Below are 226,100 nucleotides of genomic sequence, written 5' to 3'. Positions count from 1 at the left end.
GCGAAAGCTTCGGCGACAACGCGCCTTCCGGCAACCGATCCTCGACCATCATCAGTCTCTTTACTGGCTGCCGCCGAGGGTCTTGATGGCGTCGGTGAGCGTGCCTTCACTGCTGCTGGTGAGCGTGCTGATATTGTCGAAGGCGCGGCTGACCTCGATCAGATTGGTCATTTCCCGCATGCCGTTGACGTTGGAGTTTTCAAGATAGCCCTGAGCGATGCCGATATTCGAACGGTCGATCACCGCCTGCGGCGTATCGGTCGGCAGGATGCCGCTGTTCTCATAGCGCAGGAAGCCCTTGCTGACATCGGCGCTATAGAGGCCGATCTGACCCATGCTCCGACCATTCTGCGTGATCGTGCCGTTCGACGCGACGCTCGGCGGACCGCCGGCGGGGTCGAGCTGGATCGGCGCACCGCCAGGATCGAGGACCGGGAAGCCGCGCGTGGAAACCAGCGCGCCGCTTTCGGTCATGGTGAAGCGGCCATCGCGGCTCAGCACCAGGCCTGCCGGCGTGTTCATGCCGAAATAGGCGTCACCCTTGACGGCGAAATCGAAGAGATTGCCGGTATTCTGAAGTTCGCCATTGTCGGTGGAGAGGTAGTCGTTGCCCTGCGAGACGAAGGCAACCTTGGCGTTGAGCTTGTTTTGGGTATTGCTGAGGACCTGATCGAACTTGACCTCAGTGCCGCGGAAACCCGTCGTGTTCACGTTGGCCAAGTTATCGGCGATCGTCGTCAGGCGCCGCTCGAGCGCCATCTGGGAGGATAGCGACACATAAATACCAGACTGCATTTTCAACGCCCTCCGGACATTGGAGAATAACGGGAAAGGAAACGCCGTCGGCGCTCCTACATTTCGTTAGCGGGGCATGGATGCCCTTACCCGCCATCCTGCAGGGCTTGGCTTGTGCGAAGCTGACAAGGCAAAAAGGAGGTTCAGAGGCCCATCGAACAGCCTCACGCAAGGCAGGTCCCCTAGTTCATCGTATGAAGCAACGTTCAGGTGTGGACCGACGATGAATATTATTATCGGATTTGTAGTGACCTGCGGCTGCATCATAGGCAGCTTCATGGCTATGGGCGGAGACGTAGGCGCGCTGTTCCAGCCTTTCGAATTTGTCATTATCGCAGGCGCCGGTCTCGGTGGCTTCATCATGGCCAATCCGATGAAGGTGGTGAAGGATTCGGGCAAGGCGCTCGGAGAGGCTTTCCGCCATGCGGTTCCCAAGGAGCGCGACTATCTCGACACGCTCGGCGTGCTCTATGCCCTGATGCGCGATCTGCGCACCAAGTCGCGCAACGAAATCGAAGCCCATATCGACAATCCCGACGAATCGACGATCTTCAAGGCCGCACCGACGGTGCTGAAGAACAAGGATCTGACGGCCTTCATCTGCGACTATGTCCGCCTCATCATCATCGGCAATGCCCGCTCGCACGAGATCGAGGCGCTGATGGACGAAGAACTCGACACGATGCAGCACGACAAGATGAAGCCCTATCATTCGATCACGATCATGGGCGATTCCTTCCCCGCGATCGGTATCGTGGCCGCCGTTCTCGGCGTCATCAAAGCGATGAGCCACATCAACGAATCACCCGAGGTGCTCGGCCATCTCATCGGTTCGGCGCTGGTCGGCACCTTCCTCGGCATCATTCTGTCCTATTCGGTCTGCGCGCCGCTGGTCTCCCAGATCAAGGTCGTGCGCAACAAACAGCACCGCCTCTACGTCATCGTGAAGCAGACGCTGCTTGCCTACATGAACGGATCGGTGCCGCAGGTCGCGCTCGAATACGGCCGCAAGACCATCTCTTCCTACGAGCGTCCCTCGATCGATGCGGTCGAGCAGGAAATGATGAACCCCGGCGGTGAAAGCAAGGCAGCCTGACGATCATGAGCCAGCAATCCGCGCACAGGGCACAGACGATGGACCGCACCCTTTTTGCCAAGCTTACAGGCAATCTCGGCGATCAGGCGACGCTTGCGAAACTCGGCACCGCCTTCGCCCAGGTCTATGCCGAATTCCTGCCCGACATCATCAAGAGCGAAACGGGCCTGGACTTGAATGTCGCCTATGCCGGCTGCCGGTCCGGCTCGATGAACGAGCTGATTGCCGGGCTTGGCGGCAGCCATGCCCTGGTCAATGGTTCGCTGCGCAACTGGGCACCGAATTTCATCCTCGGCTGCGGTGCCGGCTTCATCATGACGCTGATGGAGCATATGCTGGGTGCACGCGCAGAAGACATAGAAGCAGCCGTCGCGCGGCCGCTTTCGGTGATCGAGCTCGATCTGTCGGTCATGGTATTCGAAAAGATCGCCAAGGTGCTTCGCTCGGCGGTCAATGCGTCCGGCGGCTTCGAACCCTATCTCGACCCGCCCTACAATATCGAGGACCGACCAGCGGCCATCGGCGATGGAGGCAATGACTTTGCTGCCGCGATCACCATGACGATCTCGCTCGGCAAATCGCTTTCCCAGATCGTCATCATCGTGCCGCAGCGCGACCTGCTGCGCACTGTCGTCAGTGCCCCGCGCGCCAAGAATCCGACCGCCGCCTCCCAGGCATGGTCGGATCAGCTCAGCGAGCAGGTCCGCCGCTCGCAGGTGACGCTTGAGGCGCGCATCCGGCTCGAATCACTGACGCTCGACACCATTTCCAAGCTCGCTGTCGGCGATGTCATTCCCTTCATGGATAATACCGGCGACGTTCGGGTCGAGGTCAGCGCGAACAGCAAAGACCTTTACATCTGCGAATTCGGCCGCTCTGGCGAAAATTATACGGTGCGCGTCAAGGACAACGTCAATTCCGACGATGAGCTTCTCAGACACTTGATGAATTGATCGGCTGGCGCGTGATCCCGCACACGGCAGCTTGAGGCAAGTTTCAACTGGAATAGTGATTTCATGGCTACGAAGACGACACAGCAAAGCAGCGAGGAATCGCTGGACGTTTCAAACAGCGACGCCGCCTTGGACGAGGCCATCGATGGTCTGCGCGGCGTCCTGAAGAAAGACAACGAAGGCACCCTGCCTGACTTCGACGCCGATGCATTCGGCGCGCAAGCAGGCACGGATCTTTCCACCTTCGGCGATTTCGGCGACGACAATTCCGCTCCAGCCTTCGATGACGGCGAGTTCGGCGGCGCTTCCGCGGCCCCGGCCGCTCCCGGCAGCGCGCTGACCGCCAACATGGACCTGATCATGGACATCCCGATCGACGTCCAGATCGTGCTCGGCAGTAGCCGCATGCAGGTCTCCGGCCTGATGAACCTGACAGAGGGCGCAATCATCGCGCTCGACAAGAAGATCGGCGAACCGGTCGAAATTACCGTGAACGGCCGCAAGATCGGCCGGGGCGAGATTACCGTTCTGGAACATGACGACACCAGATTCGGCATCAAGCTCACTGAAATCTACAACACGAAGAAAAGCTGAACCCGGCTCAGGATGAGCCCACGCCCCTTGCGGGACGGAGACGAAGACCATGATGGACTTTGACGATTTCAGCGGCGCGATTGCCGAGAAACCGTTATCTCAGACTGAAAAAGCAGCCGCCGTCCTCCTTGCCATGGGAAAACAAGTGGCGGGACGGCTGCTGAAATACTTCACGCAGAACGAGCTGCAGATGATCATTGCCTCGGCGCAATCGCTGCGGCTCATTCCGCCAGACGAGCTGGCGCAGCTCGTGGCGGAATTCGAAGACCTCTTCACCGAGGGCGCCGGCCTCATGGACAACGCCAAGGCCATCGAGAGCATTCTCGAAGAGGGCCTGACGCCCGACGAGGTCGACAGCCTGCTTGGCCGCCGTACCGCCTTCCAGGCCTACGAGACGTCCATCTGGGATCGCCTGGGCGAAGCCGATCCGGTCTTCGTCGCCAAGTTCTTCCTGCGCGAGCATCCGCAGACGATCGCCTATGTCCTGTCCATGATGCCTTCGGCCTTTGGTGCGAAGATCCTGCTGCAGCTTCCCGAAGCCCAGCGCGCCGACATCATGAACCGCACGGTCAACATCAAGGATGTCAGCCCGAAAGCGGCCCAGATCATCGAGAACCGCGTGCTCGGGCTGATGGCCGAGATTGATGCCGAACGCAACGCCTCCGGTTCCACGAAGGTCGCCGACCTGATGAACGAACTCGACAAGCCGGTGGTCGATACGCTGCTCAGCTCGCTCGAGACGATCAACAAGGAATCGGTCGAGAAGGTTCGACCGAAGATCTTCCTTTTCGACGATCTCACCCGTATGCCGCAGCCGAGCCGCGTCCTGCTGCTCAACGACATCGCCGCGGACATCCTGACGATGGCACTGCGGGGATCCGGCAACGAGATTCGCGAGATCGTGCTGTCCTCGATCAGCCCGCGTCAGCGCCGCATGATCGAATCCGACCTGCAGATGGGCAATACCGGCATCAATCCGCGCGAAATCGCGATTGCCCGGCGCGCCATCGCCCAGGAAGCCATTCGTCTGGCCAACTCCGGCCAGATCGAACTCAAGGCCAAGGAAAATACGCCTGTGGACGAAGCCGCATAAGCGCGGCGCGACTCAGCTAAAACGTCTTAGACTGACAAGCTCTACGGCGCCGCGCGTCACACGTGACGCGCAAGGGTCGCCGTAGCACTTTAAGTCTGCTGCATAATTCCTCAAATCGATTCCGATTTGAGGAATTATGCCGCGGGCCGCGCATGATGCCCGGCCTCTTTCCGTTTCGCAAAGGGCGGCTGCTTTGGCTGACGAAGACAAGGACAGTAAAACAGAAAAACCGACGGAGAAAAAACTCCGCGATACGATCGAGAAGGGCAATGTCCCTCACTCCAGGGAAGCGACGCTCTTTGCTTCCATGCTCGCGACTGTCATCTACGTCACCTTCTTCCTGCCCGAGCGCATGGGCCGCATGGGTGAGGTTCTGCGCGACCTCTTCGAAAAACCGGATCAATGGCAGCTGGAGACAGGCCCCGACGCGATCTCGCTGTTTACGCGCATAGGCTGGGAAGTCGGCAACATGGTGCTGCCGGCCATCGTGCTCTTCTTCACCTTCGGCATTGGCGCCTCGATGTTCCAGAACCTGCCGACCCCCGTTTTGGAACGTATCCGGCCGCAATTTTCCCGCATATCGCCCATGTCGGGCTTCAAACGCATCTTCAGCGCAACCGGCATGGTGGAGTTCGGCAAATCCCTCGCAAAAATCGTGCTTGTCGGCATCGTCATGTTTTTCGTGCTGCGCAGCCAGTACTTCCACGCGATGGATTCGCTGGTATCCGACCCTCAGACGATCTTCGTGCGGCTGTCGACAATCGTTCAGCGTATCCTGGTCATCGTGCTGCTGGCGACCGTCGTCGTCGGCGTTGCCGACCTGTTGTGGAGCCGGCACCACTGGTTCGACCAATTGAAGATGACGAAGCAAGAGATCAAGGACGAGCACAAGCAGTCGCAGGGTGACCCGATCGTCAAATCTCGCCAGCGCTCGATCGCGCGCGACCGTGCCCGTCGCCGCATGATGAAGCAGGTGCCGCGCGCCACCCTCGTCATCGCCAATCCGACTCACTTCGCCGTCGCGCTGCGCTATGTGCGCGAGGAAAACGACGCCCCTGTCGTCGTCGCCAAAGGCCAGGATCTGATTGCTCTGAAAATCAGGGAGATAGCCGAGGCCAACAATATTCCCGTTTTCGAAGATCCGCCGCTCGCGCGCTCCATGTTTGCGCAAGTCTCGGTTGATAGCGTCATACCGTCAGTATTTTACAAGGCTGTCGCAGAACTCATCCATCGGATCTATGCCGCGCAGTCGAATAGAAAACGGGTACGATAAACCAAATGAAAAAATGCCCCTACTCTGCCCAACGTGAACAAATACTAGCCGAAGCCATCAGCCCGGTCGCAAGCGAACTGCGTCTCCTCGATGCCGCCGACCTGATTTCGCTGCTGCGCTTCGAACGATACGGCAATCTTGCCGATCTCGTCGCCTCGGCGGCAGAGCTCTATTTTCTTCCCGGCGTGGTCAATTTCGGGCTTGGCGGCGACTATAAGCTCGATTGGGGCGGACCGGCAGAGGTCACGCTCGATCTGGAGATCAAGCCGCGGGGCGTCGCCATCTATGCCAAGCTCTCGCTGGCGGAGCATCATGCGGGCATCGAGATCAACCACATTGCCTTCGACAGAGCTTCCGTCGATCCCGACGAGAACACGGCCTTGCTCGCCCGCAGCCTGAGGGATGCGCGTTACGTCGTCCGCGGCGAAGCAGCGCACGCATTCTGACGAAGTCCTCTTTCAAAAAATCGGTAAAGTGATTCGCGAGAACGGCGTGCATCCGGCAGAATCCGGACCGCCGCTCTATTCATTCTGCGGCAGTGCCCCAAGGCGCTGCTATCTCAGCTTATGTAGCCGAAGCGGATCGCCTTCGCGATGGCCTGGATGCGGTTGACGCTGTCGAGCTTGATCGTCGCCGATCCGAGATAGGCGTTGACGGTATGCACCGACAATCCGAGCTTCTCGGCAATCTCCTCGCTGATGCGCCCGTCGCCGGCAAGCTGCAGGCAGGCGATTTCGCGCTCACTCAGCGCTTCGGCGGCCTGTGAACGGCGCTCGTCCAGTGACAGGAGCTCCATCATGATCTGGCAACTACGGCCGTGCAGCTCGACGATCATATCGCTCGAGAGATCCATGAACTTGGCCGTGAAGACGGTATAACCGTTGCCGACAGCGCCCAGCCGCACGGGAAAGGCGGCGCCGGCAAAAGGCAGGAGATGCGGCTTCAGGCGCTGCGTGAAGACGGCAAAATCCGGCGTCTCGGCCGTGCTGTCACTATCGCGCCCGTTCCACATCAGCGGCAGCAGCGATTTATCGATATGCTCGATCAGCGCTTCGCCATAGGCCTCAACAAAGGATTTGCCGACGACGGAGTTCGCCGAACCCCAATTATCCAGTTCGCACACCAGGCGCTGCTTATGCGGCAATCCCGAGCCGTGCAGGCGGTAAACGGCGAAATGCTGGGCATCGATCAGCTTTTGCATCGACACCAGCTTCGGGAACAGATCCGAACGGCCGGAGATCCGCCCGGAACGGGTAAGCCGTGATTCGCCCGGCATATCCGTTGTCCTGTCTGGCTGATAGCGCATCCGGTCAGCCCTTAAACGAGATTATTGCGCACTGCGAAGGCGATGGCCTCCGAGCGGGTCTTGGTGGCGGTCTTGCGCATGACGCTGGTGATATAGTTGTTGATGGTGTTGCGCGAGATTCCTAGAATCATCGCAATCTCATCACTCGTCTTGCCTTCGGCAATCCAGAACAGGCATTCCAGCTCGCGCTCGGTCAGATCGAAATCACGCTCCAGCTTGCCCTCGAAGCAACGCGTGGAACTGGCTAGATAGCCGGCCAGGAGACCGACATCCCTCAACCGCTCGGGTAGAAGCACCGCCGCTTCACTCGCCAGCAACAGCAGGGAGAAGCGGGGGCGACCGACGTTGAACGTCAAGGCATGATATTGCCGGCCCACACCGTCAGGCAGGGAAACTTCATCAGGAAGCAGCGCCAGGCTCGGCTGAAATAGCGCCATGCACTTTTCCAGCTCGCCGATGCGACCGTAACCAGCTGCCAGCTCCGTCGCCAGACGCCGGACGAGATCGAAGGGCCAATCGGAGGAAATCACGAAGTCGAGGCCGCTTTCCTGGACAAGATCGGACCTGACAAGAAGATAATAGGTCGCGCCGGCATAGCTCGTGAGAGCATGAAGGCCGGCTTGGAGATAGGCAGGGCCTGAAACGGCATTCAGCTGCAGAATGAGCTGCTCGCGCGACATGGCTCCGGCGGACACGATCGATCGCGCATCCCTATCGCCTTTGCTCATCTGCGATATTTGCATGTCCATACTTGCATTTCCTGCCGCTGTTGGACGATCGGTCGTCAACGAGAGCATTGTTCCGTCAGAACCCAATCCCTTCACCTCAGAGAACCGAAAACGAATCTCGACGAGGCATCGAAGCCGGATCTTTCTCTACCGCGACACAAACATATCCTGGCGGATTCGAGTGGATGGTCACATATCTCATCCCTGAATTCGACATCCGCAATCGCACCGGCATGCATTGCCGCAAGCACGATCTACGAACCATGAGCTAATTTTCCCGCTCCGGAATCTACAGACTTAAAACATGCGAAACGCGGAAAACGATGACCGATTCGCTCGGAATACACGGTTATTACGCAATAGATATAGTATTTGTAAGTCGATTCTTTATACCCAGCAACCGTATATCCATCGAAATTCCATCTTACGAACACGTCAATTCGTTTAGCCGCGACTAATTGATCACAGGTGGCATCGACAATGACGCAAGCTCAAATCCGACCCACTGGATAAAAAAAGGACCGGGAAATTTCCCGGTCCTTTTTGTCAGGCGGCCTGATCGACGGCCCATTTCCTGAGGATCTTTGCAGCGCGTTCTTCGCTGATTTCCACCATACGGGACAGGCGGCGCTCCGGCCCTTCCTTGACGCGGCGGTTGAAGGTGCCGCCATCGTCGCCCATCGTCAGCAGATCGTCGGTGCTGTCGAAGCCGAAGTCCGAGCCGAAGCCGTCCATCAGTGCAGCGCCGGGGCCGCCGACGGCCGGCGCAAAATCCGGCAGTTCCAGGCCTGCCGCTTCCGGAAGCGCCGCGCCGTTGGACGAACCACCGAGCGAGCGGATCAGCGGACGGAAGCCCATCCAGACGATCAGGAAGGCGACTGCGACGAACGCCAGCGAGTTGATGATGCCGGCCATGTTACGGCTTAGCATATCGGTAATGCTGAAGCTGGAGGATGTGTCCTCAAGCAGCTGGTTGTCGAGGAAGTCCATGGCATTGACGGTGACGATATCGCCGCGGCCCTGATCGACGCCTGCTGCCGTTGCGACGATCTTCTGCATCTCTGCAACATAGGCGTCGATCTTGGCCTGATCGGCGCCTTGGCCAACCATTTGCGCGATACGGCCCTTGTTGACCACCACAGCGACGGACAGCTTTTCGATCTTGTAGCTGTTGCGGGTCGTGGCCGTCGTCTTGCTGTTGATTTCGTAGTTGGTCTGCTCCTCGCGCTTGTCGGACTGATCGTTCGACGTCGGCGTATTGCCGCCGGACTGCGGGGCTGCCTGCGGAATGTTCTGCTCCACGGTCGCGGCACTGTCGGGCTGGCTCTGCTGCGACTTCTGCGCTTCCTTCACGGTGCGGACGGACCGTTCGACCTTCGAGTCCGGATCGTATGTGGTTTCCTGCACCTGCTGGCTGTCGGTATTCAGCTGGGCCGTCACGCTGGAGCGGAAATTATCCATGCCGAGGAAGGGCGCCAAGGCCTTGTCGATGTTGGATTCGACTTCACTCTGCACATTCTGCACGATGCCGAGATTGCGGCTGAGAGCGCCGTTGCCGGGATCATCGCCCGATGCGAGCAACTGGCCTGTGGAGTCGAGGATCGTAACGTCATCGACCTCCAGGCCGGGAACTGCGGAGGCGACGAGGTGGCGGATGGCCGAAGCCGATTTGCGGGCAGCTTCCGCACTCGCACGGATCATAACGGATGCAGTCGGCTTCTGATCCGCCTTCCGGAAGTTGCCGACATCCTGCATGACGATGTGGACGCGCGCGGCACTGATGCCCGCGATCGAAGTAATGGTGCGGCTGATTTCGCCCTCGAGGGCGCGGACGCGGGTGACTTCCTGCATGAAGGAGGTCAGGCCGAGCGAACCGACATTGTCGAAGAGCTCATAACCGGCCTTGCCGCTGGTGGGCAGGCCGCGCTCGGCGAGAAGCGCGCGGGCCTTGCCGGTCATCCCCGCCGGAACAGTCAGGCTGGTGCCATCGGTGCCGACCTGGAAATTGATCTTGGCTTCTGCGAGCGCGATGCTGATCTGGTTTAGATCGGTCGCATCCAGGCCGACATACAGCGTCTCCTGTGCGGGCTTATTGACATAAAGGGCTGCAAAAAGGATCAGCAGCATGGACACAGCGCCCACGCCCCCCAGGATCATCAGCCGCGTTCTCCCGAGATTCTGAAGATTCCGAAGCAGGGGAACTAATTGATTTAACAGATTCATTCTGTTCTCGCACGATTCGTCAAAGACCTGATGGCTTTGTGCTATACGGCGAAAATAGAAATCGAAACTTGTGCGAACGTTTCGTCCGGCCAGAAGAGCCCAGGAAAAAGCCAGGAAGAAACAGAGAAGATTATATAAGAAAAACAGTATCTATTGCTGATAGCACAGTCAGAAGAAATCAAAGTCGCCGGCAGCCTTCGCCATGGGTTGGGCCATGGGCTGCGAATGCGTGTGAAAACCGCCACCGCCGAGCGCCTTTTGCATCTCCGTCAGCTTGACCAGGCTCAGCGCAGTCGCGAGATCCACCGTCCAGCCCTCGGGCATGGTGCCGGCGATGGTATCGATGAACTCGGCGATGCCGCGCGTCTTCTGCACGGCAAGATCGATGCCCTGAACTACTTTCATGGCCTCCGGCGAGGCCAGTATGTTGGCGTCGCTGATGTCAAGCAGCTGCGGTTCGATACGCTCGATCAGATAGGCGACATCATGCAATTCGGAAACGATGCGCAAAAGGATAGCCGGAAGCGTCTCCTCGATGGCGGCCGTCTCAACGCGCTGGAAGGGGGTCATGCGCTTGCCTCGTTGATCAGAAAAATTCGATCGTGTTGTCGACCGGCTTGGGGGCAATGACCGGACGCTGCTCCAGCGCCACGGTCTTCTGCGTCTCAGCGCCGGTCAGCGGGTATTGCCTGGCCCTTCCGGAGATCGGCCAATATTCGATCTTGCGTCCGTGTTCGCCGCCCGTGCTGGAGCTGACAACCGGGATGCCTTCGTCTTTCAGAAATTGCATGGCGAAGATCGCATTCTGCTCGCCGACATTGGAGAAGGTTGCAATCGTCTTGGCGCCGCCGAAGACTTTCGCTTCCAGCCGGTCGCGCCTTGCGCCCTTCTTCAGGAGGCCGTTGATCAGAAGTTCCATCAGGTGCACGCCGTAACGCGTCGCATCACCGCCACTCATCGGCGAGTTCGCCATCCCCGGGAGGAGGAAATGGTTCATCCCGCCAACGCCGGCGATGGGATCGCGCAGGCAAGCCGCCACGCAAGAGCCGAGAATGGTCGCTAGCACCACGTCGGGATCGCTGATGACCTTGTACTCGCCCTGAATAATATGCACGCGACGGGCAGCACCCTCGACGATCATTTTAGAGCTCCGAAGACGGCCTCGATGGCAGCTTTCATCTTTTCGATGGTGAAGGGCTTGGCGAGCACGTTATTGGCTCCGAGCTGCGCCGCCTTCTGGACCAGCGCGCGGTCACCCTGTGCCGTCAGGATGATGAAGGCCGCTTTCTTCGTCGTCGGGTTGGTGCGAACGGCCTGGAGCAGACCAAGCCCGTCCATCTTCGGCATGTTGAAATCGGAGATGACGAGATGATGGGGCTGCTGCTCCATGATCTTCATCCCCTGCTCACCGTCGCCGGCAGCCGTGATCTGCTTGAAGCCGAGCTGCGTCAGAGCATCGCTCAGCAACAGGCGGCTGGTGACCTGATCGTCGACGATCAGAACTTTGATTTTCTCCGCTAGAGACATTATTCGCTCCCTTCCTTTCGGGCGGCTGTTATCTTCAAAATTTCCTCGCCAATGGCGTTCAGCGGAAACTGCTGTTCGACGGCGCCAAGCTCGTGAGCGACCCTCGGCATCCCGTAGACCACGCAGGTCTTCTCGTTCTGGCCGATGGTACGCGCGCCGGCGTGGCGCATCTTGAGGAGACCGGCGGCGCCGTCGCGCCCCATACCGGTCAGGATCACGCCGACGGCATTGCGGCCAGCCAGTTCGGCAACCGAATCAAAGAGCACGTCGACGGAAGGGCGATGGCCGTTCACAGGCCCGCCGTCGACCAGACGGCAATGGGGCGCGGAGGCATTGGCGACCCTGAGGTGCCTTTCGCCGCCCGGCGCCAGATAGATCTTGCCGATTTCCAGCCGCGCGCCGTCGGTCGCCTCCTGGACGACCGGCGCGCAGAGGCGGTTCAGCCGCTCGGCGAAGCTGCGCGTAAAGGTCGGCGGCATATGCTGCGTGATGACGGTCGGCGGGCAATTGGCCGGAAACTTCTGCAGCACGTTGATAAGCGCCTCGACACCGCCGGTGGATGAACCGATGGCGACGATCTTGCGACCAACGCGAAAGTCAGCGACAGCCGGCGGTGGCACGCGCTGGGCGGCGGGCTTTACATATTGCCGCTGCGAGCGCGCTGCGGCCTTCACCTTATCCGCGAGGTCGCCGAAGGGATGTGGCTCGCCTGGCGACGGCTTTCCGACGCAGTCGAACGCGCCGATCTCGAGAGCGGCAAGCGTCGCGTCGGCACCGCGATGCGTCATCGTGGAGACCATGATGACGGGCATCGGCCTGAGCGTCATGATCTTTTCCAGAAACTCGAGGCCGTTCATGTTCGGCATCTCGATATCGAGCGTGACGACGTCCGGATTGAGCGCCTTGATCGCGGCGCGCGCTTCCATCGCATCTCCGGCCTGACCGATGACATCGACCTCCGGATCGGCACGCAAGACGGCGGTGATCAGGCCGCGCATGGTCGGAGAGTCGTCGACAACGAGAACACGGGCAGCGGTACTCATGGTTTCCTCCCCCCGTTCTTGCCGAGATAGCGATAGGTAGTGATGCCGATATTATCGAAGACGTGTTTCGCATCGCCAGCGACCCGCTCGGAGTGACCGATGTAGAGGTGGCCTTGGTCGTGCAGCTGGCCGGCGAAGCGCGTCCAGATCTTCGTCTGCGTCGGCTCGTCGAAATAGATGACGACGTTGCGGCAGAAGATGACGTCAAACAGGCCCTTGAAGGGCCATTGCCCGAGCAGATTCAGCTCGTTGAAAGTGATGAGCCGCTTGACGCGATCGTCGATCTGGAATTTGCGGCGGCCCTGGACGCTGACTTCCTGGAACCACTGCTTGCGCATGGCGGGCGAAATCGTTTCAAGCGAGTTCTCGTCGTAGGCGCCGGCGCGGGCAAGCCCCAGGATCTTGGGATCGATGTCCGTCGCCAGGATTTTGAAGTCGAAATCGGCGACATTCGGCATCAAGGACAGCACCGTCAGCGCGATCGAATAGGGCTCCTGCCCGTCGGAACAGGCGGCCGACCAGATGCGCACCCGGCCGCCGGCCTTGGCGCGCGCCAGAAGGCCCGGCAGGACTTCGTCGCGCAGGTGATCAAAATGATGGTTTTCGCGGAAGAAGCGGGTGAAATTGGTCGTCAGATGCGACAGCATCTCACGGCGCGCCGCACTTCCCGCCGGCGAGGAAACCAGCTGACAGTAGTCGCGGAAGCCGGACAGGCCGAGCGCACGGATATGCTTCGACAGTCTGGAATAGACGAGCGACGCCTTGCTCTCGTTCAGCGAAATGCCCGCATCCGCATAAATCATGGCGGCGATTTCCGAGAGGTCGCGCCGCGTCAGCGGATATTCGCCGCTCGCCAGCACCTCATCGGGAGACGCCTTGAAATCCATTGCTCCCATCACGCTCATGCAGCCTCGCTTTCGCTTTCAGGGAACAGAGCTTCCAGCTCGATCAGACAGATCATGCGGCGGTCGATCGCCACGATGCCGCGAGCAAACTGCCGCTCGTGATCGGAGGAAACCTCCGGCGTCGGCTGGATGCTGTCGTCGGTGATGGTCAGAATGTCCGAAACCGCATCGACCAGGAGGCCGACCACCTTGCGCTTGACCTGCGCCACGATGATCACATGCCGCGCCGTCGGCTCCGCCCGCTTCATGCCGAGCCGGGCGGAGAGATCGATGATCGGCAGCACGGCGCCGCGCAGATTGATAACGCCGAGCATATAGCCAGGCGCATGCGGCATGGCCGTTGCCGGGGTCCAGCCGCGGATTTCCCGAACCGACATGATGTCGACGCAGAATTCCTGATCACCGATGCGAAAGGCGATCAGCTCGCGATTGCCCTGGCTCAGGTTCTTGACGGCATAAGACATCAACTCACCCCACCGCCGCGTAAGACATTTCGGGTTTCAGCGACTGGCCGCGGGAAGCGCCGACCACCGCATCGACGTCGAGGATCAGCGCCACGCGGCCATCGCCGAGGATGGTTGCAGCGGCAATGCCCGGGACATGCGTGTAGTTGGCCTCGAGGCTCTTGATGACGACCTGGCGCTGGCCCTGAATGGCATCGACCATGAGGGCGCGCTGACCGCCGCCTTCCGATTCCACCAGCAGCGCGACGCCTTCGACCGGATTGGCCTGCGTGGCACGGAAGTTCAGGATGCGGCCGACATCGACCAGCGGGCAGAAACTGTTGCGGATCGAGATCAGGCGATGGTTGGCGCCGAAGGAGTGGATGGCGGCAGCTTCGGGCTGCAGCGTTTCGACGATCGCCGTCAGCGGCACGACCAGGGTCTGGCCCGCGACCGTAACCACCATGCCGTCGAGGACGGCGAGCGTCAGCGGCAGGCTCATGGTGAAGACGGAGCCCTGCCCCGGCCTGGAGCTGATATTGATGCGGCCACCAAGCGCCTGGATCGAGCGCTTGACCACGTCCATGCCGACGCCGCGGCCGGAAATGTCGGAGATCTTGTCGGCGGTCGAGAAGCCCGGCAGGAAGATCAGGTTATCGACTTCCTCATCCGACAGATTGGCGTCAGCCGGGATCAGGTCGTTGTCGATGGCCTTCTGGCGCACCTTCTCGCGGTTGATGCCGGCGCCGTCGTCAGCAAGCTCGATCAGGATGCGGCCGGAGCGATGTTTTGCCGTCAGGCGGACCGTGCCTTCGGGGTTCTTGCCCAGCGTCGCACGCTTTTCCGGGGTTTCGATGCCGTGGTCGACGGCATTGCGGATCATGTGCGTCAGCGGCTCGGCAAGCTTGTCGATGACAGTCTTGTCGACTTCGGTATTTTCACCTTCGGTAATCAGTCGGATCGACTTGCCAGTCATATCGGCGATTTCGCGAACGATACGCGACATGCGCTGGAAGACCGGCTTCACCGGCTGGGCGCGGATCGCCATGACGCTGTCCTGGATCTCGCGGGTGAGCTGCTGCAGCTCTTCGAGACCCATGTTGATGGAGGACGCGCCGTTATTGTCGTTCTCGATGACGCTCTGCGAGAGCATCGCCTGGTTGATGACGAGCTCGCCGACGAGGTTGATCAGGCGATCGACGCGGTCGAGGTCAACGCGGATGGTTTGTCCGGCGGCGGCAGCGGCGCTGTTCTGCGCGGCCGCGGCATTGGCGGCGGCAGCCGAGGCAAGGGCAGCCTCCTTCTTCTCGACGCGTGCGGCAGCCGAGGCCAGCTGCGTGACATTGCTTGCGGTTTCGGCAGCGGCCACGGCGGCAGCGACATCACTTCTTGGGGCTGGCACCTCCCCGACGGGTTCGGCGGCCGGCGCGGCGCTGTCGTCGTCAAGGATCGAAAGATCGAACGGTACAGGCACCATCGGCAATTCTTCGCCACTTGAAGGCCTGCCGCTTCCAGCCGGCTGGACATCAAGATCGCAATCCCATTCGGCGAATTCGAAAACGGTGCGAATGGCGTCTTCGCCCTTGTCCGTCTTGATCGAGATTGCCCATTTGAAATAAGCGCCTTCGGGATCGATGTCGGGAAGGCCCGGCAATGCGTCCATGTCGCAGAAGATGTTCATCTCGCCCAGCCGCGAGAGGTCGCGCAGCAGCAGCGTCGCATCGTTGCCCTTGGCGTAGAGATCGGAGCGCGGCTTGAAGCTGACTTCATATTCCGGCGCGCCGCCGCCGGCCGGCTCATCGCTGCCGAAATCATCGTCGAAGCTGAAGGGGATCGGCTGGAAACCGCTTTCATCCGTTGGCGCAGGCGCAGCCGCGACGGGCTTGGGAGCAGCCTCGGCAACCAGCGCGACGGATGGTGCCGGCACATCGCCATTTGCCAATGCTTCCAGTTCCTTGACCAGGCCGCGGCTGCGGGCCTGATCGACACTGCCGCCATCGCGGGCGGCATTAGTGAGATCGGCCAGGACATCGGCGGCCTTGAGCATGACCTTCAGGACATCCTGGGTCGGCTCCAGCTTGTTGGATCGAACGCAATCAAGCGTAGTCTCGAAGACGTGGGCGAATGCGACCAGGTCGTCCAGACCGAAGGCACCTGCCCCACCCTTGATGGAATGAACGGCGCGGAATACGGCATTGACGGTTTCCGGGTCACGGTCGCCGTCATTCATTTTCAGGAGACCGGATTCCAGTTCGGCGAGCTGCTCTTCGCACTCCTGGAAGAAAATCTCTTTGATTTCGTTCATATCCATGAGGGGTGGATCCTGTTTAGGCGGTTACGCGCTCGATGGCATCGATCAGCTTGGCGGGATCGAACGGCTTGACGATCCAGCCGGTCGCACCGGCCTGGCGGGCACGGTTCTTCTTTTCCGCATCGCTTTCGGTCGTCAGAACGAGGATCGGCACGGCGCGGTATCGGTCATTGCGGCGAACGCCCTCGATGAAGCCAAAGCCGTCAAGACGCGGCATGTTGATATCGGTGACGATGACGTCGGGATTGGCTTCTTCCAGGATCTCCAAGCCCTCGACACCGTCTTCAGCCTGAATGGTCTCGAAACCCGCATTGTTGAGGGTGACGAGAAGCATGTTTCGAATGGTCCGTGAATCATCCACGGTCAGCACTTTTTTCTTCATTGCCGGATCTCCTTGGCAAGCAGATGGGAGATATCCACCCCGATCATCTGCATTGTTTTTTGAAATGCATCCGACACCTTGGAGAAGGTGAAGGAGAGCTTGTCCTCATCCCATGTCTTGGCGGCGGCCATGATGACCTGAACGCACAAGGTCCCGATCCTTTCGACGCCGGACGCATCGATTGCGACATTGCTGCCGCGCAATCCCATCAACGTGCCGCGGAGGGCCGAAGCCTCGTTGAGGTCCAGCACCGTGGCCAGACTGACTGTCTTTTCGCCTTTCCTGCTCCGCATCGCTTCATTCCTTGTTGTCTGAAATCGGACCGGCCGGCCCGCATGTGCATGAAACTGAAAGATCAATAGGCATTGCGTTCGCCTCCCGATGCGGTCCTGCGAAGCGGGAATCCGAAATCGGCCATGTCTTCTTCATCCCGTGCGAGGTTGAATTCATCATGAGTTGAAAGCTGTCGTTGCGGCGCAGCCTTGACAGAGGCTGCGTGACGCCGCTCGCGCTCGATGCGAAACTCGCGGATGGTTCGGCCAAGTTCGACGACGACGGTGTGAAGGTGATCGGCGCCCTCCTGCGAGCGGCTTGCCTCGCTCCCGGCAGCGGCGGCACGCTCGCTGTAGTCGCCAATATCTGATGTCAGTGCCTTGAGGCCGGCGAGCTGTTCATCGCTCGCCGCTGCAATTCCGGAAATGGCGTCGTTGATATCCGTCACCTGGCGCACGATGCTGCCGATCGCATCCTGGGTGCGGCCGACCATCTGGACGCCGGCGTCGACCTGCGCCTTGGTGCCCGTGACCAGCACCTTGATCTCGCGTGCCGCATCGGCGGACCGCTGGGCAAGCGCGCGAACCTCCTGCGCGACGACGGCAAAGCCGCGGCCGCTATCGCCGGCGCGGGCAGCTTCAATGCCGGCATTCAAGGCGAGAAGATTGGTCTGGAAGGCGATCTCATCGATGACACCTATGATCTGGCCGATCTTTTCGGCTGATGTTTCAATATCGGCCATGGCCGAGATCGCCTGGCCGACGATCCTGCCGCTGTCTTCTGCCGCCACGCGGGTCGATGCCGTCACGCGCTCGGCCGAGCGGGTATTGGCCGCATTGCCGCGCACCTGTTCGGCAAGCTCGGCTAGCTGCTTTGCGGAGGCCGCAAGCCCTCGCGACTGTTCGGACGAGTTTTCCGCCAGGGATTTCGAGGCGCGAGCGATGGCATCGGCCGTCGACTCAGCCGCCAGCACGCCGCCGGACAGAGCTGAAAATTGCTGCTGGATATCGGCAAGTGCCGCGTTCAAGGCTTCGGCGACCTCGACGTAAGCCTCGGGACAATCGGTCGTCATCCGGGTCGTCAGATCGCGATCGGCAAGACCATTGGCGAGATCGGCGATGAAGGCGGCCGCCTCGGCGCGATCGGCAACCCGCTGTTCGGTGAGCGCCCGCTGATGGCCGACCCGCAATTCGTTGAAGCGCAGCGACACGGCAATCTCGACGTCGACCATGACGAGGCGCACGACCGCGGTCACAAGCTCGCTGAGTTCGCGGGCGCGACGCTTGGCTCCCGGCAGAATGGCGCGGCCTCCCATCTCGTCGAGGAGGCCGGACAAAAGATGCTCCAGCATGACGCCATGGCCCGCGACATGCCAGCGTGGATCGAGGCCCATCTTGCTTTCGCTATCGGACAGAACCTTGACGCGCTCGGCATAAAGGCTGTCGAAGCGCGCATCCGTCAGCACATCCCAGTGCGAGGACTGCAGATCCTGGAGCCGTTCGAGCTGGCTTTCGCTGGTGAAATTGCGGGAAGCGTCAGGGAAGGTCTGGAGGCGATGGAAAAGATCGCGAAGGCCGGCTTTCAGATGCACCGCGAGCATCGGCCGGTTGCGGCGCAAGGTTTCGCATTGCCCGGCGTCGAGACCAGCAAAACGCAAGCGGTCGCGAAGGCTGCCAGCCTGCGCCCTGCCTGCCTGATCTGACGGCGTATCCTGCGCCAAAGTCGCCCCTGCCGAACTGCCGGGCATCCAAGCGCCGGCGAAACCGCTGATGATCCGCGCCAAGCGCAATGAGGAGGCGAGAAAAGGCAGCCGTCGCCGTCGATCAGCTGATCGAGGCACCGAAGCTCGCTCGTTCATCAAAGTCTGTAGCGGACCTGTTTGATGAAATGGATACCGGATCGGACCCGGTACGACGGGGCGGCTTCATGCCTGGTGAGAACGAGTCACAATTTTCCCATTCCGACGTTCAGGCTCAATATTTATGGTTAATTCCTTGCCCGAAGGTTAATGACGGAAGAAGGCGCCCATCCTACTGATCTATACTAAATTAGCTATTACTTGCGGATATAGTTTATCTGCCCGTCAAGAATACGGATCGCAAGTCACGAGCAAGCTTCATGCCTTACTGCCCAGGGGATAGACAGTTTCGATGTCGCTACGGAGAGAGCAATGATTGTTCTTGGTTTGACCGCCTCGCTGATGGCCAGCCTGACGCTTGTGGCCTTCATGCTTCTGTCCCGCATCGAAGAGGCGCGCGGCAAAGCTACGCCTCGCATCCTCTAGGCAAAGCTGTAACGGACGTCTCAGATCCAAAATCGGACTTGTGGCACTTCGTGGCCACGACGGCGGCGCCGCTGTTCTTACGGATGGCAAGGAGCTAGCTTTGGCCTCAATAGTTCCGTATTAAGCCTCACGATCAGGCACCGAGACCCATCCTTTAATGCTCGACACGACCCATTCCCGAACAGACGCCCAGAAACTTTCGCTGGGCATCGCCCTTGCGATCATCTTCGGAGTAACGCTGTGGCGCGTGCTCATGTTGCTTCTCAACAGGACGGATCTCTTCGTTGACGAGGCGCAATACTGGTTCTGGGGTCAGAATCTCGATTTCGGCTATTATTCCAAGCCGCCGATGATCGCCTGGGTCATCCGCTTCTTCAATGCGATCTCGGGGTCGGATTCGACCTTCTGGATCCGCATATCGGCGCCGCTCTTCCATCTCGCCACCGCCCTGATGCTGATGTGCACGACGCGGCGGCTGATCGACGACGAGACCGGACGAGAGATCGCACCGTGGGTCGGCGTCATCTTCATCACCTTGCCGGCTGCCTCGCTTTCGGCCGTGCTGGTATCGACCGATACGATTCAGATCCTGTTCGTGACGATCGCCATCTGGGCCTTTATAGGCCTGACCAAGCGGTCTTCGGCGCTCGACGCTTTCATCCTCGGAGCCAGCCTCGGCATCGCCTTCCTGACGAAATATTCGGTGCTCTTCCTTCTGCCCGGCGTCGGCATTGCCATGCTGACGATGCGTTCGGCACGTATCGCCTGGCGGGATGTGGCCATTGCCGCCATCGTCGGCGCCATCGTCGTCTCCCCCAATCTCTGGTGGAACCTCACCCATGATGCAACGACCATAAAGCACACCGAAAACATCGCCCAATGGAGCAAGAGCGGCGGCGGCAACGGTCTCTTGAAGCACATACTCAACGGTCTCAGCTTCTTCGGCGCGCAGTTCGGCGTGGTCGGTCCGGTGGTCTTCTACGCGCTTTTGTGGGCGACATGGCGGCTGGTCCGTGGGCAGAGCGACGACCGGGAAAAGCTGCTGTTCTGGCTGTCGGTGCCTGTCGTGGCGCTGATCACGCTGCAAGCCCTCCTCGCCAAGGCCTATGCCAACTGGGCCGTCTCGGCCTATGCCGCCGGCACCATTCTCGCCGTTTGGCTGCTCTATCGCCTGACGAAAAAAGGGCTGAGCACCTCGCTGATCATAGGCGCCGTCGTCGCCGTCGTGATCCCGGTACTGACGGTCTTTGCCTATGACATCAAGCTGCCGAACGGCGATCTCGTCATGAAGCGCTATGTCGGCCGCAGTGTCATCAGCGAGGAAATCGCCAATATCGCCACCGAGGCGAAAATGACTGAAATCGTCGCCCAGGACCGCGATATTCTCGCCGATCTCTATTACACATTGAAGGGCAAGCCGTTCCACATCTATGCCCGCCATTTCGCAGGATTTCCCGCGAACTATTACGAGCAGGATTTCTCGCTGCCGGCCAGTGTGACCGGCCCGGTCCTGTTCGTCGACAACGATCCGATCGAGTGCCCGGAAGGCCAGGCTGAGCTCATCAAGAGCTGGTCGCCGCCCTATGGTGAGATGAAAGGCAAGACACTTTATGCCTATCGCGTTCCGGCATCCTGCCTGGCGCCCAAGCCGTCAGCCGCCGGAACGGGAGCTACCGAAAATTAAGAAATCAAGCCGGGACTGTTGACCGGCTCGTGCAACTGCATCATGACAGGCCGCACTACAGCGCCGCGCGTAACATGTGACGCGCAAAGGTCACTGTAGCACTTTAAAGCTGCTGCATAATTCCTTAGGTCGATCCCGATTTAAGGAATTATGCAGTGGGAAGACGCGAGGCGTCCTGATATCATGACCGAACCGTCGGCGTTCGCGCCGGCAGAGGAATAAAGGCATTTTCGACCGTTGAACCCGCTCGAATTCGGCGCCGCCGACAGCGAAGATAGAGACTACAGGACGCACCGCGCCGGAGCGCGGGTGATCGCGTCGTTGTTCGTCGCGTTCTTCGCCTATATCGGACTGGCGCTGGGCGGCGGCATCAACGTTGCCACGCGCGCCGATGCGGACGCGCTCGCCTCAGGCAAGGACAACCAGCCGCTCTATCTTTCCCTGCGCGATCCGGTGCGCGGCATTGTCGTCGCCGATCGGCTGGCGCCACCCAAGGCCACATGGCACGACATAGGGCCAGCAACGCTTGCCGCCCTTCCCTCTCTCGGATATCCGGCAACCTCCTGGCAGCCGAGCCATCCAAGCAATGCTGCTCGGCTCGAATCCCTGGCTTTCCGCGCCTATCTCGCACGCGCACCTCCAGGCGCGCTCGCCTAAGCGGTTGGCGCAGACGCGCTGCATTTCCGACAAGACCTCAAGTCCGCCTGCGGCCAGGCCGTCGGCATAAGCCTACTTTCAAGGAAAATACCCATGCGTACCTCACCATGGCTCGTGGCGCTCTATACAGTGATCATCGTCATTGGCTTTCTGATCGCACTGCCAAACGTGCTGCCGCAGTCAGCTCTCAGCAAGATCCCGTCCTGGCTGCCGCATAGCCAGGTTTCTCTTGGCCTCGACCTTCGCGGCGGCTCCTATCTCGTTCTCGAAGTCGACGAAAAGGACCTGACGAACGGCCGGCTGCAATCGCTGCAGCAGGACGCACGTCGCGTGCTGCGCGACAAGAACATTCAGACCCGCTCGGTCGTCCGCAACGGCGACCAGATCGTCGTAACGCTCAACGATCCCACGCAGAGCGGTGATGCGGTGACGCAGTTGCAGACGCTGGCCAATACGATCACGTCCGGCCTCTCGGCCGGCCAGTCGGATCTCAGCATCAAGCCGAATGGCGCGACCATCGCGATGTCCTTCTCGCAGGCAGGCATTTCGGCCAATGTCGATTCCGCCGTCCAACAGAGCCTTGAAGTCATCCGCAAGCGCGTCGACCAGGTGGGTGTCGCCGAGCCGACCATCCAGCGCGTCGGCCCGAACCGCGTTCTCGTCCAGCTTCCGGGTGCACAGGACCCGTCGCACCTGCGCGAACTTCTCGGCTCGACCGCGAAGATGTCCTTCCACCTGCTTGCCGATAACGTCGATCCGAACAATCCCGGCCCCGGCGTCACCATCATGAAGGACGAGCAGGGCAACAGCTATCCGGTTCTCGACCGCATCGAACTGTCCGGCGACCGCCTGACGGACGCCCGCGTCAGCTTCGACCCTAATACGCATGAGCCGCTCGTCACCTTCCGCTTCGACAGCGCCGGCGCCAACCGCTTTGCGGAAATCACCCGCGAAAATGTCGGCAAGCCCTTTGCTATCGTTCTCGACAACAAGGTTCTGAGCGCGCCGAACATCCGTGAGCCGATCACGGGCGGTTCGGGCCAGATCTCCGGCAACTTCACCGCAGACAGTGCCACCACGCTTGCAGCCCTGCTGCGTGCCGGCGCTTTGCCGGCGAAGCTCACCGTCATCGAAGAGCGCACCGTCGGCGCCGACCTCGGCAGCGATGCGATCCAAAAAGGCATCTATAGCGGCCTGATCGGCTTCGTTCTGGTTGCCGCCTTCATCTTCGTGCTCTACGGCGCCTGGGGCATTCTCGCCAATGTCGCGCTGCTCATCCACACGGTCCTGACCTTCTCGGCCCTGACGCTGGTCGGCGCCACGCTGACGCTGCCCGGCATCGCCGGCGTCGTCCTTGGTATCGGCCTTGCGGTTGACGCCAACGTTCTCATCAACGAGCGTATCCGCGAAGAAACCCGCAAGGGCCGCGGCGCCTTCGCCGCCATCGATAACGGCTTCAAGAAGGCTTATTCGACGATTATCGACGGCAACATGACGGCGCTGATCGCCGCCGCCATCCTGTTCTACTTCGGCTCCGGCCCGGTTCGCGGCTTTGCCGTGACCATGGGTCTCGGCCTCATTATCTCGATGTTCACCTCCGTCGCCTTCGTGCGCGTCGTGATGATCGCCATTACCCGCCGCCGCAAGATGAAGGTGGTCAACATCAGGCCGCTGATCCCCTTCAGCCCCTATGACAAGCACATCCAGTTCATGAAGGCCCGCTTCTTCGGCGTCACCGTTTCGGCGATCCTGTCGATCGCCTCGGTGGTCCTCTTCATCCATCCGGGCCTCAACTACGGCGTCGATTTCCGCGGCGGCATCCAGATGTCGGTCAAGACCAAGGATGCGGCCGATCTGGCGACATTCCGCGAGGGCCTGAACACGCTCGGCCTCGGCGAAATCGCACTGCAGTCCTTCGGCGACAACAACAGCCTCCTAGTCCGCGCCCAGCGCCAGGACGGCGGCGAAGAGGCGCAGACGGCCGCGGTGACGAAGCTCAAGGCGGAAATCGTCAAGATCGACCCAAGCGCGACCATCGAAGGCACCGATGTCATCGGTCCGAAGGTCTCGGGTGAGCTTGCCTGGGCCGGCATCCTGTCGGTCGTGATCGCCAGCCTGGCGATGCTCGTCTACATCTGGGTGCGGTTCGAATGGCCGTTCGCGGTCGGCGCCATCGTCACTCTGGTACTCGACGTCACCAAGGCGATCGGCTTCTTCGCGATCACCGGCCTCGATTTCAACCTGACGGCCATCGCCGCGATCCTGACGCTTGTGGGATATTCGGTGAACGACAAGGTCGTGGTCTATGACCGCATGCGTGAAAACATGCGGCTCTACAAGTCGATGCCGCTTCGCGACATCATCGACAAGTCGATCAACGAGACCCTGGCGCGAAGCCTCTATACCAACGCCACCGCCTTCCTGGCGCTGGTGCCGATGGCGATATGGGGCGGCAGCGCCGTCTCCAGCTTCGCGATCCCGATGGTGTTCGGCATCCTCGTCGCAGGCGCCTCGTCGGTCTTCATCGCCGCGCCGATCCTGCTGTTCCTCGGCGACTGGCGTCGCCGCCATGCCAAGCCGGTCGCCAACGATACAAAGTCGGCGGACGACAAGTCCAGCAAGGACAGCAAGCAGATCCCAGCTGCGGAATAAGCGGCCAATATATGAGAACAGGACATGCCCGGCCTCCGGGCATGTCCATCAGCCGGGCAAAGCACATAGCGGTTTTGCGAGATAAAGCGCTGAGAAGCGGATCCGAAGAGTCGCGAAGCGACCTAGGATATGGTCGGCATATGCAACGGCAGGCCTGGACGCGGCGCCGTTATCTTTTCCACAACACCCTTTTCCTGCTCGGTAACGAGCAAGTGCTTGCCATCGGCGGTAAAGGCAATGTTTCCTGGCCGTGCGCCATCGGTGCGGATGTGACCGGCCATCTTGCCCTCGGTGTCGATCAGACAGACTTCGCCGAGACCGTACATGGCGCAATAGAGCATGCCGCTGCGATCAAAGGCCAGGCCGGATGGTCCGCGCAGCGCGTTTATGGCTGGCGAGGTCATCGATCGCGCAAACATTTCCTGCCGTCCGCCAACGATCTGCCGATAGATTTTTCCAGTCAGCGTCTCACTGTAATAAAGCAACCCATCGGCATCGAAAGCGATGCCGCCGGCAAGGAGCAGCCCGGCAGCCAGAACACGAATGACCCGGCCCTCTGCGGGATCAATCTGATAGACGCAGCCGTTATAGGCAGCCTTGAAGAAATCGGGATGGATATCGCCGCCTTCCAGCAAATCCGCCAGCCGGAAGCCGGAATCGGTCATATAGAGCAGGCCATCGGGCCCGAAGGCGAGAGCGCTCGGATGGAGAAACGGACCGTCCGCACTGCCCTCTATTACTTGCAAGACCCGCCCCTGCGGCGAAAGCCTCACCAGAGAGTCTTCCGGTCCACCGGCTATCCAGAAACACCCGTCACCGTCGACAGCAATTCCGCTCGGAGTGCCGCCAAGCCGGCAAATCTCCCGGGATGCGCCGCCTGCATCATAGAGCTTCAGATAACGGCGACTGGCATCCATTTCGACAAGCGCGAGGCGCCCATCCGGCAGAGCCACCAGTCCGCTGGGCAGACGCAGGCCAGTGGCAATCGTTTCGTTCATGTTCTGAAACCTTCACTCTACGCACTGCGAAACCGCAAAAACTCAAATTGCCGCGCCAAAAAGATACATAAGCACGAAGAAAGTCCTTTTCGAGCCGCATCCAACCAAATCCGAATAAGATTCTTGCGTGGAGGGTCACATCTGCGTGCGGATCGCGCCAATCTTGACAGGCTTTGCTGATTCGGAACATCCATAGAACGCCCATGTGGTTTCGCGTCTGCGATTCGCCGCGCGTTGCGCAGCTGCGTCCCCTGCCCGAAGCATCCAGGAGAGTTGATGACCGCCGCCTATCTGGAAAAATTAAACCCGGAGCAGCGGCTGGCGGTGGAGCATGGCACGAGCGATGACGGCCATATCGCCGGGCCGCTGCTCGTCATCGCCGGGGCGGGCTCCGGCAAGACGAATACGCTCGCCCATCGCGTCGTGCATCTGATCGTCAAAGGCGCAGACTCCCGCCGTATCCTGCTGATGACCTTCTCGCGTCGCGCCGCCGCCGAAATGGGCCGTCGCGTCGAGCGGATCTGCCGTGAGGTGCTGGGGGTAAATGCCGGCATCACCGCCGATGCGCTTGCGTGGACCGGCACGTTCCACGGCATCGGCGCGCGCCTGCTCAGGGACTATGCCGAGCAGATCGGCATCGATCCGGCCTTCACGATTCACGATCGGGAAGACAGCGCCGATCTGATGAATCTTGCGCGCCACGACCTCGGCTTTTCCAAGACCGAGAGCCGCTTTCCGACCAAGGCGACGTGCCTTTCCATCTATTCACGATCGGTCAATGCGGAAGCGCCGCTCGATGGCGTGCTGCGCGACTTCTTCCCCTGGTGCGCCATGTGGGAACAGCAGCTGCGCGAACTCTTCGCCTGTTATGTCGAGGCGAAGCAGGTGCAGAACGTGCTCGATTACGACGATTTGCTGCTCTACTGGGCGCATATGCTGCAGGAGCCGCTGATTGCCGAGGATATCGGCAGCCGCTTCGATCATGTGCTTGTCGACGAATATCAGGACACGAACCGGCTGCAGTCCTCCATTCTGCTCGCCCTGAAGCCCGATGGTCGCGGACTGACCGTCGTCGGCGACGATGCGCAGTCGATCTATTCCTTTCGCGCCGCGACCGTGCGCAACATTCTCGATTTCCCCAAGGCCTTCACGCCATCCGCCGATATCGTCACGCTCGACCGCAATTATCGCTCGACGCAGCCGATCCTTGCCGCCGCCAACGCCGTGATCGATCTCGCCTCCGAGCGCTTCACCAAGAACTTGCGCACCGAGCGGCAAAGCACGGAACGCCCGCGGCTGGTGACGGTGCGCGACGAGGCTGATCAGGCACGCTACATCGCCGATCAGGTGCTCGAAAATCGCGAGGGCGGTGCACGGCTGAAGCAGCAGGCCGTTCTCTTCCGCACCTCGAGCCATAGCGGCCCGCTGGAGGTGGAGCTCACCCGGCGCAACATCCCCTTCGTCAAGTTCGGCGGGCTGAAGTTCCTCGACAGCGCCCATGTCAAGGACATGCTGGCGGCACTGCGTTTCGCCCAGAACCCGCGCGACCGCGTGGCCGGCTTCCGCCTGATGCAGCTTCTGCCCGGCGTCGGCCCCTCGACAGCCCAGCGCGTGCTCGACCAGATCGGCGAAGAAGCAAGCCCGATCACGGCACTCACCGAGCTGCCGCCGCCGCCCCGCACAGGAGACGATTGGACTGCCTTTGTCGAGACGATGCGGGAGGTCAAAAGCGGCAAGGCCGGCTGGCCGGCGGAAATCGGCCTGGTTCGCCAATGGTACGAGCCGCATCTGGAGCGCACGCATGAGGATGCCGCGACCCGTCAGGCGGACCTCATTCAGCTCGAACAGATCGCGGCTGGCTATGGCTCGCGCGAGCGCTTCCTTACCGAGCTGACGCTCGATCCGCCGGACGCCACCAGCGATCAGGCCGGCGTGCCGCTGCTCGACGAGGACTATCTGATCCTCTCGACCATCCATTCCGCCAAGGGCCAGGAATGGACAAAGGTCTTCATCCTCAACGCCGTCGACGGCTGCATCCCCGCCGATCTCGCCGTCGGATCATCAGCTGAAATCGAAGAGGAGCGGCGGCTGCTCTATGTCGCGATGACGAGGGCGAAGGACAATCTCGATCTCGTCACTCCGCAGCGCTTCTTCGTGCATGGTCAGCATGCACAGGGCGACAAGCATGTCTTTGCCTCGCGAACCCGCTTCATTCCTGCGACGCTGCTGCAGTTCTTCGAGGTTTGCGGCTGGCCACAGGCGCGGGCCGAAAGTGCAGCCGCCATTCGAGCGCGAGAAGTGCGAGTCGATGTCGGGGCGCGCATGCGCGGCATGTGGCGCTGAGCTGAGGTTATTAAGGCCAGAAGGGCGAGGCTGCGCCCGTGGGTCTTCTCGTAGGCGTCCGCGCCCATTGCTTGGAGACTGGGTGACGCTCTCGCTCTTACAACCTCTCCGCCGGATTCGCCCGCGCTCATTACGCAAGCCCGGGTCCGGCGCAAGCCGCGCCGGCGGAATTCAGCCGGCGAAGCCCTCCAGAACGAGGGGCTCACCCGCCGTCAGCGGCTGCGTTTGCTGACCCGAATTGTCCCACCAGGTGACGTCGACCGAGCCCTCATAACCCGAGCCGGTGATCGTCGGAATCGTGACAGGAGCTACTCCAACGCTGATCGCCGCGCTGAAGCCTGAACCCATCTGCGCCACGATCGCTATCCCGTCCGGATACACATTGATCCCTAGAATGCCGTTCGGGAGCGGATCGAAACCCGCACCGGCGAAGGTGAAGTTCGCGCTCTCCGACATCACGAAATTCGCTGCCTTGACGTTGATCCACAATTGGTTCTCGGTGATGGTGGCATTGTTGAAGTTGATATTGATGATCGAGCTCATGGCGCTCCCTCTTATTCGCGCTACGTCGCCAATCTCGCCCGGCCCCGCATCCTATGCAAGTTCCATTGCAACAGCTCCGAACCGCCCCCCAGCCCTCTTCCCGCTAGCGGGGAGAGGGCTGGGGATGAGGGGCAATCCGAGCTTTCAACTCACTCGATTGTCGCGAGCCATACTTACTTCACCTCGCGAAACATCTCGATGATTGCCGAAAAATCGCGCCCGCCATTGCCGAGCTTTTCGAAGAGCGCATAGAGCTGCGCCGCCTCTGCCCCCAAAGGCGTCGACGCGCCGCTGGAAAGTGCCGCTTCCTGGGACAGGCGCAGGTCCTTGAGCATCAAGGCGGCCGCAAAGCCGGGCTTGTAGTCGTTGTTGGCCGGAGACGTCGGCACAGGGCCGGGCACGGGGCAATAGGTATTGATCGACCAGCATTGGCCGGACGAAGTCGAGGCGACGTCGAATAGGGCCTGATGCGAGAGGCCGAGCTTCTCGCCGAGCACGAAGGCTTCGCAGACGCCGATCATGGAGATGCCGAGGATCATGTTGTTGCAGATCTTGGCGGCCTGGCCAGCGCCAGCATCGCCGCAATGGACGATCTTCTTGCCCATCACGTCGAGCAGCGGCCTGGCGGCCGCAAAACTCTCGGTGGAGCCGCCAGCCATGAAGGTCAGCGTGCCGGCTGCGGCGCCACCCGTGCCGCCGGACACCGGCGCATCGAGCGAAAGGCAACCGGCATCGCCTGCCATGGCGTGCGCCTTGCGGGCGCTGTCGACGTCGATGGTGGAGCTGTCGATGAGCAGGGTTCCCTTCGGCACGGAGCGCAGCACATCGGTCCAGACGGTGAGGACATGCTGGCCCTTCGGCAGCATGGTCACGACCACTTCCGCATCGGCCAGGGCCTCGGTGAGTACGCTCGCAGGCTTTACCCCCGACGCTTCGGCTGATTTCAGCACATCATGCGAGAGGTCGAATCCGGTGACGGCATGGCCCGCCTTGACGAGATTGGTCGCCATCGGACCTCCCATGTTGCCGAGGCCGATGAATGCGATCCGTGTCATGACGTTTTCCTCCCATGATCGGTTGAAGCAACTCCGGAAAAGATGCAGATCGGCTTTCCGTTCTGGAATTGCTTGAAGTGGTGAGATAGAGCGGTTCAGAAGTCCCGAGATGCGCTGAACCAATCTAGCTCGCAAAAAGCGGCGGCTGCGCCGGCACGAAGAAGCGGTCGATATCGGCAACACTCACCTCCGCAAGGCTCGCCGGAGACCATTTCGGATTGCGATCCTTGTCGATGACAGCGGCGCGCACACCTTCGTAGAAATCGTGATTATACAATATGCCCCTGCAGGCGCCGAGTTCACGATTGAGGCATTCGGTAAGATCGGCGCTTGTTCGCCCTGCCCTGAGCAGCCGCAACGTCAGCTTCAGGCTGGTCGGCGAGCGGCTGGCGATCACGCCGGCGGCTTCAGCGGCAAACTCTCCCGGCTCACCAGCCAATGCCACCAGTATTCCTTCTACCGTGTCTGCCGAAAACGCCCGGTTGATCACCTCGCGGTTTGCCACAAGCCGGCTTTCGCCAGCATCTGCCGCCATCGTCCGGATCAGGGCATGGACGTCTGCGGCAGAGGCAGTCGCGGGGAGCGCAGAGATCGCATCTATAAGAGCCGGCAGTGCGGAGGACCCAACACAATGATCGGCAAATCCGGCATGGATGACGTCGGCAGCCTCGACGGTCAGGCCGGTCAGGCCCATCCAGGTGCCTGCCTCGCCCGGCGCACGCGGCAGCAACCAGGTGGCGCCGACATCCGGGAAGTAGCCGATACCGGTTTCGGGCATGGCAAGGCGCGTGCGCTCGGTGACGACGCGATGGCTGCCATGGGCCGAGAGGCCGACGCCGCCGCCCATGGTGATGCCGTCCATCAGCACGACATAGGGTTTTGAGTAAAGCGAGATGGCATGGTTGAGCAGGAACTCTTCGCGCCAGAAGGTTTCCGCTTCATCGGTGCCTTCCTTGCCGCTCCGGTGCAGCAGGCGGATGTCGCCACCGGCGCAGAAGCCGCGCTCGCCCTCGCCCATGACGATGACGCTTGCGATCGCCGGATCGGCGGCGAAATCCTCCAGGGCCGGAGCGATGACCCGCACCATCGGCAATGTCAGGCTGTTCAGCGCCTTCGGGCGATTGAGCCTGATGACGCCGGCCGATCCGCGCCGCTCGATGATGACTTCGTCCGTGCTATCCATGCAAATCTCCTGTCCTTGCTGCCACCAATCCTCAGAGATTCATCTGTTGTCGGCAAGGATCATCTCAGCTGCCTTTTCCGCGATCATGATGGTTGGCGAATTGGTATTGCCCGATGTGATCGACGGCATGACGGAGGCGTCGGCGATGCGCAACCGTGCCAATGCCCGCAGCCGCAGCCGGGGATCGACGACGCTTTGCGCGTCGCCGCCCATGCGGCATGTGCCGACCGGATGAAAAATCGTCGTGCCGATATCGCCGGCGGCGCGCTCCAGATCAGCATCCGTCTCATAGGCCGGTCCCGGCTTGAACTCCTCCGGCCTGAAGCGTGCGAAGGAAGGCTGCGCCACGATACGCCGGGTCAGGCGAATGGAGCGCACGGCGATTTCCCGATCTCGCGCGGCGGAGAGATAATTCGGGCTGATGGCCGGCTGCAGGGCGAAATCGGGGCTGCGCACATGCACCGAGCCGCGGCTTTCAGGCCGCAGGTTACAGACGCTGGCGGTGATGGCCGGAAAGGGATGAACGGGATCGCCGAACTTGTCGAGCGAGACCGGCTGCACATGATACTGCAGATCAGGCGTTTCCTTATCGGGGCCGGAGCGGGTGAAGATGCCGAGCTGGCTCGGCGCCATCGCCATCGGGCCTGAGCGGCGAACGAGATATTCAAGACCGATCGCCGCCTTGCCGATGAGGCTCGTCGCCTTCTCGTTCAGCGTGGAAACACCGGTTACCCTGTAAGCCATGCGAAGCTGCAGGTGATCCTGCAGATTTTCGCCGACGGACCGGACCTCGCGCACCACCTCGATGCCGGCCTTGCCGAGCACATCGCCATGGCCGATGCCTGACAGTTCGAGAATATGCGGCGAGCCGATGGAGCCGGCCGACAGCACCGTCTCCTTGCTCGCGTAGGCGCGCTTCGCCACGCCATCGTGCTGGAATTCAACGCCGGTGACGGCATCATCTTCAACGATCAGGCGGCGGACCTGCGCTTTCGTGTAGACAGTGAGATTGCCGCGCTGCATGGCCGGGCGCAGGAAGGCTTTCGTGGTGTTCCAGCGGATGCCGGAGCGCTGGTTGACGTCGAAATAGCCGGAGCCTTCATTGTTGCCGCGATTGAAGTCCGCCGTCTCCGGGATGCCGGCCTCCTTGGCCGCGGCCTGGAAGGCATCGAGCACGGCCCAGCGCACGCGCGCCTTTTCTACCCGCCACTCGCCGCCGGCACCGTGCATCTCATCCTTGCCGCGATAGTGATCCTCGGACTTGACGAAATAGGGCAGCACATCGTCCCAGCCCCAGCCGGCGCAGCCGAGCTGACGCCAGAGATCATAGTCGCGCGCCTGGCCGCGCATGTAGATCATGCCGTTGATGGAAGAGCAGCCGCCGAGCACCTTGCCGCGCGGATAGTTGAGCGACCTGCCATTCAGGCCCGCTTCCGGCGATGTGGTAAAACACCAGTCCGTGCGAGGGTTGTTGATGCAATAGAGATAGCCGACCGGGATATGAATCCAGTGGTAATTATCGTTGCCGCCGGCTTCCAGCAGCAGCACCCTATTGTTGTGGTCGGCCGAAAGCCTGTTGGCCAGCACGCAGCCGGCACTGCCGGCACCGATGATGATGTAGTCGAAGCGATCCATTCAAGAGACTCTGTCGTCCCCTCGCCCCGTCTGCGGGGAGAGGGTTAGGGTGAGGGGCAGGAAGGCCCGGCAAATTCAGCATTCGCTGGAAGTCCGTAAAAGCCCCTCATCCGCCCTTCGGGCACCTTCTCCCCGCTTACGGGGAGAAGGAAAATCAAATCGCTAGCGCCGATATTCGAAACCCAGTCTCCGTCCCAGCCGCGAGGCATAGAATTCGCCGACAATGCCGCGGCGGAAGAGCAGGACGCAAACCATGAAGACGATGCCGGTGATGATGGTGACGGGAAATTCCGAGGTCGCCAGATAATTCTCCAGCGTCGCCACCAACCCTGCCCCGAAAATCGGACCGATCAGCGTGCCGATGCCGCCGAGCAGGGTCATGAGGATGACTTCGCCGGACATCTGCCAGGCGACATCGGTGAGCGTCGCGAACTGGAAGACCAGTGCCTTGACCGCGCCCGCAAGCCCCGCCAACGCCGCCGACATGACGAAGGCACCGAGCTTATAGCGCGCGACGGAATAGCCAAGCGAGATCGCCCGCTGCTCGTTCTCGCGGATCGATTTCAGGATCATGCCGAAGGGCGAATTGATGAAGCGCCAGATGATCAGCACACCGATCAGGAAAACGGCGAGGACGAAATAATACATATTGAAGGAGTTGTTGAGATCGAGGACGCCGAAGAGGTAGCCGCGCGGCACCGACTGGATGCCGTCCTCACCTTGAGTGAACTTCGCCTGCAGGCAGAAGAAATAAAACATGTAAGAGAGCGCCAGCGTGATCATGGCGAAATAGATGCCCTGCCTGCGGATGGCGACGAAGCCCATGACGAGGCCGAGCAGCGATGCGCCGGCAACCCCGATCAGGATGCCGAGCTCTGGCGGAAGCCCCCATTCCTTCACCGCATAAGCCGTGAAATAAGCAGCACCGCCAAAGAAAGTCGCGTGACCGAAGGACAAGAGGCCGGCATAGCCGAGCAACAGATTGAAGGCGCAGGCGAAGAGCGCGAAGCAAAGCACCTTCATGACGAAGATCGGATAGATGAAGAACGGCGCCCAGATCAGGCCGACGAGGCCAACCACCAGCAACAGCTTCTGCACGGAAAGCTTTGGACGCTCTTTAGAACTCAAGCTGATTAATCCAGCCATGTCACGCCTCCCGACCGAAGAGGCCCGCAGGCCTCAAAAGCAGTACGATCGCCATGATGACGAAGATGACGATGTTGGAGGCTTCGGGATAGAAGACCTTGGTCAGGCCTTCGGCAATCCCGAGCATGTAGCCCGTCACGATCGCTCCCATGATCGAGCCCATGCCGCCGACGACAACAACGGCGAAGACGATGATGATCATGTTCGATCCCATCAGCGGCGAGACCTGGTAGATCGGCGCGGCGAGAACGCCGGCAAAGGCGGCAAGCGCCACGCCGAAGCCGTAGGTCAGCGTCAACAGCACCGGCACGTTGACGCCGAAGACCTGCACGAGCACGGAATTCTCGGTGGCGGCGCGCAGATAGGCGCCGAGTTTCGTCTTCTCGATCAGAAGCCAGGTGCCGATGCAGACGATCAGCGAGGCGATGACCACCCAGCCGCGATAGACGGGCAGGAACATGAAGCCGATATTTTTCGCGCCCGCCAATTCCGTCGGAACGGCATAGGGCTGGCCGGAGGAGCCATAAAGATAGCGGAAGGTTCCCTCGATGGTCAGCGCCATGCCGAAGGTGAAGAGCAATCCGTAGAGCGGATCGATCTTGTAGAGCTGGCGCAGGCAGAGCCGCTCGACCAATGCTCCGAACAGGCCGACGATGAGCGGCGCCAGAACGAGGGCAGGCCAATAGCCGATGCCGGCATAGGCGAGCAGCAGATAGGCGGTGAAGGCGCCGAGCATATAGAGCGCGCCATGGGCGAAATTGATGACCCTGAGCATGCCGAAGATGATCGCGAGGCCGAGGCTCAGTAGCGCATAGAAGGAGCCGTTGATGAGGCCGATCAGCAATTGACCGAGAAGCGCCTGGGTGGGGATGCCGAATATCGTCGTCATGGCTCAGACCCCCAGAACCTTGTGCAGCATATCCATGCGCTCGGAGAGTTCGCCGACCGGGAATTCCGAGACCATCTGGCCGTGATCCATCAGATAGAAACGATCGGCGATGCGGCTGGCGAAACGGAAATTCTGCTCGACGAGCAAGATGGTCATGCCGCGCCCTTTCAGCTTCTGCAGGACTTCGCCGATGCGCTGGACGATGACGGGCGCCAGGCCCTCGGTGGGCTCGTCGAGCAGCAGCATGCGGACGCCGGTGCGCAGGATGCGGGCCATGGCGAGCATCTGCTGTTCGCCACCCGAGAGCCTGGTGCCGACGCTATTGCGCCGCTCATGCAGATTGGGAAACAGCTCGAAGATCTCATCGAGCGTCATGCCGCCCGGTGCGACGACCGGCGGCAGCATCAGGTTTTCATAGACGCTGAGGGTCGAGAAGATCCCGCGCTCTTCCGGCACGAAACCGATGCCCTGATGCGCCGTCTTGTGCAGCGGCACCTGCATCATATCCCTGCCGGCGAAGGTGATCCTGCCCTTGCGGGCACGGACGATGCCGACGATCGTACGCAACGTCGTCGTCTTGCCGACGCCGTTGCGGCCGAGGATGGTGATGGTCTCCCCCTCGCCCACGCGCATATCGACGCCGTGCAGGATGTGGCTTTCGCCATACCAGGCATTGAGGCCCTGAACTTCCAGAAGCGGCGCCATCGTCAAGCCTCCTCCGTGCCCATATAGGCTTCGCGGACGCGCGGATCGCGGCTGACCGTCGCATAGTCGCCCTGGGCGAGGATCTCGCCGCGCTGCAGCACTGTGACATGGTGGCAGATATCGGCAACGACCGAGAGATTGTGCTCCACCATGAGCACAGCCCTGTCGCGGGCGACATCGCGGATAATGGCGGAGACGGTGTTTACGTCTTCCAGCCCCATGCCGGCCATCGGTTCGTCGAGCAACAGCACCTTCGGATCGAGCGCAAGCGTCGTTGCGATCTCCAGCACCCGCTTGCGGCCGTAGGAAAGATCGGCGGCGATGGCATTCCGCTCCTTCGAGAGGCCGACGGAGGCAATGAGCTGTTCGGCACGCGCGTTGAGACTGTCGAGGGCCGAAAGCGGCCGCCAGAACTGGTGGGCGAGATTGTTTGGCCGCTGCAGCGCGACGCGGACATTGTCCAGCACCGTCAGATGCGGAAAGACAGCGGAAATCTGGAAGGAGCGCACGAGCCCCATGCGCGCGACCTTGTCGGGTCTTGTCTTGGTAATATCGGTGCCGAGCAGCATGATCGTGCCGTGCGTCGGCTGCAGGAACTTGGTGAGCAGGTTGAACACCGTCGTCTTGCCGGCGCCGTTCGGGCCGATCAGCGCGTGGACCTGTGCGTGGTGGACGTCGAGATCGACATTCTTGACGGCGGTGAAGCCGCCGAAATCGCGGCGCAGTCCCCGGGCGGACAAAACCACCCGGGGCTCTTCATGCAGATGTGTCGCTGACATCGCCATGGGCTGGTCCGAGCCCTATTGCTTGACGAGGTCGCAGCCGCTCTTGGCTGGGTCGATATAGGCTTCCTTGCCCGGGATCGTCGCCAGCACGTTGAAGTAATCCCACGGCTCCTTGCTCTCCTCAGGCTTCTTGACCTGAAGCAGATACATGTCGTGGATCATGCGGCCGTTGGCGCCGACCGTGCCGCCGCGACCGAAGAAATCGTCGACGGGCATTTCGTGCAGTTCCTTGGCGACGGCCTCGGTATCATCAGTGCCGGCCTTCTGCACCGCCTTCAGATACTGCATCACGGCAGAATAGGTGCCGGCATGGATCATGTTCGGCATCTTGCCGGTGCGGGCAAAGAAGCGCTTGCCGAATTCGCGGCTCTTGTCGTCGAGGTTCCAGTAATAGCCTTCCGTCAGCGTCAGGCCTTGCGCCGCCTGCAGGCCGAGGCCGTGCACTTCGGCCAGCGTGAAGAGCAGTGCCGCCAGATGCTGGCCGCCCTGGGTAATGCCGAATTCGGAGGCCTGCTTGATGGCGTTTGAGGTGTCGAGGCCGGCATTGGCGAGGCCGATGACCTTCGCGCCCGACGACTGCGCCTGCAGCAGGAAGGACGAGAAATCATTCGTCGACAGCGGGTGACGGACGGAACCAAGGACCTTGCCGCCGCTTGCCTTGACGAAATCGCTCGTCTGCTGCTCCAGCGAATAGCCGAAAGCGTAGTCGGCGGTCAGGAAGAACCAGGTGTCGCCACCCTGTTTGACCAGCGCGCCGCCTGTGCCGACGGCGAGAGCATGGGTGTCATAGGCCCAATGGAAGCCGTAGGGCGAGCATTGCTTGCCGGTGAGATCGGTCGTTGCGGCACCCGTGACGATATCGATCTTCTTCTTTTCCTTGGCGACCGCCTGCACGGCCAGCGCGACGGAAGAGGTCGTCAGCTCCATGATGGCGTCGACATGATCCTGGTCATACCATTGGCGGGCGATGTTGGAGGCGATATCGGGCTTGTTCTGGTGATCGGCATCGATGATCTCGATCGGCACGCCAAGAACCTTGCCGCCAAAGTCCTCGGCAGCCATCTTGGCAGCCTCGACCGACGACTTGCCGCCGAAGTCCGCATAGACGCCGGACTGGTCGTTGAGGATGCCGATCTTGACGACACCATCGGATGCACCGGCGGCGAAAGCCGCGGTGCTGGCTGCAAGCAGAAATGCAAGGGATGCAATAAGACTCTTTCGCATGTCCTCTCCTCCCAGAGATTTGGCAAAAACGAATCTGTTCAAAATTGGCCAGCCGCTTTCCTCAAAACGACTTTTCCCGAGAGGCAAGATCACGGAATTCGCGCGTTGACGCAAGTCGCGATTGCAACTAATTCCAAACAAGGTCTGTTCATTTTTGAACAGAGGAGAGAGGCATGAAGCGCACGCCGCATTTTACCTGGGACGATCTGCAGTTCTTCCTCGCCGTCGCCAGAACGGGGCAACTTTCGACCGCCGCACGCCAATTGCGCAGCAGCCATGCCACGGTCTCGCGCCGTATCGACCGGCTGGAATTCGCCTTGAAAGTCAAGCTCTTCGAGCGCAATCCACGCGGCTATATGCTGACCAGCATGGGACAACGCTTCGTCGATACCGCTGAGCACATGGAGCAGGAAACGGAACGTCTTCGCGCCGATCTTTCTGCAGGATCGGCGGCACAACGGGGTGTTGTGCGCATCAGCGCGCCGGAGGGTTTTTCAAACTTCTTCTTCACCGGCGTCCTGCCCGAATTCACCGCCAGGCATCCGAACATTTCCCTCGAACTGATCACCATCCAGCAGATCATGTCGCTCTCGCGCAAGGAGGCCGATATCGTCGTGGTGCTCGACCCGCCGAAGGCCGGACCCTATTTCACCGAAAAGCTCACCGACTATCATCTGCAGGTTTATGGATCGCGCGATTACCTCGCCCGTCATCCGACGATCGAAAGCCGTGACGATCTGCCTGACTTCGCCTTCATCGGCTATATCGAGGATATGATCTTTGCGCCGGGCCTGGACTATCTCGACGACGTCCATCCCCGCATCAGGCCGCAATTCCAAAGCTCGAGCATCTTTGCACAGCTGACGGCGACGAAGAATGGCCAAGGGCTCTGCGTACTGCCGTTCTTCATCGCCGGCAAGCATCCGGATCTGCAGGTCGTCCTGCCGCATGAGGTGGATCTCAGGCGCCACTACTGGATCACCTGCCACCGCGATCTGCGCCAATCGCCGCGCGTGCGCACCGTCATCGATTTTCTGGCAGAGGCCGTGCACAAGAACGCTCCGGCCTTTCTGGGGCCTTGGAGACGTACCGAGAGCTGAAGCCGCTCCGGCTACCGCATACTTGGAGCGGCATAGACCTTGCTGAGCCCGGCGGCATCGAAGCTTGCCCGCTCTGCGAGGCGAAGCTCCCAATCCAGCGAGGAGCGCACGATCGCTTCCAGACTGTCGTATTTCGGCGCCCAGCCCAATTCGCGATGGGCCAGTGTCGCGTCTGCGACGATGCTCGCCATATCGCCGGGCCGGCGCGGGGCGATATGGATGCGGAAGGCGCGGCCATGGATGCGCATGACCATGTTGAGCACGTCGAGCACGGAATAACCGTGGCCATAGCCGCAATTGGCGACCAGTGACCGGCCGCCATCGCGCAGATGCCGCAAGGCCATGAGATGCGCGTCAACGAGATCGCTGACGTGGATGTAGTCGCGGACCCCGGTGCCGTCATGCGTCGGATAGTCCGTGCCGTAGATATCCACCTGACGGCGGCGGCCAAGGGCTGCCTCGCAGGCGACCTTGATGAGATGGGTGGCCCCGTCAGTCGACTGACCGGCGCGTCCCTCGGGATCGGCGCCGGCGACATTGAAATAACGCAGCGCCACATAGCGGAAATCATAGGCCGCGGCAGCATCGCGCAGCATCAGTTCCGACATCAGCTTGGATTGGCCATAGGGGGATTCGGGCCGCAGCGGCGCATTTTCGATGACCGGCCGATCAGCGGGCTGCTGACCATAGACGGCAGCCGTGGACGAAAAGACGAAATGGCGAATGCCGGCCCTAACGGCGGCGCTCATCAGGATACGGGTCTTGCCGGTATTGTTCTCATAATAGGCGAGAGGATCCTCGATCGACATCGGCACGACCGCCGAGCCGGCAAAATGGATGATGGCCTCTATGTCGTTCTCGGCGAAAATCTGACACAGCAGCGCTTCGTCGGCGACATCGCCGAGATAGAAGCGGGCAGCCGGCGGGACCGCCCAGCGAAAGCCCGTGGAAAGGCAATCGAGAACGACAACGTCCTCGCCCGCATCAAGCAATCTCCAGACCATGTGGCTGCCGATATATCCGGCTCCGCCCGTCACCAACACCGTCATTCTTCGCGTCCCCGCCAAGTCTTGTCGGCGATATATGAGGCCGCTTCTCCTGCGAAATTGATTAAAAGCGGGAGGTGGGGCGGGAAAGATTGCGGGAATGGTTAGGGTGGTCTTTCGCGGATCGATTGCATTTTATGGATTGGGTGCGCGATCGCTATTGTGATGCACCTGGAGAGTGTTCACCCCCCTCTGTCACTTCGTGACATCTTCCCCACAAGGGGAGGTTGGTCGCCTGTAGCACCGACCTACCTCAAACCAATATTGTATCCGCAGAAGCTGAAGCGCGTCCTATTGTTAAGGACAGCTACAAACTCCCAACGATCTCCCCCCTCGTGGGGGAGATGTCGCGACAGCGACAGAGGGGGTACAGAGGTGCGGCAATCTCGAAGATGCCTTTCCGCCGTAGCGCCGCGCGAACCAAAGCCCCCGCATCACAAACTTAGAATATACCGGCTCAACCTTTCCGCGGCATCGGCCACCTGCACGGGATCGCGCAGGAAGCAGGCGCGCATGAACAGCTCGCCACCCTTTCCAAAGGCCGTTCCGGGCGCCAGGCCGACGCCGGTCTTGTCGACGATGTCGATGGCGGCCCTGCGGCTGTCGGTGACGCCGTCGATCCTGAGGAAGGAATAGAGCGCGCCATCCGGCTTCAAGGTCTGCACGCGGTTGGTGGCGATCAGCGCGTCGCAGAGGATATCGCGCGAGCGGGTCGCCTTGGCGATGTTGGAGCGGACGAAATCGTCGCCCTCGTTCAGTGCGGCAACGGCACCCTTCTGCATGAATTGCGCGACACCCGAGGTCGAATATTGCACGAGGTTCTCGATCACCTGTCCGAGCTCGGCCGGCGCGACGATCCAGCCGACGCGCCAACCGGTCATCGACCAGTTCTTCGAGAAGGAGTTGACGAAGAGGATCTTATCATCGGCTTCCTTCACATCCAGGAAGCTCGGCGCGCGGCCGCCGGCATAATAATACAGCGCATAGATCTCGTCGGCCATGATCCAGAGATCGTGCTTGCGCGCCAAGGCGAGGATATCGCGGAGATCCTGATGGGTCGCCGTCCAGCCCGTGGGGTTGGACGGGGTATTGATGAAGAGGCCCTTGGTCTTCGGCGTGATCGCCGCTTCCAGCCGGCCCAAATCAAGCGACCATTTGCCGTGCTCGAACTGCAAGGGCACGGCAACGGAGCGGGCACCCGCGATCTCGAGCGCGGCGGCAATGTTCGGCCAGGCCGGGGAGAGATAGACCATCTCGTCGCCGGGAGAGGTGATCGCCTGCACGGACAGCTGGATCGCCTGCATGCCGGAGCCGACGACATAGAAATTGTCCATCGGCAGCGACGTGCCGAAATGCCGGCCATAGTAGTCGGCGAGTGCCTGGCGCAGCTCCGGAATGCCGCGCTGCCAGGTGTAGAAGGTCTCACCGGCATTGAGCGACGCCATGGCGGCACGGTTGATGAAATCCGGCGTCGGCAGATCGCCCTCGCCGACCCAAAGCGGCAACAGGCCATCGCGACCGCGGGCATAATTGACCACTTCGACGATCCCGCTTTCGGGTGCTGCGAGTGCGCGCGGGCTGAGGCTGTTCAGTATCGACATGCAAAGTCTCCGGTTTCTGCCTTCATAAAGCAGAGCGGCGGACAAATCCCATGACTTTGCCTTAGCGACTGATCGATTTTGGTGATGAATAAAGCCCCGGCCCTTGTGGAGACCGAGGCTTTGAAAGAGGTTGAACTGTACCTATCAGCGCTTCGCGAGAAGATCGCGGATTTCCGTCAGCAGCTGGACGTCGGCCGGCGGCGGCGCTGCCTCGGCAACCTTTTCTTCCTTGCGCGCGACCTGGGCCTGCAACGCATTCACGCCCTTGACCATGAGGAAGATGATCCAGGCGAGGATCAGGAAGTTGATAAGGACGGTGATGAAGCTACCGTAGGCGAGAACCGCGCCCTGGGCGCGGGCCGCAGCAAGCGTCGGTGCGTTGACCCCCGAGGCAAGGCCGACGAAGTAGTTCGAGAAATCGAAGCCACCGAAAATCGCGCCGACGATCGGCATGATGATATCGTCAACCAGCGATTTAACGATGCCGCCGAAAGCGCCGCCAATGATCACGCCGACTGCGAGATCCATGACATTGCCACGGGCGATAAATGCCTTGAATTCATTAAGCATTGAGCAGTCCCCTTCGCGTTGCCGTTGAATTCACTGATGATAATTAGCACCATCTTTTTCCTTATTTTTCAACAGCAAATTGACCGCGAGCCTCGCTCAAGCATGCATATCCCATGATAATTTCGCAGCTTTGGCAATTTTAACGTGCATATGCTTGGCTACTTGTTCGTCAGTTGCGAGCAACCAAGCCGAAGCCACTGAATGTGCTTGGGGGAGTTCGAGTGAGTCGCTCGCCATTGCTGGTCGCGCATCAAGTCCTGGCTGCACTCTCCGGCATTACCTTCGCGACGAGCTTGCGGACGTAGTCGGAGTCGGGCGCCTGGTTGAAGAGGATGCGATAGATAATCGGCGAGATGACGTGATCCATCAGTTCTACCAGGGTCGGAAAGGGCTCGCCGCACTCCTCGGCCCGGGCGATGAAGACGCTCAGCTGGTAGCGCGTATAGGTGCCGCATTTCTCCGCATTAGCACTGTCGGCTGCAGCAAGAATATCGCGCAGCATTTGCCGGCCGACGCCGGAAGCCATCTCATCGGCATATTGCTCGACCCAGGCTTCCAGATCCTCGCGGGCGCTGCCGATCCTGGCGGGCTCGCCTTCGGGCCGCAGGCGTGCGGCGGCAACGTCGGCCAGAAGCTCTTGCAGATCGCCCCAACGGCGGTAGATCGTCGACGGCGTGACATTGGCGCGCTGCGCGATCAGGGGGATCGTCACATCGGCGCGATCCATGGTTGCCAGCATGTCGCGAACGGATTGATGCACGGCGGCCTGCACTCTGGCACTGCGCCCGCCGGGGCGGGGATTTTCTCTGTAGCCCATAGGCCTTTGCCAATCTTTCCCTTTTGCTGATCGTGAATGACCATGGGTTATTCACTAACGCAAATTATTTGCTTTTATGCATCAGGCGACCTATATCCGTCTAACGCAATCTTTTAGCTTTAGGCAGGATATAGTCGATGACCTCGCTCGATTCCACCGCCAGCACGCCGATTTCAGCAGCCAGACGCCTGGCGCCGTCCTATTATGCCGCGACCAGTGCCCTGTTTTTGGCCGCCTCATCCGCACCGACGCCTCTCTACCGCCTTTATCAGCAGGCCTTCGCCTTCTCGCCGGTGCTGCTCACGGTAATCTTCGCCGTCTATGCCTTCTCCCTTCTCGCCGCGCTGCTCATCGTCGGCTCGATTTCCGACCATCTCGGCCGTCGCCCGGTGATCTTCGCTTCGATCCTGCTCAATATGGTGGCGATAGCGCTGTTTTTAATGGCCAAGGGTCCGGATTGGCTGATTGCCGCCCGCATCGTGCAGGGCTTTGCGACAGGCGCAGCCGTCAGCTCCATCGGTGCCGCCCTTGTCGATCTCGACCCGATCAGGGGATCGATCACCAACAGCCTTGCCCCGCTTGCCGGCATGGCGATCGGCGCGCTCGGCACGAGCCTGCTGATCCAGTTTGCGCCGGCTCCGACCATACTCGTCTATATCGTCACGCTCGCTCTCCTGGCGCTGCAGGCAGTGCTGCTATGGCTGGTGCCGGAGACAACGAACCGACGGGCCGGCGCACTCGCATCGCTGAAGCCGGAAGTCGCTGTTCCCCAGCAGGCGCGCCGGACGCTGCTGGCGCTGACACCGATCAATGTTGCCGTCTGGGCGCTCGCCGGCTTCTATCTGTCGCTGGTGCCTTCGCTTGTAACCGCAACGACCGGCAGCACGATGCCGCTGGTCGGCGGCTCGGTGGTCGCGGCATTGACGATCAGCGGTGCAGCCGCCGTCTTCCTGCTGCGCAGGAGATCCGCCGCCACGATCATGAAGTTCGGAATACCGAGCATGACGCTCGGCATACTGACCATCATCGCCGGCATGCATGCGGCTGAGGTGTCGATCCTCGCCTCGGGGACTCTGATTGCGGGCTCGGGCTTCGGGGCGGCTTTCCTCGGCACGGTCAGAAGCATCATGCCGCTGGCAAAGCCGGACGAGCGCGCGGGGCTGCTCTCGGCCTTCTACATCCAGAGCTACCTCGCCTTCAGCGTGCCCGCCATCCTGGCAGGCTTCCTATCGAAAGCACTCGGCTTTGCCGAGGCCGCCGATATCTATGCGGCGGCAATCCTTCTGCTCATCGGCTGGGGCGTTGTTGCCTTGCGATCCAGTCGGGAAAAGCCCTTGAGTGTTGTGTAAGTAAAATCTTACGGTTTGAGCCTAAGCTCGGCAAGACCACTGCCATCCATGGCAAACGGCACCGATGTATGTTCGTGGACGATCTTCCAGATGCCAGCCTCTTTTCTGAGGCCGAGCGTCTGGCGAAACCAGAGATCGACTTCGACACCATCCGTCTTCTTGCCGGTCATCTGCACGAGGCCCGTCCAGAAGGCGACATCTTCACCAACCGTCAATCTGACCTCGATGGCATCGCCGCCGATCGGCCCTTCCCAGGTCGAAAACCAAGCCTCCAATCCCTTTTCACCCTTACCTTTGTGCACCAATGGTGCCGCCAGGGTGAAGCCGATGACATCGTCGCTTAAATGCCGGACCACGCCCGCCGCATCCTTGTTGCCAAGAGCTGAGGACCAGCCCGCAAGCATTGCGTTGATGGCTTCCGCCTCATCGCGATTGCCGATGATCTCGATCATGTCATTCTCCTCGGTTCGATGAACTCAAGCAGAGGACGAACGAAAAAGGCCGCTCCCGACAGGAGCGGCCCATTATTTGTCGTCAGCAACGATTTGTTGGCTCAAGCCGCCTTCGCGACGCGGTAGGGATCGAAGCGCCCATAGAAGGTTTCGCCCTTTGCGGCCATGTCCTTCAACAGCGCCGTCGGCTGGAAATGCGGGCCATAGGCGGCGGCCAGTTTTTCGCAGAGCTCTACAAAAACCTTTACGCCCATGCCGTCGATGTAGGACAGCGCCCCGCCGGTATAGGGGGCAAAGCCGAAGCCGAGGATGGAGCCGACATCGGCCTCGCGCGGATCGGTGACGATGCCCTCTTCGATGGTACGGGCGGCCTCGAGCGCGATGGTGGCGAGGAAGCGCTGCTTCAGCACATTGACATCGACCTCATCGGCCTTCTTCTGTGGATAGAGATCCTTGAGGCCCGGCCAGAGCGACTTCTTGGCCGGCTTCGGCGGATAGTCGTAAAAGCCCTTGGAATTCTTTCGGCCCAGGCGGCCCTCACCTTCCACAAGCCCGGTGACGAGCTGCATGTGACGCGGATCGACCGCCTTCTCGCCGAGATCGGCGACCGTCGCCTTCAGGATCTTGTAGGAGAGATCGATGGCGACTTCATCGTTGAGCGCCAGCGGCCCGACCGGCATGCCGGCCATCTTGGCGGCATTCTCGATCATGGCAGCGGGCACGCCTTCGATCAGCATGTCATAGGCTTCGTGGATGTAGCGGAAGACGCAGCGATTGATGAAGAAGCCGCGCGTGTCGTTGACCACGATCGGCGTCTTCTTGATCGCAGCGACGTAATCGAGCGCCACCGCGAGCGCATGATCGCCGGTTTCCTTGCCGAGGATGACTTCGGTCAGCATCATCTTCTCAACCGGCGAGAAGAAGTGGACGCCAATGAAATCGACCGGGCGCTTGGAATTCTTCGCAAGACCGGTGATCGGTAACGTCGAGGTGTTGGAGGCGAAGACGGCGCCGGCGGGCAGCACGGCTTCGACGGCCTCGATGACCGCCTTCTTGACTTCGCGATCCTCAAACACCGCCTCGATGACGAGATCGGCGTCCTTCACATCGGCATAGTCGGCCGACGGCGTGATGCGCGAGAGCAGCGCTGCACCCTCGTCCTGCGTCAGTCTTCCCTTACCGATCGAATCCTTGACCAAGCCTTCTCCAACGCCCTTGCCCTTGGTCGCGGCCTCGATGTCGCGGTCGATCAGCGTGACCGGAATGCCGGCGGCGGCGGTGACATAGGCGATCGATGCGCCCATGAAACCGGCGCCGACGACGCCGACTTTCTTCAATTCGGTCTTCGGCTGGCCTGCCGGGCGGCGGGCGCCCTTGCCGAGTTCCTGCATGGAGATGAACAGCGAGCGGATCATCGAATAGGCTTCGGTGGTCTGCAGCACATGGGTGAAATAGCGCTGCTCGATCTTCAGGCCGGTATCGAAGGGAACCTGCAAGCCTTCATAGACGCATTTGAGGATGGCGAGTGCTGCCGGGTAATTGCCCGATGTCTCGCGGCGCAGGATGGCGGGCGCTGCCGGCCAGAGCTGGGCCGCTGCAGGCGTCCAGATGCCGCCGCCTGGTGCCTTGAAGCCCTTTTCGTCCCAGGGAGCGACGGGCTTCAGGCCGTCCTTGATCATCTGCTTGGCGGCGGGGATCAGCTGATCCGGCTCGACCACCTGATGCACGAGGTTCATCGCCTTGGCGCGCGCCGCCGTCAGCGACTGGCCCGTCGTCATCATCTGCAGGGCGGATTGCGCATCCGTCAGGCGCGCAATGCGCTGTGTGCCGCCGGCGCCGGGGAAGATGCCGACCTTGACCTCGGGCAGCGCGATCTTGACGCTCTTGGCGCTGGAAGCGACGCGGCCGTGGCAGGCCAGCGACAGTTCGAAAGCGCCGCCCATGCAGGTGCCGTTGATGGCCGAAACCCAAGGCTTGCCGCAGGTTTCGAGCTTGCGGAAGAGGCCGGTCATGCGCCCGACAAGATCGAAGAGCTTCTTCGCAGCTGCAGCCGGGTCTTTCGCCTTTTCCTCCTGATAGAAGGAGAACATCGACTTGATCATCGAGAGATCGGCGCCGCCGGAGAAGGAGGACTTGCCAGACGTGAAGACCACGCCCTTGACGGCGGCGTCGGCGACGGTCGCGTCAATGATGGCATTCAGTTCTTCGAGGATTTCGGCAGTGAAGACGTTCATGGACTTGCCGGGCATGTCCCAGGTGACAAGCGCAATGCCGTCAGCATCCGTTTCGGCGGTGAAATTCGTGTAGGCCATTTGGTTTCCTCCCCCTCAGACGCGTTCGACGATCGTGGCGGTGCCCATGCCGGCACCGATGCAGAGCGTGACCAGCGCGGTGTTGAGATCGCGTCGTTCCAGTTCGTCCAGCACGGTGCCGAGGATCATCGCGCCGGTGGCACCCAGCGGATGGCCCATTGCAATTGCGCCGCCATTGACGTTGATCTTGTCATGCTCGATATCGAAAGCCTGCATGTAGCGCAGCACCACGGCGGCGAAGGCTTCGTTAAGCTCGAAAAGATCGATGTCAGCAAGCGTCATGCCCGAGCGCTTCAACAGCTTTTCGGTAACGTCGACCGGGCCTGTCAGCATCAGCGCCGGGTCGGAGCCGATATTGGCGAAGGCCTTGATGCGGCCGCGCGGCTTCAAGCCCATGCTCTCACCGCCCGCCTTGGAGCCGAGCAGCACGGCGGCGGCGCCATCGACGATGCCCGAGGAATTGCCGGCGTGATGGACGTAGTTGATGCGTTCCACTTCCGGGTGCGCCTGAATGCCGACAGCTTCGAAGCCACCCATCTCGCCCGGCAGCTGGAACGACGGGTTGAGCGAGGCCAGCGCCTGCATGTCGGTGCCTGGACGCATATGCTCGTCGCGGTCGAGAATGGTCAGGCCGTTAATATCCTTCACCGGCACGACGGAATTCTTGAAGTAGCCCTTTTCCCAGGCATTGGCGGCGCGCTTCTGGCTCTCGACGGCATAGGCGTCGACGTCATCGCGCGAGAAGCCGTATTTGGTGGCGATGAGATCGGCCGATACGCCCTGCGGCATGAAATAGGCCGGGAAGTTGACCGAGGGGTCCATGAACCATGCACCGCCGGACATGCCCAAGCCGACGCGCGACATGCTTTCGACACCGCCGGCGATGACGATATCGTCGGCCCCTTGAGCGATCTTGGCGGCACCGAAATTCACGGCATCGAGGCCGGAGGCGCAGAAACGGGAAATCTGCATGCCGGGCGCCTTGGTGGAATAGCCGGCTTCGAAGGCGGCACCCCTCGGGATGACGGCGCCGGCTTCCATGACCGGATCGACGCAGCCCATGATGATGTCGTCAACCGTTTCGGTGTCGAGGCCGTTGCGGTCGCGGATCGCCTCCAGCGTCTTGGCGGCAAGGCGAACGGAGGGCACTTCGTGCAGCGATCCATCCTTCTTGCCCCGCCCGCGCGGCGTGCGCACGTGGTCGTAAATGAAAACCTCGGTCATGTCTCATCTCCTCAATGCGACGTTAAAGCCGCAGGTCCGCACCAAGCGGGTTATTTTAGGGTCCACTTTCCACGACGGTCATCACTTGCCGCAACTAATAGACCCTTCTTTCGCAGTTCAGTGGCGGCCCAACGCATGTCGTATTGCCACGAATAAAATAGCGGACTGCCGTCTAGATCCTTCTCGTGATTCTCCCAGATGTGTTGGGCAACGTAGAGAATTGACGCAGATCCTTTATTTGAACGGAGAGCGTCGACCACCCAATCCTGTAAATCACCCTTTGATGCCATTTTGCCCCCAGGAAATTATCATCTCATTCCGTCAAAAGGCTTCCGCCGCCAGTTCCATCATCGTATCGGCACCGGTTTCGATGCGGGTCTTGCGCAATGCCGTTTCCGGCATGATGCGCTCCATGTAGAACCGCGCCGTGACAAGCTTGTTCTTCAGATAATCCTCGCGCGCGCTGTCGCCGCTTGCAAGGCCATCCTGCGCCGCCTTCGCCATCTTGGCCCACATGTAGCCGAGGACGACGAGGCCGAAGAGGTGCATGTAATCGGTCGAGCCGGCACCGGCATTGTCGGGCTTGGCCATGGCATTCTGCATGAACCACATGGTCGCGGCCTGCACGTCGTTCAAGCCCTTCTTCAGATGCTTGGTATAGAAAGCCATCTGCTCGTCGTTGCGGTTCTCCTCGCAGAAATCGCCGATTTCCTTGAAGAGAGCCATGACGGCACGGCCGCCGTTCAGCGCCAGCTTGCGGCCGACGAGATCGAGCGCCTGGATGCCGTTGGCGCCTTCGTAGATCATCGCGATACGGGCATCGCGGACATACTGGCTCATGCCGTGTTCTTCGATGTAGCCGTGGCCGCCGAAGACCTGCTGCGCCATGACGGCATGTTCGAAGCCCTTGTCCGTCATGACGCCCTTGAGGATCGGCGTCGCCAGACCAAGGATATCGTCGGCAGACTGACGGTCCTTTTCGTCCGGGGAACGATGGGCGATATCGGATTTCAGCGCCGTCCATAGCAGGAAGGCGCGGCCGGCTTCATTGAAGGCGCGGATCGTCATCAGCGAGCGGCGGATATCGGGGTGGACGATGATCGGATCGGCCTTTTTATCCGGTGCCTTCGGGCCGGAGAGCGAGCGGCCCTGGATGCGCTCGCGGGCATAGTTGGCGGCATTCTGATAAGCGATTTCGGCGATGGAGAGACCCTGCAGGCCAACGCCGAGGCGCGCCTCGTTCATCATGACGAACATGGCGTTGAGGCCCTTGTTCTCGGCACCGATCAGGAAACCCGTCGCCTCGTCGTAGTTCATGACGCAGGTGGCGTTGCCGTGGATACCCATCTTGTGCTCGATCGCACCGCAGGAGACCGGGTTGCGCGCGCCGAGCGAGCCATCTTCCTTGACCAGGAACTTCGGCACGATGAACAGCGAAATGCCCTTGGTGCCCTCAGGCGCACCTTCGATACGGGCAAGGACGAGATGGATGATATTGTCCGTCATGTCGTGCTCGCCGGCGGAGATGAAAATCTTCTGGCCCGAAATCTTGTAGCTGCCATCGGCCTGCGGCACTGCCTTGGTGCGCAAGAGGCCGAGATCGGTGCCGCAATGCGGCTCGGTGAGGTTCATGGTGCCCGACCAGATGCCCTCAACCATCTTCGGCAGATAGGTCTGCTTCTGCGCGTCGGAGCCGTGCACGAGGATCGCGGCGATCGCGCCCTGCGTCAGGCCGGGATACATCATCAGCGACATGTTGGCAGCGGAGGTATATTCGCCGACGGCGCAGTGCAGCACATAGGGGAGCCCCTGGCCGCCGAACTCTTCCGGCACGGCAAGGCCCAGCCAGCCGCCTTCGCGATAGGCTCGATAGGCTTCCTTGAAGCCCTTCGGCGTCGAGACGGTGCCGTCGTCATGGCGCACGCAGCCTTCCTGATCGCCGGAATAGTTGAGCGGGAAGAGCACCTCTTCCGAAATCTTGGCCGCTTCGCCGACGATCGCCTCGATCATATCAGGCGTGGCATCGGCGTAACCCGGGAGATTGTTGTAGCGCTCAAGCCCAAGCACATCGTTCAGGACGAAGAGCGTGTCGTTCACCGGGGCCTTGTAGACTGGCATCTTTCGAATTCCTCCAATTCGCCGCCGGATCTCAGAGTCCAGCCACTATGCTACTCTTACAAAATATTGACGTTTGCGTAAACGTCAAATTTGTGAGGCGCGCTGAAATTTTAGTGAGGGCGATCCGGAAATTACGCTCAATGCGAGTGATATCTCCTCCCCCAACGCGCGGCCTGCGCTGACCCGCCGACAAGAATATCGGCTCGCGGGACAGCAGAACCGAAATAAAAGGTTAAGAATTCCGCCAAACTTAACGAGTTGTTTACCACGTTTCGTAAATTGTAAGAGTTGAGCAGCAGTGCTTCGCGTTTCTTCAACTTATGCTTTGGTCGCGCGCTGTCTTTGCTGCTCGGTTTGAGGAAAGCCAATACATTTATCCCTTTCCGAACGACGGAATGCAGACAGTGCGACGATGCAGCAACGTCTTCTTCCGTCAGCATGACGGCCCGGGGTGGTCCATAGTTCGAGGCGAGCAAAAGATATGAGCGGATCGCGATCAAATCCTACCGGTACGGGCGACTGGACGTCGCTGGATGCTCTGAGCCGCACGATCGAGGGGCTGGAGGCACGCATCGAGGGTCTGATGGGGACTGCCGCCGCACGCGATACGCGCCAGCGCGTCGGCGCCGGCTATGCGCCTGCCCCCGAGCGAGCCGCACCGGAGCGGATGCCGCCCCGCCCCGAACGCGAGCAGCATGCCAGCCGTCCCTATGAGCGCCCGCTGCGCAACGAACGTCATGAAAGCGATCTTCGCTCCGATCCGCTTGCCGAAATCCGCCAGCGCCAGCGCACGCTGGAAGCAAACCGCGAGCGGCTGCAGCCGCGGCGCGAGGACATCGCGCATGCGGAACCGCAGCCGGCCCGGCGTCCGATCGAAAGCTATCCCCAACGCCAGCCGATGCGGGCGGCTGCCGCCGACGCGCCGGTCGATATCGCCCAGGCGCTCGTCAATCTTCGACAGGATCTCAAGCGCGACATCGCCGAAAGCGTGACCCGTGAAGTCACCGCTCTGCGCGCCGAAATCCGCGATATCCGCGAAAACACCGAGGACAAGCATTTTGTCGCCGATGTCCGCCAGGATATGGCTCGGCTTGCCGACAGCATCAACCAGCTCGCCGGCCAGCCGGAAACCATCGGCCTGAAAGCCGAATTCGACGAGCTGCGCTCGCTGATGGACGGGCTTGCCCGCGAAGAGTCGCTCCACCATGTCGAGCGCCAGGTGAAGGCCATCGACACGTCGGGCCTGCAGGACGAGCTCGTCTCGCTTGCCTATCGCCTCGATGACATCAAGCAGCATCTCGGCGGTATGAACGACAGCCCGGCCGTGCATGCGCTGGAAACCAAGCTGCTGACGATCGCAACCGCGATGGAGAGCCTTGGCTCGATGATGCAGCCGCAGGATCAGGCGATGCAGCGGCTGGAAGGACGCCTCAGCGGCCTTGCCGACCAGATCGACCTGATGAGCCGCGATGCGGGCCGCCGCCAGCCCGCCGACGATCTTTCCGGCCGTCTCGAAGCGCTCGCCATGCGCATCGACGAACTCGGCAGCGCCAAGGCCGTCGCCCGCCTCGAAGAGCGCCTCGACCAGCTCTCGCATCTGATGGAGCGTTCGCAGAAGGCAGCCCCGCAGCCGGAGCTCGTTACCTATCTCGCCGATATCTCCCACAAGATCGATGCGCTGGAACACGGCTCGGTCGGCAACGCGATGGCGGACCGGCTGGATTATCTCGCCCGCCGCATCGACGAGATCGATTTTCATCCGCCGGCTACGGCCGCAAGCCTGGACGACGGCATGGCGCGCCGGCTGGAAGGCCGCCTCTCCGACATCGCGGCCCGGCTCGAAGCCAGCACGGCTGCACCGGCCACGGATACGCAGGCACTGCGCAATCTCGAAGAGCAGATCGCCCATCTTTCGACACTGCTGACCGCCGAGCCGCGAGCCGCCGCCGATCATCTGCCTCCGGATTTCGACCGCCGGATGAGCGCGATCGAAGACTATATGGCGACCAACGACGAATACATCATCGAAGCGGCCCGCCACGCGGCGGAAACCGTCGTCGAGGCCTATTCGCGAGAAGGCGGGATGGGTCATGGCGCGCAGGCGGCCGACATGGCAGCGCTGACGGCGCTTGCCGAAGACCTTCGCCATCTGGAAGACATCAGCCGCGCCAGCGACGAGCGCACGCACCGCACCTTCGAAGCGCTGCACGACACGCTGCTGCAGATTGCCGATCGGCTCGACCATATGGAACAGCGCCGGCCGGCACCTGCCATGCCTGTAGCTGCCTTCGAAAGCGACGTCTTCGCCGAAGAGGATGCTCCGGCTTTGAAGCCGCCGATGGCCGCACAGCAGAAGGCCGGTCCGATCATCCGCACGGTTGCGCCCACCGAAGCCTCGATTTCCGCCGAAGTCGCCGTCGCACAGGCGATCGACGCCAATACGAAGGCTGAAATCAAGGCGGCGGTCAAGAAAAGTGGCAAGACCAGCCTGTTTGCGAGCCTCGGCAAGCGCTTCTTCACGCCGGAAAAGGCCGAGCCGATCTTTCCGCCGGACCGTCCGGTCATCGAGCAGGCGCCGTCGATCGATCCCGCCGACGTAATGCCCGGCGAAGAGGCCAACGAACTGCTGGAGCCGGGTTCCGGCGCGCCTGACATCAAGAAGATCCTCGAGCGCGTGCGCGCCAGCCAGACCACATCGCGCAGCGGCAACGCACGTCAACCGACCGAAAACGAGCGGGCCGATTACATCGCGGCCGCCCGTCGTGCCGCACAGGCCGCTGCCATGGAAGTCGACCAGACGCAGCGCTCTGCTCCTGCTTCCAAGAAAGACGCCAAGAAGGGCGGCGCATTCTCGCGCTTCCGCCGACCGATCCTGCTTGCATTGGGCGCCGTCATGCTCGCCATCATGGCCTACCCGCTGGCAAATACGCTGACGCGCGGTCAGAAGGCACCACACCCCGCCCAGGTGTCGACGATGGTCGCGCCTGCGGACAGCGCCGCCACCAATACCGTCGTCGCCAATGCGAACCCCATCGCCAGCAATCAGCAACCGGCTGCCAATCAGGCCGCCGCACCCTCGGTTTCCACGACGGAGACGGCGGAAGCCCAGCCCGCGCCCACAGCCATCGATCCCACCGCCGCTCCAGCAAATGATCGCCTGACGGCAGCAACCCCGCTCGACGGCAATCAAACGGCAAGCGAAGCCCTGGCCCCTGCCGGCAGCGCGCCCGCACAGCAGGCCGCCGCCTTCGTCCAGACGGACAATACGGCAGCCGCAGCTCCCGCCGCCACGCCGGCGGCACCGGAGATTGCGGTGCCCGACGGCATCCAGCCGCCATCGCTCGTCGCTGCCGCAAAATCGGCCGATCCGGTCGCGCTTTTCGAAATCGGCGCCCGCTATACCGATGGTCGCGGCGTTGCGGCCGACATGAAGCAGGCAGCGACCTGGTATCAGCTTTCGGCCGATAAGGGCTATGCACCGGCCCAGTATCGCCTCGCCAGCATGTATGAGAAGGGTAACGGCGTCGATCGCGACCTCGTCAAGGCCAAGCAATATTACGAGCAGGCTGCCAACCAAGGCAATGCCAGCGCCATGCACAATCTCGCAGTTCTCTACGCCTCGGGCACGGCAGGGCCGCAGGATTACGATAGCGCGGCAAACTGGTTCATCCGCGCCGCCGATCTCGGCGTCTCCGACAGCCAGTTCAACCTCGCGATCCTCTATGCACGCGGCAACGGCGTGAAACAGGACCTGCAGGAATCCTATAAGTGGTTCGCCATCGCCGCAAAGAGCGGCGACAAGGACGCCGCCCAGAAGCGTGACGAAGTCGCTAACGCCATGAAGCCGGCCGATCTCGAAAGCGCCCGCGCCAGGGTCGACCTGTGGAAGGTGCAATCGGTCGATCCCAAGGCCAACGGCACCGACATTCCCGACGAATGGACCACCGGCAAGGGTGTGAACACGGCCTCCATCGACATGAAGAAGGCGATCCGCAACATTCAGGCCATCCTCAACAAGAATGGCTTCGACGCCGGCGCGCCCGACGGCGCCATGGGCGACAAGACGGTCACCGCCCTGAAGAGCTTCCAGAAATCCGTCGGTCTGCCGGCGGATGGACGGGTGACCGATCAGGTGGTCAAGGAGCTGCTTGCCCGCAACAAGTAGGGCCAGGATTTCGCACGAAAGCGACCAACCGACATGCCGGCGTGAGGACGCCGGCATTTTGTTTGGGAAGCTCAAAGCTACCGCATCCTCGGCCGTTGCCGGCCACTCCGCCATGCAGCGTCACAGAAAAGCGGAAAAAAACGGATTAGAGTGAAACCGGCAATTCGAAAACTGTGACAGCGCTGCCTTTCCTAAGGCTCTGGCAATGATTTCAGATTAGAATCCGCCGTTTAAGGGGAAATGGGCTTCGGTCACCGCGCCGAAAAGCCTGCAAATGGGAACAACGCGTGACGATCTATCTGCCGATCGCAGAATTGTCGGTGAATATCCTCATTATTCTCGGCATGGGGGCAGCCGTAGGGTTTCTCTCCGGCATGTTCGGCGTCGGCGGCGGCTTTCTCATCACGCCTCTTCTGATTTTCTACAATATCCCGCCGGTCGTTGCCGTCGCCACCGGCTCCAATCAGGTCGTCGCCTCCTCGGTTTCCGGCGCACTCAGCCATTTCCGTCGCGGCTCGCTCGACCTGAAACTGGGTGCAATCCTGCTCGCCGGCGGCCTGGCGGGGGCGACGTTCGGCCTCTGGCTATTCGTGCTTTTGCGAAGGCTCGGCCAGATCGACCTGATCATTTCCCTGATCTACGTGCTCCTGCTCGGCACGGTAGGCTCGCTGATGCTGTGGGAAAGCGTCAGGGCCATGCGCCGCGCGGCCGGCAAACTGCCGCCGGCAACCGGCAAACCACGCCATCACAACTGGGTGCAGCGGCTGCCGTTAAAACTGCGGTTCAAGAAATCCAAGCTCTATCTCAGCGCCATTCCGGTGATCGGCCTCGGCTTCTTCGTCGGCATGCTGACGCCAATGGGTATCGGCGGCGGCTTCATCCTCGTGCCTGCCATGATCTACCTGCTGCGCGTTCCGACCAATGTGGTCGTCGGCACCTCGCTGTTCCAGGTCATTTTCGTGACGGCCTTCACGACGATCGTCCAGGCCGCCACCAACTATTCCGTCGATATCATCCTCGCCTTCCTGCTGATGGTGGCAGGCGTCATCGGCGCACAATACGGGGTTCGCGTCGGCCAGAAGCTGCGCGGCGAGCAATTGCGTGCGCTCCTCGGCCTTCTTGTCCTCGCTGTCGGTCTTCGTCTCGTCATTACTCTCGTGGTCACCCCCGCCGACATCTACTCGGTCATCATGGAAGGGGTGAGCCGATGAGAGTGTCCGGACTGCTTCTCGCTGCCGCATTGCTGTTCGCTCCGTTCACCGCGCAGGCGCAGGTGCTGCTCGATCAGCCGACGACGTCGACCACGGCGCGCGAGACGATGGAGATCGGCACCTCGACGAGCGAGATCGCCATCACCTCGGACTTCACCGGCGCAGATCTTACGATTTTCGGCGCACTCTCCAACACCGACCAGCTGCTTCTCGCAATCGGCCAATACGATATCGTCGTCGTGCTGGAAGGCCCGCGCGAGAATGCGACGGTGCGCAGGAAGGAGCGCGTGTTCGGCATATGGGTCAATACCCGCTCGATGACGTTCGAGCATGTGCCGGAAGCCTATTCGCTATCGAGCACGCGCGCCGTCGACAACATCACCACGCCGCTCGAGCTCAGCGATCGCGGCATCGGCGTCGATCATATTCCGCTGGCGCCCGTCGGCTTCGTCGGCAATGTCGGCGATGTGCCGGAATTCCGCAACGCCTTCCGGCGGCTGCAAAAGGCAGGCGGGCTCTATGAGAGCGATCCCGCCGGCGTGCGCTTCGTCAGTTCCTCGCTCTTCAAGGCGACGCTCCGCGTTCCCGCCGACGTGCCGAACGGGGTGCATACGGTGCGCGCCTATCTCTTCAAGAGCGGCAAGTTCCTGAGCGAGAAATCGCTGCCGCTGCGCGTCATCAAGACCGGGATCGAGCAGATGATCACCGATGCGGCGCATCAGCGGCCGATTAGCTATGGTATCTTCTCCGTGCTGCTGGCCCTCGTCACCGGCTGGGGTGCAAGCTTCATCTTCCGGAAGAACTGATCGGCCGCCTTTGCGGCGACTGACGACCTCGAGATAGGCTTCGGTCAACCGTGGCGCGGTGGTCCTGCGATAGGAGCGGGTGAAAGCCGCCTGAAAATGATCGCGCAACGGCAGACGAAAAGCCGCTGCACACCTCTGCACGACATGTTTTAGGCCGACAGATTGCCGAACCGCACGGAATAGATGCGGTCGCGCCCGAGCAGGTGTGCGATCAGGCTTTCCCGCTCGAAGAGGCCTGCCATGGCCTTATGGCGAAGATCGAGGCCGCCGGTCATCACGCCGAAGGCCGGCATGAGCAGACGGGTGCCATCCGTTGCAAAACACGGGCGGCGTACCGATTTTTCCCGACGCCGGACGGTGGCGGACGGATGCAAATGACCCGCGATTTCGCCAGCCTGCAGCCCTGCCTTCGGTTCATGGCGGAAGGTCAAGCCGCCGTAATGCATCTCGTCGACCGAATGACCGGGAAGATCGACTGTACCATCCGGGTCGTGATTGCCGTTGATCCAGATCCATTCGCGGCCCCGGGCCATGCTGACGATCAGGCTGCGAAACTCTTCCGGCAGATGCTGCGAACCGACGCGATCATGGAAATTGTCGCCGAGCGAAACGACGAGCTTCGGATCATAGCGGGAGATGACGGCGGAAAGAACGGTCAGCGTCGCCAGCGTATCGTAGGGCGGCAGCATCATGCCGCGACGGGCGAAGGCGGCACCTTTTTCCAGATGCAGGTCGGAGACGACGAGAATACCGGCCTCGGGCAGATAGAGCGCACCCAGCGGATCGCAGATGGCAGCGGTGCCATGCACAACGGTCTCGACGCCCGAAGCCGGCGCAGCTTCGCCGCTGTCTTGACAGTTCAAGCTCCGTGCCAGCGCCAGCCGGTTGATCACCTCAGTCCATCCTTGTTCGTTCAGCCCATCGCCTCGCGGATCAGATCGCCGGCCGCCTCCGCAAGCAGGGAATCGTGCGCCTCTCCCGGCACCGGCACCTTGCCGATTTCCAGCATCACCGGTACGGCGAGCGGGGAAATATGGTCCAGCGCGCGATGGGTGATATGGCCCTTGATTCGCTTCAGCATATCCGCAAGTCGGCCAATATCCAAAAGCCCGGTCGCCGCATCCTGCCTCGTTGCCTGCAGCAGGATATGGTCGGGCTCGTGGCTGCGCAGCACGTCATAGATCAGATCGGCTGAAACCGTCACCTGCCGGCCGGTCTTTTCCTTACCCGGATGCCGACGCTCGATCAAACCGGCAATCACGGCGCAATTGCGGAAAGTGCGCTTCAACAGGAAGGACTCATCGAGCCAAGCCTCGAGATCGTCGCCGAGCATATCCTCGTCGAAGAGGTCGGCAAGGCTGAGATGGCCGTTGGCGATCATCAGCCCCATATCCTCCAGTCCCCAGATGCCGAGGGAATAATCGGTCGCGACGAAGCCCATGGGCTTAGCGCCGGCGCGCTCGAGCCTTCGGGTCAGGAGCATGCCGAGCGTCTGGTGCGCCAACCTCCCCTCGAAAGGATAGGCGACAAGATAGTCGCGGCTGCCGCGCGGAAAGGTCTCGATCAGGAATTCGTCGCGCTTCGGCAGCAGCGACTTCTCTTTTTGAATTTCCAGCCAATCACGCACCTGATCCGGCAGGCGATGCCGCCGGTCGGGATCGGCAATCATCGCCCGCACCTGATCGGCGAGATAGGTGGAGAGCGGGAACTTGCCGCCGGCATAGGAGGGAATTTTCGGGTCCAGCGAGAAGGCCTGCGACGCCAAACACTCGCTCTCGCGGATGCCCTCGAAGCGCAGCACCTTGCCGGAAAAGAGGAAGGTGTCGCCGGGTGCCAGCTGCTCGACGAAATATTCCTCGACCTTGCCGAGCGGCGCCCCGCCTCGTCCGAGCGAGCCGAGCGCGTTGCGCTTCACCAGCCGGATGTTCAGCATCGCCTCTTCAACGATCGTGCCGAGGTTCAGGCGATATTGCTGCGCGACCTGCGGATTGGAGACGCGCCAGCGCCCCTCCGCCGTCTTGCGAATACGGGCATAGCGCTCATAGGTTCGGAGCGCATAGCCGCCGGTGGCGACGAAATCGACGATGCGCTCGAAGGTCTCCCAGGAAAGCTCGGCATAGGGGGCCGCACTCTGCACCTCATCATAAAGCTCGAGTATGTCGAAGGGTTCGGCGCAGGCCATGCCAAGCACATGCTGGGCAAGCACATCGAGCGCGCCGGCGCCGATCGGCGGGGTATCCTGCGCGCCGATATAGTTGGCATCCAGCGCCGCTTGGCATTCCATGACTTCAAAGCGATTGGCCGGCACCAGGATCGCCTTCGACGGCTCGTCCATTCGGTGATTAGCGCGGCCGATGCGCTGGGCAAGGCGGCTGGCACCCTTGGGCGCACCGACATGGATGACGAGATCGACATCGCCCCAGTCTATGCCGAGATCGAGCGTCGAGGTGGCGACGACGGCGCGCAGCCGGTTTTCCGCCATGGCCGCCTCGACCTTGCGGCGCTGGCCGACATCGAGCGAGCCGTGATGCAGGGCGATCGGCAAGTTATCGTCATTGGCCGACCACAGCTCCTGAAACAGCATTTCGGCCTGGGAGCGCGTGTTGACGAAAAGGAGCGTCGTGCGATGCGCCTTCAGCTCGCGATAGATATCAGGGATCGCATATTTGGCGGAATGGCCGGACCAGGGGATACGCTCTTCCGTCGACAGGATGGAGATATCAGGCTTGGCGCCGCCCTCGACAATGACGAGGCCCGCATGGCGCTGTTGCCCTGGCTCTTGTGCCACCAGCCATTTCTGCAGGTCCATGGGATCGGCAACGGTCGCCGAAAGACCGATGGTCTGCACATGCGGCGCCAGCTTGCGGATGCGGGCAAGGCCAAGCGACAGCATATGACCGCGTTTTGATGTGACGAGTGAATGCAGCTCGTCGAAGACGATGTATTTCAGGTCCTTGAAGAAGCGCTCGGCCTCGCGATTGGCAAGCAGCAGCGCCACCTGCTCCGGCGTCGTCAGCAGGATATCGGGTGGATTGAGCTTCTGCCGCTGGCGCTTGCCGCTCGGCGTATCACCGGTGCGGTTCTCGACTGATACGGGGAGGCCCATCTCCGAGACGGGCTTCATCAGGTTGCGCTCGATATCGACCGCGAGCGCCTTCAGCGGCGAGATATAAAGCGTATGGATGCCGGTGAAGGCCGAACCCGGCGGGATCTTGCCGCGCCGGGTGAGATCCGTCAGCGACGGCAGGAAGCCGGCGAGCGTCTTGCCGGCGCCGGTCGGCGCAATCAGCAGCGTGCTTTCGCCGGCCTCAGTGCGGGCCAGCAGCTCCAGCTGATGCGCACGCGGCTGCCAGCCCTTTTCCGCAAACCAGCGGGTGAAGGGGGCGGGCAAGGCAAGGAGGCGGTCTGCATCGATCTGGTCCACGGGGGGTAAATGTAATGGATATACGGCGGATGAGAAGCGGGGGCGTATCGTGTCCATTGGCTTTGGTGTTCTGCGAGCCTCTGACACCCGTCGTTTCAAAAATGAATTGACTCTCGTCATAATCATAGATAAAAAATATCCACGATTAGAGAGGCACCAAGATGAAGCTCGGAGACGGCGTCGAACAATCCATTCATTGCGTTGGCATGCTGGCGGGCCTGTCCGATGGTGGCGTACTTTCGGCAGCAGCACTCGCCGAATTTCATGGCGTTTCGGTCAGTTATCTTCTGAAGCACCTGCAGGCGCTCTCTGGCGCCGGCATTCTCGACACGGTTCCGGGGCCAAAGGGCGGCTATCGGCTGGCGCGCAAGCCGGAGGCGATCAGCCTGCTTGATATCGTACTTGCGGCGGAAGGCCCCGCCCCCGCCTTCCGTTGCAGCGAAATTCGCCAGCGCGGGCCGAACCCCTTGGAAGGGCGCTACTTTGCCAAGCCCTGCGGCATCAATGCCGCCATGCTGGCAGCCGAACGCGTCTACCGGGCTGAACTGGCCAAAACAAGCATCGCCGACGTGCTGACCGATCTCAGGCAGACGGACACCGACGGTGGCATAGCCGCGAGAGGCTGCGCCTTTCTCGAGCTGCATGAACGCAAGACCAAAAACTGAACCCCAAGATTTAAACCCAAGGAGAAGACCCATGCATCCGCGTTTCAACTTCGCCAAAGCCTCCCCGGACTCCTACAAGGCTCTCGTCGCGCTGGAGAACTTCGTTCAGAGCAGCGGCCTCGAGCGCCGCTTCATTCACCTGATCAAGCTCCGCGCCTCGCAGATCAACGGCTGCGCCTACTGCGTCGACATGCATGTGAAGGAAGCCCGCCATGATGGCTTAAGCGAGCAGTGGATCAACCTGATGTGCGTCTGGTGGGAATCGCCCGTTTATGACGACCGCGAGCGCGCCCTGCTCCGCTGGGTCGATTCGGTGACTAAGATCGCCCAGACAGGCATTCCGGATTCCGACTTCGAGCCGCTGAAGCAGCATTTCAGCGAAGAGGAAATCGTCAAGATCACCGTGGCGATCGGCGCGATCAACATCTGGAACCGCCTCGCCGTCGGCTTCCGCTCGCAGCATCCGGTGGATGCGGCAAGCAAGGCTGCTTGAACCTGCTTTCTCTGAGCATGCTGTAGCCAGAGCCCTCCCTTGAACACCGTCATCCTCGGGCTCGACCCGAGGATCCAGGCACAGGGAGGTCAGCGCAGCAAAAAACGCCGCCAACGAGTACCGGCGAGAGTGCATCCCTTGATGCGAGGCATACCAATATAGTCGGCAGCTTGGGCGTGGATCCTCGGGTCGAGCCCGAGGATGACGGAGTATCGGGTTGGCAGCGCGGGGACCTAAGAGAGTCTGGCCGATGACTGCCATTTGATAACCTCAGAACGAAAAACGCGGAGCCAAAGCCCCGCGTCATTCTTTGGTTTTCCTCTGCTTGGCAAGCCAAGCCGGAAACGATCAAGCAGCAACCGAGCCGAAGCCAGCGGTCGGGACTTCCGAGATGGTCTTCAGGACCTGGGAAGCGATCTGGTAGGGGCAACCCTGAGAGTTCGGACGACGATCTTCGAGGTAGCCCTTGTAATCGTTCTTGATGAACGAGTGCGGGACGCGGATCGAAGCGCCGCGGTCGGCAACGCCGTAGCTGAACTTGTTCCACGGAGCCGTTTCATGCTTGCCGGTCAGGCGCATGTGGTTGTCCGGGCCGTAGACAGCAATGTGGTCGTGCAGGTTCTTGTCGAACTGAGCCATGAGCGCTTCGAAATAGGCCTTGCCGCCGACTTCGCGCATGAACTTGGTCGAGAAGTTGCAGTGCATGCCCGAGCCGTTCCAGTCGGTGTCGCCGAGCGGCTTGCAATGGAACTCGATGTCGATGCCGTACTTTTCGCACAGACGCAGCAGCAGGTAGCGAGCCATCCAGATCTGGTCGGCGGCGCGCTTGGAGCCCTTGCCGAAAATCTGGAATTCCCACTGGCCCTTGGCCACTTCGGCGTTGATGCCTTCGTGATTGATGCCTGCTTCGAGGCAAAGGTCGAGGTGCTCTTCAACGATTTCGCGAGCGACATCGCCGACGTTCTTGTAGCCGACGCCGGTGTAGTACGGGCCCTGCGGAGCCGGGTAGCCGGATTCCGGGAAGCCGAGCGGACGACCGTCCTTGTAGAAGAAGTATTCCTGCTCGAAACCGAACCATGCGTCTTCATCGTCGAGGATGGTCGCGCGGCTGTTGGATTCATGCGGGGTGACGCCATCCGGCATCATGACTTCGCACATGACGAGAGCGCCGTTGGTACGGGCCGGGTCCGGATAGATGGCAACAGGCTTCAGCACGCAATCGGAGCTGCGGCCTTCGGCCTGCATCGTCGACGAACCATCGAAGCCCCAAAGCGGAAGCTGCTCGAGCGTCGGAAATGCGTCGAATTCCTTGATCTGCGTTTTACCGCGCAGGTTCGGTACTGGGGTATATCCGTCGAGCCAGATGTACTCGAGCTTAAACTTCGTCATTACGCACCTCATAACAGTTAATCAGGCGAAGTAGGAAAACTTGGCCGGCGCGCCCGCCGGAAAATTCCTCACTACGAACCGCTGTCAAGAGAGATGCATTTGCCGTGCCAGATCGCATCGACACCTGGCTGGCCAAGTGAAATTTTTATGATTCAGCCGTATTCGGGCAGGATTTCCGGGCGCCAATCATTAGATTCTTTTTCAAATCGTCGGTGTCATTTCAGCCGAACTGCCAAAATGTCGCAGGTGCGCTGGCCTTGGAATGGATCGAAAAACCGGCAGATCAAAGAAACGGCATCGACCGCGCCACTAACGGATTGCCTATAATTTCATCATTTAGCATTTTTTTTAAGCGGAATGGTGATATTCGCCTTCGACTTTGCTATATATGAGCTGTCTCTTGAAGCGCGCCCGCTTGAACACCAAAAGGGAGAGACAACGAATGGCAATCGGTACTCGGCACGAAACCGCAAAGATCTATCAGTTTCCCGTCACGGCCCGCTCGACGGCGGTGAGCCAGCGTCCGAAGGTGAACCTCACCCCGGATATCGGCCCGACCATTGCAACGGCCGCATTCGACAGCTGGTATCATGAAGCCGCGATCGTCGAATCCGACGAGACCCGCAAGCAATAGGCTTCAATTTTACAGCGCTATATAGCGATCCGAGCGATGATTGATCGCCACGAAGAGGTTGAGCGCGATTGCGCCGATCACGGAGCAGATGACCACCGGAGGCGTGGTCACCGCAAAAGCAACAGCAAGCACGCATAGATCGATTGCCAGCTGCACCAGCCCTGCCCTGACACCAAAACGCTCCTGCAGATAAATGCCCAGAATGCCGACGCCGCCGAGACTTGCCCGATGACGATAGAGCGCGAGCAGCCCGAAGCCGAGAAGGATGCCGCCGAGGAGCGCCGACCACAGCGCGTTGATATGCGCGACATCGAAGAGCAGCGGCTGCAGGTTGGTGAGCAGCGAGGTCAGCGTGATGGCGATGAAGGTCTTGATGGTGAAGACCGGGCCGAGCTGCTTCAGCGACAGATAGAAGAATGGCAGATTGACCACGAAGAAGGCCAGGCCGAAGTTCACGCCGATTGCGTAGTGCAAGAGAAAGGCGATGCCGGCAGTACTGCCAGTCAGAAGGCCCGCACTGGAAAGGCAGAACAGCCCGAGCGACGAAATCAGGCTGCCGGTCAGGATACCTTGAACATCCTCAATCCACGAATGCCGGGTCGCGGAAGTATTCCAGACGCCAAATGCGCTCTTTGCGTTCGCCATGTGCTTTCCCCTGGGTTTCCAGGCTTTTTGCTGAAAGCATCGGTGACAATCAAGCGAAAATACGTAAGCAATGCTGACCTATTTGAAATTCGCAAGATTCGAAATCGTCAGGCCGATTTGCTCGCAATGAACAGAATGCCGTGGATAGGTTTTCCGCCATCCATGCGAATGACGCTGCGAGTGAGATCAAGCACCGTAAAGCCGTGGGCGGCCAAAATCTTTCTGACATAGGCCTCGGAATGAGCAAACCGCAGGGAATCGCACAGCACATAACCGTCCGGCTGCTGCGCATCCTCGACGGAAAAGGCGAAGATTGCGCCAGCGGCCGAGAGCTTCGCCACGATCGCCATCACGCCTTGCAGATTGCCGAGATACATCAGCACGTCGGCGGCGGTGACCAGATCCGCCCGGCCGGCGGCAAGCCCCGCCTCAAACACGCCTGACAGATCCGGCTCCAGCGACAGATCGGCCTGACCGAGATAGTCGTAGACATTCTTCTCGGCCGCCTTGGCAAGCATGCCTTTCGACAGGTCGTAACCTTCCAGCCGATCGACACGCGCGCGGATTTCCGGCCCGAGCAGGCCCGTGCCGCAGCCGAGATCGACGGCGAGGCGGAAATGCTTCGGGATATCGGCGGTTTCGGCAATCAGCACCGCAAGCTTGCCAGGCACGCTGTAGCCAAGCTTCTCGACAAGCGAGGTTTCGAAGCGGTCGGCATAGTCGTCGAACAATCGCTCGACATAGAGGCTTGGCGGCCGGTCGGGCACTTCCGTGCCGCCGAGAACCGCAAGCTTCAGGCGGGCGCCGAAGACATCGCCCTCATCGAGCGCCAGCACCTCGGTCAGCGCTGCAATCGCGCCCGGCGCATCGCCGGCCTTCTCGCGATAGGTCGCGAGCGTGAACCAGCCCGCCGCCCAGCGCGGCACCAGTTCCAGCGCCTGCTCCATCAGCTCGGCAGCGCTCGCGGGTTCTCCGCTTTCGGCAAGCATCTTCGCATAATCGGCGCGGCGGTCGGCGATGACATCGCCGGAGGAAAGCTGGCTCGGCAGCATCGGTTTCATCCTGTTTGACGCCCGCCTTTGAACGCGGCCACAAAAAAACTCAAGTCCTATTTCAGGCAGGGGCTAGTTTAGAGTGTAAGCCAGGCAAAAGTGCTTGCGAGTCGTGGGTCCCGGCCCTATCTCAACACCGGCCGACCGCCATTATGGAGACGTCAGAATGTCCGATCAGGTGAACAGATTCCTTGGCGACTCGCCAGGCCGAACGCTGGTGAAGCTCGTCATCGTGTCGCTCGTCGTCGGCTTCGTGATGAAGTTCTTCGGCTGGCGTCCGCTCGATTTCCTCTACGGCGTCCGCCGCTTCCTGCTCGATCTCTGGCACAGCGGCTTCGCCGCGCTCGGCGAATTCGGCGATTACGTGCTCGTCGGCGCATCCATCGTCATTCCGATCTTCATCTTACTTCGTTTGTTCAATTACCGCAGCTGACATGACCTCCCAGACATTGCCCTTAACGCGCCGCGATACGCTGCGCCTAGCCGCCCTTGCGCTCACCGCATCAGTCGCAAGCTGTGCGACGCCGCCAGCCCATGTTTCCAATATACCTGCCAGCGACCAGACCGCCTCCGCCCTGCCGCTCGTCAATGCGCTGCGCGCCAAGAATGGCCTGCCGCCGCTGAAGATCGATACGGCGGCCAGTGCCGCCGCCATCTATCAGGCGCGGCGCATGGCCGACGCCGGCAAGATGGAACACCTGATCGGCCTCGGCGACGATTTCGGCAAGCGCGTCAAGGCAAGCGGCGTCAAGTTGCCTGCAGCCGAGAACATCGCCGAGGGACAACACGACGTGAATGCCGCGGTGACGGCCTGGATCAATTCGCCGAAGCATTTGCACAACATGCTCGGCAAATATGACGGCCTGGGTGTCGCTCTTGCCTCTACCCCCTCTTCCGGCGACAGGCCTTATTGGTCCATGGTGCTGTCCTCGGATTGAGGAGGCGTAGGGTCAAATGGATGTCCAGCAAGGGAGCGGAAGGGTTTTGCCCTTCGACGTGACGCATCGGCTCGTGCTGTCGATCGCGCTTCCGATGACGCTTGGCTTCATGACGACGCCGCTGCTCGGTCTCGTCGATACAGCCGTCGTCGGCCACATGGGCCAGCCGGATGCGCTGGCCGGCCTTGCCATCGGCGCCGTGCTTTTCGACCTTCTCTTTGCCAGCTTCAACTTCCTGCGCGCCTCGACGACGGGACTGACCGCACAGGCCTATGGCCGCCATGATCGGCACGAGCAACAGGCAGTCTTCTGGCGCGCCATCATCTCGGCGCTCGGCTGCGGCATCGTGATCGTGCTCATGTCGCCGCTGCTGCTCTGGATCGGCATCAAGCTGATGGGGCCGGAAGGCGGCATTGCCGATGCGACCCGCACCTATTTCTCCATCCGCATGCTCTCCGGCCCGGCAGCACTTGCCAATTACGCGCTGCTCGGCTTCGTGCTCGGCCGCGGCCAGGGCCGCATCGGGCTCTTGCTGCAGACCGTCATCAATGGCGTCAACATCGTGCTCGCCATCCTGCTCGGGCTCTGGCTTGGCTGGGGCGTCGCCGGCGTTGCCTGGGGCACGCTGATCGGCGAGGCGAGCGGCATGCTGCTCGGGCTTTTCATCGTGCTGCGCAGCTTTGCTGGCGAGGAAAGGCCGGCGCGCGCGGAATTGCTCTCACGCGCCAAGCTCACGCAGCTTTTCGCGCTCAACCGCGATATCCTCATTCGTACTTTCGTGCTGATCGCTGCCTTCACGCTGATGACGCGCATCGGCAACAGCTTTGGTGCGGTCATGCTCGCCGCCAACGCCGTGCTGATGAACTTCTTTTTATTATCCGGCTATTATCTTGATGGGCTGGCAAATGCGGCTGAGCAGATCACCGGCCGCTCGATCGGCGCCAACTATCGGCCGGCCTTCGAGCGCGGCTTGAAGCTGACTGCGCTCTGGTCCTTCGGGTTGGCGCTTGCCGCCGCCATCTTCTTCTTCACGGTCGGACCGGCTTTGATCCGCCTGCTGACAACCTCTGAAGAGGTGCGGACCGCGGCCGGAACCTATCTGCCCTGGGCTGCGATCACGGGTCTGACCGGCGCGCTTGCCTTTTTGATGGACGGCGTCTTCATCGGCGCCACATGGTCACGTGAGATGCGCAACAAGATGCTGCTTTCCTTCGGCGGCTATCTCATAGCGCTGGCCATCTTCGTGCCGACGCTCGGCAATCATGGCCTGTGGATGGCCATGAACGCCTTCCTGCTGTTTCGCGGCATCTTCCTGGCCATGGGCCTGAAGAAGCGAGCCGATCAGACGTTCCGGTTCGCCCAGTAATCCAGCTTGGCATCACGCAGATCGCGGATCGAGCCGGCGCGATCGCGATCGAGCAGCTTCGACAGGCCAGAGACGACCTGTCCCGGCAGACCAGGCCCCTCATAGACCATGCAGGAATAAAGCTGCACGAGATCGGCGCCGGCCGTGATCTTTTCCAGCGCCGTTTCGGCTGACGATACACCGCCGACGCCGATGATCGGCAATGCGGCACCCACACGGCGGCGCATCTTGGCGAGTACCGCGGTTGATTTCTCAAAGACCGGCTTGCCGGAAAGGCCGCCTGCCTCCCTGGCCTGCCGCTGATCCTTCAAACCGTCGCGTGACAACGTGGTGTTGGAAACGATCAGACCGTCGAGCGCATGCGACAGCGCTTCGGCGGCAATGTCGTCCATGCCCTCTTCGGTGAGATCCGGAGCGATCTTGAGAAAGACCGGAATGTGCTTGCCGGCCTTTACCGCTTCCTCGTCGCGGGCGGCAAGCACGGCCGACAGCAGCGCGGACAGGCTTTCACGCGCCTGCAGATCGCGCAGGCCGGGCGTGTTCGGCGAAGAAATATTGGCGGTGAAATAACGTGCCACGGAATAGAAGCGGCGGATGCCGATGACATAGTCGGCAATGCGATCGGCGCTATCCTTGTTGGCGCCGATGTTGACGCCGATGATGCCGTTGCTCCGGATCGACTTGAGCCGCTGGAGCGCCGCCTCATGGCCCTCATTGTTGAAGCCGAGGCGGTTGATGACACCTTCGTCCTCGACCAGGCGGAAGATGCGCGGGCGCGGGTTGCCGGGCTGCGCCTTCGGCGTGATGGTGCCGATCTCGGTAAAGCCGAAGCCGAGTTTCAGCAACGCTTCCGGCACTTCGGCATTCTTGTCATAGCCGGCGGCCATGCCGATCGGGTTGGCAAAATCGAGCCCAGCCACGGTCTGGCGCAGGCGGGGATCGGCACTGATGCGGCAGGCCGGAACCAGCCCCGATTTCAGCGCCGCTATCGACATGCCATGGGCGGTTTCCGGATCGAACAGGAACAGGCCGCGCCGGCCGAGATCGCGAAAGGCGCCGATCATTTCGCCATCTCCGGAAAGACGTGAGCGCCATCGTCGCCAATCGGCAGCGGCTTTTCCCAGATTACTGCGGAAAGCGGCAGCGGCGCATAGAGATGCGGGAAGAGATCGCCGCCGCGCGAGGGTTCAAAGACCAGCTTGTCGCCGAGGACGTCGCCGTCGACCGCCACCAGCAGCAGCCCGATCTGCCCCGCGAAATAGAGCTCGGCGGTTTTCCGCGCCTGCTTGGCGGTGGAGAGATGAATGTAGCCGTCGGTCAGATCGATCGCCGCGCCATGAAAAACGCCGGTTTGTCTGGCTTGCTGCCAGAGCGTGTCCGGCACGATCTTGTAAACCACTGGCATGGCGGTCATCATCCCTCTGTAAAGCTGTCCTGATAGGGCTTTGCACGAAAACATCAGCCGATGTCCACGGTTTCCGTGATGGATTTGGGGTTTAACGCAGAAAATCCGGAGGATGACATGACGAAGGAACTGAAAATCGGCCTTGTGGCCATGCTTCTGCCTACCGCCTTTCTTCTCGCCACGCCGGCTCTATCGGCCGAACCGGATGCAGAACGCTTTCAGCTTGAGCGCAGCGGCGATCACTTCATCCGCCTCGACAAGCAGACGGGCGCCATGTCCATCTGCCAGGATCAGAACGGCAATCTCGTCTGCCGCATGGCTGCCGATGAACGCACCGCCTATGACGACGAGCTGGATCGCTTGGCCGACCGCGTGACGAAACTGGAAAAAACGGTCGCCTCGAACAAGGGGGCAAGCCTGCCCGACGATGCCGAGATCGACCGCACGCTCGGCATCATGCAGAAATTCATGCGCGGCTTCATGGGCATGGCGAAAGAATTCCAGAACGAGCAACCGGACGTCAAGCCGCAACCGCAGAAGACCTGAGGCCGGCAAAAGGCCACACGACGAAAGCACGGGGATAAAGGACCGTATTCCTATGCCGGTCTTTACTCGCCAAAATGCCTCGGTTAACGTTTTCTAAAGAGCAGAGCGCCGGGCGAGCCGGCGCGGATACCGAGCGGCGATGCTGTCACACGAGCAGATATGGGGTGCGATCGACCGGCTTGCCGAGCGGCATGCCCTGACCCCCTCTGGTCTCGCCCGCCGCGCCGGCCTTGATGCCACCTCCTTTAACAAATCCAAGCGGTTGAGCCAGGACGGCCGCCTGCGCTGGCCCTCGACGGAATCGATCGCCAAGATCCTCGATGCAACGGGTGCCAGCCTGGAGCAGTTCCTGAGCTTCATCCGGCCGAGCGAACCACCGGGCGCTGCGCTCGTGAATGGGACCCTGTCGGCCGGCCACTCGATCCCCCTGATCGGCTTCGCCCAGGCGGGCGCAGGTGGCTTCTTCGACGATGGCGGATTTCCGGCCGGTCAGGGCTGGGACATGGTGGAGTTTCCCGTTGCAGCCGGGCAAAGGACTGGCGCCTATGCGCTCGAGGTGCAGGGCGAAAGCATGTTGCCGCTCTACCGGGATGGCGATATTCTGATTGTCGAGCCAGGTGCTCAGATCAGGAAAAACGACCGTGTCGTCGTGAAGACCCGCGAGGGCGAAGTCATGGCCAAGGTCCTGCTGCGGCAGAGCGCCAAGTCGATAGAACTTTTGTCGCTCAACCCCGAACACCCCAATCGCAGCTTTGAGCTTGCGGATGTGGAATGGATTGCCCGGATCATTTGGGCCAGCCAATAGGAAAGTTTTCTCGTTATGCGTCGTGATATTTGGCTTGCCGGTGTGGCAGGCGCCATTGTCGGTTCTTGGTTGACCCTCGTCGCGATTCAGGTCAGTGAGCGTGGTTTCAGCCTGCCCCACCGGGGCAACAGCACCACGACGGCAGAAAACAAGCCGGCTGCGACTACCCCGAGCGAGACCGCCAAGGCCGGCACCATGCCGCCGAAGGCTATCGAGGCACCCAAGCCCGCAGAAACCACGAAGCAGAGCGACGCGAATTCGGGCCAGCCGCTAGCGCAGGCCGACGGCTCGGCCACGCAAGCAACGAAGGATAAGGCAACGATCCTAGCCACAGCGTCCCCTTCGACAAGTAGCTCCGACGGCGGTCCCGAGCTGTCCGCCACCGCCATGGCGGCGGCGGCGGCGGCGAGTGACGACGACGAGGCCAAGGTCGAGGGAAACAAGACGGCGGCAGCAGAGCCGGTGACGCAAGAGGACAACGAGGTTCCGACAGACGCGGCGAAGGACAAGGGCGCTGCCCAGTCCCAGGCTCCACAGCCAAGCGAAAGCGCGCCGGACAAGGCGGCTGCCGCTTCCTCGGAGACAGCGTCTTCCGATGAGGTCAAGACGGATCCCGTCCCGGACAACCGGATACCGGCCGACCAGATCGACAGGGAAACGGCGGCCGCCGAACATCGAACCCTGCCGCCAGAGTCACCACAGCAGCAGCCTCAGCCGGAGCCTCAGTCCGAACAGACAGCGCTTGATCCCGCATCCAAGCCGCAGGAGCAGACGACAACGATCGAACTCGTCCGCCCCTTCTCGGATCAGGCTGGCATATTGACCATATCAGGCAGGAGCGTGCAGCTCAGCGGGATCGTTCCGACCGATGTCGACCGGATGTGCACCGGCCCGAGCGGGAAGGACTGGCCCTGCGGCCAGGCCGCACGCACGGCCTTCCGCATGTATCTGCGTGGCCGCTCGATCGATTGCGATGTGCCCGATGCCAACTGGAAAGGCACTGTCAAGGGCGCCTGCCGCTATGTCCGCGTCGATCTCAGCGCCTGGCTGGTGCGCTTCGGCTGGGCCGATCCGGAACCAGGTTCGCCGCTTGCATCGCTCGTCGATGAAGCCAAGCAGAAGAAGCGCGGCATGTATGGGGATGATCCACGCAAGAATGGAAAATCGACGCTCGGACCGGCCTTGCCCAAGGAAGACCCGCTCAATCCGATCTGACGCCCTGCTTCCGCCGTTACAGCGCCGCGCGTCATATGTGACCCGCAAAGGTCGCTGTAGCACTTTAAACCCGCTGCATAATTCCTTAAATCGATACCGATTTAAGGAATTATGCAGTAACTTTTGCGATGAGATGCGCGACTTTTCAGCCTGCCAAATTCAAAGGACTTCGCCTGTCATGAACAAGCCGCTTTCTGCTCACGAGGCCCTGATCTATGTCATGGTACTGGCCTCGGCCGTTGATCGCACGATGAACGATCGGGAACTCAGCCGCATCGGTGAGCTCATCCACGCCCTGCCGGTCTTCAAGGGGTTCGACGACGAGAAGCTGATCTCCGTCTCCCGCGATTGCGCCAAGCTCCTGGCCAGCAATGAAGGGCTCGACATCGTGCTCGAAACCGTACGCGATACGCTGCCGGCGCGGCTCTACGATACAGCCTACGCCCTTGCCGTCGAAGTCGCTTCGGCCGACCTGTCGGTCAAGGCCGAGGAACTGCGCCTGCTCAGCCTGCTTCGCGACCGTCTTGGCCTCGACAAGCTGACCTGCGCGGCCATCGAGCGCAGCGCGATTGCCCGCTACCGCAAGGCCTGACCAGAGCAATTCCGGGAAAAGTGCGCAGCGGTTTTCTGTCCGCAATTGCGAGAAAACACAGAGTTAGAGCGCTTCAGAGAAGCCGTGAAAAGCTGAACCGCTCTAGTACAGCCCATAAGGGAAATAGCGCAGATAGATTTCCTGCAGCCTGCCGTCGCGTGACAGTGTGGCAAGCGCATGATTTATCGCGGCCGTCAGATCGGCATCCTGCTGACGCAGCATGATGGTCAAGCCCTCGCCGAGAAACTGCTGCGACAGGTAGGGACCATCAAACAGAGCGCAGCATTTTTCCGCCGCCGGCGACGAGACCCAAAAGGAAAGCTGCAGGCCATCAGCGAAGGCGGCATCGACCTTGCCGTCCTTGACGGCGGCCAGCAGCGCATCCTTGTCGTCGAACGGCACTGGCTTGATCGCCGGGAAGAAGGCCGTCAGCATTGCCTCGTGCACCGTGCCCTTGACGACACCGACCGGATGTCCCGAGAGCGAGGCGGCCGTGCTGCCGCTGATCGATGCCTTGAGATTGCGCGCGAAACGGGCCGGCAACGTCAGGAAAGGCCGCGAAAAGGCAAAAGTCTTGCGCAGTTCAGGCGTGACCGCGACGCCGGCAATGACGGCATCGCCCTGGGAGGCCGCGAGTGCGCCCTGCAATTCGCCGAAGGGCAAGGCCTGGATCTGGCATTTGTCGGATATTGCGAGCTCATCGCAGATCTTGCGCGCCAGCTCGACATGGAAGCCCGTGAGCTTGCCGTTCTGATCGAGGAAATTGAAGGGCGGAAAATCGATCGATGTCAGGAAGCGCAGCCTGACCAGGGAGGACAGGTCCGGCTTCGGCAGGCGCTCGCGCGCATCGAACAGGATCGGCAGGTTCTGCGGCTTCGTCTCCTCGGCAGCAACCGGCCAGGCGCAGGAGATGGCGACCAATGCCGCACACGCGAGGAGCCGGGCGACGAAGATCGTCGACGAAAGGCAAACAGGCATGGTCTTGATCCAGCCTCCGGTCGTGGATGCACATTTCTGATTCACGAATCCGATTTAGCAGAGTCACGCCGCAGGGGGAATATCGCGCCATGCAATGTCGGCGGCCGCGTCTGCTGGATGAACGGCGGAGATCATGCGCACCGCCCGGTTGCGAAGTTTTGCACATGCACAAAATTAATGAGGGAATCCGGCTCTGCCGCCGCCACTGTTAGCGGTCGATTAAGCTCTGTTGATTGTACTCAGCGCCATCGACGACATCGGCCCCAACGCCGATCGCATGATGCAGGTCGTCTGGACCTTCTCGGCAAGGTATCACGCAAATTCGGCTTCACCCGTGCACTTCAGGCAGCGCTCCCCTCACGACCCGAGACGGGCGAGCGGGTTCTTGGTCTCACTCTGAATAAGGCACGGCATTCGCAGGCGGACCGCCATGTTCAGGAACCTGAAAATCAAAACCAAGATGCTCGCCGTGATCCTGTTTCTCGGCGTCATTTCCTTCGTCGGCCTGCTTTTGATCGCCAGCGAATTCCACAAGGCGGATCGGGCCTATAGCGCCTTCCTCGACAATGAAGCCGTCGCGGCGCGCGAGGCCGCGCGTGCGAGCGCTGCCTCTCTCGCTTCCGTGCTGCAAGCAAGCCTGATGCTGAATTTCGATCCCGGCAGTGACGCCTTCAAGGCGATTGCTGCGGGCAGCAGCTATTTCGGCGAAGCCAAGCAAAGACTGACCCATGCGGAAAATCTCATTCCCTCGGCAAAGCAATCGATCGATGAGATCCTTGCCCGTCTCGATGAGGTGCAAAGCCTCACCGAAAAGACCATCGATCAGCGCAAGAACGGCGACCTCAAGGGCGCCGAAGCGACTCTGATACTGGTCAACCAAAAGCTACCCAAGCTCATTGCCAGCATCCAGGCCAACGACGATGCGCTGACAAACCGGATGAACCAGGGCGCCGATGCCTTGTCGGTCCATCTCAACAGCTCCGTCAACTACATGCTCATGGCTCTCGCCGGGTTGATCATGCTGGCCATCCTCCTCGGCATGTATGCCGCGCAGAAGGGCATCGCCGCGCCGCTGATGCGGCTGCATCAGCGCATGACGACACTTGCGCATGGCGACACGGCAAGCGAGATCGAGGGCCAGGAGCGCCGCGACGAGATCGGGCAGATGGCCTCAGCCGTCGCCATATTCCGTGACAACGCCGTCGAGCGGTCCCGCCTTGAAGCGCAGGCCGAGGCGGATCGCATCCTCAGCGACAGCGAGCGTAGCCAGCGCGAGACAAGGCAGGCTGCCGAAGCGGCACAGCTTCAACAGGCCGTTCAGGCTGTCGGCGACGGCCTAAGGCGTCTTGCGGAAGGCGATCTCGTCACGCAGATCGATACCCAGTTCGTTGCGCATCTCGATCAGTTGCGGCAGGACTTCAACAGCTCGCTCGACAAGCTCAACGCAACGATACAAGCCGTCGGCTCCAACGCCCGCGCCATCAGTGCCGGTGCCGACGAAATCCGTGGCGCAGCCGACGAGCTTTCCAAGCGTACCGAACAGCAGGCCGCTTCCGTCGAGGAAACCGCTGCCGCCCTGGAGCAAATCACCACCACCGTCAAGGACGCCGCCAAGCGCACGCAGGAGGCCAGCCAGCTCGCCGCCCATACCCGCGGCGACGCGGAACACTCCGGCGAGATCGTCCGCAATGCAATCGAAGCCATGCAGCAGATCGAAAAGTCCTCGGGCGAGATCGGCAACATCATCAGCGTCATCGACGATATTGCCTTCCAGACCAATCTTCTGGCGCTGAATGCCGGCGTCGAGGCCGCCCGTGCGGGGGATGCCGGCAAGGGCTTTGCCGTCGTCGCCCAGGAAGTGCGCGAGCTTGCTCAGCGCTCCGCCAATGCTGCCAAGGAAATCAAGGGTCTCATCGCTACTTCCGAAACGCATGTACGTACGGGCGTCGGACTGGTCAGCGAAACCGGCAAGGCACTCGATGCCATCGTCTCGGGCGTGCAGGAAATCAACCGGCATGTGCAGGCGATCGCCGAAGCCTCCCGCGAACAGTCGGCTGGCCTGCAGGAGATCAATACGGCCGTCAACAGCATGGATCGCGGCACGCAGCAAAATGCCGCCATGGTCGAGGAGAGCACGGCTGCAAGCCACAGCCTGGCGACGGAGGCTGCCTCGCTGTCCAACCTGCTTGCTCAGTTTCGCACGGATGGCGGCGATGCCATGCGCGTCTCTGCGAAACCTGTCGTCAGCCCAGCGCCGAGGCCGGCACCTCGACCGGCGGCCCCGCCGGTTGCAACTCCGCGTATCCGGGCCGTCGACAATGCCAAGGTGCGGCCGGCCGCTTCTCCCGCGCGTGCGCTCGGTCAGAAGCTGCTGAGCGCCTTCGGTGCGACGCCGGCGGCGACAACGAGCAAGGAATCGGATTGGACTGAGTTCTGAAACCGGCAACGTCGGCATCGACAGCCACTCGTGGTGCATTCAATGTAAAGCGTCCAGCCCGACGAGATTACCCGGTCGAACTGCTTACTTTTTCGCGCGGGCGAATTGTTCGACCCTTGCAGATCCGCGGTCGCCGGTTTCTCCGCGCCGCTTCAGTAGCCTTGCGGGAGCTCCGACATAGATGCCATAGGGCTCGGTCTTTCCTTTGACAACGGCATTGGCGCCGATGACGCATCCCTTGGCGACGTGGGCGCCGCCGAGGATCTTGGCGCCTGCGCCGATCCAGACATCATCTTCAATGACGATCGGCTTCTTCGTGACACCCTGAAGGCGGATCGGGCGGGAAACATCATCGAAATTGTGATCGAAGGAGACGATCATCGCATGAGCGGCGATGCGTACGTCGTTGCCGATGGAGATGCCGCCACGGCCCAGCAGGATGCTATAATCGTTAAAGGAAACGTGGTTGCCGACCTCGATACTGCCTTCTTGCGCATCGATGACCACTCCCTTACGGAAATGCACTCTCTCTCCGATGCGAACATCGCCGCGCCTCCAGATGATCCTGGTGCCGAGAGGGACTTTGGTGCTGCGGGCAATTCTCAGCACACCGCTCCTGAAAACGGCTCTCAGCCTGTAAAGCCATGCAATTCCACGCATTCCGACACTCCTGACAAGGGGCGTCTGTTTTTACATGTTTGTCTGGCGCCCACCTGAAAGCGCTACAGATGGCGATGCGGCCGTGCGATCACAAGTGCTGCCCGTCTCCTGGCATCGTTCAGGTGCGTGCGGCAAGGCCCGTGATCAATGCAATCACGCCAAAGCCCGCGGCCCCTGCACAGACAGCAACCCAGCCGCCGAAATCCCATGCCGTGCCGGCAAGCGCCGATCCGAGAGCTCCGCCGAGAAAGAAGATGCCGACGAAGAGACCATTGATGCGTCCGCGAGCCTCCGGCTTCAGGAGATTGACAGCACGACGGCCCAAGGTCTGGTCTCCGGTGACGCCGACATCGAGCAGGACGGCGCTGGCACCCAGGAGGATCAGCAGGGCCATAGAGTCGCCCGACCGTATTGCGCCTACCCATGCGGCGACCGCCATGGCGGCAAGGACGATCAGATGCGAAGCCAATGTCGCCGTCCGTGTCCAGCCCCTGTCACCCATGCGGCCGAAGACAGAGGTCGCAGCAGCGCCGCCGGCGCCCACGAGGGCAAACAGTGCGATGCCGGATTGGCCAAGCGAGAATGGTGGTTGTGCCAGACGCAGGGCGACGGAAGTCCAGAACAGGCTGAAGCTTGCCATCATCAACGCGGCGGTGAAGGCGCGCAGCCTCAACACCGGCTCCTCCCGCAAGAGATCGAAGAGCGAGCCGATCAAGGCCCCGTAGCTTGCGCTGACCAACGGGCGCCGCTCCGGCAGGCGCAGGGCGAGAACGGCCGCCAAGAGCGCGAGCGTCACCGCACTCATGGCATAGAAACTTCTCCAGCCCCAGAAATCGGCGATCAGGCTCGCTAGCGGGCGCGAGACAAGAATGCCGACCATGACACCGCTCATGACATTGCCGATTACCCGGCCGCGATGTTCAGGCGGTGCCATGGCGGCTGCGATCGGCACGAGGATCTGGATCGCCGAACAGGCCGCCCCCAGCAGGAAGAGGAAGATCAGCAGGCTCCAGCCCGTCGGCGCGAAGGCGGCGGCAATAGCCATGACCAGAGCCGAGACAAGCATGCGCAGCACCAGCCGCCGATTTTCCATGAGATCCGCCAGCGGCACTAGAAAAAACAGGCCAGCGGCATAACCGAGCAGCGAGGCCATGGCTACCAGGCCCGCGCCGCTCTCGGAAAAGCCGAGCGAGGGGCCGATGATGCCAACCAGCGTCTGGGGTGCGAAGAGATTGATGATGATGACGCCGGTGGCGATGGCGAACAACAAGGTCGAAGGAGCGGCCGCTGCCGTGTAAACATCTTCCTCCGGCTCGCTCGTCATGCATTCGGGAACTTGCGACATGAGCTCTCCAATAATTTCTGATAATAAAGATAGCCATGTTTATCGCCTTGTTGCATAATGCGGCAATTGAAATGAACTAATAATGATTATGCGAGTTCAGCATGAACATTCATGATCTGGAAGCTTTCGTCGCTGTGGTGGAAACGGGCTCGATTGTCGCGGCCTCTGCACGCATCAATCTGACCCAGCCGGGCATCACCCGGCGCATACAGAACCTGGAAGACAGTCTCGGCATCGCCCTCCTCGACCGGCAATCGAAGCCCCTGAGGCCGACGGCGGCGGGACGCGAGGCCTATGAGCATGGGCGCCGGGTGTTGCGCTCGCTCGATGATCTCAAGGCCGGCGTTTCGCCCGGCGGCACGATCGGCGGTGAATTTCGCCTCGGGATCATGCCCTATCTCTCCGAAGCGGCCTTATCCGCTCCGCTTGATGAATTGCGCAGCCAGTTTCCGCAATTGACGCTACGGATCGTCACCGGCTGGTCGCCACAGCTGATCGAGCAGGTCGCGCACAGTCAGCTCGATGCGGCGACGGTCTGCCTGGCGGAGGGGCTGCAGCCGCCCGACAATGTGGTCGGCGAGATGCTCGGAGTCCATGCCGTCATTCTGGTCGCAGCGCCCTCGCTCGGCGTTCCCAAGGAACCAAGACTTGAAGATCTCTCCCGCTTTCCCTGGATCATGAACCAGAGCGGCTGCGGCTTCCGTGCCTTCATTCAGCATCGCTTCGAAGCCGAGCGCCTGCCCTTCGATGTCGGGGTCGAGGCCATGAGCGCCGATCTGCGCATGTCGCTGGTTGCGCGCGGTCTCGGCATCGGTGTCCTGACGCCGGCCGCACTGGCGGACAGCCGCTGGCGCAATGCTATCGAGATTATCGAGGCCCCGGATTTCACCCCCAAAGTGGTCAATTGGCTGGTGCACCGCCCGCCGGCTGGGCGTCTTGCCCGCCCAATCGCGACCTTCGGTGAAACACTGGCGGAAGCGCTGAAAGCGAAGAGGCCCTTCTTGACCTGAACCCGGCAATCAGACGCCGGGTCTGTTGACCATCGCCTCGATATTATAGCCATCGGGATCGAGGACGAAGCAGGCATAGTAATCCGCGGTGTATTCCGGACGCGGGCCGGGAGCACCATTCTCCTTAGCGCCGGCTTCGAGCGCGGCGCGATGGAAGGCATCGACTTGCGCCCTATTCTCAACCCGGAAGGCGACGTGCAGGTGCGTCAAAGGTTGTTTGCTACCGGTGTGCTGGATCTCGAACAGGCTGCCATCACCGACGTCGAACGCCCAGAACACGCCTTCCTTTCCGAAGGACAGGCCGTACCCCAAGGGCACGAAAGCCCGCTCATAGAAAGCCTTGCTCCTATCGAGATCGCTGACTTCGATGGTTATGTGGTCGATCAAGGCTAGTTCTTCCCCCCAATGATACAGAGAACAAGCGAGTCAAACTGGGGGTTGGAGCGGGTGAAGGGAATCGAACCCTCGTATTCAGCTTGGGAAGCTGCTGCTCTACCATTGAGCTACACCCGCCTGCATCTTTGAGATGTCCAACAGTTGGCGGCCTCTGTCAAGGCCGGTCGGTGGACGTCTAGAGCCGGAAGTGCTTCGAGAGCTTCAGGCCCTGTGCCTGGTAGTTGGAGCCAAGGCCGGAGCCGTAGAGGCTGCTCGGCTGTTCCAGCATGTGTTCGTAGATCAGGCGGCCGACGATCTGGCCGTCCTCGAGGATGAAGGGCACCTCATGGCTGCGCACTTCGAGCACCGCGCGGCTGCCGCGGCCGCCGGCCGGCGCATGGCCGAAGCCCGGATCGAAGAAGCCGGCATAATGGACGCGGAATTCGCCGACCAGCGGATCGAACGGCGTCATTTCGGCGGCAAAGTGCGGGGGAACGTGCACCGCTTCGCGCGAAACGAGGATATAGAACTCGTCCGGGTCGAGGATCAGCTCGGTACGGCCACGGCTATAGAGCGGCTCCCAGAAATCGAAAATATCGTGCTGCGCCTTCTTGTCGACATCGACGACCGCCGTGTGGTGCTTGCCGCGATAGCCGATCAGCCCTTCCTTGTCGCCGGCGAGGTCGATCGACAATGCAATGCCGCCGCCGGTGATATTCGGCTTCTTGCTGGCAACCAGCGTTTCCGTCTCGTGCAGCGCCAGAAGTTCCGGCTCGGTGAGCAGGGCCTGGCCGACGCGGAAGCGGATTTGCGACAGGCGCGAACCACGACGCACGACAATCGGGAAGGTGCGCGGGCTGATTTCGAGATAGAGCGGGCCGGAATAGCCGGCCGGGATCTTGTCGAACTCCTGCGCCCGGTCAGTGATGACGCGGGTAAAGATGTCGAGACGGCCGGTGGAGCTCTTCGGATTGGCCGAAGCCGACATGTCTTCGGGCAGGTCGAGGCGCTCCATCAGCGGCACGATGTAAACGCAGCCGGTCTCGAGCACTGCGCCTTCAGAGAGATCAACGACGTGGAGCTTCAGCCGGTCGAGCTTGTCGGCGACCAGATGCGACGGGCCTGGCATGAAGCTGGCGCGGACGCGAAAAGCATGCGAGCTGAGCCGCAGATCAAGGCTTGCCGGCTGGATCTGATCGACATCCAGTTCTCTCTCGCTCGTCAGCCGCCCCGTTTCGAAGAGCGCTGCAATGGCGCGGTCGGCCAGAATTCCAGTATTGCGAGCCATCATGCTTCTCTCATAATTTGCCGCAGACAAAACCAAACTCGGGGAATTGACGCAAGCCGTCAACGGCAGTATTGCAACTTATCCCGTGGTGATTTGGCCGGTCGGCTTGCAGCCACGTTAAACAAATGGCTAAAAAGACCGGGGTTGAACCGGTCTGCTTTCGCGACCGGTTTTTTTGTTTTGAAAGTGGTGATGGCATGAGCAAGACTTGGCGCCCCGCAACCCAGCTCGTACACAACGGAACGCTTCGTTCGCAGTTCGGCGAGACCTCCGAAGCAATCTACCTGACCCAGGGCTTCGTCTATGACACCTCGGAAGCGGCGGAAGCTCGCTTCAAGGGCGAGACGGACGGTTTCATCTACGCCCGCTACGGCAGCCCGACCAACGACATGTTCGAAAAGCGCATGTGCGCGCTGGAAGGCGCTGAAGATGCTCGCGCCACGGCTTCGGGCATGGCCGCCGTTTCCGCCGCCATCCTCTGCCAGCTGAAGGCAGGCGATCATATCGTCGCTGCCCGCGCCCTTTTCGGCTCCTGCCGCTGGGTGGTCGAGACGCTCGCGCCGAAATACGGCATCGAATGCACGCTGGTCGACGGCCGCTTCACCGAGAACTGGGAAAAGGCCATCCGCCCGAATACCAAGGTCTTCTTCCTCGAAAGCCCGACCAACCCGACGCTGGAAGTGGTCGATATCTCAGCCGTCGCCAAGCTCGCCAACCAGATCGGCGCCAAGGTCGTGGTCGACAACGTCTTTGCGACGCCGCTCTTCCAGAAGCCGCTGGAACTCGGCGCCCATATCGTCGTCTATTCCGCCACCAAGCATATCGACGGCCAGGGCCGTTCGCTGGGCGGCGTCATCCTCTCCGACAAGCAGTGGATCGACGAGAACCTGCAGGACTATTTCCGCCACACCGGCCCGGCCATGTCGCCGTTTACGGCCTGGACGCTGCTGAAGGGCATCGAAACGCTGCCGCTGCGCGTTGCGCAGCAGACGGCGAACGCCTCCAAGGTAGCCGATTTCCTCGCCGAGCAGGGAAACAAGGTCGCTCGCGTGATCTATCCGGGCCGCAAGGACCATCCGCAGGCCGATATCATCGCCAAGCAGATGAGCGGCGGCTCGACCCTCGTCGCCTTTGAGCTCAAGGGCGGCAAGGAAGCGGCCTTCAAGCTGCAGAACGCACTGGAGATCGTGAAGATTTCCAACAATCTCGGCGACTCGAAGAGCCTGATCACCCATCCGGCCACCACGACGCACAAGAACCTCACCGACGAGGCCCGCGCCGAGCTCGGCATTTCGCCGGGCACCGTGCGCTTCTCCGCCGGCATCGAAGACAGCGCCGATCTGGTCGAGGATTTCGCCCGCGCGCTCGAGCAGGTTTCCGCCTGATATCAATCGAGCCGCCCGGATTTTCTCCGGGCGGCTCGACCTGCCTTCATCTCATCGGGCGATGGCAGGAACGGCAGCCGTCAGCTGGCGGCCTTGAACTGAACCCGACCGTTGTTCAGGAAGACCATCTTGTCGAACAGCCCGAGATCCAGCGGATTCGGTAGGCGAACATCCGCAAGATCGGGCACGGGTTTCAGCGCCGGATCGTAAGACCGGTCGATCTGCGAGATGAAGACGACGATCACACCTCCCGCACGCGCAAACGCCTTCAACGTCTGAACCTGGATCATCAGTTCCGGCTTCTCACGCTTCTGATCCAGCAGCTGCAGAAAATCGATCACCGCCAGCGTGCCGCGCGACGCCTGGGCCAGCCTCTCGACGATATAGTCGCCACTGATGGCGTCGGAATTGTCGAACTCGAACAGATCGGCAAATTCCGCGTGATCGGCACCGATGACCGGGAAACGGTCCAGAACGACCTTTTCCGTGTCCTCCAGCGTGAAGAAGACGCTGCGATTGCCGGCCTTCATGGCTTCGACGGCGAGCCTCAAGCTCATCAAGGTCTTGCCATGGCCGGGCCGCGCGCCGACTAACACCAGATCGCCCGGGCTCAGACGCGAATACAACTCGCCGATTGGCACGGCTGAGCTGGTTTTACTTGCAAGCAAGCTCCAGCCTTCAAAACCTTCACCAGCCGCGACGCGATCCAGCGCGGCGTGCAAGGGGATATTCTGCTGGCGAGACAGGAGCTTCGCCTTACGCTTCAAATGATAAACAGGGGCAGAAAGCCTCATCTAAACCTCCTATTGCGAGCAATGACCGCAACCCCTCCTTATGCCAGGTGCTCAAACAGTCGGTTTGGATATCGACGGCCCCGCATGAAATATACTTTCCCGAGTGGAGGGGGGAGGCACGGGCCATGCCAGAATCAGATCATAGCCGAAATCCTCCTGGCAGGGAATCCGGGCAAGTTCCCTCCAAGGAACATAAAGAAAGAACAGGGGTTATATGGCCGGGAGATTTTAACAGCCGGTGATCAGATGTGACGACCGATCATTGAAGTGCACCAGCAATTGCGGCAAGCGTATCTGCCCGCCGCATGCTCCGTCAGCGGGCATTATGGTAGACGAGATTAAATGACGAGCGAAACAAGATACTTTGAGAAGAAAGGACTAACCTTTTTCATCGGCCGTAATAGCTGAATTTCAGAACGGTCCGGCACCATGAGCCAGATTTCATCACGCCGTTCCTTGACGGAATGGATTGGTTATAGGATACCGCTAAATATCCCGCGCTTTGCGGGAGCGGTGGAAAGCGGATAATATGCCGCAGACTTGAAAATGCTGAAACGACAATGAGGGCTTCATGGAGCGCTCAACGTTTCAGAGCAGTGGCAAGGTATCAGGCATGTATCGCGCCCTAACACGCGACATCGAAGTGGTTGTAGAGCCGTTTTATCTGGAGGAGCAATCCGATCCGGACGATGATCGTTATGTCTGGGGATACCGCATCGTCATTTCCAACCACTCGGAGCAGGCCGTGAAACTGGTGACGCGCTACTGGCACATCACCGACATGAACGGCATGGTGGATGAAGTGACGGGGCCAGGCGTCGTCGGCGAGCAGCCGCATCTGAAACCCGGTGATACCTATGAATATTCTTCCGGCTGCCCGTTGGACACCCCGTCAGGCATGATGTTTGGCCACTACCAGATGGAAACGGACGACGGGGAACTCTTCCATGTCAAGATCCCCGCCTTTTCGCTGGATACGCCGAACCTGTTGCGCACGCTGAACTGAGCCGCCGCAACCGGGCAGCGTCAAGCCGCTTCTATTTCAGCCACTTCGAAGCGATAGGTCGTCGAGCAGAACTCGCAGGTCACGGCGATTTCGCCATTCTCCTGGCTGGCCTCGATTTCCTCGGCCGTAAAACCCTTCAAGACGCCCTTCAGCTTGTCACGCGAGCACGAACAGCGATCGTAGACGGCCTTCGGTTCATAGACGCGTACGCCGCGCTCGTGGAAGAGACGGTAGAGAAGCCGCTCGGTGCCCACCTGCGGGTCCGTCAACTCGTCGGCATCGATGGTTTCCACCAGGCTGCGCGCTTCCGCCCAGGCGTCGTCCTCGACATGATCGCGCAGACCCTCGTCGCCGTCGCCGCCGTGAAGATCAGGCTGGCGCATGCGCTCTGGAGCTTCCGGCAGGAACTGGGCAATCAGGCCGCCCGCGCGCCAGCGGTGACGCGGCTTGCCATTCTCGTCGCGATCGAAGAGTTCTGCAGCGCCGAGGCGCACGCGCGTCGGTATCTGTTCCGACTGGCGAAAATAAGTACCGGCGATCTCCTCGAGCGAGGCACCATCGAGCGCGACGATACCCTGATAGGGCTGGCTGAAACGCCCCTGATCGATGGTGAAGGCGAGCACGCCCTTGCCGAGCAGCTGCTCGGGCTCTGTCCGGCCTTCGGCGACAGCCTTTGCCAAAGCCTCTTCGTCGAAGCGGGCATAGGCGCGAACATTTTCCGGCGTCGTGAAATCGGCGACCAGAAGGTCGACGGGACCATCGCCCTTGGTCTGCACGGTGAACTTGCCTTCAAACTTCAGCGATGTGCCGAGCAGGACGGTAAGGACGATCGCCTCGGCCAGAAGGCGCGCAACCGGCGTCGGATAGTCGTGCCGGGCGAGGATCGCGTCCAGCAGCGGACCAAGCTGCACGGCACGGCCGCGCACATCCAACCCTTCCACCTGGAAGGGAACGACATGATCGTCACCGGCAAAATCGAACTGACCCAGCGTTGCGGCATTTTCGGCCATTGCTTTACTCCTACTGCGCCCGCGCCCTTGAGACGCGGTTTGATATCTTCAGATCGCGCCCAGGCACCAAGCAAGAATCGACTTTTGCGCATGAAGGCGGTTTTCCGCCTCATCGAAGACAACGGATTGCGGACCGTCGATCACCTCGTCCGTCACCTCCTCCCCGCGATGGGCGGGCAGGCAGTGCATGAACAACGCGTCTTTGCCGGCCTGTGCCATCAAAGCCTTGTTGACCTGATAGGGCTGGAAGACGTTGTGACCGCGAGCCCGGTGTTCCTGATTCATGGAAACCCAGGTATCGGTTACCACGCAATCGACGCCGGCGACCGCACGGTCTGCATCATGCGAGAGCATGATTTCGGCGCCCTCGTTGCGGGCCCAGTTCAGATAGTGATCCTTGGGCTCGGAACCAAGGGGTACCGCCATATTCATGCGATAGCCGAAACGAGCCGCCCCTTCGATCAGCGAATGCAGTACATTGTTGCCGTCGCCCGTCCAGGCGACCGTCTTGCCCTTGATCGGGCCGCGATGCTCTTCGAAGGTCATGATATCGGCCATGATCTGGCAGGGATGCGTGTCGTCGGTCAGCGCATTGATGACCGGGACGGTCGCGTGCTCCGCCAGCTCCAGCAGGCGGGAGTGGTCGGTCGTGCGGATCATGATCGCGTCGACATAGCGCGACAGCACCTTGGCCGTGTCGCCGATCGTCTCGGCGCGGCCGAGCTGCATTTCGGTGCCGGAGAGGAACAGCGTCTCGCCGCCCAACTGGCGCATGCCGACATCGAAGGAGACGCGGGTTCGGGTGGACGGCTTCTCGAAGATCATCGCCAGCATCTTGCCGGCGAGCGGCTTGTCGGCCGTGCCGGCCTTCTGCGCGCTCTTTCGGACGATCGCATCGTCGATGATATTGCGCAGATCGGCAGCCGGAACGGCAGAGAGGTCGAGAAAGTGTTTCGGAGAAGCCATGTCCTTACCTGTACTCCAGAAAAAACAATAACGCCCGCGTGGGGCACGAACGCCCCATTTGCGGGCGGTAAACTCAAGCCGATTTTTTGGTGCGGGCAGCGCGTGCGCGTTCGGCAGCGCGCTCGAGACGGGCAAGACCTTCGCGCGCCTCTTCGGCCGTGACGACCAGCGGCGGCAGAAGACGGATGACATTGTCGCCGGCCGGCACGCCAAGCAGATGCTCGGCGCGGACTGCCTGCAGCAGATCCGCCTGCGGAATGGCCGCCTTGACGCCGAGCATCAGGCCTTCGCCGCGAACATCCTCGATGATATCCGGGAAGCGATCCTTGAGCGACGCGAGCCCCTGGCGGAACACCAGCGCGACATCGCGCACATGCTGCAGAAAGCCTTCGGCGAGTACGATGTCGAGAACCGCATTACCGACCGCCATGGCGAGCGGATTGCCGCCATAGGTCGAGCCGTGAGTGCCCGCCTTCATGCCGGAAGCAGCTTCCGCCGTCGCAAGGCACGCACCGAGCGGGAAACCACCGCCGATACCCTTGGCGACCGCCATGATGTCAGGCTTGATACCGGCCCATTCATGGGCAAAGAGCTTGCCCGTGCGGCCGACGCCGCACTGTACTTCGTCGAGGATCAACAGCAGGCCGTGCTCGTCGCAGATCTGGCGCAGCCCGCGCAGGAATTCGTTGGTGGCCGGGCGGATGCCGCCTTCGCCCTGCACCGGCTCGATCAGGATCGCGGCTGTCGCATCCGTGACGGCGGCACGCACGGCATCGAGATCGCCGAACTGCACCTGGTCGAAGCCCGGAGCCTTCGGGCCGAAGCCTTCGATATACTTCTCCTGACCGCCCGCGGCGATCGTCGCGATGGTGCGACCGTGGAAGGCGCCCTCGAAGGTGATGATGTGGAACTTTTCAGGATGCCCCTTGGCGAATTGATAGCGCCGCGCCGTCTTGATGGCGCATTCCAGCGCCTCGGCGCCCGAATTGGTGAAAAACACCTTGTCGGCAAAGGTCGCTTCCGTCAGCCGCTTCGACAGCTTTTCCTGACCGGGCACCTCATAGAGGTTGGACAGGTGCCAGACCTTGTCGGCCTGTGCCTTCAATTCGGCGACGAGATGAGGATGGGCGTGACCGAGCGAGTTGACCGCGACGCCGGCTGCGAAATCGAGGTAGCGTTCGCCATTTTCGGTGACCAGCCAGACGCCCTCGCCTCGCTCGAACCGTAGCGGAGCGCGCATATAGGTGTCATAAAGCGGCGTGGTCTCGGCCATGGCCATTTCTCCTCGATCACAACTTTAAGGACCGATCGCTTCCGTTTGATGAAACGGGTCCGAAAAAATCAAAAATGCCGCCTTGCGGCGGCCTGGGCACTATTGATGTTTTGCACCGCGATGTCAACAAAACTGGCGTTTTAGCAGGTGCGAGATAGCGCTTGCGGGCAAAAGAGCTGGGTTCGGCGGCGCCTATTGCAGAAATGCCACGCCTGGACAGCAAGTTGGGGAAAACCTCGAAATCGATTCCTCAAGATTCCCGCGACTCTTGTCACGGAGTCAGCCTCACACTAGGTTAAAAACCAATTGCTAGACTGCATGCGGCGGAACTAGTCACCACAATTTTAGAGCGTTTCGCGCCTTGTTACCATGCGAGGCAATGGTGAGGGATTCTGCCATCGGAAACGCGACAGCGGAGACAGGGCATGAATTGGACAGACGAACGCGTCGAGAAGCTGAAAAAGCTATGGTCCGAAGGGTTGAGCGCCAGCCAGATCGCTGCGCAGCTCGGTGGCGTGAGCCGTAATGCCGTCATCGGCAAGGTGCACCGCCTGAACCTTCCCGGCCGAGCGAAGGCTGGCGGCACGGCAACCGCAGCGCGCACGCCGAAGCGTAGCGCCGCAGCGCCTCGCGCCGCGACCTACGGATCGCGCGTTGCAACCCGCGCGGTGGTCACCCGCCAGCAGGGCGCAACCATGCTGAAGGAAGAGATCGAGGTCGATTCCGTCAACGAAATCCAATATCGCCCGGCATCGAACGTCGTCGTTCCGATCTCCCGCCGCCTCGGCCTGACGGAGCTGACGGAACGCACCTGCAAGTGGCCGGTCGGCGACCCGCTGAAGGATGATTTTCACTTTTGCGGCAATGACAGCCCGGATTCGTCGCCCTACTGCACCTATCATCAGCGCATGGCCTACCAGCCCGTGCATGATCGCCGGCGCAACAACGGCTGAAAGCCATAAGCAAAACCAAAGAGAAACGGGCCCCTCGAGGCCCGTTTTTCTATTTCCGCCGCGACTGCATAATTTAAGAGGTTACAGCGACCTTAACGCGTCTTGAAAGACGCGTGACGCAGTAATGTTGATGCCTGAGCGGCTTGCGCTCAGGCTTCCATGGAATAGCCCGCGCCGCGAACGGTGCGGATGACATCCTGCATATTGGAGAAATTAAGCGCCTTGCGCAGGCGGCCGACATGGACATCGACGGTGCGTTCGTCGACGTAGATATCGTGACCCCATACGCCGTCGAGCAGCTGCGACCGCGAAAAGACGCGGCCCGGCGAGGACATCAGGAATTCCAGCAGGCGGAATTCCGTCGGCCCCAACCGCACTTCGCGGCTCTTGCGGTGGACGCGATGGGTTTCGCGGTCCAGCTCGATATCGCCGCAGCGCAGCACCGTGGAGAGAACCTCCGGGCGGGCACGCCGCAACATCGCCTTGACGCGGGCCATCAGCTCCGGCGTCGAGAACGGCTTGACGACATAATCATCCGCGCCGGTCGAAAGCCCGCGCACGCGCTCGCTTTCCTCGCCGCGGGCCGTCAGCATGATGATTGGCAGGCGCTCCGTCTCCGGCCGCATACGCAGCCGGCGGCAGAGCTCAATACCGGACACGCCGGGGAGCATCCAGTCGAGGATCAGGAGATCGGGGATGCGCTCCTGGAGACGCAGCTCGGCCTCATCGCCTCTGAGGATCGTGTCGACCTCGAAGCCTTCGGCCTCAAGATTATAGCGCAGCAGAACGCTGAGCGCTTCCTCGTCTTCTACAACAGCAACTCTCGGAACCATGCGCCTTTGGTCTCCTTTTTCGCTTCCAGATTATTCCGTCACCGCGCCGACGGTATTGGCGGTATCGTCCTTCGGGCGCTCGCCTTCGGGCTGGGCGCCGGTCGCCATGTAATAGATCGTCTCGGCGATATTGGTGGCATGGTCGCCGATGCGCTCGATGTTCTTGGCGCAGAAGAGAAGATGCGTGCAGGTGGTGATGTTGCGCGGATCTTCCATCATGTAGGTCAGCATCTCGCGGAAGAGCGAGGTGTACATGGCGTCGATTTCCTCGTCGCGTTCGCGGATCGACACGGCCTTGTCGGGCGACCGGGTCGCGTAGACGTCCAGAACTTCCTTGAGCTGGCTCAGCGCCAGTTCGGAGAGATGCTCGATGCCGCGGGCGAGACGGCGGGGGACACCGGTGCCCTGAACGGCGATGACGCGCTTGGCGGTGTTCTTGCCGAGATCGCCGACACGCTCCAGATCGGAGGCGATGCGGATCGAACCCATGATTTCGCGCAGGTCGGCTGCCATCGGCTGACGGCGAGCGATCGTGACGATCGCCTTGTCGCCGACTTCGCGCTCGGCATGGTCGAGAACGACGTCGTCGGAAATAACCTTCTGTGCGAGGCCGGCATCGCTGTTGACCAACGCACGTACGCTGTCGCTAACCATCTGCTCGGCCAGGCCGCCCATTTCCGCAATGCGGCGCGTCAGGAACTTCAGGTCTTCGTCGTAAGCAGAGAGAATGTGAGTGGAGACCATTTTTCTATCCTCAAGGTGAACTGTGTGAAATGAGCCGCGCGCCTGACATCATCAACCAAAACGGCCCATGATGTAATCCTGCGTGCGGAAATCGTCGGGATTGGTGAACATCTTATCGGTGTCGTTCTCCTCGACCAGATGGCCGAGGTGGAACATTGCGGTGCGCTGCGAGACGCGGGCTGCCTGCTGCATGGAATGCGTCACGATGACGATGGTGAAATTTTCCCGCAGCTCGTGGATAAGGTCTTCGACCTTGGCTGTTGCAATCGGATCGAGCGCCGAGCACGGCTCGTCCATCAGGATAACTTCCGGGCTAACCGCGACAGCGCGCGCGATGCAGAGGCGCTGCTGCTGACCGCCCGAAAGGCTGGTGCCGGCGTCGTGAAGCCGATCCTTCACTTCGCCCCAGAGACCGGCCTTCTGCAGGCTGGTTTCGACGATATGCTCCAGATCGGCTTTCGAGCGATGCAGGCCGTGAATACGCGGGCCATAGGCAACGTTTTCGTAGATCGACTTCGGGAACGGGTTCGGCTTCTGAAAAACCATACCGACGCGCGCGCGCAATTCCACGACATCGATGCTGTTGTCATAGACATCCTGATCGTCGAGCGTGATCTTGCCGGTGACGCGGCAGGTCTCGATCGTATCGTTCATGCGGTTGAGGCAGCGCAGGAAGGTGGACTTGCCGCAGCCGGAAGGGCCGATCAGAGCCGTGACCGTATTTGCACGGATCTTCAGATTGACGTCAAAGAGCGCGCGCTTATCGCCATAGAAGACCGAAACGTCCTGGCCGATCATCTTGTAGGGGATCGTCATCATCCTCTTGGTCAATGCTTTTTCGCTTGCGGCTTCCGTCATCATGTTCATCCCACGGCCCTCCCTTACCAGCGCCGCTCGAAGCGGCGGCGCAGCAGGATCGCGCCGATGTTCATTGCGACGAGGAAGAAGAGCAGGACGATGATGGCCCCGGACGTTCTTTCGACGAAGGCACGCTCGGCTTCGCTCGCCCACATGTAGATCTGCACCGGCAACGCCGTCGAAGGATCGAGAGGCGATGCCGGATAGTTGGCGACAAAGGCGACCATGCCGATCAAAAGCAGCGGCGCCGTTTCACCGAGCGCATGGGCAAGCCCGAGGATCGTGCCCGTCAGGATGCCCGGCATGGCGAGCGGCAGGACGTGATGGAAGACCATCTGCATGCGTGACGCACCCAGCCCGAGTGCCGCGCTGCGGATCGATGGCGGCACAGCACGCAATGCCGAGCGCGTGGCGATGATAATCATCGGCAGCGTCATCAGGCTCAGCACGAGCCCGCCGACCAGCGAGGCCGAACGCGGCAGACCCATCATGTTGATGAAGACCGAGAGGCCCAACAGGCCGTAGACGATCGAGGGCACGGCCGCGAGATTGTTGATGTTGACCTCGATCAGATCCGTCAGCCGGTTCTTCGGCGCAAACTCCTCCAGATAGATCGACGCCGCAACGCCGACCGGCAAGGCGAGCACGAGAACGGTCAGCATCAGATAGAGCGAGCCGATCAACGCCACACCGAGACCGGCGGCCTCCGGCCGGCTCGAATTGCCCGATACGAAGAGTCCGCTGTTGAAAGTCTTGTACAGTGCGCCGCTATCGCTGAGCTGTTTCATCCAGGCGACCTGCCGATCGGATACCTTGCGATCCTTCTCGTCGACCGTAAGATCGATCTGGCCCTTGTTGGCGGAATCGATGTTGGCGCTGGCAAGGAAAGTGGCGCTCTGGGTCGTCCCGATGATCGAAGGATTGGCAACGACCCGGTCACGCAATGCGACCCTCGCGCCATCCGACACCATCGCCATCGCTTCACGAACGAGCACACGATTGGCCGGATCGATGCCAAGCGCCTTCACCAGGGCGTCGCGCACCAGCACCGGATAGTTGGCAGCGATCAGTACCTTCGGATCGCTGGTGCGTTTGGCAGTCGGGTCGATCACCTTCTCGGTGAATTCGATCGGCAGGGTGATCGAGGTCTGAACGAAGGCGGTATAGCCCGTGCGGACCACGGTCGAGACCAGGATGATGAGGAAGATAAGGCCAAAGATGACGGCCGTTATCCCATAGGCGCGAAAGCGGCGTTCGGCAGCATAGCGCCTGGCGATGCCGATATCGCGGCGCACAGACGTACCCGGCGTCAGTCCGCGCGGCATGTTGAGCTGAGAGGAGGATACGATGTCGCTCATTCGTATTGCTCCCTGTATCGACGGACGATGTAGAGCGCATAGACGTTGAGGCACAGCGTCAGGCAGAACAGCGTGATGCCGAGCGCGAAGGCAACGAGCGTCTGCGGCGAAGTGAACTCCAGATCTCCGGTCAGCTGATTGACGATCTTCACCGTGACCGTCGTCATCGGCTCGAAGGGATCGAGCTGCATGCGCGCGGCCACGCCGGCTGCCAGCACCACGATCATGGTTTCGCCGATCGCCCGCGACGCTGTCATGAGCAATGCGCCGACGATGCCGGGAAGAGCTGCAGGCAGCAGAACGCGCTTGACCGTTTCCGAACGCGTGGCGCCAAGGCCAAGCGAGCCGTCGCGAAGCGAGCGCGGCACGGCCATGATGATATCGTCCGACAGCGACGAGACGTAAGGGATGAGCATCACGCCCATGACGAAGCCGGCTGTCAAAACGCTCTGCGCCTCGATGAAGCTTTTGTAGCTCCCGGTCATCAAGCCATCGATCTCGGCGGAAATATCGCGCAGGAAGGGTCCGACAGTGATGAGCGCGAAGAAGCCGTAGACGATGGTCGGAATGCCGGCCAGAACCTCCAGCATCGGCTTGGCGATGGAGCGCACGCGCGCCGAGGCATATTCGGCCATGTAGATCGCTGCAAAAAGGCCGATGGGCACGGCAAACAGCATGGCGACGAAGCCGATATAGATCGTGCCGGCCAGCAACGGGATCAGGCCGAAGGTGCCCGAGGTCTGCGAACCGGCGCCGGTGAAGCGCGGATCCCAGACAGTGCCGAAGAAGAATTCGTTGGCCGGCACCATGCTGAAGAAGCGCGCCGCTTCCGAAAGCATGGAAACGGCGATGCCGACCGTCGTCAGCACCGCGATGGAGGAGGCGACGATCAGGGCGCCGAGAATGACCTGTTCCACACGATTGCGGGCGCGAAAACGCGGCGCGATGGCGCACAAGCCATAGGCTGCGCACAGCAGCGACAGGATGATCGCCGCCGCCGACATCACCATCCGGCTCACTTCGCGCATATAGTTATACTTGCTGGCGGCATCGATCATGTAGCCGGTGGGGCGAACGGCGAGGGGGACGCCCTTCTGCGCCAACAGCAACTGAAGATCGGCCTTGCCGTTATCGACATCGGCAAGCTCCTGGCTATCGAGCATGCGCATGCCGTGGGCGATGCTGCGCACCATGCCATAGCTGAGATTGAGTTCGGCCGGCGGCAGAGACTGAACTTCCTCCGGAAAAGATTTGGTCACCAGGCGATCGATGACGATGGGACTGACGATCAGCCAGACACAGACGAGCGCCAGAGCCGGAAGCACCGCCCAGATGGCAGCATAGGCTCCGTGGTAGCCAAGCCGGGAATGCATGGACGAAGACCTGCCGCCCGACAGCGCAGCCGCCCTCACCCGCCCCAGCACGAAAGCGGAGGCGCCGAAGACCGACAAGCAGAGCAGCAGCAGCGATACACTCATTCCCATTCCCCGGCGAACCCCGGCGCAGCAACAAGCCGCGCCGGTGCTCGATCCTTACGCACTCACATGATCTTCCCGCCCGAGAAATCCTTGCGGATCTGGTCGCGTTCTGCATCCGGCGCCGGCACGAGGCCATATTCCGCCAGCGGGCTGTCCGGTCCGATCATCTGATCGCTCGTGAAGAAATCGACATATTCCTTGAGCCCAGGGATGACACCCAGATGGGCCTTCTTGACGTAGAAGAACAACGGCCGCGACACTGGATAGGTGCCATCGGCGATCGTCTGGCCCGAAGGCACGATGCCGCTGACAGTGGCGACCTTCAGCTTGTCGGCGTTGTTCTGGAAGAAATACAGGCCGAAAACACCGATGCCATGCTTGTTGGCATTGATGCGGGCCAGCGTTTCGGGATAGTCGCCGTCGATATCGACCGCGACACCATCCTTACGCACGGCTATGCATTTCTTGGCCTGCTGGCCAGCATCGGAAACCGCGGCCTTGATGACATCAGCGGCGCCGGAAGCCTTGCAGCCGGCGGCGAGCACCTTCTCTTCGAAGACTTCGCGCGTGCCGTGCTTCTCGCCCGGAATATAGGCGGCGATTTCAAAATCCGGCAGCAACGGATTGATCTCGGACCACTTCTTGTAAGGATTGGCAATCAGCTTGCCATCGACGACCACTTCGGCGGCAAGCGCCTTGTAGAGATCGACCGGCTCGAACTTGATGTCGGGATTACTCTTGTCGAAGGCAAAGACGATGCCGTCATAGCCGATCTTGACCTGCTGGATGTCAGCAACGCCGGCGGCCTTGCAGGCTTCGACTTCACTGTCCTTGATCGGGCGCGACGAATTGGCGATATCGATGGAATCCGTTCCGACGCCCTTGCAGAATTCCTTCAGGCCGGCTCCGGAGCCGCCGGACTCGACCACAGGGGTCTTGAAGTTGGTGAAGGTCTCGCCGAAAGTTTCGGCAACGATCTTGGCATATGGAAATACGGTCGATGAGCCGGCAATCTGAATTTGATCGCGGGCGGCTGCAGTTCCCGCAAGGGCAGCCGATGCAACCAGCGCAAGAATGGATATTTTCAAAGCATTCATAACGAATCCCCCTAATGAGCTTTGAAGAGCGCTGAGGTGGACGCCACATCCACTTTTTCAGCAGTCCATTCTTACTGGCGAAAACACCGCCCTTTTATGTCAGGCGAGTGAAACAATTATGACAGACCATCTATCTGATATTATTTGGATAAATCAGTGGTCAAAAGAGCGTTTCACGGAGCTTCTCAGAAGCGGACCGTAAAGTCGGTTCCCTTTCCAACTTCCGACTTGACGATCAGTCTGGCGCGGTGTCGGGTCAGGATATGCTTGACGATGGCAAGCCCGAGGCCGGTTCCCTTCTTGGACCGGCTGTCCTCAACGTTAACGCGATAGAAGCGCTCGGTCAGGCGCGGCACATGTTCTGCGGGTATCCCCGGCCCCTTGTCCGAGATGACGACCTCGACGGCCTGGCCGGCACCACTCAGCAGCGAAACCTCGACTGACTTCCCTTCCTGGCCGTATTTGCAGGCATTCTCGATCAGGTTCTCGAAGACCTGCACCAGTTCGTCGCGATCGCCCAATACTTCTACCTTGCCCGCAGGCAAATGCAGATTGATGGTCACATCGAGATCACCGGCAAGCGGCAGCAGGGAATCGCGCACATGGCCAAGCAGGGGGACAAGATCCACCTTCTGATCCGGTGCGATGTGCGACTTCAATTCCAGGCGCGACAGCGACAGGAGGTCGTCGACCAGCCTGCTCATGCGGGTTGTCTGATCGAGCATGATACCGAGGAAACGCTGCTGCGCCTTGGCATCGGATTTGGCCGGCCCCTGAATCGTCTCGATGAAGCCGCGCAGCGATGCCAAGGGCGTGCGCAGCTCATGGCTGGCATTGGCGACGAAATCGGAGCGCATGCGGTCGATGTGGCGCAGCTCGGATATATCGCGGAAGGAGAGCAGAAAGAGGGCATCCTCCTCCTTGTCGATCTCAGGCAGATGGATCGGCGCGATGCGCACGACATAGACCCGCTCCGAGGGCAGACGCTCGGAATGCTCGATCTGGTTCGGCGTATTGGTGGTGATGGTCTCGCGCACCATGTCGAGCAGGCCGGGCGAGCGTAGCTTGGAGGAAATATGTGCTCCGATCGGAAAGGCGCCGAAGGCTTTTTCGACGGCCATGTTCTGCACCAGCACCGACGCTTCACGATCGATGATCAGCACCGGCATGTCGAGTGCCGCCAACCCGGCAAAGGCGGTGTGTAGCACAGCCTGCGGATCAACAGGAGCCGGCTCGTCCTGCGGCGGTACCACCACCCTCTCGACCAGCGGCGGGCGAAGCAGCGTGACGATCATGACGATCGCCCAGATCCAGAATACGGCGCCGGTGTTGATGCCTTCAACGAGGGCGAGCGCAGCGATCAGCGTCGCCAGAACCAGGATGGCGCTCTCCTGCCGCAACCGCACTGCCAACTTCCTGACAAATGACCATTCGTCTTCCAACTGCGCCCGTCCCTTCGCCTACCATCATGGAATGCTGGATTCCGCGTCTTATCTGCGATTCATGACAGAAGTATTCGGCTCTATCCACAGAAGCCCGCAACTGACAAGAATAAATGTAGCCGGCAAAACAGGGCGACGGCAAAGGGCTTGAAACTATTGGATAAAAGCTCCAGTTTCCTCGCGGAGCTTTTTTGCCGCAGCCAAGCGGCAGGGTTAACGCAGCGTAAACAGCCGAGGAGCCGACATATGGGAGACAAACCAGAAAGCCGCGCGGTGGAACTGGATATTCGTGGCGTCAAGCGCATATTCGATGTCGATGATCCCATCCTGCCGAGCTGGATCGATGACGAGGCGCTGACCTCGGGCGGCTATCCCTACAACAAGAAGCTCAAGGAAGACGAATATCTCGATGAGCTGAAAGCGCTGCAGATCGAGCTCATCAAGGTACAGTTCTGGCTGCAGGCGACCGGCAAACGGGTGATGGCGCTATTCGAAGGGCGCGACGCCGCCGGCAAGGGCGGCTCGATTGCCGCGACCTCTGCTCATATGAACCCTCGCCTGGCGCGCGTCGTGGCACTGACCAAGCCAACGGATCGCGAAGCCGGGCAATGGTATTTCCAGCGTTACGTCGCGCAATTTCCGACGGCGGGCGAATTCGTGCTCTTTGATCGCTCCTGGTACAACCGCGCCGGCGTCGAGCCGGTCATGGGCTTCTGCACGCCGAAGCAATACGAGCAGTTTTTGAAGCAGGCGCCGCAGATGGAAAAACTCATCGTTCAGGACGGCATCTACTTCTTCAAATTCTATCTCGATATCGGCCGGGAGATGCAGCTGAAGCGCTTCCACGACCGGCGCCACGATCCGCGGGCCGTCTGGAAGCTTTCCTCGATGGATATCGCCGCCCTGCCGAAATGGAAGGATTACAGCGAAAAGCGCGATCGCATGCTGAAGGACACGCATACCGATCACGCGCCCTGGACCGTCATCCGCGCCAACGACAAGCGGCGCGCGCGCCTGAACCTTGTCCGTCACATTCTGCTGACGCTCGACTATGACGGCAAGGACAAGAAGGCCATCGGCAAGATCGACGAGAAGATCCTTGGCATGGGCTCGGACATTCTCAGTTAAAGCCTTTTGCTTTTACGCAATTCCGGACGGAAAACCGCTGCGCACTTTTCCTGGAATTGCTCTAACGGCCAAGGGCACGCGGCCCGGGCTTATTGCCCGGGCAATACGCGGATGGCGTAGATGTTGACGCCGCGGGCCTTGCCATCGACATCGCTGTTGATGATCAGACGGCCCGAGCTGGTCGGCGCCATCGAACGATCGAACTGGACCTGGAACAGCGCATCCGTCTTCTGCCGGCTGACCGTGAAGCGGTGACGCCCGCAGCGCCCGAGCGAGCCAAAATCGCACTCCACCGTGATCTGCGTCGGCGCATCCGATGTGGATTGCAAGGTCAGCGCCACTGTCGAGGCCTTGCCCGCCATCTGCTGCAGCACATTGACCGGCACTTCGATCGAACCGCTGCCGTCCGAACCGCTGCTGAGCGAGGTCAGCCGCACGGCGGCTCCCTCGTTCTCCGACACGTTTTCAGCCTTCGACTGCGGGCCGGTCGTCACCTTCGGCGCATCGGTGGGCTTCAATATCTCGAGCCATTCCGCCGAGAAGCTGTTCTGTGGATCGATGGTCGCCAGGCCCGGATTGACCGGACCACTGTTGTCGTCCTGATCCGAGGTATCGTCGTCGTTGCTGTTGCCGCTGAAATCCTGCGAATCGACATGTGCCGGCGGGTTGGGCACGCTTGTATCCCTCTGGGAGGCAGACATGAGCAGGCCCGAGGTCTTGATCCACCAGGCGCCGACACCAAGGAAGGCAAGCAGGATGCAGAAGACGAGCAGGCGTGAGAAGAACTTGCGGGGTTTGCGGCGCACGGCCGCGCGCTCCGGCTTGAAATTCATCGTCCGCGCCGGCGGCGCATCGGCCGTCGGACGCACATCACTGTCCGCACCGAGATGATCGGCTGGGCCGGCGCGCATATCGCCGAAATCACCTTCACGTCCCGCCAGCTCGGCCGACGTCGGTTCCGCCGGAACGGCGGGGCCTGCCGACATTGGCGGATCGCGTGTTTCTCCGCGCACGCTCATGACAGGCTCCTGCGGCCGTGCTGCGGCCTGCGTTGCATCGGGCCTGGGTGCAGAAGGAGAAACATGTGGAGCTTCCAGCTCCGGCGAAACCGGCATCGCCTGCACGGGGCGGGCACGCTCTTCGGCCTCGATCTCGCGGATCGTCGCCTCCAGACGCTGGCGCTGGGCGGCGATCACGTTGACATCGGTAATGTCCTGCTTGCGAAGGCCCGCTTCCAGCGCCTGTCGTGCCGACTGATAGATGCGAGCCCGAATTTCCGGATTGGCGCGATCGGACCGCTCCAAGGCGCTTCTGATAGCCGTTTCTAATCCGCTCACATCAGATCCTTTATTCTCACTCGCAACATACGCGCATACTCTACCGATAAGGCAGCCATATTTTCATCATCCGTTAACCGGATTCGGTAACGCCCAGTTTTGCAATACGCAAGCCTCCGGCATGGGTTAAGGGCACTCGGGCGGGGATAAACGGCAAAGACGACGCAAATGGGGTGGCGGTAGGTGATAGGCGAAGGCATCGGGCCGAGACCATCAAGCACTATTGCCTATTGCCGGTTGCTTGCGTCTTCCGCCATCTTCCCCTCTCGACGGACATCTGCTATCCCTTTTGACGTTTTCGTAAACGTCAAAAGGGATGATGTTCATGGCCCTCCCCTCCATATTGACCGAGCGCCTGCGCCTGCCGGTCGTGGCTTCGCCTCTCTTCATCATCTCTCATCCCGCGTTGACGCTGGCACAGTGCAAGGCCGGCGTCGTCGGCTCGTTTCCGGCGCTGAACGCACGCCCGGAAAGCCAGCTCGACGAATGGCTTGCCATGATCACCGAGGATCTTGCCGCGCACAATGCCGCAAATCCGGAGCGTCTGGCAGCTCCATTTGCGGTCAATCAGATCGTCCATACGTCAAACAAGCGTCTGGAACACGACCTGATGCTTTGCGTGAAATACAAGGTGCCGATCGTCATTTCCTCGCTCGGCGCGGTGCCGGAAGTAAATGCCGCCGTGCATTCCTATGGCGGCATCGTGCTGCATGACATCATCAACAACCGCCATGCCAATTCGGCGATCCGCAAGGGAGCTGACGGGCTGATTGCCGTGGCGGCCGGCGCCGGCGGCCATGCCGGCCAGCTGTCGCCCTTTGCGCTGGTGCAGGAAATCCGCGAATGGTTCGACGGGCCGCTGCTGCTCGCCGGCGCCATCGCCACCGGCGGCGCCGTCCTGGCCGCCCAGGCGGCCGGCGCTGATCTTGCCTATATCGGCTCGCCCTTCATCGCGACCGAAGAAGCGCGCGCGGCCGACGCCTACAAGCAGGCGATCGTCGAGGGAACCGCCGCCGATATCGTCTATTCCAACTATTTCACCGGCGTCCTTGGGAATTACCTGAAGCCCTCGATCCGCGCCGCCGGCCTCGACCCGGACAACTTGCCCGAGGCCGATCCCTCGAAGATGGATTTCGAGGCCGCTACGACCGGCGTAAAGGCCTGGAAGGATATCTGGGGCTCCGGCCAGGGCATCGGCGCCATCAAATCCATCCAGCCCGTTGCCGCCCTCGTCGACCGTCTGGAAGCCGAATATAGGCATGCACGCGCCCGGCTGGCGCTTTGACCGACGCTGAAAGGCGGCTCTTTTTTCACAAGCATCCCGCTTTTTTGCCAATTGGCGATTTGAGCGCTTGAAATCTGATAACATAGACTGTATCAGCGCCATGCAAATCGCGGGGCCGAACCGAATGCTCCGCGAGAGGCCGCTTTAGCTCAGTCGGTAGAGCACATCATTCGTAATGATGGGGTCACGTGTTCGAGTCACGTAAGCGGCACCACTTCCCTTTGCTATTCCCTGTGCATATTCAATTAGATATCGAACACTAACCCGCGCTCGACAAGCTCGCTGGCTCTACCAACTGAGCTAAAGCGGCATAAATCTAATGACGTTGGCATGAGCGGGCACGATTAGAAGAATCTCTGAGCTAGACCGGCATGAACGACGGCCCGCGTGCTCGATGGGTATTCGCTTTCGCTCACATTGATACAGAGAATATCCTCACCCTGTCGAAAAGCCCTTCAGGGGGGTAGCAGGGGGTTCGGTCCCCAAGGGTGTATAGTGTATGGCACCCTGAAATTTTCTCAGAGAAATTCCGTCGTTTGGACGATACCCAATATTCACGGGAGAAGCCCTCGACTCTTAAAGTTGAATATGCATGTGTTTCGCCACAACCCAATGGGCGGAAATCATGAAACGAATCGGACCGAAGAACGTCAGAGGCTTTCAACCAATCTTCCTCTGTATCCTGTTTTGTTTGATGGCAGGACAAGTCACATTCGCGGAGGAACAAGCCCTAAATGGCATAGCGAAATTGCAGGCCCAAAAGGAATTCGCAACAGCGTTATCCAAACAGACTAATGAAGAGGCCTCACAGGAAGGATGGCTGTCTTGGAGCGTTGGTTTGCTCAAGGAAGCCGTACCGGGTGCCACATGGGTTCGCGGCAATACTGTTGTCAACGGCGCGTATGGTGGTTCGATTTTGCCCGGTAAACAACTTTTGCTTCAGGTCATTTATTTAGGCTCCCTCCCGACGCCTCAGTTTGAAGAAGAGCTGACGAGGGCTGTCGTTGATCTGAGGGGCGGTCCACTTGGCACATATCGTCAAGCGCAAAGATTGCTTCGTGCTGTGGTAGCTGATGGTGCGTCTTATAACGATATGCTGATAAATAACATTTTCGAGATCGGCAAGAATGTTATTGTTATTCTGCTGCTGGTTAAAATTGGAAGTAAGCTCATCGGTCAGCGAATGACGGGATTTTTCTCAGAAAACGGGAACAAACTCTCTTGGGGCAGCAAGATTATGCAATTCGATAGGGTCTATATAATTAGAATTACTGCCTCGACTGTTGCAGGCGCATTGATTGCGGTCATAGCTGCTTACCTAAGCGAACCCAAAAAGTGGCTTCTAGGAAGCTTCAGCGGGTGGCTATGGAACGAGGTGACAACAGATATCTACTTACCAGTGCTCGGCGCGATTACCGGCGCTGCCCTATTCATCGTCTTTGGATATCGAAGGACGTCAGGCGGGGCTTAAGGTTCACTCCGTTCACCGGTACGAGGGGAAGAAGAAGGGCTGTCTCAAGCTCTCGAAACGGAAACCCTTATAGTATCCCCGGCCTCCATCCCCATGATATCCCCGGTGCGTAGCGTTATCAAAACCTTATATAGATATACCCTTATAAGCGAATGATAACACAAGCAGGCAAAAGGGGGTCAAACCCTTATATAGACCCTCTTATAAGCAAATGACCCCATTTCTTTTCCTCGAACTAGAAGCTTAAAGCCCCGCACCCTCTTGCGTTCCGGTCTCCCACGGCAAGGATTTAGCTGAGACTTTGCGGAAGTACGACCCAGTCCTACCACTCCCCGCTACAAGCTCAATGCCTTCGGCTTGGAGTGAGGTTTTCATATCCTCTCCGTTGATCAGCCTTGAAAAGTTGGGCTTCTGCATCTCCACCCAATCCCTGACATCCGATACCTTCAGTTCGGCATTCGGGTTGCCAGCAAATACGCCCTGTACATGCTCAAGTACCTCTTTAGCTTTCCCGGTAAGCTGCTTTCCGAACGGCTCCCAATTGACGATTTCAGCCCGAGGGAAGACCCTCGCTAGATGGTTCTGAGAGAAGCCTTTCTTTCTGTCGTTCGGGAAGATGATCCAAAGGTGGCACCCTTCTGGACAATCACCATTCTCCGCCTTCCTAACCTGACCACGGCAAGCGGCCTGAAAGATATTATGGGCGATCTCTCCGACACGAACACTTTGCAGGTCATTGTCTGAAAATTCATCGTCCGTTTGGATTTTCTTCGCACCTCGTCCATACGCCTCGTACTGAGCCTCATTGTATTGGAGGATACCAGCAAGGACGACGTGTTTGACGTGAGCGAATTCGTTTGTCGCCGTATGGTTCCCATAAGTAAGGAAACGGACCTTAGCATTGGGGTTCAAACCGTTATCCGGCTTGACCAAATTTTCCATATCCGGTCCTGCCCTACCTTTGACCTTCTTCGGCTTGTGATGGATGACAAGGACCTCTTCGCCTACCGGAACGCAGGTATTGATTGCTGTGATGACACCTGCCGCAATCTCCGGTGCTTTCTTCCAATCGTTGCTCGCAGCCTTACCAGCCCCTTTGTTCCAATGATGGATCGTCAGTCCATGATATGTTTTCGGGGGCGAACGCAGGAATTTTAGCGAGCCGCCCAAGTCCTTCCGGTACTTCTCCCAGAAGGCGTATGTCTTCCGAAGCTCCCCGCTTGCATCAAGGATTAGCATCGGGGTCAGGTCCTTAGGGAGATTATCCTCGTAGTCGAGCGTAATCACTCCGTTCGCCTCTTTCGGGAGGTTTTCCGTTCGGACTCGTGCCTGATGTCCAGACAATCTCCAGAGTGCTTCTGCAATGTCTCTGTCGTCGTCACCGAACATGTCTCGGAAGTTCTGAAGGTCCGTAACAACACTGTTGACGTCGGGGACTTCAACTTTATCGCCGGTCTTCTTTCCCTTGATGCTGAGAGCCCATTCCTCCAACTCATCGGCTAGCGAACCGAAGCCATTAGAAGCTAAAGCGTCCAGCAGTCGTCCTACCTTACGCCTCTCCAAAGTGAGCGCCATGCTCGGGGTGATCGTCTCATCCCAGATACGAACCGTGCGAGGATGACCCCGGTAAAAGAGCTTGTCGATTTCTTCGAACTGTTGTCCCCCTTCAAGCCGCCTCTTCAGTTGCTCGTGTGTCGTAAAGAGGATTCTGGCTTTCGTCGGCTCGGGGTTGCCGTGGTTTTTGACGTCGCCCTGTCGGCCTTCCGAGACCAGAACCGCGAAGTCATTTTTCGATAGTCCCATACGCTCGACAAGAGTGTTGATTTCCACAATCCTCGACAGAAAATAAATGACGCCAGCGTTCTTATACGTCGGCCAATCCAAAAGCTGTTTGGTACATTCGGTTACGACCGTCGTCTTTCCCATCCCGCAAGGCAGTGCGCTTAGGAAAAAATTGGGCGCGAGAGCCCCGCCAGCCATCCTGTGGAACGTCTTGGCAATATCCTCCAATCCGCCATAGTGCGCCTCAGAAGGCTTATGGCCGAACCCGTCAAATGTCTTTCGTACCTCGTTTATGACGGCTTTCGGAAACTCGTCATCATCAAGCTTTGCGGTCGAGAAATCGATGTAATCGTACTCGGGTTGCTGCTCCTCATGGGGGAGTAGAAAGACATTATCCGGGTTAGCACCTGCTTCGATGGCATCCCGGAAAATCGTCCCGAGACCAGTTTTGTTGGAGGCATTCCCTCGCTTTGGAAATTCCTTGTTCCAATATTCAACCTGGGTAGCCGGATCATATTTCTCGGAAGTTCGGGACCAATCATCCCAAATCCGAAATCCTTCGATGGCACCACCACAGGCGTCATGTATCGCCCCGCCATAGGCAAACCATTTATCCCGACTATCGGAAGACAAGGACTTTAGGGCCTTTGCTATCCGCTCGCGGTCCTGCTCCCAATCGACAGGAATCGGCGCTGCTCGAACACCATCAACCTCATCTAGACCGTAATCCGCCATCGTCCCGAAGGCTTCCAGCAGTTCAGATACAGAATACAGATTTTCAGTCCCGCCAACGATCTCGACACGATGACGTTCGCCCTTCTGATGATAGGACCCGGGCAACCGGAGAGCTTGGCAAGGGTGTCCCTTGTCGGAACCATGCACACAGGCCATGACTCCCATAATGCCCGTCCATTCGTCTGTCGTCATCTCGCCCTTGCTTCGGTCGATAAACCAATAACGATGGAATCGATTAGGACTGGTCTCGATAACAAGAGTTGGTTCCGGTAGGTCGTCTCCATTGAAGCCCTTGCCGTCATCGTCATGCCAGACAGCACGGTAATACAGGACGTTTTCATTTACCCGATTGTTGCCCGTAACGAAATTGACAGTGACACCAATTGCATAACCGTCTTCTTGAGCCTTTTCGAAATCTTTGAGGGACGACGCCAATCGTCCTAGCTGTGCCTTCCTTGGGACCAATCCATCTCGCCCCTTCTCAGGGTATAGCTGAAACAAATGGTCTTGGTCCGAAACATATTTATCGTGTATATTTTTATGCGTCAGGTATTTCAGAAATCTAGTTGCTTCGTTCGTATCCATATCTCCTGTATACATCCTCTATACTATGAATTACTGCCCTCATTGACTCACAGAAGCCCGTACAGAGTCGTTCATCCATTTCAGCTACATCGACAGCCAAAATATACGGAACGCTCTCCATGAGCCTCTACGAGTCAAATAGAAGGTACTTCCAAGCTACGCTTGTCGTAGCTGTTCGAGCGAAGCTCTCAGAGGAACTTCGCCTCAGGCCGCTGTCAGTTGCTCAAGGTTATTCACGACAGAAAAGCCACCTTCCCGTACCGAGAGATTATCTCGTCGGAGGTTCAGCGGATTGCCATCTTTGTATTGCATTCTCTGCCCTGCCTTGGCATCCATCAGGATACGTCCGACAAGCATGTTACCCTTAGGTGTCCTTGCCGATACTGACCGGCCAGTCTGTTGCCAATTCGGAGAAACCCCGAGCGAAATGAGGGTTTGATAATCCTCGAAATCAATCGTTGCTTCGGCCTCTCCGTTTCGAGCAAGAGGAACACGGACACTTCCATCAGGGCCAATCGTAATGGGCCTAGCTTTCATGGCGTCTTCTCAGTCCCCGAAGATGTTCTTCGACGGCAAACCAATACCGTACATGCTATTCAAAAAATCTTCGATTTCCCTTTTCGAATCCGCGCCGAGGCGGTCTTCCTTTTCGAGAATATCTCGGACATCAGCCGGTAGCTTCCGTCGATAGTCGTCAGGATGGGCATTCGCCTGTGTTGGGGCCGAACCCCGAACCTTCAAACGACTAATCAATATCTGCATAGCATCGTCAGACAGTTTGCTGTCATTGATCTGCTGAGCAAGATTATCTATCTCGAATTTTACGTAGTTTTTCTCTTCTTCCTTTGATTCCGCGAAGGGTTTCTGCATTGAAGGGTCTATGTTAGTCCAATTTACTTTTGCCATTATGAAAGTCCTTTAATTAATTAGTGTATTATGTATATTATAATTGTATTTGTCTTCTGCGCTGCCAAAGCACGTCATCACTAACGCGTCCACTTGCGATACTTCCGCTCATTATCGACGTATTCGACACCAGATACGGGGTTATCTACCCAGAACCTGAGTGCTTGCTGGGCATCTTGGAAGCTTGTAAATTTCCCGGAGCATTGTTCAGGTGTATCGAACTTGCCTATTGGCCCACGCGCACCCTCAGGTCGAGACTTTGAAAAGCCAATCAGGAAGAACTTTGTCCCGCTGTTGTTTTCCGGCTTGAAGATGATGCAGTCGATTAGGTCACCAGACTTCTTTTCTTTGACGATGACCTTTAACCAATCTGCGATTTCACGGATGTTATTCTTATCTTCCTCTTTTTCAGGGAAATAATCCGTCAGCCCCCCTGCGTTGGGAAATGAGCCGTCAATGGTTATTAGTTCTTTGCTAGGAGGATTTGGCGTCCCCCCATAAACGACGTAACTGGTTCTCGTTTTCATGTTTGTATGTGTGTTCCTTTCAAATGGAAAATTGCCCTCGGTTTGGGCGAAGCCTTCAAGGGGACTCCGTTCCGCTTCCAAAGGGACAGCATCAATATCAGTGTAGTTGGAGGAATGGACCGTGGGCTTCTAGGGGCCTGTGTCCTCTGGCGTAATCGGTTCGAAGAACCTTAGAGGAGCTTCGCTCCGTCCAGCCAGCAGTCGAATTAGACCAACGAAGACGTTAGCCAATTTAAGGACGAGCAAAAATCGCTCTATCCTTACAGTTAAACATCCAATAATTTTCTTGATTTGTCAAGATATAAAATTGAAATTCGAGCGTATTGTTTAAATAAATCCTGCAAATCACTCAATCCTACACTTATACATTCATTATTTTTTCGAAAAAGTCAAGCAAAAAATTAAATTTAAACAAATTATTTCGAATTATATTTATATATGATAGGTCATCCGCTCAAATTGAGCCTGATATTCTAGAGTTTACTTCCACTTCATTGCATATCTAAGCACATAACTCCCTTTGCCACACAGAAGGCCACAGAGAGCGTTCCTCTTCTTGCGGGTAGAATGTAGCGTGAGACAACCTAAGCTCGCCAGCAAGCCTCCATGAGTCAAGGAAAGCATGTCCCCTTGAGGGCAAACTTAACACGTCAAAAAAGAAGGGAGATTCAGTAGTCCCGTAAACTGAATAAGGGTCGCTTAAAGCAAGACACCCTCTCCGGGACAGTAGCCACATCAATAGGTCTCTTCTGGGCGATTGCCCTAGGCACCTATCTCGTAGCAGCTTGCCTTATCCGCTTCACTTAGCCTTTCGATCCGCACTTATGCGCTCACGCGGGGGCAACAATCTGCTACTTGCCAAAGTAGTACAATGACGGCCGTTTCTCTGAGAGCAGCCTCATAGGCACGATTGAGCATCATATTCAGGCAGAAATCAAGAGGCTTGCGCGACTGCTTTCATCTTCGCCCCGACCAACTCAGCGACACATCCTCCCCAAGCCTCAAGCGCCTCTTTCCGTTCCTTCATGTATTCATATCGCTGGTAGACCGCTTTCAATCCACCCGCCGCACCCGACGTATGGTTTAGTATCCGTTCGATCACTTCGGGAAGGACACCCATTTCAGCCAGTCCAGATGCCGCAGTCCTTCGAAGATCATGAACACGCCACGGTTTGAATTCGTGCCCGTCTTTGGCAAGCTCTGCCTTCATGTATCCGTCTAACTTGGACTTCATTTTCGAATACCCAGAGATATGAGCCTCTGTCTTTTCGCCCCTTAATCTGACCTTGGAAGCAGGGAATATATACCCTTGAGCTTGAGCCAGCTCAGCCGACACCATTGATGATAGGTGAACTATATGGGCTTTGCCGTTCTTTGTTCGCTCCTTCGGGATTGTCCACTCTACCTTATCGAAATCAATCTCAGACGAGTGCATCCCGGACACCTCTTCACGACGCTGTACGGTCAAAAGGAGAAGCCGATAGAATGAACCCCAACGATCAGGCATACGATAAGAAGCCGACCATAGGGCTTTGATTTCTGGTTTCGTAAGGACTCGCTCACGAGATGCTACAGGCGGAACAGCCGATATCGAGGCCAAAGGATTTGTTTCGATCAGATCGTTTTCGAGGCACCATGACAGGAATGGCGACAGAGCGGCATACAAAGCTTGTCTGGTACTCTGAGTTTCCTTCTTATCGAGCGCCACCCTGATATTAGCCTTTTGAATTCCAGACAGGGGAACCGACAAATGTTCAGCCAGCCCTACCGATAATCTCCGCTGTCGCTCTAACAGGTATGTTTCCGTCCTGCCTGAATTCCATGGGGCAGAAAGATCAGAGAATTTTTCGATAGCCTCAGAGACGATAATCGTAGCTTGCTGAACCTTGGGCTTACGAGCTTCACGCTTCCTCTCTATGACATCAATCCCGCTGTCGATATCCAAGAGGACACGCCTCGCAATCTTACGGGCTTCTTGTAGATCAATCAGATCACCCTTACCGATGACCTGCCGAGTAGCCTTGCCGCTCTCCCTGCCACCTGTCCATCGTTGAACAAGCCAACTAATCTTGCCTTTCGGGGAGATATAGCAGCCGAAGCCGGACAGTTCCGTGTCCCAAATATGTAATGATCTTTGATCAGCGATAGCGACTTTGACGGGTTGGATAAGCGACTTAGAAGTGAGGCGAAGTGTAGCCATGGAATACCCCAATGAATAGCCTGAGCGGCATCCACCTACAGGACTCCAAGTGGACTCTCTTTGGTAGCATATTTGGGGATAGAAGTGAATCCTCATCATGGGATTTGTTATATGAAATCAATAATTTAAGCAGAAATTGAGGAAAGAAAACTGGGAATTTGGAGAGTTCATGGTGCATGGCGCTATATGTGAACCATATCGGAGGAAGTTTCCGAAGCCGCCATTAGCTAACAGATTGATTTCTGTCTATTTTCATAGTCTCAAGGGCATGAACCATAGGCCCAAGCCGCCATTTATTGCCTGATGATAGGTCTGAGCCAGCGAAATGAAAAACAGACGCTATTGAAGGCCCAAATAGGGCATGATCAGACGCATGATGAGGGGACACGGAATCAAGCGTGCTCAACTCAGAGTCTAGGATTCGTAATGATGGGGTCACGTGTTCGAGTCACGTAAGCGGCACCATTTTTCCTGTACACTCCCTGAATATCCTTCATTTGCGCTCGGAGCGGGTAAAATCGCCAGTGCTGTCGAGCAGGCTCGCGGCACGGAACATTGATCTTGGCATGATCGATTAGGCCCGGCGCTCAGGTGCGATTGCGTGGGTATTTCACGCTTGCGGGCGAAGATCGATCGCATATGCCCGAAAGCATGCCGCCGGGTTAAGAAAGTTAAATGCGCCCTCCATGGCAAAAGGCCCAGAATGACCTATGCTTTGGCGGAGTCTTCGACCATGAACACCATGCCGCGCTTCTCTCCAATTCACATCGTTCGCAGCCATTCCGGTGAAACGAAATCCGTAGGTACGGCCGATGAAGTCTGGAAGACGCTCCTCGATGACTGGCCGTCGGAGGAAGGCGATTGCTTTTTGTCGGCATTGCTCATCTGCATCGACGTCCAACGCGGCGAGCGGGCGCCCGAGGAGGCCCGCGTCGCCTTCATTGCCGCGGCGGTCGAAGCGGGCGTTCCCTTGCTGTCGTGACAAGACGGATGCGGCCGGCTTGCCTCCCCGCAGAGGTGCGAAGTAGAGGTTTCAGCGCACGCGCAGCTACCGACCGTAAGCCGTAGTGCTCAGAGCCGCTTCAGCGAGAACGAAAAATGCCCATGGGATTCCAGGGTCATGTATTCGAACTGCCAATGGAAATCCTTGCAGAACTTGGTGCAGGCTTCGACCACGCCGTATGGAATGGCATCGACGACATTGCCGGTGCAGAAGTCGTGGCCGGCGATGCGGCCGTCCTGCTTGACCTTGAAGTGACTGATCTGCAGCTCCTCCAGGGTCGTCTCGTAGCTGTGATTGGTGTCGACATAGACCCAATCGAAAAAGCTGTTGGGAAACTCCGAAAGCCGGACAGTGGAGTAACCCTGGACGATGCGCAGACGGCCTTGATCCAGAGCGCCCCGGAATTTTGACCTGATCTGCTCCAGGCCCTCCTGATAGCGGGGCGTGTCCCATGCGTCGATCAGGTAAAGTTCTCGCGGCGCATTCTTTTCAAAGATCTCGGCGGTGAAATCGCCGAAAGCCGCACCGATCTCGGCACAGACGCCGCCATGCGGCAGGCGGTGCAGAAGCTCGCCGCGATCGGGCAGCAGCCGCGCATTTTCCATGTGATGCAGGCCGAGCTGCGTATGCGGCATGCCGCTCTTGTACTGAAATCTCGAGTCGCGCGTTTGCATTTGGCAGCGGATACCTTCGATATTGGCTGAAGGGCAGATCGCCTAGGCGACCCGTTTCTGAACCGTGGATGCTGCAAGTCTTGGCATTTATGGCTTGCGTCAGGCATTCGAGGCGGTCGCGACTATCGGCTGGGTTCGACAATCGCCCTCCGCCCGAAACGCTCTCTTGATGGGCAGAAGCAGGCCGGTCGCCGCCGGCGAAACACCTTTGCGCGCGATCCGTTGAATGCGCGCGATTTGCACAACCAAAGATTCAGCTTTTGATGGTTTCGTGCGCCTCGAGATACCATTCTGGGGGGTGCATCATGAAAATTGCCGTTGGTGTGGCGACATGCGGTCGCAAGGCAATTCTTGCCGCGATGATCGACAGGCTTGCCGGACAGGCACGCAAGCCGGATCATCTCTTCCTGTGCCCGGCCAAAGGCGACGACATCGATATGGAAGGCTTACGCTCCGCGCCTTTTCCGGTGACGATCGTCTCTTCACCGCAGGGAAGCTGCCCGCAGCGCAATGCCATCATCGATGCAGCCGTCGGCATAGATGTGGTCGTCTTCTTCGATGACGATTTCTTCCCGGCAACGAACTATCTCGCCGAAGCGGAAGCCCTGTTCGAGGCGGATGAAGAGATCGTCGTGGCGACCGGCGAAGTCGTCCGTGACGGTATCCTCGGGCCAGGCATGACGGCGGACGAAGCGGATGCGGCGCTCGCAGCCGATGCCACGCCCTTTCCGGCGCCAACGATCGAGGACACGCATAACGCCTATGGCTGCAACATGATCTTCCGGCGGAGGCCGATGCTCGCAAATGGCATCTACTTCGATGAAGACCTGCCGCTCTACGCCTGGCAGGAGGATGTGGATCTGTGCCGGCGGCTACGCCCTTTCGGCAAGATCGTCAAATTCAATCGCCTGCGTGGCGTCCATCTCGGCGTCAAGGCCGGCCGCACATCGGGCCTGCGCCTTGGGTACTCCCAGGTCGCCAATCCACTCTATCTCGTCAAGAAGCGCTCGGTATCGCTGAAATGGGCGCTGAAGCTGATGGGTGGCAATATCGCCTCGAATGTCGTCGGCTCCGTCAACCCACCGCCCTACATCGACCGGCGCGGCCGCCTTCAGGGCAATCTCCTCGCGGTCGGCCATCTGCTGAGCGGATCGCTCGATCCGAAATACATCAACCGGATGTGAACGGTCTGCCGAAAGGGCACGACGGTTGGATAGCAGAGCTGTTGCAATAAAATTCAAAGTGCGCGTTCGGGCGGCCGCGTTCCGTGATAGTGATTGAAATCGGCCGCGCCGCCTGCGGCATCCAGCGTTCTCAATCCCTATAGTCGTATCAAGGACATCCCAATGATCCACGTACTCGCCATTCTCACCGCCCAGCCCGGCAAGCGCGCCGAGGTGCTCGAAGCCTTTCAGGCGAATGTTCCGGCCGTTCATGCCGAAGACGGCTGCATCGAATATACCGCTGTCGTCGATGTCGAAGGGGCCGATCCGGCCTTCGGGCCTGACACCTTCGTCGTGGTTGAGAAGTGGGAAAGCCTGGCGGTGCTGAAGGCGCATGCCGCTTCAGCGCATATGGCCGCCTACGGCGAGAAGGTGAAGCATCTGATGGCTGATCGCGCCGTTCACGTGCTGAACCCGGCGTGAACTTATCGCTGCCGGGCAGCTTGTAGTTTCTTCACGAAACGGCGCCCCAGGGCGCCGTTTTCCATCCGGCGAACGCGTCAGTTGTGCGAGAAGTGCGGCCGGCTGTAATAGCGCCAGTGGCCGCCACCGCCATGCCAGCCATGATATCCACCGCGATAGTATCCGCGCCCGCCGTACCAGCCGTGGTGGTAATGGCGATAGCCGCCATAGCCGCCGAAAACGCCAAATACGCCCAGGGGATAGTAGGGCTGATAATAGCTGTAATAGGGTTGGTCATAGCCATAGTAGGGCGCGTAATAGCCGTAATATGGGCGATAGTAGTGATGCCGGTAGTAGTAGTGGTGATGATAATGCCGATGGACGATCACCCGGTGGTGGTGTCCATGGTGATGCGGACGCGCCTCGGCATAAGTTGCCGGCAACACGATCATACCTAGCGCAACCAGCGCTGTTGCCAGAATTTTCATTTCCAGCCTCCTTGAATGCCGGACGTAAACGCTACTCGGATTACTTGCGTCCTCCGGACGAATAATAAACGCAATAGCGCCTTCGAAAGTTCCGCTATCCCTTGAACAGCAGGCGTTTTCGCCGCATCGGCAAAGGCCCGCCCGATCACGATTGCGTGCCCATCGGCCGGTGGACTTCAATCGATATCGCCAAGATGGAAGAAGGAGGAGGCAGCTGATCGGCAGCTCGAAAAAACGGCGCCTCGCGGCGCCGTTTTCATGCCTGTCCGCAGCCGTCAGGCATGCGAGAAATGTGGCTTGCTGTGCCAACGATGATGGCCGTGCCCATGTCGCCATCCTTCATGGCGATGCCAGCCATGATGATGCGGGCGATACTCACGATGATGGTGGTGTTGCCAGCGGTGATGGTGATGATCACGCGCCTCAGCATAAGTAGCAGGTAGAACAATAATGCCTAATGCGACGAGCGCCGTTGCAAGAATTTTCATGTATGGTCTCTCCTTGGGTACCGAACGAGCCCCCCGGCTGCGTACGCCCGGACTAACCTAACCCACCTAAACGCGAATAAGGCGCGTTTGTTCCGCTACCCTCTGGACGTCAGGCGTTTTCGCGTCGTCCCCATTTCTCCAACCAGTTCGCGAACCGCCTGCTGGATCAGCCGGCTGGCTTCGACAGAAGCTTTGCGGCCATTATGGGCGAGATGATAGGACAGAGGCAAAATCTCATCGGGATCGACGATGCGGACCTTGTCGGCAATCGGCAAGGCGCTCACCCGGCCGAGAAACGATACATAGCCATGGTTGGCGACAAGATCGACAATCACAGGCAGGGAATCAGCCGAGGTGATATCGCGGCCGCGAAACCGGCGGCGATCGCGGCTGTCATAGCCGAAGGCCGTTGCCGCATTGCCGATGCCGGTGCGCGGGCTTGGCACGCAAAGCGGATGGTTTTCCACGAGCGCGGCGAAGGTCTGCTCGGTACTATCGGGCGGCGCGATCGCCACCATGTCCGTGGCAACCAGCTCCACATGTTCGAACGCGTCGAGGCCGAAGACGGAATCGACGATGGCGACGTCGATGCGACCGGATCGGAGCGCCTCGCGCAGATCGTCGGCCGTCATCAGCAGCAGTGACAGCATGTTGCGGTTGCCGCCGATGTTCCAGCGCGACACGAGGCTCGCAAGCGAGCGAGCCACCCAGCTTTCCGAGCCCGTCGGGATGATCGAGCCGATGCGGACCGCGCGCGCGGTTCGCTGAAAGCGCTCATCCGCCGCCGCCTTCATCTCATCCCAGGCCTGCGCAATGGCTGACAGGATGGAATGAACCTCCTGGCCGGCCTCGGTCAGCACCGAACCCTGCGCCTGCCGGGCGAACAGGCGGCAGCCGAACAATTCCTCCAGATTGGCGATCTGCAAGGAGAGCTGCGGTTGACCCAGACGCAGGCGTCGGGCAGCGCGATTGATGCTGCCCTGGTCGGCGACCTCGAGGAAGCGTTCGATGGTGGCGATCTTCAGAGGCAGGCGCGCGGCCCATTGTTCGTAGACATCGGGTGCGGGCGGCTCCTTCATCAGGGCCGAAAGCTGGCGCATGCCGGCGAGAATAGGCTGTAGCCCCTTTTGAACCTTCGAGCTCGCCAGAAGGGTCGCAAGCTCGCCCGAGGCACGCTCGACGAGCTTCATGGCCAGCTCGGTTTCCAGCCGGCGCAATGCGCTGGAGACGGTCGAGGCCGAAAAGGACAGCCTTCGCGCACTCTCCCTCACCGAGCCGATGGAGAACACCATATCGGCTATGAACAATGCGCCGAGATACAAATCCGATCCCCCTCAGCTGCGGCGCACATCCTGGCTCAACCGCAACAATATCAACGATATCCCGACGATATGATGTGTTCTCGAAAAAAGATATCCCTAAGCCGAAAAGTGACGGCTATCGTCATTTTGTCGCCTCACTGATCCAACCGCAAAATGAGATCGGAACAGCGTCAAACGGGTAAGGGGAACAAAAACAAACGCACTTGCCCCCGAAAAAAGAAATCCAATTTCGCGCGAATGTCGAGTACGCTCGTCATAATCGCGCGACTGCAACGGGAATCCGAAGCGCATCGACTTTTCCACGATGAGCGCTACGTGCCCGAAGCAGCCACGAATTCGCCTGTGGGCCGCCGGCCCGCTCGAAACCTGCATGTCCGAACTGCAGCCTAGTGAGGCGGCACGGACAGGCGGAACAAAGGTTTAACGGGGTACAAAGGGAAACATCATGCTCAAGAAGCTTGCACTTGCCGCCACGCTGACGGCTCTCCTTGCCAGTGGCGCCAACGCCGCCGACGTCGTCGTCTCCTCGAAGATCGACACCGAGGGCACGCTGCTCGGCAACATCATCCTCGCCGCGCTCAATGCCAACGGCATCAAGGCGCAGGATCGCATCGCACTCGGCACGACGCCGGTCGTGCGCAAGGCGATCACCGCGGGCGAAATCGACATCTATGCCGAATATACCGGCAATGCCGGCTTCTTCTTCAACAAGGCCGACGATGCCGCCTGGAAGAACCTGCAGCAGGGCTACGATCTGGCCAAGAAGCTGGATTACGACGCCAACAAGATCGTCTGGCTGACGCCCTCACCCGCCAACAACACCTGGGCGATCGCCGTGCGCAGCGACGTCGCAGGCCCGGCCAAGCTGAAGACCATGTCCGATTTCGGCAAGTGGGTTGCCGGCGGCGGTGCCGTCAAGATCGCGGCTTCTTCCGAATTCGTCAACTCTCCGGCAGCCCTGCCAGCCTTCGAGACCACCTATAGCTTCAAGCTGAAGCCGGATCAGGAAGTCGTGCTTTCGGGCGGCGATACGGCAGCGACGATCAAGGCTGCGGCCGACCAGACCAACGGTGTCAACACCGCAATGGTCTATGGCACCGATGGCGCCATCGAAGCGGCCGAACTGACCGTTCTCGAAGACGACAAGAGCGTGCAGCCGGTCTATGCGCCGACACCGATCATCCGCGAGGCCGTGCTGAAGGCCAATCCGAAGATTGAAGAGGTTCTGGCTCCGATCTTCAAGGGCCTGACCGCCGACGTGCTGCGCAAGCTGAACGGCCGCATTCAGGTCGATGGTGAGCCGGCTAAGGCTGTCGCCGAATCCTACCTCAAGGACAATGGTTTCCTGAAGTGAGGCTTTGACGCTGCTCTTGCGGCTCCATTTTGATAGAGTGGGGCCGCGGGGAGCTTCTTATGGGCATGATCTTGTCCGAACCCGCCCTGAATCTTGGGCTCATGCGCTGACGGAGCTTGCCTGATGGAAGATGCGCTAGCGGTCCGCAGAGTGGACCGCCTCGGAGTGGTGTTGGTAGCGGGTGGCGCACTGGCAATAGCCTGGATGCCGTTCATCATCGTCAAGGCAAACCGCATTGCCGCCGGCAAACCGCAACTGCTGATCCAGCTTCTTGCCCAGCCGTCCGCGCTGTGCCTGCTCGTCCTCCTGGCTGCAGCCGCACTTGCCGCACTTCTTTTGCAAAATCAGGTCATCCGCCTCGGCATCGCGACACTTGCGATCGCCATGCTCATCGTTACGCTCGGGCTCGTCTCGACCGCCGCGACGCCGGCGGGCAGCACCGTGGCGCGCATTACGCCCGGCGGCTGTTTCTGGGTGCTGCTGGCCGTTGTCGGCCTGATGATTTCGGACGCACTGGTCAAGCTGCGGCTGACGCCATGGCTCAGGGTCGCGGCGCTGGCGATCTATGCCGCCCTGCTGGCCGTCGTCCTGCGTTCCGGCCTGCTCGACAACCTGTCCATCATGAAGGAATACGCCAACAATGCCGACAAGTTCTGGCATGAGGCGCTCAACCACGTGTTCCTCTCCCTCGGCTCCGTCGCCATCGCCGTCGTGCTGGCACTGCCGCTCGGCATCTTCTGCTACTGGCAGCCGCGCCTCCGCGCCGTGGTGCTTCGGGCACTGAGCCTGGTGCAGACCATTCCGAGCCTGGCGCTGTTCGGCATCCTCATGCTGCCGCTTGGCTATATCGCCGCCAACGTGCCGTTTGCCGCTGCAATCGGCATCAAGGGCATCGGCGTGGCGCCGGCGCTGGTGGCGCTGGTCATCTATTCGCTGCTGCCAATCGTCGCCAATACCGTCGTCGGCCTTGCCGGCGTCGATCCCTCCGTGCGCGATTCTGCTGCCGGCATGGGGCTGACGCGCCGGCAGATCCTGACCGGCATCGACCTGCCGCTCGCCTTTCCAGTCATCCTCACCGGCATCCGCATCGTGCTGGTGCAGGCGATCGGCCTCGTCACCGTGGCGGCGCTGATCGGCGGCGGCGGCTTCGGCCTCTTCATCTTCCAGGGCATCGGCCAGACGGCCAATGACCTCGTGCTGCTCGGCGCCGTGCCGACGGTCCTTCTCGCCTTCTCATCGGCCGTCATCCTCGATGCGGTCATCGATAGCATCCGGGGACAACGCGCATGACCAACATGATCGAGCTCAAGGGCGTCACCAAGCGCTATGGCAGCGCAACCGTCGTCGACGATGTCAGCATGAGCATGGAGAAGGGTACGATCACCGTCATCGTCGGCACCTCCGGCTCCGGCAAGTCGACGCTGATGCGCATGATCAACCGGCTGGTGCCGATCACCGAAGGGCATATCTCGGTCGGGGGCGAGGATGTCATGAACGTGCCGGCAACAGAGCTTCGCCGCCGCATCGGCTATGCCATCCAGGGGCACGGGCTGTTTCCGCATCGCACCGTCGCGCAGAATATCGCCACCGTGCCCGAGCTGCTCGGCTGGGAGAAGGCGCGCATCGACGGCCGCGTCGAAGAACTGCTCAATCTCTTCCATCTCGACCCCGGCACCTTTGCCGGCAAATATCCGAGCCAGCTTTCCGGCGGCCAGCAGCAGCGCGTCGGCGTGGCGCGCGCCCTTGCTGCAGAACCTGAAGTGCTTTTGATGGACGAGCCCTTCGGCGCGCTCGATCCGGTCATCCGCGGCAAGGCGCAGGACGATCTGCTCGCCATCCAGAAGCAGTTCGGCACGACCGTGATCCTCGTCACCCACGATATGGATGAGGCTTTCCATCTCGGCGACAAGATCGCCGTGATGAGCGAAGGCAAACTTCTGCAATGTTCCGAGCCCGAGAAGATCCTGACGGAGCCGGCCGATCCCTTCGTCCAGCAGCTGACCGGTACGTCCGATCGCGCCTTGAAGCTGATGTCGCTGCTGCCGCTAAAGGAAAGCATGCAGCCGCCGCGGCCCGGTCTCGGCTATCGCTTGCCACAGACCCTCAATCTGCGCGATGCCTTGGCCGAACTGATCTGGCAGGGCGCGGACGAGGCAACGGTCGAAGACGAGCGCAAGATGCCCGTCGGTTCGATCTCAATCCAGCACCTGATCGAGCTGGGCCGCAAAGCATGAGATTTCTCGCCGCCAATCTCTTTCGCCTTCTGGCGCTGGCGCTGCTGCTTGTCATGCTGTTTCGCCCGGAATGGCTGACGCCTGTTCTGGCGCCACTGACCAAATTCGGGGCGTCGCCGATCTATACGCAGAATAGCCTGCCGAGCCTGGCGCTCAGCCATCTCGAGCTGATCGCCATCTCGATCGCGGCCAGCGGCATCCTCGCTGTTCTCGGCGGCATCTTCGTCACGCGGCCGATCGGCGCCGATTTCCTGCCGCTGTCTCGCGCCATCGCCAATGCCGGCCAGACCTTCCCGCCGGTTGCCGTGCTGGCGCTTGCCATCTCGACCACCGGCTTTGGCGCCGTCCCGACATTCATCGCGCTTTTCCTTTATGCGCTGCTGCCGATCTTCGAGAACACGGTCGCCGGCCTGCAGCAGGTGCCTGCCTCCGTGCTTGATGCCGCCGACGGCATGGGCATGAACGGCTGGCAGCGCCTCTTCCGCGTCGAGCTGCCGCTCGCCCTGCCGCTCATCATCGAGGGGCTGAAGATCGCAACCGTCATCAACATCGGCACGGCGACGATCGGCTCCACCGTTGCCGCCAAGGGGCTTGGCGAAGTCATCATCGCCGGTCTCATTAACGACAACACCGCCTTCATTCTGCAGGGCGGGCTCATCGTCGGCCTGATGGCGGTGCTGATCTATGACGGCATGGAGATGATCGAGCATGCAGTAACCCGTCAGATCGGCCTGCAATCCCATTGAGATTGGGGACGATCACAGCCTCTCGTCAGCTGCCTTCGCCTGACGGCAGGGATGCGCCGGACACGTAAAGCGAGATCGGCCTGATCTCGTAGACGGCCGTCGGATTGGCGCGGCGCAATTCGCGCGCGGCCTCGACCGCTCCCTCGATCGTCGGAAAATCGACGACGTAGAAGCCGAGCAATTGTTCCTTGGTTTCGGCGAACGGGCCGTCGATGACCATACTCGCCCCCTTCCCCCGCAATGTGACGGCGTTTTGGGTCGATCCGAGGCGCGCAGCCGGCCCCAGCGACTTTTGCGCGACCATGCGGTCATTGATCTCCAAAAGCTCCGTCATGAGCGCGGCATCCTCCTCCTTGCTCCAGGATTCGACGATGTCTTCCTCATGATAGGCCAGAATGGCGTAGTACATGGCTTCCCCCCTTGAGACATATGCCTGAGCGCCGGGAGTTAAGCAGACCGATCGCAATCCGGAAACCCCGGATCTGCGCTCGACCGGAGATGTGGCAAGTTTCCGCATGCTTGCCTTCACCGGTTGCCGGTGGCATTGGCTGCAATGACATGTCCAGACAATCAATGGAGACGCCGATGGCCAAGATGATTCACTCGATGATCCGCGTGCTCGACGAGGCGCGCTCGATCGACTTCTACGACAAGGCTTTCGGCCTGAAGATTGCCGACCGTATTGCCTTCGAGACCTTCACCCTGATCTATCTCAGCAATGCCGAGACCGGGTTCGAACTGGAATTGACCATCAATCAGGGCCGCATCGAGCCCTATGCGCAGGGGGATGCCTATGGTCACCTCGCGGTCGCCGTTACGGAACTGAGGGACGAGCATACGCGCATGACCGACCTGGGGCTCAACCCCGGCAAGATCATCGAACTCAATCGTGATGGGAAGCTCTTTGCGTTGCTCTTCTTCGTCACCGACCCGGATGGTTACAAGATCGAGGTCGTGCAAAGACATGGGCGGTTTCAATAGGGCCAAACAAGGCACAGCCCCGCTCTGGCGGGGCTTACCGTGGCGGCTCCGTCAGCTCGCTCACATCCAGTAGGGAGGCACGCCAAAATAATCATGGCTCCTATGGCCATGGTCCTTGTGGTCGTGATCGTCCTTGCTGGCGAAGCGACGCGCTTTTTCGATGTCGTTCTTGGTCATGCTGACGCGATAGCCGGCGATACGGGCATCGTAACGCAGCTTTTCCCACGGCAGCCGGTAATGATCCTGACCGATGCCGAAAAAGCCGCCGAAGCTCAGAATGACAAAAGCGATGCGTCCATCACTTTTTTCAAGCATCAGCCGCTCGATATGACCAATCTGCTTGCCGTCCGAACCGAATACCCTGGACCCTTCGACGCGGTCGCAGGCGACCAGCATCGACATGTCCTTGACATAAAGGTCACGACCCGAAAAATCGGCACTCTCTTTATGCATATGCGCACCTCCTTTTGGATACGCGTCACATAAACTATGGAGCGTCCGACCTGCTCTTTGAGGCAGCACGATGCTCCGATGGGTTTAGGCCCATGGAGCTATTAACGCTCCGTTGTCATAAAAGTTCCAGTACTTTTTTCAAAACTGTAAAAAAACGTGAGCGCACGGCGAATATTGACGTTTACGTCAAGGTTATTGTAGCTTCGGTTGCGCTCGATGATTTAGTTGAGAGCAAAGATCGTGGCGATGTGAAAAGCGGGAGACTTTTTGATCGCGCAATGACACTCTACATGGCCGCCGCTCAAGACGGCGGGGCGTGGTGATGGTGCGTAAAGGAGGAAGTGCGCATGAATTCAGTCTCCGCTCCTTCGGATAGACCGCAGGTCAAGAAAATATGGCTCGCTTCCTATCCGGATATCGTACCGGCGGAGCTGCCGACGCTGGAGCATGCCTCGCTCGCCGAACTGCTGGAGGAGAGCTGCGCGCGCTATGCCGACAGACCCGCCTTCACCAGCATGGGCAAATCCATCACCTATCGCGACCTCGACATGCAGACGCGCAAGATCGCTGCCTGGCTGCAGAGCCTCGGCCTCCAGAAGGGCGATCGCGTCGCCGTCATGATGCCGAACGTGCTGCAGAACCCGATCGCGGCCTACGGCATCCTTCGCGCCGGTCTCGTCGTCGTCAACGTCAACCCGCTCTATACGCCGCGCGAGCTTGAGCACCAGCTGCGCGATTGCGGCGCGAAGGCGATCTTCGTCCTGGAAAACTTCGCCCATACGGTGGAGCAGGTTCTGGCGCATACGGATGTGCGCCATGTCGTCGTCACCGCGCTTGGCGACATGCTCGGCCTCAAGGGTCACATCGTCAATTTGATCGTCCGCAAGGTGAAGAAGCTCGTACCGGCCTGGTCCATTCCGGGCCATCGCAGCTTCAAGGGCGTGATTGCCGAAGGCTCGCGCCTGCCATTGAAGCTATCGGAGCTTACAGGCAGCGACATCGCCTTCCTGCAATATACCGGCGGCACGACCGGCGTTGCCAAGGGCGCGATTCTCACCCACGCCAACCTGCTCGCAAACCAGCTGCAATTGCTGCTCTGGCTGCAATCCGCCTATATCAACAAGCCGCGCCCCGAGCAGCTGACCTTCGTCTGCGCGCTGCCGCTCTATCACATCTTCGCGCTGACGGTGAATTCGCTGATGGGCATGTCGCTCGGCGGCCATAATGTGCTGATCGCCAATCCGCGCGATATACCGGCCTTCATCAAGGAACTCGGCAAATACAAGTTCGACATGTTCCCCGGCTTGAACACGCTGTTCAATGCACTGATGAACAATCCCGAATTCACCAAGCTCGACCTTTCCAACACGGCGACGCTTGCCGGCGGCATGGCTGTGCAGCGGCCGGTTGCGGAACGCTGGCAGAAGATGACTGGCGCGTGGATCACCGAAGGCTATGGCCTTTCCGAGACTTCGCCGGTCGCGAGCGCCAACCGCTTCGACAGTTCGGAATTCTCAGGCACGATCGGCCTGCCGATCACGGGCACCGACTTCGATATTCGCGACGAGAACGGCAATTCCCTGCCGCTCGGCGAAGTCGGCGAAATCTGCATTCGCGGACCGCAGGTGATGGCGGGCTACTGGAAGCAGCCGGCAGAAACCGCACGCGTGATGACAGCGGACGGCTTCTTCCGCAGCGGCGACATGGGTTTCATGGACGAGCGCGGCTATACCAAGATCGTCGACCGCAAGAAGGACATGATCCTGGTCTCGGGCTTCAACGTCTATCCGAACGAGATCGAGGAAGTCGCCGTCATGCATCCGGGCGTGCTGGAGGCGGCGGCGATCGGCGTTCCCGATCCGCATTCCGGCGAGGCGGTAAAGCTCTTCATCGTCAAGAAGGACCCGGCTTTGACCGAGGCCGACGTCAAGGCGCATTGCGCAGCCAACCTGACCAATTACAAGCGCCCGCGCTTCATCGAATTCCGTACCGAACTGCCGAAATCGAATGTCGGCAAGATCCTGCGCAAGGAGTTGCGCGGCTGACATAATTCCATGTCATTCAGGAGGCCGCTCGTGCTTTTTCGCGAGCGGCTTTTTTCGTTTTGGACGATACGTGAACTTGATTTACGCCCTACATAGGGAATAGTTTCCGCGACCAACTCAGAGTGCCCTGCCGTCTCCGGACGGCAAGCGGCGCGAACCGCAAGGAGTCCTCCATGAACGCCCTCGTCGATCAACTGAAGAGCACTGCATCTGCAACAAAGGCCACCGATATTCGTGCGGCCTTTGCCGCTGATCCCAAACGCTTTTCCCGCTTCAGCGCCTCTTTCGACGACCTGCTGATGGATTATTCCAAGACGGCTGTCAACGACGACATTCTCGCCCTCCTCGAGAAGCTCGCTGCCGAGGACGGCGTTGCGGCCAAGCGCGAGGAAATGTTCTCGGGCGTCGCGATCAACTTCACCGAAAACCGCGCCGTGCTGCACACAGCGCTGCGCAACCGCTCGAACAAGCCGGTGCTGGTCGATGGCAAGGACGTCATGCCTGACGTCAATGCGGTTCTCGCCGCAATGGGCAAGTTTGCCGACGGCATCCGTTCGGGCGCGCTGAAGGGCTCCACGGGCAACGCAATCACCGACGTCATCAACATCGGCATCGGCGGCTCGGATCTTGGCCCGGTCATGGCAACGCTGGCGCTGGCGCCCTTCCATGATGGCCCGCGCTCGCACTTCATCTCCAACATCGACGGCGCCCATATCGCCGATATCCTGAAGCTCGTGAAGCCGGAAACGACACTCTTCATCGTCGCTTCCAAGACCTTCACGACCATCGAAACGATGACCAACGCCCAGACGGCGCGCAAGTTCATCGCCGATGCGCTTGGCGAAGCTGCCGTGCAGCATCACTTCGCCGCCGTTTCGACGGCGCTCGACAAGGTTGCCGCCTTCGGCATCGACAGCCAGCGCGTCTTCGGCTTCTGGGATTGGGTCGGCGGCCGCTACTCGATCTGGTCGGCGATCGGCCTGCCGCTGATGATCGCTATCGGCCCGGAAAACTTCGGCAAGTTCCTCGATGGCGCGCATGCGATGGACAACCATTTCCGCCAGGCGCCCTTCAAGGAAAACCTGCCGATGCTGCTCGGCCTCATCGGCTTCTATCACCGCAACGTACTCGGCTATCCGACGCGCGCGATCCTGCCCTATGACCAGCGCCTGTCGCGCTTCCCCGCCTACCTGCAGCAGCTCGACATGGAATCGAACGGCAAGGGCGTCACCATCGACGGCACCCCGGTCGAAGGCAATTCCGGCCCGGTCGTATGGGGCGAGCCCGGCACCAACGGCCAGCACGCCTTCTACCAGCTCATTCACCAGGGCACGAGCATCATCCCGGCCGAATTCATGATCGCCGCCAACGGCTTCGAACCGAACCTGCGTCATCAGCACGACCTGCTGATGGCCAATTGCCTGGCGCAGTCGGAAGCGCTGATGAAGGGCCGCACCTTCGAAGAGGCCAAGGCTCAGCTCACCTCCAAGGGCATGGACGACAAAAAGGCCGATTTCATCGCGCCGCACCGCGTCTTCACCGGCAACCGTCCGTCGATCACCTTCGTCTACGACAAGCTGACGCCGTTCGCACTCGGCCGCCTGATCGCGCTCTATGAACACCGCGTCTTCGTCGAAGGCGTGCTCTTCCGCATCAACTCCTTCGACCAGTGGGGCGTCGAGCTCGGCAAGGAACTGGCAACGGGTCTGCTTCCGGTTATCGAAGGCAAGGAAAGCGCTGCCGGCCACGATTCCTCGACGCAGGGGCTGGTAGCTGCGCTGGCAAGCCGGGCCGAATAAGGTGCTCGCTTTACCTCCCCCTTGAAGGGGGAGGTCGCCGCAAAGCGGCGGGTGGGGGTGACTGGACCACCCTCTGTCAGCTTCGCTGACATCTCCCCCACATGGGGGGAGATCACTGGGAGTTTGCCGCTCGTCCCTCGTAAAACAATAAACGGCAATTTCAGCGGATTCGATGCTTCCTTGAGGTAAAGCGTGCCCGCGCGCGACCAATCTCCCCCCATGTGGGGGAGATGTCACGACAGTGACAGAGGGGGGTGCAGCCCTCCCAGGTCCTCAAGATCAATGAAAGACTAAAGCCCGATCTCATGCGCCCAGGGCGGATTTGCCCCAGCGCGCGAGACGGTGACGGCCGCAGCCTTCGCGCCCAGCGCCAGCGCATCCTGCAGTGCCTTTTCGCTCAGCGAAGCCACCTGCGCCTTGGTCAAAAGGTTGTTCATTTTCAACGACGCCAGAATGCCGGCATCGAAGGTATCGCCGGCGCCGACCGTATCGACGACCGTAACACGCTCGCTCGGAACCGAGACCTTCAATGACTTGGTATAGCCGGTTGCGCCTTCCGCACCCTTGGTGACGACGACGAGCTTTGCGCCCTGGTTCAGCCAATGCGCGGCCAGTTCATCGTGATTGCCAGAGATGCCGAACCATTCCAGATCCTCGTCGGAGAATTTGAGAATGTCGGACATAGCTGCCATCCGGCTGATGCGGCCCATATGGGCGGCCTTGTCCTTGATGAAGCCCGGGCGGATGTTCGGGTCGAGCGAGATGACGCGGCTCTGATGCTCGCGCTTCATCAGCGCCTCGTAGGTCGCGCCGCACGGATCGGGGATCAGGCTGATCGCGCCGAAATGCAGCGCCTCGCAATCGTCGCCGAGGGTCGGCAGATCGGCCTCGGTGATCATGCGGCCAGCCGTGCCTTCGTCGTAGAAGGCATAGGTCGCCTGGCCGTTGACGAGCTTGACGAAAGCAATCGTGCTCGGACGCGGCGTGATGGCGCAGTAGCTGAAATCGACCTTGGAGGCCGACAGCGTCTCGCGCAGGATTTCGCCCATCATGTCGTCGGCAATGCCGGTGAAGAAGCCTGTGGGAATGCCGAGGCGCCCGAGCGCTATCGCGGTGTTGAAGATCGCGCCACCGGCGTAGGGCGCAAAGCCCTTTTCACCCAGCGTCGTATCCCGCGGCAGCATGTCGATCAAAGCTTCGCCACAGCACAATATCATTCCGGCCTCCCAAAGAGCGCGTCTGTCGTGTCCAGTCTTATAAATCGATTAGATAGATTCAGTGCAAAAGCAAAGCGTCAGTTTGTGGGCAGCTCCGAAATACCGCCGTTCCAGCCGGACCAGGCAAGCGGCGCGTTGAGAAAAGCCTCAACTTCCTCGAGCGTTTTGTCATCGAACAGTTTCTGTTCCTTGGCGACGGCAAGCACCTCGCGCCAGGTCGTGATGTGATGCAGATTGACCTTCCGATTGGCGAAGCGTTCGACCGCTTCGGGGAAGATGCCGTAGTAGAACAGCGCCATGCCATGATCGACGATGCCACCGGCTGCACGGATCGCGTCGATGAAGGTGAACATGCTGCCGCCGGCTGTCGTCAGATCCTCGATGACGAGCACGCGGGCGCCGTCCTTCATATCGCCTTCGATCTGGGCGTTGCGACCATGGCCCTTCGGCTGCTTGCGGACGTAGATCATCGGCAGGTTCAGGCGCTCGGCCAGGAAGGCGGCGAAGGGGATGCCGGCCGTCTCGCCGCCGGCAACGCAATCGAACTGCTCGAAGCCGACATTGCGGACGATGATGCTGGCAGCGAAATCCATGACCGTCGAGCGGATGCGCGGATAGGAAATCAGCTTGCGGCAATCGATATAGACCGGGCTCGCCATGCCGGACGCGAACTTGTAGGGCTTGTCGGCGTTGAAGTGGACCGCTTTGATCTCCCAAAGCATCCTGGCCATCAGCTCGGCCATGACAGTGCGATCGGTGAATATCATCTGGGTCATGCGGGGCCTCCTTCGCAGCGCTAATGTTCCAGCGGCAATAGCAGCAAGCGGCCCGAGTTTCCAGACGTATGAAAGGTTTTGCAGGTATCGCCGCAGCTGCCGCGAACAAAGGCGGCTTCGAACGATCTAGCGGGCAAGCCCGAGGTCGGCAGGCAGCATGGTCTTGAACAGCGCGATCACCTTGTCGCCCTCCTCGCGTTCGATCGAAATCGCGTAGCGGACGGCAGCGGCAACCAGCTGCATGGTCAATCGCGCTGTTCTTGCGAGCTCGGAATGGTCGCGCTCCGGCCACAGGCGTTCGAGAACGGTGAGAAAAGCCCGCGAGTGCCACTCCATGTCCTCGGCATCGACCTGCTGCAGCAGCTTGTCGGCATGGGTGGCGTGCCAGATGTCGCGCATGACGGGCTCGTCGAGAAACATGGCGTAGTAGCCGTCGACGATACGGCCGAGCGCCGACTGGAGCTGATTGCGGCTTTTGATCGCCGCCAGCTCGTCTTCAACACATTGCCGGCCCTGCTCGTTGAAGCGCTCGGCCAGCACGCGGATGATCGCGGTCTTGTCGGGGAAATATTGATAGAGCGAGCCGAAGGACACGCCCGCCTTTTCGACGATCTCGCCCATGCGCAGCGCATCGCTGCCGTTCCTGGCAATCAGCTCTGATGCCACCGAGAGGATCAGGTCGACGCGCTCACGGCCACGCTGCTGGCTCGGTATGCGGCGCGGCGTACCCGCCTCGTCCCTGCTGCGCCTGCGTCTCGCGATCGGTTCCTGCGTCATGTCATTCCCTGCCTGCGACTGTTGACAAGCAATATAAGAGAGTTTATCACATTTTGCAAATGAGAGAGTTTATCACATTTTGCGCTGGAGGAGCTTGAAATGCAGATCTCGACAATTGCCATCATCGGTGGATTGGGAAAAACCGGCGGCCGGGTCGCCGAGCGGCTGAAGGAGCGTGGCATCACCGTTCGCGCCGCCTCGCGCTCGACGACACCCCGCTTCGACTGGCAGGACCGCAGCACCTGGCATCCGGCGCTGGAAGGTGCTTCCGCTGCCTATGTCACCTTCCAGCCGGACCTTTCGGTCGAATGGGCGGCGGAGGCCATCGGCGTGCTTGCCAAGACAGCCGCTGACGCTGGTGTGAAACATATCGTCCTGCTCTCCGGGCGCGGCGAAGACGGAGCGGTCAGCAGCGAGGAAGGGCTCAAGGCTGTCGGCATCGATTACACCGTGCTGCGCGCCAGCTGGTTCAACCAGAATTTCAGTGAAGGCGCTTTCCTGGATGGCCTTCTCCAGGGCAAGCTTGCGCTGCCGGCCGGCGATATTCCGGAGCCCTTCGTCGATGCCGAAGACATTGCCGACGCGGCCGTCGAATGCCTTATCGATCCGCGTCACCGCAACCGGACCTACGAACTGACGGGGCCGCGCGCGCTAACGTTTCGCCAGGCGGTTTCCGAAATCGCGGCGGCTACCGGCAGGACCATCGAATACGAAACGGTTCCGGTCGATGCGTTCATCGCCGAGATGACCGCCTACGGCCTGCCGCAAGAGACGACCGATCTCCTGCATGAGCTCTTCACGCAGGTTCTCGACGGCCGCAACTCGCCTGTCATGGATGGCGTCCGCCAGATCCTCGGCAGACGCGCCAAAGACTTTTCCGACTATGCCCGTGAAACCGCCGCAACCGGCATCTGGAGTGTCCAGCCATGACCTTTCCGATCACGACTATCGCCCTCATCGTCGCCGCGATCAGCAGCGGCCTTCTCGCCGGCGTCTATTTCGCCTTCTCGACCTTCATCATGCAGGCCTTTGCCCGCCTTCCCGTCGATCAGGGCATTGCCGCCATGCAATCGATCAACACGACGATCGTGCGTTCACCCTTCATCGTGCTGTTCCTGCTGACGGCAACGCTCTCGATCTTCATCGCCGTGATGGCCATTCTTTACTGGCGGGGCGGCACCAGCGTGATGATGCTGACGGGTGCGGCGCTGTACATTGTCGCCAGCCTGCTTTCGACCATCGTCTTCAATGTGCCGCTGAACGATGCGCTCGACAAGGTCGACGGCCATTCCGCAGAAGCGGCACAGTTTTGGTCGAGCTATCTCGGCGACTGGATGCGGTGGAACCATGTGCGCACCGTTGCTTCGCTGCTCGCCGCCTGCGCTTTCGTGAAAGCCCTGTTCTGAAAGCCTGGAATGATAGGGGCAGCTAGCCGAAGATGACCGGCTAGACCGCCCGCAGATAGGCCGCGACCTCGACACGGTTGCGGCCGTTTCGCTTCGCCTCGTAGAGCGCCTTGTCGGCGGCGCGAAGCACGTCATCGAAACCGAGCCCCTTGGCGGTGCCGGTCGCGACACCCGCGCTGACGGTGCAGGAAAGAGACTTGTCTTCGATGTTGACCACTCGCGCCGCAAAGGCATCGCGCACTCTCTCGGCCACCTGCTCGGCCCGACCCGGTAGGGCATTGTCGAGAACGAGTGCGAACTCCTCACCGCCAAGGCGGGCCACAGTGTCGGACGTGCGCAGGCCGAAGGAGAGCTCCTCACCGAACAGCTTCAGCACGAGATCGCCGGCGGCATGGCCATGCTGATCGTTGATCGTCTTGAAACGATCGATGTCGAAGATGATGACGGCCATCGACGGGCCGAAGGAGCGATGACCATAGAGATCGAACAGCGCGCGGCGATTGAGCAGCCCGGTCAGGGAGTCGGTGATCGCCTCCTGACGGTGAAACGCGGCCTGGCGCCACTGATGCAGGGCAAGCGACAGCGCTCCGATCCCGGTCATTCCGGCAATGCAGATCGCAAGGCTCAAGTCCTCCGCCCAATTGTTGGGCGCGTGACCGAGCACCAGCTTGCCATCGGCGATCAATACGGCCGCGCAGAGCGCGAAAGAAACGGCCGTCAGCGTGTAAAGCACGGTGATGCCGTAAAGCGGCGTCGGCGCCTCACGCCGGCTCAGCCAATATTCGCGCGCGGTCAGAAGCAGAAGAACGCAGATGACGAGGTTATCCCCGATAAAAGCCAACCCGTCATAACCGGCCAGCATCGGCCCGACCGATGCTGCTATGCCCACCAGGCAGCCAAGTGCGAAGCGGATTTTGGAAAAGCGACGCGTGCGGAACTGGTAGCCGGCCACCCAGATGGCCGCGAAGCCGATAAAGAACAGCACGAAGGTCAGAATCGCAAAAATCGGGCGCGGCGTGTCGACATAGGAGCCGTAGATGAAGATGCCGCCGACAAGGGGCACAAGACCGGCCGAGCAGGTCAGGAGAAAGGTATCGGGCCGACGCGAAAACCAGCTTCCGACCAAGGTGACCGCAAGGCATGACGCGGAAACGCCGAGGGCCAGAAGAAGCGAGTTGTAATCGACCAGCATCATGCTCTTTCAACGGTTTGATTTCTACCGCAGGGGATTGCCGGCACGCTAGGCCGCTAGGGGTATCAAATTAGTTACGGCAAATAATAAAGAAAATGTATTTCAACAAAATATACGTTCCAAATTGCGGCATACACCAATGAAGTGTCAAAAATAGCCTTGTTTATATTTATTTTTACTTATATAGATTTGACTGAAATTAAATCTCGACATCCCAGTGCAAGGGGAACATCGGGTCGAAAACGGTGACCGGACCGGCACCGGTTTCGACCTTTGCCGGGAAGGTCACAGCCTCGGCCCGGCGCACCAAAGTGATGCTATCCTCGTTGACCGGCAGGCCATACCAGGCCGGGCCGTTCAGGGATGCAAAAGCCTCAAGCTTGTCCAATGTACCTTCCTGCTCGAAGACATGTGCAAGGCAGCTCATCGTGTTGATCGACGTGTAAATGCCGGCACAGCCGCAGGCGCATTCCTTCAGTGGATCGACATGCGGCGCGGAATCCGTGCCGAGGAAGAACCTGGCGTCGCCGCTCGTTACTGCCGCACGCAGCGCCAGGCGATGGCTTTCGCGCTTTGCGACCGGAAGGCAGTAATAATGCGGGCGAATGCCGCCGACGAGAATGGCATTGCGATTGATGATAAGGTGATGCGTCGTGATGGAGCCGGCAAGATTGGCCTTTGCCGATTTGATGTAATTGACGCCATCGGACGTGGTCACATGCTCCATCGTGACCTTCAGTTCCGGCAGGCGCTGGCGCAGCGGATCGAGCACGGTCTCGATGAACACGGCTTCGCGATCGAAAATATCCACCTCCGGCGTCGTCACCTCGCCATGAACGCAGAGCGGCAGGCCGATCTTCGCCATGCGCTCCAGCACCGGCATTGCCTTGTTGAGATCCCGCACGCCGCCGTGGGAATTGGTCGTCGCACCGGCCGGATAAAGCTTGAGGGCGGTGACCAGGCCGCTCTTCTTGCCCTCCTCGACATCGTCGGGATTGGTATGCTCGGTGAGATAGAGCGTCATCAGCGGCTGGAAGCGATCACCCGCCGGCAATGCCTTCAGGATGCGCTCGCGATAGGCGATCGCATCCGCCGTGGTTACGACCGGCGGCACAAGATTGGGCATGATGATGGCGCGGGCGAAGTGTCTGGCGCTATCGCCGATCACGCCTTCGAGCATGGCACCATCCCGCAAGTGCAGATGCCAGTCGTCGGGACGGCGGATGGTGAGCTTTTGCATGGGCGCGACCTCTGGAAATGTGAGCGCGGTCCTACCCGAAAGCTGCATCAGCCTTTCAGGGATCGTGCTCTTTGATATCGCGCTTCGATAGCACCATACGCCCCCGCAAAACAATCCGCGACGGCGGTTAAATGATAGGCAAGGTCAATCCTGCACGATGTCGATGGTGACATCTGCGCGGCGGCGGTTCTCCAGGATAAGCCGGCCATTCGGCAAATCGTTGCCATAAACCTTGGCTCCGGCCGCCTCTTCGTCGAGATCGTAACCTCTCCAGCGCGCCCAGAGCCGCTCTTCCAGCACTTCCATGGGCGGAGCAAGCATGATCGAATAGTCGAACATGCCTTCCAGCTCAGCCCACTTCCCCTGGCTGAAGAGCAGATAATTGCCCTCGATGACGATGAAGCGATGATCGGCCGAGACGATGCGGGCAGAGGCGATCGCGATCTCTCGCGAACGGTCGAAGACCGGAACCAGCACCTCCTGATCGGCGGCGCGCACGGCCTTGACGATATCGAGGAAGGCGCGCACGTCGAAACTCTCCGGCACGCCCTTCCGCTTCAGAAGTCCCTTCTCGATCAGGACGGCATTATCCATGTGGAAGCCGTCCATCGGCAGGACTTCGGCGCTCTCGCCCCTCGCCTTTAATGCCTTGGCGACATTGTCGGCCAGTGTCGACTTGCCGGCACCGGGAGGGCCGGCAATCGCAACCAGGAAGCGTTTCGCATTGCCGGCGCGCGCGATGATCTCGCCGGCGACATCGTCAAGAGAGACGCTCATGCAGCAACATTCTCAACCGGCGGAGCCTTGGCGCCGGTCATGAAGGCAACAGCATCGGACATGGAATAATCCTTGGGATTGATGACGGTCAGGCGTCGTCCAAGGCGGTGGATATGGATACGGTCCGCAACCTCGAAGACGTGCGGCATATTGTGCGAGATCAGGACGATCGGCAAGCCGCGAGCACGCACATCGAGGATGAGTTCAAGGACCTTGCGGCTTTCCTTGACGCCAAGGGCTGCCGTCGGTTCGTCCATGATGACGACCTTGGAGCCGAAGGCGGCAGCACGGGCGACGGCAACACCCTGACGCTGGCCGCCGGAGAGCGTTTCCACCGCCTGATTGATGTTCTGGATCGTCATCAGGCCGAGCTCGGTCAGCTTGTCGCGGGCGCGCTTTTCCATGGCCGGCCGGTCGAGCATGCGGAAGACCGAGCCGAGAATGCCGGGCCTGCGCACTTCGCGGCCGAGGAACATGTTGTCGGCAATCGAGAGCGCCGGCGACAGGGCCAGATTCTGGTAGACCGTTTCGATGCCGGCTTCGCGCGCCTCCATGGGCGAGCGGAAGTGAACGGGCTTGCCTTCCAGCTTGATCTCGCCCTCATCCGGGGTGACTGCGCCGGAGATCGCCTTGATCAGCGAGGACTTGCCGGCGCCGTTGTCGCCGATCACGGCGAGGATCTCGCCGGGATAGAGGTCGAAATCGGCATTGTCGAGTGCGGTCACGCGGCCATAACGCTTGACGAGACCGCGGGCGGTGAGAAGGGGTTCGCCGGTCGTGGTCATGCCGATACCTTTCTGATCCATTGATCGATCGCGACGGCGCCGATGATGAGAACGCCGGTCAGAAGCACCTTCCACTGCGGGTCAGCGCCGAGCATGTTGAGGCCCATGGAGACGACGCCGACGATCATGGCACCGAACAAGGTTCCGAGGATCGAGCCGCGCCCACCGAAGAGCGAGATGCCGCCGATGACAGTTGCGGTGATCGCCTGAAGATTGAAATCGGTCACTGCAGACGACGGCGAGACCGAGCCGTTGCGGCCGATGGAGACCCAGGCGGCAAGTGCTGCGATCAGTCCCGACACGCCGTAAACCGCGAGAAGAACCTTCTTGGTCTGGATACCGGCAAGTTTCGCGGCCTCCGGATCGTCGCCAACGGCATAGACATGCCTGCCCCAGGCTGTGTGATTGAGAACATACCAAAGGCCGATGACGAGGAGCACCATGGCAATGACGCCGAGGGTGAGCACCGCACCGCCGACACGGAAGCTCGCGGCGAACAGATGCAGAAGCGGCGCCTTTTCGTCGACATCGGTGTCGCGGATGGTTTCATTGGCCGAATAGATGAAGTTCGTCGCCATGACGATATTCCACGTGCCGAGCGTCACGATGAACGGCGGCAGCTTCATATTGGCAACGAGGAAGCCGTTGAGCAGTCCACAGAGGCCACCCACGATCATGCCGGCGGCGACCGCAATCGGCGTCGGCAGGCCATATGTCACAGCGACATTGCCCATGACGACCGAAGAGATGACCATGATGACGCCGATCGACAGATCGATACCGGCGGTCAGGATGACCAGCGTCTGGGCCGCGCCGAGAATGCCGACGATGGCGATCTGCTGCAGGATGAGCGTCAGCGTATAGGCGGAAAAGAACTTTCCGCCTATGGTGATGCCGAAGATCATGATCGCCAGCACCAGAACGATCAGCGGCACCGCCGCCGGCGTCGAATGCAGGAAATGCTGCACCCGCTTCAAAAGAGAGACATCGTTGCGCTCGAACGAAGCGACGTTCTTGTCGCTGCCGTCGAGAACACGTTCGAATTCCTGTGCTCCGGACATAATTATTCCTCCGCCACCGCGCACATGCGCGGAAACCGCCGGCTGTTGGGGCCAGCCAGGATCTGAACCCGACCGACGTGACTGTTGCGATTGTCTGCTCCCTGTAAAAGAGCCGCGCCAGCAGGCGCATGACGCGGCTCTCGAAGGGACTATATCACATTCGTGAGGGACTTAGCCCCAGCACTTGTTGAGGCCTTCCTTGGTGTCGATGGACTTCAGGCCGGAAACCGGCTTGTCCGTCACCAGGGAAACGCCGGTGTCGAAGAAGGTCTTGCCTTCGGTCGGCTTCGGCTTCTCGCCGCTATCGGCGAACTTCTTGATCGCCTCGACGCCGAGGGCCGCCATCATCAGCGGATACTGCTGGGCAGTTGCGCCGATGGTGCCATCCTTGACCGACTTGACACCGGGGCAACCGCCGTCGATGGAAACGATCAGCACCTGCTTTTCGAGACCGACGGCCTTCAGAGCCTGATAGGCGCCGGTTGCAGCCGGCTCGTTGATCGTGTGGATGACGTTGATGCCGGAATCCTTCTGCAGAAGATTTTCCATGGCCTTGCGGCCGCCCTCTTCGTTACCGTTGGTGACGTCGTGGCCGACGATGCGCGGATCGGTTTCGTCACCGATCTTGTTCGGATCCTTCGGGTCGATGCCGAAGCCGATCATGAAGCCCTGGTCGCGCAGAACGTCGACCGAAGGCTGCGACGGCGTCAGATCGAGGAAGCCGATCTTGGCATCCTTGGCCTTGTCGCCCAGCGTTTCCTTAGCCCACTGCCCTACGAGCTTGCCGGCGAGCAGATTGTCCGTCGCGAAGGTGGCGTCAGCGGAATCAGCCGGCTCAAGCGGCGTGTCCAGCGCAATCACCAGCAGGCCGGCATCGCGTGCCTTCTTGACCGAGGGAACGATGCCCTTGGTGTCGGATGCGGTGATCAGGATACCCTTCGCGCCATCGGCGATGCAGCTCTCGATCGCAGCAACCTGGCTTTCACTGTCGCCATCGATCTTGCCGGCATAGGACTTCAGCGTCACGCCGAGTTCCTTGGCCTTGGCGGTCGCGCCTTCTTTCATCTTGACGAAGAAGGGGTTGGTATCGGTCTTGGTGATGAGGCAGGCGGATACGCCGGCGGCCTTGGCAGGTGCTGCAAATGCAACGCCGATCGCCAGAGCGGCGACCGCTGCGGAAATAACAGATTTCTTCATTCAATCCTCCCGATGTTTGAAAAGCCGGACCTTCCGGCAGCCCCGGGCCTGAACCCGGCTGAAGATGCGCCATGCCTGTCGGATTATTTCCAGCGGACCTCCTCCACGGCCATATCCGCATCTCCTACCACCATATCTGAGCCTAAAGATTTCCAGCTGTCAATAAATAAATCGGATTGAATTATTAATTCGATGTGGCATTCTGGAGGAAAATAAGGCATGGCCATGATGGAAGGAGCAGGCCCATGTCTCTCGTGCACGACCCTGAGGACACACCCACAACACCCGCGATTCTCGACCCCACCGGGGGTGCGAACCAGCTCGGCGTACGCGCCCATAACGAACGGCTTGTGCTTTCGCTCGTTCGCCGTCATGGCGCGCTCTCGAAAGCCGATATCGCGCGGCGGAGCGGCCTTTCGGCGCAGACCGTGTCCGTCATCATGCGGGAGCTGGAAAAGGACGGGCTGCTGTCGCGCAACGCGCCGGTGCGCGGCCGTGTCGGCCAGCCGTCCATCCCCATGCGGCTCAACCCGGACGCGGTGCTCTCCTTCGGCGTCAAGATCGGCCGACGCAGCGCCGACCTCGTGCTGATGGATTTTGTCGGCGGCATCAGGATGCAGCTCCATCAGACCTACCCCTACCCGCTGCCGCAGGACATCATCGCCTTCGTCACGGCCGGCATCAAGGAACTGGAGGGACGTCTCAATGATGACCAGCGCCGCAAGATTGCCGGAATGGGCGTTGCTGCACCCTTCGAGCTCTGGAACTGGGCCGAGCAGGTAGGCGCTCCGGCCGGAGCGATGGATGTCTGGCGCGGCTTCGACCTAAGAACCGAGATCGCCTCGCGCGTTACTTATCCCGTCTTCCTGCAGAACGACGCCACCAGCGCCTGCGGTGCCGAACTGGTCTTCGGCGTCGGCCCGCATTATCCGGATTTCGTCTATTTCTTCATCGGCTCCTTCCTCGGCGGCGGCATCGTCCTGAATTCGTCCGTCTTCGTTGGCCGAACGGGGACGGCCGGTGCACTCGGCCCTCTACCCGTGCGCGGCCGCAACGGCGAGAACCGCCAGCTTCTGGAGATCGCCTCGATCTTCGTGCTCGAAAATCTTCTGCGGGATCACGGTTTCGACCCGCGCCCCCTTTGGTATTCGGCGGATAACTGGATCGATTTCGGCGAGCCGCTGGAGATCTGGATCCAGGATACGGCCAAAGCGCTGGCGCAGGCGATCGTCGCCGCCGCCTCCGTTCTTGATTTCAGTGCCGCCGTCATCGATGGCGGCTTCCCGGACTGGGTGCGGGAACGCGTCGTGCGTGCGACCATGAAGGCCGCCGCGGAACTGGATCTTCAGGGCGTCGTCATGCCCGAAATCATCGAGGGCGCCGTAGGGCCGCAGGCCCGTGCTATCGGCGGCGCGAGCTTGCCGATCTTCGCGCGCTATCTCATCGACCAGAACGTCCTCTTCAAGGAGATAGAGCATGCTGAAGGGCATTGACCCATTGTTAAGCCCGGAGCTTTTGGCGACCTTACGCGCCATGGGCCATGGCGACGAGATCGCCCTCGTCGACGGAAATTATCCCGGTCTCGAACATGGGCGCCGTCTCATCCGCCTCGACGGCCACGGCGTCATCCCCGTGCTCGATGCCGTGCTGAGCGTGCTGCCGATCGACGATTTCGTGCCGCAGGCGATTTTCCGGGCGACCGTCAAACAAGACCGCGACGCCGTCGACCCCGTTCATGCGGAGATGATCGAATGCTGCGCCCGGCATGTGCCCGACATCAAGGTCGTGCCGCTGCTGCCGGCGGAATTCTATGAGCGGGTGCAGCGCGCGCATGCGCTGATCCAGACCAGCGAGCCGCGGCTCTATGGCAATATCATTCTGCGCAAGGGTGTGATCTATCCCAAGGGGTAGTGAGGACGGCTTGCCCCAAAGCCCCTTATCCGGCTTCTGGCCACCTTCTCCCCGCAAGCGGGGAGAAGGTTGGGGTGAGGGGCAAGACGCTCAAAGCAGCGGGAGCTCGCACTCCGCTCTCAAATATCGCCCGCCGAAGGTCCCCAAACATCCGTCATGGCAAAGCCCGCCGCCATCGGGTCGAACGGATCGAGCGCCACCTGGCTCAAGCCGAAGGTGAACCCGCGGCCGGTGATGGTGGGGATGATGGCCGGTTTGCCGGCAACCTCTGTTTCCGCCTGCAGGCCCACTTCGAACTCCGAACCGATGATCGAGCGGGACTTGAAGACATCGCCGACCTTGGCCTTGCCGCGCGCATGCAGCGTCGCCAGATTGGCGGAATTGCCGGTGCCGCAGGGCGAGCGGTCGGCGCGGCCGGGCCACATGGTCGTGCAGGTGCGGATGGCGCCATCGGCATCCACATCACGGAACATCACATAGGCAACGCCTGAGATCGCGGGGATCTCCGGATGCACAATGGTCATCACCCGATTGATCGCTTCCTTGATGACCATGCCGGCTTGCACAAGCGCTGCAGCATTGCCCTTCTCAATGGTCAGACCAAGCTGGCCGACGTCGACGAGCCCGTAGAAGATGCCGCCATAGCTGAGGTCGAGCTTGATCTTGCCCCATTGCGTGGTGTCGAGAGCGACATCCAGCTCATGCACGAAGGACGGCACCATGGTCAGCCGCACCTTCTCGCAGCGGCCGTCGCGGCAAGTCGCGGTGGCGCGGACGAGGCCGGCGGCCGTGTCGAGCGTGACGACCGTTTCCGGCTCCTTCATCTCGACGATACCGGATTCGAGCAGTGCCGTGGTCACGCAGATAGAATTAGAGCCCGAGCTTGCGTGCGCCTGATCGGGCTGCAGGATGATAAAACCGGCATCGGCCTCCGGATGCTTAGCCGGCAACAGAAGATTGACGGAGCCAATCGGTGCACCGCGCGGCTCCAGCACGAGGAAGCGGCGCAGCTCCTGGCCCTTCGGATCGGTGTTCAGCCAATGAAGCTGCTCGGCAATGCTGTTACCCGGGATCTTCGGCACGCCGCCGATGGCAACCCTGCCGATTTCCCCTTCGCAATGAACGTCCAGCAACTGGATCGTGCGCTTCCATCTCATTTCAAAGGCTCCCATCTGACGTGTTGCGTCATGCGCCGCCAATCTGGCTATTCTCGCGGGCAAACCGAGCCGACGCCATGTCCATTCCTCTGATATATCAGATTGAACAGCGTGGCTATGGCGTTTTGCGGTAGCCCTGAAACGCCTCCGCTGAGGAACATGCCGTGAAAGCGTTATTGTTTCAATGCGTCGCCGACATTGCTGCCGGTCGCCTCGACACTATCGCCGAGCGAGCCGACGGTATTATTGGCCGATGCGCCGACACGGCGCCATTGCTCGCCGTAGTTCTGTCGTGTGCGGGGATCGAAGATGGCGATCGGGGCGCTGACGGCGGCACCCGCCACACTGCCGACCGTCTGGGCGGCACCCATGGCAACCGCGCCGACGGCATCGCCGATGCCGACATCGGAATCCGTGATCGTCTGACCGGCAATCAACCGGGCGCCAATCAGCTTCACCACTTCCGGGCTTTCGGCGAACTTGCCATGGTTCAGACCATCGCCGGTCTTGAGCTTGGTGAGATCGAGCACGGTGATCCCCTGCTTTTCCAGCTCGCTGCGATAAGGCTCGGCCGTGGGGTCGATCTGGCCGAGGCGATCGATATTGCCGGAAATGCGGCGTGAGAGCGAAAGCGCACGGTCGTCCCGCGAGACGAACAGCGTGAAATGCGGCTTGTCCTTGCCGAGTGCCGCGAACTGCCGGCCGAAGACGTCAACATCGAGATCGGGCGAAGCGAGGATGACGTTGTTGATCTTCGGCGCGACGCGACCATTGCGGATCGCCATCTGCCGCAGCGATTCGACTGCGAGCCAACTGCCCATCGAATGCGCCATGACGGTGATATCGCCGACAGCCGGATCGGCGGCGACGCGACGCAGCAGCTCTTCCAGGGAGTCGCGGGAATAGTTCGTGCTCTCCTTGTCATAGGCGTAGTCGAAAATGCTGGCGCGCGACGGCCAGGTGAAGACGATCGGCGCGACCTCGGCATGCGAATCGTGAACGATCTGCGCGAAGCGGTAGACGGCATCCTCATAGCGGTTGTTGAAACCGTGTACGAAGATCAGTACCCGCTTGTTTTTCGGCAGTTCCGCATGCAGCCAGGCTCGCCCGTCCGCCTCTGTCGCCAAAGGCTTGACGGCGGTGGTGACGAAATTCTTCAACGGATTGCCTGGCAGACGGCTCGGCCACTGAACCTGGCCAACCTTGCGATTGGCCTCCGGAGGAATGGAGACGCTGACGGCATCCACCTTGAGCCCCGGCCCGCGCTCGCCCGAAAACAGAATGGCCGGGTCCTTGTCCGGCAGGCGTGTCGTCGCGACGAGGAGGTCGACCTTGGATGTGCCCGGCACGTTCTCACTGACGGGCTGCATGACCCCGATGGGACGACCGCACGCGGCCAGCGACAATGTCGCAACGACGGCCACAGTTCGGAGAAACAGCTTTCCCCATTGATCCGAACCCGCCATGCGCTGCATCATGCAACCCTTCCTTACCGCCATAACGTCGCGCCACTCTACGCATCGATACCTGCGGCGCAAGCGACTCCAGGGGTTCTTCGGCTTATGACGCGATGCTAATTCGCGACGGCATTGCAAAGGCGCAACGCCTTTAAAGATCCGGAAAAATCAGTGAGCAAGGTGGGATAAAAAAAGAGCCCGATGCGGGAGGAGGATGCATCGGGCTCTTGATCCGGATTGGCAACTGGGAGGAGGAGTGTTGCCAATCATTGAAGGAGCGCTGGGAGGAGGAGTGCGCTGCCTTCGAGGGATTAGATATAACGTGGGATGCGTCGTGAACAGACTGGCTTTCGCAATGCAGCAATGCACTGAGCGCATTGCTTTCTTGATAGATGCCGAAAATATCGCATGGCGCCGGCATTTTCAGGGGTTTTAGCGCCTATTTTACAGTCGTTTCTTGCCCAAATCCCGAGATTCACATGATCGTGATCGTCGTTTTTGCATTGGAGGCAGCTCTCGCTGGCCTCCGGCCGGCGGGCAATCCCCCACCGGCCGGGTGACTTTCGGCTCAGGCGGCCTTGAAAGCCTTCTTGCCTTCGGCATCCAACGCCGCGAATTCCTCGTCGGAGAGGACGATGTTCACGGCAGCGGTGTTTTCCTCGAGATGCTTGACCTTGCCTGTTCCGGGGATGGGCAGCATCACGGGGCTGCGCTTCAGCACCCAGGCAAGTGCAATTTGGCTCGGGGCGGCATTGTGCTTCTTCGCGATGGTATCGAGCAGCGAGCCTTCCTTGGCGAGATCGCCGGCCGCCAGCGGGAACCATGGAATGAAGCCGATGCCGTGCTTTTCGCAATAGTCGAGCACGTCTTCGCTGGTGCGATCGACCAGATTGTAGCGATTCTGTACCGTCACCACCTTGAAATGCTTTGATGCGGCTTCGATGTCGGCAACAGACACTTCGCTCAAGCCCGCGTGGCGGATGATGCCGTCATTGAGCAGCGATTTCACGGCATCGAACTGCTCGGCCGCCGGCACCTTGGAATCGATGCGGTGCAGCTGCCAGAGATCGATGCGATCGACGCCGAGATTACGCAGGCTCTTGTGCGCCTGCTGGATCAGATATTCGGGGCGGCCAAGCGGCACCCATACGTTCGGGCCTGTGCGGGTAAGCCCACCCTTGGTCGCCACGACGAGACCGTGGCCATAGGGATGAAGCGCCTCCTTGATCAGACGCTCGGAAATGTCGGGGCCATAGGAATCGGCCGTATCGATGAAATTGATACCGAGTTCCGGCAGGCGCCTCAGCGTGCGGACGGCTTCGTCATGGTTCTCTGGCTCACCCCAGATACCGGCGCCGGTGATGCGCATGGCACCGAAACCGAGACGATGAACGGGGAGGTCACCGCCGATCTTGAACTGACCGGACTTGGCTGCGTCGAATTCTGACATGGTTATAGTCCCTTTTGCTGATCTGAAATGTATCTGGCGTTTCCGGCGTCCGGGAAGGAGCCGAGATTTGAAGGGCAAATCGTGGGTTTCGCGAGGGAGAGATACAGTCGCGACCCGATACTAGATGGGTCTGCATCACGGCATATGCAATGCATCGATGTGCGATGCATTGCGACCGATCAAGGCGGGCTCCCCTAGCCTAACGCGGTCATGTGCGCTGTTGTACCTGTGCACCGAGATCGGCAAGCGCTGCCCAAAGCTCATCGAACATGGTGCGAGCGAACTGCTCCAGCGAAACATCCTGCGGAGATTGCGTCCAGCGCTCACCGCCGATGCGCAGCATCGTCACGACGGCCGCCGCAAGCATGCCAAGGCGGAGACGCTCTTCCTGGCTGCCGCTACCACGGGCAAACAGCGCGTCCGCGAGCTTCTTTTCCAGCTTGGCATATTTCAGTTGATCGCGGGCTTGAAGCGTCGGCGTATTGTGGATCAGGGCAGCCAGAGCAAGGCTTTGCGGATCGGCAATGGCAGTACGAAGGGCCGAGTTGACGGCCGACTCGATAACTTCGACAATCGAAGCATCTTCGCGCTGGGCAGCGACGGCGCCAATCAGCTCGCGGGCAAAACCATCCTGCCAGGCGGCAACGACCTCTTCCTTGCTGGGGAAATAATCGAAGAAGCTGCGCTTGGAAACATCGGCCGCCTCGGTGATATCCTCGATGGTGGTGGCGTCAAATCCGCGTTCGAGAAAAAGCCTCAAGGCGGCGGATTCGATGCGTTCACGGGTTTGGCGACGCTTGCGCTCGCGCCGGCCTTCCTTCACCGCGCTATCGACATCCGGCCTCTTCGCCATCCGCTACCCCTGCCAGCCATTCGCATCAGGCCGCCCCAAATCGGCCTTGCCGGCTTCAGGCGCCTAAGCGCTGATTCCAGCATTCTCTCCGGTGCTACGATATTTGGAGCCGGTGATCGAGAGCTCCAGAGGATTTTGCCGCGATATCCTGTAGACGCCGGCCGGCGGAATATTGCGCACCGTGCCGCCGATACGCTTTGCCTGCAGCCCGAGGCTTTCGAGGATCGGCTTCTGCACCGGACAGCGCGGGCCGTAGGTGAACTGATAGAAAGCCCCTCCCGGCTTCATCGTTTCAAAGGCGCCACCGACAATGGCCGCAACCTTGGAGGGCGGCATGGACAGCAATGGCAAGCCGCTGATGACGGCGCCGAACGGCGCATCGTCGAAGAGGCCGCATTGCCCGAGCTTGGCCGCATCCATATGCACCACTCGCGCCTCGGGGAAACGCCCGCGCAGGCGGACGGCAAACTCTTCGCCGAATTCGACGAGCGTCAGCGCGCTTTCAGGGATACCACGCGCGAGCAACGCCCGCGTGAACACGCCGGTGCCTGGTCCAAGTTCGAGGACCGGACCATCGAAAGGTTCGATCTCCTGCGTCATCAATCTTGCCAGCCGCTCGCCCGAGGGCGCCACCGCCGCAACACGCATGGGATTGCTCACCCAGGAGCGAAAGAACTGCACGAAATCAGCGCATGAGGTCTTTGTCGTCATTCCGTACATCCAATCTTCGGCGATAAAGTTTGATGAGGGCCGAACAGCGTGGCAATTCAAAGGCATGCCCCGCCATTAGACCGTCGAAAGTCATTGATATGCAGGCATCATCGCATATTTTGCACTTACATATTTTCATTTATTGCAAACTTGCATTTAGTGTAGAAATAACCAGATACAATGGGCAATGCCAAAATCTCTTCACAGGAGCCCGCAATGCCAGACTGGACAATAAAAGATATTCCGCCGCAGACAGGTCGAATCGCAGTCATCACCGGCGCGAACAGCGGTATCGGCTATGAGGCGGCAAAGGCCCTGGCAGGTGCCGGCGCAAAAGTTATCATCGCCTCGCGTAACGAGGCCAAGGCCAACGAAGCACTCGCCAAGATCCGCGCGGCAACACCGCGCGCAGACGTGACATTCGAGGCGCTCGATCTTGCCAGCCTCGATTCCGTCGCCCGTACGGCCAACCGCATCGCCGATACGCTGCCGCATATCGATCTGCTCATCAACAATGCCGGCGTCATGGCCATCCCGGACCGGCACGAGACCGAAGATGGTTTCGAGATGCAGATGGGCGCCAATTATATCGGCCATTTTGCCTGGACAATGCGGCTGCTGCCGAAGGTTTCTGCAGCCGAAAATCCGCGGGTGGTCACGGTCAGCAGCCTGGCGCATCGCAGCGGCAGGATCAATTTCGACGATCTGCAGTGGCGCAAGCGTTATCGGCCCTGGCCTGCCTATTGCCAATCAAAGCTGGCAACACTGCTCTTCAGCCTGGAGCTCGACCGGATCGCCCGCGCTGAAGGCTGGAAGCTTAAAAGCATTGCCGCCCATCCCGGCTACGCCGTTACCGGGCTTCAGACGGCAGGGCCTCGCATGGGCCGCGACAGGCCGGGCAGTCTTGAACTCCTGACGAAACTGCTGGAGCCGTTTGCATCACAATCGGCAGCAGCCGGCGCGCTGCCCACGCTCTTTGCCGCCACGGCACCGACCGCGGAAGGCGGCGCCATGTATGGCCCGAACGGTTTCTATGAACTCAAAGGTCCGCCGGTGCGGGCCAAGATTGCCCCTCATGCCCGCGATCAGGCGATCTGGCGGCGGCTGTGGGACGTCTCCGAGCAGTTGACCGGTTGAAGACAACCCCGCTCGCGGCAGCCTGAAAAGAAATCCCCCTCCGCGGAACGGAGAGGGATTTCGATATGCGCGATATCAACGGCTAACGCACTGACGGCGCGGACCGTTGGTCGGCCGATAGGTATTGTCCGACACACGATAGGTCTTGTAGCGGCTCGCGCACCAGCGAACATGCGCGCTGCCGCGCGGCGGCTGCGAAACGGCCCCACCGATGATTGCCCCGGCGGTAAATGCGGCCATCGGATACCACCAGCCATCATGGCGCCGATAGCCGGGGCGGTGATAGCGATAGCCGCGATGACCATGCCAATAGCCCGGGCGATTGTGCGGCCGGTAGTGGGGACGATAATGCGGACGGTGACGCCCGCGATAGTGCCTGTTGTGGTGGCGATATTGAACTTCCGTCAGGCCAGCGGGCTGATCACCCGTCTGATGGATTGCCGGCTGGATCAGCGGCTGGATCGGTGCAGCCGCCGCCGGGTCGAAAGACGTTACGGCAAGCAGGGCACTCAGGGCAGTCACTGTTACGGTTGTCAGAAATCGTTTCACAGCTCTTCTCCTCCTCATGAGTCGTAAATACTGACGAACAACGCGCAATGATTGAAAATCTTTCACAATATTACCGCTTGCGCAAGCACATGCCGCACGATAGGTCTATAGATAGGAAGCCTATCTATCTACATGCGAGTGAGACTATCGATGAGCAAAGCCGACCACCATCACGGGATCGAGGAAGCCTACGCGCTGGCCGAGGCGTTGCGTCCTGCCCTGCATCGCCTGCATCGACAGCTGCGGCGCGAGAGCGACGAGGCCGGGCTGTCGCCGCTGCATGCCTTGCTGCTTGTCGCCATCATGCGCCAGCCGGGCATCGGCGTTGCCGAACTGGCTCGGATGGAGAAGCTGCGCGGACCGACGATTTCAGGCCATGTGAAAGCCATGGAGCGGGATGGCCTTATTGCTCGTTCGGAGCCAGACCCGAGCGACCGCCGCCGCAATGGTCTGGTGGCGACAGCGAAAGGCGAAGAAATCATCCGTAGCCTGAAACGGCGGAGAACCGACTGGCTCGCCTCCGAACTCGCCAAATTGTCGCCGCAGCAGCGTGACGCCATTCGCGCCGCAATCGAACCGCTCATGGAGATCGGAGAATGAATACGGCTCGTCCGAATGCTGTCCCACCATCCGATCCGACGGCAGGCGACCCGCCCGATCGTCGCGAGATCCGCGCCGTCATCCTAGGCCTGATGATCGTTCTCGGCCTCGGCGCGATCGACCAAAGTATCGTCGCGACTGCGCTGCCGCGCATCGTCAGCGACCTCGGCGGCCTGACGCACCTTTCCTGGGTGGTCAGCGCCTATGTGCTTGCCTCGACCAGCACCATGCCGCTCTACGGCAAGCTCAGCGACCAGTACGGCCGCAAGCCGATGATCTATGCGGCGATCCTCATCTTCCTCCTCGGCTCGGTGCTGAGCGGCATGGCACAGACGCTGATGCAGCTCATCATCTTCCGGGCGATCCAGGGTATCGGCGCCGGCGGATTGCTGCCGCTGGCGCAGATCATCATCGGCGATATCGTGCCGCCAGCCAGACGCGGTCGCAATCAGGGTTCGATCGCGGCCGTCTTCGCCGTCTGCAGCGTCATCGGCCCGATCGCCGGCGGCGTCATCACCGATCTCCTGTCATGGCACTGGATCTTCTACGTCAACCTGCCGATCGGCGCCATCGCGCTCGTCATGATCGGCCGGGCGCTGAAGCGGCCGCATCATACACGCAGCCGCCGTATCGACTATCTCGGCGCGGCGCTGCTGACGAGCTGCACGACCAGCTTCCTGCTGGTGCTCGCGCTTGGCGGCAATGAATGGGCCTGGAACTCGCCGGAGATCTTCGGCCTCTCCGCCATTGCACTCGTTCTCTTCGTCTTTTTCATCCTGCATATCCGGCGCGAACCGGAGCCCGTGCTGCCGCCCGATCTCTTCCGCAACCGGCTGTTCGTCGTCGCCTGCATCGTGCTCGCCCTGACCTTCATGGGCATGCTCGGGGCAAGCCTTTTCTTTCCCTTGTTCTTCCAGATGGTCATGGGAGTCAGCGCCTCGCATTCGGGCTTGCTCACCGGCCCGCTGATGATCGGCGTCGTCATCTCTTCCATGGTCAACGGGCGCGTGCTGCTGCATCGCTTCGGGCGCTACAAGCCGGCACAGCTCTGCGGCCTCAGCCTCGCAACCGCCTCCTTCGCCGTACTCGCCTGGGCGGCGGCCACCAGCCAGGGCTTCTGGATCATCGAGCCGACCGTCTTTGCCCTCGGCCTCGGCCTTGGCCTCGTCATGCCCACCATGACGATCGCAGTGCAGAATGCCCTTCCCCTTGCCCATCGTGGCGTGGGAACGGCGACGCTTGCCTTCTTCCGCTCGCTCGGCGGCCTCATCGGCGTCACGGGCTCCGGCGCCATTCTTGCCTATCGCGTACAGAATGCCGGCGGCGTCCTCGACGGGATGCATATATCCTCACTCACGGAAGCCGGCATGAAGCAACTCGCCACCGCCTCCCCGGAGGCGCATGACGCCGCGATAGCGCTCTATCGTCACGCGATCGCCATGACTTTCGCGACGGGTACGGCCATCGTGGCATTGGCGCTGATCGCACTGCTCTTCCTGCCGGAATTACCGCTGGCGACGGATCATGGGCAGGAAGCAAAGCGTCAGGGCTGATCGGTGCGGGTGATTGCAGTCACCTAGCAAAGCAACAAAGTCGGTTTAAGCTAGTGCAGCCGGTGAAAAGGCGCGCATTCGCAACGCGGGAGGGCCATGTCTCGACCTAAATGAGTATGCAAACAGCGCGCGGGCGGGATGAAATTGAGAGCGCGTATGTTATGATCACGGCCTTGTAATCAAAGAATGTGCCGGAAGGGAGAAGCATCAAGCCTCCGGTTTCTCTTATTGGGGCGAAGGGTGCCGAAAGCACAGCGGCGGCATCCGAGACGGCAGTCATGAATGGCCGGGACGACGCGTTACGGCGCTCTATCGCGGGAACATTTGCGGGGTTATCCAATGCCGCTTGTTTACAGACCTGCCCGTGCGGACGATTTGGCCGCGACCGATGCTCTGGTGGTTGCCAGCATCAACGATCTTACCGTTCGGCATGGCTTCGGCCCGATGGCGACGGCAAGCCCTCCCAACTTTCAGTTATTTTCACTCAAGGACGACCCTGATGGATTATGGGTCGCGGACGATGGCGGGAAAATCCTCGGCTTCGCCTGGAGCTGGGTTTGCGGCAATGTCTGGTTCCTCGCCCAGCTGTTCGTCGATCCCGCCCGGCAGGACCAGGGCATCGGGAATGAACTCTTGGCACGAACCGTGGAGCACGCCCGGAAATCAGGAGCGGTTCACAAGGCACTGATTACCTTCACCTTCAATCGTGTCTCGCAGGGCCTTTACATGCGGCATGGCCTCTTTCCCAAAATGCCGATTTACTTTTTCAGCGTCGCGCGTGAACGGGTGAGGCAGACTTTGCCGGAACCGTCATTGCGCGCCATCGCACTCGATACCGGCGGGGCGGCGATGGAAAATCTTGTCGAGATCGATTCCCGCGCCATAGGCGTCTCGCGGGAGAAACATCATCGCTATCTGCTCGACGACCCATCGAACGCAGGCTTTTTGCTCTGCGCTGGCAATGATATTGTCGGCTATGGCTATATCAGCTCCAACGGGCACATCGGCCCCCTCGCGGTCACGCGGCCTGATTTTCTTCATGATGCCTTTGCGACCGCATTGAAGCTGGCGGCAGATGGCTCTGCCGAGAAGATATCAGCATTCCTGCCAGGCACATGCGACCGCGCCTTGAGCCTTGCGATCGCTCAAGGGATGCGGATCACCTTTCCGATGCTATTGATGGCATCGCCCGGCTACGGCGACTGGACTCAATATCTGCCGCGAAATCCAGGCTTTATGTGACCCGCCATTTCCAGCTCCAGCAACGTGGAATGGCCATCTCGGCTCCAAACCTTAGCGATCACCGGGATGGGCCAAAGAGCAACTTGCGCCCGGGCTCAGGCCTTGGTGCCTAAGTTATTCTCGATTGGAATGAAGATGGAGAAAATGGCGCACCCGAAGAGATTCGAACTCCTGACCCCCAGATTCGTAGTCTGGTGCTCTATCCAGCTGAGCTACGGGTGCGTGGCCGAAACGGAAGAAACCGTTGGCGTGGGCGGTTCTCTAAAGCCTCCCTTGAGGGAATGCAAGTGGATTTCTGAAAAAGATCGCGATTTTCGTGCATATTGACGCCAAGCAGCTGAAAACAATCAACTTTCTTGGAGGCTTCTGCTGCGGTAATCGTCGAGGGATACCGGGCGGTCGGGGATCTCGATGCGGAACTGCGTGCCGGCGGCCGGTTTTTCGACGAGCGCAATGGTGCCGCCATGGGCAAGGACAAGCTCACGGGCGATCGCCAGGCCAAGGCCCGTGCCGCCGGAGCGGGCAGAACCCCGGAAGGCCGTGAACAGGTTTTCCCTCGCCTTTTGCGGCATGCCCGGGCCGGTATCGTCGACGGTGATGCTGACGACACTGCCGATCCGGTGCGCCGAAACCGTGATCCGCCTGACGCTATCAGGCTCCGCCTCGCCGAAGGCGATCAGCGCCTGATGGGCATTGCGGCAGAGATTGTGGATGACGCGGAACAGCTGCTCGCTGTCGGCATCGACCTCCAGATCCGGGCTGAGCTGCTCGATGAACTCGATGCCGCTATCCGGATCGATCGCCAGAATATCGCGCACCTCCTCGATAAGCTCGAATATGCGAATCTTGCGCCGACGCGGCGCCGACTCGGAGGTCTGACCATAGGACAGGACCTCGGTCGTATAGCCGACGGCGCGGTCGATGGTGCGCAACAGCTTCGGAGCAAAGCGCTTGACCATCGGGTCATCGACATCGACCAGACGGTCCGACATCAGTTGCGCGGCCGAAAGGATATTGCGCATGTCGTGATTGATCTTCGACACCGCCAAGCCAAGCGCAGCCAGATTCTTCTGCTGCTTCAAGGTTTTCTGCAATTGCGACTGCATCGCGGCAAGATGCCGGCCGGCTACGGCCAGCTCATCGCGTCCCTTCTCCGGCGCAAGAACACGGCCGGGATCTTCCGGATCATCGGAATAGGCCTGCATGCTGTCCGTCAGTCGGCGGATGGGGCGGATCATCATGCGGTTGATCGCAAAGAAGATCAGCGTCGCGGTGAACAGCGAAATCAGGATCGAGACGAAGAACACACTGACCGAATAGGCAAGCATCGCATTGCGCAGGCGGGTATCCTTCAACACCACCTCGATGCCCGTATTGGCATCGCCGCCGACCGGACCGAAAACGCGGATAATCCGATTGCCGCCGAACAGCAGCGTATCGAGCGCATCCTTGATCGCGGTGAGCTGAGACACGTCGCTCAGATCGTACTTCTCATCTACGGAGGCCGGCATCTCGGCTGTTGCCAGCAGGCGTGACGTGCCGTCCTTGCGCAGAACGATGGCGCGCGTGCCAGTCGCCATCAGGGTTTCCTTCTGCAACGCGCGCGGCAGTTCGGCCGGCTGCAGGCCATCAATGACGATGGCAGCGGCGGCGGCGGTGTTCAGCCGATCCTCCAGCCAGCGCAGCCGCATATTGGCGACGGAGGGCACGAAGATCAGCACTTCGGCCAGCGAAATGAAAACGACCGTAAGGATGAGGAGCTTGCCGGAAAGGCCGCCAAAAATGCCGGTCGGCCGGCAAAACTGAGACAAGCGGCCCTTCTCGACCTTGCCGTCCTTTACGGCGCCCTTGCCCTGCCCACTGTCCATTTCAATTGTCCCGCTTCGCTGCAAAGCGATCTGATGCGACCTGATCGAAACTAGATAATAGGCGATTGTGGGCTTTTTTCCAATCGGCTCCGGATTTTGACAAAAGGAGGAGGCCGGCTACGGCACCCAGGCGCCGCAACCAGCCTCATAAGCCAACCTCACATCTGTGGGGTCAGAACTCTTCCCAGCCTTGCGTTGCAGCGGCCGGCGCAAGCGCTCCGCCGCCGAAGGCAGTCGCGACCCTGTCGATCATGCGGCGCGCTGGCGAAGCTGTGGGGCGATGCGTCTCAGCACGCGCCGCCACCGGTGCTGACACATTGATAGCATCGACCTTGAAGCGCGAAACGAGATGGACAAGGCCATCCGCCTCGGCCGCCAATCGATGGGTCGCGGCCGAGGTCTCCTCGACCATGGCGGCGTTTCGCTGCGTGACCTCATCCATCTGGTTGACCGCGTTGTTCACCTCGGAGAGGCCCGTCGCCTGCTCGCGCGCCGCCGTTGCGATCGAGTGGATGTGATCGTTGATCTTGAGCACGCGAGCCTCGATGGACGACAGCGCCTCGCCGGTCGCCTGCACCAGCTTGACGCCGATCTGCACCTCGTCACCGGACTTGCCGATCAGGGCCTTGATATCCTTGGCAGCTGTCGCAGAACGCTGGGCAAGCTCGCGTACTTCCTGGGCAACCACCGCGAAGCCCTTGCCCGCCTCGCCGGCGCGCGCGGCCTCGACACCGGCGTTCAACGCCAGCAGATTGGTCTGGAAGGCGATGTCGTCGATCACGCCGATGATCTGGCTGATCTCGCCGGATGCCTGCTCGATGCGCCCCATGGCATCGATGGCGTTACGAACGACCGTGCCGGAGCGTGCAGCATCGTCCTTTGCTTCGCTGACCATGACGCTGGCCTCGCGCGCCCGCTCCGTGGAATTCTGCACGACGGAGGTGATCTCGTCGAGCGCTGCCGAAGTCTCCTCAAGAGCGGCCGCCTGCTGTTCCGTGCGCTTGGAGAGGTCGTCGCTGGCGTGACGCAGCTCATTGGTGTTGGAGTTGATCGAGCCTGTGGTCTCGCGCACTTCGCTCATGGTGCTCTTCAGCGTCGCGAGCGTCGTATTGACGTTCTGCTGCAGCTCGGCAAAAGCCCCCTGGAATTCGCCCTTCATTGCCTGGGTCAGATCACCGTCAGCCAGGCTTGCAATGACGCGGCGGACCTCGCCGATCCCCGTGTCGACGCTTATCAGGAGCTCGTTGACGTTGCGCGCAAAGCGGTTGAGATTGACGTCGCCATAGTCCTTCTCGATGCGCGGGCTGAAATCGCCGGCTGCCGCGGCGGAGACTGCCAGAGACATGCTCGACTGAAGCTCGTCGCTCTTGGCGCGCATGGCCGTTTCCTCGGCATTCATGCGGCGCACGGCATTACCGTTTTCCTTGAAGACGTCGACGGCTGCCGCCATCTCGCCGATTTCGTCCCGACGGCCGGCAAACGGCACCTCGATATCGAAATGGCCGTTCGCGACACTCTTTATCGCGTCGGTCACCTTGCGGATCGGGCGGCTGAGATGGACAGTTCCGATATAGGCGCCAAGGCCGACACCGGCCGCGATACCGGCGATCATGATGCCGAGGACGACCCACAAGACGTTGCTGTGAAAGGTTGCAATCTCGGCCTCGGCTTTCGCAAGCTCCCCCTTGTCGGTCTCGACGACCGCATCGATCTCAGCCTGGAAAGCCTTGCGGTTGGCACGGTTCGCTTCGTTATTGCCCTGCTTGCCGGCGGCATCCGGGCCATCCGTCACACCGAGCCTGGCCGTTTCCGTGCGAAAGACGCGAAATTCCTGGGCACGGGCCTGCAGTTTGGTGAATTCCGGCTTCTGCGTATCCGGCACCAGAGGCGCCCAGTCCGTCAGCACCTTGTCGATTTCGTCGAGATCCGCCATCAGCCCATCGGCAAAGGGTTTGGAATCCTTTGCCGCAGCAGCGGCATAGATGCCGCGCGCTTCCATGACCACCGCGGTCACGTAGCGATTCAGGCGCTCGCCCATGTAAGCACGGCTCGCCGTCTGCTCGTAGCTCTGTAATTTCTGGTCATATTGATGCAACGCATAGAGGGCGGTGGCGCCAATCAGAAGCGCCGCCCCGGCCATGACAGATACAAGCAGATTTATTTTGCCGCGAATTTTCACAATACCCCTCCGGCGCAGATCCCATCCCCCGTAAATCGATGGGTTTTACGACATGGAGCTAGATATCGACTAAAATCATTAACGTTACATTGAAGTATTTTTAATCTAAACGTACTGCATTTCTGACTATACTTTCCATATATTTTAGAATATCTGCAATCTATATTTAAGGTTGTGTACACATTCCGCCGAGCACTGCCGCCAAATGCGGGTTGCCGCGGCCGACAGCGCGAATTTGCCCGATTTCAAGGAATCTGTGCCCCTATAATTGACTTCCGGGGCCTTGATCCGTATAAGCCCGCGCACGTCCGGTCATGGAGCCTGCATTTGCGGGACAAGTCCGTTCGCCATAATCAACAACGCTCCTTGCTATTGAAGCAAAGCTCAAGAAGGGCCGCACTCCGCGGTGTTTAAATAAATGAAGCGTACCTACCAACCATCCAAGCTTGTCCGCAAGCGTCGCCACGGTTTCCGTTCGCGCATGGCTACCAAGGGCGGCCGTGCGGTTCTTTCCGCTCGCCGTAACCGCGGCCGCAAGCGTCTTTCGGCCTAAGGGCCGAAGTGCCCGATAATCCAGGATGGCGGGCAAATTGACGAATGAACGACCAAAAAAGACTGTCGGGCGGCTGAAAAGCCGGCCGCAGTTTCTTGCAGTCCGCGAAGGCGAGAAGCGCAGAGGCGGCTTCTTCCTGATTGAGGTGCTGGACCGCAAGACCGCCGACGCCGATCCCCGCGTTGGATTTACCGTCACCAAAAAACATGGCAACGCGGTGGAGCGCAACCGCATGCGGCGCAGGCTGAAAGAAGCCGTGCGGCTTCATGCAGGGTTTGCAATGCAGCCCGGACACGACTATGTGGTTGTCGCGCGGCGCGATGTGCTGACCGCGCCTTTCGAAAAACTGGCAAGCGAACTCGTAAGCCGCGTCGAAAACAGGCCGAAACATCGGCGGTCCGAAACGGATCGCTCCAGGAAAGTATGATGGAAAACAACCGCAATTACTTCATAGCAATTGCACTGTCCGTGCTGATTGTTCTCGGCTGGCAGTTTTTCTACATGAACCCGCGCCTCGAAGCGCAGCGCCAGGCTGAACAGGCCGCCAAGGCTCATCAGCAGGCGCAGCAGGCCCAGACGACGCAGTCGCCCGCAGCGGGTGCTGCCGTGAACGGTTCGTTGCCGGCAGGCGGTCAGACGGCGCCGGCGGTCCTCACCCTCGAGCAGTCGGTCGCCAAGACCGCTTCGTCGCGCGTCATCATCGACACGCCGGCCCTTGCCGGCTCCATCAACCTGGAAGGCGCGCGTTTCGACGACCTCCAGCTCAAGGCCTACCACGAGACCGTCGACAAGAGCAGCCCGATCATCACGCTGTTCAGCCCGGCCGACACCAAGAACGGCTACTTTACGGAACTCGGCTATGTCGGCAGCGATGCCACGGGCGCCGTTCCAGGCCCTTCAACGATTTGGACGCTCGCAAGCGGCGACAAGCTGACCGACAAGACGCCGGTGACGCTGTCCTACACCAACGACAAGGGCATTACCTTCAGCCGCACGATCTCCGTCGACGATCGCTACATGTTCACGATCACCGACAAGATCGCCAATGCCAGCCAGGCTCCAGTTTCTCTGTCGAGCTATGGCCGCGTCACTCGCTACAACAAGCCTGAAACGCCGTCGGCCTACGTCCTGCACGAAGGCTTCATCGGCGTCATTGGCGATGACGGCCTGATCGAGACGAAATATGCGTCGACCGAAAAGGAAGCCACGACGCCTGCCAAGGCGACCGGCGGCTGGCTCGGCATGACGGACAAGTATTGGGCTGCAACCATCGTGCCGCCACAGTCGACCGCTTATGACGCCCGCTTCTCGCACTTCGCGGATGGCACGCCGCGTTACCAGGCAGACTACAAGCAGGATGCGATCACGGTCGCTCCCAGCCAGTCGATCGAGCTGAAGAACCTCGTCTTCGCCGGCGCCAAGGAAGTTCCGGTCATCGACCGCTACGAGACCAGCTATTCGATCCCGCGTTTCGACCGCCTGATCGATTGGGGCTGGTTCTATTTCATCACCAAGCCGATGTTCAAGCTGATGGATTTCTTCTTCCGCTACTTCGGCAATTTCGGCGTCGCGATCCTCTGCACCACCATCGTGGTCAAGGCGCTGTTCTTCCCGCTCGCCAGCCGGCAATACGCTTCGATGGCGAACATGAAGCGCGTGCAGCCGAAGATGGAAGAGCTGAAGGCCAAGTTCGGCGACGACCGCATGGCCCTGCAGCAGGCGACCATGCAGCTCTACAAGGAAGAGAAGATCAACCCGATCGCCGGCTGCTGGCCAGTGCTTTTGCAGATCCCGATCTTCTTCTCGCTCTACAAGGTGATCTACATCACCATCGAGATGCGCCATGCGCCGTTCTTCGGCTGGATTCAGGACCTTTCCGCTCCCGATCCGACCTCGATCGTCAACCTCTTCGGCCTGCTGCCGTTTGCGGCTCCGACCTTCCTGCATCTCGGCGTCTGGCCGCTGATCATGGGCGTCACCATGTTCTTCCAGATGCGCATGAACCCGACGCCGCCGGACCCGACCCAGGCGATGATCTTCAACTGGATGCCGCTGGTGTTCATGTTCATGCTGGCAAGCTTCCCGGCCGGCCTCGTGATCTACTGGGCCTGGAACAACACGCTCTCGGTCATCCAGCAGTCGATCATCATGAAGCGCCACGGCGTGAAGGTGGAACTCTTCGACAATCTGAAGGGCCTCTTCAAACGAAAACCGGCACCATCGAAATGACGAAAAGCCCCGCTTCGGCGGGGCTTTTCTTTTGCGGCAGTTGTTTCGCGCTTTCTTTCAGCTCTTCCGTTCCGGGGCGAGATTCTTGCGGAAGAATTCGAGGATATTCGCATCGAGCGACCTGTGAAACGCAGCCCGGTCAAATCCAGCCTGATCCGTACAGATCTCCGGCTGGGACCCGGCCAAGCCCGCCGAGCATGGCGCCAGAAAGGCGAAATGGGCCGAACCGGGCACGACGTGGAAGTCCGGCTTGTCAGGCAGATTGACCGCCAGTGCTGCGACATTTTCCGGCAGCACGCCATCACCGCCATGTTCTGACCCCCAGAGCTGGATCGGAGCGCCGACCGCCTTCAGGCTTTCCTTTGTCGAAAAGAAGCTCAGCGGATCGGCAAGGACGAAGGCCTTTATGCGCGGATCACGAGCGAGCGGCTCGGCCGGTATTTCGTTGCGGCGGATCTCGCCGCAGATCGGAGCAGGCTCCGGACAGGGAACCGTGGCGTCGTGAAAGTCGGGGACCGCGCCTGCAAGCACCAGGCCGGTATAGCCGCCACGCGAGAAGCCGAAGAAACCGATGCGATCCGGATCGATTTTTTCCGCCTGCGGCCAGCCGGCAAGCAGGAAATCGATCAGACGCTTAATGTCTCGCGGCCGCTGAAACATGATCGAGATGTCGCCCGATCGGCTGAGATCGGAAAAATTGTCGCCGGGATGGTTGAGCGCCACCACCAGGAAGCCGGCATCGGCCAGTGTCTCTGCCACATCGTGATGATTGAGGGAGCCGCCGCTGTGCCCGTGCGAGATGACGATGAGCGGCAGCTTGCTCCCGGCGATCGGGCAATTGCGGACGGCAGCCACCGTTATCGGTCCAAGCTTCACCTCCTCCGGCGGCGTCGCGCAGGGCGACCAGACGAAGGCGCTCAGGGCCGGATTGTCTGCCGTCGCAGGAACCTGAATGGACGTCAGACCGGCCGCTCGAGCCGATGAGGCAGCCAGACCGAGGGCTAAGAGAATTCCAATCTTCAAGAAACGCATTTTCTTCTCCGGGAACGGGATCAAGGGAGGCAGGGACGAGTGATATCGACACGCCGGCCCTGATGGCCGGCATGTTCCATTCGGAAGTCTGATCTCGAACAGTTCAGGCTACGATGTGACGGAGCGGGATCAGCAGATCGGTGGCTATTTCGTGCTCCATCACCTTGGCCGGATGGTTGAGGTAGAGCTCGATTATCGGGCGGTCGTCAGGCTCGTAACCGCTCTGCGGCAGCCAGCCGCCGAAGAGCGTCTGAAAGGTCGGGGAAATAAGGGTATATGAACCCATGAGCCGATAGCAGGCGTAGAGGCCGCCGGGCAGATCACGCTGCTCCAGTCCCTCGGACGCGACATCGTCCGGCGGGAGTATGACAGCGGCGAAATACCAGAATCCCGCCCCCTGTTCGGGATCGCCGGAGCCGATGCCGATACGTGTCATGTCATGCCAGGCACGCCCGCGCTCGGCCAGCCTTTGCGCAAGTCGGCGATAGGTGTGCGGTATCGTCTGCGCCGGCCCTTCGTGACGCAATCCAAAGAGTGTTGCGGGAGGTCGGTCATCGACCGTAACGGTGGGCAGATTTGCAGTGATCGCCTGCTGTTGCAGCTGGAATGCGGTCGGGGTGAGGCCGGTCATGCCGCGAAAGGCGCGGGCGAAGCTCTGCGAGCTGTCGTAGCCTGCCTCCAGCGCCGTCTCGGTGACCGAGGCCGGACTCGTGGCCAATTGATTTGCGGCCTGCGCAAGCCGTACCCTGCGGATCGTGGCGGCTACGCTTTCGCCTGTCATCGCCCGATAGAGCCTATGAAAATGGAACGGCGAGAAATGGGCGACCGCCGCCAGGCTTTCGACGGAATGGGATGCTGCGGGATCGACCATGATCGCCTCGATGACCCGGGCAATGCGCCGACGATAGTTTTGTTCTGTAGCGGCTTTCATGGCATCGAGCCTTAGCACGACTTGTGCGGCGCCGTGGTGCAGCAATTGCGGATTTTACGGGATCACCATCTGCTGCAGATCAAAATTCCGATCTAAGTCGACGGTTTAGGAGAGTTCAGCCGCGGAGGGTCGGATCATTCCACCGCCCCGCCAGGAAGCTGCGGGCATCGGCGAGAATCTGCCTGTATTCGGGCTTGAACGGAGCAGCGAGCTGTTTTTCGAGATCCCCGAGCAAACCGTTCAATACCGCGCATTCGGCAGGGCTTTCGAAACACAATTTGTCGGGGGTGTGCGTTGCCTTCGGATCGGACCAGCGGGAAAGAAGCTCGAATAGAACGACGGCTTCCTTCGCATCGAGGCGTATTTCTGCGATATCGTCGTCTTTCGAGGCATCCTGCTCCATGCGCGCAGCATGACAGGGTCCGTGCAGGTCCGCAACATGGCACACACATCGATCAAAACTTGACTTTCATGGGCAAAACCCCGAAGCCAGACCATCAAACCAAGCAAAAGACTGAGCAAATGGCAGATCAGACGACAAAAGACGACAAGCCGCTTTTCGGGCGTCCGTGGATCTTCATCCGCGGCGTGCCGTCGATGAAATTTCTGCCGCCGGAAGGGCCGCCGGAAATTGCCTTTGCCGGCCGCTCCAATGTCGGCAAGTCGTCGCTGATCAATGCCCTTGTCGGGCATAAGGGGCTGGCGCGTACCTCTAACACGCCGGGGCGCACGCAGGAGCTCAACTATTTCGTTCCCGACGGCTTTTCCGGCGAGGGTGGCGATCTGCCGCCGATGGCTCTGGTAGACATGCCCGGCTATGGCTATGCCGAAGCACCCAAGGATCAGGTGGATGCCTGGACGAAGCTGGTATTCGACTATCTGCGCGGACGCACCACGCTGAAGCGCGTCTATGTGCTGATCGACAGCCGCCACGGTATCAAGAAGAACGACGCGGAGGTCCTGGATCTGCTCGACAAGGCCGCCGTTTCCTATCAGATCGTGCTCACCAAGACCGACAAGATCAAGGAAGCAGGCATACCGAAGCTGCTCGCCGACACAGCCGAAAAAATCCGCAAGCGCCCGGCTGCCTATCCCGGCATCCTCGCCACCTCCTCGGAAAAGGGCGTCGGACTTCAGGAGTTGCGCGAGGCGATCGGGCTGACGGTCGGCATCCAGGTCTGAGGACCCTCCGATACAATGAGGCCGCCGCCCCCGACCCCGCATAAGGCGACGGCGGCCGTGTTGCCGCTAAGGATTACATCTTCGGCAACAACACCTTGTCGACCACATGGATCACGCCGTTCGACTGCTTGACGTCGGCGATGGTGATGTGAGCGGTGCCGCCGGCCTCATCGGTCAACGTCAGCTTGCCGCCCTTCTCCATGGCCTTGATCGTGCAGCCGCCGACCGTTTTCAGATCGTATTCGCCGCCCTTGCTCATTGCCCATTTCTTGATGGTGGCAGCCATGTCGTCACCAGCGACGACATGGCAGGTCAGGATCTTGACCAGCTTTTCCTTGTTTTCCGGCTTCAGCAGCGTTTCGACCGTGCCCGCCGGCAGTTGCTTGAAGGCTTCATTGGTCGGCGCGAAGACGGTGAAAGGGCCTTTACCCTCAAGGGTATCAACGAGGCCGGCCGCCTTGACGGCTGCGACCAGCGTCGTGTGATCCTTGGAGTTCACGGCATTCTGGATGATGTTCTTGCTGGCATACATCGCAGCGCCGCCCACCATCGGGTCCTTGGCATAGGCAATGCTGCTTGCGGCTGACAGCAATGCGGCAGCGGCGGCAATGCGAAATACGGTCTTGATCATAACGTCTCCTCTTCCTCTCTGTTGCCCCGATCAGGCGGGGTCGGAAGAAGATACGGAGCACGCGGATAAAGAGTTTCAGCCGCGATCGTTTTTCGCGAGCCGAAATTCCTCAGGGCAAATGGATCGTGCCGGAAGCGACGACATCGCCTGTCGGTTTGCCGGTCGGCGAGCCGCCAAAGGGCTCGACACTAACGGCGATGATGGCGCCTTCAGTCAATTTGGCGTGAAGTTCCGGCGACAAGACGATTTCGCCATCGCCGGTCGGTGGGAGGATGCCCAATGCCTCGGCGGGATCGCTGCCGCGAATCAGCCAGAGCTCCAGCGATTTCTCCTCGGGCTTGCCGGCGGCGACCGGCGTAATTTTCAGACGCCCGTTGGCGACGTCGTAATTGGCGAGGAGATTGAACGGACTGTTCTGGCCGGAAAGGGATGCGGTGAGTTGCTTGCCGGGGCTCGTGCGCAAGCCGCCTTCATTCGTGATGGCGAAGACGAGCACACCGGCGGCCAGGAACAGCGAACCGAAGGCGACCGAGCGCCAGACTAAAAGGGAATTCCAGAGCTGAGCACCGAAGGCCGCATCACCGAAAATGCGCTTCTCGATCTTCGGATAGACCGAAGGGGATGGCGCCACCGCCTCATATTCCTCGTTGAATTCCGAAAGGTTCTGCTCCCAGCGGCTGACAATCGCGGCAAACTGGCGGTCGCTGCGCATACGGCGCTCAACCTTCTGCCGGTCCTCCAGTGAGAGCACGCCAAGCACATATTCTCCGGCCAGGACTTCATCGCGGGAGCGGCCTCCCTTGCTTTGATCGGGCGTACTCATCGGTCCATGCACTCTCTCAGTCTAATCAGGCTTCGGCGCAGCCAGGTGCGCATAGTATTCAGTGGCACAGCGTGTTGGTCGGCGAGCTCCTGGTAGCTCAAGCCCTCGACATAGGCGCTGCGAACAGCCCGCGCGCGATCAGCTTCCAACTCTTCCATGCACCTGTCAATCCGCCTTCCCTCTCCCTTCACGATTGCTTGTGCTTCGGGGCCGGGTTCCAGGTCGGCGAGATCGTAAGCGCTGTCTATTTCGTCGGCTACGGGCTTGCGGGCTCGGATGAAATCGATGGCGCGATTGCGCGCGATCGTCATCAGCCAGGCCATTGCCGGCCCTTCCGCAACAGCAAATTGCTCGGCCCGCTGCCAGACCTTGATATAGACCTCCTGCAAAACCTCCTCCGCATCCGCCTTGTTGCCAACGATACGCAGGCAAACACCCAGGAGTTTCGGGCTGGTGCGCTTGTAGAGTGCAGCAAAGGCTTTCTGATCGCGCATGGCGATGCGGCCGATCAGCGCTTCCGTCTCCTCGCTCGCCATCCAAATCCCCGGGGTGCGACGCCTGCACCATCTTTAGAAGAAAACTTCGCTTCGGCAAACGTGTCTACGCCATCAATTTCGGCGACGCTAATGTGACATAGCGTCAACTAAAGCGCAGCGCGATCTTTCAGATATGCTTTTCGCGCTTTAGGTCTTTGATTTTACGCATGTCGTTGCCGCAAAACCGCTGCAGACTTTTGTGCGACATGCTTTAATCCCGAGATCATTATTCCCTCTGTCAAAAACTTGAGATAAAAGGCCGCGATCAATTCCGAAGGGTGCACCATGTCCGAAGCCCAAAGCGAACTCCAAGCCAACCTGCTCGCACAGGCGCTGCCCTACATGCAGCGTTATGAAAACAAGACCATCGTCGTGAAATACGGTGGCCATGCCATGGGCAATGTCGAACTCGGCAAGGCCTTTGCCGCCGACATCGCCCTACTGAAGCAGTCGGGCGTCAACCCGATCGTCGTTCACGGCGGCGGCCCGCAGATCGGCGCCATGCTGACGAAGATGGGCATCGAATCGAAATTCGAAGGCGGCCTCCGCGTTACCGACCAGAAGACGGTAGAGATCGTTGAAATGGTGCTCGCCGGCTCGATCAACAAGGAAATCGTCGCGCTGATCAACCAGACCGGCGAATGGGCGATCGGCCTTTGCGGCAAGGACGGGAACATGGTCTTCGCCGAAAAGGCGCACAAGACCATCAAGGACCCGGATTCGAACATCGAGCGCGTGCTCGATCTCGGCTTCGTCGGCGAAGTGGTCGAAGTCGACCGCACGCTGCTCGACCTGCTCGCCAAGTCCGAGATGATCCCGGTCATTGCCCCGGTTGCTCCCGGCCGTGACGGCGCGACCTACAACATCAACGCCGACACCTTTGCCGGCGCGATCGCCGGCGCGCTCAGCGCCACGCGCCTGCTCTTCCTGACGGATGTCCCTGGTGTCCTCGACAAACAGGGCCAACTCATCAAGGAGCTTTCCGTCGCCCAGGCGCATGCGCTGATCGCCGACGGCACGATTTCCGGCGGCATGATCCCGAAGGTCGAAACCTGCATCGACGCCATCAAGGCCGGTGTTCAGGGCGTCGTCATTCTCAACGGCAAGACGGCCCATTCGGTGCTGCTCGAAATCTTCACCGAGCGTGGCGCCGGCACGCTGATCGTCCCTTAAAGGCGGCAGCATCTTAGAGGCTGATCGAAAAGAAATCAGGTGATTCCAATCCGTCGTGATTCCGTTGGGCTGCGAAGCGCAATGGATATCACGATGGAATGGAGCGAAATCCTCCGGCCGCATTGTCAGCGCGAAGCGTTGCGTCATGGCTGCAAACTAGAGCGGTTCAGCTTTTCACGGAATCTCCGAACCGCTCTATCTCTTTGTTTTCACGCAATTCCGGACGGAAAACCGCTGCGCACCTTTCCTGGAATTACTCTAGCGACCAGTTGCGAACTCGGCGTAAGGGGAATTATTCGCGCCTGAAACTGAGAACACCCCTTCCAATTGGATTTCCGGATACCAACGGATTGGGCATCCAGCCCGTGGAGACCTCGAGCGTGTCTCCATCAAGCTTATAGAATCGTTCCTGCTCACTGCCGTTCCAGGCCTCATTCCAACATGAGTCAATCTTTGTGATGAATCTATCCCCCGCTATCCGATAGCGTCCTGTATAGGCCATCATAGTACGGAAAAGGGCCGCCAGTTGCTCATCTGTCGTCCCTGGCTCCCGCGCCTTTGCGGTAACCAGTACCATCATTCGCCCATCCGAGCCGAAAATAAGGTGCCCATTGGGGTGGTCGCCCCACGGTTGACTGCGCTCCCCTGAATCCTGAAGCTCAGTATCAAAGGAAACCAACCGCCAGCAACCGTGGAGCTTGGTGTCGCGCTCAGACATATTCGCTCCCGTAGCAGTTTGCCTCAATGTACTCGCCTGCAGAAGGTAGGGTGTTGCTTCCTGTTATGCTTCAAGCCGGCCGATAGATCGCTTCGGCTTCGCTTTTCAGCATCCCCATGACCGAACGATAGGGCGCCGGCCCATAGCTGATGCGGCTGACGCCCAGCTTTGCCATGGTCTCGTTGTCAGGCGTCGCAGGGCGCACCATGATGTTAACAGGCAGAGGCGAGCGTTCGCAAAGGGCGCCGATGAGATCCGGTTCGACGAGGCCTGGCGCGAAGAAGCCGCTGGCACCGGCTTCGGCAAAGGCATCGGCGCGCTGAAAGGCGTCGTCCAGCAGGAGCTGATGATGCGCCGTATCGCTTTCCTGCAGGAAAAGATCGGTGCGGGCATTGATGAACAGCGGTATCTCGCGGCGATCCGCCATTTCCCGGATGGCGCGGATGCGCGCCGCCTGCGTCTCGATGGGATGAACGCCCTGACCGCCGATCACCTGATCCTCGAAATTGATGCCGATGGCGCCGTGATCCATGATCTTTTCGACATTGGCGGCGACTTCGTCGGGTTCGACGGCGTAACCGCCCTCGAAATCGACCGACAGCGGCAATGGGCTCGTCACCGAAATCAGCCGGGCGGTGACCGCCAGCAATGATAACGGAATGGCCTGGCCGTCGCCGAAGCCATTGGCGGCCGCAACCGACCAGCTTCCCGTCGCCAGCGCCTTGGCGCCGGCCTCCGTCACGGCCTTGGCCGAACCTGCATCCCAAATGTTGAAAAGTATCAGCGGCTCGCCCTTCTTGTGCAGCCGCGCAAATTCCTGCGCCTTTTCCACCTGACTCATCGCATCCCCTCCGAAAAGCCCGGCCGGGTGATTTCTCCTCCGCGACCCAAGAGAGCGTAAGCTCTCCCTCACATGGCAAATAGAGCAAAACCCCGGAAATCAATTGTAAAATCATAGCCGGCATTGGATCGCACGGCAATCTCCCCAAAATGGCTGAGATGCCGCAGCATGATTATTCCCCTTCCCCCGCCCGGAGCGGGCGTGTCATAAGACAGGCATGAACCAGACAAAAACACTATCCGAGCCTTCAGATTTCGCCGACATCCGCGATTGGGTGTTCGATCTCGACAACACGCTCTACCCGCATCATGTCGATCTCTTCGCACAGATCGACAAGAACATGACGGCTTACGTCTCGGCCCTCTTGCAGATGGAGCGCGAAGACGCCCGCAAGCTGCAGAAGCAATATTACCTCGATCACGGCACGACCCTGCAGGGTTTGATGATCCATCACGGCATCGACCCCAACGACTTTCTGGAGAAGGCGCACGCGATCGACTATTCGGCACTGACGCCGCAGCCGGAGCTGGCGGCCGCCATCAAGGCGCTGCCGGGGCGCAAGTTCATCTTCACCAATGGCAGCGTCAAGCATGCCCAGGCGACAGCCGGCGCGCTCGGCATCCTCGACGGCTTCGACGATATTTTCGATATCGTTGCGGCAGACTACGTGCCGAAGCCCGCCGGCACGACATACGACAAGTTCATGAGCCTCCATCGCGTCGATACGAAGAAGGCCGTCATGTTCGAGGATCTGCCGCGCAATCTCACCGTGCCCAAGGCGCTCGGCATGAAGACGGTGCTGCTCGTGCCGCAGAATCTCGAGACGGCGGTCGTCGAATGGTGGGAGCGCACGACCGGCGAGGACGATCACATCGACTACGTGACCGACGACCTTACCGCCTTCCTGAAGGCACTGATTTAACCATTCATTAGAACGGGGTTACCAAAGTTTCATCCGCCTTACAGAGGTTTAATTGGTCGTTTTCGACCGCCAGCCGTATCGTTTGACCATTCCTCGACACGAAAGGAAAAGCGATGAACGGGAAAAAACTTCTTCTGGCTGGACTTTCCGCAACCCTGCTTCTCAGCGGTGCCGCGCAGGTAGCGCTTGCCGCCTCGCATGATGGCGACGGTGAGGGCAGGCATCATCACGGCCGCTGGCACAGACCACATATTTCGCCTGAAGTCCTTTACGTGCGCATGCTGAAGGAATTCGGCAATCCCGGTGATACGAAGCTCACCAAGGATGAAGTCAAGGCTGGCGTCGACAAGATCTTCGACCAGATCGACGTCAACCATGACGGCGAAATCACCCCCGGCGAATATCGCACCTACCGCCAGGAACAAATGAAGCAGTGGCGAGCCGAACACGCCAAGGCCGATGGTGATCAGGCTCAAAACGGCCAGGCACAGGGCGGCGACCAGGCTCAAGGCAATCAAGCTCAAGGCAATCAGGCGCAGGACAATCAGGCCCCGGCCGACCAGTCCAAGAGCGACCAGGCTCAAAACGACAATGACAACGACAAGGGCGGCGAAGGCCATCGCCACCACCGTCCACATGGCCGCTTCATGCATGAAGGTGGCTTCATGCGCGGTGCGATGATCTTCCGTTTTGCCGATACCGACCAAAGTGGCCAGATCAGCAAGAAGGAAGCCGAAGACGCCATGAACAAGATCTTCGACCGGCTGGACCGCAATCACGACGGTGTGGTCAACCTGGACGACATACCTGGCCGTCCGCTGCTGTAAACCAACAGTCCCATGAACAGAAGCCCGCCTCGCCCATGCGACGGTGGGCTTTTCGTTGTCAGTGGCCGTTATCGTGCTCGTAGAAGTCGGTGACGATCTTCCACGCCTCGTCGGCGGTATCGACGAAGCTGATGAGGTTCACATCGTCGGGCGCGATGGTGCCGAACTCGGCCAGCGCGTCGAAATTGATGATGCTGCGCCAGAATTTTTCGCCGAAGAGAATGAGCGGCAGGCGCTCCATGCGGCCGGTCTGGATCAAGGTCAGGCACTCGAACAATTCGTCGAGCGTGCCGAAGCCGCCGGGAAATACCGCGATCGCCTTGGCGCGCACCATGAAGTGCATCTTGCGGATCGCGAAATAATGGAAATTGAAGCTGAGTTCCGGCGTCACATAGGCGTTCGGCGCCTGCTCGTGCGGCAGAACGATATTGAGGCCGATCGACGGTGCACCTTCCTCGGCCGCACCGCGATTGCCCGCTTCCATTACGCCCGGGCCGCCGCCGGTGACGACGACGTATTCATGATAATCAAAGCCAGCGGAATAACGGGAGCAGAGCCGGGCGAACTTGCGGGCTTCCTCGTAATAGACCGATGCTGCTTCGAGATTGGCGCGCTGCATGTCGTTGCGGGCAGCCCAGGCATTGGTGCCGGGGGCAGGAATGCGCGCGCCGCCGAACATGACAACGGTCGACTTGATGCCACGCTCGGTGAGCGACATTTCGGTTTTCAGCAATTCCAGCTGCAGGCGGATCGGCCGCAGTTCCTCACGGCACAGGAAGTCCTCATCCGCATAGGCAAGACGGTAGGAGGGCGACATGGACTGCGGCGTGCGCGGCACGGATTCGGCTCGCTGCTTGTCCGCCGAGCTCGTCTTCAACGGGTCCCAAACCCCATCCTTACGCCGCAGCCTGCCGTTCTTCGCCTTGCTCATTTCTTCATGCCTTTCAAATCGATCATGACGGGCCGTTTCCGTCCGCAAACAGAAATAGCCAAGCTCTTGCATATGCCCCTACAACGCCTTGAATCCAAGCTCAATCGGCGCGGAAAAGACATTCCATTTTCGGCATCCATGCTATAGGACCAATCGACCGCTTCCGGACCTTTATCCGGAAATCACGATAGGCCCTGACGTTGTAAGGAATTCCCATGAGCGCTACCGACCTCGCCTCCCTCGAAAAGTCCATCGAGGCTGCCTTCGACAATCGCGACAATGTGAACACGTCGACGCGCGGCGAAGTCCGCGATGCCGTCGAAACGGCGCTCAATCTTCTCGATAGCGGCAAGGTTCGCGTGGCAGAGCGCGGTGCCGATGGCAACTGGACCGTCAACCAGTGGCTCAAGAAAGCGGTTCTGCTCTCCTTCCGTCTGAACGACATGAAAATCGTCGAAGGCGGCTCCGGCGGCGCCACCTGGTGGGACAAGGTTCCCTCGAAGTTCGAAGGCTGGGGTGAGAACCGCTTCCGCGAAGCCGGCTTCCGCGCCGTACCGAACGCCGTAGTGCGTCACTCCGCCTATATCGCTCCGAACGCCATCCTGATGCCGTCCTTCGTCAATCTCGGCGCCTATGTCGGCGAAGGCACAATGGTCGACACCTGGGCGACGGTCGGTTCCTGCGCCCAGATCGGCAAGCATGTGCATCTTTCCGGCGGCGTCGGCATCGGCGGCGTGCTGGAGCCGATGCAGGCCGGCCCAACGATCATCGAAGACAATTGCTTCATCGGCGCCCGCTCCGAAGTCGTCGAAGGCTGCATCATCCGTGAAGGCTCCGTGCTCGGCATGGGCGTCTTCATCGGCAAGTCGACCAAGATCGTCGATCGCGCCACCGGCGAGATCACCTATGGCGAAGTGCCGCCCTATTCCGTCGTCGTCGCCGGCGCGCTGCCGAGCGGCAACACCATGGCAAACGGCCAGCCGGCTCCGAGCCTCTATTGCGCCGTCATCGTCAAGCGCGTCGACGAAAAGACCCGTTCGAAGACCGGCATCAACGAGCTGCTGCGCGACTGATTTTGATTTTTTTGGAAGCGCGGTTGCCATATCGCGCTTCCCTCATGCTTGCCGGGTGAGCATGCCTGTGCAATTGCTGGAATCGCGGCAAGGATTTTCGACTCATCGCCGATCCTTTGCCATCGCTTTGCCATTTCCCGCCGGATAAGTTGCCTCCGATGACCGTTGCGAATCCCATTGCGAATCTGCAGACCCTAATCCGCTGCGCCTCCGTCACGCCGGCCGAGGGCGGTGCGCTGACTGCGCTTGCCGACATGCTGCAGCCGCTCGGCTTCAAGATCGAGCGCATGACCGCGACCGAGCCGGGAACGCCCGATATCGAAAACCTCTATGCGCGGCTTGGCGCGGATGGGCCGCATCTGATGTTTGCCGGCCATACGGACGTGGTGCCCGTCGGCGATGCCGCCTCGTGGAGCCACCCGCCCTTTGCCGCCGAGATCGCAGATGGCGAGCTTTTCGGCCGTGGCGCCGTCGATATGAAGGGTGGCATTGCCTGCTTCGTGGCCGCTGTCGCGCGTCATATCGAAAAGCACGGCAAGCCTGCCGGTTCGATTTCCTTCCTGATCACCGGCGACGAAGAGGGACCGGCGATCAACGGCACTGTGAAGCTGCTGCAATGGGCGGCCGAGCGTGGCGAGACATGGGATGCATCGCTTGTCGGCGAGCCGACCAACCCCGACCGGCTTGGCGACATGATCAAGATCGGCCGCCGCGGTTCTATCTCCGGCACCATTGCCGTTCATGGCGTTCAAGGCCACGCCGCCTATCCGCACCTCGCCGACAATCCGGTGCGCAGCATCATCAAACTGACGGAAGCGCTGCTCGATCCGCCCTTCGACGCCGGTACGGATAATTTCCAGCCGTCGAACCTCGAAGTGACGACGATTGATGTCGGCAATGCCGCTACCAACGTCATCCCTGCCAAGGCGACCGCCACCTTCAACATCCGCTTCAACGATACCTGGACGGCCGACACGCTGAAGGCGGAAATCCTGGCCCGCCTGGATGCGGCTGCGGCCGACCAGACGCTGCGCCCCGGGCGTGCACCGGCGAAATATGACATCGTCTGGTCGGAGCGTCCGAGCCAGGTGTTCCTGACGCGCAACAACGCGCTGATCGCCTCGCTCTCCGCGGCCGTCGAGAACGTCACCGGTCACAGGCCGGCGCTTTCGACCACCGGCGGCACGTCCGATGCCCGCTATATCAAGGACTACTGCCCCGTTGTGGAATTCGGCCTCGTCGGCCAGACCATGCATATGGTCGACGAACGGGTGGCACTCTCGGATCTCGAAACGCTGACCGGGATCTACCAGACTTTCATACAGCGCTGGTTCGAGAATGCCGACCTTTAGGGAAGTCCAATATTATCTGTCCGGCCTCTGGCTGCTGATCCGCATGGATGCGCGCGGCTTCCAGTATCTGGACATAACGGATCGGGGCATGATGCGCTCCTTCTGGGCGATTTTTTGGAGCCTGCCGTCGATCGGCATTTCCTGGCTGTGGTGGCAGAAGGCCTATCTGACCGCCATGCCGCCGGAGACATCGACAGGTCTTGCTTTCTTCCTGCGCCTGGCCTTAGTCGAGTTTGCGAACTGGTTGATCCCGCTCGTTCTCGCTGGCGTACTGCTGCTGATTTTCCGCTTCGGCGACAAATTCACGCCGATCGTGGTCGTGGTGAACTGGCTGGGTGTGCCGACATCCTATCTGAATGCGCTGCTCATCGCCTTGATCGCCTTCATTCCCGGCTCTAGCGGCCTGGTGGCGTTGCTATGGCTGGCACTGATGATGGCGATCATCTTTTCTCTGGCGCGCATGCTCAGAATGATCTGCGGCACGCATCCGCTCTTCATCGGCACGCTGACGCTGGTGCTGCTCATTCCGACCATGCTGCTGACGGACTTCCTGCAGCGCTTCCTCGGCGTCTATCCGCCGGGCTAAGGCGGTCGCGTTCTAGAGCAACTCCAGGAAAAGTGCGCAGCGGTTTTCCGACCGGAATTGCGTGAAAACAAAGAGATAGAGCGGTTCAGAGATTCCGTGAAAAGCCGAACCGCTCTAGCGGCTGACGATTTCGCCGTCTTCCTTGGTAAAAGGGCCGATATCCGGGTTCGGCAAAATATCGAGCACAAGTTCGGACGGGCGGCAGAGGCGCACGCCTTTCTCTGTCACAACGATCGGGCGATTGATCAGGATCGGGTGCTCGATCATCCAATCAAGCAGCTGGTCATCCGTGAGACCAGGATCGCCGAGACCAAGCTCGTCATAAGGCGTTCCCTTTTCCCTCAGAACATCACGCACGGTCAGACCCATGGCGGCGATGAGCTCCACCAGTTGCCCGCGGCTGGGCGGCGTCTTCAGATATTCGATAACGACAGGCTCTTCACCGGACTGGCGGACATCGCCAGCGTGTTGCGCGATGTACCGCAGGCGGGGTTATGATAGATCGTCACCGTCATCGACATTCTCTCCCTCGCCGCCGGGCAGACCGGCGCCGTCGCGATAGTCCACCCGCATGAAATAGAGGCCATCGGGCGGTGCGACCGGACCGCAGGCCTTGCGATCTCGCGCCTCAAGCGCTGCGCGCACGTCGTCGGGCGTCAACTTGCCCTCGCCCGCGAGCTTCAATGTTCCGGCGAACGAGCGGATCTGGTTGTGCAGGAAGCTCTGCGCCGTGGCGCGGATTTCGATCAACTCGCCGCTGCGCGTTACGTCCAGCCGGTCGAGCGTGCGCACCGGGCTGTTTGCCTGGCAATGCGCCGAGCGGAAGGTGGTGAAATCATGCAGGCCGACGAGGGTCTGGGCGGCCGCATGCATGACCTCGTGGTCCATATCCTTCGGCACCCACCAGGCGCGCCCGGCGTCAAGCGCAAGAGGGGCGCGGCGGGCGATGATGCGATAGAGATAATGACGGCGGATGGCCGAGAAGCGCGCGTCAAAGCTTTGGTCGACCTCGACGATATCGAGAATGGCGACCCGATCCCCTGCAAGCCGTAGATGAGCGTTCAGCGCATTACGCAGCGTATAGACCTTCCATTCCTTGGAGAGGTCGGCATGCATGACCTGACCCATGGCATGCACGCCAGAATCGGTGCGTCCCGCGCCACGGATTGAAACCGTCTCACCCGTCAAGGACAGGATGGCGCTTTCGATCGCGCCCTGCACGGAAGGGCCATTCTCCTGACGCTGCCAGCCGACATAAGGAATGCCGTCATATTCGACAGTCATTTTGTAGCGCGGCATCAGGCTTGCTCCGATGCGAGCACGGTGCCGGGCGCAATTGCCGTGCCGCGCAGGAAATCAGCTGCCGCCAGCGGCTTGCCGCCGGCCTTCTGCAGCTTCGTGAGCCTTACGGCGCCGGAGGCGCAGGCAATGACGAGATCATCCGTCAGCACCTGGCCGGAGGCTCCATTGCCTTCTGCCAATTCAGAGCCTAGCACTTTGATGCGCTCGGAACGGCCGGCAATTTCGGCTTCGAACCAGGCGCCAGGAAACGGCGATAGGCCGCGAATGTGATTGTGGACATCGGCCGCCGGCTTGCCGAAATCGATGCGCGTTTCGGCTTTATCGATCTTCGCGGCATACAGAACACCTTCTGACGGCTGTACGGTCAGAGGCAGTTCATCATGCTCCAGCTTGTCCATGGCCTCGGCCATGGCTTTGGCGCCCACGAGCATCAGCCTGTCATGCAGTTCTCCCGCAGTCATGGTGTCGCCAATCTCGACCTCGCGTGTCAACGCGACCGGCCCGGTATCGAGCCCCTTGTCCATCTTCATCACCATCATGCCGGTCTTGGCGTCGCCGGCCATGATCGCCCGCTGGATCGGAGCGGCACCGCGCCAGCGCGGCAGCAGCGAGGCATGACCGTTATAGCAGCCAAGGCGGGTGCCTGACAGAATGGCTTCCGGCAACAGTAGGCCATAGGCGACGACGACGGCGACATCGGCCTCCAGATCGCGGAACCGCTGGCGCTCGTCCGGGCCCTTGAAATTGACGGGCGTGAACACTGGCAAGCCTAGCAATTCGGCCGCCTGATGCACCGGCGACTTCTGCAGGTCCAGTCCACGCCGGCCACCGGGACGCGGCGGCTGCGTATAAACGGCACGAACCTTGTGCCCGGCATCGATCAAGGACCGCAGCGTCGGTACGGAGAATTCGGGCGTTCCCATGAAAATGATGTTGAGCGACATGCGATCCATCCGGCTAAGATATCAAACTTGGAGTGACCCGGCAGTGACGGCACATGCCATCGGGGTCGGACGTTAGCCGCCTTCAAACGGGTTTATGAGCTTGAGATCAAGCCCCTCGAAGTCTTTTGTGTTGCGCGTTGCCAATGCCGCGCCGTTGGCAAGGCAGATGGCGGCGATCATGGCGTCCTGCACGGAAATCTGATGGCCCGAACGTTCGCGACGGGCGCGAATGCGGCCCGTCTCGATGGCGGATTTTTGATCGAACCTAAATATCCTACCGTGGAACGACATCAGCAGCGCATTGAAAACCCGTATGTAGCGATCGGATTTTGTACGAAGTAAAAAGCGCTCCGCACCATAGGATTGCTCCATCACCACGACATCACAAAGATAAAATTCACCGTTTGGTCGCGATTTCAGCCAGTTGGCTACATGTTGATCGGGTACAGGTTTTTCCAATTCGGAAATAACGTTCGTGTCGAGGAGGATCATTCAAAGTCCTCGACCGGACGGCCGAAGTCCTTCTTCCGCTCCAACTCGATCTCATCCATGATACGGGCATATTCCGTGGCCGCCGCCGCATCGCCATCGTAGAGAATTGGTCGAAGCATGTCCCAAGCGGACAATCGGGAGCTCTCTGTTTCGCTATTCTCCGCGACCAAGGCTTTCCGCAAGAGCTCTTTCGCTTCGTCCGAAAGACTGCGCCCGGCCTGCTTGGCCCGTTCTGCGATGTCCTGCTTCATCGGCTCGGAAATATCGCGAATCAAAAGGTCACTCATCCACGCCCCCATTTGATATCAGTGATATCATAGGCGTTTCAGGCCGATCTTTCAATGCCGGAGATCAGAGTGCCTTCGACTTGGCAGCCTTGGTGAATTTCTTGATCACCATCTCCCGCTTCAAGCGCGAGATATAGTCGATGAAGAGCACACCGTTCAGGTGGTCGATCTCGTGCTGCACGCAGGTCGCCAGCAGGCCGTCAGCCTCGGTGAGCTGCTCCTTGCCGTCGCGGTCGAGATGTTTGACGGTGACGCGGGCGGGGCGCTCCACTTCGGCATAATAATCCGGAATGGAAAGGCAGCCTTCCTCATAGACCGAACGCTCATCCGACGACGCGACGATCTCCGGATTGATGAAAACCAGCGGCTTCTTTTCTTCACCTTCGCGCGCGACGTCGATGACGAGCATGCGGCGGGGTACGCCGATCTGGATCGCCGCAAGGCCGATGCCCGGCGCGTCATACATGGTTTCCAGCATGTCGTCGGCGAGGCGCTGAGTTTCGGTATCGATCTGCTCGATGGGCTTGGAAGCCTGGCGGAGCAGCGGATCGGGCAAAATGATGAGTGGCTTGATCGTCATGACGTTTCCCTTAACGCATCTTGTCGTGCGATGGAATCGCCAAGATGGCGATGGCGCGGTGTTTTTTCGCCGGCAGCAATCCGAACAGCAGCAGATAGGCTCGAAATTTTGTTCACGGTTTGATCTGGATATTCACAGCAATTTTGCTATGGTGCGAACAAGAACTTCATCAGCGCGCCAGGTTTCATGTCTTTCATCATCTTCGGCCAAGCCATTTCCACGGTCCAGGTTCTGACCAGCCTCGTCATTCTGCTTGCGATCGCAGTGATCGTGCTTTTCGTCCGGGGCAAGGCACGCGCGGAAGACGATGCGCTCGACGCCGAGCATACGATGGCAGCGCTGCTGCGGTCGCAGGCGGAGATGCAGGGGCGGCTCGCCACCATGGCCGAAGTATTCGGCTCCAGGCAGGCCGAGCTTAATCAGGCCATCGGCCAGCGTCTCGACGGCATGTCGCAGCGGGTGACGGCGACGATCGGCGAACAGACGCGCTCGACGCATGAAAACCTGCGCCGCCTGCAGGAAAGGCTCGCCGTCATCGACGCCGCGCAGACCAATATCCAGACGCTGGCGAAGGATGTCGTCGGCCTGCAGGCCATTCTTTCCAACAAGCAGACGCGCGGCGCCTTCGGCCAGGCACGCATGGAAACCATTGTCGCCGATGGCTTGCCGATGGGCGCCTATGCATTCCAGGCGACGTTGTCGAACGGTTCGCGACCGGACTGCACCGTTCGCATGCCGAACGGTTCGCCGCCGCTTGTCATTGATGCCAAGTTTCCTCTGGAAGCCTGGAACGCCATTCGCGCTGCCGCCAGCCCCGAACATGGCAAAATTGCCGCGCAGCAGTTCCGCCGGGATCTGGAGCTGCATATCCGCGACATCTCGGAGAAATATCTGATTCCCAGCGAGACGCAGGACACGGCGTTTCTCTTCGTGCCGTCCGAGTCGATCTTTGCCGAGATCCACGAGAATTTCGAGGCGATCGTGCAGAAAGCTCAACGCGCCCGCATCGTCATCGTCTCGCCGTCGCTGCTGATGCTGTCGATCCAGGTCATCCAGGCTGTCCTGAAAGACCAGCGCATGCGCGAGCAGGCTCATGTCATCCAGAGCGAGGTGGCGCACCTAATGGACGACCTTTCGCGCCTAGACGAAAGGGTGCGCAAGCTGCAGGGGCATTTCGCCATGGCACAGAAGGATGTCGACATGATCGTCACCTCGGCCGACAAGCTGGCAAGGCGCGGCGAGCGGATAGAGGCGCTGGAATTCGAGGCCGCGAAGGAGCCTGCCAAAGTGCGGCCGGAAGAACGGCCCAAGCCTATCGACAACCGCACGAGCCAACTCAAGCTCAGGGTAGTTGACGAAGACTGATCGCTTCGGCAGTGTCGCGCCCAATCGATGCATGATCCACAAAGACATAAGGCGCCTTCGGGCAGGATCATGCGAGATCAACACCCAGGGCAGGACATCGCATGATCACTATTTTCGGCTCCATCAACATGGACCTCATCGCCACCACGGATCGTTTGCCGAAGCCGGGCGAAACCGTCGTCGGCAACGGCTTTTCCACCGCTGCCGGTGGCAAGGGCGCCAATCAGGCGCTGGCCGCACGCCGCGCCGGCGCAACCGTGCGCATGAGCGGAGCCGTCGGCAATGACGGTTTCGCGGAACCTGCATTGGATCTACTTCAGACGGCCGGCACCGATCTTTCCACCACCCGACGCGTCTCCGAGCCGACGGGTACGGCCCTCATCCTCGTCGGCGGTGACGGCGAGAACATGATCGCCGTCGTTCCGGGTGCCAATGGCACGAATACCGCCGAACACGCAACGGCTGCCGTTGCCGCGCTGAGCCCCGGCGATACGCTGATGCTACAGTTCGAAATCCCGGTCGCCGCCGTCGAAACTGCGCTGAACGCCGCAAAGGCAAAGGGCGTGCGCACCGTGCTCAATCTCGCGCCGCTAATCCCCGAAGCCGCCCGCCTCGGCCGCCTTGCCGATATCGTCATCGCCAACGAGACGGAATTCGAGAGGCTGGCCGGCCAGGACAACATGTCGGCATCCGAGCGCGAAGCGGCACTCGTCCGCCTGCATGGCGAGACCGGCCAGACCCTGATCGTGACACTCGGCGGCGATGGCGTCATCGCCATTCGCGGCGGCGAGCTTTCGCGCGCCAAGGGCCTTGTGATCGAACCGGTGGACACTGTCGGCGCCGGCGATACCTTCTGCGGCTATTTCGCCGCCAGCCTCGACCAAGGCCTCGATTTTCACGCCAGCCTGCGCCGCGCGGCCGTCGCCGGTTCACTCGCCTGCCTGAAGGCGGGTGCGCAGCCCTCAATTCCCGTTGCCAGCGAAGTGGCAGAACGGCTTTAACGGCAACAAATCACAAGCATCCGGAAGCGCAATTAATTAAATTTTTGCGCTTCCATATCATTCTCCTCTGGCCTGGTGCGTATGGCCTTCCGGCCGCGACAGGAATTTAACGGCGGCTCCATGACAGGGCCATCCTGCGCCGACCTTGCATTCGGATAATGTGTATCCGACGCATCGCTTTTTCGAGGAAATGATGTTCATCTTTCGTATGAAGTCGCTTGCGGCCAAGCTGATCTTGGTCACTGGGCTGGCGATCGCACTCGTTTTGCTGGTTTCCAATTTTCTGCTGATTTCCCAGACCCGCGATCGCGTCGAGACGCTGACGATGGATCAGGCGAATACCGAGGCCAAATCCATTTCCAACGAAATCGCCGCCAATGTCGGCGAAATGGCGAGCGCCGCCCGCTCCATGGCCGCCATCATCGGCCGCGGGCACGAGGGTCATACCTTCGACCGCAAGGGCATGATCAATATCCTCAAGGCCAATGTCGAACAGAACGCCTTTGCCTTCGGCAGCTGGTTCTGCGAGCAGCTCGGCGCACTGGATGGCAAGACCACGGAGCTTGCCAACAACAAGGATCAGGGCGTCAACGACAAGGGTGCCTTCACGCCCTACTGGTCGAAGACGAAAGATGGCGGCATCCAGTTCTCGACCTTCGACAATGATTACACGGCGCCCTGGTGGAAGCTTGCCGCCGACAGCGGCAAGGGCGCGATCACGCCGCCCTACCTCGCACAGGGCACCGACGTTCCGACGACCATGAGCTCGATCGCCTATCCCGTCATGTCCGGCGGCAAGCTGATCGGCATTGCAGGCGTCGATATCTCCCTCAATTCACTTTCGACGAAACTGCAGAAGATGCAGCCGTTCGGCACCGGCCGCGTGCTGCTGGTTTCCCAGGACAACAAGTGGCTGGTGGCACCGAGTGCCGACCTGCTGATGAAGGATTATAACGGCTCGGGTGCTGACACGATCAAGGCGGCGCTGACCTCCTCTTCCGCCAGCATCCTGAAAAACCTCGCCGACAATGGCGGCGAGGAATTCGACCGCGTCGTCTATCCTTTCGCCGTTCCGGGTCTCAACGCCACCTGGGTCGTTCTCATCGACGTGCCGCACAGCGCGATCGCAGCGCCTGTACGCGATCAGACCTACATGATGATCGTCGCCGGGCTTTTGGTACTCGCCGCTGTCATGCTCGCTCTCTACGCCGCGGTGCGCGGCTTCGTGCAGACGCCGCTCGCCGGTCTCGTCGCAAGCGTCAATCGCCTGAGCGCCGGCAATTATGCCGAGCCGGTCGCCGGCCAAGCTCGTGCCGACGAAGTGGGTTCAGTCGCCAAGGCTCTGGAAGGCTTCCGCTTCGCGCTTGCCGACACCAAGCGCCTGGAAGGCGAAGCCAATGATCAGCGCCTGGCTGCTGAAGGCGAACGCCGCCGCTCGGAGAGCGAACGCAACGAGAGCGTCACGCTGCAGCGCCATATCGTGAGCATTCTCGGCCAGAGCCTCGCCGAGCTTTCGAAGGGCAATCTTACCCAGCGGATCACGGACGACTTTCCCGGCGAGTACGCCCAGCTCAAGCAGGACTTCAATGCCGCGCTGGCGAGCCTTGAGAACACCGTCCACACGGTCAATGTCAGCGTCGGCAATATCGGCAGCGGCACCGGCGAAATCAGCAACAGCGCATCGGATCTCGCCCGTCGTACCGAACAGCAGGCCGCCAGCCTTGAAGAGACGGCAGCGGCCCTCAACGAGCTGACTGCGCAGGTCAATTCGAGCGCCGAGAACGCCCGTACGGCGGCAAGCAGCGTCAATGCCGCATCGCAGGATGCCGAGCATTCCGGCGAGATCGTGCAGAAGGCCATTTCCTCCATGCACGGCATCGAGCAATCGTCGCAGGAAGTCTCCCGCATCATCGGCGTCATCGACGAGATCGCCTTCCAGACCAATCTCCTGGCGCTCAACGCAGGTGTCGAAGCTGCCCGCGCGGGTGAAGCCGGCAAGGGCTTTGCCGTTGTCGCGCAGGAAGTGCGTGAGCTGGCTCAGCGCTCGGCCAACGCCGCCAAGGAGATCAAGACCCTGATCAATGCCTCGGCCGGACAGGTCAAGGAAGGCGTCGATCTGGTCGGCCGCACGGGCGATGCCCTGCACAAGATCGCCCAGCAGGTGATGGAGATCAACGGCCTGATCCGCCAGATCTCCGCCTCCGCAAGCGAGCAGGCTATTGGCCTCAAGGAAATCAACTCGGCCATGAACCAGATGGATCAGGTGACCCAGCAGAATGCCGCGATGGTCGAGGAGACCACAGCCTCCAGCGTGGCGCTTGCCGAGGAAGCCCAGTCGCTGCGGACGCTCGTTGCGCGCTTCCGCACCGCACGTGCCGTCCAGGAGAATGCCAGCGCATTGCGGGCGACCGCCCAGCAGATGCGGGCTCCGGCAGCGCCGCGCCGAGCAGCGCCCGCCGCTGCAGCACCGGCACGCAAGGCAATTCCGCAGACGCAAGGCGCCAACGCACTCGCCCAGGACGACTGGGAAGAGTTCTGAGCCGATCTTGGCTCGATGAAATACAAAAGGCCGCCGGATCGCTCCGGCGGCCTTTTTCATGGGTCTTGATCAGATGCGGGCGAAGCGCTCCGTCAGCAGCGCGAAGAAGCCATCGGCATCGACGTCGCGCATGACCTTGGCGTTGCGCTTGCGTTCGGTGACATGCCACCAGTCGACGACAGTCATGCCGACGGTCAGTTCCGACGTCACCTCGATCTCGACGTTGCATTCGCGGCCCTTGAAGAGCTCGGGCTTCAGAAGGTAGGCGATAACGGTCGGATCATGCAGCGGACCGCCGTCCGAACCGTACTTCTCGATATCGAAACGCTCGAAGAACTGCAGCATTTCGACCATGGCCTTAGCCGGCGGCGTGCCGACGGCGGCGATGCGCTCGACGCGATCCTTGCGCGTCAGCAGCTTGTGGGTGACGTCGAGCGGCATCATGACGATGGGAACGCCCGAGCGGAACACGACGTCTGCCGCCTCCGGGTCGACATAGATGTTGAACTCGGCCGCCGGCGTGATGTTGCCGCCCTCGAAGAAGCCGCCGCCCATCATGACAAGTTCGCGTACGCGTCCGACGATCTCAGGCGCCTTCTGGAAGGCCATTGCGATGTTGGTCAGCGGGCCGAGCGTGCAGAGCGTGACGGCGCCTTCCGGCTCCTTGCGCAGCGTATCGATGATGAAATCGACGGCGTGGCCCGGCTGCAGCTGCATCGTCGGCTCGGACAGTTCCGGACCGTCCAGCCCGGTCTTGCCATGCACATGCTCCGCCGTCACCAGCTTGCGCTTCAGCGGCGCATCGGCGCCGGCAAACACCTTGACGTCACGGCGATTGCAGAGTTCGCAGACGATGCGGGCATTGCGGCTCGTCAGGCTCAGCGGCACGTTGCCGGCAACCGCCGTAATGCCGAGCACCTCGATCTCCTCGCGGCTGCCGAAGGCGAGAAAGATCGCCGCGGCGTCGTCCTGACCAGGGTCCGTATCGATGATGATTTTTCTAGGTTCGGTCATATCTGTAACTTTCCTCCGGTGCAGATCGACAGGCTTTGTCGCGGGTCCGGTCCGGCTTTGTCAAGCGCTCGCACGCCATCCCGCAAAACGATTCGCCGCCATGGATTTCGATCTCGCAAATGCGAAGACGCCATGGCTTGCACTCACAGGCGCGTACTCCCATATTAGGGACAACCGGGTGCTGAAGATCAGGTCCGGAACGGTCGCTTGACACCCAAGGACTTTGAGACAATGAGCCGGACGACTCCCTTTGCCAGCCCGCTGCTTCTGGGCTTTGATACTATGGAAAAGACGCTTGAGCGGATTTCCAAGGCCAGCGACGGTTACCCTCCCTACAATATCGAACGGATGCATGCGGATCGCCTTTCCGGCGAGCCGGAGCGACTGCGCATCACGCTGGCTGTTGCCGGCTTTTCCGAAGACGAGCTCGATGTCACGACGGAAGAAAACCAGCTGCTGATCCGCGGCCGCCAGATCGAGCAGGGCGAGCGCGACTATCTCTATCGCGGTATTGCGGCCCGGCAGTTTCAGCGCGTTTTCGTTCTTGCCGACGGCATGCAGGTGCTCGGTGCCGCGCTCAAGAACGGCCTGCTCTCCGTCGATCTCATTCGGCCGGAACCCGACCGTATAGTAAAGAAAATTAACATTTCGGTCTCACAGTAGCACAACGGCCTGGAGCCGGATGACTTTAGGCCGAATCGGCCTGAAGTCTGAATCGGCTCTAGAATCAAAGAACTAGAGCACGACGTCGCCCGAAAGCCATCCACACTTTTCGGCATCATGCTCTGGAGCCGTTGGTCCCTCATACTGGAGGTACGAGCATGTTGTTGAAAGAAGCTACCGCCCGCCTGACCCCATCCGAACTTGCCAATATCGGCACCGGTGAGGTCGCCTACATCAGAAAAATGGATTGGTCCGAAGTATCCCGCTGCTTCCCGGAAGCGCCCGATATCGATCCGGATGTCGATCTATGGGCGCTTTTCGGCGCCGACGGCACCCCGATCCTCTTGACGGACAATCGCTCCAGCACCTTCTATCGTGCTGCCGAAGACGAATTGAAGACGGTCAGCCTGCACTGACCATGAGCGTCGCCCGACGGTGAAAGTCACCGTCCGCAAGGACCGCATCGAACCGGCCCCACCTGGCAACGCATGCGCATGATCCAGACCGCCCAAAGCGGCGGTCCTGACGGGATGATGCGAATATTTCAATCTGAAATTCTCGCCCGTAACCGGAGCGATCAGACCCTCTTGAAGGTCAGATAGGCAGATGAGCGCCCTTCGCGGCGGGCCTTTGCCTCGTAGCGCGTGCTTGGCCAGCCCTCATAGGGCGTCAGCCAGTCGGCGGCATTCTGCGCAGTCCACTCGAAGCCGCCATGCGCCTGGCAGCGCTGCAGCGTCCAATTGACATAGGTGTCGATGTCAGACGCGAAGCAGAAGAGGGCGCCTGGCTTCAGGACGCGATGGAAGCGGGCAAGATTCACCTGGGAGACGAAGCGGCGCTTCCAGTGCTTCTTCTTTGGCCAGGGATCCGGATAAAGCAGGTCGATCTGATCCAGACAGCCGTCCGGCAGCCAATCCAGCACCTGCGTCGCGTCGTCATTGTAGACGCGAATGTTGTGTGCGCCTGCCTCCTCGACACGCGCCAGCAGCTTCTGCATCGAATTGACGAAAGGCTCGACACCGATGAAGCCGGTCTTCGGCTGCTCCAGCGCCCTGTGGATAAGATGCTCTCCACCGCCGAAGCCGATCTCGAGGCGCAGACGCTCTGATGGCACCGGGAAAAGATCGTTCAGCGGCTGCGGCGCCGGGGCGGCAAGATCGATGATGAACTGCGGCAGCAATGCTTCCAGCTTTTCAGCCTGCTGGCCGCGCAAGGCCTTACCCTTGCGCCGGCCGAAGAATGCTTCCGTCGCCCGCGACCGGCGCTCGGTATCGATCATGCGGCTTCCCGGAGCTTCACGGCTTCCTTGAGAGCCTTCACCAGGTCCGTACGCTCCCAGGAGAAAGAGCCGTCACGGCCGGCCTTGCGGCCGAAGTGACCGTAAGCCGAGGTCTTGGCGTAGATCGGCTTGTTGAGGTCGAGGTGGCGGCGGATGCCGGTCGGCGAGAGGTCCATGTTCTTGCGGATGGCCGCTTCGACCTGGTCCTCGGTCACACCCTTGCCCGTGCCGTGCAGGTCGACATAGATCGACAGCGGCTGAGCAACGCCGATGGCGTAGGAGAGCTGGATCGTGCAGCGATCGGAAAGACCGGCGGCGACAACGTTCTTCGCCAGATAGCGGGCGGCGTAGGCCGCGGAACGGTCGACCTTGGTCGTGTCCTTGCCGGAGAATGCGCCGCCGCCATGCGGGGCTGCGCCGCCGTAGGTGTCGACGATGATCTTGCGGCCGGTGAGGCCAGCATCACCGTCGGGACCGCCGATGACGAACTTGCCGGTGGGGTTGATGTACCACTTGCAATCAGAAGCGATCTTCAGGTCACCAAGGGCTTCGACGATATAGGGCTCGACAACGGCGCGAACCTTCTTCGAGTCCCAGTTCTCGTCGAGATGCTGAGTGGAAAGCACGATCGAGGTCACTTCGGACGGCTTGCCGTCGACGTAACGGACCGTCACCTGGCTCTTGGCGTCCGGGCCGAGCTTGGCGACTTCGCCATCGCCCTTCTTGCGGGCGGCAGCGAGCAGCTGCAGGATCTTGTGCGAATAGTAGATCGGCGCCGGCATGAGGTCAGGCGTTTCCTTGCAGGCGTAGCCGAACATGATGCCCTGGTCGCCAGCACCTTCGTCACCCTGCTGGTCGGCAGCATTGTCGACGCCCTGGGCGATGTCGGCGGACTGCGAGTGCAGCAGGACATCGATGCGTGCCTTCTTCCAGTGGAAGCCATCCTGCTCGTAACCGATATCCTTGATGGCGCGGCGAGCGGCGGCCTTGAACTTCGAAGGATTGATGACGTCGTTGCCGTCCTTGTCCTTCTTCATCAGGCTTGGCGGCAGACGCACTTCACCCGCGATGACGACGCGGTTGGTGGTGGCAAGGGTCTCGCATGCAATGCGCACGGTCCAGGGGTTCACGCCGGTCTTTGCAGCCTCGCGGTAAACCAGATCGACAATTTCATCGGAAATGCGGTCACAAACTTTATCCGGGTGACCTTCGGCAACAGACTCACTCGTAAACAGATAATTCGCGCGCATGCGGGATTCCCCTCAAAGAACAAATCTCTGCTTTTGATATTCGTCTCCGCCTCGAAAAACAAGCCGCACAAGGACATAAATATATCTTTATATCCCCGTTCAAGTGATAAAATTTTGCCGTAAATAGCGAAAAGGCGGCCAAAATGACCGCCTCTCGACTTTGTCGGTTTAACCCCGCTTCGAAGGGTTACTCGGCATCCGCCTCGGCCGCGAGCGCCTTGACCAGCTCGACAACCTTGCGTCGGACCTTGCCATCGGAAATTTTCACGAAGGCGCGGTTGAGCTGCAATCCTTCCGAAGAAGACAGAAAGTCGACGACGTAGTTGGAGCTGGATGCCTCGGCCATGCCACCCGCGCCGGCCGAATGCTCGCCCGGTGCGTCCTCGAAAAAGAAGGAAACCGGGACATTGAGGATGCTGGAGATATTCTGGAGGCGGCTGGCGCCAACGCGGTTGGTGCCTTTTTCGTATTTCTGAATCTGCTGAAACGTAATTCCGAGGCTTTCGCCGAGCTTCTCCTGGCTCATGCCAAGCATCGTGCGGCGGAGGCGTATGCGGCTACCGACATGAATGTCGATGGGGTTCGGCTTCTTTTTATTCTCAATCATCATTTTACCCTAACATAGGTTGAATTCAGGACCTGCCACCCGGTACCCTTCACCACCCCTATAACGCCACGTTGCAGCCGACGCCCCCAAGGCCTCCAGTCTACGTTCGAAAGGCGGACATCTAGCACTATGCAATTTTAGGGTTTTTTGGTCAATTCACCCTGAAAATAAAACCCATGCGCGAAATCGCGGCAATTATGCCGACTGCTCCGATGATCAACCAAAAGTATGTTTTTCTGGCTTTATCGTCGATGCGCGATACGGTTGCGCCACCTAAAGTGGTATCTATAAAGCCTTGCTGATTATAATCGATACCAGAAAGCACCCGTCCGTGTGCATCAACAAATGCTGAAATGCCGGTATTGGCGCTTCGAATCAGCGGCAGTCCCTGCTCCACCGCCCTCACTCTTGCCTGCTGGAAATGCTGGTATGGGCCAGGCGTATCGCCGAACCAGCCGTCATTCGTGACGTTGAGGATGGCATCGGCCTGGCGAATTTCCGGCGTCATTTCGTTCGGAAAGATGATCTCGTAGCAGATCAACGGATAGAATTTGACGCCGTCGGGCATGGTCAGCAATTGCCGCTTTGTCGCCGCTGAAAATCCCCCCGGAAGCTCCACGACATTCTCGATGCCGAGATAGCTCAGAATGTGCTCGAAGGGCACATACTCGCCGAAGGGAACGAGATGGGTCTTGTCGGACGCGCCGATGATCTGGCCACGGCCATCGATGACGTAGATCGAATTATAGTAACGCGGCTCGACGCCCGGCCCCATGTCTTCGACGCGGACGGCGCCGGTGATCAGGATCTGGTCGTCATCGAGCTGATCCGCAATACGGGCGAGCGCATCGCGATTGTCGGTCAGGATGAAGGGCACGGCCGTTTCCGGCCAGACGATGATGTCAGGCCGCTTGCCGCCATTGGCAGACGGCTGGACGGAAAGCGCCAGATGCTTGTCGAAGATGGCAGTGCGATCGGCGGCCGTGTCCATCTTGGTTTCCTGATCGATGGACGGCTGCACGATGCGCACGACCGGCGCCGTCTTGGCGTCGGTCAGCGGCGCGTCCAGTAGGTTCAGCGCGTAATAGCCATAGCCGAGATGAGCCGTGACGATGAGGATCGCAATGCCGATCCCCGGCACCCTGCCCTGGCGGGTGCCAAGCAGCGCCGGCGTTGCGAAGACGAAGACAGCAAGCACGGTGACGCCAAGCATGCCGACCACATGCGCCGACTGCATCATCAGCGGAATGGGCATGGCGCCATAGCCGATGGCATTCCAGGGAAAGCCGGTGAAGAGAAAGCTGCGCAGCCATTCCAGAATGCCGAAGCTGAAGGCGAGCGCTGCGATACGCCCCATGCCATCGGACCACAGGATGCGGGCAAGCGCGGTCGCCACGCCGTAGAATATGGCCAGAAAGGCCGGCAGACCGAGGATTGCCAGCGGCAGCGCCCAGGCAAATTCATCGGCATCGATCAGCAGCGCATGGCCGAGCCACCAGAGGCCGGCGACAAAATAGCCGAAGCCGAATAGCCAGCCGGTGAAGAAGGCAGGCCACAGGCGCCCGAGCAAGCCACTATCCGGGCCGGCGGCGACACCGTCCAGCAGCCAGACGAGCAGCGTAAACGAGACGAACATTGCCGCGAAAAAGCCGAAGGGCGGCAATGCCAGAACGCCGATGGCCCCGGCAAGGATCGTAAGCAACGCACGTTTGAAACCCCAGACGAGGATCACCCTGCCCGAAAGCCATTCCATGCGCCAGCTCCGTCCAATCGCGAATCAATTGGGCGCAGTCTTTCAAAAATGCAGCGATTTGTCCCGCTCTTGCGCTATTTATTGGCTAGCGGCGTTACGCTCGGCCGGCGCTTCCTCGGTGATCGCTTCCGGTGCCGGCAAATCGCGTTCCTGCGTACCTGCCTCACCTTCCAGCTTTACGGTCGGCCGGCGGCGAACAGCGTGACGCTTACGCGTGATGCGCACCCGCTTGATGCGGCGCGGATCGGCATCGAGAATATGGAATTCGAAACCTGGAAGCGCCTGCACGACCTCGCCACGCACCGGAATGCGGCCAAGAGCCGAGAAGATCAAACCGCCAAGCGTGTCCACTTCGTCCACCTGCTCGGCGATATCGAAATCCGGACCGATCGCAGCTGCGATCTCCTCCAGCTCGACACGGGCGTCGGCCACGAAGACGTCTTCGGAGACGCGCTTGAACATCACTTCTTCGTCATCGTGCTCGTCGTCGATGTCGCCGACGACCATTTCGACGATGTCTTCGTGTGACGCGAGGCCGTCGGTACCGCCATATTCATCGATAACCAAGGCCATCTGCGTGCGATTGACCTGCATGCGACGCAGGAGATCGGAGGCGAGCATGGAAGGCGGCACGAACAGGATCTTGCGGATAATGCCGGCTTCCGCCAGCGTCTTCTGCAGATCGACGCGCGAAAGGTCGAAATTCGGCTTGGCGGACCGCGCCGGCTTTTCGGCCGCAGGGGCTGCCGTTGCAGCGGCCGCCGTCTTCGTACTGCCGCTGCGGCGCTTGTTACGGGCCTGCTTGGCGACATAGGAGAGAAGATCGCGGATATGCACCATGCCGCGCGGATCATCCAGCGTGTCGGCATAGACGGGCATACGCGAGCGACCGCTTTCCTCGAAGAGGATCATCAGCTCGCCGATGGTGATGTTCTGGTCCACCGCTTCGATGTCGGCACGCGGCACCATGACATCCTCGACGCGCACCTCGCGGAAGCGCAGGATGTTGTGCAGCATCGCCCGCTCATCCGCGGAGAAGGCGTCGTCGCCGGCAGCGTTCGTCATCAGCGCGTCGGCAAGATCCTCGCGCAGCCGGGCGGAGTCCTGTGCCGGGCGCAGAATGCGTGCAGCACGTGCCCAGAATGAAGAGTGGGATCGCTTGCCGTTGCTACTACTGCCTACCTCGTCGGAGGAGGCTGCATCGGCGCCGTCTTTGGCCTCGGGGGCCGATCTCGTCGTAAAGTCGCTCATTGTTCCTGGTCAGACAGGGTTCAAATCAAATGGGGTCTTGTCCCGCATAGGGATCAGATAGGCCAAGACTAGCCAAAATGCGAGTCTCCAGCCCCTCCATTCTTTCGGCTTCACTATTATTCATATGGTCGTAGCCGAAGAGATGCAAGAAACCATGCACCATCAAATGGGTCAAATGCTCGTCAAAACTCTTTTCGAGATCGACAGCTTCGCGCTCCACGGTTTCCCTGGCGATGATGATATCGCCAAGCATCGGGCCGGGCTTGCCGCCGGGTTCCAGCGGGAAGGCCGGGAAGGAAAGCACGTTCGTCGCCTTGTCCTGCGAGCGCCACTCCGCATTGATCTCGCGGATCGAGGCATCGTCTGTGAAGACCAGCGACAATTCGGTCGCCATTTTTGGAAATGGCTGCTTTTCGTGTTTCTTCAGATAGGCGGCGGCCTCGCCGAGCACCCGCTCGGCAAGCGCTTGCAATTGCTCTTCGGAGGGCCAGTCGCCCTCCTCCACGCTGATCTGTATGTCGAGTTCTGCCATGAGCTTTCGGAGCGCAGATCAGATCTGCGGATCGTTTTCCTCTGCCTTTGCGGCGTAGGTGGAATCGTAGGCCCGGACGATGCGCGCCACCAGCGGGTGGCGGACGACGTCCGTGTCCTTGAAGCGGACGATGGTGATGCCCTCGACACCGTTCAGCAGATCAAGCGCTTCCACCAGGCCTGATTTGACGCCGCGGGGCAAATCGATCTGGCTCGGATCGCCCGTCACGATCATCCGCGAATTTTCGCCGAGACGCGTCAGGAACATTTTCATCTGCATCGATGTCGTGTTCTGCGCCTCGTCGAGGATGACGGCAGCATTGGCAAGCGTGCGGCCGCGCATGAAGGCGAGCGGCGCGATCTCGATGACGCCGGCCGTGATAGCGCGTTCGACCTTGTCGCCCGGCATCATGTCGTAAAGCGCGTCATAGAGCGGGCGCAGATAGGGATCGACCTTTTCCTTCATGTCGCCTGGCAGGAAGCCGAGGCGCTCGCCGGCTTCGACGGCCGGGCGCGACAGGATAATCTTTTCCACCGCGCCGCGCTCCAGGAGCTGGGCAGCGTGCGCAACGGCGAGATAGGTCTTGCCGGTACCGGCAGGGCCGACGCCGAGGACGAGCTCGGAGCGCTCCAGCGCCCGCATGTAGGCATCCTGGGTCGGCGTGCGCGCAATGATCGTCTTCTTGCGCGTCGAAATCTGCGCCATCGTCAACTTGGCTTTTCTCTCCATGGTCGGCAGCGTCAATTGGTCGTCGGCGGCAACCGCCATGCGGATTGCCCCTTCCACATCGGAACGCTCTACATTGCCGCCTTTTTGGAGCTTGTCATAGAGGTAATCGAGCGTCCGGCGCGCCTGATTGGTGGCCAGCACGTCGCCGGTGATGACGACAGAATTGCCGCGAGCGCGGGCGTCGATGCCGAGACGTTCCTCAAGCAGCTTCAAATTCTGGTCGAACTGCCCGAAAAGCTCGCTGGCGAACCGATTATTTTCGAACGTCAGGGTGAAGTGATTGGCGTCGCTCGCGGTGCGGGGCTGGCGCGATGAAGAAGAAACCAATTCCTGTCCGTTCAAGCGGTGCGGCTCCCTTGGGTCGGCCGGAACCTAGAGCAATTCAGCGAAAAGGCTGTTGGTGCTGGTTCCGGTGATTCGTACGTTAATAATGTCACCGATTTGCGATGCTTTTGCATCAACATTCACAGATTGCAGCCAAGGGGAGCGTCCAATCAACTGGCCCGGCATCCGGCCCGGCTTTTCCAGAAGGATATCCACTGTTTTGCCCACGCAAGCCTCGGCAAAAGCATGCTGCTGCCTCAGCAGCAATGCCTGCAATCGCTCCAGCCGCTCGGTCTTGACCTCTTCGGGCACCTGATCCTTCAGCTCCGCACCGGGTGTGCCCGGCCGCGTCGAATATTTGAACGAGAAGGCCTGTGCATAATTCACCTCCTCGATCAGTCTGAGTGTATCCTCAAAATCCTGGTCTGTCTCCCCCGGGAAGCCGACGATGAAGTCACCCGAAAGGGCAATATCCGGGCGGGCCGTACGGATTCTCTCGATGAGAGTGAGGTATTCCACGGCCGTGTGCCGGCGGTTCATCGCCTTCAGGATCCGGTCTGAGCCGGCCTGAACAGGCAGGTGCAGATAGGGCATCAGCGTGCGTAGATCGCGATGCGCGCCGATCAGGCGGTCATCCATGTCGCGCGGATGGCTGGTCGTATAGCGCAGGCGCGCCAGGCCGGGAATTTCCGCCAGGCGATAGAGGAGATCACCAAGGCTCCAGGCTTCGCCCGTAGGGCCGATGCCATGCCAGGCATTAACGTTCTGGCCGAGCAGCGTGATTTCGCGCACGCCGCCATCCACAAGTTTCTCGGCTTCCTCGACGATCTGGGAGACCGGGCGGGAGACTTCAGAGCCACGCGTATAAGGCACGACGCAGAAGGTGCAGAACTTGTCACAGCCTTCCTGCACCGTCAGAAAGGCGGTGACGCCGCGGGCACGGATCTTTGTTTTTTCAGCGATCGGCAGATGCTCGAACTTGTCCTCGATCGCATATTCGGTATCGACGACGCGCTGGCCTTCCTTGGCGCGACGAAGCGCATCCGGCAGGCGGTGATAGGTCTGCGGGCCGATGACGACATCGACGGCAGGCGCGCGACGCAGGATTTCCTCACCCTCGGCCTGCGCGACGCAGCCGGTGACGCCGATCATCATCTCGCGACCGTCGGCAGCCTTGCGCTTCTTCATCTCACGCAGACGGCCGAGCGCGGAATAGACCTTTTCGGCGGCCTTCTCGCGGATATGACAGGTATTCAGCAGGACGAGATCGGCCTCTTCCATGTCTTCGGTCGGCTCATAGCCGTCGCGGGACAGCGCATCGCTCATCCGCGTGGAATCATAGACGTTCATCTGGCAGCCGTAGGTCTTGATGAAGACCTTGCGGCTGTTGGAGCCGTCGCGGGGGCCGAGCTGCAAAGCATCGGCCGCCGGGGCGTCGAGAGTTAGGCTGTCCTTGGTCATGGGCCGCTATGTAGTGGCTTTTGCCCTCGGAGAAAATGGAAAAGTTGGAATCACCTGGAAATCAGGCGATCTCGCGGCCGAGCAGGCGGCTGGCGAGCATATTGCGGATGCGCCGCGCGATGGTGGCGCTGACTTCCTTGCGGTTGGTGCCGGCTCGATAATCGACCGCCTCGCCGAAGCAGACGTCGACATCGATGGCACCGCACTGGATGATGCCCTTCAGGTGCGGCACGAGCTCGATATCGCCCGGCCATGCCGTCAGCGGACGATAATAGCGGCCCATGGCCGTACCGTGGACGCGGGTATAAGCGACCGCTACCGGCTGGACATGCACGACGGCATCCGGCGCCTTCGGCAAGGCAGCGGCAGCGGCGCCGAACAGCGATGACTTGACCTCAAGCAGGCGATTGCCGTCGGAAGTCGTTCCTTCCGGGAACAGCACCATGATCTCGCCATCGGCCATACGGTCCCCGATCTCATTCACCTGATCGCCCGTCTTGCGCTTTTGCTCGCGCTCGACGAAGACGCTCTTCTGCCACTGCGCGAACTGACCGAAGATCGGCCAATCCCGCACTTCCGACTTGGCGATGAAGGCAACATCGGCAACTGCCGACAGAACGAGAATATCCAGCCAGGATGAGTGATTGGCCGCCAGCATCAAGGGCCGGCTCGTCTCGATCTTGCCGATCACATGGATGCGGACGCCAAGCCAATAGCAGACGATGCGATGCCAATAGCGCGGCAGATAGCGCCTGAGCTTCCAGTCGAAACGCAAGCAAACGATCTGCAGCGGCAGCATCACCGCGCTGACGACGCAAATGACCACGGCGGCACAGCCGATGCGCAGCCAGGTCATCAAATCATTCGCTCCTGCATGAAAGCCTTCACGTCAACCTTCGTCCTTCTTCAGCGGGATGCCGTAAAGCTCCAGCCGGTGGTCGACGAGTTTGAAGCCGTGTTCGCGGGCAATGCGCTCCTGCAATGCCTCGATCTCCGACGAATGAAATTCGATCACGACGCCGCTCTTCAGGTCGATCAGATGATCGTGGTGCTCCTCCGGCACGGTCTCGTAGCGGGAGCGGCCATCGCGGAAATCGTGGCGGGCAAGAAGGCCGGCGTCCTCGAACAGTTTTACCGTGCGGTAGACCGTGGAGATCGAGATCTTCGCATCCACCTCTACGGAGCGGCGATAGAGCTCCTCGACATCCGGATGATCCTCGGAACTCTCGATGATGCGCGCAATGACCCGGCGCTGGTCCGTCATGCGCATTCCGCGCTCGGCGCAAAGCTCCTCCAGGGATTTTACGGCGTCTTCCATCAATCGCTGTCTTCGGTCTGTTTGGACTGTGACAACAGCTAGAGCGCCGAATTGCTGCTCTAACTATTTGTTTTGCCGCATTTGTGCGACGACAAGTGATGCCACTTGGCTGCAAAATGCTCTAGCGAAGAACGCGGCGCATGACAAGCGCCGTCGACTTCTGGCCGTTTTCGCCGACATAATAGGCCTTGCGCTCGCCGACGGTCTCGAAGCCGAGCTTGCGGTAGAGCCCGAGTGCCGGCTGATTGCCGCCATCGACCTCCAGGAACATGGCTTCCCCGCCCCGGCTACGGGCTTCGCGAAGAGCCGCGTGCATCAGCCGCCAGCCGAGACCGGAGCGCCCCAGCTTGGCATTGACGGCAATGGTCAAAATTTCACCCTCACCCGCCACATGTCGCGCCAGCACAAAGCCGGGAAGCGCCTTTTTCAGGATGGCATTGGTCTGGCGGGCGACGAAGCCGAAGGTCGTTTCCTGTCCGAGGAGGCCCTGAAATTCGCTCTCGTCCCAGACCTGCGGGAACCGCTCGCCATGCAGGATCGCCACCTCAGCGCAATCCTTCAGCTCCATCGGGACGATTTCGTATTCTGCTTTCAAGGTAAGATAGGATTCGAGCATGTCTATTGCCTGGCAACTGCGTATCCGGCCTGCGGTCTGGCATCGGGTCCGCGAAGATAAAGCGGCTTCGGCTTTTCGCCGGCAGGCTTGCCAGCGCCCAGCCGGGCAACGATGGCAATCGGAAATGCGTCTGGTCGCTCCGCAGGCGGCGCGTCGCTCAACCGGGCGACGGCCGTTCCGGTGACGATACCGTCGAAAGCGCTCGCAATTGTCCGCGTTTCGTCGATCGTCACGGCCCGAGCCTCGTCCAGCGGGTTGCCATCGGCATCGAAGGCCTGGAGATAGATCTCCTCGCGCTTCGCATCGATGGCAGCCAGAACCGACTTGCCCGGATTCTGCTGTCGCGCGGTCGCGGCCATGACCTCAAGGGTCGTGACGCCAACCGCGGGAACATTAAGGGAAAGTGCAAACCCGCGCGCGGCTGCGACGCCGATGCGGATGCCGGTGAAGGAACCGGGGCCGACAGTTACGACGACACGCTCGATGGCCGAAAGCGCCACATCAGCTTTCGCCAGCGCTTCGTCGACAACGTGCATCAAATGCTCGGCATGCCCCCGTCCGATCGTTTCCGTGACCTCCCCCATCACAGAATCACTACCGCTATCATACACAGCGGCAGCGCAATCCACACCTGCCGTGTCGAGCGCCAGTACGATCATATCAATTTTTCCGAAAAGCCGCGCTTGCGGCGCGGTTGATTTGTCGTCGAATGTTCCCGCGAGTGAGCGTTTGGTTCTTGCATAATCCTATCCAAAAACCGCTGCGCACTTCCGGAAGCGTGCTTAGACGGCTTCGACTTCCTGAACTTCGGGCACGAAATGGCGCAGCAGGTTCTGCACGCCATGCTTCAGCGTTGCCGTCGAAGACGGGCAACCGGCGCAGGAACCCTTCATGTTGAGGTAGACCTTGCCGTCGCGGAAACCGCGGAAGGTGATGTCGCCGCCATCCTGGGCAACGGCGGGACGAACGCGGGTATCCAGCAGCTCCTTGATGGTCAGCACGATCGCCTCATCGCCCTCGTCGAAGAATTCGCCGCCGGCATCCTGCACTTCGGACAGCACGGAGGTCGAGCCCATGACCGGCTTACCGGACATGAAATGCTCCATGATCGAACCGAGAATGGCGGGCTTCAGATGCTGCCATTCCTGGTTTTCCTTGGAGACGGAGATGAAGTCATAGCCGAAATAGACGCCGGTGACGCCCGGGATCTCGAAAAGGCGGGCAGCCAGCGGCGAAGCCTCGGCTTCGTCGGCGCTGCGGAACTCGGCCGTGCCGTTTTCCATCACCACCTTGCCCGGCAGGAACTTGAGGGTCGCGGGATTCGGCGTCGCTTCGGTCTGAATGAACATCTTGGTCTCCATGCGGCGGGCAGGCGCCCGGTCCCGACTTTAGAATATTTCAAAAGAAGATAGGCCTTTTAGCCATTCCATTCAAGAGAGTGTTTCTCAAGAAATAGCACACGCGATCAACTCAGCGCGTCGATTTCCTCGTTGCTCAGCGTATCCGGAAGCACCGTCACCGGGATCGGGAAGGCGGCGGCTCGACCGGCGATCGATGAGACGAGCGGGCCTGGGCCTTCCTTGGCGGAACCAGCGGCGAGCACGAGAAGCGCAATATCCCGGTCATCCTCGATGACGGCATTGATCTGCTCGGCGGCCGCGCCCTCGCGGATGACGATTTCCGCATCGATGCCGATGTTTTCACGCACGGCCTGCGCCGCCTTTGCGGTTGCCGCCTCGGCCTCCTCGCGCGCTTCCGCCCGCATGATCTCCTCGACGCCAAGCCATTGCTGGAAATCGCCCTCGGGAATCACGTAGAGCAGCACGAGGCCACCATTGGAATTCTTGGCGCGTCGGCCGGCATAATGGACGGCGCGCTGGCACTCGGGCGTGCCGTCGATGACCGCCATGAACTTGCGGCGATGGCCTTCGAGCCGAGAGAGACGTGTTGAAACCATGCGACAACTCTGACACCCGAAGGCGGCGTTTTGCAAGCCCCCGTTTGGCAACGGGAGCTCTCCATTACGACATCATCAATAGAGAAAGCCGATAATGTCGCGAACCTGCTTCATGGTCACGTCGGCGCGGGCGCGGGCGCGGGCACTGCCGTCGCGCAGAACAGCGTCGATGTGGCCGGGATCGGCCATCAGGCGGCGCATTTCCGTGGTGATCGGCGAGAGCACATGCACGGCCAGATCGACCAGCGCCGGCTTGAAGACCGAGAACTGCTGGCCGCCGAATTCGGAGAGAACATCGGCCTTCGACTTGTCGGCAAGGGCTGCATAGATGCCGACCAGATTGTCGGCTTCCGGGCGGCCGGCAAGACCGGCGATTTCGCTCGGCAAGCCATCCGGATCGGTCTTGGCCTTGCGGATCTTCTTCGAAATATTTTCCTCGTCGTCGAGCAGGTTGATGCGCGAGAGGTCGGAGGCGTCTGACTTCGACATCTTCTTCGTGCCATCGCGCAGCGACATGACGCGCGGCGCCGGGCCATCGATCAGCGGCTCGACCATCGGGAAATAGGCGTGCACCGGCTCGTCGCCGACTGATATGTCGATGCCGTAGCCGGTGCGGCGGATATGCTCCATGTAGTCCAGATTGAATTTCATAGCGATATCGCGGGTGAGCTCCAGATGCTGCTTCTGGTCGTCGCCAACCGGAACATGCGTGGCGCGGTAGAGCAGAATGTCGGCGGCCATCAGGCTCGGATAGGCGTAAAGGCCGAGCGAGGCCTGCTCGCGGTCCTTGCCGGCCTTGTCCTTGAACTGCGTCATGCGGTTCATCCAGCCGATGCGGGCGACGCAATTGAAGATCCAGGCGAGTTCGGCGTGCCCCGGCACGGCCGACTGATTGAAGACGATATGCTTTTCCGGGTCGATGCCGGCGGCAAGGAAGGCCGCGGTGATGGAGCGCGTCTGGTTCGGCATGTCCTCATGCACCAGCTGTGCCGTCAGCGCGTGCATGTCGACGACACAATAGATGCAGTCGTTGTTGGCCTGCAGGGCCACGAACTTGCGGATCGCACCGAGATAGTTACCGAGATGGAGATTGCCGGTGGGCTGAACGCCGGAGAATACGAGCGGCTTGAATTCGGTCATGTCGTCCTCAAAAGGCTTGTGGAGGGCCCGGGTGAGCGGCGCTCGACCCTTGGTTCGAGCGGCTTATGCACGCGGTATCGACGGGGATCAAGAGGCTATGTGACAGAGTCTCGGGAAGAATGCTGGATGAGATCCCAGGTGTTGCCATAGGGATCGGCAAAGACCGCCACCGTGCCATAGACCTCATGGCGCGGCTTCTCCAGAAAATGCACGCCCTTTGCCTTCATCGCGGTATGATCGCGGGCGAAATCATCGGTCTTGAGGAAGAAGCCGACCCGCCCGCCGGTCTGGTTGCCGATCGCCGCGCGCTGGCTGTCTCCTGCCGCCTGGGCGAGCAATAGCGCGGCGCCCTCGGTGCCTTTCGGTCTGACCACGACCCAGCGCTTGCCCTCCGGCTGCACCTCGTCCTGCAGGCACTCGAAGCCGAGGGCATCGCAATAGAAGGCCTTGGCGCGGTCGTAATCATCGACGACGAGGGCGACGAGGAAGAGGGATTGGGACATAGGAACTCCGTGTTATTTCCTGGCACGCAGCATTGACGACGATTCTTGGCTCGAAATAAAAAACCTATAAAACGGATTTGTCAGTAGAAGTCTGATCTGATTGCCCAGCCGTCGGGTATTCGAAACAGATATAACGATCCGGAGTCCCCGACATAGAAGCGCCCCTTGTCGGTGCTATCGATCTGAAGGCATAGCTCTGCATCGTCGGGCCAGTTTTCGCCTTGTATCCAGGTAGGCCAACCACCAAGCTTGACGGGGCACGTCCCACGATATTTATCGGCTTCAATCGCGTATTGGCTTTCAAAAAACCATTTCGAGTCGCTGGATCGCGCGACGTTGCTTGGAATCTTGAACGCAATATCGTCCCAGCTTGGCTGCTCCAGGGCAGTTGAATGCCAAAGAAGCGGAAAAGTCGGAAGCTTCTGGCTTTCCCGGTATCCGGGACCGATGGGAACCAGATCCGAAATGGCGGAATAAGTTCGAACGACAAAGCCCTTGCCATTCTCCACGTCATCCAACGGAACGTCTTCCAGGTCCACCCATATGTTCAGGAGCGCCAGGTTCGATAGCGTGGACGGTGTCTCGGGAAGCTCATCCACCCGGATTTGAACAAGTGGATGCATCAAACGTCCAGACCTCTCGCAAACGGGTATCACCTCGTCTTGTTGTCCGAGAAAGTTTCCACCCCACCAACTTGAGGCTCGATTGTCCTTCTGCGGCTTCTCACCGCCGATTTCGCCAAAGACGGCGGGTCTGACCATCTGCTTCAGCGTATGAAGGGCTGCCTGTATCTCAAAATCAGTTGGCAAACCTTCTGCAGGGGAAGCCATCTGGTCCTTCGCACGTCCACGAAAGTCGAAGATCGATCTCAGCCATCCCAGCACATCCATATCGCCGCTCCATTTGGATCGTTGCGCAGCCTTGCGATCAACAGCTTCGGATAGCAATCTCCCTCCGTTCGATCGCGCGAAGGAGCCTTCTTATTCCCCGTTCGCCACCTCGGCATCTGGAGCAGTCGCGGCCCGCTTGCGCTTCAAATTGCGGCGTACCATGCCCAAATCCACGCCGCCGATCAGGAAGGCGACAATGAAATACACCGCCATCGCAATCAATATGAGCAAGCCCAGGACGCCGGTCTTGGTGAGCAGCGTCGAGCCGGACCCCAGAAGCGGCTCCCACCGATGAGACAAATATAGGATGACGCCACCCATGACGGCGGAGGAGACGAGCAGCATGGCGGTGCGGCGTACCAGCGACCATTCCCAGGCGAGATGCCCGCGGCGATAGAGTGTAACGAAGAGTTGTACAGCGTTCAGCCATCCGGCAACCGCCTCGGCGAGTGCAATGCCGCGTTCGGCCAGCACCGGGAAAAGCATGATTGATAGCGCCGAATTGACGGCGACGGCGACCGCCGTGTAGCGCATTGGCGATTTCGTATCTTCGCGGGCATAAAAGCCGGGCTGGAGTGCCTTGATCAGCACGAAAGCCGGCAGGCCAAGGCCGAAGATGGCGAGGATGGAGCCGACCAGCGTTGTATTTTCCGAGTTAAAGGCGCCGCGCTCGTAAAGCACGCGGATGATATCGTCGGAGAGCAGCCAAAGGGCGACGGCGGCCGGCAGCGTCAGGAACAGCACGAATTCGATCGAGCGGTTCTGGATATTGGCGGCTTCCTTGATATGGCCCGACTTCAACGAACGCGCCAATTCCGGCAGAAGCACGATTCCGACCGCGACGCCGACGACACCGAGCGGCAGCTGGTAGATGCGGTCTGCATATTGCAGGGCGGCGATCGCGCCTTCCTTGCCCGAGGCGATCGCCTGGCCGATCACCAGATTGATCTGGGTGACGCCGCCGGTGATGGCCGCTGGGATCGCAAGAAGCAGGAGCCGCTTGACATTGGGCGTGAAGCGCGGAAAGCGCAGGCCGATATTGATGCCGGCATGGCGCACGCCGATATAGACGACGGCCAGTTGCAGCACGCCTGCCACCAGCACCGACCAGGACAGGTACCAGGCGGTGGTCAGCGGATCGGCGCCGAAATAGATCGCGTAGAACAACGCGCTGATCATTACCAGGTTGAGGAAGATCGGAGCCACGGCCGCGGCGAAGAAATGATGCAGCGAATTCAGCATGCCGCTCATCATCGCCGTCAGCGACATCGACATGAGATAGGGGAACATCACGGCCGCCAACCGGACCGTCAGGTCGAATTTCTCGGCATCGTCGGCAAAACCAGGCGCGATGACCCAACGCACCAGGAGCGGCATGGCCAGTTCCATGACGATGGTGATCAGCAGCAGGACCGAGAAGAGAACGCCGAAAACTTCCTCGGAAAACCGCTTGGCGCCCTCGATGCCATGTGCCTCGATCTCTTTTGCAAAAAGCGGCACGAAAGCGGCATTGAAGGCACCCTCGGCAAACAGGCGACGGAACAGGTTCGGAAAGCGGAAAGCAGCATAGAAGACGTCAGCCATCGGCCCGGTGCCGAGGGCAGCCGCCATCAGCGTTTCGCGGGCAAAGCCGAAGATGCGGCTGCCAAGCGTCGCGCCACCGACGGTGATGAATTTCTTGACTAGGCTCATGCGGCGGAACCGGCTTTCTTCTCAATATCTGACTTTTCGACGGCGACGCCGCGCGTGGCGGCAGGCGCGATGATGCCCGACGGCATGCGCTCGCGCATTTCATCCTCCTCGCCGGCCATCACGGCTTTTAGGCGCGCGGTGATATAGGCTCGCCTGTTCTCGTTGGAAATCTTCTGGCCCACCAGGTCGGCGACATAGAAGGTATCGATGACCTTTTCGCCGAAGGTGGTGATGCGGGCCGACTGGATATCGAGCGACAAGTCCGAAAGAACGGCGGTGATTTCCGACAGCAGGCCGGGGCGGTCGAGGCATTCGACCTCGATGACCGTGAACTTGTTGGAGAGGCTGTTGGTGATGATGACGGACGGCGGAATGACGAATGCCTTGTTCTTGCGGCGGTTCTTCGTCCGCGTCGCGATGACCTCCGGCAGCCGCTTGCGGCCGGCCAGCACATCCTCGATCATCTTGCCGATGGTGCCGGCACGGCGCAGCTCGTCGGCATCATCGGGAAATTCGCGGCTGACATGGATGGTGTCGAGCGCGCGACCGTCCGATGTCGTGAAGATCTGCGCATCGGCGATATTGGCGCCAGCCGCAGCGCATGCGCCGGCGATCACGGTCAAGAGGCGTGGATGGTCGGGCGAGAGCACGGTGATCTCGGTGATGGCATGGAAGCTGTCTGTGCGCACCATGGTGGCAAGCACCTTGCCCGCCTTGTCGGATTCACGCATGAACTGCGTGTGGCGGATCTGATCCTCCAACGGCACGGACAGCAGATAGGGCTGATAGTGCAGCTTGACGTAGGCCTTGCGCTCCTTCGGGTTCCAATCCGCCAGCGCCTGCTCCAGCGCCTCGGCCGCGGCTTCCGCCCGCTCCTTGCGCGAGACTTCGGAGAAACCACCGGCAAGCAGCAGCTCGGTTTCGTAATAAAGCGTGCGCAGCAGCTGGCCCTTCCAGCCGTTCCACACACCGGGACCGACGGCGCGGATGTCGCAGACCGTCAGGATCAGCAGCATCTTCAGCCGGTCGAGCGACTGAACCCGGTCGGCGAAATCGATGATAGTCTTGCGGTCGGTCAGATCGCGCGTCTGGGCGACCATCGACATGGTCAGATGTTCGGCGATCAGCCAGACCACCAGTTCCGTCTGCTTCGGCGAGAGGCCGAAGCGCGGGCAGAGCTTGCGCGCGACCTTAGCGCCGGCTTCGGAGTGATCCTCCTCGCGACCCTTGGCGATATCGTGCAACAGCACGGCGACATAGAGCGCGTCGCGATCCTCGATATTGGGCATCAGCTTGTTGGTGAGCGGATGGATATCCTCTGCCTTGCCCTTGTCGATCTCCGACAGCACCTCGACGGCGCGGATGAGATGCTCATCCACCGTATAGTGGTGATACATGTTGAACTGCATCATCGAGACGATCTTGCCGAATTCCGGGATGAAGCGGCCGAGCACGCCTGCCTCGTTCATGCGGCGCAGGATCAGCGCAGGGTCTCGCTTCGAGGTCAGGATCGCCAGGAACAGGCGGTTGGCTTCCTCGTTCTCACGCAGATCGTTGTCGATCAGATTCAACGAGCGCGTGACGCGCTTCAGGGCATCCGGATGGAATTCCAAACCGTTGATATCGGCAACGAAGAACAGCCTGATGAGGCTGACCGGATCACGCTTGAAGACATCGGGATTGGCAAGCGCGATGCGGCCGCGATCCTCTACGAATTCGACCGTGCCGGCGATCTTGCGTGAGCGATTGGCAAAGCGGCTGATGACACCGGTAAGCCCCGGGGTTGCCTTCGCCTGCTGGTCCTCGAGCGCGGCACAGAGGATGCGAGTGAGATCGCCGACATCCTTGGCGACGAGGAAATAGTGCTTCATGAAGCGCTCGACCGCCGAAAGGCCCGGGCGAGCGTGATAGTCGAGGGCTGCGGCGATATCGCGCTGAATATCGAAGGAAAGCCGCTCCTCCGCCTTGCCGGTCAGGAAATGCATGTGGCAGCGCACGGCCCAGAGGAAATCCTCGGCCTTCTCGAAGAGGCGGTATTCCTGCTTCGAGAGCACACCGAGCTTCACCAGTTCGGCGGGATCGCGGACGTGATAATAATATTTCGAGATCCAGAAGAGCGTGTGCAGATCGCGCAGGCCGCCCTTGCCTTCCTTGACGTTCGGCTCGACCAGATAGCGGGTGTCGCCGGCCTTGCGATGACGCTCGTCGCGCTCGGCGAGCTTGGCGGCGATGAATTCCGGGCCGGTATTGGTGACGATTTCCTTGTCGAATCGCGCCTGCAGCTCGCGCTCCAGCGCGGTATTGCCACAGATGTAACGGGTTTCGAGAACGGCGGTGCGCACCGTCATATCGGACTTGGCCTGACGGATGCATTCCTCGACCGTGCGCGTGGCGTGGCCGACTTTGAAACCCATATCCCAAAGCATATAGAGAATGAACTCGACCGCCTTATGGGTCTCGCTCGCCGGCTTCGGCTGAAAGAGGAAGAGGAGGTCGATATCCGAACCCGGCGCCAAGGTATCGCGGCCATAACCGCCGACGGCGGTGACGGAGAAGGCATCCGCCTGCTTCGGATAGACATGATGAACGGTGAAATCGTAGAGGACGGTGATGATCTGATCCTGCAGCCAGGAAATCCGGTGCGCGCAATCGAGCCCGCTGCCGTCAGCAATCAGCGATCGCCGTGCCTCTTCACGTCCATCCTGGCTCGCCTTCTTCAACAGCGCCAGCAGCGCGGAACGCTCGTCATTCTTGTCCAGACCGCGTTTGGCAAGAGCCTCGCACTCCGCCCTCAGCGCGGATACATCGAGAACGGTCGAAAAATCGATATGATGCGTTTCCATGCTCTGCCGATCGGCTTTCTCTTCGCTGACCGCGACCCGTTGCCGGCGCGCCTGTCTTTTCGTCTGCATGCGCTATAGCCTCTTTGCCCGGCGATTGACACAGGCATTCTACGCCCGCGTCCTTCGAAGCCAGCCTGAGCAGACTGTATCGAATCGACGATCCCTCAAGATTTCTATCGGGCCAAAGTTGACGAAGCGTGACGGCAATCGACGCAGAAATCGGCAGTTTTAGGGCCTTGCCGGCTCAAGCGCCCGTCTGAGCTCGTTTAAACTATATAGTATGTTTCGCGACTGGGCGCCGATCTGCGTCACCATTTCGCGCTCGCATTCCCAATAGCCGGCCTTGGCGATCTTCGAACAAATGTCGGAAATGCGGCTGCAGGATAGGGTGATATCGAGCAAGCCCCGATCGGATTCGCAATCCGGGGCTTCGCCTTCGCCGCAGATCTTGCCGCGCGCGGCGATCGGAGAGAAGCGCTCACCCAGAATGCGGACTTCGGCGAGAAGAACTTCGAGATACATCATATTGCCCTTGGAATATCGCCTGTGGTCAACCGGTCTTGGTAAGCGTTTTCTTCAGTTCATAAAGCACATCAAGCGCGGCTCGTGGCGTCAGATCGTCGAGGTCAAGCGTTTTCAACCGCTCCTCGACCTTGGACGGCTCGCGCCGGCCAATGGCTTCCTCGCGGCGCACGGCCACCTGGAAGAGAGGCAGATCATCGATGAGCTGGCTTGCCGGATTCTTGCGGTCGGCATCTTCGAGCCGCGTCAGAACGTCGCGGGCACGCGCTACCACCGAAGCCGGCAGACCTGCAAGCCGCGCCACCTGAATGCCGTAGGAACGATCCGCAGCGCCCGGCCCGACCTCGTGCAGGAAGATGACGTCGCCATCCCATTCCTTAACGCGCATGGTGGCATTGGAGAGCCGGCCAAGCTTTTCCGACAGAACGGTCAGCTCATGGAAATGCGTGGCAAAGAGGCCACGGCAGCGGTTGGCTTCATGCAGATGCTCGACGGCAGCCCAGGCGATGGAAAGGCCATCGAAGGTCGCGGTGCCACGCCCGATCTCGTCGAGGATGACGAGCGAGCGTTCTGTCGCCTGATTGAGGATCGCCGCCGTCTCGACCATTTCGACCATGAAGGTCGAGCGGCCGCGGGCGAGATCGTCGGAAGCGCCGACGCGCGAGAACAGGCGATCGACGATGCCGATGTGAGCCGATGCCGCCGGAACGAAAGAACCCATCTGCGCGAGAATGGCGATCAGCGCGTTCTGGCGCAGGAAGGTGGACTTACCGCCCATGTTCGGACCGGTCAGCAGCCAGATCGCGCCATCCTTGCCGTCGGATTTGGGCGAAAGATCGCAGTTGTTGGCAACAAAGGGACCGCCGGCCTGACGACGGAGCGCCTGTTCAACGACAGGATGGCGGCCGCCTTCGATGGCGAACATACGGCTGCCATCGACGACGGGCCGGCAATAGGCCTGCTCCTCGGCAAGCAGGGCAAGCCCGGCCGCGACATCGATCACCGACAGCGCACGGGCACCGGCCTTGATCGCTTCGGCAGCAGCGACCACAGCTGCCACCATGCGGTCGAAGGCCTCCAGCTCGATCGCCAGCGCCTTGTCGGCGGCATTGGCGATGCGGCTTTCGAGATCGGCAAGCTCGGTCGTGGTGAAGCGCATGGCATTTGCCATGGTCTGGCGGTGAATGAAGCGCGCCTTGGCCTCGCTCGTATCCGTCATCGGACCGGCATTGCCGGCGGTAACCTCGATGAAATAGCCAAGCACATTGTTATGCTTGATCTTCAGCGACTTGATGCCGGTCTCATCGGCATATTGCAGCTGCAGGCCGGCGATGACACGGCGCGACTGGTCGCGGAGTGCCCGCACTTCGTCCAGCTCGGCATTAGCGCCCTCCCTTAGGAAACCGCCGTCCCGCTTCAGCAGTGGCAATTCATCGGCAAGGGTCTCGGCAAGCATGGCTTCAAGATCGGCGGGCAAGGCGCTGAGCCCGGCAAGGGCTGCCTTCAGCTCATCAGGCAGAAGCGCTGCCCCGAGCATGCGGGCAACGTCGGTTGCGGCTGCCAATCCCTGACGGATCGCCCAGAGATCGCGCGGGCCGCCACGGTCGAGCGCAAGGCGCGACAGGGCGCGCGGCATGTCGGGCACATGCTTCAGCGCCGCACGCAGATCGGTTGAGAGCGACGGCTCCTCCGCCAGGAAGCCGATCGAATCCAAACGCTCGTTGATGCGAGCGGGATCGGTGAGTGGCGACATCAGCCGTTCGGCGAGAAGTCGGGCACCGCCGCCGGTCACGGTGCGATCGATCGCCTTCAGCAACGAGCCGTTGCGATCGCCGGAGAGCGTGCGCACCAGTTCGAGATTGGCGCGCGTGGCGGGATCGATGAAGAGCGTCGAAGCGCCGCTTTCGCGCTCCGGAAGCCCGAGCGGCGGGCGCTCGGCAAGCTGGGTCTTCTCGACATAGGCGATGGCGGCGGCGGCGGCGGCAAGCTCGGCCCGGCTGAAGGTGCCGAAACCATCGAGCGTCGAGACGCCGAAATAGCGGGTAATGCGCCCCTCGGCGCTGGCGCTGTCGAAGAGCACGGCAGGCTGCGGAACGGCAGTGCGGCCGAGAATGTCGAAAACCGGCTTCAGTTCCGGATCGTGGAACATCGTATCCGGCAGGATCAGCTCTCTCGGATCGATGCGCAGGATATCGGCGAGCAGCCTTGACGCTTCCGTCTCGGCAAGGCGGAAGACGCCTGTCGAGATATCGATCCAGGCAAGCGCCAGCTGTGGTTCGGCGCCGCCGCGAATGCGGGTCAGCGTCATCAGATAATTGGATTCCGAAGGCGAAAGCAGCTTTTCTTCGGTGATCGTGCCCGGCGTCACCAGGCGCACGACATCGCGCCGCACCACCGACTTGCCGCCGCGCTTCTTCGCCTCCGCCGGATCTTCCACCTGCTCGCAGACGGCGACCCGGAAGCCAAGCGCGATCAGCTTCTGCAGATAATCGTCGGCCGCATGAACGGGCACGCCGCACATCGGGATATCCTGCCCCATGTGCTGGCCGCGCTTCGTCAGCGTGATGCCGAGCGCGCGCGAGGCATCGATGGCGTCTTCGAAGAACAATTCGTAGAAGTCGCCCATGCGGTAGAACAGCAACGAACCGGGATTGTTCGCTTTGATCTCGATATATTGCTCCATCATCGGAGTAGCCGAGGCACGGCTTTCCTCCGAGGCAAGCTCGGCGGCCGAGAAGGCATCGATGCTGGCGTTAATACGTTCGTTCACGGAGGTGCAGTTTTTCCAAAAAAATGAGGTGCCACCCTATCCGCGCGCCGCTATAGAAGACAACAGCTATCGGGCAAGAGGGACCGGTCGCCCACAGGAGGTTTGGAGGAACAATGGCTGACAGCAAGAGCAAGTCGCGTCCGGGAACGGGGATCACCGATCAGGAAGCACTGGACTTCCACAAGAACGGCCGCCCCGGCAAGCTTGAGATCAACCCGACCAAGCCGATGGCGACCCAGCGTGATCTTTCCCTTGCCTATTCGCCAGGCGTCGCCGTTCCCGTGAAGGCGATCGCCGCCGATCCGGCCACCGCCTACGACTATACTTCGCGCGGCAACATGGTCGCCGTCATCTCCAACGGCACGGCCATTCTCGGCCTCGGCAATCTCGGGGCTCTCGCCTCCAAGCCGGTCATGGAAGGCAAGTCGGTCCTCTTCAAGCGCTTCGCCGACGTCGATTCGATCGATCTCGAGATCGACACCGAGAATGTCGACGAATTCATCAATTGCGTGCGCTATCTCGGCCCCTCCTTCGGTGGCATCAATCTGGAAGATATCAAGGCGCCCGACTGCTTCATCATCGAGCAGCGGCTGCGTGAGCTCATGGATATCCCGGTGTTCCATGACGATCAGCACGGCACCGCCATCATCGCCGCCGCCGGTCTCATCAACGCGCTGGAACTGACCGGCCGCGACCTGAAGACCACCAAGCTCGTCTGCAATGGTGCGGGCGCCGCCGCCATCGCCTGTATCGAACTCATCAAGGCCATGGGCTTCAACCCGGAAAACATCGTCCTTTGCGATACAAAGGGCGTGATCTACCAGGGCCGCAGCGAGGGCATGAACCAGTGGAAGTCGGCGCACGCGGTCAAGACCGACAAGCGCACGCTGGCGGAAGCGATGAAGGGTGCCGACGTCGTATTCGGCCTGTCGCAGAAGGACGCCTTCTCGGAAGACATGATCCGCTCGATGGCGGACAGGCCGATCATCTTCGCCATGGCCAATCCCGATCCGGAAATCACGCCGGAGGAAGTCGCCCGCATCCGCGACGACGCGATCATGGCGACGGGCCGCTCGGACTATCCGAACCAGGTCAACAACGTTCTCGGCTTCCCTTACATCTTCCGTGGCGCGCTCGATGTTCGCGCCACCACCATCAACGACGAGATGAAGATCGCCGCCGTCAACGCGCTGGCAAGCCTGGCGCGCGAGGATGTGCCCGACGACGTCGTGGCCGCCTATCAGGGTGCGCGGCCGCGTTTCGGCGCGCAATACATCATCCCCGTGCCGTTTGATCCGCGTCTGATCTCGGCAATCCCGGTGGCCGTTGCCAAGGCGGCGATCGAAAGCGGCGTCGCCCGCCGCGACATGCCTGACATGGATGCCTATGCCCGCGAACTCTCCGCGCGGCGCGATCCGATCGCCTCGACGCTGTCACAGCTCTACGAGCGCGTGCGCCGGTACCAGAAGCGCATCGTCTTCGCCGAAGCGGAAGAAGAACAGGTGATGCGCGCCGCCCTCTCCTATGCCAACCAGGGGCTTGGCACAGCCATCCTGCTCGGCCGCGAGGATCTGATCGAGGCCACGGCCGAGCGCGCGGGCATCGATCTCAATCGCCCAGGTCTCGAGATCGTCAACGCCCGCATTTCCAAGCGGGGCGATGCCTATATCGACTATCTCTATGCGCGACTGCAGCGCCAGGGCTACCTGCATCGCGATGTAACGCGCCTGATCCACAATGACCGCAATCACTTCGCCGCCTGCATGGTGGCGCTGGGAGACGCGGACGGCATGGTGACGGGCGTCACCCGCAACTATTCGACGGCACTTGGCGACGTCCGTCGCTGCATCGACGCCAAGCCGGGGCATCGGGTCATCGGCATATCGATCGTGCTTGCCCGGGGCCGCACGGTCTTTGTCGCCGATACCGCCGTGCATGACATGCCGACCTCCGAAGAACTGGCCGATATCGCCGAGGAAGCCGCCGGCTTCGCCCGCCGCATGGGCTATGAGCCGCGCGTCGCCATGCTCGCCTACTCCACCTTCGGCCACCCCTCGGGCGAACGCTCGGAGAGGGTGCGCGAAGCCGTCGATATCCTCGACAAGCGCCATGTGAATTTCGAGTTCGACGGCGAAATGTCAGCCGACGTCGCGCTAAACCGCAAGATCATGGAGAGCCTCTATCCCTTCTCGCGGCTGTCGGGGCCCGCAAACGTGCTCGTCATGCCCGCCTTCCACTCCGCGGCGATCTCCACCAAGATGCTGCAGGAACTCGGCGGCTCCACGGTGATCGGGCCGCTGCTCGTCGGCCTCGACAAGCCGGTGCAGATCACATCGATGGGTGCCAAGGATTCCGATATCGTCAACATGGCCGCCATCGCGGCCTATGGTGCTGGATCGTAGCCACTACCCCATAAGGCTGAGCCGGCGACCCAACAAAGGTGATGGGCTGCCGTATCAATTCGGTGTAAAATGGGGGATGAGTGAAGCTCAGGTCCTTTTCGGAGTGCTGCGCCATTCAGCGCAGCCGGATATTGTCGATGCTATCGAGCGGCTCGTCCTTGAGGCACCCGACCGCAAGCTTAACCGTGTGAATGCACTCGCCTTCGCGGCCAGCCACGGCTTTGAGGAAGAACAGACCGTCAATGCTTTCCTGCACGCATCGCGCCTCGGCCTGTTCGAAATGTCGTGGAATGTTCTTTGCCCGGGCTGCGGCGGGGTGCTGGATGCCAATACCTCCCTGAAAACCGTGCAAAGCGAAACCTATAACTGCACGCTTTGCGCAGCTGGCTACGAGCCGACGCTCGACGAGATGGTCGAAGTCACCTTCACCGTCAGCCCGCGCGTTCGCCATATCGAGGCGCATAATCCGCACGACCTGCCGCCGCTTGAATATTTCCGCCAGATCTATTGGGGCTCTGGTGTCGATCTTCCCGATGAGGGCTATGAAGAGAAGGTCGATCAGTTCGTGCTGGAATCGCTCGAGCTGCCACCCGGCGAGAAAGCCGTCATATCGCTTCAATTGCCGGCGGAATTCACCATCATCTTCGAGCCTGTCACGCATGCCGCACAATTCCTCGATGTGAAGGGCGAGCCATCGAAGGAGCGGCAGGCCCTGTCGCTCGTTTTCGATCGCATGCACCGACACAGCGAGGCCATCGAATTGCGGCCCGGCCCGCTGCGCATCCAGATGGAGAACCACACTGACCTTCGCGTGCTGCCATCGATCTGCGTGGCCAACGAGGCTCTTCACACGCTGCTTGGACAACGCCGGCCATTTCTGACCGCCAAGCACCTGCTCTCCAACCAGACCTTCCGTGACATCTACCGCACGGACACGATCGACATCGACCAGCGACTGAAGATCACCAGCCTCACTTTTCTGTTCACCGATCTGCGCGGTTCGACGGAATTATACGAAAGGGTTGGCGATCTCGCAGCCTTCGATCTGGTCAAGACCCATTTTGGCATCCTGCACGAAATCGTCGCGGCCGAGGCGGGTGCGGTCGTCAAGACCATCGGCGACGCCGTCATGGCCACCTTCCCGACGCCCGATCGGGCGTTGATCGCGGCGATGCGGATGCGTGAGGCCATGCTCAGCCTCAACAATGAGCGCGGCAACGACGATCTTCTTCTGAAAATCGGCATCCACGAGGGGCCATGCATCGCGGTGAGCCTGAACGAACGGCAGGATTATTTCGGACAGACGGTCAATATCGCGTCCCGCGTCCAGCATCTCGCTACATCACGCGAAATATTCGCGACCAGCTCGGTGCTCGATCATCCGCGCGCCGCCGAACTGATGATGAGGCGCGGCCTGACGCCGCAATCGCATCATGTCGCGCTTCGCGGCATCACCGACGCAATCGATATTTTTGCGATCCCATAGAGCGCTTCAGCTTTTCAGCGAAGCTCCGAACCGCTCTATCTCTTTGTTTTCACGCAATTCCGGACGGAAAACCGCTGCGCACTTTTCCTGGAATTGCTCTCCATTCGTCAGCTGGCAAAGCGACCGGCATCCGCGCCATAGTAATTGACGTAGCGGTCGGAAATGCTGGCGATCGGCAGGACGATCAGGACGTCCGTCGTGTTGAAGGCCTGATCGACCACGGCCGTCGAACCGACCATGGCGCCGAGACGCAGATAGCCCTTGATCAAGGGCGGCATCGCCATCAGCGCTTTTTTCGGATTAACGGCCTCGACCGGCATCAAGTCCATGGTGCGCGCGAGCGACGGCAGGGCACCGACGGCCCAATCATCCTTGGCGACAACATTGTGATAGAGGAAGGACAGAGCCAGCGCGTGCTGTTCCGGCAGGACACCGGGGAAGGAGGCGCAACCGATCATCGCGCCCATGCCGTGCTTCAGCGCATAGGCCCAATTGCCCTGCCACAGCAGCTCGACCGTGCGCTTGTTGCGGTAATTCGGCAGCACGCAGGAGCGACCGAGCTCCATGAAACGCTTGTCGGGATGACGGGCGAGCAGCGCGTCGATGTCGAATTCCGATGAGGAATAGAAGCCGCCATTGGCCATGGCCACTTCCTGGCGCAGCAGGCGATAGGTGCCGACGATCTGGTCTTCCGGATCACCCTCAAGCGAGCGGTCCAGCACCAGAAGATGGTCACAAATCTCATCCCAGCTGTCGACGTCGCGCTGACGACGCATAGCGTCGGCCGGCAGTTGCGCGTTCATCTCCTCGACGAAAACGCGGTAGCGTACGGCCTGAGCGGCATCGATTTCGCGCGCCGTGCGGGCAAGGCGCGTTTCGAGATTTCCGATGCGTCCGAGCACATCGCTGGCAACCGGCTCAACCGTTGCCTTTGAAGACTGAACCATTTCGCCCTGAGCTTCGCGATTCAAAATTTCGATGGACATGGCGATTCTCCCCCTGCGGGCCGATATAGCGCCATAAACCAAATTCGTGCGACAGGAAAGTGACACGCGGCTTGGCTAAAAGCAAGAACCGTGCCCATTGCAATTTTTCGAATGGACGCGCCGTCCCCAACTTAGCTGCGGCGATAGCCACAGGTTGAGCCCTATCACGGCCTTCTATCGAGCATTGATGAGCCGGCTTCCGTAATCTTCATCCGAAGATCGAGGTGATATCAAGCGCGCTCGAAAACCGATCTCGACAGTCCCCGCAACACCGTTGTCAGCTTTTCGGGATCGACCGGCTTGACGATGACGGCATCGGCGCCCGCCAGAAGCGCCTGACGGCGGATCGAATCGCGGCTGTCCGCAGTCAGGACGATGATCGGCAGCGGCGGCAGGCCATGCCTGCGCTCATGAGCCCGCAATTGCGCAAGGACAGCCGCACCCGTGCCGCCGGGCATATTGAAATCCGTCACCAGCACCTCCGGTCGCGCTTCGGCGTCTTCGGTGCGGGCTCGAAGGCCATCGAAATCCTCGACGAGGCGAACCCTGTGACCGGCCTTGGAGAGCATCGCCCGAACCAGCATCGCATTGACCGGGTCATCCTCGCCCAACAGGATATCGAGCGCGCGGTCTTCCTCCGCCTCGGGCGTCGTAATGCCGATCTCGGAGACGGCTTCGATCAAGGCTTCGCGCTTTTCCATGCCGCGCATGCGGCCTCTCAGCACATCGATCAGCGATTGCTCGCGCAGCGGCCGGATGAGCCAGGCGTCGAAGAGATCGAGCGGATGGGTATTACGCTCCTCGGGATTGACCAGGAAGATCTTGCGCAACCTCGGCACCGCAAGCGCATTTCCCTCGCTGAAGTACCAGGGCGCCATGCGATGGTCGACGATGAGATCCGTCCAGACCCCGCCGTCACCCATCGGGAACGAGGGCAGCAGATCATCCATGTCGCCGGGGCCGATCAGCCGGCAATGGCCGCCAAGCGTCTGGATGGTTCGCATGATGGCCGTGCTTGCTGCCCCCTCAGGCGCCAGCAGCAGGATACGGGATCCCCTGAGCATGGTATTGCGCCGATCGTATCCGTCCTCTCCGGCAGTCAGGCCGACCGGGAAGGAGATGACGAACTCGCTGCCCTTGCCGCGCTCACTGGCAACGCTGAGCCCGCCACCGAATTCGCGCAGGATGCGGGCGGAGATCGCAAGGCCAAGGCCAGTGCCGGCGCTTCTTTCCACCGTGGTGCCGGCCTGCTCGAACTCGCCGAAGACGCGGGCCTGTTCTTCCTCGGTCATGCCGGGACCGCTATCCCGCACCGATATCGTCAAGTCCCGCTCCTGGAGGTCGACGCGGACTAGAACGCCGCCGGTCTGGGTGAACTTCACCGCATTGCCGATGACGTTGAACAGGATCTGGCGCAGACGTGCGGGATCGAATTCCAAGCTCTCGGGAACATCCGCCGCAACGCTCGCGGCGATTTCAATGCCCTTTTCGTGGGCGCGATGAGCGAGCATCTCGATGACGCCTTCCAGCAGTGGCCGCAAAGCCTCCTGGCGCGGATGCAACTGGAAGCGACCGACTTCGATCGTGGAGAAATCGAGGAGATCTTCGACCAGCTGCACCAGCGCATGACCCGATTGGCGAATACCGGTCAGGTAATTTGCCTGCTCCAAGGTCAACGGCGTCTGAGCAAGCAGATGGTTCATGCCGAGAATACCCGACAGTGGGGTGCGGATCTCATGGCTGACGGTGGCAAGCAGGCGCGATTTGGCGGCGCTGTTATATTCGGCTTTCAGCCTGGCATCTTCGCGCAGGCGGGCCGTCTGCCGCTCTTCGGTCACATCGCGCGCGATGCTCTGTATGCATAATTGCCCGGTCGTCGCATCGCGGAACATGACATCGTGCCAGGCAAAAATGCGTCGGCCCTCGGGTGTCGCGATTTCCGCATCCTGATGCTTTGCATCGGTGACGGCGCGGAATACGAGGCCGGCCTCTTCCAGCGTCAGGCCCTCTGGATGCGACCTGCCGGTCAATCTGCTGAAGGTGGCGTTGGCGTGCAGAATCCGGCGGTCAATGCTGCGCGTGACCGCGATGTCCCCGAGCGCATCGTGGACGGTGGCAAGGAGGCTGGTGCTTTCCTTGTGCTCCCAAAGGCGATCGTGATCGCTCTCGCTGAAATCGGCGGCGATAGTCTCTGCCTCGCGCGCGACGCCTCGGGTTTTGACGATGCCGACGGCTGCGAGCGCAAGGGCTGCGAGGCCAAGAAAGCCCACAAGCGCCAGAGGACCTCCGGCAAAGCCGATCGCAAGAAAAACCGCCCCTGCCACGAGACCGCCGCCATTCAGCCAATGGCCTTGCAGCCACCAGGTCCGCGTGGGCGACGCCGATTGCTGGCCTGCCTCATGCGGTGCGGTCGATTTTGCAGGCGACGACTCGTCAGCGGCCGGCCTTTCGATCGCTTCCGCTTGGTCGTGAACTGCCGCCGTGGCAAGCTTTTCCTGCAAATCTGCCAGAGTGCTCATGCAATCTGGCTAACATGGGCATTCTTCCTGATGCCTTCAGGGATTCGCTAGAATTTTAAGCTTTTGCCTTTTTCGGCATCAGAAGCTCGTCGAGAATGACGCAGCCTGCACCGATGGTGATGAAACTGTCGGCAAGATTGAAAACGGCGAAAGACCATGTCTGCGTATGAAAGAGTATGTAGTCGATCACGTGGCCGTAGAGAAAGCGGTCCAGCAGATTGCCGAGAGCGCCGGCAATGATCAGGGCAAAGCCCATATGTGCAAGCCAGCGATGGTCGGGCGTGCGCCGCCAGAGCCAGAGCACGAAGGCGACGATGACGAGCCGCATCCCGACGATGAACCAGCCGTCCATGCCTGAGAGCATCGAGAAGGCGACGCCGAGATTATAGGTGCGATAGAGCGCCAGCATCGGAATGACCGGCACCATCTCCTGCAGCGGCAGCCAGTGATCCACCATGATCTTGATGGCCTGATCGAGAATGACAGCAACCACGATGAAGATCAGGATAGGCAGGGGCCGCGAAAACAGGGCTGGCTTTGCAGTCGGCTGTTCGTGGGTCTCGCTTTCGGTCATCGGGTCTCGCCAGGTAAGTGTCAGAATCAGATGAGTGTCAGGATATGGCGGCGGGCTTCGAACAGCATGACTGCTGTCGCGACCGCCAGATTGAGGCTGTCGGCACGGCCGGCCTGCGGGATGCGGGCAAGCGCGTCGGCCTCTTTCGCCAAGGCATCCGGCAGGCCGGATTGCTCGTTGCCCATCAGGATGACGACAGGCTTCTTCTTGTAGTCGATGGTGCGGTAATCAACAGCGCCGGCCAGATGGGTGGCGACGACAGAGACGTCAGCCTTCTTTTTCCAGGCCAGAAACTCCTCCGGCGTCGCCTTGACGACGGGAACGGCGAAAATCGAGCCCATGGTGGCGCGCACGGTTTCCAGCGAAAACGGATCTGTGGTCTCACCGACAAGGATGACGCCGGAAGCGCCGGCCGCATCGGCGGTGCGGATGATGGTGCCGAGATTGCCGGGATCGCGCACGCGGTCGAGCGCCACCCAGGTCTCGCCAGTCGCTGGCTTGACCTCCCGAAGCGGCCGCCAGCGCTGCTCGAAGACGCCGACCACCATCTGCGGATTGTCACGGCGGGTGATCGAACCGATGACCTTTTCGCTGACCTCAAGCACCAGCCCGCCGGCGGCCACCGTCTTTGCGGCGACCTGCTCGACGAGCGGCTTGCCCTTGGCGGCCTTGGCATAAACCAGCGTGCGGATCGTCCAGCCGAGCTCGAGTGCATCGATGACGAGTTTCAGCCCTTCGGCTAAGAAGGCACCGCTTTCCTCGCGGGACTTCTTGACCGTCAGCGCCTTGATGTCCTTGACGATCGGATTGGCAAGCGAGGTGACCTCCTTGACCTGTCCGACCTTGCGCGGGCCGTCACTACGGAAATCCTGGTTCATTTCGGCACCCAGCGGCTGAAGAGAGAGGTGGAAAGCGCCCTGCCCGGCGTGCGGCCATCGAGGCCGGCCTCGCGGATGACCAGTTCGCCGGATTCGACGACACCGCCGGCGCCGCGCATCGTCTCGCGCATCAGCTCATGGATGGAATAGAAGCTGGCGCGGATGGAATAAGCCGTCAGTACCAGGCCGAGTGCCTTCGGTGACAGGATCTCGCGGCAGATGTCGAGCATCAGCGGCAGGTGCTCGAACAGGTGCCAGACCTCGCCATTCGGGCCTCGGCCGAACTTCGGCGGGTCGGTCAGGATGATATCGTATTTGTTGCCACGGCGCTCCTCGCGCAGGATGAACTTCATGGCATCCTCGCAGATCCAGCGGATCGGCAGCTTTTCCATGCGGCCCAGCGCCTGGTTTTCACGTGCCCAGCCGATTGCCTTCTTCGAGGCATCGACATGGGTCACTTCAGCGCCGGCGGCGGCAGCCACCAGCGAGGCGACACCGGTATAGCCAAAAAGATTGAGCACCTTGAGCGGCCTTTTCGCCGCCTCGACCTGCTCCTTCATCCAGGCCCAGTGGACGATCTGCTCCGGGAAGACGCCGACATGGCGGAAGGCAGTGAAGCGGCCGAGAAAATCGACGCCGAGCAGCTGCAACGGCCAGGTCTCGCCGAGCGCTTCGCGCGGGAAGCGCCAGCGGCCCATGCCGTCCTCATCCGTGTCGCCGGTGAAGATAGCGTCGGCATTATCCCAGACATGCGCGGCAAGCGACGGCGGCCAAAGCGCCTGTGCCTCGGGGCGGACGATGCGATAGGGACCGTACTGCTCGAGCTTCAGCCCATTGCCGCTGTCGATAAGGTGGAAATCCCCGGCACCGAGAGACTCGAGAATGACGGGCACACGCTCGGCCAGGCGTTCGCCGGTCCGAGCGATCAGCGGGCGTTCAGGAGCGGCAGCGACCGGCGCAACAGCACGCGGCTCGGCAACACGCTCGCCATGATCGCGCGAAGGCTTGGCTGGCCTTGAGGCAGCACCCGCGGGCTTTGCCGGCGGCTTACCGGACATGTCACGCCGGGGTTTTGCCCCAAGACCGCCCCCGGCTTTCTGGCCGGGCCGGCTTTCCCTATGTTTCACCATGCTTGTCTCAAAATTGATATGTGCGTGCAAATAGCATCTGGCCGCCACTTGGCAAAGCGCTTTCCGATCTGCGATGATCCATGCACAAAATGTCACATAGGGAGGATTGCGCATGGACATGACCGGCGAAGAACGGATCGCGGCGCCTAGAGATGCCGTCTGGGCCGCGCTCAACAATTCCGACATCCTCAAGCAATGCATTCCCGGCTGCCAGAGCCTCGACTGGGTCTCCCCGACGGAGCTGACGGCAACCGTCAAGCTAAAGATCGGCCCGGTTTCCGCCTCCTTCAACGGCGAGGTCAAGCTGACCAACATCAATGCGCCGGAAAGCTATACGATCTCGGGCGAAGGAAAAGGCGGCATTGCCGGTTTTGCCAAGGGCGGAGCTGATGTCGTGCTGAAGGAAGACGGCAACGAGACGGTCCTGCAATATGAAGCGAAGGCGCAGGTCGGCGGCAAGATCGCGCAGCTGGGCTCGCGCCTGGTGGATTCGAGCGCCAAGAAGCTGGCACAACAGTTTTTCGCCGATTTCACCGCTGCCATCAACGGCCAGGCGAGCGCCTGATTGTCAGGGCTCGATTTCGGCCCCATATAGTCGATCATGACATCGACATTTGAGATTTGGGCCGTTCGGCCAGCGCGCGAACAGGACATGCAGCAGCTTGCGGAGATCTACCTCCGCGTCCGTCGCGAAACGTTCCTATGGGTCGAGCCCGGCCATTTCACGCTCGAAGATTTTGCCGCTCATACCAATGGCGAACGCCTGTTCGTCTGCGAGGACGAGCACGGCGCAGTTGTCGGCTTTGCCGCAATCTGGGAGCCGGACGACTTCATCCATATGCTCTATATACTGCCGACCTTCCAAGGCCGCGGTGCCGGCAAGGCCCTGCTTGCCGGACTGCCTGAATGGCCTCAGCGCCGCTACCGGCTGAAATGCCTGGTCAAAAACATGCGCGCCATGGCGTTTTACAGGAGGCTCGGCTTCGAGATCATCGGCGATGGCGCGTCGCCAGAGGGCGACTATAAAGAGATGCGGCTCGCCGACCTCACGTCACTTTGACGGCAGCTGCCCGGCGATCTCTTCGGCGCGGGTGCGATGTTTGTCGGCTTCGGCCTGCCAGCGCACCGCTTCCCGCGACTGATTGCGGGCGCGCTTGCGATGCTTTCCCTGGGTGAACCAGGTGACTGCCGCGCCGACGATCATGCCGAGGATCAGAGCGACGAACAGCAGCACGAAGAGCGGCGCATTCAGCGACAGCACCTGGTCGTCCGGCCGGAACGGATTGAGGGCCAATGTCACGGATTGCCTGTTGGCGACGCAGAATATGATGAGGATGATGCCGAGCGGCAGCAATATCAGCAGATTGACGATCTTCTTGGCCATTGCGCAGCTCCTTTGTCCGCAGCCATGGATGCCCTGCACCCAAGCCGCCTTCAGCCGCAGAATAGAAAAGAGGCGGCTGAATTCAAGTGCCACCGCGTCGCGGCACAATCATGTCCGACGACTATTTTCGTCGGAGCATTTGGGAAAACTCGGCCGGAATGGCCCGATCAGTTGTCGTCTTCTTCGTCGTCGCCGGCGCCTGGATTCAGACGCTCGCGCAATTCCTTGCCCGTCTTGAAGAAGGGAACCCATTTTTCTTCGACGAAGACCGTATCGCCCGTGCGCGGATTGCGGCCAGAGCGCGAAGGCCGGTTCTTGACGGAAAAAGCGCCAAAGCCGCGAAGCTCAACCCGGTTTCCCGCGGCGAGCGCATCGGTGATCTCATCCAGGACTGCATTGACGATATTTTCGACGTCGCGGTGATAGAGATGCGGGTTGCGGGCGGCAACAATCTGCACCAGTTCCGACTTGATCACAGCTATCCCCTTAAATCATTGATTTATCAATTGGCTGCACCCTGCCAAACAGAAAGCAGGCCGTCAAGAAACAACTTATCGGTCATGATTTTCTGGAGACTCTCTCCTTTGATAAAATCATCATAACCGAGACGATTTAGCAACCAGGAAGCGGCCCCCGGCCAAAAGAAGGACGAAGTTTTGTCTTCCCGCTTCCAATCGACGATCGGCAGGTCCTTCTTGACCTTGCGCGTTTCGAGATAGGCTAGAATTTCGTCCTCGCCGCCGAGCGTGTCGATCAGCTTGTTCTGCAGCGCCTGACGGCCGGTGAAGATGCTGCCGTCGGCAAGTTTCAGCACCTCGTCGCGCGGCAATTTGCGGCGATCGGCCACCAGATCCACGAACCAGGCGTAACTGTCCATGACCATATTGCGGATCATGTTCTTGGCGTCTTCGCTCGCCGGATGGAACGGCGAGGGTTCGGCCTTCAAGGGCGCCGACTTGATCTCGTCCAGCGAAACGCCGACCTTGTCGAGCAGGTCCTTGACCTGCGGATACTGGAAGATGACGCCGATCGACCCGGTGATCGAGGTATCGCCCGCAACGATATCGTCGCCAGCCGTCGCGATCATGTAGCCGGCCGAGGCTGCGACGGTGCGGATGTCCGATACGACCGGCTTCTTGGCGGCGACGGCGCGGATCGCCTTGAAGATGCGTTCGCCGCCATAAGTGGTGCCGCCGGTCGACGAGATCGAGACGATCAGCGCCTTGACCTGGTCGTTGTCGCGGATCTTCTTCAGACGCTCAAGGAGCTCGGGATCATCCTGAATAAGCCCGGAGATGGTGACGCGGGCGATTTGCGGACCGCGCGTATCCGGCAGGTCGGCGGAAACAAAGCGGTAAAGCGCGAAACCCAGTGCCACGAGGAGCAAAACGGCAACAATGCGCCAGAAACCAAGTTTGCGGCGCAATTGTCGCCGATCCGCGATTGCAGAACTGTCCATCACGCCTTATTTCTCCCTGCAACAAATTGAAAGCGCCACAAACCGGATGTATGACACCTTGAAACGGGCACAATCCTTAGAGAAAAGCGTTTCCCGTTTTCGATGTCGTCGGCGGGACGTCGCTCTGCTGGTTCATGAGATAGGACATCGCCTGACCTGATGAAACCGGCTTATGGCATATTTTTCTGCTAAAATTCGCCCACCGCAGAAAAAAATCCATATTGGCAAGCCAGTGCAATAATGCGAAACGATCCGATAGGCTTTTTGGCACAGCCTCGCATAGCGTGAGAATACGGTTCTCCGGATCATAAAAGACGGACCTGTTGCATGCTCAATACGATCGAGCCCCCCGGCGAGGCAATCCGCTCGATGCCGGAACGGAACGCGTATAAGGACGCGATCTTCCACTCTAGCCGCGTCAAGCGGCTCAAGGTGTTGCTGCCGCTCGCCGCTCTCATCGTCTCGCTCATCTTCATTGCGGTCTCGGTCATCCGCGCCTATCTGCCGGCCGATATCCAGATCGAGGGCGCCAGGATCGAGGACGGCAAGGTCGTCATGGAACGTCCTGCCATTGCCGGCCGCAACAAGGACGGCATCAATTATTCGCTGCTCGCCGAAAAGGCACTGCAGGATATCAAGAACCCGAACATGATCACGCTGAAGACCATCAAGGCTTCGATGCCGGTCAATACCGAGGTGATCGCCCATGTGACGGCCCAGAGCGCGGATTTCGATCGCCAGGCCGACACGCTGAAGCTGACCGAGCCGTTCACCGTCATTATGGACAACGGCCTGCGCGCCGAATTCAAGACCGCGTTCCTGGATGTGAAGAAGGGCGACCTTTCGAGCCAGGACGAGGTTGCTATCACCCGAGGTGGCATGTCGGTTGTTGCGCGTTCGCTCAAGATGACGGATAAGGGAAGCGTAATCGAATTCGACGGGCAGGTTCGGATGAACATCGAACCTGCCGCTCTCCATAATTCAGATAGCCAACAGAAGCCGGGCGGTTCATGATAAAGTATTGGCCTAATTCAATTTTCAATTCCGGCTTGCGCAAGGCCGGCCTTCTCTGTGCTTTTGGCGCAGTTACTTTCTTTGCCGCCGCTAATGCCGGCGCGCAATCGACGACCAGCTCGATGCCGGGTCTTGCTCTCTCCAAGGATCAGCCGATCCAGATCGAAAGCGACAAGCTCGAGATCCATGACCAGGAGAGCCAGGCCGTCTTTACCGGCAACGTCAAGGTGGTCCAGGGCACCACGACCATGCAGGCCGGCAAGATGACGGTCTTCTACAAGAAGAAGCAACCGGGCGATGCCAATGCCAAGCCGGCGGAAGAAAATCCCGTTGCCAAGGCCGCCAAGGAGCAGAACCAGTCCCTCGTTTCCGGCGATGCCAACATCGACCACATCCTGGTCACCGACAAGGTCTACCTCGTTTCCGGCACGCAGACCGCGACGGCGGAGGACGGTTCCTTCGACATGGCCAACCAGCTTGCGATCCTCAAGGGCAAGAAAGTCGTTTTGACCGACGGACCGAACGTTTTCACCGGCTGCCAGCTCACCGTGCATATGGCAACGGGCGAAGCGCAGCTGGATTCCTGTGGCGGCCGCGTCCAGATTCAGCTCGATCCGAAGTCGCAGCAAGTGCAGCAACAACAACAAAAGAAAAACTGATACCGGCCCCCTCGTGACGACATCGACAACCTCCACCTTGCCCGGCGTGCCCGGGCCGTCTTCTGCGGCATCCAGCGCACCGGCCGCGGACAAAGCGCGCTATAAGGGTACGCTGATCGCCCGTGGCCTCACCAAGACTTACGGCAGGCGCCGCGTCGTCAATGGCGTTTCGCTGGTGGTGCGCCGCGGCGAGGCAGTCGGACTGCTCGGGCCGAACGGCGCCGGCAAGACGACCTGCTTCTACATGATCACCGGACTGGTGCCGGTCGACGAGGGCACGATTGAGATCGACGGCAACAATGTTACCTCGATGCCGATGTATCGCCGCGCACGGCTTGGTGTCGGCTACCTGCCGCAGGAAGCCTCGATTTTCCGCGGCCTGACCGTGGAAGAAAACATCCGCGCCGTGCTCGAGGTCCATGAAAGGGACAAGACGAAACGGGAGCGCAAGATCGACGAATTGCTGGAAGAGTTCCACATTCGCAATCTGCGTAGCGTGCCGGCGATCGCACTTTCGGGCGGCGAACGGCGCCGCCTTGAAATCGCTCGCGCACTGGCGACCGACCCGACCTTCATGCTGCTTGACGAGCCTTTCGCCGGCGTCGACCCGATTTCGGTCGCCGACATTCAGAACCTCGTGCATCACCTGACGGCACGAGGCATCGGCGTGTTGATCACGGACCACAATGTCCGCGAGACGCTCGGCCTGATCGACCGCGCCTATATCATCCATGCAGGTGAAGTGCTGACCCACGGCCGCGCGAACGATATCGTCAGCAATCCTGAAGTACGCAAGCTGTATCTGGGTGACAATTTCAGCCTCTGATAGGCTGAAATTCCATCCTCCCATCCGCCAATATTAGCGGATGCTACCGCGTGCCGGAAATTTACTTCGGCATCACAGTTCCGCTTGACCAAATCCAATAAAAAAGCAATTTTTGGGCCAGTTGGAATTTCGCGAGAATTTTAGTGACAAAAGGCGCGGATTCCCGAGGAGTTCAAGGGGAGTCCCGCGTCCGCCATGGCATTATCGGCCAATCTTTTCCTGCGCCAAAGCCAGAGCCTGGTGATGACACCGCAACTGATGCAATCCATCCAGTTGCTGCAGATGACCCATTTCGAGCTCACTCAATTCATCGCGCAGGAAGTCGAGAAGAATCCGCTGCTGGAATTTGCGTCAAATGACGAGGATATAGGCAGCGGCGGTGATCGCGAAACCAAGGACGAACGCTTCGAGACCATGGAAGAAGCCCATGGCGAGGATGGCTCCGAACGCAATGCCGGCGACCTTGCGAGCGACTGGTACGAGAGTGACAATACCGGCAATGCCAACCGGCTGAGCGACGAGCTCGACACCAATTTCGGCGACGTCTTTCCCGATGACGGCAGCCCGCAGCGCGCCGATGCGCCGGAACTGCTCAGCCAGTGGAAATCCATGCCCGGCGGCGAGGCCGGCGAAAGCTACGATCTGGACGATTTCGTTGCCGGCCAGGTGTCGCTGCGCGATCATCTCAACGAACAAATTCCCTTCTCGCTCCCCGTCATGGGCGATCGGCTGATCGCCCAGCATCTGGTCGACCAGCTCGACGACGCCGGCTATCTGCGCGCCGAGCTTTGCGAGACGGCCGAGCGCCTCGGGGCATCACTTGCCGACGTGGAGCGCGTGCTGGAAGCACTGCAGCAGCTCGATCCGCCTGGCGTCTTTGCACGCTCTCTCAGCGAATGCTTGGCGATTCAGCTTCGGCAGAAGGATCGTTTCGATCCCGCCATGGAGCGGCTGATCGAAAATCTCGAGCTGCTTGCCCGGCGCGATTTTGCGGCGCTGAAGCGGCTCTGTGGCGTCGACGAGGAAGACCTGCTCGACATGATGGCCGAGATTCGCCAGCTCAACCCCAAGCCCGGCAGCGGTTTCGAGACCGACATATCGGAGGCCATCATGCCCGATATCGTCGTGCGCCCTTCCGCAGACGGGAGCTGGCTGGTGGAGCTCAATCCTGATGCGTTGCCGCGGGTGCTGGTGAGCCAGTCCTATTTCGCCTCCGTCTCCAAGACCAGCCAGGATCATGCCTTCCTGTCCGAATGCCTGCAGAACGCCAATTGGCTGACCCGCAGCCTGGACCAGCGCGCCAAGACGATCATGAAGGTGGCAAGCGAGATCGTGCGGCAGCAGGACGCATTCCTGCTGCATGGCGTCGACCATCTGCGGCCGCTCAATCTGAAAACCGTGGCGGATGCGATCAAGATGCATGAGTCGACCGTCAGCCGCGTGACCTCGAATAAATACATGCTGACGCCGCGCGGGCTGTTCGAGCTCAAATATTTCTTCACGGTTTCGATTGGTGCCGTCGAGGGCGGAGACAGCCATTCCGCCGAAGCCGTGCGCCACAAGATCCGTCTGCTGATCTCGAACGAGAGCCCGGATGCGGTTCTGTCCGACGACGATATCGTCGATACGCTGAAGAAGGGCGGGATCGAGCTTGCTCGCCGCACGGTTGCAAAATACCGTGAAGCCATGAACATCCCCTCCTCCGTGCAACGACGCCGGGAGAAGCGGGCTCTGGCCAAAGTTTCCGGTTTCTGACAGCGGACAGACATCAACCTCAGGCTGCCGAACTCCTAACAGTCGGTTAAGACGCAGTTGACTTTCGCATGAGGCAGGGCTAGAAGCCCGCCGCAATCGCTGCAGGACAGCACGACCATGAAACTTATCCCCACCATCCAAAAGGCGGTCGATATACGCAATTTGCCTTTGACTGCGTGAAGTGCTTGGATGAGCTTGAGGCTTGGCGTAAACTGATACGCGCAATAACCACTACAAGAAGGGAAACTCCATGAGTGTGCGTGTCTCCGGTAAACATATGGAAATTGGTGACTCCTTCCGCCAGCGGATAGAAGACCAGATCGGTATGGCCGTGACCAAATACTTCGACGGGGGGTATTCAGGTCAGGTAACTGTACACAAGTCCAGTTCGCGCTTCGCGGCCGATTGCAAGCTTCATCTCGATAGCGGCGTGGTATTGCATGCTGCCGGCGAAGCCATGGACCCGCAGCTTGCTTTCGATGCAGCGTCCGAGCGCATCGAAAAGCGTCTGCGCCGCTACAAACGCAAACTCAAGGACCATCAGGCCGGCAACCATGTGAACGGGCAGGCGGAAGTCGCCTATACCGTCATGGACGGCGTTCCGGATGACGACGAGGAAATTCCTGCCGATTTCGCGCCGGCGATCGTCGCCGAAAGCACGAAGCAATTGAAGACCATGTCGGTCGCGACTGCCGTGATGGCACTCGACATGACCGACGAGCCGTTGCTGCTCTTCCGCAGCCCCGGCAACGAACACTTGAACATCGTCTACCGCCGTCAGGACGGTAACATTGGCTGGATCGACGCAGCCAATATCAAAGGCTGAGAATAGAAGATAAGCGGCGGCTGCGCATCATCGCAGCTGGCCGCCGCTTGCCCGTCATCGGCTCTCGGCGCTACGCAAGGATAAAGAGAATGGCATTGGCAGATTTGCTACAGCAAGATGCGATCATCCCCGCCTTGAAGGCAAATTCCAAAAAACAACTGCTTCAGGAGTTGGCCGCCAAAGCCTCCAAGCTGACCGGATTGCCCGAACGTGAAATCTTCGACGTCGTGTTGCAGCGTGAGCGCCTGGGCTCCACCGGCGTCGGTAATGGCATCGCCATTCCGCACGGCAAGCTTGCCAGCATCAAGTCCATCGCCGGCATTTTCGCGCGCCTTGAAGCGCCTGTCGATTTCGAGGCGCTGGACGACCAGCCCGTCGATCTCGTCTTCCTGCTGCTCGCGCCCGAAGGCGCAGGCGCAGACCACCTGAAGGCACTCTCCCGCATCGCCCGCGTTTTGCGAGACCAGGATCTGGTCGCGAAGCTGCGCGCCACCGATTCCGCCTCCGCCATTTACGCATTCCTCAACGAAGAACAGGCATCGAACGCTGCCTAAAGCCCGTCGGTATCGCAAGACCGCTGCACACGTTTGCGCGACATGCTTTGACCGATTGGCTTTGACGGATTGGATTGCATCGGACCAAGGCAAAAATAAGAGCCGGATGATCTGAAATCATCCGGCTCTTATTTTTGCGGTGCCTGAAAAGGATCAGGCGTCTTTTTCGTCCAGCGGGCTGTTGGCGCCCTGCTCGGCATTTTCCACGATCTTCGGGCCGCCCTTGGCAACACCGACCATGGCCGGGCGCAGAACGCGGTCACCAATGGCGAAACCTGCCTGCACCACCTGCACGACCGTGTTGTTCGGCACCTCGGGATTGGGCACTTCGAACATGGCCTGGTGGAAATTGGGATCGAATTTCTGTCCAATTGGTTCGAGCTGGCGCACGCCATGGCGCTCGAGAGCCGACAGCATGGAACGCTCGGTCATCTCGACGCCTTCGATCAGCGTCTTCAGGCCGGCATCGGCGCCGGCGCGTGCTTCAGCCGGAATGGCATCCAGCGTGCGGCGCAGATTGTCCGCCACCGAGAGCATGTCGCGGGCAAAGCTTGCCACGGAATAGGACTTTGCATCCTTCACATCGCGCTCGGTGCGGCGACGGAGGTTGTCCATCTCGGCAGCGAGGCGAAGATAGCGATCGCGCAGTTCGCCGTTTTCGGCCTTCAGCAGCTCAACCGGATCTGGCTGAGACGGCTCGGCCGCATCCACGGTTTCCGCTGCATCCTGCGCGAAATCCGCTGACGTGTCGGCCGCCGTGGCGTCAGGTCCGGTTTTTGTTGTTTCGTCGGTCATGACGGTCTCCGAATTGCTTGGTCTTTGGATGTGCCCGATATCGAGGTTTGATCGGAAAAAATCAAGGCTTTGTCGAGAAGAACAGCCAATTCGCGGCTTTACGGCGGTGGCAATACCTCGCCCCGCTCCTGGCTACCGCTTATGACGTCGACTGTTCAGCCCTCCCTACCAGTGGTATGCTGAAATGCATCTCAGCACAGCGTGGGGTGACATCAATGTCTAATGGCAAATCCCTTTCAGGCAAGTGTTTCTGTGGCGCAGTGGAAATTACTGTTGATGGCGAGCCAATGGCGATGGGTTACTGTCATTGCGACTCCTGTCGGGAATGGTCGGCGGGACCGGTCAATGCCTTCTCGCTCTGGCCGCCGGAAGCCGTTCACGTCACCAGGGGCTCGGACAAGATCGGCAGCTATCAAAAGACCGAGAAGAGCGTGCGCAAGTGGTGCACGGTCTGCGGCGGTCATCTGCTGACCGAGCATCCGCCGTGGGGCGTCACCGATGTCTACGCCGCCGTCCTGCCCGACCTCGATTTTCAGCCTGTCGTACACGTCAACTACGAGACGACCGTGCTGCACCTGAGCGACGGACTGCCGAAACAGAAGGATTTTCCGGCTGAGATGGGCGGATCGGGAGTCCTGCTTCCCGATTGACCGCACCGGCTAAGATCTTCTCGTCACATCCCCGGCCGCGTCAGCCGCGAGATCAGCTGGGCCGTGTAATCGACCATGGGCACGATGCGCGCATAATTCAGCCGTGTCGGGCCGATGACGCCGACGGCACCAACGATGCGATCGTCCTCGTCGCGATAGGGCGCCACGATCAACGAGGAACCGGACAGCGAGAAGAGCTTGTTTTCCGAGCCGATGAAGATGCGCACGCCTGGTCCGCTTTCAGCGAGATTGAGGATCTCGATCAGGCTGTCCTTCTTCTCCAGATCGTCGAAGAGTAGGCGCAGACGGTCCAGATCCTCCGCACCGCCGATTTCGGCGAGCAGATTGGAGTGACCTCGAACGATAAGCTGTGTCGGCTTGCCGTCGTCATCGCCGCCGGACCAGACGGCAATGCCACGCTCAACCAGCTGATGCGAGAGGCTATCCAGCTCCTGGCGCACGCTTTCCTTGAGACTTTGCAACTGCCGCCGCAGTTCCGGCATCGTCTGGCCGGTCATATGGGCGTTGAGGAAATTGGCGGCTTCCGTCAGCTGTGACGATGTGGTGCCGGCCGGGAGCTCGATGATCCGGTTTTCGACCTGATCGTGATCGCCGACGAGCACGGCGAGCGCCTTGGTCGGCTCCAGCCGGATGAACTCCACATGCTTGAGAACCGGATCGCTCTTGGAGGTGATGACGAGCCCGGCACCGCGCGAAATGCCCGACAGCACCCGGCTTGCCTCCGACATCATCGATTCCACTGGCTGGTCGCGATTGCTGCCGCGCACCTGCCGATCGATATTGGCGCGGTCTTCGGCAGAGAGATCGCCGACCTGCATGAAAGCATCGACAAAGAAGCGCAAGCCTACCTGGGTCGGCAACCGGCCGGCGCTCACATGCGGCGAATAGATAAGCCCCAGCTCTTCCAGATCGCTCATGACATTGCGCACCGAGGCCGGCGACAAGGACATGGGCAACAGGCGCGAGAGATTGCGCGAACCCAATGGCTCGCCGCTTTCCAGGTAGCCTTCGACGATGCGGCGGAAGATTTCCTTGGAGCGTTCGTCCAGTGCAGCAATGACATCCGAGACCGACGATGTCGTGAATACCATTTCGCTGTCAGATCCATTCCGTTGAGCCTTAGCCAAAATATAATCATTCAGTTAGCAATGGCAAAAGGGAAAAATGTCGCCATGGCCGCCGAGGGGCTTTGCAGCCTGCTTTTCCTTTGCAAAAGCGGCCTGTGGGTCGTAGAAGCGGTCAACGAACATTCAGGAGAGTGGAATGCGGCCTTCAGGCAGAAAAACCGACCAGATGCGCAAGGTGTCGTTCGAGCGCAATTTTTCCAAGCACGCGGAAGGCTCCTGCCTGGTGAAATTCGGCGATACGCATGTGCTCTGCACGGCAAGCCTGGAAGACAAGACGCCGCCATGGCTGCGCAACAGCGGCAAGGGCTGGGTCACGGCCGAATACGGCATGCTGCCGCGCGCGACCGGCGAGCGCATGAAGCGCGAAGCTGCCGCCGGCAAGCAGGGCGGCCGCACGCAGGAAATCCAGCGCCTCATCGGCCGGTCGCTGCGCGCCGTCGTCGACCTCAAGGAATTGGGCGAGCGCCAGATCACCGTCGACTGCGACGTCATCCAGGCCGATGGCGGCACGCGCACGGCCTCGATCACCGGCGGCTGGATCGCGCTTTACGACTGCCTGAAGTGGATGGAAAGCCGCAACATGGTCAAGGTCGAGCGCGTGCTGAAGGATCACATCGCCGCCATCTCCTGCGGTATCTTCGCCAACCAGCCTGTTATCGATCTCGACTACCTTGAGGATTCCTCGGCCGAAACCGACGCCAATTTCGTCATGACGGGCAAGGGCGGCATCGTCGAGATTCAGGGAACGGCTGAAGGCGCCCCCTTCAGCGAAGAGGAATTCGCCACGCTGATGCATCTCGCCAAGAACGGCATCGCCGAGCTGGTGGAGCTGCAGAAGCAGGCTATCGCCTGAGGATATTTGAATGGCTGACCCGGCCCTCGCAGGCGTCCTTGAAACCGCGCTCTATGCGGACGATCTCGATGCGGCCGAGGCCTTCTATGGCGGCATACTCGGGTTGCAGAAGATTTCGCGTGGCGGCAACCGCCATGTCTTCTATCGCTGCGGGCCGGGCGTGCTTCTGATCTTCAACAGCGACGAAACCGTCAAGCCGCATGAGCCGGGTGCCCTGCCCGTGCCGCCGCATGGCACGAAGGGGCAGGGGCATGTCTGCTTCCGCGTCGATGGCAACGAGATCGAAACCATGGCGCAGAAGCTGAAGGTTGCCTGCGTCGATATCGAAGCCGATTTTCACTGGCCGAATGGCGGCCGATCGATCTATTTCCGCGATCCGGCCGGTAACAGCCTGGAATGCGCCGAACCCCGTATCTGGGGCCTATGACAGGACAGCACATGCGCAAGCTCGATACGAAGACCATCGTCGTTGCCAGCCACAATGCCGGCAAGATCCAGGAAATTCGCGATCTGATAGGCCCGCTCGGCTTTGCTGCCAAGTCTGCCGCAGATCTCAACTTCATCGAGCCGGACGAGACGGGCACGACTTTCGAGGAAAATGCGACGATCAAGGCGCTTGCCTCCGCCAATGCCTCCGGCCTGCCGGCTCTGTCAGACGATTCCGGCCTGGTCATCGATGCGCTCGGCGGCGATCCTGGCGTCTATACCGCCAACTGGGCTGAAACGGCCGACGGCACGCGCGACTTCGCCATGGCGATGCAGAAGGTCGAGACCGCCCTGGAAAAGGTTGGCGCCACGTCGCCGCAGAACCGCACGGCCCGCTTCGTCAGTGTGCTCTGCCTTGCCTGGCCGGACGGGCATACCGAGCTTTTCCGCGGTGAAGTCGAAGGCACCGTCGTCTGGCCGCCGCGCGGCAGCCAAGGCTTCGGCTACGATCCTGTCTTCCAGCCGCAGGGGTACGAGACCACGTTCGGCGAAATGAGCGCCGAACAGAAGCATGGCTGGAAGCCAGGCGACGAGCAGGCGCTTTCGCATCGTGCCCGCGCCTTCAAGATCTTTGTCGAAACCTGCCTGGAGGCATAAGCTAACCCCGTGGAAGTCGTAGATACCGAGGATCTGATGCGCGGGGCGCAATTGCTGCCCGATACCGGCGAACCCGGTTTCGGCGTCTATGTGCATTGGCCCTTCTGCGCAGCCAAGTGTCCCTACTGCGATTTCAACAGCCATGTCCGCCATCAGCCTGTCGATCAGGAGCGTTTCGCCGCCGCCTTTTTGAAGGAAATGGCGACGATGCGGATGATCAGCGGCCCGAAGACCGTGACCAGCGTCTTCCTCGGCGGCGGCACGCCTTCGCTGATGAAGCCGGAGACAGTCGGCGCGATCCTCGACGGCATTGCCAAGACCTGGCATGTGCCCGACGGTATCGAGATCACCATGGAGGCCAATCCGTCCAGCGTCGAGGCGGAACGCTTTCGCGGCTATCGCGCCGCCGGGGTCAACCGCGTGTCGATGGGCGTGCAGGCGCTGAACGACCGTGACCTGAAGTTCCTCGGCCGCCTGCACGATGTCGCCGACGCACTGAAGGCCATCAAACTGGCGCGCGAAATCTTCCCGCGCATGTCCTTCGATCTCATCTATGCCCGCCCGAACCAGACGGTCGAGGAATGGGAACGCGAGCTGAGGCAAGCGATCTCCTATGCAGTCGACCATCTCTCGCTCTACCAGCTGACGATCGAGGAAGGCACGCCCTTCTACGGCCTGCACAAGGCCGGAAAGCTGATCGTACCTGATGGCGATCAATCGGCGCTGCTCTATGAGGCGACACAAGAGCTCACCGAGCGCGAAGGCATGCCAGCCTATGAGGTCTCCAATCACGCGCGGCCCGGCGCCGAAAGCCGGCATAACCTCACCTACTGGCGCTATGGCGACTATGCAGGGATCGGCCCCGGCGCCCATGGCCGCCTGACTCGCGGCCCGCAGAAGCTCGCGACGGCGACGGAGCGCAAGCCGGAAAGCTGGCTTGAGATGGTCGAGCGCGATGGTCACGGCATGGTCGACCAGGAAATGCTTGGGTTCGATGAGCAGGCCGACGAATTGCTGCTGATGGGCCTGCGGCTGCGGGAAGGCGTCGATCTCGCCCGCTGGCAGCAGCTTTCCGGCCGCGACCCGGATCCGCAGCGCGAGGCGTTTTTACTGGAACACGGTTTCATAGAGCGAATTGGCAATTCCCGCCTGCGCTGCACGCCGGCGGGAATGCTGGTTCTCGACTCGGTCGTCGCCGATCTCGCTTGTTAATCACCTTCCCCTTGAAGGGGAGATCGCCGCGAAGCGGCGGGTGGGGGTGACCTCCGTGGGTACACTATGATGTCTCGGGTAATACCGAGATCACCCCACCCCGGCACTACGTGCCGACCCTCTCCCTCGAGGGGAGGGTGAAGAGACGTCCATCGATTGCCGCAAGGCCGACCGCGATCAGCGCCATGCCGATGAAATGCTTCGGCTGCAGGCTCTCGCCAAGGATGAGCGCACCCAGCAGGATCGCGCTGACGGGGATGAGGAAGGTCACCAGCATCAGGTTGGTGGCGCCGGCCGTCGCAAGGATGCGGAAGAACAGCACATAGGCGATGGCGGTCGACAGGAGCGCCAGACCGGCGAGCGCCAGCCAGGCCTCGGTCGAGGGCATTGCCAGCGTCCAGGGACGGTCGACGAAGAGCGCGATCGGCAGAAGCAGTATCGCCGAGCCCGTCACCTGACCGGCGGCAGGAATGATCGGCGCCAGGCCCATGCGGCGGAAACGGCGGCCGAATATGCCGGCCAGCGAATAGGTGAAAGCCGCGCCCAGAACGGCGAGCTGCGCCAGCACGTTGGAACCGAGGCTTGCAAGCACCGAAGGGCCGATCATCAGGGCGACGCCGGCAAAGCCGACGATGACGCCGATCAGGCGATTGCCGGTCATCTTCTCATCCTGTGTCAGAAAATGCGCGACGACGACGGCAAAGAGCGGCGTGGTGGCATTGAGGATCGAGGCAAGGCCGCTCGCAATATGCGTCTGGCCCCAGACGATCAACAGGAACGGAATGACATTGTTGAGGAAGCCCATGGCGAAGAAGGCAAGCCAGGTTTTGCGGTCTCTCGGCATGGACTGCCCGGTGGCACGCACAATGACATGCAGGGCAATAGCGGCGATCGCGACACGCGCGGCGACGATGGTGAAGGGCGGAAGTTCGCGCACCAGAATGCCGTTGAACAGGAAAGAGCCACCCCAAAGAATGGACAGACCCACCAGCATGCCCCACTCGACCGCGCCCATGGATTTCTGTGACATGAGATCATCTCCAGCATCTTGCTGATTGAGTTTTACTTACTGATGGTGTGACGCGAGATCATTGCCATCAATCAGATTTATTGCAATAATCTCGCGATATCGAGGCTCTGGCAAACGAGTCTTTTTCGGATCATGATTTAGCTGAACTCAATCATCATGGATCAACTGCCATCCCTTTCGGCGCTGCGCGCCTTCGAAGCCTCCGCCCGGCACCTCAGCATGACGCTGGCGGCAAACGAGCTGCATGTGACGCCAGGCGCGATCAGCCTGCAGATCCGCGACCTCGAAAGCGCGCTTGGCGTGCGCCTTTTCGAGCGGCGCGCCCGCAGCCTTGCGCTAACGACAGATGGGGCCGAATATTTCGCGACGATGCGAACGGCCTTCCGCCTTATCCGCGAGGCGACAGCTACACTGGCGATGCGCTCCAAGGATACGGTGCTGACCCTTACCTGCACGGCCGGCTTTGCCACGCATTGGCTGGTGCCGCGGCTGCGACGCTTTGAGGAGGCGCATCCCGATATCGATCTGCGCATCAGCGCGTCCTATCGCATGATGGATTTCCAGCGGGATGGGATCGACATTGCCATTCGCCACGGCCTCGGCGGCTACGAGGGGCTGGCAAGCGAGAGATTTCTCGATGACGAATATGTTCCGGTCTGTACGCCGGAGATGGCGTCAGCACTCGGCCCCTCCCCTGCGGTCGACGATCTCGCCACCCTGACGTTGATCCACGATGTCTATCGGCGCGACTGGGAGCTCTGGCTGCGGGCCGTCGGGGCAACGCGGGTGGACGCCATGCACGGGCCGGTCTTCACCGACGGCATGGGCGCCTACCACGCCATGAAAGCTGGGCTCGGCGTCGCACTGATGCGCCGCTCCTTTGTCGAGCAGGAACTGGCTGACGGCACGCTCGTTGCGCCCTTCCCGACCGGATTTGCGAGCGCACTCGCCTACCATCTCGTTTATCAGCCGGGTGCGCTGGAAAGGCCGGCGATCGTGGCGCTGCGGGCCTGGCTGTTTTCCGAGGTCTCGCGCACCACGCCGCCGGCATAGGCGTACTTTGTCTCGGATTATTATCCCAAAAGGAAACGGCCGGCGATCAAGCCGGCCGTAAACTATGTAGTGAAGCCGATCGCTCGGTCTATTCGTTGATGAGGCGCTTCAGCAGCTCAATCTCATGCGACAGCTTGCTATCGCCGGAAATCAGCTCCTCGATCTTGCGCACGGCATGCAGGACCGTGGTGTGATCGCGACCACCGAAACGACGACCGATCTCCGGGAAGGAGCGCGGCGTCAGCGTCTTCGACAGATACATGGCGATCTGGCGCGGCTTGACGATGACGCGTGTGCGGCGGTTCGAGACGAGTTCCTGACGCGAGACATTGTAGTGACGTGCGACGATGCGCTGGATGTCCTCGATGCGGACACGGCGCGGTTCGCCGGAGCCAACCAGATGCGCCAGCAGCTCGTCGACACGCTCGACCGTCAGGTTCGGCTCGAACGAACGGCGGAAGATGAGCTGGTTGAAGGCTCCTTCCAGCTCGCGGCCGCTGGCGGTCACGTTGCGGGCGACATGCGAGAGGATCTCGGCCGGGATTTCCAGCGACGGATCGTCCTGACGGGCAGCATCCAGACGGCGCTTGAGGATCTCAAGGCGCATTTCATAGTCCGGTGCCTCGACTTCGATCGCCACGCCGCCCTGCAGGCGCGAACGCACGCGCGGGTCGAGCGATTCCAGCTCCCAGGGAGCACGATCGGCAGCGACGACGACCTGCTTGGCGCTGTCGAGCAGCATGTTCAAGAGGTGGCAGAACTCGTGCTGGATCATCTTGCCCTGCAGGAACTGCATGTCATCGATGATGAGCAGGTCGATATTGCGCAGCGAGTCCTTCAGCGTCAGTGCGTCATTGTCGCGGATCGCGGTTGCGAAACGCCACATGAAATATTCCGCCGTCAGATACACGACGCGCAGGCCGCGCGGGTTCTGCACAGCTGCATTGGCGATCGCCTGCAGCAGATGCGTCTTGCCGAGGCCGACCGTCGCATGAACGAAGAGCGGGTTGAAGCGCACGGCACCGGAGCCGGCTTCAGCGATGGTCTTCGCCGCTGCCAGGCTGACACGGTTCGAGCTACCTTCGACGAAAGTATCGAAGGTGAAGCGGGAATCGAGCGGAGAGCCGAACAGCGGCGTACCTGCCGTTGCAGGCCGTGCAGCCGTAGCTGCACTCACGGCCTGGGCAACAACCTGGCCCGCCGGCTGGGCGACGGCGCGACGGATCGGCGCGACAGCCGCTTGATCCGGAACCGCCGCCTGCTCATCGGCGCATGGCTTCGCGCTCTGCCGGGTCGCGGTGCGCACCAGAATTTCGACTTTGAGAATCTCGGCATCTTCCGCCTGGAACAGGCTGGTGATCAGGTCGAGATAGCGATTGTTGATCCAGGACTTCAGAAAAGTCGTCGGGACCGTGAGACGAACGACGCTCTTCGATACCGAATGAAGCTTGAGCCGCGCAAACCAGCTGGCATAGACATCGGGTCCGACCTGAGCCTTCAAGCGCGCGCTGACGCGCTCGAACAAATTGCTTTGCGCCACGTCACCCTTTTCCCCCGCCGCTTCTAAGCAAACCGCACCGAACGCCTGCGCATTGTCCCCATTTTCCAACGCACCCGTCGTCCTCGTATGTATCTGCAT

216 protein-coding genes, 3 tRNA genes, 2 pseudogenes and 1 riboswitch (1 of these 222 running past the window's edge) are annotated in these 226,100 nt (G+C 60.4%); of the genes and pseudogenes, 85 read left to right on the top strand and 136 right to left on the bottom strand.

From position 1 onward, the window contains the following. Together fliI and flgF are read right to left on the bottom strand one after the other, a co-directional pair. Positions 1 to 49: the beginning of a flagellar protein export ATPase FliI gene (gene fliI / locus ABOK31_RS01105; RefSeq protein WP_174175328.1), read on the bottom strand. Its footprint begins 1,337 nt before the window's first position; 49 of the gene's 1,386 nt are visible here — the first part of the coding sequence; it begins with the start codon at positions 47 to 49; the stop codon falls past the left edge of the window. 11 nt (positions 50 to 60) lie between these two features. After that, on the bottom strand, positions 61 to 795 hold the full coding sequence (flgF, locus tag ABOK31_RS01100; protein WP_174175330.1) for a flagellar basal-body rod protein FlgF: 735 nt from the start codon (positions 793 to 795) through the stop codon (positions 61 to 63). A gap of 223 nt (positions 796 to 1,018) precedes the next feature. On the opposite strand from flgF, the gene motA reads away from it, so the two are divergent. The 6 genes from motA to ABOK31_RS01070 all read left to right on the top strand — a co-directional run bounded on the left by motA (position 1,019) and on the right by ABOK31_RS01070 (position 6,250). Continuing rightward, on the top strand, positions 1,019 to 1,891 hold the full coding sequence (gene motA, locus ABOK31_RS01095; RefSeq protein WP_069611305.1) for a flagellar motor stator protein MotA: 873 nt from the start codon (positions 1,019 to 1,021) through the stop codon (positions 1,889 to 1,891). A gap of 5 nt (positions 1,892 to 1,896) precedes the next feature. Next, positions 1,897 to 2,844 carry a FliM/FliN family flagellar motor switch protein gene (locus ABOK31_RS01090; protein ID WP_349957460.1) on the top strand — a complete coding sequence of 316 codons (948 nt, stop codon included), beginning with the start codon at positions 1,897 to 1,899 and terminating at the stop codon, positions 2,842 to 2,844. A gap of 63 nt (positions 2,845 to 2,907) precedes the next feature. Next, positions 2,908 to 3,438: a flagellar motor switch protein FliN gene (gene fliN / locus ABOK31_RS01085; protein WP_349957459.1), complete on the top strand. Its 531-nt coding sequence runs from the start codon at positions 2,908 to 2,910 to the stop codon at positions 3,436 to 3,438. A 49-nt stretch (positions 3,439 to 3,487) separates the two neighbouring features. Further along, positions 3,488 to 4,531: a flagellar motor switch protein FliG gene (gene fliG / locus ABOK31_RS01080; RefSeq protein WP_174175336.1), complete on the top strand. Its 1,044-nt coding sequence runs from the start codon at positions 3,488 to 3,490 to the stop codon at positions 4,529 to 4,531. A 193-nt stretch (positions 4,532 to 4,724) separates the two neighbouring features. Then, entirely contained in the window at positions 4,725 to 5,804 is a 1,080-nt protein-coding gene (gene flhB, locus ABOK31_RS01075; RefSeq protein WP_174175338.1) for a flagellar biosynthesis protein FlhB, read from the top strand. Positions 5,805 to 5,809: 5 nt separating this feature from the next. Continuing rightward, entirely contained in the window at positions 5,810 to 6,250 is a 441-nt protein-coding gene (locus ABOK31_RS01070) for a hypothetical protein (protein WP_349957457.1), read from the top strand. A 113-nt stretch (positions 6,251 to 6,363) separates the two neighbouring features. Here the strand turns inward: ABOK31_RS01070 and ABOK31_RS01065 are convergent, their stop codons facing one another. From ABOK31_RS01065 to ABOK31_RS01005, 13 genes are all read right to left on the bottom strand, one after another. Further along, positions 6,364 to 7,080: a helix-turn-helix transcriptional regulator gene (locus tag ABOK31_RS01065; RefSeq protein WP_113229407.1), complete on the bottom strand. Its 717-nt coding sequence runs from the start codon at positions 7,078 to 7,080 to the stop codon at positions 6,364 to 6,366. A gap of 41 nt (positions 7,081 to 7,121) precedes the next feature. Then, on the bottom strand, positions 7,122 to 7,859 hold the full coding sequence (locus ABOK31_RS01060) for a helix-turn-helix transcriptional regulator (protein ID WP_349957456.1): 738 nt from the start codon (positions 7,857 to 7,859) through the stop codon (positions 7,122 to 7,124). A 525-nt stretch (positions 7,860 to 8,384) separates the two neighbouring features. Continuing rightward, positions 8,385 to 10,061 carry a flagellar basal-body MS-ring/collar protein FliF gene (gene fliF, locus ABOK31_RS01055; RefSeq protein ID WP_174175344.1) on the bottom strand — a complete coding sequence of 559 codons (1,677 nt, stop codon included), beginning with the start codon at positions 10,059 to 10,061 and terminating at the stop codon, positions 8,385 to 8,387. Positions 10,062 to 10,229: 168 nt separating this feature from the next. Beyond that, positions 10,230 to 10,631 (bottom strand): hypothetical protein, encoded by a 402-nt coding sequence (locus tag ABOK31_RS01050; protein WP_174175346.1) that lies wholly within the window; start codon positions 10,629 to 10,631, stop codon positions 10,230 to 10,232. Positions 10,632 to 10,647: 16 nt separating this feature from the next. Next, positions 10,648 to 11,202 (bottom strand): chemoreceptor glutamine deamidase CheD, encoded by a 555-nt coding sequence (gene cheD / locus ABOK31_RS01045; protein ID WP_174175348.1) that lies wholly within the window; start codon positions 11,200 to 11,202, stop codon positions 10,648 to 10,650. Further along, positions 11,199 to 11,588 (bottom strand): response regulator, encoded by a 390-nt coding sequence (locus ABOK31_RS01040; RefSeq protein WP_004128537.1) that lies wholly within the window; start codon positions 11,586 to 11,588, stop codon positions 11,199 to 11,201. The genes cheD and ABOK31_RS01040 overlap by 4 nt, the downstream gene beginning before the upstream one ends. Next, positions 11,588 to 12,631, bottom strand: coding sequence for a protein-glutamate O-methylesterase CheB (gene cheB / locus ABOK31_RS01035; RefSeq protein ID WP_075855219.1), 1,044 nt, complete (start codon positions 12,629 to 12,631; stop codon positions 11,588 to 11,590). Before cheB ends, ABOK31_RS01040 begins: the two co-directional genes overlap by 1 nt. Further along, positions 12,628 to 13,536 carry a protein-glutamate O-methyltransferase CheR gene (gene cheR, locus ABOK31_RS01030; protein WP_174175350.1) on the bottom strand — a complete coding sequence of 303 codons (909 nt, stop codon included), beginning with the start codon at positions 13,534 to 13,536 and terminating at the stop codon, positions 12,628 to 12,630. Before cheR ends, cheB begins: the two co-directional genes overlap by 4 nt. Further along, complete coding sequence (locus tag ABOK31_RS01025; protein ID WP_113346252.1) at positions 13,533 to 14,000, bottom strand: chemotaxis protein CheW; 468 nt, start codon at positions 13,998 to 14,000, stop codon at positions 13,533 to 13,535. Before ABOK31_RS01025 ends, cheR begins: the two co-directional genes overlap by 4 nt. 4 nt (positions 14,001 to 14,004) lie before the next feature. After that, positions 14,005 to 16,290, bottom strand: a complete 2,286-nt coding sequence (locus ABOK31_RS01020) for a chemotaxis protein CheA (RefSeq protein WP_349957455.1) — start codon at positions 16,288 to 16,290, stop codon at positions 14,005 to 14,007. Between the two features lie 16 nt (positions 16,291 to 16,306). Further along, positions 16,307 to 16,672, bottom strand: a complete 366-nt coding sequence (cheY1, locus tag ABOK31_RS01015; RefSeq protein ID WP_004128526.1) for a chemotaxis response regulator CheY1 — start codon at positions 16,670 to 16,672, stop codon at positions 16,307 to 16,309. Continuing rightward, positions 16,669 to 16,965, bottom strand: coding sequence for an STAS domain-containing protein (locus ABOK31_RS01010; protein WP_174175354.1), 297 nt, complete (start codon positions 16,963 to 16,965; stop codon positions 16,669 to 16,671). Before ABOK31_RS01010 ends, cheY1 begins: the two co-directional genes overlap by 4 nt. Before the next feature lie 62 nt (positions 16,966 to 17,027). Next, positions 17,028 to 18,692, bottom strand: a complete 1,665-nt coding sequence (locus tag ABOK31_RS01005) for a globin-coupled sensor protein (RefSeq protein WP_349957454.1) — start codon at positions 18,690 to 18,692, stop codon at positions 17,028 to 17,030. 694 nt (positions 18,693 to 19,386) lie between these two features. Between ABOK31_RS01005 and ABOK31_RS01000 the strand changes: the two genes are divergently transcribed. The 3 genes from ABOK31_RS01000 (at position 19,387) to secD (ending at position 24,222) form a co-directional block, all read left to right on the top strand. Then, positions 19,387 to 20,913, top strand: coding sequence for a glycosyltransferase family 39 protein (locus tag ABOK31_RS01000; RefSeq protein ID WP_349957453.1), 1,527 nt, complete (start codon positions 19,387 to 19,389; stop codon positions 20,911 to 20,913). Positions 20,914 to 21,150: 237 nt separating this feature from the next. Next, a complete protein-coding gene (locus tag ABOK31_RS00995) occupies positions 21,151 to 21,570 on the top strand; it encodes a hypothetical protein (RefSeq protein ID WP_349957452.1) in 420 nt (139 codons plus the stop codon). Positions 21,571 to 21,663: 93 nt separating this feature from the next. Continuing rightward, a complete protein-coding gene (secD, locus tag ABOK31_RS00990; RefSeq protein ID WP_349957450.1) occupies positions 21,664 to 24,222 on the top strand; it encodes a protein translocase subunit SecD in 2,559 nt (852 codons plus the stop codon). Between the two features lie 122 nt (positions 24,223 to 24,344). Here secD and ABOK31_RS00985 read toward each other — a convergent pair whose 3' ends face one another. Next, positions 24,345 to 25,220 (bottom strand): SMP-30/gluconolactonase/LRE family protein, encoded by an 876-nt coding sequence (locus ABOK31_RS00985; RefSeq protein WP_174175362.1) that lies wholly within the window; start codon positions 25,218 to 25,220, stop codon positions 24,345 to 24,347. A 276-nt stretch (positions 25,221 to 25,496) separates the two neighbouring features. On the opposite strand from ABOK31_RS00985, the gene ABOK31_RS00980 reads away from it, so the two are divergent. Continuing rightward, positions 25,497 to 27,563, top strand: coding sequence for an ATP-dependent helicase (locus ABOK31_RS00980; protein WP_349957449.1), 2,067 nt, complete (start codon positions 25,497 to 25,499; stop codon positions 27,561 to 27,563). Between the two features lie 171 nt (positions 27,564 to 27,734). On the opposite strand, the gene ABOK31_RS00975 is transcribed toward ABOK31_RS00980, so the two are convergent. From ABOK31_RS00975 to ABOK31_RS00935, 9 genes are all read right to left on the bottom strand, one after another. After that, on the bottom strand, positions 27,735 to 28,106 hold the full coding sequence (locus ABOK31_RS00975) for a hypothetical protein (RefSeq protein ID WP_174175366.1): 372 nt from the start codon (positions 28,104 to 28,106) through the stop codon (positions 27,735 to 27,737). Positions 28,107 to 28,279: 173 nt separating this feature from the next. Continuing rightward, a complete protein-coding gene (mmsB, locus tag ABOK31_RS00970) occupies positions 28,280 to 29,161 on the bottom strand; it encodes a 3-hydroxyisobutyrate dehydrogenase (RefSeq protein ID WP_349957448.1) in 882 nt (293 codons plus the stop codon). A 124-nt stretch (positions 29,162 to 29,285) separates the two neighbouring features. Further along, positions 29,286 to 30,344, bottom strand: a complete 1,059-nt coding sequence (locus ABOK31_RS00965) for an enoyl-CoA hydratase/isomerase family protein (RefSeq protein ID WP_349957447.1) — start codon at positions 30,342 to 30,344, stop codon at positions 29,286 to 29,288. Between the two features lie 39 nt (positions 30,345 to 30,383). Next, positions 30,384 to 31,979 (bottom strand): GMC family oxidoreductase, encoded by a 1,596-nt coding sequence (locus tag ABOK31_RS00960; RefSeq protein ID WP_349957446.1) that lies wholly within the window; start codon positions 31,977 to 31,979, stop codon positions 30,384 to 30,386. A 162-nt stretch (positions 31,980 to 32,141) separates the two neighbouring features. Continuing rightward, positions 32,142 to 33,125: a branched-chain amino acid ABC transporter permease gene (locus ABOK31_RS00955; RefSeq protein WP_349957445.1), complete on the bottom strand. Its 984-nt coding sequence runs from the start codon at positions 33,123 to 33,125 to the stop codon at positions 32,142 to 32,144. Between the two features lies 1 nt (position 33,126). Continuing rightward, entirely contained in the window at positions 33,127 to 34,014 is an 888-nt protein-coding gene (locus ABOK31_RS00950) for a branched-chain amino acid ABC transporter permease (RefSeq protein ID WP_349957444.1), read from the bottom strand. Positions 34,015 to 34,017: 3 nt separating this feature from the next. Further along, positions 34,018 to 34,719 (bottom strand): ABC transporter ATP-binding protein, encoded by a 702-nt coding sequence (locus ABOK31_RS00945; RefSeq protein ID WP_349957442.1) that lies wholly within the window; start codon positions 34,717 to 34,719, stop codon positions 34,018 to 34,020. A 2-nt stretch (positions 34,720 to 34,721) separates the two neighbouring features. Further along, a complete protein-coding gene (locus ABOK31_RS00940; RefSeq protein ID WP_349957441.1) occupies positions 34,722 to 35,504 on the bottom strand; it encodes an ABC transporter ATP-binding protein in 783 nt (260 codons plus the stop codon). A gap of 15 nt (positions 35,505 to 35,519) precedes the next feature. Next, positions 35,520 to 36,728 (bottom strand): ABC transporter substrate-binding protein, encoded by a 1,209-nt coding sequence (locus ABOK31_RS00935; protein ID WP_174175382.1) that lies wholly within the window; start codon positions 36,726 to 36,728, stop codon positions 35,520 to 35,522. 173 nt (positions 36,729 to 36,901) lie between these two features. On the opposite strand from ABOK31_RS00935, the gene ABOK31_RS00930 reads away from it, so the two are divergent. After that, a complete protein-coding gene (locus ABOK31_RS00930) occupies positions 36,902 to 37,828 on the top strand; it encodes a LysR family transcriptional regulator (RefSeq protein WP_174175384.1) in 927 nt (308 codons plus the stop codon). An 11-nt stretch (positions 37,829 to 37,839) separates the two neighbouring features. Here the strand turns inward: ABOK31_RS00930 and galE are convergent, their stop codons facing one another. The 4 genes from galE to ABOK31_RS00910 form a co-directional block, all read right to left on the bottom strand. After that, the gene (galE, locus tag ABOK31_RS00925; protein ID WP_349957440.1) at positions 37,840 to 38,877 is read right to left on the bottom strand and encodes a UDP-glucose 4-epimerase GalE; all 1,038 of its coding nucleotides are present in this window, start codon (positions 38,875 to 38,877) and stop codon (positions 37,840 to 37,842) included. Between the two features lie 431 nt (positions 38,878 to 39,308). Then, the gene (locus ABOK31_RS00920; RefSeq protein ID WP_349957439.1) at positions 39,309 to 40,475 is read right to left on the bottom strand and encodes a pyridoxal phosphate-dependent aminotransferase; all 1,167 of its coding nucleotides are present in this window, start codon (positions 40,473 to 40,475) and stop codon (positions 39,309 to 39,311) included. A gap of 144 nt (positions 40,476 to 40,619) precedes the next feature. After that, a complete protein-coding gene (gene mscL / locus ABOK31_RS00915; RefSeq protein ID WP_075855254.1) occupies positions 40,620 to 41,045 on the bottom strand; it encodes a large conductance mechanosensitive channel protein MscL in 426 nt (141 codons plus the stop codon). A gap of 250 nt (positions 41,046 to 41,295) precedes the next feature. After that, a complete protein-coding gene (locus ABOK31_RS00910) occupies positions 41,296 to 41,862 on the bottom strand; it encodes a TetR/AcrR family transcriptional regulator (RefSeq protein ID WP_349957437.1) in 567 nt (188 codons plus the stop codon). Positions 41,863 to 41,999: 137 nt separating this feature from the next. Here ABOK31_RS00910 and ABOK31_RS00905 point away from each other — a divergent pair, with 137 nt between their 5' ends. After that, on the top strand, positions 42,000 to 43,211 hold the full coding sequence (locus tag ABOK31_RS00905; RefSeq protein ID WP_349957436.1) for an MFS transporter: 1,212 nt from the start codon (positions 42,000 to 42,002) through the stop codon (positions 43,209 to 43,211). Positions 43,212 to 43,219: 8 nt separating this feature from the next. Here ABOK31_RS00905 and ABOK31_RS00900 read toward each other — a convergent pair whose 3' ends face one another. The 4 genes from ABOK31_RS00900 to ABOK31_RS00885 all read right to left on the bottom strand — a co-directional run bounded on the left by ABOK31_RS00900 (position 43,220) and on the right by ABOK31_RS00885 (position 49,317). After that, a complete protein-coding gene (locus ABOK31_RS00900) occupies positions 43,220 to 43,663 on the bottom strand; it encodes a nuclear transport factor 2 family protein (protein ID WP_174175393.1) in 444 nt (147 codons plus the stop codon). Positions 43,664 to 43,764: 101 nt separating this feature from the next. Further along, the gene (locus ABOK31_RS00895) at positions 43,765 to 45,975 is read right to left on the bottom strand and encodes a 3-hydroxyacyl-CoA dehydrogenase NAD-binding domain-containing protein (protein WP_349957434.1); all 2,211 of its coding nucleotides are present in this window, start codon (positions 45,973 to 45,975) and stop codon (positions 43,765 to 43,767) included. A 15-nt stretch (positions 45,976 to 45,990) separates the two neighbouring features. Further along, entirely contained in the window at positions 45,991 to 47,199 is a 1,209-nt protein-coding gene (locus ABOK31_RS00890) for an acetyl-CoA C-acetyltransferase (protein ID WP_349957433.1), read from the bottom strand. 321 nt (positions 47,200 to 47,520) lie between these two features. Further along, positions 47,521 to 49,317 carry an acyl-CoA dehydrogenase C-terminal domain-containing protein gene (locus ABOK31_RS00885; RefSeq protein ID WP_349957431.1) on the bottom strand — a complete coding sequence of 599 codons (1,797 nt, stop codon included), beginning with the start codon at positions 49,315 to 49,317 and terminating at the stop codon, positions 47,521 to 47,523. 481 nt (positions 49,318 to 49,798) lie between these two features. Between ABOK31_RS00885 and ABOK31_RS00880 the strand changes: the two genes are divergently transcribed. From ABOK31_RS00880 to ABOK31_RS00870, 3 genes are all read left to right on the top strand, one after another. Then, positions 49,799 to 53,482, top strand: a complete 3,684-nt coding sequence (locus tag ABOK31_RS00880; RefSeq protein WP_349957429.1) for a peptidoglycan-binding protein — start codon at positions 49,799 to 49,801, stop codon at positions 53,480 to 53,482. Between the two features lie 287 nt (positions 53,483 to 53,769). Continuing rightward, entirely contained in the window at positions 53,770 to 54,693 is a 924-nt protein-coding gene (locus tag ABOK31_RS00875) for a TSUP family transporter (protein WP_174175405.1), read from the top strand. Next, positions 54,690 to 55,499, top strand: coding sequence for a TIGR02186 family protein (locus ABOK31_RS00870; RefSeq protein ID WP_349957428.1), 810 nt, complete (start codon positions 54,690 to 54,692; stop codon positions 55,497 to 55,499). The genes ABOK31_RS00875 and ABOK31_RS00870 overlap by 4 nt, the downstream gene beginning before the upstream one ends. 149 nt (positions 55,500 to 55,648) lie before the next feature. Here the strand turns inward: ABOK31_RS00870 and pdeM are convergent, their stop codons facing one another. Next, a complete protein-coding gene (gene pdeM / locus ABOK31_RS00865) occupies positions 55,649 to 56,392 on the bottom strand; it encodes a ligase-associated DNA damage response endonuclease PdeM (protein ID WP_349957426.1) in 744 nt (247 codons plus the stop codon). 20 nt (positions 56,393 to 56,412) lie between these two features. Further along, complete coding sequence (locus ABOK31_RS00860) at positions 56,413 to 58,923, bottom strand: ligase-associated DNA damage response DEXH box helicase (protein ID WP_349957425.1); 2,511 nt, start codon at positions 58,921 to 58,923, stop codon at positions 56,413 to 56,415. A 161-nt stretch (positions 58,924 to 59,084) separates the two neighbouring features. Here ABOK31_RS00860 and ABOK31_RS00855 point away from each other — a divergent pair, with 161 nt between their 5' ends. Further along, positions 59,085 to 59,588 (top strand): Rrf2 family transcriptional regulator, encoded by a 504-nt coding sequence (locus tag ABOK31_RS00855; RefSeq protein WP_174175411.1) that lies wholly within the window; start codon positions 59,085 to 59,087, stop codon positions 59,586 to 59,588. A 31-nt stretch (positions 59,589 to 59,619) separates the two neighbouring features. Further along, entirely contained in the window at positions 59,620 to 60,081 is a 462-nt protein-coding gene (locus tag ABOK31_RS00850) for a carboxymuconolactone decarboxylase family protein (protein WP_349957424.1), read from the top strand. 348 nt (positions 60,082 to 60,429) lie between these two features. On the opposite strand, the gene ABOK31_RS00845 is transcribed toward ABOK31_RS00850, so the two are convergent. Next, positions 60,430 to 61,470, bottom strand: coding sequence for a glutamine synthetase beta-grasp domain-containing protein (locus ABOK31_RS00845; RefSeq protein WP_075855271.1), 1,041 nt, complete (start codon positions 61,468 to 61,470; stop codon positions 60,430 to 60,432). Positions 61,471 to 61,912: 442 nt separating this feature from the next. On the opposite strand from ABOK31_RS00845, the gene ABOK31_RS00840 reads away from it, so the two are divergent. Then, positions 61,913 to 62,104, top strand: coding sequence for a DUF2735 domain-containing protein (locus tag ABOK31_RS00840; RefSeq protein ID WP_075855272.1), 192 nt, complete (start codon positions 61,913 to 61,915; stop codon positions 62,102 to 62,104). A 9-nt stretch (positions 62,105 to 62,113) separates the two neighbouring features. Here the strand turns inward: ABOK31_RS00840 and ABOK31_RS00835 are convergent, their stop codons facing one another. Further along, entirely contained in the window at positions 62,114 to 62,749 is a 636-nt protein-coding gene (locus ABOK31_RS00835) for a YitT family protein (protein WP_349957423.1), read from the bottom strand. Positions 62,750 to 62,856: 107 nt separating this feature from the next. Continuing rightward, on the bottom strand, positions 62,857 to 63,801 hold the full coding sequence (locus ABOK31_RS00830) for a methyltransferase (RefSeq protein WP_349957422.1): 945 nt from the start codon (positions 63,799 to 63,801) through the stop codon (positions 62,857 to 62,859). A gap of 166 nt (positions 63,802 to 63,967) precedes the next feature. Here ABOK31_RS00830 and ABOK31_RS00825 point away from each other — a divergent pair, with 166 nt between their 5' ends. Genes ABOK31_RS00825 through ABOK31_RS00815 form a run of 3 tightly spaced genes read left to right on the top strand, consistent with a single transcriptional unit; the run spans position 63,968 to position 66,105 of the window. Next, positions 63,968 to 64,234, top strand: a complete 267-nt coding sequence (locus tag ABOK31_RS00825; protein ID WP_349957421.1) for a DUF6460 domain-containing protein — start codon at positions 63,968 to 63,970, stop codon at positions 64,232 to 64,234. A gap of 1 nt (position 64,235) precedes the next feature. After that, positions 64,236 to 64,739: a CAP domain-containing protein gene (locus tag ABOK31_RS00820; protein WP_349957420.1), complete on the top strand. Its 504-nt coding sequence runs from the start codon at positions 64,236 to 64,238 to the stop codon at positions 64,737 to 64,739. A 16-nt stretch (positions 64,740 to 64,755) separates the two neighbouring features. Further along, positions 64,756 to 66,105 carry an MATE family efflux transporter gene (locus ABOK31_RS00815; protein WP_349957418.1) on the top strand — a complete coding sequence of 450 codons (1,350 nt, stop codon included), beginning with the start codon at positions 64,756 to 64,758 and terminating at the stop codon, positions 66,103 to 66,105. On the opposite strand, the gene ABOK31_RS00810 is transcribed toward ABOK31_RS00815, so the two are convergent. Next, the gene (locus ABOK31_RS00810) at positions 66,081 to 67,169 is read right to left on the bottom strand and encodes a quinone-dependent dihydroorotate dehydrogenase (RefSeq protein ID WP_349957417.1); all 1,089 of its coding nucleotides are present in this window, start codon (positions 67,167 to 67,169) and stop codon (positions 66,081 to 66,083) included. The genes ABOK31_RS00815 and ABOK31_RS00810 overlap by 25 nt on opposite strands. Continuing rightward, on the bottom strand, positions 67,166 to 67,522 hold the full coding sequence (locus ABOK31_RS00805; protein ID WP_349959047.1) for a DUF952 domain-containing protein: 357 nt from the start codon (positions 67,520 to 67,522) through the stop codon (positions 67,166 to 67,168). The genes ABOK31_RS00810 and ABOK31_RS00805 overlap by 4 nt, the downstream gene beginning before the upstream one ends. 105 nt (positions 67,523 to 67,627) lie before the next feature. On the opposite strand from ABOK31_RS00805, the gene ABOK31_RS00800 reads away from it, so the two are divergent. From ABOK31_RS00800 to ABOK31_RS00785, 4 genes are all read left to right on the top strand, one after another. Then, entirely contained in the window at positions 67,628 to 68,056 is a 429-nt protein-coding gene (locus ABOK31_RS00800; RefSeq protein WP_075855482.1) for a hypothetical protein, read from the top strand. Between the two features lie 139 nt (positions 68,057 to 68,195). Further along, positions 68,196 to 68,861: a helix-turn-helix transcriptional regulator gene (locus tag ABOK31_RS00795; RefSeq protein WP_075855280.1), complete on the top strand. Its 666-nt coding sequence runs from the start codon at positions 68,196 to 68,198 to the stop codon at positions 68,859 to 68,861. A 15-nt stretch (positions 68,862 to 68,876) separates the two neighbouring features. Continuing rightward, the gene (locus tag ABOK31_RS00790) at positions 68,877 to 70,076 is read left to right on the top strand and encodes a thermonuclease family protein (RefSeq protein ID WP_349957414.1); all 1,200 of its coding nucleotides are present in this window, start codon (positions 68,877 to 68,879) and stop codon (positions 70,074 to 70,076) included. Positions 70,077 to 70,254: 178 nt separating this feature from the next. After that, positions 70,255 to 70,668, top strand: coding sequence for a tellurite resistance TerB family protein (locus tag ABOK31_RS00785; protein WP_075855283.1), 414 nt, complete (start codon positions 70,255 to 70,257; stop codon positions 70,666 to 70,668). 102 nt (positions 70,669 to 70,770) lie between these two features. On the opposite strand, the gene ABOK31_RS00780 is transcribed toward ABOK31_RS00785, so the two are convergent. Beyond that, positions 70,771 to 71,646 (bottom strand): transporter substrate-binding domain-containing protein, encoded by an 876-nt coding sequence (locus ABOK31_RS00780; RefSeq protein ID WP_349957412.1) that lies wholly within the window; start codon positions 71,644 to 71,646, stop codon positions 70,771 to 70,773. A gap of 430 nt (positions 71,647 to 72,076) precedes the next feature. On the opposite strand from ABOK31_RS00780, the gene ABOK31_RS00775 reads away from it, so the two are divergent. Further along, positions 72,077 to 74,083 (top strand): methyl-accepting chemotaxis protein, encoded by a 2,007-nt coding sequence (locus ABOK31_RS00775; protein ID WP_349957410.1) that lies wholly within the window; start codon positions 72,077 to 72,079, stop codon positions 74,081 to 74,083. Positions 74,084 to 74,167: 84 nt separating this feature from the next. On the opposite strand, the gene ABOK31_RS00770 is transcribed toward ABOK31_RS00775, so the two are convergent. Both ABOK31_RS00770 and ABOK31_RS00765 read right to left on the bottom strand, forming a co-directional pair. Further along, positions 74,168 to 74,743 (bottom strand): acyltransferase, encoded by a 576-nt coding sequence (locus tag ABOK31_RS00770; protein ID WP_075855286.1) that lies wholly within the window; start codon positions 74,741 to 74,743, stop codon positions 74,168 to 74,170. A gap of 118 nt (positions 74,744 to 74,861) precedes the next feature. Continuing rightward, the gene (locus ABOK31_RS00765) at positions 74,862 to 76,088 is read right to left on the bottom strand and encodes an MFS transporter (protein ID WP_349957407.1); all 1,227 of its coding nucleotides are present in this window, start codon (positions 76,086 to 76,088) and stop codon (positions 74,862 to 74,864) included. A gap of 101 nt (positions 76,089 to 76,189) precedes the next feature. On the opposite strand from ABOK31_RS00765, the gene ABOK31_RS00760 reads away from it, so the two are divergent. Beyond that, on the top strand, positions 76,190 to 77,098 hold the full coding sequence (locus tag ABOK31_RS00760) for a LysR family transcriptional regulator (RefSeq protein WP_349957406.1): 909 nt from the start codon (positions 76,190 to 76,192) through the stop codon (positions 77,096 to 77,098). A gap of 9 nt (positions 77,099 to 77,107) precedes the next feature. Here the strand turns inward: ABOK31_RS00760 and ABOK31_RS00755 are convergent, their stop codons facing one another. The 3 genes from ABOK31_RS00755 to ABOK31_RS00745 all read right to left on the bottom strand — a co-directional run bounded on the left by ABOK31_RS00755 (position 77,108) and on the right by ABOK31_RS00745 (position 78,764). Further along, a complete protein-coding gene (locus ABOK31_RS00755) occupies positions 77,108 to 77,485 on the bottom strand; it encodes a VOC family protein (protein WP_174175441.1) in 378 nt (125 codons plus the stop codon). 52 nt (positions 77,486 to 77,537) lie between these two features. After that, positions 77,538 to 77,611 (bottom strand) — tRNA-Gly (locus ABOK31_RS00750). 58 nt (positions 77,612 to 77,669) lie between these two features. Beyond that, positions 77,670 to 78,764, bottom strand: coding sequence for a 2'-deoxycytidine 5'-triphosphate deaminase (locus ABOK31_RS00745; RefSeq protein WP_174175443.1), 1,095 nt, complete (start codon positions 78,762 to 78,764; stop codon positions 77,670 to 77,672). A gap of 72 nt (positions 78,765 to 78,836) precedes the next feature. Next, positions 78,837 to 78,915: riboswitch (SAM riboswitch) on the top strand. A gap of 43 nt (positions 78,916 to 78,958) precedes the next feature. Between ABOK31_RS00745 and ABOK31_RS00740 the strand changes: the two genes are divergently transcribed. Beyond that, positions 78,959 to 80,146 (top strand): O-succinylhomoserine sulfhydrylase, encoded by a 1,188-nt coding sequence (locus ABOK31_RS00740; protein ID WP_349957404.1) that lies wholly within the window; start codon positions 78,959 to 78,961, stop codon positions 80,144 to 80,146. A gap of 80 nt (positions 80,147 to 80,226) precedes the next feature. Here ABOK31_RS00740 and ABOK31_RS00735 read toward each other — a convergent pair whose 3' ends face one another. Further along, positions 80,227 to 80,940, bottom strand: coding sequence for a DNA helicase (locus ABOK31_RS00735; protein WP_349957403.1), 714 nt, complete (start codon positions 80,938 to 80,940; stop codon positions 80,227 to 80,229). 613 nt (positions 80,941 to 81,553) lie between these two features. Here ABOK31_RS00735 and apaG point away from each other — a divergent pair. After that, positions 81,554 to 81,946 carry a Co2+/Mg2+ efflux protein ApaG gene (gene apaG, locus ABOK31_RS00730; protein WP_075855483.1) on the top strand — a complete coding sequence of 131 codons (393 nt, stop codon included), beginning with the start codon at positions 81,554 to 81,556 and terminating at the stop codon, positions 81,944 to 81,946. A 20-nt stretch (positions 81,947 to 81,966) separates the two neighbouring features. Here the strand turns inward: apaG and ABOK31_RS00725 are convergent, their stop codons facing one another. The 3 genes from ABOK31_RS00725 to ABOK31_RS00715 form a co-directional block, all read right to left on the bottom strand. After that, the gene (locus ABOK31_RS00725) at positions 81,967 to 82,956 is read right to left on the bottom strand and encodes an Hsp33 family molecular chaperone (RefSeq protein WP_174175447.1); all 990 of its coding nucleotides are present in this window, start codon (positions 82,954 to 82,956) and stop codon (positions 81,967 to 81,969) included. Positions 82,957 to 83,004: 48 nt separating this feature from the next. Continuing rightward, entirely contained in the window at positions 83,005 to 83,922 is a 918-nt protein-coding gene (gene argF / locus ABOK31_RS00720) for an ornithine carbamoyltransferase (protein ID WP_349957401.1), read from the bottom strand. 73 nt (positions 83,923 to 83,995) lie between these two features. Beyond that, positions 83,996 to 85,195 carry an aspartate aminotransferase family protein gene (locus ABOK31_RS00715; RefSeq protein WP_174175449.1) on the bottom strand — a complete coding sequence of 400 codons (1,200 nt, stop codon included), beginning with the start codon at positions 85,193 to 85,195 and terminating at the stop codon, positions 83,996 to 83,998. Between the two features lie 425 nt (positions 85,196 to 85,620). On the opposite strand from ABOK31_RS00715, the gene ABOK31_RS00710 reads away from it, so the two are divergent. After that, complete coding sequence (locus ABOK31_RS00710; protein ID WP_174175451.1) at positions 85,621 to 86,148, top strand: GcrA family cell cycle regulator; 528 nt, start codon at positions 85,621 to 85,623, stop codon at positions 86,146 to 86,148. Between the two features lie 149 nt (positions 86,149 to 86,297). Here ABOK31_RS00710 and phoB read toward each other — a convergent pair whose 3' ends face one another. The 7 genes from phoB to phoR form a co-directional block, all read right to left on the bottom strand. After that, positions 86,298 to 86,981, bottom strand: coding sequence for a phosphate regulon transcriptional regulator PhoB (gene phoB, locus ABOK31_RS00705; RefSeq protein ID WP_004128368.1), 684 nt, complete (start codon positions 86,979 to 86,981; stop codon positions 86,298 to 86,300). Between the two features lie 30 nt (positions 86,982 to 87,011). Then, positions 87,012 to 87,725: a phosphate signaling complex protein PhoU gene (phoU, locus tag ABOK31_RS00700; protein WP_075855303.1), complete on the bottom strand. Its 714-nt coding sequence runs from the start codon at positions 87,723 to 87,725 to the stop codon at positions 87,012 to 87,014. Positions 87,726 to 87,776: 51 nt separating this feature from the next. Continuing rightward, the gene (pstB, locus tag ABOK31_RS00695) at positions 87,777 to 88,592 is read right to left on the bottom strand and encodes a phosphate ABC transporter ATP-binding protein PstB (protein ID WP_174175453.1); all 816 of its coding nucleotides are present in this window, start codon (positions 88,590 to 88,592) and stop codon (positions 87,777 to 87,779) included. Positions 88,593 to 88,606: 14 nt separating this feature from the next. Further along, positions 88,607 to 89,941, bottom strand: a complete 1,335-nt coding sequence (gene pstA / locus ABOK31_RS00690) for a phosphate ABC transporter permease PstA (protein WP_349957397.1) — start codon at positions 89,939 to 89,941, stop codon at positions 88,607 to 88,609. After that, positions 89,938 to 91,419, bottom strand: a complete 1,482-nt coding sequence (gene pstC, locus ABOK31_RS00685) for a phosphate ABC transporter permease subunit PstC (protein ID WP_174175457.1) — start codon at positions 91,417 to 91,419, stop codon at positions 89,938 to 89,940. The genes pstA and pstC overlap by 4 nt, the downstream gene beginning before the upstream one ends. Before the next feature lie 62 nt (positions 91,420 to 91,481). Beyond that, positions 91,482 to 92,516, bottom strand: coding sequence for a substrate-binding domain-containing protein (locus ABOK31_RS00680; RefSeq protein ID WP_174175459.1), 1,035 nt, complete (start codon positions 92,514 to 92,516; stop codon positions 91,482 to 91,484). Positions 92,517 to 92,701: 185 nt separating this feature from the next. Further along, on the bottom strand, positions 92,702 to 93,928 hold the full coding sequence (phoR, locus tag ABOK31_RS00675) for a phosphate regulon sensor histidine kinase PhoR (RefSeq protein WP_234910425.1): 1,227 nt from the start codon (positions 93,926 to 93,928) through the stop codon (positions 92,702 to 92,704). Positions 93,929 to 94,204: 276 nt separating this feature from the next. Between phoR and ppk2 the strand changes: the two genes are divergently transcribed. Next, positions 94,205 to 95,086, top strand: a complete 882-nt coding sequence (gene ppk2 / locus ABOK31_RS00670) for a polyphosphate kinase 2 (RefSeq protein WP_174175463.1) — start codon at positions 94,205 to 94,207, stop codon at positions 95,084 to 95,086. 89 nt (positions 95,087 to 95,175) lie between these two features. Here ppk2 and ABOK31_RS00665 read toward each other — a convergent pair whose 3' ends face one another. Further along, complete coding sequence (locus tag ABOK31_RS00665; protein WP_174175465.1) at positions 95,176 to 96,423, bottom strand: hypothetical protein; 1,248 nt, start codon at positions 96,421 to 96,423, stop codon at positions 95,176 to 95,178. Between the two features lie 325 nt (positions 96,424 to 96,748). On the opposite strand from ABOK31_RS00665, the gene ABOK31_RS00660 reads away from it, so the two are divergent. From ABOK31_RS00660 to ABOK31_RS00650, 3 genes are all read left to right on the top strand, one after another. Continuing rightward, positions 96,749 to 97,708 (top strand): nitronate monooxygenase family protein, encoded by a 960-nt coding sequence (locus ABOK31_RS00660; RefSeq protein ID WP_349957394.1) that lies wholly within the window; start codon positions 96,749 to 96,751, stop codon positions 97,706 to 97,708. Between the two features lie 138 nt (positions 97,709 to 97,846). Beyond that, positions 97,847 to 97,922 (top strand) — tRNA-Thr (locus ABOK31_RS00655). 411 nt (positions 97,923 to 98,333) lie between these two features. Then, positions 98,334 to 99,179 (top strand): hypothetical protein, encoded by an 846-nt coding sequence (locus ABOK31_RS00650; protein WP_349957393.1) that lies wholly within the window; start codon positions 98,334 to 98,336, stop codon positions 99,177 to 99,179. Between the two features lie 243 nt (positions 99,180 to 99,422). Here ABOK31_RS00650 and ABOK31_RS00645 read toward each other — a convergent pair whose 3' ends face one another. The 5 genes from ABOK31_RS00645 to ABOK31_RS00625 all read right to left on the bottom strand — a co-directional run bounded on the left by ABOK31_RS00645 (position 99,423) and on the right by ABOK31_RS00625 (position 105,914). After that, positions 99,423 to 102,281, bottom strand: coding sequence for a PriCT-2 domain-containing protein (locus tag ABOK31_RS00645; RefSeq protein ID WP_349957392.1), 2,859 nt, complete (start codon positions 102,279 to 102,281; stop codon positions 99,423 to 99,425). Positions 102,282 to 102,485: 204 nt separating this feature from the next. Continuing rightward, a complete protein-coding gene (locus ABOK31_RS00640) occupies positions 102,486 to 102,818 on the bottom strand; it encodes a hypothetical protein (protein WP_349957391.1) in 333 nt (110 codons plus the stop codon). A 9-nt stretch (positions 102,819 to 102,827) separates the two neighbouring features. Then, positions 102,828 to 103,187: a hypothetical protein gene (locus tag ABOK31_RS00635; RefSeq protein WP_349957390.1), complete on the bottom strand. Its 360-nt coding sequence runs from the start codon at positions 103,185 to 103,187 to the stop codon at positions 102,828 to 102,830. 80 nt (positions 103,188 to 103,267) lie between these two features. Further along, entirely contained in the window at positions 103,268 to 103,714 is a 447-nt protein-coding gene (locus tag ABOK31_RS00630; protein WP_349957388.1) for a hypothetical protein, read from the bottom strand. Positions 103,715 to 104,648: 934 nt separating this feature from the next. After that, positions 104,649 to 105,914: a site-specific integrase gene (locus ABOK31_RS00625; protein ID WP_349957386.1), complete on the bottom strand. Its 1,266-nt coding sequence runs from the start codon at positions 105,912 to 105,914 to the stop codon at positions 104,649 to 104,651. Positions 105,915 to 106,647: 733 nt separating this feature from the next. On the opposite strand from ABOK31_RS00625, the gene ABOK31_RS00620 reads away from it, so the two are divergent. After that, positions 106,648 to 106,896 (top strand): DUF982 domain-containing protein, encoded by a 249-nt coding sequence (locus ABOK31_RS00620; RefSeq protein ID WP_349957385.1) that lies wholly within the window; start codon positions 106,648 to 106,650, stop codon positions 106,894 to 106,896. 89 nt (positions 106,897 to 106,985) lie between these two features. On the opposite strand, the gene ABOK31_RS00615 is transcribed toward ABOK31_RS00620, so the two are convergent. Beyond that, on the bottom strand, positions 106,986 to 107,591 hold the full coding sequence (locus ABOK31_RS00615) for a class I SAM-dependent methyltransferase (protein WP_069611385.1): 606 nt from the start codon (positions 107,589 to 107,591) through the stop codon (positions 106,986 to 106,988). A 305-nt stretch (positions 107,592 to 107,896) separates the two neighbouring features. On the opposite strand from ABOK31_RS00615, the gene ABOK31_RS00610 reads away from it, so the two are divergent. Next, positions 107,897 to 108,775, top strand: a complete 879-nt coding sequence (locus ABOK31_RS00610; RefSeq protein WP_174175471.1) for a glucosyll transferase family 2 — start codon at positions 107,897 to 107,899, stop codon at positions 108,773 to 108,775. A gap of 162 nt (positions 108,776 to 108,937) precedes the next feature. Continuing rightward, positions 108,938 to 109,237, top strand: a complete 300-nt coding sequence (locus tag ABOK31_RS00605) for an antibiotic biosynthesis monooxygenase (protein ID WP_349957383.1) — start codon at positions 108,938 to 108,940, stop codon at positions 109,235 to 109,237. A gap of 77 nt (positions 109,238 to 109,314) precedes the next feature. Here ABOK31_RS00605 and ABOK31_RS00600 read toward each other — a convergent pair whose 3' ends face one another. The 3 genes from ABOK31_RS00600 to ABOK31_RS00590 form a co-directional block, all read right to left on the bottom strand. Next, complete coding sequence (locus ABOK31_RS00600; protein WP_349957382.1) at positions 109,315 to 109,704, bottom strand: hypothetical protein; 390 nt, start codon at positions 109,702 to 109,704, stop codon at positions 109,315 to 109,317. 256 nt (positions 109,705 to 109,960) lie between these two features. Then, on the bottom strand, positions 109,961 to 110,122 hold the full coding sequence (locus ABOK31_RS00595) for a hypothetical protein (protein WP_174175477.1): 162 nt from the start codon (positions 110,120 to 110,122) through the stop codon (positions 109,961 to 109,963). A gap of 165 nt (positions 110,123 to 110,287) precedes the next feature. Next, positions 110,288 to 111,463: a LysR family transcriptional regulator gene (locus ABOK31_RS00590; protein WP_349959045.1), complete on the bottom strand. Its 1,176-nt coding sequence runs from the start codon at positions 111,461 to 111,463 to the stop codon at positions 110,288 to 110,290. On the opposite strand from ABOK31_RS00590, the gene ABOK31_RS00585 reads away from it, so the two are divergent. The 5 genes from ABOK31_RS00585 (at position 111,381) to ABOK31_RS00565 (ending at position 115,848) form a co-directional block, all read left to right on the top strand. After that, a complete protein-coding gene (locus tag ABOK31_RS00585) occupies positions 111,381 to 111,587 on the top strand; it encodes a hypothetical protein (protein WP_234910428.1) in 207 nt (68 codons plus the stop codon). The genes ABOK31_RS00590 and ABOK31_RS00585 overlap by 83 nt on opposite strands. 372 nt (positions 111,588 to 111,959) lie before the next feature. Next, positions 111,960 to 112,868 (top strand): ABC transporter substrate-binding protein, encoded by a 909-nt coding sequence (locus ABOK31_RS00580; RefSeq protein WP_174175481.1) that lies wholly within the window; start codon positions 111,960 to 111,962, stop codon positions 112,866 to 112,868. A gap of 123 nt (positions 112,869 to 112,991) precedes the next feature. Beyond that, on the top strand, positions 112,992 to 114,158 hold the full coding sequence (locus ABOK31_RS00575; RefSeq protein WP_349957380.1) for an ABC transporter permease: 1,167 nt from the start codon (positions 112,992 to 112,994) through the stop codon (positions 114,156 to 114,158). 5 nt (positions 114,159 to 114,163) lie between these two features. Further along, the gene (locus ABOK31_RS00570) at positions 114,164 to 115,102 is read left to right on the top strand and encodes an ATP-binding cassette domain-containing protein (RefSeq protein WP_234910441.1); all 939 of its coding nucleotides are present in this window, start codon (positions 114,164 to 114,166) and stop codon (positions 115,100 to 115,102) included. Continuing rightward, the gene (locus tag ABOK31_RS00565) at positions 115,099 to 115,848 is read left to right on the top strand and encodes an ABC transporter permease (RefSeq protein WP_349957378.1); all 750 of its coding nucleotides are present in this window, start codon (positions 115,099 to 115,101) and stop codon (positions 115,846 to 115,848) included. The genes ABOK31_RS00570 and ABOK31_RS00565 overlap by 4 nt, the downstream gene beginning before the upstream one ends. Positions 115,849 to 115,873: 25 nt before the next feature. Here the strand turns inward: ABOK31_RS00565 and ABOK31_RS00560 are convergent, their stop codons facing one another. Next, positions 115,874 to 116,257 (bottom strand): YciI family protein, encoded by a 384-nt coding sequence (locus ABOK31_RS00560; RefSeq protein ID WP_349957376.1) that lies wholly within the window; start codon positions 116,255 to 116,257, stop codon positions 115,874 to 115,876. Between the two features lie 176 nt (positions 116,258 to 116,433). On the opposite strand from ABOK31_RS00560, the gene ABOK31_RS00555 reads away from it, so the two are divergent. After that, positions 116,434 to 116,829: a VOC family protein gene (locus ABOK31_RS00555; protein ID WP_174175490.1), complete on the top strand. Its 396-nt coding sequence runs from the start codon at positions 116,434 to 116,436 to the stop codon at positions 116,827 to 116,829. 60 nt (positions 116,830 to 116,889) lie between these two features. Here ABOK31_RS00555 and ABOK31_RS00550 read toward each other — a convergent pair whose 3' ends face one another. Beyond that, the gene (locus ABOK31_RS00550; RefSeq protein WP_174175492.1) at positions 116,890 to 117,282 is read right to left on the bottom strand and encodes a PRC-barrel domain-containing protein; all 393 of its coding nucleotides are present in this window, start codon (positions 117,280 to 117,282) and stop codon (positions 116,890 to 116,892) included. Between the two features lie 92 nt (positions 117,283 to 117,374). Between ABOK31_RS00550 and ABOK31_RS00545 the strand changes: the two genes are divergently transcribed. From ABOK31_RS00545 to pgi, 3 genes are all read left to right on the top strand, one after another. Next, on the top strand, positions 117,375 to 117,605 hold the full coding sequence (locus ABOK31_RS00545; protein WP_174175494.1) for a hypothetical protein: 231 nt from the start codon (positions 117,375 to 117,377) through the stop codon (positions 117,603 to 117,605). A gap of 24 nt (positions 117,606 to 117,629) precedes the next feature. Further along, positions 117,630 to 119,327, top strand: coding sequence for a long-chain fatty acid--CoA ligase (locus ABOK31_RS00540; RefSeq protein ID WP_174175496.1), 1,698 nt, complete (start codon positions 117,630 to 117,632; stop codon positions 119,325 to 119,327). Between the two features lie 173 nt (positions 119,328 to 119,500). Beyond that, positions 119,501 to 121,126: a glucose-6-phosphate isomerase gene (pgi, locus tag ABOK31_RS00535; RefSeq protein ID WP_349957373.1), complete on the top strand. Its 1,626-nt coding sequence runs from the start codon at positions 119,501 to 119,503 to the stop codon at positions 121,124 to 121,126. A gap of 290 nt (positions 121,127 to 121,416) precedes the next feature. Here pgi and ABOK31_RS00530 read toward each other — a convergent pair whose 3' ends face one another. The 3 genes from ABOK31_RS00530 to ABOK31_RS00520 form a co-directional block, all read right to left on the bottom strand. Then, a complete protein-coding gene (locus ABOK31_RS00530; protein ID WP_174175499.1) occupies positions 121,417 to 122,343 on the bottom strand; it encodes a carbohydrate kinase in 927 nt (308 codons plus the stop codon). Positions 122,344 to 122,420: 77 nt separating this feature from the next. Next, positions 122,421 to 123,119 (bottom strand): orotate phosphoribosyltransferase, encoded by a 699-nt coding sequence (locus ABOK31_RS00525; protein WP_174175501.1) that lies wholly within the window; start codon positions 123,117 to 123,119, stop codon positions 122,421 to 122,423. 126 nt (positions 123,120 to 123,245) lie between these two features. Then, positions 123,246 to 123,896 (bottom strand): TetR/AcrR family transcriptional regulator, encoded by a 651-nt coding sequence (locus ABOK31_RS00520; protein ID WP_349957370.1) that lies wholly within the window; start codon positions 123,894 to 123,896, stop codon positions 123,246 to 123,248. Positions 123,897 to 123,995: 99 nt separating this feature from the next. Between ABOK31_RS00520 and ABOK31_RS00515 the strand changes: the two genes are divergently transcribed. Both ABOK31_RS00515 and ABOK31_RS00510 read left to right on the top strand, forming a co-directional pair. Then, positions 123,996 to 124,826, top strand: a complete 831-nt coding sequence (locus ABOK31_RS00515) for an NmrA family NAD(P)-binding protein (RefSeq protein ID WP_349957368.1) — start codon at positions 123,996 to 123,998, stop codon at positions 124,824 to 124,826. Continuing rightward, positions 124,823 to 125,302 carry an anthrone oxygenase family protein gene (locus ABOK31_RS00510; RefSeq protein ID WP_349957366.1) on the top strand — a complete coding sequence of 160 codons (480 nt, stop codon included), beginning with the start codon at positions 124,823 to 124,825 and terminating at the stop codon, positions 125,300 to 125,302. Before ABOK31_RS00515 ends, ABOK31_RS00510 begins: the two co-directional genes overlap by 4 nt. A 40-nt stretch (positions 125,303 to 125,342) precedes the next feature. Here the strand turns inward: ABOK31_RS00510 and ABOK31_RS00505 are convergent, their stop codons facing one another. The 6 genes from ABOK31_RS00505 to ABOK31_RS00480 form a co-directional block, all read right to left on the bottom strand. Beyond that, a complete protein-coding gene (locus tag ABOK31_RS00505; protein ID WP_349959043.1) occupies positions 125,343 to 126,494 on the bottom strand; it encodes a GGDEF domain-containing protein in 1,152 nt (383 codons plus the stop codon). Positions 126,495 to 126,693: 199 nt separating this feature from the next. Continuing rightward, the gene (pyrC, locus tag ABOK31_RS00500) at positions 126,694 to 127,734 is read right to left on the bottom strand and encodes a dihydroorotase (protein ID WP_349957364.1); all 1,041 of its coding nucleotides are present in this window, start codon (positions 127,732 to 127,734) and stop codon (positions 126,694 to 126,696) included. A gap of 144 nt (positions 127,735 to 127,878) precedes the next feature. Beyond that, entirely contained in the window at positions 127,879 to 128,511 is a 633-nt protein-coding gene (locus tag ABOK31_RS00495; protein ID WP_174175511.1) for a nucleoside triphosphate hydrolase, read from the bottom strand. Beyond that, positions 128,508 to 129,317, bottom strand: coding sequence for an ATP-binding cassette domain-containing protein (locus tag ABOK31_RS00490; protein ID WP_174175513.1), 810 nt, complete (start codon positions 129,315 to 129,317; stop codon positions 128,508 to 128,510). Before ABOK31_RS00490 ends, ABOK31_RS00495 begins: the two co-directional genes overlap by 4 nt. After that, positions 129,293 to 130,357 (bottom strand): ABC transporter permease, encoded by a 1,065-nt coding sequence (locus ABOK31_RS00485; RefSeq protein WP_349957362.1) that lies wholly within the window; start codon positions 130,355 to 130,357, stop codon positions 129,293 to 129,295. The genes ABOK31_RS00490 and ABOK31_RS00485 overlap by 25 nt, the downstream gene beginning before the upstream one ends. Before the next feature lie 171 nt (positions 130,358 to 130,528). Beyond that, entirely contained in the window at positions 130,529 to 131,554 is a 1,026-nt protein-coding gene (locus ABOK31_RS00480; protein ID WP_174175517.1) for a sugar ABC transporter substrate-binding protein, read from the bottom strand. A gap of 245 nt (positions 131,555 to 131,799) precedes the next feature. On the opposite strand from ABOK31_RS00480, the gene ABOK31_RS00475 reads away from it, so the two are divergent. Together ABOK31_RS00475 and ABOK31_RS00470 are read left to right on the top strand one after the other, a co-directional pair. Further along, positions 131,800 to 133,047: an ROK family transcriptional regulator gene (locus tag ABOK31_RS00475; RefSeq protein WP_174175519.1), complete on the top strand. Its 1,248-nt coding sequence runs from the start codon at positions 131,800 to 131,802 to the stop codon at positions 133,045 to 133,047. Beyond that, complete coding sequence (locus ABOK31_RS00470; RefSeq protein ID WP_174175521.1) at positions 133,031 to 133,465, top strand: RbsD/FucU family protein; 435 nt, start codon at positions 133,031 to 133,033, stop codon at positions 133,463 to 133,465. Before ABOK31_RS00475 ends, ABOK31_RS00470 begins: the two co-directional genes overlap by 17 nt. 119 nt (positions 133,466 to 133,584) lie before the next feature. Here the strand turns inward: ABOK31_RS00470 and ABOK31_RS00465 are convergent, their stop codons facing one another. The 5 genes from ABOK31_RS00465 to ABOK31_RS00445 all read right to left on the bottom strand — a co-directional run bounded on the left by ABOK31_RS00465 (position 133,585) and on the right by ABOK31_RS00445 (position 139,093). Continuing rightward, a complete protein-coding gene (locus ABOK31_RS00465; protein WP_349957359.1) occupies positions 133,585 to 134,622 on the bottom strand; it encodes a 4-hydroxyproline epimerase in 1,038 nt (345 codons plus the stop codon). A gap of 173 nt (positions 134,623 to 134,795) precedes the next feature. Next, positions 134,796 to 136,100, bottom strand: a complete 1,305-nt coding sequence (locus ABOK31_RS00460) for an alpha/beta hydrolase (protein WP_174175525.1) — start codon at positions 136,098 to 136,100, stop codon at positions 134,796 to 134,798. Positions 136,101 to 136,647: 547 nt separating this feature from the next. Further along, positions 136,648 to 137,529 carry an aldo/keto reductase gene (locus ABOK31_RS00455; RefSeq protein ID WP_174175527.1) on the bottom strand — a complete coding sequence of 294 codons (882 nt, stop codon included), beginning with the start codon at positions 137,527 to 137,529 and terminating at the stop codon, positions 136,648 to 136,650. Between the two features lie 208 nt (positions 137,530 to 137,737). Further along, positions 137,738 to 138,382, bottom strand: coding sequence for a TetR family transcriptional regulator (locus ABOK31_RS00450; protein ID WP_174175529.1), 645 nt, complete (start codon positions 138,380 to 138,382; stop codon positions 137,738 to 137,740). 63 nt (positions 138,383 to 138,445) lie between these two features. Continuing rightward, positions 138,446 to 139,093 (bottom strand): methyltransferase domain-containing protein, encoded by a 648-nt coding sequence (locus ABOK31_RS00445; protein ID WP_349957357.1) that lies wholly within the window; start codon positions 139,091 to 139,093, stop codon positions 138,446 to 138,448. Between the two features lie 216 nt (positions 139,094 to 139,309). Between ABOK31_RS00445 and ABOK31_RS00440 the strand changes: the two genes are divergently transcribed. After that, positions 139,310 to 140,230 (top strand): oxidoreductase, encoded by a 921-nt coding sequence (locus tag ABOK31_RS00440; RefSeq protein WP_349957355.1) that lies wholly within the window; start codon positions 139,310 to 139,312, stop codon positions 140,228 to 140,230. 75 nt (positions 140,231 to 140,305) lie between these two features. Here ABOK31_RS00440 and ABOK31_RS00435 read toward each other — a convergent pair whose 3' ends face one another. After that, positions 140,306 to 140,779 (bottom strand): BA14K family protein, encoded by a 474-nt coding sequence (locus ABOK31_RS00435; protein ID WP_349957353.1) that lies wholly within the window; start codon positions 140,777 to 140,779, stop codon positions 140,306 to 140,308. 150 nt (positions 140,780 to 140,929) lie between these two features. Between ABOK31_RS00435 and ABOK31_RS00430 the strand changes: the two genes are divergently transcribed. The 3 genes from ABOK31_RS00430 (at position 140,930) to ABOK31_RS00420 (ending at position 144,174) form a co-directional block, all read left to right on the top strand. Further along, positions 140,930 to 141,379, top strand: coding sequence for a MarR family transcriptional regulator (locus ABOK31_RS00430; protein ID WP_174175537.1), 450 nt, complete (start codon positions 140,930 to 140,932; stop codon positions 141,377 to 141,379). Then, positions 141,376 to 142,932, top strand: a complete 1,557-nt coding sequence (locus ABOK31_RS00425) for an MDR family MFS transporter (RefSeq protein WP_174175539.1) — start codon at positions 141,376 to 141,378, stop codon at positions 142,930 to 142,932. The genes ABOK31_RS00430 and ABOK31_RS00425 overlap by 4 nt, the downstream gene beginning before the upstream one ends. 339 nt (positions 142,933 to 143,271) lie before the next feature. Beyond that, positions 143,272 to 144,174, top strand: a complete 903-nt coding sequence (locus ABOK31_RS00420) for a GNAT family N-acetyltransferase (RefSeq protein WP_349957352.1) — start codon at positions 143,272 to 143,274, stop codon at positions 144,172 to 144,174. A gap of 145 nt (positions 144,175 to 144,319) precedes the next feature. On the opposite strand, the gene ABOK31_RS00415 is transcribed toward ABOK31_RS00420, so the two are convergent. The 3 genes from ABOK31_RS00415 to ABOK31_RS00405 all read right to left on the bottom strand — a co-directional run bounded on the left by ABOK31_RS00415 (position 144,320) and on the right by ABOK31_RS00405 (position 148,221). Next, positions 144,320 to 144,396 (bottom strand) — tRNA-Arg (locus ABOK31_RS00415). Positions 144,397 to 144,521: 125 nt separating this feature from the next. After that, positions 144,522 to 146,042, bottom strand: a complete 1,521-nt coding sequence (locus ABOK31_RS00410) for a HAMP domain-containing sensor histidine kinase (protein WP_349957350.1) — start codon at positions 146,040 to 146,042, stop codon at positions 144,522 to 144,524. 172 nt (positions 146,043 to 146,214) lie between these two features. Continuing rightward, complete coding sequence (locus ABOK31_RS00405) at positions 146,215 to 148,221, bottom strand: methyl-accepting chemotaxis protein (RefSeq protein ID WP_349957349.1); 2,007 nt, start codon at positions 148,219 to 148,221, stop codon at positions 146,215 to 146,217. A gap of 418 nt (positions 148,222 to 148,639) precedes the next feature. Here ABOK31_RS00405 and rpmH point away from each other — a divergent pair, with 418 nt between their 5' ends. The 3 genes from rpmH to yidC are packed head-to-tail and all read left to right on the top strand — an operon-like array spanning position 148,640 to position 151,003. Further along, positions 148,640 to 148,774 (top strand): 50S ribosomal protein L34, encoded by a 135-nt coding sequence (gene rpmH, locus ABOK31_RS00400; RefSeq protein WP_092843085.1) that lies wholly within the window; start codon positions 148,640 to 148,642, stop codon positions 148,772 to 148,774. 25 nt (positions 148,775 to 148,799) lie between these two features. Then, positions 148,800 to 149,201 carry a ribonuclease P protein component gene (gene rnpA / locus ABOK31_RS00395; RefSeq protein ID WP_174175547.1) on the top strand — a complete coding sequence of 134 codons (402 nt, stop codon included), beginning with the start codon at positions 148,800 to 148,802 and terminating at the stop codon, positions 149,199 to 149,201. After that, on the top strand, positions 149,201 to 151,003 hold the full coding sequence (gene yidC, locus ABOK31_RS00390; RefSeq protein WP_174175549.1) for a membrane protein insertase YidC: 1,803 nt from the start codon (positions 149,201 to 149,203) through the stop codon (positions 151,001 to 151,003). The genes rnpA and yidC overlap by 1 nt, the downstream gene beginning before the upstream one ends. A gap of 57 nt (positions 151,004 to 151,060) precedes the next feature. On the opposite strand, the gene ABOK31_RS00385 is transcribed toward yidC, so the two are convergent. The 3 genes from ABOK31_RS00385 to ABOK31_RS00375 all read right to left on the bottom strand — a co-directional run bounded on the left by ABOK31_RS00385 (position 151,061) and on the right by ABOK31_RS00375 (position 153,369). Further along, positions 151,061 to 152,035 carry an alpha/beta fold hydrolase gene (locus ABOK31_RS00385; protein ID WP_349957348.1) on the bottom strand — a complete coding sequence of 325 codons (975 nt, stop codon included), beginning with the start codon at positions 152,033 to 152,035 and terminating at the stop codon, positions 151,061 to 151,063. Positions 152,036 to 152,138: 103 nt separating this feature from the next. Continuing rightward, positions 152,139 to 152,966, bottom strand: a complete 828-nt coding sequence (locus ABOK31_RS00380) for a GyrI-like domain-containing protein (protein ID WP_174175551.1) — start codon at positions 152,964 to 152,966, stop codon at positions 152,139 to 152,141. Positions 152,967 to 153,081: 115 nt separating this feature from the next. Then, on the bottom strand, positions 153,082 to 153,369 hold the full coding sequence (locus ABOK31_RS00375) for a hypothetical protein (RefSeq protein WP_092715209.1): 288 nt from the start codon (positions 153,367 to 153,369) through the stop codon (positions 153,082 to 153,084). 119 nt (positions 153,370 to 153,488) lie between these two features. On the opposite strand from ABOK31_RS00375, the gene yihA reads away from it, so the two are divergent. Continuing rightward, the gene (yihA, locus tag ABOK31_RS00370) at positions 153,489 to 154,148 is read left to right on the top strand and encodes a ribosome biogenesis GTP-binding protein YihA/YsxC (protein WP_075855491.1); all 660 of its coding nucleotides are present in this window, start codon (positions 153,489 to 153,491) and stop codon (positions 154,146 to 154,148) included. Between the two features lie 73 nt (positions 154,149 to 154,221). Here yihA and ABOK31_RS00365 read toward each other — a convergent pair whose 3' ends face one another. From ABOK31_RS00365 to ABOK31_RS00355, 3 genes are all read right to left on the bottom strand, one after another. Beyond that, positions 154,222 to 154,779 (bottom strand): fasciclin domain-containing protein, encoded by a 558-nt coding sequence (locus ABOK31_RS00365; protein WP_349957346.1) that lies wholly within the window; start codon positions 154,777 to 154,779, stop codon positions 154,222 to 154,224. A gap of 109 nt (positions 154,780 to 154,888) precedes the next feature. Beyond that, a complete protein-coding gene (locus ABOK31_RS00360; RefSeq protein WP_174175557.1) occupies positions 154,889 to 155,602 on the bottom strand; it encodes an anti-sigma factor in 714 nt (237 codons plus the stop codon). Further along, a complete protein-coding gene (locus tag ABOK31_RS00355) occupies positions 155,599 to 156,138 on the bottom strand; it encodes a sigma-70 family RNA polymerase sigma factor (RefSeq protein ID WP_174175559.1) in 540 nt (179 codons plus the stop codon). Before ABOK31_RS00355 ends, ABOK31_RS00360 begins: the two co-directional genes overlap by 4 nt. A gap of 285 nt (positions 156,139 to 156,423) precedes the next feature. Between ABOK31_RS00355 and argB the strand changes: the two genes are divergently transcribed. Continuing rightward, positions 156,424 to 157,311 (top strand): acetylglutamate kinase, encoded by an 888-nt coding sequence (gene argB, locus ABOK31_RS00350; RefSeq protein ID WP_069611182.1) that lies wholly within the window; start codon positions 156,424 to 156,426, stop codon positions 157,309 to 157,311. A gap of 292 nt (positions 157,312 to 157,603) precedes the next feature. Here the strand turns inward: argB and ABOK31_RS00345 are convergent, their stop codons facing one another. Further along, positions 157,604 to 158,029 carry a lipocalin-like domain-containing protein gene (locus tag ABOK31_RS00345; protein WP_174175562.1) on the bottom strand — a complete coding sequence of 142 codons (426 nt, stop codon included), beginning with the start codon at positions 158,027 to 158,029 and terminating at the stop codon, positions 157,604 to 157,606. 70 nt (positions 158,030 to 158,099) lie between these two features. Beyond that, positions 158,100 to 158,870 carry an isocitrate lyase/phosphoenolpyruvate mutase family protein gene (locus ABOK31_RS00340; protein ID WP_349957344.1) on the bottom strand — a complete coding sequence of 257 codons (771 nt, stop codon included), beginning with the start codon at positions 158,868 to 158,870 and terminating at the stop codon, positions 158,100 to 158,102. 217 nt (positions 158,871 to 159,087) lie between these two features. On the opposite strand from ABOK31_RS00340, the gene ABOK31_RS00335 reads away from it, so the two are divergent. Next, a complete protein-coding gene (locus ABOK31_RS00335) occupies positions 159,088 to 159,792 on the top strand; it encodes a pyrimidine 5'-nucleotidase (RefSeq protein ID WP_349957343.1) in 705 nt (234 codons plus the stop codon). 113 nt (positions 159,793 to 159,905) lie between these two features. Continuing rightward, the gene (locus tag ABOK31_RS00330) at positions 159,906 to 160,619 is read left to right on the top strand and encodes a calcium-binding protein (protein ID WP_349957341.1); all 714 of its coding nucleotides are present in this window, start codon (positions 159,906 to 159,908) and stop codon (positions 160,617 to 160,619) included. Positions 160,620 to 160,677: 58 nt separating this feature from the next. Here ABOK31_RS00330 and ABOK31_RS00325 read toward each other — a convergent pair whose 3' ends face one another. Beyond that, positions 160,678 to 161,550: an LOG family protein gene (locus ABOK31_RS00325; RefSeq protein ID WP_349957340.1), complete on the bottom strand. Its 873-nt coding sequence runs from the start codon at positions 161,548 to 161,550 to the stop codon at positions 160,678 to 160,680. A 215-nt stretch (positions 161,551 to 161,765) separates the two neighbouring features. On the opposite strand from ABOK31_RS00325, the gene dapD reads away from it, so the two are divergent. From dapD to ABOK31_RS00310, 3 genes are all read left to right on the top strand, one after another. Beyond that, the gene (gene dapD / locus ABOK31_RS00320; RefSeq protein WP_069611177.1) at positions 161,766 to 162,623 is read left to right on the top strand and encodes a 2,3,4,5-tetrahydropyridine-2,6-dicarboxylate N-succinyltransferase; all 858 of its coding nucleotides are present in this window, start codon (positions 161,766 to 161,768) and stop codon (positions 162,621 to 162,623) included. 158 nt (positions 162,624 to 162,781) lie between these two features. Beyond that, positions 162,782 to 163,975: a succinyl-diaminopimelate desuccinylase gene (gene dapE, locus ABOK31_RS00315; protein WP_349957338.1), complete on the top strand. Its 1,194-nt coding sequence runs from the start codon at positions 162,782 to 162,784 to the stop codon at positions 163,973 to 163,975. Next, positions 163,962 to 164,561 carry a hypothetical protein gene (locus ABOK31_RS00310; protein WP_349957336.1) on the top strand — a complete coding sequence of 200 codons (600 nt, stop codon included), beginning with the start codon at positions 163,962 to 163,964 and terminating at the stop codon, positions 164,559 to 164,561. Before dapE ends, ABOK31_RS00310 begins: the two co-directional genes overlap by 14 nt. A gap of 114 nt (positions 164,562 to 164,675) precedes the next feature. Here ABOK31_RS00310 and arsC read toward each other — a convergent pair. The 6 genes and pseudogenes from arsC to def form a co-directional block, all read right to left on the bottom strand. Next, a pseudogene (gene arsC, locus ABOK31_RS00305) lies at positions 164,676 to 165,076 on the bottom strand (arsenate reductase (glutaredoxin)). After that, positions 165,054 to 165,860, bottom strand: a complete 807-nt coding sequence (gene truA / locus ABOK31_RS00300) for a tRNA pseudouridine(38-40) synthase TruA (protein ID WP_349957334.1) — start codon at positions 165,858 to 165,860, stop codon at positions 165,054 to 165,056. Before truA ends, arsC begins: the two are co-directional and overlap by 23 nt. Beyond that, positions 165,860 to 166,807 carry a methionyl-tRNA formyltransferase gene (gene fmt, locus ABOK31_RS00295; protein WP_349957332.1) on the bottom strand — a complete coding sequence of 316 codons (948 nt, stop codon included), beginning with the start codon at positions 166,805 to 166,807 and terminating at the stop codon, positions 165,860 to 165,862. The genes truA and fmt overlap by 1 nt, the downstream gene beginning before the upstream one ends. A gap of 72 nt (positions 166,808 to 166,879) precedes the next feature. Continuing rightward, entirely contained in the window at positions 166,880 to 167,299 is a 420-nt protein-coding gene (locus ABOK31_RS00290) for a type II toxin-antitoxin system VapC family toxin (protein ID WP_349957331.1), read from the bottom strand. Continuing rightward, complete coding sequence (locus ABOK31_RS00285; RefSeq protein WP_349957329.1) at positions 167,296 to 167,586, bottom strand: plasmid stabilization protein; 291 nt, start codon at positions 167,584 to 167,586, stop codon at positions 167,296 to 167,298. The genes ABOK31_RS00290 and ABOK31_RS00285 overlap by 4 nt, the downstream gene beginning before the upstream one ends. Before the next feature lie 64 nt (positions 167,587 to 167,650). Beyond that, on the bottom strand, positions 167,651 to 168,166 hold the full coding sequence (gene def / locus ABOK31_RS00280) for a peptide deformylase (protein ID WP_349957327.1): 516 nt from the start codon (positions 168,164 to 168,166) through the stop codon (positions 167,651 to 167,653). Positions 168,167 to 168,454: 288 nt separating this feature from the next. Between def and ABOK31_RS00275 the strand changes: the two are divergent. From ABOK31_RS00275 to ABOK31_RS00265, 3 genes and pseudogenes are all read left to right on the top strand, one after another. Continuing rightward, positions 168,455 to 169,531, top strand: a pseudogene (locus ABOK31_RS00275) (DNA recombination protein RmuC); the annotation flags it as partial. A gap of 101 nt (positions 169,532 to 169,632) precedes the next feature. Then, positions 169,633 to 170,532 carry a ribokinase gene (locus ABOK31_RS00270; protein WP_349957325.1) on the top strand — a complete coding sequence of 300 codons (900 nt, stop codon included), beginning with the start codon at positions 169,633 to 169,635 and terminating at the stop codon, positions 170,530 to 170,532. A gap of 193 nt (positions 170,533 to 170,725) precedes the next feature. Beyond that, on the top strand, positions 170,726 to 173,071 hold the full coding sequence (locus ABOK31_RS00265; RefSeq protein ID WP_349959041.1) for a methyl-accepting chemotaxis protein: 2,346 nt from the start codon (positions 170,726 to 170,728) through the stop codon (positions 173,069 to 173,071). A 69-nt stretch (positions 173,072 to 173,140) separates the two neighbouring features. Here the strand turns inward: ABOK31_RS00265 and ABOK31_RS00260 are convergent, their stop codons facing one another. Next, positions 173,141 to 174,085: a nucleoside hydrolase gene (locus ABOK31_RS00260; RefSeq protein ID WP_349957324.1), complete on the bottom strand. Its 945-nt coding sequence runs from the start codon at positions 174,083 to 174,085 to the stop codon at positions 173,141 to 173,143. 231 nt (positions 174,086 to 174,316) lie between these two features. Between ABOK31_RS00260 and ABOK31_RS00255 the strand changes: the two genes are divergently transcribed. Together ABOK31_RS00255 and ABOK31_RS00250 are read left to right on the top strand one after the other, a co-directional pair. Next, positions 174,317 to 174,748 (top strand): Hsp20 family protein, encoded by a 432-nt coding sequence (locus tag ABOK31_RS00255; RefSeq protein ID WP_174175595.1) that lies wholly within the window; start codon positions 174,317 to 174,319, stop codon positions 174,746 to 174,748. A gap of 158 nt (positions 174,749 to 174,906) precedes the next feature. After that, positions 174,907 to 175,164, top strand: a complete 258-nt coding sequence (locus ABOK31_RS00250) for a DUF1150 family protein (protein ID WP_015338639.1) — start codon at positions 174,907 to 174,909, stop codon at positions 175,162 to 175,164. Between the two features lie 161 nt (positions 175,165 to 175,325). Here ABOK31_RS00250 and ABOK31_RS00245 read toward each other — a convergent pair whose 3' ends face one another. From ABOK31_RS00245 to mutS, 21 genes are all read right to left on the bottom strand, one after another. Beyond that, positions 175,326 to 176,027 (bottom strand): tRNA (guanosine(46)-N(7))-methyltransferase TrmB, encoded by a 702-nt coding sequence (locus ABOK31_RS00245; RefSeq protein WP_349957321.1) that lies wholly within the window; start codon positions 176,025 to 176,027, stop codon positions 175,326 to 175,328. Beyond that, positions 176,024 to 177,277: a methionine adenosyltransferase gene (metK, locus tag ABOK31_RS00240; protein ID WP_092715021.1), complete on the bottom strand. Its 1,254-nt coding sequence runs from the start codon at positions 177,275 to 177,277 to the stop codon at positions 176,024 to 176,026. Before metK ends, ABOK31_RS00245 begins: the two co-directional genes overlap by 4 nt. A 187-nt stretch (positions 177,278 to 177,464) precedes the next feature. Beyond that, entirely contained in the window at positions 177,465 to 177,884 is a 420-nt protein-coding gene (locus tag ABOK31_RS00235) for a helix-turn-helix domain-containing protein (protein ID WP_075855494.1), read from the bottom strand. Between the two features lie 151 nt (positions 177,885 to 178,035). Further along, positions 178,036 to 179,637, bottom strand: a complete 1,602-nt coding sequence (gene lnt, locus ABOK31_RS00230) for an apolipoprotein N-acyltransferase (RefSeq protein ID WP_349957319.1) — start codon at positions 179,635 to 179,637, stop codon at positions 178,036 to 178,038. A gap of 78 nt (positions 179,638 to 179,715) precedes the next feature. Further along, entirely contained in the window at positions 179,716 to 180,888 is a 1,173-nt protein-coding gene (locus ABOK31_RS00225; RefSeq protein WP_349957318.1) for a hemolysin family protein, read from the bottom strand. A 25-nt stretch (positions 180,889 to 180,913) separates the two neighbouring features. Continuing rightward, positions 180,914 to 181,420 carry an rRNA maturation RNase YbeY gene (gene ybeY / locus ABOK31_RS00220; RefSeq protein WP_174175603.1) on the bottom strand — a complete coding sequence of 169 codons (507 nt, stop codon included), beginning with the start codon at positions 181,418 to 181,420 and terminating at the stop codon, positions 180,914 to 180,916. Between the two features lie 18 nt (positions 181,421 to 181,438). Beyond that, positions 181,439 to 182,491: a PhoH family protein gene (locus ABOK31_RS00215; protein WP_174175605.1), complete on the bottom strand. Its 1,053-nt coding sequence runs from the start codon at positions 182,489 to 182,491 to the stop codon at positions 181,439 to 181,441. 30 nt (positions 182,492 to 182,521) lie between these two features. Further along, on the bottom strand, positions 182,522 to 183,934 hold the full coding sequence (miaB, locus tag ABOK31_RS00210) for a tRNA (N6-isopentenyl adenosine(37)-C2)-methylthiotransferase MiaB (protein WP_349957315.1): 1,413 nt from the start codon (positions 183,932 to 183,934) through the stop codon (positions 182,522 to 182,524). Positions 183,935 to 183,995: 61 nt separating this feature from the next. After that, positions 183,996 to 184,793 carry a lysophospholipid acyltransferase family protein gene (locus ABOK31_RS00205; protein WP_174175609.1) on the bottom strand — a complete coding sequence of 266 codons (798 nt, stop codon included), beginning with the start codon at positions 184,791 to 184,793 and terminating at the stop codon, positions 183,996 to 183,998. 30 nt (positions 184,794 to 184,823) lie between these two features. Next, positions 184,824 to 185,252: a Fur family transcriptional regulator gene (locus ABOK31_RS00200; RefSeq protein WP_349957313.1), complete on the bottom strand. Its 429-nt coding sequence runs from the start codon at positions 185,250 to 185,252 to the stop codon at positions 184,824 to 184,826. 121 nt (positions 185,253 to 185,373) lie between these two features. Further along, on the bottom strand, positions 185,374 to 185,868 hold the full coding sequence (locus tag ABOK31_RS00195; protein ID WP_349957311.1) for an N-acetyltransferase: 495 nt from the start codon (positions 185,866 to 185,868) through the stop codon (positions 185,374 to 185,376). A 2-nt stretch (positions 185,869 to 185,870) separates the two neighbouring features. Continuing rightward, a complete protein-coding gene (gene tsaB / locus ABOK31_RS00190) occupies positions 185,871 to 186,527 on the bottom strand; it encodes a tRNA (adenosine(37)-N6)-threonylcarbamoyltransferase complex dimerization subunit type 1 TsaB (RefSeq protein ID WP_349957310.1) in 657 nt (218 codons plus the stop codon). Between the two features lie 123 nt (positions 186,528 to 186,650). After that, on the bottom strand, positions 186,651 to 187,217 hold the full coding sequence (locus ABOK31_RS00185; protein WP_047628820.1) for a NifU family protein: 567 nt from the start codon (positions 187,215 to 187,217) through the stop codon (positions 186,651 to 186,653). 116 nt (positions 187,218 to 187,333) lie between these two features. Continuing rightward, positions 187,334 to 187,825, bottom strand: a complete 492-nt coding sequence (locus tag ABOK31_RS00180) for a universal stress protein (protein WP_174175617.1) — start codon at positions 187,823 to 187,825, stop codon at positions 187,334 to 187,336. Between the two features lie 75 nt (positions 187,826 to 187,900). Then, a complete protein-coding gene (trpS, locus tag ABOK31_RS00175) occupies positions 187,901 to 188,965 on the bottom strand; it encodes a tryptophan--tRNA ligase (RefSeq protein WP_174175619.1) in 1,065 nt (354 codons plus the stop codon). Positions 188,966 to 189,060: 95 nt separating this feature from the next. Further along, on the bottom strand, positions 189,061 to 189,468 hold the full coding sequence (locus ABOK31_RS00170; protein WP_349957308.1) for a VOC family protein: 408 nt from the start codon (positions 189,466 to 189,468) through the stop codon (positions 189,061 to 189,063). Between the two features lie 80 nt (positions 189,469 to 189,548). Further along, on the bottom strand, positions 189,549 to 190,415 hold the full coding sequence (locus ABOK31_RS00165) for a DUF1963 domain-containing protein (RefSeq protein WP_234910429.1): 867 nt from the start codon (positions 190,413 to 190,415) through the stop codon (positions 189,549 to 189,551). A 33-nt stretch (positions 190,416 to 190,448) separates the two neighbouring features. Next, positions 190,449 to 192,050 (bottom strand): murein biosynthesis integral membrane protein MurJ, encoded by a 1,602-nt coding sequence (gene murJ, locus ABOK31_RS00160; RefSeq protein ID WP_349957307.1) that lies wholly within the window; start codon positions 192,048 to 192,050, stop codon positions 190,449 to 190,451. Further along, positions 192,047 to 194,962, bottom strand: coding sequence for a [protein-PII] uridylyltransferase (locus ABOK31_RS00155; protein WP_349957305.1), 2,916 nt, complete (start codon positions 194,960 to 194,962; stop codon positions 192,047 to 192,049). The genes murJ and ABOK31_RS00155 overlap by 4 nt, the downstream gene beginning before the upstream one ends. Positions 194,963 to 195,121: 159 nt before the next feature. Next, positions 195,122 to 195,415 carry a hypothetical protein gene (locus ABOK31_RS00150; protein WP_092714992.1) on the bottom strand — a complete coding sequence of 98 codons (294 nt, stop codon included), beginning with the start codon at positions 195,413 to 195,415 and terminating at the stop codon, positions 195,122 to 195,124. A 28-nt stretch (positions 195,416 to 195,443) separates the two neighbouring features. Then, positions 195,444 to 198,185, bottom strand: a complete 2,742-nt coding sequence (gene mutS / locus ABOK31_RS00145; protein ID WP_349957304.1) for a DNA mismatch repair protein MutS — start codon at positions 198,183 to 198,185, stop codon at positions 195,444 to 195,446. A gap of 113 nt (positions 198,186 to 198,298) precedes the next feature. Here mutS and ABOK31_RS00140 point away from each other — a divergent pair, with 113 nt between their 5' ends. Then, positions 198,299 to 200,587, top strand: coding sequence for an NADP-dependent malic enzyme (locus ABOK31_RS00140; RefSeq protein WP_349957303.1), 2,289 nt, complete (start codon positions 198,299 to 198,301; stop codon positions 200,585 to 200,587). A gap of 76 nt (positions 200,588 to 200,663) precedes the next feature. Then, a complete protein-coding gene (locus ABOK31_RS00135; protein ID WP_349957302.1) occupies positions 200,664 to 202,073 on the top strand; it encodes an adenylate/guanylate cyclase domain-containing protein in 1,410 nt (469 codons plus the stop codon). Positions 202,074 to 202,180: 107 nt separating this feature from the next. On the opposite strand, the gene ABOK31_RS00130 is transcribed toward ABOK31_RS00135, so the two are convergent. The 5 genes from ABOK31_RS00130 to ABOK31_RS00110 all read right to left on the bottom strand — a co-directional run bounded on the left by ABOK31_RS00130 (position 202,181) and on the right by ABOK31_RS00110 (position 208,157). Next, positions 202,181 to 203,059 carry a GNAT family N-acetyltransferase gene (locus ABOK31_RS00130; RefSeq protein ID WP_174175634.1) on the bottom strand — a complete coding sequence of 293 codons (879 nt, stop codon included), beginning with the start codon at positions 203,057 to 203,059 and terminating at the stop codon, positions 202,181 to 202,183. Positions 203,060 to 203,289: 230 nt separating this feature from the next. Beyond that, the gene (locus ABOK31_RS00125) at positions 203,290 to 205,578 is read right to left on the bottom strand and encodes an ATP-binding protein (RefSeq protein ID WP_349957300.1); all 2,289 of its coding nucleotides are present in this window, start codon (positions 205,576 to 205,578) and stop codon (positions 203,290 to 203,292) included. Positions 205,579 to 205,633: 55 nt separating this feature from the next. Beyond that, the gene (gene lspA / locus ABOK31_RS00120) at positions 205,634 to 206,152 is read right to left on the bottom strand and encodes a signal peptidase II (RefSeq protein WP_174175638.1); all 519 of its coding nucleotides are present in this window, start codon (positions 206,150 to 206,152) and stop codon (positions 205,634 to 205,636) included. A 26-nt stretch (positions 206,153 to 206,178) separates the two neighbouring features. Continuing rightward, positions 206,179 to 207,030, bottom strand: a complete 852-nt coding sequence (locus tag ABOK31_RS00115) for an RNA methyltransferase (RefSeq protein WP_349957299.1) — start codon at positions 207,028 to 207,030, stop codon at positions 206,179 to 206,181. After that, positions 207,027 to 208,157 (bottom strand): class I SAM-dependent methyltransferase, encoded by a 1,131-nt coding sequence (locus ABOK31_RS00110; RefSeq protein ID WP_349959039.1) that lies wholly within the window; start codon positions 208,155 to 208,157, stop codon positions 207,027 to 207,029. Before ABOK31_RS00110 ends, ABOK31_RS00115 begins: the two co-directional genes overlap by 4 nt. 115 nt (positions 208,158 to 208,272) lie before the next feature. Here ABOK31_RS00110 and ABOK31_RS00105 point away from each other — a divergent pair, with 115 nt between their 5' ends. Together ABOK31_RS00105 and ABOK31_RS00100 are read left to right on the top strand one after the other, a co-directional pair. Continuing rightward, positions 208,273 to 208,725 (top strand): carbon monoxide dehydrogenase subunit G, encoded by a 453-nt coding sequence (locus tag ABOK31_RS00105; RefSeq protein ID WP_174175642.1) that lies wholly within the window; start codon positions 208,273 to 208,275, stop codon positions 208,723 to 208,725. A 36-nt stretch (positions 208,726 to 208,761) separates the two neighbouring features. Next, positions 208,762 to 209,220, top strand: coding sequence for a GNAT family N-acetyltransferase (locus tag ABOK31_RS00100; protein ID WP_349957297.1), 459 nt, complete (start codon positions 208,762 to 208,764; stop codon positions 209,218 to 209,220). Here the strand turns inward: ABOK31_RS00100 and ABOK31_RS00095 are convergent. The 3 genes from ABOK31_RS00095 to sppA all read right to left on the bottom strand — a co-directional run bounded on the left by ABOK31_RS00095 (position 209,212) and on the right by sppA (position 211,003). Further along, a complete protein-coding gene (locus ABOK31_RS00095; protein WP_349957295.1) occupies positions 209,212 to 209,544 on the bottom strand; it encodes a LapA family protein in 333 nt (110 codons plus the stop codon). The genes ABOK31_RS00100 and ABOK31_RS00095 overlap by 9 nt on opposite strands. A 167-nt stretch (positions 209,545 to 209,711) precedes the next feature. Further along, entirely contained in the window at positions 209,712 to 210,020 is a 309-nt protein-coding gene (locus tag ABOK31_RS00090; protein WP_015338608.1) for an integration host factor subunit beta, read from the bottom strand. Positions 210,021 to 210,046: 26 nt separating this feature from the next. Further along, positions 210,047 to 211,003: a signal peptide peptidase SppA gene (gene sppA / locus ABOK31_RS00085; protein ID WP_349959037.1), complete on the bottom strand. Its 957-nt coding sequence runs from the start codon at positions 211,001 to 211,003 to the stop codon at positions 210,047 to 210,049. A 327-nt stretch (positions 211,004 to 211,330) separates the two neighbouring features. Here sppA and lptC point away from each other — a divergent pair, with 327 nt between their 5' ends. The 6 genes from lptC (at position 211,331) to ptsN (ending at position 216,637) form a co-directional block, all read left to right on the top strand. Then, complete coding sequence (gene lptC, locus ABOK31_RS00080) at positions 211,331 to 212,017, top strand: LPS export ABC transporter periplasmic protein LptC (protein ID WP_174175650.1); 687 nt, start codon at positions 211,331 to 211,333, stop codon at positions 212,015 to 212,017. Beyond that, the gene (locus tag ABOK31_RS00075) at positions 212,014 to 212,676 is read left to right on the top strand and encodes an LptA/OstA family protein (protein WP_349957293.1); all 663 of its coding nucleotides are present in this window, start codon (positions 212,014 to 212,016) and stop codon (positions 212,674 to 212,676) included. The genes lptC and ABOK31_RS00075 overlap by 4 nt, the downstream gene beginning before the upstream one ends. Before the next feature lie 46 nt (positions 212,677 to 212,722). After that, positions 212,723 to 213,502, top strand: a complete 780-nt coding sequence (gene lptB / locus ABOK31_RS00070) for an LPS export ABC transporter ATP-binding protein (protein ID WP_174176085.1) — start codon at positions 212,723 to 212,725, stop codon at positions 213,500 to 213,502. 195 nt (positions 213,503 to 213,697) lie between these two features. Next, on the top strand, positions 213,698 to 215,257 hold the full coding sequence (gene rpoN, locus ABOK31_RS00065; RefSeq protein WP_349957292.1) for an RNA polymerase factor sigma-54: 1,560 nt from the start codon (positions 213,698 to 213,700) through the stop codon (positions 215,255 to 215,257). A 250-nt stretch (positions 215,258 to 215,507) separates the two neighbouring features. Further along, positions 215,508 to 216,083, top strand: coding sequence for a ribosome-associated translation inhibitor RaiA (gene raiA, locus ABOK31_RS00060; protein ID WP_075855429.1), 576 nt, complete (start codon positions 215,508 to 215,510; stop codon positions 216,081 to 216,083). An 89-nt stretch (positions 216,084 to 216,172) separates the two neighbouring features. After that, the gene (ptsN, locus tag ABOK31_RS00055; RefSeq protein ID WP_015338601.1) at positions 216,173 to 216,637 is read left to right on the top strand and encodes a PTS IIA-like nitrogen regulatory protein PtsN; all 465 of its coding nucleotides are present in this window, start codon (positions 216,173 to 216,175) and stop codon (positions 216,635 to 216,637) included. Positions 216,638 to 216,790: 153 nt separating this feature from the next. On the opposite strand, the gene grpE is transcribed toward ptsN, so the two are convergent. Beyond that, entirely contained in the window at positions 216,791 to 217,432 is a 642-nt protein-coding gene (grpE, locus tag ABOK31_RS00050) for a nucleotide exchange factor GrpE (RefSeq protein ID WP_015338600.1), read from the bottom strand. Positions 217,433 to 217,647: 215 nt separating this feature from the next. Between grpE and ABOK31_RS00045 the strand changes: the two genes are divergently transcribed. Then, a complete protein-coding gene (locus ABOK31_RS00045) occupies positions 217,648 to 218,082 on the top strand; it encodes a GFA family protein (protein WP_174175656.1) in 435 nt (144 codons plus the stop codon). Positions 218,083 to 218,105: 23 nt separating this feature from the next. Here the strand turns inward: ABOK31_RS00045 and hrcA are convergent, their stop codons facing one another. Next, a complete protein-coding gene (gene hrcA / locus ABOK31_RS00040; RefSeq protein WP_349957289.1) occupies positions 218,106 to 219,194 on the bottom strand; it encodes a heat-inducible transcriptional repressor HrcA in 1,089 nt (362 codons plus the stop codon). 172 nt (positions 219,195 to 219,366) lie between these two features. On the opposite strand from hrcA, the gene rph reads away from it, so the two are divergent. The 4 genes from rph to hemW are packed head-to-tail and all read left to right on the top strand — an operon-like array spanning position 219,367 to position 222,378. Further along, positions 219,367 to 220,083: a ribonuclease PH gene (rph, locus tag ABOK31_RS00035; protein ID WP_075855433.1), complete on the top strand. Its 717-nt coding sequence runs from the start codon at positions 219,367 to 219,369 to the stop codon at positions 220,081 to 220,083. A gap of 10 nt (positions 220,084 to 220,093) precedes the next feature. Then, entirely contained in the window at positions 220,094 to 220,510 is a 417-nt protein-coding gene (locus ABOK31_RS00030) for a VOC family protein (RefSeq protein ID WP_349957288.1), read from the top strand. 11 nt (positions 220,511 to 220,521) lie between these two features. After that, positions 220,522 to 221,166 carry an RdgB/HAM1 family non-canonical purine NTP pyrophosphatase gene (gene rdgB / locus ABOK31_RS00025; RefSeq protein ID WP_349957287.1) on the top strand — a complete coding sequence of 215 codons (645 nt, stop codon included), beginning with the start codon at positions 220,522 to 220,524 and terminating at the stop codon, positions 221,164 to 221,166. 36 nt (positions 221,167 to 221,202) lie between these two features. Next, positions 221,203 to 222,378 carry a radical SAM family heme chaperone HemW gene (hemW, locus tag ABOK31_RS00020; protein WP_174176087.1) on the top strand — a complete coding sequence of 392 codons (1,176 nt, stop codon included), beginning with the start codon at positions 221,203 to 221,205 and terminating at the stop codon, positions 222,376 to 222,378. A 106-nt stretch (positions 222,379 to 222,484) separates the two neighbouring features. Here the strand turns inward: hemW and ABOK31_RS00015 are convergent, their stop codons facing one another. After that, positions 222,485 to 223,408 carry a DMT family transporter gene (locus ABOK31_RS00015; RefSeq protein ID WP_349957286.1) on the bottom strand — a complete coding sequence of 308 codons (924 nt, stop codon included), beginning with the start codon at positions 223,406 to 223,408 and terminating at the stop codon, positions 222,485 to 222,487. A gap of 156 nt (positions 223,409 to 223,564) precedes the next feature. On the opposite strand from ABOK31_RS00015, the gene gcvA reads away from it, so the two are divergent. Then, positions 223,565 to 224,461 carry a transcriptional regulator GcvA gene (gene gcvA, locus ABOK31_RS00010; RefSeq protein WP_349957285.1) on the top strand — a complete coding sequence of 299 codons (897 nt, stop codon included), beginning with the start codon at positions 223,565 to 223,567 and terminating at the stop codon, positions 224,459 to 224,461. 88 nt (positions 224,462 to 224,549) lie between these two features. Here the strand turns inward: gcvA and dnaA are convergent, their stop codons facing one another. After that, positions 224,550 to 226,100: a chromosomal replication initiator protein DnaA gene (gene dnaA / locus ABOK31_RS00005; protein ID WP_349957284.1), complete on the bottom strand. Its 1,551-nt coding sequence runs from the start codon at positions 226,098 to 226,100 to the stop codon at positions 224,550 to 224,552.

The organism is Rhizobium sp. ZPR4, assembly GCF_040215725.1.
Lineage (GTDB): Bacteria > Pseudomonadota > Alphaproteobacteria > Rhizobiales > Rhizobiaceae > Rhizobium > Rhizobium rhizogenes_D.
Note: the sequence above shows the minus strand (reverse complement) of the source record. Positions and strands in the feature narration are given on the sequence as shown.

Coding starts and splice junctions, on each gene's coding strand:
- ABOK31_RS00465 (WP_349957359.1), bottom strand. CDS start 134,622: ATGAGATGGAAGCGCACGATCCAGTTGCTGGACGTTCATTGCGAAGGG.
- ABOK31_RS00585 (WP_234910428.1), top strand. CDS start 111,381: ATGGCCAGCTCGGTTTCCAGCCGGCGCAATGCGCTGGAGACGGTCGAG.
- ABOK31_RS00780 (WP_349957412.1), bottom strand. CDS start 71,646: ATGCCTGTTTGCCTTTCGTCGACGATCTTCGTCGCCCGGCTCCTCGCG.
- ABOK31_RS00795 (WP_075855280.1), top strand. CDS start 68,196: ATGCTGTCACACGAGCAGATATGGGGTGCGATCGACCGGCTTGCCGAG.
- cheD (WP_174175348.1), bottom strand. CDS start 11,202: ATGATCGTCGAGGGTGCTGCCCGTCGCGTGCATATTATTCAGGGCGAG.
- ABOK31_RS00475 (WP_174175519.1), top strand. CDS start 131,800: ATGTCTCTCGTGCACGACCCTGAGGACACACCCACAACACCCGCGATT.
- ABOK31_RS00285 (WP_349957329.1), bottom strand. CDS start 167,586: ATGAGTGACCTTTTGATTCGCGATATTTCCGAGCCGATGAAGCAGGAC.
- ABOK31_RS01070 (WP_349957457.1), top strand. CDS start 5,810: ATGAAAAAATGCCCCTACTCTGCCCAACGTGAACAAATACTAGCCGAA.
- ABOK31_RS00170 (WP_349957308.1), bottom strand. CDS start 189,468: ATGTCCCAATCCCTCTTCCTCGTCGCCCTCGTCGTCGATGATTACGAC.
- yihA (WP_075855491.1), top strand. CDS start 153,489: ATGGCAGATCAGACGACAAAAGACGACAAGCCGCTTTTCGGGCGTCCG.
- fliG (WP_174175336.1), top strand. CDS start 3,488: ATGATGGACTTTGACGATTTCAGCGGCGCGATTGCCGAGAAACCGTTA.
- ABOK31_RS00455 (WP_174175527.1), bottom strand. CDS start 137,529: ATGTCAGAATTCGACGCAGCCAAGTCCGGTCAGTTCAAGATCGGCGGT.
- ABOK31_RS00375 (WP_092715209.1), bottom strand. CDS start 153,369: ATGGAGCAGGATGCCTCGAAAGACGACGATATCGCAGAAATACGCCTC.
- ABOK31_RS00680 (WP_174175459.1), bottom strand. CDS start 92,516: ATGAATGCTTTGAAAATATCCATTCTTGCGCTGGTTGCATCGGCTGCC.
- ABOK31_RS00560 (WP_349957376.1), bottom strand. CDS start 116,257: ATGTACTACGCCATTCTGGCCTATCATGAGGAAGACATCGTCGAATCC.
- ABOK31_RS00555 (WP_174175490.1), top strand. CDS start 116,434: ATGGCCAAGATGATTCACTCGATGATCCGCGTGCTCGACGAGGCGCGC.
- ABOK31_RS00290 (WP_349957331.1), bottom strand. CDS start 167,299: ATGATCCTCCTCGACACGAACGTTATTTCCGAATTGGAAAAACCTGTA.
- ABOK31_RS00155 (WP_349957305.1), bottom strand. CDS start 194,962: ATGCAGACGAAAAGACAGGCGCGCCGGCAACGGGTCGCGGTCAGCGAA.
- ABOK31_RS00650 (WP_349957393.1), top strand. CDS start 98,334: ATGAAACGAATCGGACCGAAGAACGTCAGAGGCTTTCAACCAATCTTC.
- ABOK31_RS00195 (WP_349957311.1), bottom strand. CDS start 185,868: ATGCTCGAATCCTATCTTACCTTGAAAGCAGAATACGAAATCGTCCCG.
- ABOK31_RS00800 (WP_075855482.1), top strand. CDS start 67,628: ATGACGAAGGAACTGAAAATCGGCCTTGTGGCCATGCTTCTGCCTACC.
- ABOK31_RS00630 (WP_349957388.1), bottom strand. CDS start 103,714: ATGAAAACGAGAACCAGTTACGTCGTTTATGGGGGGACGCCAAATCCT.
- ABOK31_RS00715 (WP_174175449.1), bottom strand. CDS start 85,195: ATGGCCGAGACCACGCCGCTTTATGACACCTATATGCGCGCTCCGCTA.
- ABOK31_RS01060 (WP_349957456.1), bottom strand. CDS start 7,859: ATGGACATGCAAATATCGCAGATGAGCAAAGGCGATAGGGATGCGCGA.
- ABOK31_RS00625 (WP_349957386.1), bottom strand. CDS start 105,914: ATGGCTACACTTCGCCTCACTTCTAAGTCGCTTATCCAACCCGTCAAA.
- ABOK31_RS00610 (WP_174175471.1), top strand. CDS start 107,897: ATGAAAATTGCCGTTGGTGTGGCGACATGCGGTCGCAAGGCAATTCTT.
- ABOK31_RS01005 (WP_349957454.1), bottom strand. CDS start 18,692: ATGCCCGGCAGTTCGGCAGGGGCGACTTTGGCGCAGGATACGCCGTCA.
- ptsN (WP_015338601.1), top strand. CDS start 216,173: ATGGCATTGGCAGATTTGCTACAGCAAGATGCGATCATCCCCGCCTTG.
- ABOK31_RS00815 (WP_349957418.1), top strand. CDS start 64,756: ATGGATGTCCAGCAAGGGAGCGGAAGGGTTTTGCCCTTCGACGTGACG.
- argB (WP_069611182.1), top strand. CDS start 156,424: ATGTCCGAAGCCCAAAGCGAACTCCAAGCCAACCTGCTCGCACAGGCG.
- cheY1 (WP_004128526.1), bottom strand. CDS start 16,672: ATGAAGAAAAAAGTGCTGACCGTGGATGATTCACGGACCATTCGAAAC.
- phoU (WP_075855303.1), bottom strand. CDS start 87,725: ATGGTCTCCACTCACATTCTCTCTGCTTACGACGAAGACCTGAAGTTC.
- ABOK31_RS00365 (WP_349957346.1), bottom strand. CDS start 154,779: ATGATCAAGACCGTATTTCGCATTGCCGCCGCTGCCGCATTGCTGTCA.
- ABOK31_RS00980 (WP_349957449.1), top strand. CDS start 25,497: ATGACCGCCGCCTATCTGGAAAAATTAAACCCGGAGCAGCGGCTGGCG.
- ABOK31_RS00950 (WP_349957444.1), bottom strand. CDS start 34,014: ATGACGACGATATTCGGCATCCCCACCCAGGCGCTTCTCGGTCAATTG.
- ABOK31_RS00345 (WP_174175562.1), bottom strand. CDS start 158,029: ATGTCTGAGCGCGACACCAAGCTCCACGGTTGCTGGCGGTTGGTTTCC.
- ABOK31_RS00245 (WP_349957321.1), bottom strand. CDS start 176,027: ATGATCGATACCGAGCGCCGGTCGCGGGCGACGGAAGCATTCTTCGGC.
- ABOK31_RS00470 (WP_174175521.1), top strand. CDS start 133,031: ATGCTGAAGGGCATTGACCCATTGTTAAGCCCGGAGCTTTTGGCGACC.
- metK (WP_092715021.1), bottom strand. CDS start 177,277: ATGCGCGCGAATTATCTGTTTACGAGTGAGTCTGTTGCCGAAGGTCAC.
- ABOK31_RS00440 (WP_349957355.1), top strand. CDS start 139,310: ATGCCAGACTGGACAATAAAAGATATTCCGCCGCAGACAGGTCGAATC.
- apaG (WP_075855483.1), top strand. CDS start 81,554: ATGTATCGCGCCCTAACACGCGACATCGAAGTGGTTGTAGAGCCGTTT.
- ABOK31_RS00790 (WP_349957414.1), top strand. CDS start 68,877: ATGCGTCGTGATATTTGGCTTGCCGGTGTGGCAGGCGCCATTGTCGGT.
- fmt (WP_349957332.1), bottom strand. CDS start 166,807: ATGTCGCTCAACATCATTTTCATGGGAACGCCCGAATTCTCCGTACCG.
- tsaB (WP_349957310.1), bottom strand. CDS start 186,527: ATGATCGTACTGGCGCTCGACACGGCAGGTGTGGATTGCGCTGCCGCT.
- ABOK31_RS00450 (WP_174175529.1), bottom strand. CDS start 138,382: ATGGCGAAGAGGCCGGATGTCGATAGCGCGGTGAAGGAAGGCCGGCGC.
- raiA (WP_075855429.1), top strand. CDS start 215,508: ATGAGTGTGCGTGTCTCCGGTAAACATATGGAAATTGGTGACTCCTTC.
- ABOK31_RS00430 (WP_174175537.1), top strand. CDS start 140,930: ATGAGCAAAGCCGACCACCATCACGGGATCGAGGAAGCCTACGCGCTG.
- ABOK31_RS00105 (WP_174175642.1), top strand. CDS start 208,273: ATGGACATGACCGGCGAAGAACGGATCGCGGCGCCTAGAGATGCCGTC.
- ABOK31_RS00420 (WP_349957352.1), top strand. CDS start 143,272: ATGCCGCTTGTTTACAGACCTGCCCGTGCGGACGATTTGGCCGCGACC.
- ABOK31_RS00850 (WP_349957424.1), top strand. CDS start 59,620: ATGCATCCGCGTTTCAACTTCGCCAAAGCCTCCCCGGACTCCTACAAG.
- truA (WP_349957334.1), bottom strand. CDS start 165,860: ATGCCGCGCTACAAAATGACTGTCGAATATGACGGCATTCCTTATGTC.
- ABOK31_RS00870 (WP_349957428.1), top strand. CDS start 54,690: ATGAGAGTGTCCGGACTGCTTCTCGCTGCCGCATTGCTGTTCGCTCCG.
- ABOK31_RS00660 (WP_349957394.1), top strand. CDS start 96,749: ATGGCCCTCCCCTCCATATTGACCGAGCGCCTGCGCCTGCCGGTCGTG.
- ABOK31_RS00905 (WP_349957436.1), top strand. CDS start 42,000: ATGACCTCGCTCGATTCCACCGCCAGCACGCCGATTTCAGCAGCCAGA.
- ABOK31_RS00605 (WP_349957383.1), top strand. CDS start 108,938: ATGATCCACGTACTCGCCATTCTCACCGCCCAGCCCGGCAAGCGCGCC.
- ABOK31_RS00900 (WP_174175393.1), bottom strand. CDS start 43,663: ATGATCGAGATCATCGGCAATCGCGATGAGGCGGAAGCCATCAACGCA.
- yidC (WP_174175549.1), top strand. CDS start 149,201: ATGGAAAACAACCGCAATTACTTCATAGCAATTGCACTGTCCGTGCTG.
- ABOK31_RS01090 (WP_349957460.1), top strand. CDS start 1,897: ATGAGCCAGCAATCCGCGCACAGGGCACAGACGATGGACCGCACCCTT.
- rpmH (WP_092843085.1), top strand. CDS start 148,640: ATGAAGCGTACCTACCAACCATCCAAGCTTGTCCGCAAGCGTCGCCAC.
- ABOK31_RS00805 (WP_349959047.1), bottom strand. CDS start 67,522: ATGATGACCGCCATGCCAGTGGTTTACAAGATCGTGCCGGACACGCTC.
- murJ (WP_349957307.1), bottom strand. CDS start 192,050: ATGAGCCTAGTCAAGAAATTCATCACCGTCGGTGGCGCGACGCTTGGC.
- ABOK31_RS00885 (WP_349957431.1), bottom strand. CDS start 49,317: ATGCCAGTCTACAAGGCCCCGGTGAACGACACGCTCTTCGTCCTGAAC.
- ABOK31_RS00485 (WP_349957362.1), bottom strand. CDS start 130,357: ATGTCCGGAGCACAGGAATTCGAACGTGTTCTCGACGGCAGCGACAAG.
- pgi (WP_349957373.1), top strand. CDS start 119,501: ATGAACGCCCTCGTCGATCAACTGAAGAGCACTGCATCTGCAACAAAG.
- pstA (WP_349957397.1), bottom strand. CDS start 89,941: ATGAGCGACATCGTATCCTCCTCTCAGCTCAACATGCCGCGCGGACTG.
- ABOK31_RS00570 (WP_234910441.1), top strand. CDS start 114,164: ATGATCGAGCTCAAGGGCGTCACCAAGCGCTATGGCAGCGCAACCGTC.
- ABOK31_RS01010 (WP_174175354.1), bottom strand. CDS start 16,965: ATGCGGAGCAGGAAAGGCGAAAAGACAGTCAGTCTGGCCACGGTGCTG.
- ABOK31_RS00250 (WP_015338639.1), top strand. CDS start 174,907: ATGTTGTTGAAAGAAGCTACCGCCCGCCTGACCCCATCCGAACTTGCC.
- ABOK31_RS00325 (WP_349957340.1), bottom strand. CDS start 161,550: ATGAGCAAGGCGAAGAACGGCAGGCTGCGGCGTAAGGATGGGGTTTGG.
- ABOK31_RS00255 (WP_174175595.1), top strand. CDS start 174,317: ATGAGCCGGACGACTCCCTTTGCCAGCCCGCTGCTTCTGGGCTTTGAT.
- pstB (WP_174175453.1), bottom strand. CDS start 88,592: ATGAACATGATGACGGAAGCCGCAAGCGAAAAAGCATTGACCAAGAGG.
- ABOK31_RS00135 (WP_349957302.1), top strand. CDS start 200,664: ATGAGTGAAGCTCAGGTCCTTTTCGGAGTGCTGCGCCATTCAGCGCAG.
- hrcA (WP_349957289.1), bottom strand. CDS start 219,194: ATGGTATTCACGACATCGTCGGTCTCGGATGTCATTGCTGCACTGGAC.
- phoB (WP_004128368.1), bottom strand. CDS start 86,981: ATGGTTCCGAGAGTTGCTGTTGTAGAAGACGAGGAAGCGCTCAGCGTT.
- ABOK31_RS00270 (WP_349957325.1), top strand. CDS start 169,633: ATGATCACTATTTTCGGCTCCATCAACATGGACCTCATCGCCACCACG.
- ABOK31_RS00525 (WP_174175501.1), bottom strand. CDS start 123,119: ATGACCCAGATGATATTCACCGATCGCACTGTCATGGCCGAGCTGATG.
- ABOK31_RS00225 (WP_349957318.1), bottom strand. CDS start 180,888: ATGAGCGACTTTACGACGAGATCGGCCCCCGAGGCCAAAGACGGCGCC.
- ABOK31_RS00880 (WP_349957429.1), top strand. CDS start 49,799: ATGAGCGGATCGCGATCAAATCCTACCGGTACGGGCGACTGGACGTCG.
- ABOK31_RS00140 (WP_349957303.1), top strand. CDS start 198,299: ATGGCTGACAGCAAGAGCAAGTCGCGTCCGGGAACGGGGATCACCGAT.
- ABOK31_RS00150 (WP_092714992.1), bottom strand. CDS start 195,415: ATGTATCTCGAAGTTCTTCTCGCCGAAGTCCGCATTCTGGGTGAGCGC.
- secD (WP_349957450.1), top strand. CDS start 21,664: ATGCGTACCTCACCATGGCTCGTGGCGCTCTATACAGTGATCATCGTC.
- ABOK31_RS00260 (WP_349957324.1), bottom strand. CDS start 174,085: ATGACCGAACCTAGAAAAATCATCATCGATACGGACCCTGGTCAGGAC.
- lnt (WP_349957319.1), bottom strand. CDS start 179,637: ATGGAATGGCTTTCGGGCAGGGTGATCCTCGTCTGGGGTTTCAAACGT.
- ABOK31_RS00825 (WP_349957421.1), top strand. CDS start 63,968: ATGTCCGATCAGGTGAACAGATTCCTTGGCGACTCGCCAGGCCGAACG.
- ABOK31_RS00940 (WP_349957441.1), bottom strand. CDS start 35,504: ATGGCGATGTCAGCGACACATCTGCATGAAGAGCCCCGGGTGGTTTTG.
- grpE (WP_015338600.1), bottom strand. CDS start 217,432: ATGACCGACGAAACAACAAAAACCGGACCTGACGCCACGGCGGCCGAC.
- rph (WP_075855433.1), top strand. CDS start 219,367: ATGCGGCCTTCAGGCAGAAAAACCGACCAGATGCGCAAGGTGTCGTTC.
- ABOK31_RS00745 (WP_174175443.1), bottom strand. CDS start 78,764: ATGATGGCTCGCAATACTGGAATTCTGGCCGACCGCGCCATTGCAGCG.
- ABOK31_RS01000 (WP_349957453.1), top strand. CDS start 19,387: ATGCTCGACACGACCCATTCCCGAACAGACGCCCAGAAACTTTCGCTG.
- ABOK31_RS00855 (WP_174175411.1), top strand. CDS start 59,085: ATGAAGCTCGGAGACGGCGTCGAACAATCCATTCATTGCGTTGGCATG.
- ABOK31_RS00620 (WP_349957385.1), top strand. CDS start 106,648: ATGAACACCATGCCGCGCTTCTCTCCAATTCACATCGTTCGCAGCCAT.
- ABOK31_RS00045 (WP_174175656.1), top strand. CDS start 217,648: ATGTCTAATGGCAAATCCCTTTCAGGCAAGTGTTTCTGTGGCGCAGTG.
- ABOK31_RS00710 (WP_174175451.1), top strand. CDS start 85,621: ATGAATTGGACAGACGAACGCGTCGAGAAGCTGAAAAAGCTATGGTCC.
- ABOK31_RS00955 (WP_349957445.1), bottom strand. CDS start 33,125: ATGGCTGGATTAATCAGCTTGAGTTCTAAAGAGCGTCCAAAGCTTTCC.
- ABOK31_RS00310 (WP_349957336.1), top strand. CDS start 163,962: ATGCCGACCTTTAGGGAAGTCCAATATTATCTGTCCGGCCTCTGGCTG.
- ppk2 (WP_174175463.1), top strand. CDS start 94,205: ATGGGAGACAAACCAGAAAGCCGCGCGGTGGAACTGGATATTCGTGGC.
- ABOK31_RS00180 (WP_174175617.1), bottom strand. CDS start 187,825: ATGGTTTCAACACGTCTCTCTCGGCTCGAAGGCCATCGCCGCAAGTTC.
- ABOK31_RS00960 (WP_349957446.1), bottom strand. CDS start 31,979: ATGGATCGCTTCGACTACATCATCATCGGTGCCGGCAGTGCCGGCTGC.
- ABOK31_RS00380 (WP_174175551.1), bottom strand. CDS start 152,966: ATGAAAGCCGCTACAGAACAAAACTATCGTCGGCGCATTGCCCGGGTC.
- ABOK31_RS00340 (WP_349957344.1), bottom strand. CDS start 158,870: ATGAGTCAGGTGGAAAAGGCGCAGGAATTTGCGCGGCTGCACAAGAAG.
- ABOK31_RS00490 (WP_174175513.1), bottom strand. CDS start 129,317: ATGGATCAGAAAGGTATCGGCATGACCACGACCGGCGAACCCCTTCTC.
- miaB (WP_349957315.1), bottom strand. CDS start 183,934: ATGACCAAGGACAGCCTAACTCTCGACGCCCCGGCGGCCGATGCTTTG.
- ABOK31_RS00015 (WP_349957286.1), bottom strand. CDS start 223,408: ATGTCACAGAAATCCATGGGCGCGGTCGAGTGGGGCATGCTGGTGGGT.
- ABOK31_RS00830 (WP_349957422.1), bottom strand. CDS start 63,801: ATGCTGCCGAGCCAGCTTTCCTCCGGCGATGTCATCGCCGACCGCCGC.
- ABOK31_RS00410 (WP_349957350.1), bottom strand. CDS start 146,042: ATGGACAGTGGGCAGGGCAAGGGCGCCGTAAAGGACGGCAAGGTCGAG.
- hemW (WP_174176087.1), top strand. CDS start 221,203: ATGCGCGGGGCGCAATTGCTGCCCGATACCGGCGAACCCGGTTTCGGC.
- ABOK31_RS00965 (WP_349957447.1), bottom strand. CDS start 30,344: ATGGATAGCACGGACGAAGTCATCATCGAGCGGCGCGGATCGGCCGGC.
- dapD (WP_069611177.1), top strand. CDS start 161,766: ATGAGCGCTACCGACCTCGCCTCCCTCGAAAAGTCCATCGAGGCTGCC.
- ABOK31_RS00930 (WP_174175384.1), top strand. CDS start 36,902: ATGAAGCGCACGCCGCATTTTACCTGGGACGATCTGCAGTTCTTCCTC.
- ABOK31_RS00030 (WP_349957288.1), top strand. CDS start 220,094: ATGGCTGACCCGGCCCTCGCAGGCGTCCTTGAAACCGCGCTCTATGCG.
- trpS (WP_174175619.1), bottom strand. CDS start 188,965: ATGACCGAATTCAAGCCGCTCGTATTCTCCGGCGTTCAGCCCACCGGC.
- ABOK31_RS00520 (WP_349957370.1), bottom strand. CDS start 123,896: ATGACGCAGGAACCGATCGCGAGACGCAGGCGCAGCAGGGACGAGGCG.
- ABOK31_RS00495 (WP_174175511.1), bottom strand. CDS start 128,511: ATGAGCGTCTCTCTTGACGATGTCGCCGGCGAGATCATCGCGCGCGCC.
- ABOK31_RS00845 (WP_075855271.1), bottom strand. CDS start 61,470: ATGACGAAGTTTAAGCTCGAGTACATCTGGCTCGACGGATATACCCCA.
- galE (WP_349957440.1), bottom strand. CDS start 38,877: ATGACGGTGTTGGTGACGGGCGGAGCCGGATATATCGGCAGCCACATG.
- argF (WP_349957401.1), bottom strand. CDS start 83,922: ATGGCTTCTCCGAAACACTTTCTCGACCTCTCTGCCGTTCCGGCTGCC.
- ABOK31_RS00235 (WP_075855494.1), bottom strand. CDS start 177,884: ATGATTGAGAATAAAAAGAAGCCGAACCCCATCGACATTCATGTCGGT.
- cheR (WP_174175350.1), bottom strand. CDS start 13,536: ATGAGCGTGATGGGAGCAATGGATTTCAAGGCGTCTCCCGATGAGGTG.
- fliN (WP_349957459.1), top strand. CDS start 2,908: ATGGCTACGAAGACGACACAGCAAAGCAGCGAGGAATCGCTGGACGTT.
- ABOK31_RS00540 (WP_174175496.1), top strand. CDS start 117,630: ATGAATTCAGTCTCCGCTCCTTCGGATAGACCGCAGGTCAAGAAAATA.
- def (WP_349957327.1), bottom strand. CDS start 168,166: ATGACGATCAAGCCACTCATCATTTTGCCCGATCCGCTGCTCCGCCAG.
- ABOK31_RS00115 (WP_349957299.1), bottom strand. CDS start 207,030: ATGAACCAGGATTTCCGTAGTGACGGCCCGCGCAAGGTCGGACAGGTC.
- lspA (WP_174175638.1), bottom strand. CDS start 206,152: ATGACCGAAAGCGAGACCCACGAACAGCCGACTGCAAAGCCAGCCCTG.
- ABOK31_RS00945 (WP_349957442.1), bottom strand. CDS start 34,719: ATGGCGCCGCTTCTGGAAGTTCAGGGCCTCAATGCCTGGTATGGCGAA.
- ABOK31_RS00355 (WP_174175559.1), bottom strand. CDS start 156,138: ATGGCGAGCGAGGAGACGGAAGCGCTGATCGGCCGCATCGCCATGCGC.
- ABOK31_RS00565 (WP_349957378.1), top strand. CDS start 115,099: ATGAGATTTCTCGCCGCCAATCTCTTTCGCCTTCTGGCGCTGGCGCTG.
- ABOK31_RS00975 (WP_174175366.1), bottom strand. CDS start 28,106: ATGAGCTCGATCATCAATATCAACTTCAACAATGCCACCATCACCGAG.
- ABOK31_RS01065 (WP_113229407.1), bottom strand. CDS start 7,080: ATGCCGGGCGAATCACGGCTTACCCGTTCCGGGCGGATCTCCGGCCGT.
- ABOK31_RS00985 (WP_174175362.1), bottom strand. CDS start 25,220: ATGAACGAAACGATTGCCACTGGCCTGCGTCTGCCCAGCGGACTGGTG.
- ABOK31_RS00515 (WP_349957368.1), top strand. CDS start 123,996: ATGCAGATCTCGACAATTGCCATCATCGGTGGATTGGGAAAAACCGGC.
- flgF (WP_174175330.1), bottom strand. CDS start 795: ATGCAGTCTGGTATTTATGTGTCGCTATCCTCCCAGATGGCGCTCGAG.
- mmsB (WP_349957448.1), bottom strand. CDS start 29,161: ATGACACGGATCGCATTCATCGGCCTCGGCAACATGGGAGGTCCGATG.
- ABOK31_RS00530 (WP_174175499.1), bottom strand. CDS start 122,343: ATGATATTGTGCTGTGGCGAAGCTTTGATCGACATGCTGCCGCGGGAT.
- ABOK31_RS00505 (WP_349959043.1), bottom strand. CDS start 126,494: ATGCTGGTCGATTACAACTCGCTTCTTCTGGCCCTCGGCGTTTCCGCG.
- motA (WP_069611305.1), top strand. CDS start 1,019: ATGAATATTATTATCGGATTTGTAGTGACCTGCGGCTGCATCATAGGC.
- ABOK31_RS00835 (WP_349957423.1), bottom strand. CDS start 62,749: ATGGCGAACGCAAAGAGCGCATTTGGCGTCTGGAATACTTCCGCGACC.
- ABOK31_RS00095 (WP_349957295.1), bottom strand. CDS start 209,544: ATGGCCAAGAAGATCGTCAATCTGCTGATATTGCTGCCGCTCGGCATC.
- ABOK31_RS00330 (WP_349957341.1), top strand. CDS start 159,906: ATGAACGGGAAAAAACTTCTTCTGGCTGGACTTTCCGCAACCCTGCTT.
- pstC (WP_174175457.1), bottom strand. CDS start 91,419: ATGAGTGTATCGCTGCTGCTGCTCTGCTTGTCGGTCTTCGGCGCCTCC.
- ABOK31_RS00920 (WP_349957439.1), bottom strand. CDS start 40,475: ATGTCGATACTGAACAGCCTCAGCCCGCGCGCACTCGCAGCACCCGAA.
- ABOK31_RS00640 (WP_349957391.1), bottom strand. CDS start 102,818: ATGAAAGCTAGGCCCATTACGATTGGCCCTGATGGAAGTGTCCGTGTT.
- ABOK31_RS00075 (WP_349957293.1), top strand. CDS start 212,014: ATGATAAAGTATTGGCCTAATTCAATTTTCAATTCCGGCTTGCGCAAG.
- ABOK31_RS00810 (WP_349957417.1), bottom strand. CDS start 67,169: ATGATCGGCGCCTTTCGCGATCTCGGCCGGCGCGGCCTGTTCCTGTTC.
- ABOK31_RS00600 (WP_349957382.1), bottom strand. CDS start 109,704: ATGAAAATTCTGGCAACAGCGCTGGTTGCGCTAGGTATGATCGTGTTG.
- ABOK31_RS00385 (WP_349957348.1), bottom strand. CDS start 152,035: ATGCGTTTCTTGAAGATTGGAATTCTCTTAGCCCTCGGTCTGGCTGCC.
- ABOK31_RS00510 (WP_349957366.1), top strand. CDS start 124,823: ATGACCTTTCCGATCACGACTATCGCCCTCATCGTCGCCGCGATCAGC.
- ABOK31_RS00265 (WP_349959041.1), top strand. CDS start 170,726: ATGTTCATCTTTCGTATGAAGTCGCTTGCGGCCAAGCTGATCTTGGTC.
- ABOK31_RS00125 (WP_349957300.1), bottom strand. CDS start 205,578: ATGAGCACTCTGGCAGATTTGCAGGAAAAGCTTGCCACGGCGGCAGTT.
- ABOK31_RS00725 (WP_174175447.1), bottom strand. CDS start 82,956: ATGGCCGAAAATGCCGCAACGCTGGGTCAGTTCGATTTTGCCGGTGAC.
- ABOK31_RS00785 (WP_075855283.1), top strand. CDS start 70,255: ATGAACAAGCCGCTTTCTGCTCACGAGGCCCTGATCTATGTCATGGTA.
- ABOK31_RS00100 (WP_349957297.1), top strand. CDS start 208,762: ATGACATCGACATTTGAGATTTGGGCCGTTCGGCCAGCGCGCGAACAG.
- ABOK31_RS00185 (WP_047628820.1), bottom strand. CDS start 187,217: ATGTTCATTCAGACCGAAGCGACGCCGAATCCCGCGACCCTCAAGTTC.
- ABOK31_RS00775 (WP_349957410.1), top strand. CDS start 72,077: ATGTTCAGGAACCTGAAAATCAAAACCAAGATGCTCGCCGTGATCCTG.
- ABOK31_RS00760 (WP_349957406.1), top strand. CDS start 76,190: ATGAACATTCATGATCTGGAAGCTTTCGTCGCTGTGGTGGAAACGGGC.
- rpoN (WP_349957292.1), top strand. CDS start 213,698: ATGGCATTATCGGCCAATCTTTTCCTGCGCCAAAGCCAGAGCCTGGTG.
- ABOK31_RS00770 (WP_075855286.1), bottom strand. CDS start 74,743: ATGCGTGGAATTGCATGGCTTTACAGGCTGAGAGCCGTTTTCAGGAGC.
- rnpA (WP_174175547.1), top strand. CDS start 148,800: ATGGCGGGCAAATTGACGAATGAACGACCAAAAAAGACTGTCGGGCGG.
- fliF (WP_174175344.1), bottom strand. CDS start 10,061: ATGAATCTGTTAAATCAATTAGTTCCCCTGCTTCGGAATCTTCAGAAT.
- ABOK31_RS00425 (WP_174175539.1), top strand. CDS start 141,376: ATGAATACGGCTCGTCCGAATGCTGTCCCACCATCCGATCCGACGGCA.
- ABOK31_RS00480 (WP_174175517.1), bottom strand. CDS start 131,554: ATGAAGAAATCTGTTATTTCCGCAGCGGTCGCCGCTCTGGCGATCGGC.
- ABOK31_RS00890 (WP_349957433.1), bottom strand. CDS start 47,199: ATGACCGAGGTTTTCATTTACGACCACGTGCGCACGCCGCGCGGGCGG.
- ABOK31_RS00840 (WP_075855272.1), top strand. CDS start 61,913: ATGGCAATCGGTACTCGGCACGAAACCGCAAAGATCTATCAGTTTCCC.
- ABOK31_RS00765 (WP_349957407.1), bottom strand. CDS start 76,088: ATGTCGCAAGTTCCCGAATGCATGACGAGCGAGCCGGAGGAAGATGTT.
- ABOK31_RS00645 (WP_349957392.1), bottom strand. CDS start 102,281: ATGGATACGAACGAAGCAACTAGATTTCTGAAATACCTGACGCATAAA.
- ybeY (WP_174175603.1), bottom strand. CDS start 181,420: ATGGCAGAACTCGACATACAGATCAGCGTGGAGGAGGGCGACTGGCCC.
- ABOK31_RS00460 (WP_174175525.1), bottom strand. CDS start 136,100: ATGATGCAGCGCATGGCGGGTTCGGATCAATGGGGAAAGCTGTTTCTC.
- ABOK31_RS00910 (WP_349957437.1), bottom strand. CDS start 41,862: ATGGGCTACAGAGAAAATCCCCGCCCCGGCGGGCGCAGTGCCAGAGTG.
- ABOK31_RS00735 (WP_349957403.1), bottom strand. CDS start 80,940: ATGAGGCTTTCTGCCCCTGTTTATCATTTGAAGCGTAAGGCGAAGCTC.
- ABOK31_RS00820 (WP_349957420.1), top strand. CDS start 64,236: ATGACCTCCCAGACATTGCCCTTAACGCGCCGCGATACGCTGCGCCTA.
- ABOK31_RS00895 (WP_349957434.1), bottom strand. CDS start 45,975: ATGGCCTACACGAATTTCACCGCCGAAACGGATGCTGACGGCATTGCG.
- ABOK31_RS00445 (WP_349957357.1), bottom strand. CDS start 139,093: ATGACGACAAAGACCTCATGCGCTGATTTCGTGCAGTTCTTTCGCTCC.
- ABOK31_RS00635 (WP_349957390.1), bottom strand. CDS start 103,187: ATGGCAAAAGTAAATTGGACTAACATAGACCCTTCAATGCAGAAACCC.
- sppA (WP_349959037.1), bottom strand. CDS start 211,003: ATGGACAGTTCTGCAATCGCGGATCGGCGACAATTGCGCCGCAAACTT.
- ABOK31_RS00550 (WP_174175492.1), bottom strand. CDS start 117,282: ATGCATAAAGAGAGTGCCGATTTTTCGGGTCGTGACCTTTATGTCAAG.
- ABOK31_RS00360 (WP_174175557.1), bottom strand. CDS start 155,602: ATGAGTACGCCCGATCAAAGCAAGGGAGGCCGCTCCCGCGATGAAGTC.
- ABOK31_RS01040 (WP_004128537.1), bottom strand. CDS start 11,588: ATGTCTCTAGCGGAGAAAATCAAAGTTCTGATCGTCGACGATCAGGTC.
- ABOK31_RS01020 (WP_349957455.1), bottom strand. CDS start 16,290: ATGGATATGAACGAAATCAAAGAGATTTTCTTCCAGGAGTGCGAAGAG.
- gcvA (WP_349957285.1), top strand. CDS start 223,565: ATGGATCAACTGCCATCCCTTTCGGCGCTGCGCGCCTTCGAAGCCTCC.
- ABOK31_RS00580 (WP_174175481.1), top strand. CDS start 111,960: ATGCTCAAGAAGCTTGCACTTGCCGCCACGCTGACGGCTCTCCTTGCC.
- dnaA (WP_349957284.1), bottom strand. CDS start 226,100: ATGCAGATACATACGAGGACGACGGGTGCGTTGGAAAATGGGGACAAT.
- cheB (WP_075855219.1), bottom strand. CDS start 12,631: ATGAGTACCGCTGCCCGTGTTCTCGTTGTCGACGACTCTCCGACCATG.
- ABOK31_RS00935 (WP_174175382.1), bottom strand. CDS start 36,728: ATGCGAAAGAGTCTTATTGCATCCCTTGCATTTCTGCTTGCAGCCAGC.
- ABOK31_RS01025 (WP_113346252.1), bottom strand. CDS start 14,000: ATGTCTTATGCCGTCAAGAACCTGAGCCAGGGCAATCGCGAGCTGATC.
- ABOK31_RS01050 (WP_174175346.1), bottom strand. CDS start 10,631: ATGACCCCCTTCCAGCGCGTTGAGACGGCCGCCATCGAGGAGACGCTT.
- lptC (WP_174175650.1), top strand. CDS start 211,331: ATGCTCAATACGATCGAGCCCCCCGGCGAGGCAATCCGCTCGATGCCG.
- ABOK31_RS00575 (WP_349957380.1), top strand. CDS start 112,992: ATGGAAGATGCGCTAGCGGTCCGCAGAGTGGACCGCCTCGGAGTGGTG.
- dapE (WP_349957338.1), top strand. CDS start 162,782: ATGACCGTTGCGAATCCCATTGCGAATCTGCAGACCCTAATCCGCTGC.
- pyrC (WP_349957364.1), bottom strand. CDS start 127,734: ATGCAAAAGCTCACCATCCGCCGTCCCGACGACTGGCATCTGCACTTG.
- ABOK31_RS00545 (WP_174175494.1), top strand. CDS start 117,375: ATGGAGCTATTAACGCTCCGTTGTCATAAAAGTTCCAGTACTTTTTTC.
- ABOK31_RS00200 (WP_349957313.1), bottom strand. CDS start 185,252: ATGGAAGACGCCGTAAAATCCCTGGAGGAGCTTTGCGCCGAGCGCGGA.
- rdgB (WP_349957287.1), top strand. CDS start 220,522: ATGCGCAAGCTCGATACGAAGACCATCGTCGTTGCCAGCCACAATGCC.
- ABOK31_RS00130 (WP_174175634.1), bottom strand. CDS start 203,059: ATGTCCATCGAAATTTTGAATCGCGAAGCTCAGGGCGAAATGGTTCAG.
- ABOK31_RS00615 (WP_069611385.1), bottom strand. CDS start 107,591: ATGCAAACGCGCGACTCGAGATTTCAGTACAAGAGCGGCATGCCGCAT.
- ABOK31_RS00335 (WP_349957343.1), top strand. CDS start 159,088: ATGAACCAGACAAAAACACTATCCGAGCCTTCAGATTTCGCCGACATC.
- mscL (WP_075855254.1), bottom strand. CDS start 41,045: ATGCTTAATGAATTCAAGGCATTTATCGCCCGTGGCAATGTCATGGAT.
- ABOK31_RS00740 (WP_349957404.1), top strand. CDS start 78,959: ATGAGCAAGACTTGGCGCCCCGCAACCCAGCTCGTACACAACGGAACG.